At 52.0% G+C, this 230686-nt stretch carries 234 protein-coding genes, 5 pseudogenes, 1 CRISPR repeat array and 2 riboswitches (2 of these 242 only partly in view); of the genes and pseudogenes, 68 read left to right on the top strand and 171 right to left on the bottom strand.

Features of this window, described 5'->3' with window-relative positions; genetic code table 11:
- Together IRJ17_RS10550 and IRJ17_RS10545 are read left to right on the top strand one after the other, a co-directional pair.
- Positions 1–591 carry the 3' portion of a peroxiredoxin-like family protein gene (locus IRJ17_RS10550; RefSeq protein WP_242774574.1) on the top strand. 78 nt of this gene lie to the left of the window's left edge, so 591 of the gene's 669 nt are visible here — the last part of the coding sequence; its start codon lies off the left edge, out of view; the stop codon is at positions 589–591.
- A 25-nt stretch (positions 592–616) separates the two neighbouring features.
- A complete protein-coding gene (locus IRJ17_RS10545) occupies positions 617–1456 on the top strand; it encodes a DNA alkylation repair protein (protein ID WP_242774572.1) in 840 nt (279 codons plus the stop codon).
- Positions 1457–2453: 997 nt separating this feature from the next.
- Here IRJ17_RS10545 and adhP read toward each other — a convergent pair.
- Positions 2454–3467, bottom strand: coding sequence for an alcohol dehydrogenase AdhP (adhP, locus tag IRJ17_RS10540; RefSeq protein ID WP_063229972.1), 1014 nt, complete (start codon positions 3465–3467; stop codon positions 2454–2456).
- A 267-nt stretch (positions 3468–3734) separates the two neighbouring features.
- Between adhP and IRJ17_RS10535 the strand changes: the two genes are divergently transcribed.
- The 4 genes from IRJ17_RS10535 to IRJ17_RS10520 are packed head-to-tail and all read left to right on the top strand — an operon-like array spanning position 3735 to position 8921.
- Positions 3735–4883 (top strand): iron-containing alcohol dehydrogenase, encoded by a 1149-nt coding sequence (locus tag IRJ17_RS10535; RefSeq protein ID WP_122964648.1) that lies wholly within the window; start codon positions 3735–3737, stop codon positions 4881–4883.
- 9 nt (positions 4884–4892) lie between these two features.
- A complete protein-coding gene (locus IRJ17_RS10530) occupies positions 4893–6212 on the top strand; it encodes a sensor histidine kinase (RefSeq protein WP_122964647.1) in 1320 nt (439 codons plus the stop codon).
- Complete coding sequence (locus IRJ17_RS10525) at positions 6181–7629, top strand: sigma-54-dependent transcriptional regulator (RefSeq protein WP_173597565.1); 1449 nt, start codon at positions 6181–6183, stop codon at positions 7627–7629. Before IRJ17_RS10530 ends, IRJ17_RS10525 begins: the two co-directional genes overlap by 32 nt.
- 44 nt (positions 7630–7673) lie before the next feature.
- Positions 7674–8921, top strand: coding sequence for a benzoate/H(+) symporter BenE family transporter (locus IRJ17_RS10520; RefSeq protein ID WP_173599235.1), 1248 nt, complete (start codon positions 7674–7676; stop codon positions 8919–8921).
- A 137-nt stretch (positions 8922–9058) separates the two neighbouring features.
- On the opposite strand, the pseudogene IRJ17_RS10515 reads toward IRJ17_RS10520, so the two are convergent.
- Positions 9059–9277 (bottom strand): annotated as a pseudogene (locus tag IRJ17_RS10515) (short-chain dehydrogenase); the annotation flags it as partial.
- A gap of 205 nt (positions 9278–9482) precedes the next feature.
- Here IRJ17_RS10515 and IRJ17_RS10510 point away from each other — a divergent pair.
- Positions 9483–10463: a helix-turn-helix transcriptional regulator gene (locus tag IRJ17_RS10510; protein ID WP_122964644.1), complete on the top strand. Its 981-nt coding sequence runs from the start codon at positions 9483–9485 to the stop codon at positions 10461–10463.
- An 8-nt stretch (positions 10464–10471) separates the two neighbouring features.
- On the opposite strand, the gene IRJ17_RS10505 is transcribed toward IRJ17_RS10510, so the two are convergent.
- Together IRJ17_RS10505 and IRJ17_RS10500 are read right to left on the bottom strand one after the other, a co-directional pair.
- On the bottom strand, positions 10472–11653 hold the full coding sequence (locus IRJ17_RS10505; RefSeq protein ID WP_122964643.1) for an MFS transporter: 1182 nt from the start codon (positions 11651–11653) through the stop codon (positions 10472–10474).
- A gap of 267 nt (positions 11654–11920) precedes the next feature.
- Complete coding sequence (locus IRJ17_RS10500; RefSeq protein WP_242774570.1) at positions 11921–12430, bottom strand: hypothetical protein; 510 nt, start codon at positions 12428–12430, stop codon at positions 11921–11923.
- 318 nt (positions 12431–12748) lie between these two features.
- Here IRJ17_RS10500 and IRJ17_RS10495 point away from each other — a divergent pair, with 318 nt between their 5' ends.
- Positions 12749–13099: a hypothetical protein gene (locus IRJ17_RS10495; protein WP_173597561.1), complete on the top strand. Its 351-nt coding sequence runs from the start codon at positions 12749–12751 to the stop codon at positions 13097–13099.
- A 47-nt stretch (positions 13100–13146) separates the two neighbouring features.
- Here the strand turns inward: IRJ17_RS10495 and IRJ17_RS10490 are convergent, their stop codons facing one another.
- The 3 genes from IRJ17_RS10490 to IRJ17_RS10480 form a co-directional block, all read right to left on the bottom strand.
- On the bottom strand, positions 13147–14568 hold the full coding sequence (locus tag IRJ17_RS10490) for an MDR family MFS transporter (RefSeq protein ID WP_302053648.1): 1422 nt from the start codon (positions 14566–14568) through the stop codon (positions 13147–13149).
- 189 nt (positions 14569–14757) lie between these two features.
- Positions 14758–15537 carry a helix-turn-helix domain-containing protein gene (locus IRJ17_RS10485; protein ID WP_173597629.1) on the bottom strand — a complete coding sequence of 260 codons (780 nt, stop codon included), beginning with the start codon at positions 15535–15537 and terminating at the stop codon, positions 14758–14760.
- 151 nt (positions 15538–15688) lie between these two features.
- Entirely contained in the window at positions 15689–16543 is an 855-nt protein-coding gene (locus IRJ17_RS10480; protein WP_122964641.1) for a LysR family transcriptional regulator, read from the bottom strand.
- Positions 16544–16678: 135 nt separating this feature from the next.
- Between IRJ17_RS10480 and IRJ17_RS10475 the strand changes: the two genes are divergently transcribed.
- The gene (locus IRJ17_RS10475; RefSeq protein WP_242774568.1) at positions 16679–17650 is read left to right on the top strand and encodes a DMT family transporter; all 972 of its coding nucleotides are present in this window, start codon (positions 16679–16681) and stop codon (positions 17648–17650) included.
- A 117-nt stretch (positions 17651–17767) separates the two neighbouring features.
- On the opposite strand, the gene IRJ17_RS10470 is transcribed toward IRJ17_RS10475, so the two are convergent.
- The 7 genes from IRJ17_RS10470 to lplA form a co-directional block, all read right to left on the bottom strand.
- On the bottom strand, positions 17768–19120 hold the full coding sequence (locus IRJ17_RS10470) for a penicillin-binding transpeptidase domain-containing protein (protein ID WP_242774566.1): 1353 nt from the start codon (positions 19118–19120) through the stop codon (positions 17768–17770).
- Positions 19104–19634: an RNA polymerase sigma factor gene (locus tag IRJ17_RS10465; RefSeq protein ID WP_122964638.1), complete on the bottom strand. Its 531-nt coding sequence runs from the start codon at positions 19632–19634 to the stop codon at positions 19104–19106. Before IRJ17_RS10465 ends, IRJ17_RS10470 begins: the two co-directional genes overlap by 17 nt.
- Positions 19635–19767: 133 nt before the next feature.
- Positions 19768–20283, bottom strand: coding sequence for an SRPBCC domain-containing protein (locus IRJ17_RS10460; RefSeq protein WP_122964637.1), 516 nt, complete (start codon positions 20281–20283; stop codon positions 19768–19770).
- Positions 20284–20285: 2 nt separating this feature from the next.
- Positions 20286–20657: an ArsR/SmtB family transcription factor gene (locus IRJ17_RS10455; RefSeq protein ID WP_122964636.1), complete on the bottom strand. Its 372-nt coding sequence runs from the start codon at positions 20655–20657 to the stop codon at positions 20286–20288.
- 223 nt (positions 20658–20880) lie between these two features.
- Positions 20881–21828 (bottom strand): ABC transporter substrate-binding protein, encoded by a 948-nt coding sequence (locus IRJ17_RS10450; RefSeq protein WP_217022271.1) that lies wholly within the window; start codon positions 21826–21828, stop codon positions 20881–20883.
- 291 nt (positions 21829–22119) lie between these two features.
- Positions 22120–23016, bottom strand: coding sequence for an aminoglycoside 6-adenylyltransferase (locus IRJ17_RS10445; RefSeq protein WP_242774564.1), 897 nt, complete (start codon positions 23014–23016; stop codon positions 22120–22122).
- A gap of 180 nt (positions 23017–23196) precedes the next feature.
- Positions 23197–24189, bottom strand: a complete 993-nt coding sequence (gene lplA, locus IRJ17_RS10440; protein WP_122964634.1) for a lipoate--protein ligase — start codon at positions 24187–24189, stop codon at positions 23197–23199.
- Positions 24190–24519: 330 nt separating this feature from the next.
- Here lplA and IRJ17_RS10435 point away from each other — a divergent pair, with 330 nt between their 5' ends.
- Positions 24520–26277 (top strand): methyl-accepting chemotaxis protein, encoded by a 1758-nt coding sequence (locus tag IRJ17_RS10435; RefSeq protein WP_242774561.1) that lies wholly within the window; start codon positions 24520–24522, stop codon positions 26275–26277.
- 14 nt (positions 26278–26291) lie between these two features.
- Here IRJ17_RS10435 and IRJ17_RS10430 read toward each other — a convergent pair whose 3' ends face one another.
- Together IRJ17_RS10430 and IRJ17_RS10425 are read right to left on the bottom strand one after the other, a co-directional pair.
- Positions 26292–28076 carry a sensor histidine kinase gene (locus IRJ17_RS10430; RefSeq protein ID WP_242774559.1) on the bottom strand — a complete coding sequence of 595 codons (1785 nt, stop codon included), beginning with the start codon at positions 28074–28076 and terminating at the stop codon, positions 26292–26294.
- Positions 28066–28788, bottom strand: coding sequence for a response regulator transcription factor (locus IRJ17_RS10425; protein ID WP_242774557.1), 723 nt, complete (start codon positions 28786–28788; stop codon positions 28066–28068). The genes IRJ17_RS10430 and IRJ17_RS10425 overlap by 11 nt, the downstream gene beginning before the upstream one ends.
- Before the next feature lie 195 nt (positions 28789–28983).
- Here IRJ17_RS10425 and IRJ17_RS10420 point away from each other — a divergent pair, with 195 nt between their 5' ends.
- Together IRJ17_RS10420 and IRJ17_RS10415 are read left to right on the top strand one after the other, a co-directional pair.
- The gene (locus IRJ17_RS10420; protein ID WP_242774555.1) at positions 28984–29982 is read left to right on the top strand and encodes a M23 family metallopeptidase; all 999 of its coding nucleotides are present in this window, start codon (positions 28984–28986) and stop codon (positions 29980–29982) included.
- Positions 29983–30117: 135 nt separating this feature from the next.
- On the top strand, positions 30118–30825 hold the full coding sequence (locus IRJ17_RS10415) for an ArsR/SmtB family transcription factor (RefSeq protein ID WP_122964629.1): 708 nt from the start codon (positions 30118–30120) through the stop codon (positions 30823–30825).
- Here the strand turns inward: IRJ17_RS10415 and IRJ17_RS10410 are convergent.
- From IRJ17_RS10410 to IRJ17_RS10360, 11 genes are all read right to left on the bottom strand, one after another.
- Positions 30822–31706: a DMT family transporter gene (locus IRJ17_RS10410; protein WP_173597552.1), complete on the bottom strand. Its 885-nt coding sequence runs from the start codon at positions 31704–31706 to the stop codon at positions 30822–30824. The two genes, IRJ17_RS10415 and IRJ17_RS10410, sit on opposite strands and share 4 nt — an antisense overlap.
- A 91-nt stretch (positions 31707–31797) precedes the next feature.
- On the bottom strand, positions 31798–32958 hold the full coding sequence (locus IRJ17_RS10405; protein ID WP_242774553.1) for a GNAT family N-acetyltransferase: 1161 nt from the start codon (positions 32956–32958) through the stop codon (positions 31798–31800).
- Positions 32936–34282 carry a F390 synthetase-related protein gene (locus IRJ17_RS10400; protein ID WP_242774551.1) on the bottom strand — a complete coding sequence of 449 codons (1347 nt, stop codon included), beginning with the start codon at positions 34280–34282 and terminating at the stop codon, positions 32936–32938. The genes IRJ17_RS10405 and IRJ17_RS10400 overlap by 23 nt, the downstream gene beginning before the upstream one ends.
- Complete coding sequence (locus IRJ17_RS10395; RefSeq protein ID WP_173597550.1) at positions 34270–35130, bottom strand: MBL fold metallo-hydrolase; 861 nt, start codon at positions 35128–35130, stop codon at positions 34270–34272. Before IRJ17_RS10395 ends, IRJ17_RS10400 begins: the two co-directional genes overlap by 13 nt.
- Positions 35120–36121 carry an NAD-dependent epimerase/dehydratase family protein gene (locus IRJ17_RS10390; protein WP_242774549.1) on the bottom strand — a complete coding sequence of 334 codons (1002 nt, stop codon included), beginning with the start codon at positions 36119–36121 and terminating at the stop codon, positions 35120–35122. The genes IRJ17_RS10395 and IRJ17_RS10390 overlap by 11 nt, the downstream gene beginning before the upstream one ends.
- Before the next feature lie 33 nt (positions 36122–36154).
- The gene (locus IRJ17_RS10385; RefSeq protein WP_242774547.1) at positions 36155–37327 is read right to left on the bottom strand and encodes an ATP-grasp domain-containing protein; all 1173 of its coding nucleotides are present in this window, start codon (positions 37325–37327) and stop codon (positions 36155–36157) included.
- A complete protein-coding gene (locus tag IRJ17_RS10380) occupies positions 37317–38345 on the bottom strand; it encodes a beta-ketoacyl-ACP synthase III (protein ID WP_233454145.1) in 1029 nt (342 codons plus the stop codon). The genes IRJ17_RS10385 and IRJ17_RS10380 overlap by 11 nt, the downstream gene beginning before the upstream one ends.
- Before the next feature lie 120 nt (positions 38346–38465).
- Entirely contained in the window at positions 38466–38966 is a 501-nt protein-coding gene (locus tag IRJ17_RS10375) for a hypothetical protein (RefSeq protein ID WP_122964623.1), read from the bottom strand.
- A gap of 51 nt (positions 38967–39017) precedes the next feature.
- A complete protein-coding gene (locus IRJ17_RS10370) occupies positions 39018–39719 on the bottom strand; it encodes a response regulator transcription factor (protein ID WP_122964622.1) in 702 nt (233 codons plus the stop codon).
- Complete coding sequence (locus IRJ17_RS10365; RefSeq protein ID WP_242774545.1) at positions 39697–41187, bottom strand: sensor histidine kinase; 1491 nt, start codon at positions 41185–41187, stop codon at positions 39697–39699. The genes IRJ17_RS10370 and IRJ17_RS10365 overlap by 23 nt, the downstream gene beginning before the upstream one ends.
- A gap of 73 nt (positions 41188–41260) precedes the next feature.
- Entirely contained in the window at positions 41261–42163 is a 903-nt protein-coding gene (locus IRJ17_RS10360; protein ID WP_242774543.1) for a hypothetical protein, read from the bottom strand.
- Positions 42164–42379: 216 nt separating this feature from the next.
- Here IRJ17_RS10360 and IRJ17_RS10355 point away from each other — a divergent pair, with 216 nt between their 5' ends.
- Positions 42380–43258: a proline iminopeptidase-family hydrolase gene (locus IRJ17_RS10355; RefSeq protein ID WP_122964619.1), complete on the top strand. Its 879-nt coding sequence runs from the start codon at positions 42380–42382 to the stop codon at positions 43256–43258.
- A 77-nt stretch (positions 43259–43335) separates the two neighbouring features.
- On the opposite strand, the pseudogene IRJ17_RS10350 reads toward IRJ17_RS10355, so the two are convergent.
- The 17 genes and pseudogenes from IRJ17_RS10350 to cuyA form a co-directional block, all read right to left on the bottom strand.
- Positions 43336–43611 (bottom strand): annotated as a pseudogene (locus IRJ17_RS10350) (iron chelate uptake ABC transporter family permease subunit); the annotation flags it as partial.
- Between the two features lie 253 nt (positions 43612–43864).
- On the bottom strand, positions 43865–44098 hold the full coding sequence (locus tag IRJ17_RS10345; protein ID WP_242774541.1) for a hypothetical protein: 234 nt from the start codon (positions 44096–44098) through the stop codon (positions 43865–43867).
- 585 nt (positions 44099–44683) lie between these two features.
- Positions 44684–45181: a hypothetical protein gene (locus tag IRJ17_RS10340; protein ID WP_217022270.1), complete on the bottom strand. Its 498-nt coding sequence runs from the start codon at positions 45179–45181 to the stop codon at positions 44684–44686.
- Positions 45182–45204: 23 nt separating this feature from the next.
- On the bottom strand, positions 45205–45606 hold the full coding sequence (locus IRJ17_RS10335; protein WP_122964616.1) for a hypothetical protein: 402 nt from the start codon (positions 45604–45606) through the stop codon (positions 45205–45207).
- Between the two features lie 27 nt (positions 45607–45633).
- A complete protein-coding gene (locus tag IRJ17_RS10330; protein ID WP_063229941.1) occupies positions 45634–46065 on the bottom strand; it encodes a hypothetical protein in 432 nt (143 codons plus the stop codon).
- A 460-nt stretch (positions 46066–46525) separates the two neighbouring features.
- Positions 46526–47521: direct repeats of the CRISPR family, unit length 37 nt; unit sequence GTTTCAGTCCCCTAACTTCTCGGGTCTCCAATGTAAC.
- Positions 47522–47961: 440 nt separating this feature from the next.
- Complete coding sequence (locus tag IRJ17_RS10325) at positions 47962–48147, bottom strand: hypothetical protein (protein WP_242774539.1); 186 nt, start codon at positions 48145–48147, stop codon at positions 47962–47964.
- 125 nt (positions 48148–48272) lie between these two features.
- Positions 48273–50333 carry a penicillin-binding transpeptidase domain-containing protein gene (locus IRJ17_RS10320; protein WP_242774537.1) on the bottom strand — a complete coding sequence of 687 codons (2061 nt, stop codon included), beginning with the start codon at positions 50331–50333 and terminating at the stop codon, positions 48273–48275.
- A gap of 167 nt (positions 50334–50500) precedes the next feature.
- Entirely contained in the window at positions 50501–51193 is a 693-nt protein-coding gene (locus IRJ17_RS10315) for an FHA domain-containing protein (protein ID WP_217022269.1), read from the bottom strand.
- A 185-nt stretch (positions 51194–51378) separates the two neighbouring features.
- A pseudogene (locus IRJ17_RS10310) lies at positions 51379–52206 on the bottom strand (amidase domain-containing protein).
- A gap of 384 nt (positions 52207–52590) precedes the next feature.
- On the bottom strand, positions 52591–52932 hold the full coding sequence (locus tag IRJ17_RS10305) for a hypothetical protein (RefSeq protein ID WP_242774535.1): 342 nt from the start codon (positions 52930–52932) through the stop codon (positions 52591–52593).
- A 435-nt stretch (positions 52933–53367) separates the two neighbouring features.
- Positions 53368–53697: a cupin domain-containing protein gene (locus IRJ17_RS10300; RefSeq protein ID WP_122964612.1), complete on the bottom strand. Its 330-nt coding sequence runs from the start codon at positions 53695–53697 to the stop codon at positions 53368–53370.
- 116 nt (positions 53698–53813) lie between these two features.
- Positions 53814–54113 carry a DUF2277 domain-containing protein gene (locus IRJ17_RS10295; protein WP_122964750.1) on the bottom strand — a complete coding sequence of 100 codons (300 nt, stop codon included), beginning with the start codon at positions 54111–54113 and terminating at the stop codon, positions 53814–53816.
- A gap of 128 nt (positions 54114–54241) precedes the next feature.
- Entirely contained in the window at positions 54242–55228 is a 987-nt protein-coding gene (locus IRJ17_RS10290) for an ABC transporter substrate-binding protein (RefSeq protein WP_122964611.1), read from the bottom strand.
- 154 nt (positions 55229–55382) lie between these two features.
- A complete protein-coding gene (locus tag IRJ17_RS10285; RefSeq protein WP_122964610.1) occupies positions 55383–56372 on the bottom strand; it encodes a helix-turn-helix transcriptional regulator in 990 nt (329 codons plus the stop codon).
- A gap of 115 nt (positions 56373–56487) precedes the next feature.
- Complete coding sequence (locus tag IRJ17_RS10280; protein WP_122964609.1) at positions 56488–57381, bottom strand: AEC family transporter; 894 nt, start codon at positions 57379–57381, stop codon at positions 56488–56490.
- A gap of 112 nt (positions 57382–57493) precedes the next feature.
- On the bottom strand, positions 57494–58459 hold the full coding sequence (locus tag IRJ17_RS10275) for a carbohydrate kinase family protein (RefSeq protein WP_242774533.1): 966 nt from the start codon (positions 58457–58459) through the stop codon (positions 57494–57496).
- A 51-nt stretch (positions 58460–58510) separates the two neighbouring features.
- Positions 58511–59518, bottom strand: coding sequence for a D-cysteate sulfo-lyase (gene cuyA / locus IRJ17_RS10270; protein WP_217022266.1), 1008 nt, complete (start codon positions 59516–59518; stop codon positions 58511–58513).
- 299 nt (positions 59519–59817) lie between these two features.
- On the opposite strand from cuyA, the gene IRJ17_RS10265 reads away from it, so the two are divergent.
- The 3 genes from IRJ17_RS10265 to IRJ17_RS10255 all read left to right on the top strand — a co-directional run bounded on the left by IRJ17_RS10265 (position 59818) and on the right by IRJ17_RS10255 (position 62265).
- The gene (locus IRJ17_RS10265; protein ID WP_173597536.1) at positions 59818–60045 is read left to right on the top strand and encodes a hypothetical protein; all 228 of its coding nucleotides are present in this window, start codon (positions 59818–59820) and stop codon (positions 60043–60045) included.
- Between the two features lie 96 nt (positions 60046–60141).
- Positions 60142–60507: an HsmA family protein gene (locus tag IRJ17_RS10260; RefSeq protein WP_122964604.1), complete on the top strand. Its 366-nt coding sequence runs from the start codon at positions 60142–60144 to the stop codon at positions 60505–60507.
- Positions 60508–60690: 183 nt separating this feature from the next.
- On the top strand, positions 60691–62265 hold the full coding sequence (locus tag IRJ17_RS10255; protein ID WP_217022265.1) for a sensor domain-containing diguanylate cyclase: 1575 nt from the start codon (positions 60691–60693) through the stop codon (positions 62263–62265).
- A gap of 107 nt (positions 62266–62372) precedes the next feature.
- Here the strand turns inward: IRJ17_RS10255 and IRJ17_RS10250 are convergent, their stop codons facing one another.
- From IRJ17_RS10250 to IRJ17_RS10215, 8 genes are all read right to left on the bottom strand, one after another.
- On the bottom strand, positions 62373–63152 hold the full coding sequence (locus tag IRJ17_RS10250; protein ID WP_242774531.1) for an IclR family transcriptional regulator: 780 nt from the start codon (positions 63150–63152) through the stop codon (positions 62373–62375).
- Between the two features lie 38 nt (positions 63153–63190).
- A complete protein-coding gene (locus tag IRJ17_RS10245; protein WP_242774528.1) occupies positions 63191–64459 on the bottom strand; it encodes a M20 family metallopeptidase in 1269 nt (422 codons plus the stop codon).
- A complete protein-coding gene (locus tag IRJ17_RS10240) occupies positions 64456–65403 on the bottom strand; it encodes a DUF1177 domain-containing protein (protein WP_122964599.1) in 948 nt (315 codons plus the stop codon). Before IRJ17_RS10240 ends, IRJ17_RS10245 begins: the two co-directional genes overlap by 4 nt.
- A gap of 19 nt (positions 65404–65422) precedes the next feature.
- Positions 65423–66403: an ABC transporter ATP-binding protein gene (locus IRJ17_RS10235; protein WP_242774525.1), complete on the bottom strand. Its 981-nt coding sequence runs from the start codon at positions 66401–66403 to the stop codon at positions 65423–65425.
- Positions 66400–67407 carry an ABC transporter ATP-binding protein gene (locus IRJ17_RS10230; RefSeq protein WP_167470306.1) on the bottom strand — a complete coding sequence of 336 codons (1008 nt, stop codon included), beginning with the start codon at positions 67405–67407 and terminating at the stop codon, positions 66400–66402. The genes IRJ17_RS10235 and IRJ17_RS10230 overlap by 4 nt, the downstream gene beginning before the upstream one ends.
- Positions 67408–67444: 37 nt before the next feature.
- Positions 67445–68353 (bottom strand): ABC transporter permease, encoded by a 909-nt coding sequence (locus tag IRJ17_RS10225; protein WP_122964596.1) that lies wholly within the window; start codon positions 68351–68353, stop codon positions 67445–67447.
- A gap of 6 nt (positions 68354–68359) precedes the next feature.
- Entirely contained in the window at positions 68360–69319 is a 960-nt protein-coding gene (locus IRJ17_RS10220) for an ABC transporter permease (protein WP_122964595.1), read from the bottom strand.
- Between the two features lie 113 nt (positions 69320–69432).
- The gene (locus tag IRJ17_RS10215; protein ID WP_173597532.1) at positions 69433–71049 is read right to left on the bottom strand and encodes an ABC transporter substrate-binding protein; all 1617 of its coding nucleotides are present in this window, start codon (positions 71047–71049) and stop codon (positions 69433–69435) included.
- Between the two features lie 199 nt (positions 71050–71248).
- Between IRJ17_RS10215 and IRJ17_RS10210 the strand changes: the two genes are divergently transcribed.
- Complete coding sequence (locus IRJ17_RS10210; protein ID WP_242774522.1) at positions 71249–72202, top strand: aminopeptidase; 954 nt, start codon at positions 71249–71251, stop codon at positions 72200–72202.
- 151 nt (positions 72203–72353) lie between these two features.
- Here IRJ17_RS10210 and IRJ17_RS10205 read toward each other — a convergent pair whose 3' ends face one another.
- The 9 genes from IRJ17_RS10205 to IRJ17_RS10165 form a co-directional block, all read right to left on the bottom strand.
- A complete protein-coding gene (locus IRJ17_RS10205) occupies positions 72354–72953 on the bottom strand; it encodes a hypothetical protein (protein ID WP_122964592.1) in 600 nt (199 codons plus the stop codon).
- Positions 72954–73106: 153 nt separating this feature from the next.
- Positions 73107–73361 carry a DUF1450 domain-containing protein gene (locus IRJ17_RS10200; protein ID WP_242774519.1) on the bottom strand — a complete coding sequence of 85 codons (255 nt, stop codon included), beginning with the start codon at positions 73359–73361 and terminating at the stop codon, positions 73107–73109.
- 228 nt (positions 73362–73589) lie between these two features.
- Entirely contained in the window at positions 73590–74525 is a 936-nt protein-coding gene (locus tag IRJ17_RS10195; RefSeq protein ID WP_122964591.1) for a cation diffusion facilitator family transporter, read from the bottom strand.
- A gap of 230 nt (positions 74526–74755) precedes the next feature.
- The gene (gene murQ / locus IRJ17_RS10190) at positions 74756–75667 is read right to left on the bottom strand and encodes an N-acetylmuramic acid 6-phosphate etherase (RefSeq protein ID WP_122964590.1); all 912 of its coding nucleotides are present in this window, start codon (positions 75665–75667) and stop codon (positions 74756–74758) included.
- A gap of 64 nt (positions 75668–75731) precedes the next feature.
- Entirely contained in the window at positions 75732–77315 is a 1584-nt protein-coding gene (locus IRJ17_RS10185; RefSeq protein ID WP_242774517.1) for a glycoside hydrolase family 3 protein, read from the bottom strand.
- Positions 77316–77329: 14 nt separating this feature from the next.
- A complete protein-coding gene (locus IRJ17_RS10180; protein ID WP_242774515.1) occupies positions 77330–78292 on the bottom strand; it encodes a GNAT family N-acetyltransferase in 963 nt (320 codons plus the stop codon).
- Between the two features lie 28 nt (positions 78293–78320).
- The gene (locus IRJ17_RS10175) at positions 78321–79148 is read right to left on the bottom strand and encodes a carbohydrate ABC transporter permease (protein WP_122964587.1); all 828 of its coding nucleotides are present in this window, start codon (positions 79146–79148) and stop codon (positions 78321–78323) included.
- Between the two features lie 35 nt (positions 79149–79183).
- Entirely contained in the window at positions 79184–80134 is a 951-nt protein-coding gene (locus tag IRJ17_RS10170) for a carbohydrate ABC transporter permease (RefSeq protein ID WP_122964586.1), read from the bottom strand.
- A 31-nt stretch (positions 80135–80165) separates the two neighbouring features.
- Positions 80166–81494, bottom strand: a complete 1329-nt coding sequence (locus tag IRJ17_RS10165) for an ABC transporter substrate-binding protein (protein ID WP_122964585.1) — start codon at positions 81492–81494, stop codon at positions 80166–80168.
- Positions 81495–81889: 395 nt separating this feature from the next.
- Between IRJ17_RS10165 and IRJ17_RS10160 the strand changes: the two genes are divergently transcribed.
- A complete protein-coding gene (locus IRJ17_RS10160) occupies positions 81890–82489 on the top strand; it encodes an undecaprenyl-diphosphatase (protein ID WP_122964584.1) in 600 nt (199 codons plus the stop codon).
- A gap of 71 nt (positions 82490–82560) precedes the next feature.
- Here IRJ17_RS10160 and IRJ17_RS10155 read toward each other — a convergent pair whose 3' ends face one another.
- Positions 82561–83067 carry a DUF1648 domain-containing protein gene (locus IRJ17_RS10155; protein ID WP_242774513.1) on the bottom strand — a complete coding sequence of 169 codons (507 nt, stop codon included), beginning with the start codon at positions 83065–83067 and terminating at the stop codon, positions 82561–82563.
- Between the two features lie 130 nt (positions 83068–83197).
- On the opposite strand from IRJ17_RS10155, the gene IRJ17_RS10150 reads away from it, so the two are divergent.
- Positions 83198–84532 carry an MFS transporter gene (locus IRJ17_RS10150; protein ID WP_217022258.1) on the top strand — a complete coding sequence of 445 codons (1335 nt, stop codon included), beginning with the start codon at positions 83198–83200 and terminating at the stop codon, positions 84530–84532.
- A gap of 289 nt (positions 84533–84821) precedes the next feature.
- On the opposite strand, the gene IRJ17_RS10145 is transcribed toward IRJ17_RS10150, so the two are convergent.
- A complete protein-coding gene (locus IRJ17_RS10145) occupies positions 84822–85283 on the bottom strand; it encodes an OsmC family protein (protein ID WP_122964581.1) in 462 nt (153 codons plus the stop codon).
- Between the two features lie 307 nt (positions 85284–85590).
- On the opposite strand from IRJ17_RS10145, the gene IRJ17_RS10140 reads away from it, so the two are divergent.
- Both IRJ17_RS10140 and IRJ17_RS10135 read left to right on the top strand, forming a co-directional pair.
- The gene (locus IRJ17_RS10140; protein WP_242774511.1) at positions 85591–86727 is read left to right on the top strand and encodes a TolB family protein; all 1137 of its coding nucleotides are present in this window, start codon (positions 85591–85593) and stop codon (positions 86725–86727) included.
- 21 nt (positions 86728–86748) lie between these two features.
- Positions 86749–86892: a hypothetical protein gene (locus IRJ17_RS10135; RefSeq protein WP_242774509.1), complete on the top strand. Its 144-nt coding sequence runs from the start codon at positions 86749–86751 to the stop codon at positions 86890–86892.
- Between the two features lie 196 nt (positions 86893–87088).
- On the opposite strand, the gene IRJ17_RS10130 is transcribed toward IRJ17_RS10135, so the two are convergent.
- The gene (locus IRJ17_RS10130) at positions 87089–87514 is read right to left on the bottom strand and encodes a hypothetical protein (RefSeq protein WP_242774507.1); all 426 of its coding nucleotides are present in this window, start codon (positions 87512–87514) and stop codon (positions 87089–87091) included.
- Positions 87515–87795: 281 nt separating this feature from the next.
- Between IRJ17_RS10130 and IRJ17_RS10125 the strand changes: the two genes are divergently transcribed.
- From IRJ17_RS10125 to IRJ17_RS10115, 3 genes are all read left to right on the top strand, one after another.
- Positions 87796–88053 (top strand): hypothetical protein, encoded by a 258-nt coding sequence (locus tag IRJ17_RS10125; RefSeq protein ID WP_063227427.1) that lies wholly within the window; start codon positions 87796–87798, stop codon positions 88051–88053.
- Between the two features lie 93 nt (positions 88054–88146).
- Positions 88147–88626: a MerR family transcriptional regulator gene (locus IRJ17_RS10120; RefSeq protein ID WP_242774505.1), complete on the top strand. Its 480-nt coding sequence runs from the start codon at positions 88147–88149 to the stop codon at positions 88624–88626.
- Positions 88627–88668: 42 nt separating this feature from the next.
- Positions 88669–89835: an MFS transporter gene (locus IRJ17_RS10115; protein ID WP_242774503.1), complete on the top strand. Its 1167-nt coding sequence runs from the start codon at positions 88669–88671 to the stop codon at positions 89833–89835.
- 163 nt (positions 89836–89998) lie between these two features.
- Here the strand turns inward: IRJ17_RS10115 and IRJ17_RS10110 are convergent, their stop codons facing one another.
- The 6 genes from IRJ17_RS10110 to IRJ17_RS10085 all read right to left on the bottom strand — a co-directional run bounded on the left by IRJ17_RS10110 (position 89999) and on the right by IRJ17_RS10085 (position 94102).
- A complete protein-coding gene (locus IRJ17_RS10110) occupies positions 89999–90169 on the bottom strand; it encodes a hypothetical protein (RefSeq protein WP_167470301.1) in 171 nt (56 codons plus the stop codon).
- A 23-nt stretch (positions 90170–90192) separates the two neighbouring features.
- Entirely contained in the window at positions 90193–90888 is a 696-nt protein-coding gene (locus IRJ17_RS10105) for an ABC transporter permease (RefSeq protein WP_229049742.1), read from the bottom strand.
- Positions 90881–91804, bottom strand: coding sequence for an ATP-binding cassette domain-containing protein (locus IRJ17_RS10100; protein ID WP_242774500.1), 924 nt, complete (start codon positions 91802–91804; stop codon positions 90881–90883). Before IRJ17_RS10100 ends, IRJ17_RS10105 begins: the two co-directional genes overlap by 8 nt.
- An 83-nt stretch (positions 91805–91887) precedes the next feature.
- Positions 91888–92829, bottom strand: a complete 942-nt coding sequence (locus tag IRJ17_RS10095; protein ID WP_122964564.1) for a sensor histidine kinase — start codon at positions 92827–92829, stop codon at positions 91888–91890.
- 1 nt (position 92830) lies between these two features.
- Positions 92831–93556: a response regulator transcription factor gene (locus IRJ17_RS10090; RefSeq protein WP_122964563.1), complete on the bottom strand. Its 726-nt coding sequence runs from the start codon at positions 93554–93556 to the stop codon at positions 92831–92833.
- Between the two features lie 273 nt (positions 93557–93829).
- Positions 93830–94102, bottom strand: a complete 273-nt coding sequence (locus tag IRJ17_RS10085) for a hypothetical protein (RefSeq protein WP_141254198.1) — start codon at positions 94100–94102, stop codon at positions 93830–93832.
- A gap of 1585 nt (positions 94103–95687) precedes the next feature.
- On the opposite strand from IRJ17_RS10085, the gene IRJ17_RS10080 reads away from it, so the two are divergent.
- Positions 95688–96152 carry a GNAT family N-acetyltransferase gene (locus IRJ17_RS10080; protein WP_242774497.1) on the top strand — a complete coding sequence of 155 codons (465 nt, stop codon included), beginning with the start codon at positions 95688–95690 and terminating at the stop codon, positions 96150–96152.
- Between the two features lie 376 nt (positions 96153–96528).
- On the opposite strand, the gene IRJ17_RS28230 is transcribed toward IRJ17_RS10080, so the two are convergent.
- The gene (locus IRJ17_RS28230; protein ID WP_309538730.1) at positions 96529–96786 is read right to left on the bottom strand and encodes a YolD-like family protein; all 258 of its coding nucleotides are present in this window, start codon (positions 96784–96786) and stop codon (positions 96529–96531) included.
- 192 nt (positions 96787–96978) lie between these two features.
- Here IRJ17_RS28230 and IRJ17_RS10070 point away from each other — a divergent pair, with 192 nt between their 5' ends.
- On the top strand, positions 96979–98310 hold the full coding sequence (locus IRJ17_RS10070) for an IS3 family transposase (RefSeq protein WP_242774494.1): 1332 nt from the start codon (positions 96979–96981) through the stop codon (positions 98308–98310).
- Positions 98311–98403: 93 nt separating this feature from the next.
- Here the strand turns inward: IRJ17_RS10070 and IRJ17_RS10065 are convergent, their stop codons facing one another.
- From IRJ17_RS10065 to IRJ17_RS10040, 6 genes are all read right to left on the bottom strand, one after another.
- Positions 98404–99042: a hypothetical protein gene (locus IRJ17_RS10065; RefSeq protein WP_122964547.1), complete on the bottom strand. Its 639-nt coding sequence runs from the start codon at positions 99040–99042 to the stop codon at positions 98404–98406.
- A gap of 546 nt (positions 99043–99588) precedes the next feature.
- On the bottom strand, positions 99589–100077 hold the full coding sequence (locus tag IRJ17_RS10060; RefSeq protein ID WP_242774491.1) for a hypothetical protein: 489 nt from the start codon (positions 100075–100077) through the stop codon (positions 99589–99591).
- 446 nt (positions 100078–100523) lie between these two features.
- Positions 100524–101120, bottom strand: coding sequence for a sulfite oxidase-like oxidoreductase (locus IRJ17_RS10055; RefSeq protein WP_173599614.1), 597 nt, complete (start codon positions 101118–101120; stop codon positions 100524–100526).
- A gap of 356 nt (positions 101121–101476) precedes the next feature.
- Positions 101477–101908 carry a CoA-binding protein gene (locus IRJ17_RS10050; protein ID WP_173597515.1) on the bottom strand — a complete coding sequence of 144 codons (432 nt, stop codon included), beginning with the start codon at positions 101906–101908 and terminating at the stop codon, positions 101477–101479.
- Positions 101909–101930: 22 nt separating this feature from the next.
- Entirely contained in the window at positions 101931–103430 is a 1500-nt protein-coding gene (locus IRJ17_RS10045) for a leucyl aminopeptidase (protein WP_122964543.1), read from the bottom strand.
- 53 nt (positions 103431–103483) lie between these two features.
- The gene (locus IRJ17_RS10040; RefSeq protein ID WP_122964542.1) at positions 103484–103858 is read right to left on the bottom strand and encodes a DUF309 domain-containing protein; all 375 of its coding nucleotides are present in this window, start codon (positions 103856–103858) and stop codon (positions 103484–103486) included.
- Between the two features lie 214 nt (positions 103859–104072).
- On the opposite strand from IRJ17_RS10040, the gene IRJ17_RS10035 reads away from it, so the two are divergent.
- Both IRJ17_RS10035 and IRJ17_RS10030 read left to right on the top strand, forming a co-directional pair.
- A complete protein-coding gene (locus IRJ17_RS10035; RefSeq protein WP_063227419.1) occupies positions 104073–104549 on the top strand; it encodes a divergent PAP2 family protein in 477 nt (158 codons plus the stop codon).
- A 24-nt stretch (positions 104550–104573) separates the two neighbouring features.
- Positions 104574–105341 carry a cobalamin-binding protein gene (locus IRJ17_RS10030; RefSeq protein ID WP_122964541.1) on the top strand — a complete coding sequence of 256 codons (768 nt, stop codon included), beginning with the start codon at positions 104574–104576 and terminating at the stop codon, positions 105339–105341.
- 75 nt (positions 105342–105416) lie between these two features.
- On the opposite strand, the gene IRJ17_RS10025 is transcribed toward IRJ17_RS10030, so the two are convergent.
- The 6 genes from IRJ17_RS10025 to IRJ17_RS10000 all read right to left on the bottom strand — a co-directional run bounded on the left by IRJ17_RS10025 (position 105417) and on the right by IRJ17_RS10000 (position 108972).
- On the bottom strand, positions 105417–106034 hold the full coding sequence (locus tag IRJ17_RS10025) for a 3D domain-containing protein (RefSeq protein WP_122964540.1): 618 nt from the start codon (positions 106032–106034) through the stop codon (positions 105417–105419).
- 158 nt (positions 106035–106192) lie between these two features.
- A complete protein-coding gene (locus IRJ17_RS10020; protein WP_063227416.1) occupies positions 106193–106453 on the bottom strand; it encodes a YuiB family protein in 261 nt (86 codons plus the stop codon).
- A 196-nt stretch (positions 106454–106649) separates the two neighbouring features.
- On the bottom strand, positions 106650–106811 hold the full coding sequence (locus IRJ17_RS10015; protein ID WP_167470299.1) for a YuiA family protein: 162 nt from the start codon (positions 106809–106811) through the stop codon (positions 106650–106652).
- 153 nt (positions 106812–106964) lie between these two features.
- On the bottom strand, positions 106965–107447 hold the full coding sequence (locus IRJ17_RS10010) for an NUDIX domain-containing protein (RefSeq protein WP_122964539.1): 483 nt from the start codon (positions 107445–107447) through the stop codon (positions 106965–106967).
- Positions 107448–107526: 79 nt separating this feature from the next.
- Complete coding sequence (locus IRJ17_RS10005; protein ID WP_122964538.1) at positions 107527–107778, bottom strand: hypothetical protein; 252 nt, start codon at positions 107776–107778, stop codon at positions 107527–107529.
- A 3-nt stretch (positions 107779–107781) separates the two neighbouring features.
- On the bottom strand, positions 107782–108972 hold the full coding sequence (locus IRJ17_RS10000) for an NAD(P)/FAD-dependent oxidoreductase (protein WP_173597513.1): 1191 nt from the start codon (positions 108970–108972) through the stop codon (positions 107782–107784).
- Positions 108973–109310: 338 nt separating this feature from the next.
- Here IRJ17_RS10000 and IRJ17_RS09995 point away from each other — a divergent pair, with 338 nt between their 5' ends.
- From IRJ17_RS09995 to IRJ17_RS09980, 4 genes are all read left to right on the top strand, one after another.
- The gene (locus IRJ17_RS09995) at positions 109311–110321 is read left to right on the top strand and encodes an NAD(P)/FAD-dependent oxidoreductase (protein WP_122964535.1); all 1011 of its coding nucleotides are present in this window, start codon (positions 109311–109313) and stop codon (positions 110319–110321) included.
- Positions 110322–110482: 161 nt separating this feature from the next.
- Positions 110483–110743 carry a hypothetical protein gene (locus IRJ17_RS09990; protein WP_242774489.1) on the top strand — a complete coding sequence of 87 codons (261 nt, stop codon included), beginning with the start codon at positions 110483–110485 and terminating at the stop codon, positions 110741–110743.
- Positions 110744–110916: 173 nt separating this feature from the next.
- Positions 110917–111876, top strand: a complete 960-nt coding sequence (locus IRJ17_RS09985) for an AAA family ATPase (RefSeq protein WP_173597512.1) — start codon at positions 110917–110919, stop codon at positions 111874–111876.
- The gene (locus IRJ17_RS09980; protein ID WP_122964533.1) at positions 111866–112522 is read left to right on the top strand and encodes an RNA ligase family protein; all 657 of its coding nucleotides are present in this window, start codon (positions 111866–111868) and stop codon (positions 112520–112522) included. Before IRJ17_RS09985 ends, IRJ17_RS09980 begins: the two co-directional genes overlap by 11 nt.
- A 145-nt stretch (positions 112523–112667) precedes the next feature.
- On the opposite strand, the gene IRJ17_RS09975 is transcribed toward IRJ17_RS09980, so the two are convergent.
- The 4 genes from IRJ17_RS09975 to IRJ17_RS09960 form a co-directional block, all read right to left on the bottom strand.
- Positions 112668–113306: a hypothetical protein gene (locus tag IRJ17_RS09975; RefSeq protein ID WP_122964532.1), complete on the bottom strand. Its 639-nt coding sequence runs from the start codon at positions 113304–113306 to the stop codon at positions 112668–112670.
- Between the two features lie 168 nt (positions 113307–113474).
- Positions 113475–113837, bottom strand: coding sequence for a hypothetical protein (locus IRJ17_RS09970; protein ID WP_122964745.1), 363 nt, complete (start codon positions 113835–113837; stop codon positions 113475–113477).
- A gap of 154 nt (positions 113838–113991) precedes the next feature.
- Positions 113992–114378, bottom strand: coding sequence for a cupredoxin domain-containing protein (locus IRJ17_RS09965; RefSeq protein ID WP_063227407.1), 387 nt, complete (start codon positions 114376–114378; stop codon positions 113992–113994).
- Positions 114379–114496: 118 nt separating this feature from the next.
- Positions 114497–115825 (bottom strand): helix-turn-helix domain-containing protein, encoded by a 1329-nt coding sequence (locus IRJ17_RS09960; RefSeq protein WP_122964531.1) that lies wholly within the window; start codon positions 115823–115825, stop codon positions 114497–114499.
- 230 nt (positions 115826–116055) lie between these two features.
- Between IRJ17_RS09960 and IRJ17_RS09955 the strand changes: the two genes are divergently transcribed.
- The 3 genes from IRJ17_RS09955 (at position 116056) to IRJ17_RS09945 (ending at position 119510) form a co-directional block, all read left to right on the top strand.
- Positions 116056–117297 (top strand): MFS transporter, encoded by a 1242-nt coding sequence (locus tag IRJ17_RS09955; protein ID WP_122964530.1) that lies wholly within the window; start codon positions 116056–116058, stop codon positions 117295–117297.
- 64 nt (positions 117298–117361) lie between these two features.
- Positions 117362–118804, top strand: a complete 1443-nt coding sequence (locus IRJ17_RS09950) for a M20 family metallopeptidase (protein ID WP_217365778.1) — start codon at positions 117362–117364, stop codon at positions 118802–118804.
- A gap of 130 nt (positions 118805–118934) precedes the next feature.
- Positions 118935–119510: a hypothetical protein gene (locus tag IRJ17_RS09945; RefSeq protein ID WP_173597509.1), complete on the top strand. Its 576-nt coding sequence runs from the start codon at positions 118935–118937 to the stop codon at positions 119508–119510.
- Positions 119511–119539: 29 nt separating this feature from the next.
- Here IRJ17_RS09945 and IRJ17_RS09940 read toward each other — a convergent pair whose 3' ends face one another.
- The 5 genes and pseudogenes from IRJ17_RS09940 to IRJ17_RS09920 form a co-directional block, all read right to left on the bottom strand.
- Positions 119540–121021, bottom strand: a complete 1482-nt coding sequence (locus IRJ17_RS09940) for a DUF4153 domain-containing protein (RefSeq protein ID WP_242774486.1) — start codon at positions 121019–121021, stop codon at positions 119540–119542.
- A 213-nt stretch (positions 121022–121234) separates the two neighbouring features.
- Positions 121235–121687 (bottom strand): VOC family protein, encoded by a 453-nt coding sequence (locus tag IRJ17_RS09935; RefSeq protein ID WP_242774484.1) that lies wholly within the window; start codon positions 121685–121687, stop codon positions 121235–121237.
- Between the two features lie 140 nt (positions 121688–121827).
- Positions 121828–121959 (bottom strand): annotated as a pseudogene (locus IRJ17_RS09930) (IS1595 family transposase); the annotation flags it as partial.
- Between the two features lie 100 nt (positions 121960–122059).
- Entirely contained in the window at positions 122060–122419 is a 360-nt protein-coding gene (erpA, locus tag IRJ17_RS09925) for an iron-sulfur cluster insertion protein ErpA (RefSeq protein WP_063227403.1), read from the bottom strand.
- A 145-nt stretch (positions 122420–122564) separates the two neighbouring features.
- A complete protein-coding gene (locus IRJ17_RS09920) occupies positions 122565–122729 on the bottom strand; it encodes an aspartyl-phosphate phosphatase Spo0E family protein (RefSeq protein ID WP_229049968.1) in 165 nt (54 codons plus the stop codon).
- Between the two features lie 377 nt (positions 122730–123106).
- Between IRJ17_RS09920 and mqnE the strand changes: the two genes are divergently transcribed.
- On the top strand, positions 123107–124210 hold the full coding sequence (mqnE, locus tag IRJ17_RS09915) for an aminofutalosine synthase MqnE (RefSeq protein ID WP_173596761.1): 1104 nt from the start codon (positions 123107–123109) through the stop codon (positions 124208–124210).
- 112 nt (positions 124211–124322) lie between these two features.
- Here the strand turns inward: mqnE and IRJ17_RS09910 are convergent, their stop codons facing one another.
- Positions 124323–124586, bottom strand: coding sequence for a DUF1450 domain-containing protein (locus tag IRJ17_RS09910; RefSeq protein WP_173596760.1), 264 nt, complete (start codon positions 124584–124586; stop codon positions 124323–124325).
- Positions 124587–124759: 173 nt separating this feature from the next.
- Here IRJ17_RS09910 and IRJ17_RS09905 point away from each other — a divergent pair, with 173 nt between their 5' ends.
- On the top strand, positions 124760–125827 hold the full coding sequence (locus IRJ17_RS09905) for an NAD(P)/FAD-dependent oxidoreductase (RefSeq protein ID WP_122964523.1): 1068 nt from the start codon (positions 124760–124762) through the stop codon (positions 125825–125827).
- 195 nt (positions 125828–126022) lie between these two features.
- Here IRJ17_RS09905 and IRJ17_RS09900 read toward each other — a convergent pair whose 3' ends face one another.
- Positions 126023–126916, bottom strand: coding sequence for an arylamine N-acetyltransferase family protein (locus tag IRJ17_RS09900; RefSeq protein ID WP_242774483.1), 894 nt, complete (start codon positions 126914–126916; stop codon positions 126023–126025).
- A gap of 141 nt (positions 126917–127057) precedes the next feature.
- Here IRJ17_RS09900 and pdxR point away from each other — a divergent pair, with 141 nt between their 5' ends.
- Positions 127058–128488 (top strand): MocR-like pyridoxine biosynthesis transcription factor PdxR, encoded by a 1431-nt coding sequence (pdxR, locus tag IRJ17_RS09895; RefSeq protein WP_242774481.1) that lies wholly within the window; start codon positions 127058–127060, stop codon positions 128486–128488.
- A 35-nt stretch (positions 128489–128523) separates the two neighbouring features.
- Here the strand turns inward: pdxR and IRJ17_RS09890 are convergent, their stop codons facing one another.
- The 14 genes from IRJ17_RS09890 to cysK form a co-directional block, all read right to left on the bottom strand.
- Positions 128524–129321: a M55 family metallopeptidase gene (locus IRJ17_RS09890; protein WP_173599622.1), complete on the bottom strand. Its 798-nt coding sequence runs from the start codon at positions 129319–129321 to the stop codon at positions 128524–128526.
- The gene (locus IRJ17_RS09885) at positions 129318–130049 is read right to left on the bottom strand and encodes a gamma-glutamyl-gamma-aminobutyrate hydrolase family protein (RefSeq protein WP_122964519.1); all 732 of its coding nucleotides are present in this window, start codon (positions 130047–130049) and stop codon (positions 129318–129320) included. The genes IRJ17_RS09890 and IRJ17_RS09885 overlap by 4 nt, the downstream gene beginning before the upstream one ends.
- Positions 130050–130116: 67 nt before the next feature.
- A complete protein-coding gene (locus tag IRJ17_RS09880; RefSeq protein WP_122964518.1) occupies positions 130117–131775 on the bottom strand; it encodes a peptide ABC transporter substrate-binding protein in 1659 nt (552 codons plus the stop codon).
- Positions 131776–131869: 94 nt separating this feature from the next.
- Positions 131870–132853 (bottom strand): ABC transporter ATP-binding protein, encoded by a 984-nt coding sequence (locus tag IRJ17_RS09875; protein WP_063227392.1) that lies wholly within the window; start codon positions 132851–132853, stop codon positions 131870–131872.
- Positions 132853–133851: an ABC transporter ATP-binding protein gene (locus tag IRJ17_RS09870; RefSeq protein WP_122964517.1), complete on the bottom strand. Its 999-nt coding sequence runs from the start codon at positions 133849–133851 to the stop codon at positions 132853–132855. Before IRJ17_RS09870 ends, IRJ17_RS09875 begins: the two co-directional genes overlap by 1 nt.
- A gap of 14 nt (positions 133852–133865) precedes the next feature.
- Entirely contained in the window at positions 133866–134735 is an 870-nt protein-coding gene (locus tag IRJ17_RS09865; RefSeq protein WP_122964744.1) for an ABC transporter permease, read from the bottom strand.
- Positions 134736–134855: 120 nt separating this feature from the next.
- On the bottom strand, positions 134856–135782 hold the full coding sequence (locus IRJ17_RS09860) for an ABC transporter permease (RefSeq protein ID WP_122964516.1): 927 nt from the start codon (positions 135780–135782) through the stop codon (positions 134856–134858).
- 13 nt (positions 135783–135795) lie between these two features.
- The gene (locus IRJ17_RS09855; RefSeq protein ID WP_141254219.1) at positions 135796–137094 is read right to left on the bottom strand and encodes a hypothetical protein; all 1299 of its coding nucleotides are present in this window, start codon (positions 137092–137094) and stop codon (positions 135796–135798) included.
- 420 nt (positions 137095–137514) lie between these two features.
- On the bottom strand, positions 137515–137856 hold the full coding sequence (locus IRJ17_RS09850; protein ID WP_122964514.1) for a hypothetical protein: 342 nt from the start codon (positions 137854–137856) through the stop codon (positions 137515–137517).
- 249 nt (positions 137857–138105) lie between these two features.
- A complete protein-coding gene (locus IRJ17_RS09845; protein ID WP_122964513.1) occupies positions 138106–138999 on the bottom strand; it encodes a hypothetical protein in 894 nt (297 codons plus the stop codon).
- A gap of 200 nt (positions 139000–139199) precedes the next feature.
- Complete coding sequence (locus IRJ17_RS09840; RefSeq protein ID WP_242774479.1) at positions 139200–140414, bottom strand: hypothetical protein; 1215 nt, start codon at positions 140412–140414, stop codon at positions 139200–139202.
- Positions 140415–140554: 140 nt separating this feature from the next.
- Positions 140555–140890 carry a YuzD family protein gene (locus IRJ17_RS09835; protein WP_063227385.1) on the bottom strand — a complete coding sequence of 112 codons (336 nt, stop codon included), beginning with the start codon at positions 140888–140890 and terminating at the stop codon, positions 140555–140557.
- Between the two features lie 54 nt (positions 140891–140944).
- Positions 140945–142078 (bottom strand): bifunctional cystathionine gamma-lyase/homocysteine desulfhydrase, encoded by a 1134-nt coding sequence (locus IRJ17_RS09830; protein ID WP_063227384.1) that lies wholly within the window; start codon positions 142076–142078, stop codon positions 140945–140947.
- Between the two features lies 1 nt (position 142079).
- Positions 142080–143003, bottom strand: coding sequence for a cysteine synthase A (gene cysK / locus IRJ17_RS09825; RefSeq protein WP_063227383.1), 924 nt, complete (start codon positions 143001–143003; stop codon positions 142080–142082).
- Positions 143004–143196: 193 nt separating this feature from the next.
- Here cysK and IRJ17_RS09820 point away from each other — a divergent pair, with 193 nt between their 5' ends.
- On the top strand, positions 143197–143418 hold the full coding sequence (locus IRJ17_RS09820) for a NifU family protein (protein WP_122964743.1): 222 nt from the start codon (positions 143197–143199) through the stop codon (positions 143416–143418).
- 52 nt (positions 143419–143470) lie between these two features.
- Here the strand turns inward: IRJ17_RS09820 and IRJ17_RS09815 are convergent, their stop codons facing one another.
- Genes IRJ17_RS09815 through IRJ17_RS09805 form a run of 3 tightly spaced genes read right to left on the bottom strand, consistent with a single transcriptional unit; the run spans position 143471 to position 146419 of the window.
- A complete protein-coding gene (locus IRJ17_RS09815; protein ID WP_173596755.1) occupies positions 143471–144421 on the bottom strand; it encodes an alpha/beta hydrolase in 951 nt (316 codons plus the stop codon).
- On the bottom strand, positions 144418–145377 hold the full coding sequence (locus IRJ17_RS09810; RefSeq protein WP_173596754.1) for a 2-hydroxyacid dehydrogenase: 960 nt from the start codon (positions 145375–145377) through the stop codon (positions 144418–144420). Before IRJ17_RS09810 ends, IRJ17_RS09815 begins: the two co-directional genes overlap by 4 nt.
- Positions 145334–146419: a protein kinase family protein gene (locus IRJ17_RS09805; protein WP_173596753.1), complete on the bottom strand. Its 1086-nt coding sequence runs from the start codon at positions 146417–146419 to the stop codon at positions 145334–145336. Before IRJ17_RS09805 ends, IRJ17_RS09810 begins: the two co-directional genes overlap by 44 nt.
- A 120-nt stretch (positions 146420–146539) precedes the next feature.
- On the opposite strand from IRJ17_RS09805, the gene IRJ17_RS09800 reads away from it, so the two are divergent.
- Complete coding sequence (locus IRJ17_RS09800) at positions 146540–147061, top strand: phosphatidylglycerophosphatase A family protein (RefSeq protein WP_122964508.1); 522 nt, start codon at positions 146540–146542, stop codon at positions 147059–147061.
- On the opposite strand, the gene IRJ17_RS09795 is transcribed toward IRJ17_RS09800, so the two are convergent.
- The 4 genes from IRJ17_RS09795 to IRJ17_RS09780 form a co-directional block, all read right to left on the bottom strand.
- On the bottom strand, positions 147044–147823 hold the full coding sequence (locus IRJ17_RS09795; protein ID WP_173596752.1) for a TIGR01457 family HAD-type hydrolase: 780 nt from the start codon (positions 147821–147823) through the stop codon (positions 147044–147046). The genes IRJ17_RS09800 and IRJ17_RS09795 overlap by 18 nt on opposite strands.
- Positions 147824–147963: 140 nt before the next feature.
- Positions 147964–148590 (bottom strand): helix-turn-helix transcriptional regulator, encoded by a 627-nt coding sequence (locus IRJ17_RS09790; RefSeq protein ID WP_122964506.1) that lies wholly within the window; start codon positions 148588–148590, stop codon positions 147964–147966.
- 94 nt (positions 148591–148684) lie between these two features.
- Complete coding sequence (locus tag IRJ17_RS09785; protein WP_122964505.1) at positions 148685–149119, bottom strand: DUF86 domain-containing protein; 435 nt, start codon at positions 149117–149119, stop codon at positions 148685–148687.
- A 10-nt stretch (positions 149120–149129) separates the two neighbouring features.
- Complete coding sequence (locus tag IRJ17_RS09780; RefSeq protein ID WP_242774477.1) at positions 149130–149246, bottom strand: amino acid ABC transporter permease; 117 nt, start codon at positions 149244–149246, stop codon at positions 149130–149132.
- A 111-nt stretch (positions 149247–149357) separates the two neighbouring features.
- Between IRJ17_RS09780 and glpX the strand changes: the two genes are divergently transcribed.
- The 3 genes from glpX (at position 149358) to IRJ17_RS09765 (ending at position 151017) form a co-directional block, all read left to right on the top strand.
- Complete coding sequence (glpX, locus tag IRJ17_RS09775) at positions 149358–150332, top strand: class II fructose-bisphosphatase (protein WP_173596751.1); 975 nt, start codon at positions 149358–149360, stop codon at positions 150330–150332.
- 12 nt (positions 150333–150344) lie between these two features.
- A complete protein-coding gene (locus tag IRJ17_RS09770) occupies positions 150345–150614 on the top strand; it encodes a DUF3055 domain-containing protein (RefSeq protein ID WP_122964503.1) in 270 nt (89 codons plus the stop codon).
- Positions 150615–150765: 151 nt separating this feature from the next.
- Positions 150766–151017, top strand: a complete 252-nt coding sequence (locus tag IRJ17_RS09765; protein ID WP_122964502.1) for a hypothetical protein — start codon at positions 150766–150768, stop codon at positions 151015–151017.
- 62 nt (positions 151018–151079) lie between these two features.
- Here IRJ17_RS09765 and IRJ17_RS09760 read toward each other — a convergent pair whose 3' ends face one another.
- Entirely contained in the window at positions 151080–151718 is a 639-nt protein-coding gene (locus IRJ17_RS09760) for a YutD family protein (RefSeq protein WP_229049743.1), read from the bottom strand.
- A 116-nt stretch (positions 151719–151834) separates the two neighbouring features.
- Between IRJ17_RS09760 and IRJ17_RS09755 the strand changes: the two genes are divergently transcribed.
- The gene (locus tag IRJ17_RS09755) at positions 151835–152740 is read left to right on the top strand and encodes a YhcN/YlaJ family sporulation lipoprotein (protein WP_229049744.1); all 906 of its coding nucleotides are present in this window, start codon (positions 151835–151837) and stop codon (positions 152738–152740) included.
- A gap of 75 nt (positions 152741–152815) precedes the next feature.
- Here the strand turns inward: IRJ17_RS09755 and lipA are convergent, their stop codons facing one another.
- The 3 genes from lipA to IRJ17_RS09740 all read right to left on the bottom strand — a co-directional run bounded on the left by lipA (position 152816) and on the right by IRJ17_RS09740 (position 157164).
- Complete coding sequence (gene lipA / locus IRJ17_RS09750; RefSeq protein WP_122964499.1) at positions 152816–153721, bottom strand: lipoyl synthase; 906 nt, start codon at positions 153719–153721, stop codon at positions 152816–152818.
- A gap of 99 nt (positions 153722–153820) precedes the next feature.
- Entirely contained in the window at positions 153821–156043 is a 2223-nt protein-coding gene (locus tag IRJ17_RS09745; protein WP_242774475.1) for an ATP-binding protein, read from the bottom strand.
- Positions 156040–157164, bottom strand: a complete 1125-nt coding sequence (locus IRJ17_RS09740; RefSeq protein WP_242774472.1) for a metallophosphoesterase family protein — start codon at positions 157162–157164, stop codon at positions 156040–156042. Before IRJ17_RS09740 ends, IRJ17_RS09745 begins: the two co-directional genes overlap by 4 nt.
- 132 nt (positions 157165–157296) lie before the next feature.
- On the opposite strand from IRJ17_RS09740, the gene larC reads away from it, so the two are divergent.
- Positions 157297–158058, top strand: a complete 762-nt coding sequence (gene larC, locus IRJ17_RS09735) for a nickel pincer cofactor biosynthesis protein LarC (protein ID WP_173596746.1) — start codon at positions 157297–157299, stop codon at positions 158056–158058.
- Between the two features lie 74 nt (positions 158059–158132).
- On the opposite strand, the gene IRJ17_RS09730 is transcribed toward larC, so the two are convergent.
- Together IRJ17_RS09730 and larC2 are read right to left on the bottom strand one after the other, a co-directional pair.
- Positions 158133–158684, bottom strand: a complete 552-nt coding sequence (locus IRJ17_RS09730; RefSeq protein ID WP_063227367.1) for a DJ-1/PfpI family protein — start codon at positions 158682–158684, stop codon at positions 158133–158135.
- A gap of 47 nt (positions 158685–158731) precedes the next feature.
- Positions 158732–159766 (bottom strand): nickel pincer cofactor biosynthesis protein LarC2, encoded by a 1035-nt coding sequence (gene larC2 / locus IRJ17_RS09725; RefSeq protein ID WP_242774469.1) that lies wholly within the window; start codon positions 159764–159766, stop codon positions 158732–158734.
- 160 nt (positions 159767–159926) lie between these two features.
- On the opposite strand from larC2, the gene IRJ17_RS09720 reads away from it, so the two are divergent.
- The 3 genes from IRJ17_RS09720 to IRJ17_RS09710 all read left to right on the top strand — a co-directional run bounded on the left by IRJ17_RS09720 (position 159927) and on the right by IRJ17_RS09710 (position 163212).
- Positions 159927–160934: a M23 family metallopeptidase gene (locus IRJ17_RS09720; protein WP_122964495.1), complete on the top strand. Its 1008-nt coding sequence runs from the start codon at positions 159927–159929 to the stop codon at positions 160932–160934.
- A 109-nt stretch (positions 160935–161043) separates the two neighbouring features.
- Positions 161044–161667, top strand: coding sequence for a TetR/AcrR family transcriptional regulator (locus IRJ17_RS09715; protein WP_242774467.1), 624 nt, complete (start codon positions 161044–161046; stop codon positions 161665–161667).
- A 15-nt stretch (positions 161668–161682) separates the two neighbouring features.
- Entirely contained in the window at positions 161683–163212 is a 1530-nt protein-coding gene (locus IRJ17_RS09710; RefSeq protein WP_423751965.1) for an aldehyde dehydrogenase family protein, read from the top strand.
- A 15-nt stretch (positions 163213–163227) separates the two neighbouring features.
- Here the strand turns inward: IRJ17_RS09710 and IRJ17_RS09705 are convergent, their stop codons facing one another.
- From IRJ17_RS09705 to IRJ17_RS09660, 10 genes are all read right to left on the bottom strand, one after another.
- Entirely contained in the window at positions 163228–164349 is a 1122-nt protein-coding gene (locus tag IRJ17_RS09705; protein WP_122964492.1) for a Ger(x)C family spore germination protein, read from the bottom strand.
- Positions 164346–165434 carry a GerAB/ArcD/ProY family transporter gene (locus IRJ17_RS09700; protein WP_173596741.1) on the bottom strand — a complete coding sequence of 363 codons (1089 nt, stop codon included), beginning with the start codon at positions 165432–165434 and terminating at the stop codon, positions 164346–164348. Before IRJ17_RS09700 ends, IRJ17_RS09705 begins: the two co-directional genes overlap by 4 nt.
- A gap of 4 nt (positions 165435–165438) precedes the next feature.
- Positions 165439–166938, bottom strand: a complete 1500-nt coding sequence (locus IRJ17_RS09695; protein WP_173596740.1) for a spore germination protein — start codon at positions 166936–166938, stop codon at positions 165439–165441.
- A gap of 142 nt (positions 166939–167080) precedes the next feature.
- Positions 167081–167545, bottom strand: a complete 465-nt coding sequence (gene ribH, locus IRJ17_RS09690) for a 6,7-dimethyl-8-ribityllumazine synthase (RefSeq protein WP_122964489.1) — start codon at positions 167543–167545, stop codon at positions 167081–167083.
- A 20-nt stretch (positions 167546–167565) separates the two neighbouring features.
- The gene (locus tag IRJ17_RS09685; protein WP_242774463.1) at positions 167566–168759 is read right to left on the bottom strand and encodes a bifunctional 3,4-dihydroxy-2-butanone-4-phosphate synthase/GTP cyclohydrolase II; all 1194 of its coding nucleotides are present in this window, start codon (positions 168757–168759) and stop codon (positions 167566–167568) included.
- Positions 168760–168776: 17 nt separating this feature from the next.
- Complete coding sequence (locus IRJ17_RS09680; protein ID WP_122964487.1) at positions 168777–169439, bottom strand: riboflavin synthase; 663 nt, start codon at positions 169437–169439, stop codon at positions 168777–168779.
- Positions 169440–169536: 97 nt separating this feature from the next.
- On the bottom strand, positions 169537–170634 hold the full coding sequence (gene ribD / locus IRJ17_RS09675) for a bifunctional diaminohydroxyphosphoribosylaminopyrimidine deaminase/5-amino-6-(5-phosphoribosylamino)uracil reductase RibD (RefSeq protein WP_242774461.1): 1098 nt from the start codon (positions 170632–170634) through the stop codon (positions 169537–169539).
- Between the two features lie 129 nt (positions 170635–170763).
- Positions 170764–170911: riboswitch (FMN riboswitch) on the bottom strand.
- A gap of 113 nt (positions 170912–171024) precedes the next feature.
- Positions 171025–171171, bottom strand: a riboswitch (FMN riboswitch).
- A gap of 89 nt (positions 171172–171260) precedes the next feature.
- Positions 171261–171911: an HAD family hydrolase gene (locus IRJ17_RS09670; RefSeq protein ID WP_122964485.1), complete on the bottom strand. Its 651-nt coding sequence runs from the start codon at positions 171909–171911 to the stop codon at positions 171261–171263.
- Positions 171912–172256: 345 nt separating this feature from the next.
- Positions 172257–172982: a sporulation protein YunB gene (yunB, locus tag IRJ17_RS09665; protein WP_122964484.1), complete on the bottom strand. Its 726-nt coding sequence runs from the start codon at positions 172980–172982 to the stop codon at positions 172257–172259.
- Between the two features lie 45 nt (positions 172983–173027).
- Positions 173028–174212, bottom strand: coding sequence for an MFS transporter (locus IRJ17_RS09660; RefSeq protein ID WP_242774459.1), 1185 nt, complete (start codon positions 174210–174212; stop codon positions 173028–173030).
- Between the two features lie 334 nt (positions 174213–174546).
- On the opposite strand from IRJ17_RS09660, the gene IRJ17_RS09655 reads away from it, so the two are divergent.
- Entirely contained in the window at positions 174547–175026 is a 480-nt protein-coding gene (locus tag IRJ17_RS09655) for a cysteine dioxygenase (protein WP_173596735.1), read from the top strand.
- 64 nt (positions 175027–175090) lie between these two features.
- Here IRJ17_RS09655 and IRJ17_RS09650 read toward each other — a convergent pair whose 3' ends face one another.
- Together IRJ17_RS09650 and IRJ17_RS09645 are read right to left on the bottom strand one after the other, a co-directional pair.
- Positions 175091–176407, bottom strand: a complete 1317-nt coding sequence (locus tag IRJ17_RS09650) for a globin-coupled sensor protein (RefSeq protein WP_122964481.1) — start codon at positions 176405–176407, stop codon at positions 175091–175093.
- A 181-nt stretch (positions 176408–176588) separates the two neighbouring features.
- Positions 176589–177377 (bottom strand): hypothetical protein, encoded by a 789-nt coding sequence (locus IRJ17_RS09645; protein WP_173599639.1) that lies wholly within the window; start codon positions 177375–177377, stop codon positions 176589–176591.
- A 216-nt stretch (positions 177378–177593) separates the two neighbouring features.
- Between IRJ17_RS09645 and IRJ17_RS09640 the strand changes: the two genes are divergently transcribed.
- A complete protein-coding gene (locus IRJ17_RS09640) occupies positions 177594–177779 on the top strand; it encodes a hypothetical protein (protein ID WP_141254221.1) in 186 nt (61 codons plus the stop codon).
- Positions 177733–178668 carry a magnesium/cobalt transporter CorA gene (gene corA, locus IRJ17_RS09635; RefSeq protein ID WP_122964480.1) on the top strand — a complete coding sequence of 312 codons (936 nt, stop codon included), beginning with the start codon at positions 177733–177735 and terminating at the stop codon, positions 178666–178668. Before IRJ17_RS09640 ends, corA begins: the two co-directional genes overlap by 47 nt.
- Positions 178669–178677: 9 nt before the next feature.
- On the opposite strand, the gene IRJ17_RS09630 is transcribed toward corA, so the two are convergent.
- Both IRJ17_RS09630 and IRJ17_RS09625 read right to left on the bottom strand, forming a co-directional pair.
- Positions 178678–179772 (bottom strand): HD-GYP domain-containing protein, encoded by a 1095-nt coding sequence (locus tag IRJ17_RS09630; protein WP_173596733.1) that lies wholly within the window; start codon positions 179770–179772, stop codon positions 178678–178680.
- An 824-nt stretch (positions 179773–180596) separates the two neighbouring features.
- Complete coding sequence (locus tag IRJ17_RS09625; RefSeq protein WP_173599641.1) at positions 180597–181508, bottom strand: LysR family transcriptional regulator; 912 nt, start codon at positions 181506–181508, stop codon at positions 180597–180599.
- Positions 181509–181716: 208 nt separating this feature from the next.
- On the opposite strand from IRJ17_RS09625, the gene IRJ17_RS09620 reads away from it, so the two are divergent.
- Positions 181717–182181, top strand: coding sequence for a DinB family protein (locus tag IRJ17_RS09620; protein WP_242774457.1), 465 nt, complete (start codon positions 181717–181719; stop codon positions 182179–182181).
- Between the two features lie 58 nt (positions 182182–182239).
- On the top strand, positions 182240–182629 hold the full coding sequence (locus tag IRJ17_RS09615) for a nuclear transport factor 2 family protein (protein WP_423751958.1): 390 nt from the start codon (positions 182240–182242) through the stop codon (positions 182627–182629).
- Between the two features lie 169 nt (positions 182630–182798).
- On the opposite strand, the gene IRJ17_RS09610 is transcribed toward IRJ17_RS09615, so the two are convergent.
- From IRJ17_RS09610 to IRJ17_RS09590, 5 genes are all read right to left on the bottom strand, one after another.
- Entirely contained in the window at positions 182799–183101 is a 303-nt protein-coding gene (locus tag IRJ17_RS09610; RefSeq protein WP_122964476.1) for a YunC family protein, read from the bottom strand.
- A 70-nt stretch (positions 183102–183171) separates the two neighbouring features.
- On the bottom strand, positions 183172–183411 hold the full coding sequence (locus tag IRJ17_RS09605) for a DUF6154 family protein (RefSeq protein ID WP_063227346.1): 240 nt from the start codon (positions 183409–183411) through the stop codon (positions 183172–183174).
- Positions 183412–183428: 17 nt separating this feature from the next.
- On the bottom strand, positions 183429–184886 hold the full coding sequence (locus IRJ17_RS09600) for a bifunctional metallophosphatase/5'-nucleotidase (protein ID WP_242774453.1): 1458 nt from the start codon (positions 184884–184886) through the stop codon (positions 183429–183431).
- A 27-nt stretch (positions 184887–184913) separates the two neighbouring features.
- Positions 184914–185738 carry a sulfite exporter TauE/SafE family protein gene (locus IRJ17_RS09595; RefSeq protein ID WP_242774451.1) on the bottom strand — a complete coding sequence of 275 codons (825 nt, stop codon included), beginning with the start codon at positions 185736–185738 and terminating at the stop codon, positions 184914–184916.
- 22 nt (positions 185739–185760) lie between these two features.
- Positions 185761–186612 (bottom strand): DUF72 domain-containing protein, encoded by an 852-nt coding sequence (locus IRJ17_RS09590; RefSeq protein ID WP_242774449.1) that lies wholly within the window; start codon positions 186610–186612, stop codon positions 185761–185763.
- 53 nt (positions 186613–186665) lie between these two features.
- Between IRJ17_RS09590 and IRJ17_RS09585 the strand changes: the two genes are divergently transcribed.
- Positions 186666–187169, top strand: a complete 504-nt coding sequence (locus IRJ17_RS09585) for a M67 family metallopeptidase (RefSeq protein WP_173599646.1) — start codon at positions 186666–186668, stop codon at positions 187167–187169.
- Here the strand turns inward: IRJ17_RS09585 and IRJ17_RS09580 are convergent.
- Positions 187091–188503: an aspartate kinase gene (locus tag IRJ17_RS09580; protein ID WP_242774447.1), complete on the bottom strand. Its 1413-nt coding sequence runs from the start codon at positions 188501–188503 to the stop codon at positions 187091–187093. The genes IRJ17_RS09585 and IRJ17_RS09580 overlap by 79 nt on opposite strands.
- Before the next feature lie 174 nt (positions 188504–188677).
- On the opposite strand from IRJ17_RS09580, the gene IRJ17_RS09575 reads away from it, so the two are divergent.
- The gene (locus IRJ17_RS09575; RefSeq protein ID WP_173596729.1) at positions 188678–189433 is read left to right on the top strand and encodes a polysaccharide deacetylase family protein; all 756 of its coding nucleotides are present in this window, start codon (positions 188678–188680) and stop codon (positions 189431–189433) included.
- 55 nt (positions 189434–189488) lie between these two features.
- Here the strand turns inward: IRJ17_RS09575 and IRJ17_RS09570 are convergent, their stop codons facing one another.
- The 3 genes from IRJ17_RS09570 to IRJ17_RS09560 form a co-directional block, all read right to left on the bottom strand.
- A complete protein-coding gene (locus tag IRJ17_RS09570) occupies positions 189489–191075 on the bottom strand; it encodes a flotillin lipid rafts scaffold protein FloT (RefSeq protein ID WP_173596728.1) in 1587 nt (528 codons plus the stop codon).
- A 19-nt stretch (positions 191076–191094) separates the two neighbouring features.
- Positions 191095–191616, bottom strand: coding sequence for an NfeD family membrane protein (locus tag IRJ17_RS09565; protein WP_122964467.1), 522 nt, complete (start codon positions 191614–191616; stop codon positions 191095–191097).
- A 109-nt stretch (positions 191617–191725) separates the two neighbouring features.
- Positions 191726–193081 carry an Nramp family divalent metal transporter gene (locus IRJ17_RS09560; protein ID WP_122964466.1) on the bottom strand — a complete coding sequence of 452 codons (1356 nt, stop codon included), beginning with the start codon at positions 193079–193081 and terminating at the stop codon, positions 191726–191728.
- A 214-nt stretch (positions 193082–193295) separates the two neighbouring features.
- Between IRJ17_RS09560 and IRJ17_RS09555 the strand changes: the two genes are divergently transcribed.
- From IRJ17_RS09555 to IRJ17_RS09545, 3 genes are read left to right on the top strand one after another with little or no spacing between them, the layout of a single operon-like run.
- Positions 193296–194699 (top strand): spore germination protein, encoded by a 1404-nt coding sequence (locus IRJ17_RS09555; protein WP_233454094.1) that lies wholly within the window; start codon positions 193296–193298, stop codon positions 194697–194699.
- A gap of 2 nt (positions 194700–194701) precedes the next feature.
- A complete protein-coding gene (locus IRJ17_RS09550; RefSeq protein ID WP_167470297.1) occupies positions 194702–195793 on the top strand; it encodes a GerAB/ArcD/ProY family transporter in 1092 nt (363 codons plus the stop codon).
- Positions 195790–196941 (top strand): Ger(x)C family spore germination protein, encoded by a 1152-nt coding sequence (locus IRJ17_RS09545; RefSeq protein ID WP_167470296.1) that lies wholly within the window; start codon positions 195790–195792, stop codon positions 196939–196941. The genes IRJ17_RS09550 and IRJ17_RS09545 overlap by 4 nt, the downstream gene beginning before the upstream one ends.
- Here IRJ17_RS09545 and IRJ17_RS09540 read toward each other — a convergent pair.
- Positions 196934–197149, bottom strand: coding sequence for a CLC_0170 family protein (locus IRJ17_RS09540; protein WP_122964463.1), 216 nt, complete (start codon positions 197147–197149; stop codon positions 196934–196936). The two genes, IRJ17_RS09545 and IRJ17_RS09540, sit on opposite strands and share 8 nt — an antisense overlap.
- A gap of 59 nt (positions 197150–197208) precedes the next feature.
- A complete protein-coding gene (locus tag IRJ17_RS09535) occupies positions 197209–198645 on the bottom strand; it encodes an aminotransferase-like domain-containing protein (RefSeq protein ID WP_242774445.1) in 1437 nt (478 codons plus the stop codon).
- 234 nt (positions 198646–198879) lie between these two features.
- Here IRJ17_RS09535 and IRJ17_RS09530 point away from each other — a divergent pair, with 234 nt between their 5' ends.
- The gene (locus tag IRJ17_RS09530; protein WP_122964738.1) at positions 198880–199779 is read left to right on the top strand and encodes a DMT family transporter; all 900 of its coding nucleotides are present in this window, start codon (positions 198880–198882) and stop codon (positions 199777–199779) included.
- A 186-nt stretch (positions 199780–199965) separates the two neighbouring features.
- On the opposite strand, the gene IRJ17_RS09525 is transcribed toward IRJ17_RS09530, so the two are convergent.
- Positions 199966–200430, bottom strand: a complete 465-nt coding sequence (locus IRJ17_RS09525) for an NUDIX domain-containing protein (protein ID WP_122964461.1) — start codon at positions 200428–200430, stop codon at positions 199966–199968.
- A gap of 16 nt (positions 200431–200446) precedes the next feature.
- The gene (locus IRJ17_RS09520) at positions 200447–200983 is read right to left on the bottom strand and encodes a suppressor of fused domain protein (RefSeq protein ID WP_122964460.1); all 537 of its coding nucleotides are present in this window, start codon (positions 200981–200983) and stop codon (positions 200447–200449) included.
- A gap of 292 nt (positions 200984–201275) precedes the next feature.
- On the opposite strand from IRJ17_RS09520, the pseudogene IRJ17_RS28270 reads away from it, so the two are divergent.
- Positions 201276–201677: pseudogene (locus tag IRJ17_RS28270) on the top strand (protoglobin domain-containing protein); the annotation flags it as partial.
- A gap of 60 nt (positions 201678–201737) precedes the next feature.
- The gene (locus IRJ17_RS28265; RefSeq protein ID WP_371736940.1) at positions 201738–202247 is read left to right on the top strand and encodes a methyl-accepting chemotaxis protein; all 510 of its coding nucleotides are present in this window, start codon (positions 201738–201740) and stop codon (positions 202245–202247) included.
- Positions 202248–202415: 168 nt separating this feature from the next.
- Here the strand turns inward: IRJ17_RS28265 and IRJ17_RS09505 are convergent, their stop codons facing one another.
- The 4 genes from IRJ17_RS09505 to IRJ17_RS09490 form a co-directional block, all read right to left on the bottom strand.
- The gene (locus tag IRJ17_RS09505) at positions 202416–202961 is read right to left on the bottom strand and encodes a hemoblobin-interacting domain-containing protein (RefSeq protein ID WP_122964457.1); all 546 of its coding nucleotides are present in this window, start codon (positions 202959–202961) and stop codon (positions 202416–202418) included.
- 224 nt (positions 202962–203185) lie between these two features.
- Complete coding sequence (locus IRJ17_RS09500) at positions 203186–203707, bottom strand: hypothetical protein (protein WP_242774443.1); 522 nt, start codon at positions 203705–203707, stop codon at positions 203186–203188.
- A gap of 189 nt (positions 203708–203896) precedes the next feature.
- Complete coding sequence (locus IRJ17_RS09495; RefSeq protein WP_122964455.1) at positions 203897–205516, bottom strand: M56 family metallopeptidase; 1620 nt, start codon at positions 205514–205516, stop codon at positions 203897–203899.
- A gap of 104 nt (positions 205517–205620) precedes the next feature.
- A complete protein-coding gene (locus tag IRJ17_RS09490) occupies positions 205621–205758 on the bottom strand; it encodes a BlaI/MecI/CopY family transcriptional regulator (protein WP_141254154.1) in 138 nt (45 codons plus the stop codon).
- Positions 205759–206032: 274 nt separating this feature from the next.
- On the opposite strand from IRJ17_RS09490, the gene IRJ17_RS09485 reads away from it, so the two are divergent.
- Complete coding sequence (locus IRJ17_RS09485) at positions 206033–207286, top strand: helix-turn-helix domain-containing protein (protein WP_307723373.1); 1254 nt, start codon at positions 206033–206035, stop codon at positions 207284–207286.
- A 23-nt stretch (positions 207287–207309) separates the two neighbouring features.
- Positions 207310–207432, top strand: a complete 123-nt coding sequence (locus IRJ17_RS28130; protein ID WP_255679174.1) for a hypothetical protein — start codon at positions 207310–207312, stop codon at positions 207430–207432.
- Between the two features lie 678 nt (positions 207433–208110).
- Here IRJ17_RS28130 and IRJ17_RS09480 read toward each other — a convergent pair.
- The 11 genes from IRJ17_RS09480 to IRJ17_RS09430 all read right to left on the bottom strand — a co-directional run bounded on the left by IRJ17_RS09480 (position 208111) and on the right by IRJ17_RS09430 (position 219210).
- Entirely contained in the window at positions 208111–208821 is a 711-nt protein-coding gene (locus tag IRJ17_RS09480) for a hypothetical protein (RefSeq protein ID WP_173596721.1), read from the bottom strand.
- Between the two features lie 294 nt (positions 208822–209115).
- Positions 209116–210513 (bottom strand): Fe-S cluster assembly protein SufB, encoded by a 1398-nt coding sequence (gene sufB, locus IRJ17_RS09475; RefSeq protein WP_122964446.1) that lies wholly within the window; start codon positions 210511–210513, stop codon positions 209116–209118.
- A 39-nt stretch (positions 210514–210552) separates the two neighbouring features.
- Positions 210553–210990, bottom strand: coding sequence for a Fe-S cluster assembly sulfur transfer protein SufU (gene sufU / locus IRJ17_RS09470; RefSeq protein WP_122964445.1), 438 nt, complete (start codon positions 210988–210990; stop codon positions 210553–210555).
- Entirely contained in the window at positions 210977–212203 is a 1227-nt protein-coding gene (locus IRJ17_RS09465) for a cysteine desulfurase (RefSeq protein WP_063227330.1), read from the bottom strand. The genes sufU and IRJ17_RS09465 overlap by 14 nt, the downstream gene beginning before the upstream one ends.
- Positions 212203–213501 carry a Fe-S cluster assembly protein SufD gene (gene sufD, locus IRJ17_RS09460; protein WP_122964444.1) on the bottom strand — a complete coding sequence of 433 codons (1299 nt, stop codon included), beginning with the start codon at positions 213499–213501 and terminating at the stop codon, positions 212203–212205. Before sufD ends, IRJ17_RS09465 begins: the two co-directional genes overlap by 1 nt.
- Before the next feature lie 21 nt (positions 213502–213522).
- On the bottom strand, positions 213523–214311 hold the full coding sequence (sufC, locus tag IRJ17_RS09455) for a Fe-S cluster assembly ATPase SufC (RefSeq protein WP_122964443.1): 789 nt from the start codon (positions 214309–214311) through the stop codon (positions 213523–213525).
- 429 nt (positions 214312–214740) lie between these two features.
- Complete coding sequence (gene pckA, locus IRJ17_RS09450; RefSeq protein ID WP_173596720.1) at positions 214741–216321, bottom strand: phosphoenolpyruvate carboxykinase (ATP); 1581 nt, start codon at positions 216319–216321, stop codon at positions 214741–214743.
- A gap of 255 nt (positions 216322–216576) precedes the next feature.
- Entirely contained in the window at positions 216577–217737 is a 1161-nt protein-coding gene (locus IRJ17_RS09445) for a M20 peptidase aminoacylase family protein (RefSeq protein ID WP_242774440.1), read from the bottom strand.
- 89 nt (positions 217738–217826) lie between these two features.
- Positions 217827–218168 (bottom strand): SCP-2 sterol transfer family protein, encoded by a 342-nt coding sequence (locus IRJ17_RS09440; RefSeq protein WP_173598572.1) that lies wholly within the window; start codon positions 218166–218168, stop codon positions 217827–217829.
- A gap of 186 nt (positions 218169–218354) precedes the next feature.
- Entirely contained in the window at positions 218355–218747 is a 393-nt protein-coding gene (locus IRJ17_RS09435; protein WP_063227324.1) for a VOC family protein, read from the bottom strand.
- 28 nt (positions 218748–218775) lie between these two features.
- Complete coding sequence (locus IRJ17_RS09430) at positions 218776–219210, bottom strand: hypothetical protein (RefSeq protein ID WP_063227323.1); 435 nt, start codon at positions 219208–219210, stop codon at positions 218776–218778.
- Between the two features lie 311 nt (positions 219211–219521).
- On the opposite strand from IRJ17_RS09430, the gene IRJ17_RS09425 reads away from it, so the two are divergent.
- Positions 219522–221576 (top strand): methyl-accepting chemotaxis protein, encoded by a 2055-nt coding sequence (locus tag IRJ17_RS09425; protein WP_173596718.1) that lies wholly within the window; start codon positions 219522–219524, stop codon positions 221574–221576.
- Between the two features lie 416 nt (positions 221577–221992).
- On the opposite strand, the gene gcvH is transcribed toward IRJ17_RS09425, so the two are convergent.
- The 5 genes from gcvH to IRJ17_RS09400 form a co-directional block, all read right to left on the bottom strand.
- Entirely contained in the window at positions 221993–222373 is a 381-nt protein-coding gene (gene gcvH / locus IRJ17_RS09420; protein WP_122964439.1) for a glycine cleavage system protein GcvH, read from the bottom strand.
- Between the two features lie 59 nt (positions 222374–222432).
- The gene (locus IRJ17_RS09415; protein WP_063227320.1) at positions 222433–222885 is read right to left on the bottom strand and encodes a redoxin domain-containing protein; all 453 of its coding nucleotides are present in this window, start codon (positions 222883–222885) and stop codon (positions 222433–222435) included.
- A gap of 115 nt (positions 222886–223000) precedes the next feature.
- Positions 223001–223549 carry a peroxiredoxin gene (locus tag IRJ17_RS09410; protein ID WP_063227319.1) on the bottom strand — a complete coding sequence of 183 codons (549 nt, stop codon included), beginning with the start codon at positions 223547–223549 and terminating at the stop codon, positions 223001–223003.
- Between the two features lie 168 nt (positions 223550–223717).
- Positions 223718–224905, bottom strand: a complete 1188-nt coding sequence (locus IRJ17_RS09405) for an aminotransferase class I/II-fold pyridoxal phosphate-dependent enzyme (RefSeq protein WP_122964438.1) — start codon at positions 224903–224905, stop codon at positions 223718–223720.
- Positions 224906–224908: 3 nt separating this feature from the next.
- Positions 224909–225271, bottom strand: coding sequence for an arsenate reductase family protein (locus tag IRJ17_RS09400; RefSeq protein WP_122964437.1), 363 nt, complete (start codon positions 225269–225271; stop codon positions 224909–224911).
- Positions 225272–225795: 524 nt separating this feature from the next.
- On the opposite strand from IRJ17_RS09400, the gene IRJ17_RS09395 reads away from it, so the two are divergent.
- Positions 225796–226686 carry a GNAT family N-acetyltransferase gene (locus IRJ17_RS09395; RefSeq protein ID WP_217022224.1) on the top strand — a complete coding sequence of 297 codons (891 nt, stop codon included), beginning with the start codon at positions 225796–225798 and terminating at the stop codon, positions 226684–226686.
- 75 nt (positions 226687–226761) lie between these two features.
- Here IRJ17_RS09395 and IRJ17_RS09390 read toward each other — a convergent pair whose 3' ends face one another.
- Positions 226762–226935, bottom strand: a complete 174-nt coding sequence (locus tag IRJ17_RS09390; RefSeq protein ID WP_217022223.1) for a hypothetical protein — start codon at positions 226933–226935, stop codon at positions 226762–226764.
- A 57-nt stretch (positions 226936–226992) separates the two neighbouring features.
- Positions 226993–227805, bottom strand: coding sequence for a DUF2797 domain-containing protein (locus IRJ17_RS09385; protein ID WP_122964435.1), 813 nt, complete (start codon positions 227803–227805; stop codon positions 226993–226995).
- A gap of 141 nt (positions 227806–227946) precedes the next feature.
- Between IRJ17_RS09385 and IRJ17_RS09380 the strand changes: the two genes are divergently transcribed.
- Positions 227947–228648 (top strand): polysaccharide deacetylase family protein, encoded by a 702-nt coding sequence (locus tag IRJ17_RS09380; RefSeq protein WP_122964434.1) that lies wholly within the window; start codon positions 227947–227949, stop codon positions 228646–228648.
- A gap of 48 nt (positions 228649–228696) precedes the next feature.
- On the opposite strand, the gene IRJ17_RS09375 is transcribed toward IRJ17_RS09380, so the two are convergent.
- The gene (locus IRJ17_RS09375) at positions 228697–229425 is read right to left on the bottom strand and encodes an amino acid ABC transporter ATP-binding protein (protein WP_083955624.1); all 729 of its coding nucleotides are present in this window, start codon (positions 229423–229425) and stop codon (positions 228697–228699) included.
- 184 nt (positions 229426–229609) lie between these two features.
- Between IRJ17_RS09375 and sppA the strand changes: the two genes are divergently transcribed.
- Positions 229610–230581 (top strand): signal peptide peptidase SppA, encoded by a 972-nt coding sequence (sppA, locus tag IRJ17_RS09370; protein ID WP_122964433.1) that lies wholly within the window; start codon positions 229610–229612, stop codon positions 230579–230581.
- Between the two features lie 16 nt (positions 230582–230597).
- Positions 230598–230686 carry the 5' end (the start) of an RDD family protein gene (locus IRJ17_RS09365; protein WP_122964432.1) on the top strand. 382 nt of this gene lie beyond the right edge of the window, so only the first 89 of its 471 coding nucleotides appear in the window; its start codon is at positions 230598–230600; the stop codon falls past the right edge of the window.

Below are 230686 nucleotides of genomic sequence, written 5' to 3'. Positions count from 1 at the left end.
GAAATGGTCAAGATGTTCGAGCAGTCAATCCAGCAAGTAAAGGCATCCGCTGGTGCTGCTGGCTTGAAAGCCGGAGCACAGGCACCAGACTTTTCGCTGACGGATCAAAACGGTGCCAGCATGACTTTGTCTGAACTGACGGTCAATGGCCCCGTCGTTCTTTTGTTTTATCGCGGCGTCTGGTGCCCGTTTTGCAATATTGCGTTGCGGGCTTATCAACAAGCGTCAGCACTTTTTGCGGAGGCAGGAGCGCAACTTGTGGCGATCAGTCCGCAAACGCCGACCTATTCAGCCAGCATGAAGGCAAATAACGAACTTGGATTTCCGCTTTTGAGCGATCCTCGCAATGAAGTCGCAGCCCGCTACCATCTCGTATTCGAGCTTCCGGAAGCGCTACGGGGAAGTTACCAGTCTCTTGGCATTTCTCTCGACGAGTATCATGGCGATTCTTCGTGGAAGTTGCCTGTGCCCGCGACGTATGTGATCGACCGTGAGAACATGATTCGTCTGGCTCACGTCGAAGCTGACTACAAGCAGAGGCTGGAGCCTTCCCACGTATTGGATTTGCTGACTTCACGAAACGATTGGTAATCACGATTACGGAGGCGGCTATGCTATGACATTCGACGAAATGGCTTCGATTTCAGAAAGGGTGCTGAATCGGAAAGGAGCCAGAAAAGCTGGCGACATTCTCCCGGATGTGCTCGTTTTATTGAATGGCGGACGAATCGAGAGTGTCAATTTGACAGAGTGGTTGGCAGTCGATCATTTGCAACTGCTTAGGCACATCCTGGCTGAGCTTCAGTTGCAGCAGCATGCTGACGCGATGTTATCCGCGCTGGAACGAATCGCGGGGCAGCCGACGATGAAAGTCATCCCCGCCATTGCGGTCGAATGGCTAGAGGTGTTCCGTCAAAAGACTGGCGAGGAGCGTACACAACTGTTCCAACGCTTGGCGGCGCATCCGTCAGATAGCGTGCGCTGTTGGGCAGCTTACATCGTGGGGTTGGATCAGTTGGAACTGGAGCAAAAACTGGCGCTCATTCGCCCGTTTGCCGCCGATAGCCACTTCGGCGTCCGCGAAATCGCATGGATGGCTGTCCGGGACTCTGCTTCCCAACAATTGAAACTAGCCATCCGCCTGCTGGGCGCTTGGGTACAGGAACCGAATGCCAATCTCCGCCGTTTCGCCGTTGAATTGACCCGTCCGCGCGGCGTTTGGGCCAAGCATATTGCGGAGTTGAAGGAGAATCCCGAATGGGGGCTTCCCCTTTTGGCGCCGTTGAAAGCCGATCCATCCAAGTATGTCCAGGATTCGGTTGCCAATTGGTTGAATGACGCAGCCAAGTCGCAGCCGGATTGGGTCGTTCAAGTATGCCGTGCTTGGCTGGATGCGTCCGATGAGAAAGCGACCAAGCGGATCGTGGCGAGGGCGCAAAGAAGTATGAAGGGCTAGGATGGGGGATGCTTTGTAGATTGCGTCATCGGTAGTTTCAAAAAATACCAATGCAAAAAGCTTGTTTGGGGTAATGCTTTGTAGATTGCGTCATCGGTACTTCAGGTGAAGCGAGAAAAGAGACGAATCGCTGTAGCTTCTTGGGATACCCCCTGGGGGCTTAGACTGCACGGCTCCGGGGAAAAAGCGAAACCGCGTCAAAAGCAGTGGCTCAAAGAAGTGGGAGCACGTTGACGCTTAAAACCGTGTTTCGCTTTTTCCTCAGAGCCTCGGTCGGTATCCCAAAGAGCTTTCGCGGATTTCGTCTCTTTCCTCGTCAGCGGCTGGTTGTGGTCGGCGCGAGTTTCAAAGAAAATGCCAATGCCAAAAAGCTTGTTTGAGCTGACGCTTTGTAGTCTGCATCATCGGTACTTTAGGCGGTGGTGATCGGGGATTTCGAAAAAGCACAGAAACATGAGAGTAAGAGTCTTCTTCAAGACAGTTGCTTCATTCAACCCGTTCATGAAAAACTTGTTCAATTTCTGCGCTGGATTTTCCGCCCTTAAGCGACCTCCAAAAAAACAATCTCCGACCAATGCTTACCGTTGGCCGAGGAAACAGGAGAACCAAGCGAAAGGGCTTTGGGACTCCTTCCGAGGCGCAGGCGAAAAAGGAAAACACGCTTTTAAGCGGCAACGTGCGTACGCTTCTTCGATCTCGCTGCTTTTGACGCGGTTTTCCTTTTTCGCCGGAGACGGGCAGTCCACCCTTCCCCGCTAGAGTCCCAAGTCCCTACAGCGGTTTCTCCTGTTTCCTCCCTCCACTACAGCCGCGATCAACAGCTGCACTTAAATTTTTCATCCCTGATCCCCTCTCAAAAAATCACGATCCAACCAATGCTTACCATTGACCGAGAAAACAGTGACCCCCGCCCATTTCCTCCCCATTCAAAAAAACTGCCACCCAGCAGTCTCCAAGCGACTACCAGGCAGCAGTTGTCTTTTCCCTAAAACGATCATTACTCCATCGTCAACACGACGCGGCCGTTAATTTGGCCTTTTTCCATCCGTTCCAGCACCTCGTTGATTTTATCCAGCGGCTGTGTCTCGATGATCGCGCGAACCTTGCCGCGAGCCGCGAAGTCGAGTGCTTCCTGCATGTCTTTGCGCGTTCCTACGATCGAGCCTTTGACCGTTACACCGTTGAGCACCGTATCGAAAATCGGGATAGGCAGCTCGGCATTCGGCAAGCCAACCACCACGAGCGAGCCACCGCGGCGAACCGATTTGTACGCCTGCTCAAACGCTTTTTTCGTTACAGCCACACTAATCGCTCCGTGCACGCCACCGACCTGCTCGGTAATCGCCTCCACAGGATCGACCTCGCTGCTGTTGACCGTCACGTCAGCCCCCAATTCTTTTGCCAGTTCGAGCTTCTCGTTGTGAATGTCTACCGCGACGACGTTGTACCCCATTGCTTTCGCATATTGCAGGGCTACGTGGCCCAGTCCGCCGATCCCGAAAATTGCCACCCAGTCGCCCGGCTTCACATTGGCGACCTTCAACGCTTTGTAAGTAGTCACGCCCGCGCACAAGATCGGAGCAGCCTCCACGTCTCCCAGTTCATCCGGGATACGCGCCACATAAGCCGCTGGCGCCACGCAATACTCCGCGTAAGCTCCGTCTGCGGAATAACCGCCATTCAATTGCTTCTGGCACAAAGTCTCCCAACCCGTGAGGCAATAGTCGCACTCGCCGCACGCGGAGAACAGCCACGGGATGCCTACCCGGTCGCCCAGCTTCAAGGAAGTGACGCCTTCGCCCAGCTTTTCCACGACCCCTACCCCTTCATGGCCCGGAATCAAAGGCAGCTTCGGCTTGACCGGCCAGTCTCCATGCGCTGCATGCAAATCTGTATGGCAAACGCCGCACGTCTTGATTTTGACCAACACTTCCCCGTAACCCACCTCTGGAACCGCTACTTCCTTTACCTCCAGCTTTTGATGGAACTCGTTGACCACTGCTGCTTTCATCTCGACCTTCCTCCTCTTTTCCCCCACGGGCACCTGTTTGTGTGCCGAATGAGCGTTTATGTATTTTCGCTCCTATATATTTGCAAGCAGCATGCCAAATTGTAAGCGCTTTATCTTTCGCGCTTTTTCGCCTTGTCTCGCCTTCGGACTGGCCGATTTTTCGGCCCATCAGCCAAAAAAACGGCACGCGAGCCAAGCTTTTGGCCAAAAAAGGGATTCGACCCTGTCTGCGGTATTAACTACATAGGGAAAAAGGGGGTAAGCAGCATGCAAATATCCAAATTTATGACACCGGAGATCATCTTCGGCAACCAATCCATCGGCCAAGTCGGGGAAAGCCTTCGCCGTCTGGGAGCATCCCGCGTTTTTCTCGTCAGCGATCCCGGTGTCGTAAGCGCAGGCTGGGCCGAGCGAATCATCCACTACTTGCAGCAGCAAAAGCTCGACTATCATTTGTGGACCAACGTGACGGCCAATCCAAAAGATTACGAGATTCACGCCGGAATCGCGGCGTACCGTGCTGCCGAGTGCAACGCGATTCTCGGAGTCGGCGGCGGCAGCGCGATCGACGCAGCCAAAGCCATCGCCCTGCTCGCCACCAACGAAGGAAGCATTGTGCAGTATGAAGGAGTCGATCAGATTCAGCATCCGCTCCCGCCGATGGTCATGGTGCCGACTACGGCTGGCTCCGGCTCCGAAGTCTCGCAGTTTTCGATTATCGTAGACAGCGCGCGCAAAGTAAAAATGGCGATCATCTCCAAATCGCTCATCCCGGATATCGCCATCATCGATCCGCAAACCTTGATGACCAAAGACCGACAACTCACTGCCAATACAGGCATGGATGTCCTGACCCATGCCATCGAGTCGTATATTTCGCTCGCTGCGACGCCGCTTACCGAGGTTCACTCCTTGCAAGCCATGCGCCTGATCGCCGAACATCTGCGTCCATCCGCCGCCAGCCAGTACAACGCCTCCGCCAAGCAAGCGATGGCAATGGCGAGCTTGCAGGCCGGAATCGCTTTTTCCAACGCCATACTCGGAGCCGTCCACGCCATGTCCCATCAACTGGGCGGCTTCCTCGACGCCCCGCACGGGGAAGTAAACGCCATCCTGCTGCCGCACGTTCTCGAATACAACTATATCGCCGCTCCCGAAAAATACAGGCAAATCGCCGAATGTCTGGGCGAAAACACTTCGGGTCTGAGCACGCACGACGCCTCTCGTCTCGCCATGAAAGCCGTGACGAATCTGGCAAAAGACCTGGACGTGCCGCAATCGCTGTCTGCCATCGGGCTGCACCCTGACCAGATCGAACTGCTCAGCTCACTCGCCTTGCTCGATGTGTGCATGACAACCAATCCGCGCGACATGAGCGTCCAAGACGTCGCTTCTCTCTTTCGCCAAGCTCTATAGGAGGCCGCCATGCAAAGCAAACAGGAGATACTCGAAAAGCTCACCGGAATATCTTCCTCGCGAAAAAGCTACTACAGCGAGCTTGTCTATCTCGTCGAAGAAATGAAAAAGAAAAACCGCCAGCTCGCGGTCATCAACCAACTGACGCACATCCAGATCGACGCAACCTGGCAGCAAACGAGCAGCTACATAGCCCAGCAGCTATCGCAAATTCTCGCCTTCGAGCACTTTACGTTGACGATTGTCAAAGGAGGCACGCCGACGTCGTACTTGTGCATGCGGACAGACACGGACTGGCAGTGCCACACGTTGACTCATCCGCACTGCCCTGACACGGCAAACTTTCCCGAGCAGCTTCATCACAAGCTGGCGCAAACGTTGCCGCAGCACTATGCGACTTCGGTGTCGCTGCGCAATCCATTGAACCAGACTTTCGGCTACTTGACGCTTTTGCGAGAGGAACAGCGCCCAGCCGATCCCGAAGAAGCCGAGTTGATCCAGCTCGTTGCCCGGCACGTAGGCGTCATCGTGGAAAACAGTCTGCTGTTTCAGGACGTGAACGAAAAAATCAAGATCGAGGCCCAACTGATCCAGTCGGCAAAAATGGCTGCCATCGGGGAAATGGCCGCTGGAATCGCCCACGAGCTGAACAGTCCGCTGACCGCGATTCTCGGCAATTCCCAACTGCTTTTGCGCGAAACAGCCGATGCTCCGACCGCGCCGCTCATGCGCGACATTTATCAGTGCGGCGTCCGCTGCAAAAAAATTATTCAAAACCTGCTGACCTTCTCCCGGCAAGAGGAGTATTTGTTTGAGACTGTCTCCATTGACGAAGTCGTGGAGGATGTGCTCGGGCTGATCGGCTACCAGCTGTCTGTCTGCGGCCTGACCATAACCCGGGAAATGAACGAGCCGAGCCTGCTGTTTCACGGCAGCCGCCATCAGATCGAGCAAGTCGTCATCAACTTGCTCTTGAACGCCAGGGATGCCTTGTCCGAGCAGGAAGCGCCGCGGATTCTCATCCGTTCCTTTCCCGTCGAAGAAGACGGCGTCCGCTACGCAGGCTTGTCCGTTTACGACAACGGGACGGGCATTCCAGCCGAACAGCTCTCACAAATTTTCCAGCCTTTTTTCTCGACCAAAGAACGGACAAAAGGGACAGGGCTGGGCTTGTCCGTCAGCCTTGGCATCGCCGAAGCGCACGGCGGCAAGCTGTATGCGCAAAGCGAAGAAAATCGCTACAGCGAATTTACGCTGCTTTTGCCACTGCTGATCAAAGAGGAGGAACATCAACATCATGGAGCAGAAACGGATATTGATTGTGGATGATGAGACGGAGGTCACTACGTTTTTCACCTATTTTCTCCGGCGCAAAAATTGCGAGGTAGTCGTCGCCAACACGGGCAAGGACGTCCAATGGCTTTTGCAAAACGATTCCCGCGGCTTTCAGGCTGCTCTCGTCGATCTCAAGCTGCCTGACGCGGACGGGCTGGAGCTGCTGCGCAAGATCAAAGCCGTTTTTCCCGCGTGCGAAGTGTTGATCATGACTGGCTACAGCACCATCAAGTCGGCCGTCACAGCGATGCAGTGGGGGGCCAAAGACTATTTGGAAAAGCCGTTCGACAATCTGGACAGTCTGGAACACATCATTGATTCTGTCCTCTCTGCTTCGGCGAACCAAAAAGATGACCTATCCCAAGAAGCCGCGCAATATGGTATCGTGTATTCAGCAGAAAGCCCGATGAGCAAAATGATCGCCATTGCCAAAAAATTAGCAAAAAAGGCGATCCACATCTTGATAGAAGGAGAGACCGGAACAGGCAAGGAGCTGATGGCCCGTTTTCTCCACGGAGCGAGCAACCGCGCCCAGCAGCCTTTCGTCGCGTTCAACTGCGGTGCCGTCCCGGAATCGTTGCTGGAAAGCGAACTGTTCGGGTACGAAAAAGGCGCGTTTACCGGAGCGGTCAAATCGCGAAAAGGGTTGTTTGAGCTTGCTCACAACGGCACGCTGTTTCTCGACGAGATTGGCGAAGCCCCGCTGTCGATCCAGGTCAAGCTGCTGCGCACGCTGGAAACGGGAGAATTTATGCGGGTCGGGGGCGAACAGGTCGGTCAGAGCAATATTCGCTTCATCTCCGCCACAAACCGCAACCTGGAGCACGAGGTCGAGATGAACCGTTTCCGCAGCGACCTGCTGTATCGTCTCGAAGGAATCAAGCTGGCAATTCCTCCCCTGCGGGAACGTGCTGGCGACATCCCGGCAATCGCGCATTCCTACTTGCAAAAGCGCAGCGGCGCTCCGTGCGAGATCGAGCCTGATGCCATGGAGCTTTTGCAACGCTATGACTGGCCCGGCAATGTCAGACAGCTCCTGAATGTCCTGAATCAAACGATCGCCCTGCACGAATGCGAAAAACTGCGCGCCGAGCACCTGCCTGACCAGTTGCGGCAAAAGACGCTGCAAACGAAGCTGCCAGGTCAATCCCACCCCGAACCGAGCAGCGTCGAGCAAGCGATTGAGCGGGAGTGCGAGCGGTTTGTAGAATCGCTCACCCGCGTGCTCCCTTCCATCGAAGGCGTCGATTTCGATTACTTGCAAAAAAGAATCAAGCTGTTGGAAGGGGAAGTCGGACGGGCGATCATCGAAAAAGGTTTGAGCGAAACAAAGGGAGACAGGCAGCTTCTGAGCAAGAAGCTGAACATCACCAAGCGGACGATCCGCTACATTCTCAACGAAAAGGGGTAATGCCTCGCCTGCGCTGCGCTAATCCCCTGTAGGAGGCAATGATTGTGGTACCCCAAAAACAACAGCACTGGTCGATTTCGCATCTCAAAAGCATTCCTGGCGATTTTTCCATCTCGGCCGTCGTCGTCGGCCTGATTGCCACCATCGTGTCTTATGCCGGCCCGCTCCTGATCGTCTTTCAGGCGGCGCAGAGCGCGGGACTCAGCGAAGCAGAGCTTTCCTCCTGGATTTGGGCGATCTCCATCGGCAGCGGCTTGACGGCGATTATTTTAAGCATCTGGTTCAAGACGCCAGTCATTACCGCCTGGTCGACGCCAGGTGCCGTCCTGTTGGTATCCAGCCTGACCACCTATCCTTACAGCGACGCGATTGGCGCGTATCTGTTTTCCGCAGCCGTCATCACGCTGCTCGGCGTCTCCGGCCTGTTTTCCATCCTGATGAAATACGTGCCGCAGTCGATCACGACCGCGATGCTCGCCGGGATTTTGTTGGCTTTTGGCGTCGAAGTGTTCGTCTCGATGCAGCATTTGCCTGCGCTTGCCTTGCCGATGATCTTCTGCTACCTGTTCGCCAAGCGGTTGTTTCCGCGCTACGCCGTCGTGCTGACGCTTTTGGTCGGACTTGCCATCGCTTTTGGCATGGGGCGATTGCAGCTTGATTCTGTGCAAATGACATTGGTGAACCCTGTGTTTACGATGCCAAGCTTTTCGCTCGATGCGATTGTCGGGCTGGGGATTCCCCTGTGCATCGTCACGATGGCTTCGCAAAACGCGCCGGGAATCGGCGTGCTGAAAGCAGACGGCTACGACACGCCTGCCAGTCCGCTCGTCGCGACGACCGGGATTGCCTCGCTGCTCCTGGCTCCGTTCGGCTCGCACGGAATTAACCTGGCGGCGATTACCGCAGCCATCTGCACCGGAAAAGAAGCGCACCAGGATCGTTCCAAGCGCTATATCGCCGGAATCGCCTGCGGTGCCTTTTATCTCGTGTTCGGCATGTTTGGCGCCACGATTACGTCTGTCTTTTTCGGCTTGCCCAAGGAACTGATCGCCGTCATCGCTGGCCTGGCCCTGTTCGCTTCGCTTAGCTCCAGCCTCGCCCAAGCGATGAGCGATATGAAGGAACGGGAAGCCGCTCTGGTCACCTTCCTCGTGACGATTTCCGGCATTTCGATCGGCGGAATCGGTGCCGCGTTCTGGGGGCTGATCGCAGGCGTCGTCACCAATCTGATTTTGAACGGAAACGTCCGCAACTGGTTGACTCGCAAAAAAAATACACAGCCGCTCGCTTAGGGAAATCGCTATACGAGATGCAAAAGGGGCTGTCTCCAAAGTCGGTGTTTCGACTCGGAGACGCCCCTTTTTCCTTTCAAAAACGTTGATCAATCAATGCTTTCCGTTGTTGTTTGACGTCAGCTAAATTGCCCTGTTTGGACAGCAATCCCGACTCCGCCACTTTCCGTTACCAGCTCGGCTGTCTCCTCGATTGTTTCCGGACGCGCCATGTCGGATGGCTGTCCGCGCACGCTTCGGCCTGTCACGTAGACGGTCGCCCCGGCTTCCCCAAGCCCGATGGCGATTCCTCGCCCCGCCCCTCTCGTTCCTCCCGCCACGACTGCTACTTTTCCCTGCAATGCTTTCCCTGTCATACATGCGCCTCCTTTTTGTGCGAACCAGCCATTCACGCTGTGCGCTGCGTCAAAAGAGCTAGATCGCTTGCCGTCAGCCAAACGGACATGACTGTTTGGTTTTGGTTGATAGGAACAGTGTAACCTCACCAATATGACACCATCTGTCATATTGGATAAGATAAAATGAAGCTACTACGAAGTCGTTTTTCAGGAGGGATTTTCTATGCGTGCTGATCGGTTGCTCTCGATTTTGCTGCATCTGCAAAACTGCGGGCGGATGACCACCAGACAATTAGCCGAGAAGCTGGAGGTGTCTGAACGGACGATTCATCGGGACATGGAAGCTTTGAGCGCGTCTGGAGTGCCCGTCTACGCGGAACGCGGCTCGGCTGGCGGCTGGGTTCTCGCGGAAGGCTATCGCACCAGTCTGACCGGATTGAAAATCGATGAGCTGCAATCGCTCATGCTTTCCTCACCTTCCCGCGTGCTGAACGACCTCGGTCTGGCCGAAGGGTACGAGCGTGCTTTTTGGAAGCTGCTGTCCGCCTTGCCGCAACCTGTTCAGCAGGATGCCTGGCAAGTACGTGAGCGCCTGCATATCGATGGAGCGGGCTGGCATGAATCAGATGAAACGTTCCCTTTGCTCGCCACCATTCAGGACGCCGTCTGGCTCAGCCGCAAGCTTTGGGTTCGCTACCAGCGCGAAGATGCGCTTGTCGAGCGGACGCTGCTTCCGCTTGGACTTGTCGCCAAAAGGAGCACCTGGTATTTGGTCGCGCAGATCGATGCGGACTTGCGCACGTACCGCATCTCCCGGTTCACGGAGGCTCGCGTGCTGGAAGAAGCTTTTGTCCGGCCGGAAAGCTTTGACCTCGCCAGCTACTGGGAGGAGTCGACGACACAGTTCAAGGCGAGTCTTCCCCGCTATCCGGCAGTCATCCGCTTTCGCGAAGAGGCGTGGCCCCGGCTCAAACAGGAGCGCTACATGAAAATAGCCTCCACCCATGCCGCCAAAAGCGGTTGGATCGAGGCCGAGGTTGAATTTCATACGCTGGATTCCGCCTGTGCGCTAGTGCTCGGCTACGCCTCGCTCATCGAGGTGCGGGAACCTGCGGAGCTGCGAGCGGAAGTCATCTCCCGCGCTCGCAGTATCCTGCACCTGTACGAAAACGCAACTCGCAGCACACCGGATGCAGCCCAGTGAAGCTGTCATCAATTGGCGCGCGCCGCACTTGCTACTCTTGTTTCTTTGCCATAAATCAGCAAAATCGCCGTACCAATGAACAAGACGATTGTAAAAATGCTAAAAATAAACGTGTAGCTGTAATGCAAGGATGAATAATAGCCGACGAGATACGGGGCAATGATGCTGCCGATTCGTCCGATGCCGGAAGCAACGCCTGCGCCTGTGGCGCGAAGCGGCGTCGGGTAGTTTTCCGGGGTGTACGCGTACAGCGCCCCCCACGCTCCCAGGTTGAAGAAGGACAAAAGGGCACCCGTTACCAGCAATTCCGTCGTCCCGCTGCTTTGTCCGAAAGCGAACGCCATGATCGCTGTCATGAACAAAAAGCTGGCCAGCGTCTTTTTGCGGCCCCAATTTTCCACGAGATAGGCGGCGGCAAAATAGCCGGGCAGTTGCGCCAAAGTCATGATCAGGACGTACTGGAAGCTTTTGATCATGGTGAAGCCTTTGTCTACCAGCACAGACGGCATCCACAGGAACATGCCGTAATACGAGAAGGCAATGGCAAACCAGACAGCCCACAAAGCGATCGTCTCCCGCTGATGCGAGGTCAGCAGCTTTTGCACAGGTACTTGCTCCGAGCGTTGCTGGAACTGGGGCGATTCAGGGATCGTGCGTCTCGCGTACCAGGCGTACACGATTGGCAGTGCCCCGATGATGACCGCGACTCTCCAGCCGTAATCCGGGATGATGAAATACGATATGACCGCCGCCGCAATCCAGCCGACCGCCCAAAAGCTTTCCAGCAAAACAACGGTGCTCCCCCGTTTTTCCGCAGGGGCAAACTCGTTGACCAGCGTGGAAGCAACAGGCAGCTCGGCGCCAAGTCCGAGTCCCATCAGGAAGCGGAACAGCAGCATGGTGAAAAAGCCTGTGGCAAACGCACTGGCGAAGCTCGCTGCGCCAAACAGAAGCAGCGTGAGCAGGAAGACGGGCTTTCTTCCGATCCGGTCTGCCATATATCCGCCCACGATCGCTCCGATCGCCATTCCTACCAGATTGCCGGTCCCGAGAAGGCCCGCTTCTTGTGCAGTCAGTCCCCACTCTTGCCTGAGCGCCACCATAATGAATGATAAAAGGGCAACATCCATCGCGTCGAACATCCAGCCAAAGCCGGCTGCCCAAAACACTTTTTTGTAAGGTGCTGACATGTGTGATTCCCTGCTTTCTTGTCATCTGCGTGTAGCACGCCTTGTAATCATTTCGCGTCTCGTCGCATTTTCCTGCCCGGAAATAAAAGTTCGACGATTTGCAGCTAGTTTTTCCTATGGGGAGGAAAGTCATTAGTTTTGTTGTAAAGGGAAGGTTTCTCAAGGATTGAGAAAATTGTCGAGTTTTTTACGAATCTGTTTCTAATTGCAGCACCAAAATAAAAAGACCGTCATAATTTTGGGGAATTAAGACGATCTTCTACTAATTTAATAACTAGTAGTAATTGTGTAATTCAGCAATGAACTGGACTCTCCAGACTCATCCGTTTTATAGGAATAATCAAAGCAACCTGCACATCCAACATCTTTTTGCAACGCTGTCATTTTTATCGAGTGTGAAACGTACGTTCTCCACTCATCATCTCCAAAATCATCATTATAGTAATCAGCCCATCCTGTGTAAGTGATTTCTGAACTATCAGTATTTGCATCTGGTGTGGAATCATCGTAATCATCTACAAACCAATGTGTATCGAATTTACTTGGGTTTGCAGCCCAGGGAGAGATACTATGGCTTGTATCTTCTAACGTCCCATCTTCATACTCTTTCCACTTTAGAGTAAGCTTGGTTGCATTGACCGGAACTCTAACTGGATCAAGTGTTGTTATCTTAAACCAACCAGTATAATAATTAGCAGCAAGAGCTTTTATTCCACCGTTCAAGCTATCAATATCCTTGTTACTCACATTTTGGGATTTTTCATCTACTCGGTTCAATTCATCATCTAATTCTTGTTTGCTTAACTTCTCTGTTTTATACGTTCTTTTAGCTCGATCAATTGATAATCGGTAACCAATCGCTCCATTTCCCGCCTGTTAATATTTTTTCATAGTGAAATAACCCCTTCACATAGATCTTTACATCCATTTCTTCGTTAAAAATTACAAAGTGCGTATGGTGCTTGTGATATTTGTAATATTTGTAAAATACGGTATTATAATCAATAAATTATCACACCGAAAAAGCAATCTCAATAAATTTATTTGATAAATCTAGACAAGAATTTACAAAGCTCTTTCCAAGGAGGGAAAACTATGAAGACGATTTACAAAAATTTTTATTTGTGGAGTGGCTGCTTGTTAGGGGCTTTAAGCTCCATTCTCAGCATTTACTTGTGGTACGTAGCAACGATCCGTGATGGTTCCATTAAAGGAATGCCGTATATGATGATTTTTTTCATCTTGCTCCCTGCTTGTTTTGCTCTCATCTCCTCTTTGGTAAATCCCCCTGTCATTTTGATCTCATTTGTTTGGGCATCTCCCTTGTCGTTATACATGCTCTTTACCTACTCAAACATCGGTGTGTGGTTTGGGGTAACCTGCATCTGTTATCTGGTGTCCGCTGTTTTAAAATTTCAAGGATTACGCCATGAACAAACTATATAAAAAACAAGCCAGCCCAAACCTGCGTTTGGACTGACCTGCTCCTTCGATCAATGCGCGGATGCGCCCTGACCTTCCCATTCTTCTTTTTTTGGCGGAACCGCCCGCTTGAGGAACATAGATATGATCCAGGCAAGCACGACCAGAGCGAAAGCCAGGAGGAACGCGCTTTTCATTCCTGCCATCATGGCGAGCACCTTTTGGGCTGGCTCGGCTTCTGCTCCCCCGAACTGGGCCAAATACTTGCTCGTGCCGTTCGTCATGATCGTGACGAGCAGCGCCGTCCCGACGGCTCCGGCTACTTGCTGCAACGTACTGATGATCGCTGTGCCGTGCGGATACAGCTTCGGCGGCAGCTCGTTCAAGGCGTTGGTCATGACTGGCATCATCAGCATGGAAATGCCGAGCATCAACAGCGTGTTCCAAACCATGATCGTGAGGTAGGAAGTAGACACGGTAATAAAGGCAAATTGCCATAGCGTATTGCCGACCAACCCAAGTCCGATGAGCGCCAGCCACTTGGCCCCGAAGCGGTCAAAGAGCCGTCCTGTAATCGGCGACATGATCCCCATGACGATCCCGCCCGGCAGCATGATCAGCCCCGCATGAAACGGACTGTAGCCCAAAGCGTTCTGGAGGAAAATCGGCAGCAGCATCATTGCCGAAAACATCGCCATCATGACGATCATCATAATAATCGTGGACATCCGAAATACTTTGTACGTAAAAGCGCGCAAATCGAGCAGCGGCTCATCCAGACGCAGCTGCCGCCAGATGAACAGGATCAGGGAGATCACTCCGATCGTAATCGGAACGAGCACTTCATTGCTGCCCCAGCCTCCATGCCCTTCTCCGGCGCTGCTGAAACCAAACACAATCCCGCCGAACCCACAGGTGGACAAAAGCAGGGAAAGCACATCTACTCGCGGGCGGGATGTTTCCGTTACGTTTTTCAAGCGGAAATAGGCGAAAGCGATGACGAACAAGGCAATCGGCAGCACTCCGTAAAAGAGGGCGCGCCAGCTGAAATGCTCGACGATAATGCCGGACAGCGTCGGCCCAATGGCTGGGGCAAAGGTGATCACGATTCCGATCGTGCCCATGGCCGATCCCCTTTTTTCAATCGCAACGACAGACAAGACGACATTGGTCAGTAGCGGGAACAACAGCCCCGTTCCCGAAGCTTGCAGCACCCTGCCGATCAGAAGCAGCTCGAAGCCCGGCGCAAGCGCTGCTGCCAGCGTTCCCAAAGTAAACAGCCCCATCGCTGACAAAAACAAGGCTCTCGTTGTAAACCGCTGAATGAGAAAGGCCGTCACCGGAATCAAGACGCCAATGACGAGCAAATAGCCAGTCGCCAGCCATTGGGCTGTGCTTGGAGAGATTCCGATATCATCCATGATTTTTGACAAGGCAACGTTCAGCAGCGTCTCATTGAGAATCGCAACAAAAACCCCCAGGATCATCACCATGACCACGAGAAAGTTGCTTTTGCTCCCGAAAGTGCCTTCATTATGCTTTTCCTCTTGCTGATTTTTCACTTGGTTTCTCCTTTCATAATCCAGCTGTAAAGTTCCCACTCCATCTCTTTACGTTAATCAGTAAGCTATCCTAGCCTACCACGAATCATAGGTTATGATTTCTTTTCGATTGCTATGATGTTACTTCGCCACCCGGTTGATGAAATGATCCATCAAGAGCGGCAAGGAAATCAAAATAGGCGGGTCGTCGGGATGAGGCTCGTAGAGGGTAACTTGCTGATGTGGAACGGTATTGTTCGGTGTGACGATGATCGGTTTTTTCGATCGGGTGCGCAACGTGGAATGCGGCAAAAGAAAATCGATCGCCTGCGTGCCCCAATCGACAGAAGTAGCCATCAAATAATACGTGCCAGGCGCGACGCCCGTAAAACAAAAATCGCCAAGGGACGGCAGAAGTGTCCCGTACAAGGGCAGCCCTTCGGGAATCGGCTTGGCAAACAAGCCAATCAAAATGACGCCGTGAAAAGGAGCCGCAGCCGTAACAGTCCCGCTGATCCGCAATTTCGTCTCCGCAAACGACCTCGCCATGCTCCAGTCGGAAAGCAGCTGCAAAGTGCGCAGCTGGTCGTCTGCCCGATGCGCTGACTCGCGGAACTCGCTTGGCGATATGCCCACTTTTTCCGTAAACCGGGTAGAAAACGTCCCGAGGCTTTGCTGCCCGATTTCCAGGCCGATATCGCGGACGCTCATGTTGGTGCGCAACAAAAGATCCTTAGCCTTTTGCAAACGCATCGAGGATACGTAGTACAGCGGTGACAAGCCGATTCTTTCCTTGAAAATGCGCGCAAAATGATACTGGCTGTAGGCGACATGACTGGCCAAACGGGAAAGTGGCAGAGGCTCATCGAGATGTCGATGAATATAAGAAATGACCTCGTCAATTTCGGTGTATCGGTCAATCACAGAAGCTCCACCTTCCTTCCACCTGTCATCGTTTACGAACCGAAACAGAACGCTTGTTCGCCATATAAATTTACCACAATTTTCTCTTATAGAAAAGGACGAATTTCAAAATTTTACATAAAATTATCAGTTTAATCCATAGGTCTCGTTACCCGCTATGTCGTCCGATTTCAGCCAAAAACGATTGCAGCGTGCTGGTCATGGCCGCATCTTTTCGGCGTATGAACATCGTCGTCACATCCCGGTATGGCTTTGGCACCGGATGCATATGGATTTGCCCGCTTTCCGCGAGCTGCCGTACCGCCGACTTGGGCAAGATCGTCATGCCGATGCCTGCTGTGACACCTCCGATGATCGTCTCATACGTCCCGAACTCCATCACTTTTCTGGGAATCACTCCTTCCAGCTTCATCCAGCCCTCCAGCCTCTCCCGAAACCCGCAACCTTTGTTGTATAAAAGCAGCGCCTTCCCTGGCATGTCATCCATGGTGAAGGAGCTTCCTTTGCTGACCAGCACCAACTCTTCGCTAAACACCTGCATCTGCTCGATCAACGGATGGCTGATCGGACCTGTGACGAACGCCCCGTCCAGCTCCACATCCAGAACCATCCGCAGCAAATGCTCGGTCACGCCTGCCGTAAGCGACAAGTCCACTTGCGGAAAGCGGCTGCAATAGGCAGACAAAAGCTCAGGCAGCCGATTGATTGTCTCCACCATCCCGATGGACAGCACACCGGAAGGCTCCGAGCTTTGATGAAAAAATCGGTGCATGTCATCCAGCTTCGTCAAAATATCGCGCGAATATTCCAGCAATCTTCGTCCTTCTGTATTTAATGTCATTCCCCGCTTGTGCCGGTAAAACAGCGGCGTTCCCAGCTCTTTTTCCAACAGCTTGATTCTGGCCGTCACATTGGACTGCACATAGCTCAACTCCGCTGCGGCCTTGCTCACGCTGCCCAGTGTCGCTACCATGTGAAAAATTTTTAAATCGTTCAGCTCCACCCTTGCTCTCTCCCCATCTGCTTTCCATATCCATCACTGAAAATGATGCATTTTTTGATTATCAATCATTATACTAACAGATTTTCATCCCGTATGATGTGGAAGATGCTTCAGATGGAAAGGAAGAGTTTTCACATGAACAACAAGTCACTCCTTGCAGGAACCGTGTTATGCGCACTTGCCAGCGCGTCGTGGGGAGCGATGTTTCCTGTCGCCCATATCGCCCTGCAAAAAATCGATCCGGTTACGTTCGCGTTTTTGCGCTATTTATTGGTCAGTATGCTGCTATGCGGCTTGCTTTTGGCAAAAGAAGGACGGTCCGCCTTTCGTCTGGAGGGGCGCGGCGGCGCGTTGACCTTCTTCGGCACGATGGCTTTTACGGTGTACAACATGGGTGTTTTTATGGGGCAAAAGCTGATGGGAGAGACGGGAACGATTGCGGCGGCTATCATGGAAGTGCTGATGCCGATGATCTCCATCGTCCTGATCTCGCTCAAGACGAAAAAGCTGCCGCCTGCTTACAGCGTCACCAGCATCGCGATTGCTCTCGCCGGAGCGCTTTTGGTCATCACAAACGGAAGCCTCGCATTTTTCATCACGGCAAGCGAGCAAATTTTCCCGCTGCTGCTCATCTTCGCAGGCGTTGTCGGGTGGGTCGTCTACTCCATGGGCGGCGCGCGCTTCGTTGGCTGGTCGACGCTGCGCTACTCGACCTTGACGTGTCTCTTGGGTACGTGCGTTTCTTTTGGCGTGATTGCGTCCGCTATTTTGTTGCAGTGGATGCCCGCGCCAAGCTGGGAGAGTGTGGTTGCGATCAAATATGAGATGGCCTTTATGGTGCTTTTGCCGGGACTGGTTGCCCTGTTAAGCTGGAACGAAGGAATCAAACGGCTTACTCCGCTCAATGGAATCTTGTTCATCAATCTCGTCCCGATCACAACGTTCGCCTTGATGGCGATGCAAGGCTATGAAATCAGCATGTTCGAGTTTTACGGCACTTTGCTCGTCATTTTTGCCCTGATCCGCAACAACCATTTTCAGCGCAAACAGCTCGGATATCGGAAAAAACAGCAAAAGGCGAACCGTGCCAGGGTGCCGAGTGTCTGATTGCCGTTTCCAGCCTCAAACGAACTTGCCGGAAACAAAAAAGGATTCGCGGGAGCATGCCGTGTTCCTCACGAATCCTTTTTCAGATTGCACCCGCTGGCTAGTCATTGTCGCTGTTCATCGCTTTTGCAATTGCTGCACATGCTGCAAGCTGTTGCTCAACACCTCCTGAAAGGGCGGAGCTACGACTTTTTTCCAGCCAACTACAGGTAACTCGCTTTGCGGTTCATCGATTTCGACATACACCAAAACTTTTGGCTGGTCACTCGGCGCGAATCCGATCACCGAAACGGTATATTTCCCGTCAAGTGCCTTCCCTTTCGGATCGGTTTTCTCGACTACACTGTGCTTCGCTGCCACCGTAACATTTGGCAAGCCAAGTCCGATTCCTGAGCCACGCGCGCTTGTGACCACCGATTCCAGCATGTCGCGTACCTTCCGGGCGGTTTCTTCCGAGACAACCTGCCGAACCATGTACCGATTGTGTTCGTCCGTACCTGCCTGCTTGTACAGATGCGGCTGCATCAGCTTTCCGCCATTAGCGATGGCCCCCACAGCTGCCATCTGTTGAAGCGGAGTTGCCGCACCGCCCAGCCCCGTTGCCGCCAATGCCGCCTGCCTCGGTTCGTCCATATTCGGCAGCTTCCCCGCCTCTTCGTTCGCTGCCTCCACCCCTGTTTCGCGTCCGAAACCGAACCGTTCGAAGTATTCCAGCAACGTATCCCCGTGCAAACGTTCGTGGACGAGCTTGGCAAATGCTACGTTGGATGAGCGCAGAAATCCTTCCAGAAACGTGATCTTCCCCCAGCCGATGCCGTTGTTGAAATCTTTGATCGGTTCGCCGGGAATCCCTTTATATGTACCGGACTCGTATATCTCCCGAGGGTCGAACTTCCCCTCTTGAATCGCTGCCGCCAGTGTCACGATCTGATAGGCTGCACCAGGATTAGGCTGCGCTTTTCCTGCGGCGGCAAAACGTTCCGCATCGTCCGTCGCTCCGTTTTTGCTTCGGCTGCCGATCGCCAAAATCTCGCCTGTGCCCGGATCGGAGACAATCACCGTCATTCGCTCCGGATGAACAGCGTCAAATGTCTTCGCGATTGTTTGCTCTATCGAAGTCTGGATTTGCGCATCAATCGTCAGCACAGCAGCTTCTTTCCCTGCTTCTGCTGGCTGCCCGTTGACGTCTGCCCTTGCTGCCTGCGTGCTCTGGCCGCCTGAATGAGCAGGCGCCAGGGAGGATGGGGATGGCAAAAACGGCGAAGCGAACCACAGCATGCCCAATAATGCGGCTACGCCTCCGCCTCCGATGACGTAGCGATACGCAGCACGCCCCCTCCGCTTTTTGAGCAGCTCTTTTTCACGTCGCAGCTGCTGGATCACCTCGCGTTGCTTTTCCTCCTCCATCCTGAGCGTCGGAAAAGATTGCAGCAGACTGCTAACCTGTTTTTCTTCAAAAGATGGCGTCATGCAGATGAACCTCCTTGCCGCTATTGGACATGCGTTTTTGCAGAGCTTTGACTGCCCGGTGCAGCGTGGTGCTGACTTTTGCTTCGCTCCATCCCAAAATTTCGGCTGTCTCTTCCGTCGATATGCCTTCGATCAGGCGCAAGATCAAAACTTCCCGATACGTTCTTTTGAGCTGGTTCATCGTGTGGTAAACCTCTTGCAACTGCTCTTTCAGCACTAAGGCATTTTCGGGCGAGCGCTCTTTGGAGCGGAGAAATCCAAGGACCGTCTCCGGGAACCAGTCGATCATTTTTTGCTTGCGGCTATGGTCAATCGCTGCGTGACGCGCGATGGACAGCAGCCACGTCCGCGGTTGCGCCCTGCCCTCGTAACCGGATAAAGCCTTGAGCGCCTTCGTGAACACTTCCTGAACCAAATCTTCCACATCTCTTCTTCCCGTAAAATACGCCAAATACTGGTACACGTCGTTGCCGTATCGGAGAAACCATTGCTCGATTCTGTCATCCGGCTCCATTGCTTCGCTCCTTTGTTACAGCGTTGTATTGGATTAGACGAAAAAATCCGATTTGCTTACAGTTTTTGTCCAAAAAATGTTCGGGAATAAAAAAACAGGCCGCCAGCTTCGCAGCCAGGCGACCTTTGTGTGCTTATTTTAGCTCGTTCAGGCGCTCTTCCAGGCGATCCCACGTTTCGGTGATGCCTTGCAGCATGCCCATGTCCATAACGGTTTTGAGCGCCTCTGCCGACACGTACTCGGCGCGGTTGACCAGCTTCGTCCGCCCTTCCTGGTCAATAAATTCCAGCGTGACTCTGGTCGATGGCATCTCCGCATTCGCGTTTCCTTCGGCGTCCGAGAAATAGTCGGTGTACACAATCCGGTTCGGCTCGTCGATTTCCTCGTACACGCCTTTGCCCCACGATTCCATGCCGTAAAACTCGCCCTGATTTTGGTCGACACATTTCATGCAGTAGTGCCACACTCCTTCCGGACGAAAATCGATATGACAAACCGGAACTTCCCAGCCTCTTGGCCCCCACCAGCGTTTCAGGTGCTCTGGCTCTTTAAACATTTGGAACACAAGCTCGCGCGGCGCGTCGAAAATACGCTCCAGCACCAGGACACGCTCACCCTCAACTCGCGAAACGATTGCATTTCTGGACATGGTTATTCCTCCTTGTTTTCGTGCATTTGTTCAGGACGATTTTGGCCCTGCAATTCCCGCAAGTAATCCTCTAGGTTGTCGTACCTTTCCTCCATAACTCGCTGGAACGATTTCACCCAGGCATCAAGCGCTTGAAATGGCTCTGGCCGGAGTCTGTAGATTCGACGGTTGGCTTCGGCCTTTACTTCCACGATGCCGTTTTCGCTGAGTACCTTCAGATGCTTGGAAGCCTGGGGCTGACGCAACCCGAGCCGCTCGGCGATTTCGCCTACAGTTAGCGGACCTTCGCGCAAAAGCTCCACGATATTCAGTCGATTCGGCTCAGCCAAAGCGCCAAGCGTCGTCATGCCCATGTCCGGAATGTCCCCTGACATGTTGTTCACCTCATTACGTGATGACCTCCAGATTGCCGTCTCCTATCTCATCATTGTGGTCATCTTTCTGTTATCCTAAATATACACGAAAAGGAATATTCCTTCAAGAGAATGTTTCAAAAAAAGAAAAAGACCGGAAAAAAATTCGTTTTTCTCCGGCCTTGCTTGCTGTCACGCTTGCGTTCCCGACAGCCCGATCCTTTTTCCAGCTCAGCTTGTACGCTTATTGCTTTTTCAGCAACATGCCGCCAATCTCGTCGAGCAGCATTTCCTTGCCGAGCGGGCCAAACGCTTTTGTATTGAATGTTTCGTTCGTTACTTCATAGAGATGGTTTTGTTGAACGGCCTTGTTGCTTTTCCACACCGGGCTCTTTTTCAGCTCCGCGTAAACTTCATCCGCCTTGCCGCCAAAATTGACGAGGAACAGATGGTCAGGCTGGAACTTCGTCAAACCTTCCAGCTCGATCATTTCCATCGTTTTATCGGCAGGTGTGCCTTCTGCCGGCTTCAGTCCGAGATCGGTGAACAAAATATCGGCATATCCGTAGTTGCCGTACACGCGGAACAGCTTCGGCGTTACAGCCAGGAACATAAAGGACTGATCGCCGTAAGCTTGCTTGAGCTGCTCACGCATTCCTTTCGTCTTCTCGTCGTAGCCAGCCAGCCATTTGTTCACGTCTTCTTCTTGTCCGAACAAGCGACCGATTTCCTTGAACTTGTCGCGCCATTTGTCCATGTCGGTTTCCAGCACGACGGTCGGCGCGATTTTCGCCATTTGCTCGTACAGCTTTTGCTGACGGTTGTTCATGATGATCAAGTCTGGCTTCGCTTCGATCACTGCCTCCATATTGATCGAGTCATCCCACATCCAGCCGACAGGTTTGACGTCTGGCAGCTTGTCCGTCAGGTGGGACATGACTTTTGTTTTGTATGTATTGGCCGTAGCAATCGGCTTGTGCTCCAAAATCAGCAGCTCCTCGGCTGCTCCCGATACGTCGGCAATCCGTTTTGGCTCTGCCGGAATCGTCACTTCCCCCATCAGATGCTTGACTACGCGCGTCGCAGGCTTCTTGTCCGCCTCCGGTGCCGTTTGGTTGCTTCCACAACCGGCAAAAACAGCTGTGACTGCTGCAATCAAGCAGGCCAGTACGATTCGTGTTCCTTTTTTCATACGCTCTTTTCTCCTTGCCACTTGGTGTTTTGTGTGAAACAGTTTTCTGATAATAATTCTCATTATCAGCGACAGAGTAGATAATCACATATTCGAACGCTTATATCAATGGTTTTTATTTATGTCGTGAATATAAAAAAGGCTGTCCCATTGTCTTTCGACTTTGGGAACAGCCTCTTTTTCCTTTCAAAAAGCCACTCTATGCGGTACGAGCTTGCGCTTTTCGCCCTGGCTCAGCGCACGTTTGGCGGTCAAACCTGGACAGCACCTGTCAGGCGTTTCGCCGTCTTTTCATGCGTGGCGATGGTGATCGCGGTCAAAAATTTGTTTGGCATCAGGAGCAAGCTGTGAAACACGATGCAAGTAGCTCGTCACGCGCTCGTCATCGTCGTGCGGGTACTCGTAGCCGAAAGCGTCTGCTACCTCCCCCGCGACTTCGCGGAACAGCTCGCCCATCGCGAACAGTGCCGTCCAGACGCCTTCGTAGCTGCCTCCCGGATAAGTGGACAAAAGCTTTTGCCAGCGCTCGGCAGACAAGTGTGCTTCCAAATATTTGCCGCTCTTCCCGATGCTCACAGAAAAATCGGTTTGAATGCCCACCCGCCACTCGATCATTTTCAGCAGCATCGGTCGCACGTACCGATCCAGATGCTCGATGGCAAACAAAATTTCTTTTCGCCACAAGCCTTTTGCCACATACGTCGACACCCACCAAAACTCGTTGCAGCAGTCGCGGAAGAATGCGGCAGAAGGGCGTTTCACCCAGTAGTCTTCATCCGTCGGCGCAGGTACGTGCGGCAAGCATTGATCCTTGTCGAGCAGCACGACCAATAGCTTGTCCTCCTGGCAATAGGCGTCCTTTTCCTCAAGCGGGATCAAGGTCAAGTCGATCCGGTTTCCGTCGGCAAACAGCATCAGGTAGGAAAAACGCTCGCCCAGCTCTGGCGGAAACATGCTCATCGCTTCCGGGGTTTGCAAAATGATTCTCTCGCCGAATCGATCAATCCATGCCGGCTCGTCGAGAAACGACTGCATATCGGTGACGAGAAAGCTGATGTCGTAATCTTGAAACATGTCCTTGGGAGCGCGCGGATTGGTCCGCGAGCCTTCCAGTGTCACCGCGCGAATCCGTTCGTCTGCCCGCGCAAAATCGAGTACCAGCGCCATCATTTCACGTTCTGTTCTCATCGTCTGCAACCACCCTTTTTGCGTGACAACTGCCTCGCCATTTTCCTCCATGCGGATGCGAATACAGCCGCTTGCGGTCGGTCGGCGAAACCGTCACGTCCGATTTGTTTTTTGACTTGCCTTCCGCAAAAAACAAAGTCTGGCGGGCGGGCCGCGAATCTGAGTGAGACGATGAGCGTGTTACACGATCAACAGCGACACGAACGACTCCCGGTCGAGATTGCCGAAAAACTCCTGCAAGTTGACCAGAGCGATCCGCTCGGTGACAGAGGGACGGTCGTACGGCGTGTCGCGCAGCAGCGCTTCCAGCTCCGCCACGTCTCTCACGCCGAAGAAATCGCCGTATATTTTGGCGTCCTTGATTTTTCCTTTTTCGATATCCAGTTGTACTTCGATGCTGCCGACGTTCTCGAATCGCTTGGATTGGCGATAGTTGCTCTTCGGCGATTTGCCGTAGTTCCAGTCCCAGCTTTGGTAGCGGGCTTTGGACAGCTCGTGAATCTTGTCCCAGTCTTCGGCGGTCAGCTTGTACTCTTCCACTTCTCCCTCTCCGAAAATCGAGTGGAGAATCGCCAGGCGAAACTCTGCAATCGTCATGCTTTCCGGCAAAAATTCCGAGATATTCGCAACCCGGCTGCGGATCGATTTGATCCCTTTGGACTGGATTTTCTCGGCGTTTACTTTCAGTGCCGAGACGACGTTTTCCATTTCCGAATCAAACAAAAGAGTACCGTGGCTGAACATCCGGCCTTTGGTCGAATACTGCGCATTGCCAGAAATTTTCCGCTCTCCGACCTGGATGTCGTTGCGCCCGGTCAGTTCGGCTTCGACGCCGAGCTTTTTCAGCGCCTGCACAACCGGCTCGGTAAATTTGCGGAAGTTGTGAAACGATTGGCCGTCATCGTTCGTGATGAAGCTGAAGTTCAGGTTGCCGAGGTCGTGGTAGACGGCCCCGCCGCCAGACAGCCTGCGCACGACGTGGATATGGTTCTCCTCCACATAGGCAGAGTTGATCTCTTCAATCGTATTCTGGTTTTTTCCGATGATGATCGATGGTTCGTTTATGTAAAACAGCAAATAGTCGTCACTTGCAGGCAAATTTTTCAATGCGTATTCCTCAATAGCCAGATTCATGCGAGGGTCCGTAATTCCCTGGTTATCTATGAATTTCATCACGCTGCCTCCATCCCGATTGGATTTACATCCTTTCTATCATACCATGAGTCGCTGGCAAACACCGCAGTTGCTTTCCCTATCATTTCCAGAAGCTGCAATCCTTTCAACGCCAGACCCAAAACGTTCCAAAAACTTTTGGAAAATACGCCAGAACAGACTAAAACAGTGCTTTACTTCTGTCGATAAAAGTCATAAGCATCGTAGTAAAACTCCAGATGGATCGGTTTCCCCTGCTGTGAATCCACAACAAAAAAGCGTCAGCCTGTGGTGATCATCTTGGTGTTTCCTTCATGTCCGAAATCTTTTGAAGCAGCGAGGTGTTCATTTATGAAAGCAGCCAAGCAAGCCAAGTTCGTTTCCTTGCGCACGAAGCTCGTGATGATGTGTTTGCTGTTACTGGCAATCCCCAGCTTAGTCATCGGTTTTCAAGGCTACAATTCCGCCAGCGCCGGAATGAGCGACTTGGGTTCGCGCATCCTGAAAAACAACGTGCATTTGACGATCGAAATGATCGACGCCCTGCAAAAACAGGTCGATGCCGGCAAACTCAGCAAAGAAGATGCGCAAGAGCAAGTAAAGGAGCATATTCTTGGCCCCAGGCAAGCGGACGGCAAACGCCCCATCAACCCCAATATTGATTCCGGTGCAAGCGGCTACATGTTCGTAGTCGATCAACAAGGAATCATGCTCGCCTCTCCTTCCATCGAAGGGCAAAACCAATGGGACAAAAAAGGTCCTGACGGCGTGTACTTTACCCAGGAAATAATCAAGCGGGGCTTGAATGGCGGCGGGTTTACGTACTACCAGTGGACCAAGCCAAACGAACCTGATGTGATGTATCCGAAAGTAGCCTACTCCAAAGCTGATCCGCACTGGGGCTGGATCGTAAGCGCGAGCAGCTACATGGAAGACTTTGACGGTCCCGCCAACAAAGTATTGTACGATCTTTTGATTACCCTCGGCATTTTCCTGCTAATCGGCTTCGCAGTTTCCTGGATTTATTCCGGTCATATTTCCAAACCGATTGTGCAAATGGCAACGCGAGCAAAACAAGTAGCAGAAGGCGACCTTACCGGAGAAAAAATCGAGATCAAAAACCGGGACGAACTCGGTCAGTTGGCCGATGACTTCGCACTCATGACCGACAATTTGCGCCAGTTGATTTCGCGTGTGCGCCTCGGCTCGGAGCAAGTCGCTTCCACCTCTGAACAGTTGACCGCAAGCGCGGAGCAGACGAGCAGAGCCACCGAACAAATCGCCGTCACCATGCAGGAGATGGCGGTAGGAACAGAAGACCAGGCGAAAACGGTCGATGCCACATCCGAAACGATCAATGAAATGTCGGCTCGGATGCAAGACATTGTAGACAATACCGAGTTGGCGACGCGCACTGTAGAGACAGCCGCCAAAACCGTAACCAGCGGAAACCAGGCGATTGAGACTGCCATCGCGCAGATGAACTCGATCAGCACCACCGTAAGCGGCTTGGCCGAATCGATCAAGCTGCTCGGCGACCGTTCAGCCGAGATCAGCAAAATCGTCGAAGTGATCACTTCCATCGCGGAGCAAACCAACCTGCTCGCATTGAATGCGGCTATTGAGGCTGCGCGTGCGGGTGAACACGGACGCGGCTTTGCCGTCGTCGCCAATGAAGTGCGGATTCTCGCGGAGCAGTCCGCCAAATCTACCCAGCAGATCAAAGACTTGATTGCTGCCATTCAGATCGACACGAACAGCGCCGTTCTGGCGATGGAATCGACGACTTCCGAAGTGTCGGCCGGAATCGAAGTGGTGAATGACGCAGGCAAAGCGTTCCACGGCATTTTGTCCGGTACGCAAGAAGTCGCCAGTCAAATCCAGGAAGTGTCCAACGCGACCCATCTCATGTCGGAAGGCTCTGCGCAAGTCGTGTATGCCATCGAAACCATCGCCAAAACAGCAGAATCGACCGCGTTTGGCACGCAAAACGTTTCCGCCGCTGCCGAAGAACAGCTTGCCTCGATGGAAGAAATCTCTTCCTCTGCTGCTGCCCTGTCCGAGATGGCGGAAGAATTGCAGGATTTGGTCAAACAGTTCAAAGTTTAGTTTTATGCTTACGTTCAGCCGCCAGCTTGTTTTTCCAGGCTTGGCGGTTGCGTTGTTTTCCAGGTGATAGCAATGACAGTTCCTTGCCCTTTGGCAGTCTCGACCTCAATCGAGCCGCCCAACGCTTCCACCAACGCTTTCGTGACGGCCATGCCGAGGCCCGAGCCCTCTCCACGGGTTTCGGTATCCGTACCGCGGAAGTACCTCTCGAACAAGCGCTCCGCCGTTTCCTCGTCCATTCCTTTTCCATTGTCGGCAAAAGTCAGCTGAACAGTCGACGACCCGCTCTGCCGCAAACCGACCGTGACAGTTGTGCCCGCTTCGTTGTGCAACAAGGCGTTGGCGACCAGATTTTCCACAATCCGCTGAAACCACGGCTTGTATACGTGCATGTAAAGTGACGTCTCAGCCGCTGGGTCAAAGCGAATCGAACCCGCCGCGTACGCAGGATGGTTCGCTACTTCCCTGACTACCTCTCTCGTGTAGCTGTTCAACTCCACAAGCTCGACAGCCGGAGCTTCTTGTCCGTTTCGCAATCGATACGTAAGCGTCAAGTCATTGATCAACTCATCGAGGTAAGCGGACTTGTCCAAAATGATTTCCGCAAACGAACGCGTCTCCTCTGCACTCCAGCTATACGCCTCATTTCCCAGCAAGTGCGCGTACCCTTTGATCGAGGACAGCGGCGTTTTCAAATCGTGGGATACTCCGGCGATCCATTCGTCGCGGATGCGCTCGGTTTCCTCCCTCAGCTTCTCGTTGCGGTGCAGCGATTGCGACAAGGAATCCAGCGAATCCATGACGTCCTGATACACGCGGTAGTTGCGCTTTCGCCGTCCGCGCTTGTCCATGCTTCGCGCCATTCCGTTTGCGCCCGCAGGCTCGGCATAGCGCCCCCTGCGCAGGTGGGTCAGCCATTTCATCATGTGGACGATCGGGGCGCCAAAGCGTTGTCCCAGCCAGTACGCCACAACCAGAATGACCAGCATCGAGCCAGCCAAAAGCGAGCCTAAGCCAACGAGCAAAACTTGAATCTCCGGTTCCAGCAGCGGCTTTTGCCCAGGCTTCATGCCTGCAAGCGGGGTGCTCAACACCCACGTTTGCCGCTTTTCCTTGTCATAGTAGGAAACGAGCTTCGTTCCGTACCGATCCGGATACACGGAGCGCAAAGCCAACTCTTGCAGCGAAAAGTCGTGAATCGCTTCCGGCGGCTTGTTGAAAGAAGCCAGCTCGTTGCCTTTTTCATCGAGCAATTGCAGCCAGGCGCCCTCGCTTCTCACTCTGTCCGCCAAGTCGGCATCAACTGCAATCTCGGCGCCTGTAACCGTAGAACTGTCGATGAGCAGCTTTAAAAACTGTTCCTGCTTTTTGCCTACTCCGTACACCAGCGTGTGCCGGACGCCATCTTTCTCCTGTATCCACAAAAACAGCTGGTACGGAAACGGACTTTTTCCCAGCCAATAAGCGGTAAGCTCTCCCGGCCCATACGCGTGCGGCACGTCATCGGGCGTGAAAAACGAATCGGTGACTTTTCCCGATTCATCCAGGCGTTGCAGCCAGCCCCCGCTCTCGCGAATCAGCTCCAGCAGCTGCGGATCAAAGTAAAGCTGCCCGTCGCGTGATTCAAGCGTTTGAATCAACTGGTACAGCCCGGCATTTTCAAACTGGCGGTTCGCTTCAATCTGCGTCATGCGATCGATGATCCAGAAAAGCGCCACGCCACCCAGGATCGATAGCAACAACCCGACAATCACCAGCCAGGAGATCAGCCGGATCGCCAGCCGATTTTTAAAGTTCATGCGGCAGCCCTTTCTTCATCAGCTTGTAGCCAAGCCCGCGCACGTTCACCAAATATTCCGGTTGCGCCGGATCAGGCTCGATTCGCTCGCGAATCCGATGAATGTGCACCATGATCGTATTGTCGTCGCGAATGCTGTGTTCTCCCCACACCCGCTCATACAGCTCACTTTTGGCAAAAATGCGATTCGGATTTTTGCACAGAAACAACAGCAACTGAAACACGAGCGATGGGCACGCGATCAGCTTGCCTTCCACATACAGCTCTCCGGCGATTTCGTGCACCTGGAAGCGTCCGAAATCAAAAACGCCGTTGACCGCGCTGGCATCCACAGGCTGCAATTTGCGCGAACGGCGCAGCAACGCCCGAATGCGGGCGACAATTTCCATCGGATTAAACGGCTTCGTCACATAATCGTCTCCGCCCACGGCAAAGCCCGTCAGCTTGTCGAAGTCCGTATTTCTCGCACTCAAAAACAAGATCGGCGCTTCCGTCAGTCTGCGGATAAACGGACATGCGTCGATTCCGCTCATCTGCGGGAGCGTCACGTCAAGGACGATCAGGTCGTAGGCTTTTTTCTCGCAAGCAGCCAGTGCCTCTTCCGCTGTTTTGGCCTTGTCGATCGTTTCGAATCCTTCTTTGCGCAGCACCGTCTCCAGCAACTGGAGGATCGCCTGCTCGTCGTCCACAAGAAGAATAGCGGCATCCTTCACCTTGCATCCGCTCCTTTTTCTAGCTTCATCCCTCATTTTACCATGTCCCTTGCGCCCGCAGCTTTTCAAGCTACCTTAACGGAATCATAATTTTGCCTGTCCGATTTAAGTCGGGCGTAAGTTTCCGTTTCTTTGTGGATAAGAGTAGCTTTTTATAATGGAGGCAACCAAGACGCGAGAGGATGGAAACAGAACATGAAGAAAGTCTCACTGCTGTTAGGAGCGTACGCCATGCTGTTGGTCGGTTGCGGAACCGCTACGCAATACCTCGGGAAGCCGCCCACTCAAGCTGGAACAGCGCAGGGCGCGGCAGAACAATCGGCGACAAAGCCAATCAAAGCTGAACAGCTCGGGCAAGCTCTCCTTGCCGGAAAAGCCGCTGCCGTCTACGATCAGACCAGCGCCGATTTCAAGCAAAGCATCTCCAAAACCGATTTTGAAAACACGTTTCAACAGTTGAACGCGACGATAAAAGAATGGAAGCACCATTCGCAGCTTCGTTTGAACCGCGACAACTTTTACGACACCTGGCTGGATCAGGACGGGAAGTTCGCCCTTACCGCTGTTACGGACTCGAAAGGGACGATTACCACCCTGCTGGTCAAGCCGCTGGAAACCTTCCCGGCTACGGACAACACCTTGACGAAGCTTTCCTATCAGGCGCCGTTCAAGGGCGACTGGTACGTGTTCTGGGGCGGGCAGGATGTGTTGTCGAACTACCATTACGCGATACCGACCCAGCGCTATGCCTACGACATCATCAAAATCAAGGACGGCTACTCCTACTCCGGAGATGCCACGAAAAACGAAAGCTACTACGCCTTCGGGCAAGAAATTCTCGCGCCGCAGGACGGAACAGTCGTGCATGTCGTGAGCGATATTCCCGACAACGTTCCCGTCGGCATCATGAACGACAAGCAGCCTGCCGGAAACGTGGTCGTCATCGATCATGGAAACGGCGAGTTCAGCTATCTCGCCCACTTGAAGCAAGGCTCGGCAAAAGTGAAGGTCGGTGATCGGGTGAAAAAAGGCGATTTGCTCGGCTTGTGCGGCAACTCCGGCAATTCCAGCGAGCCGCATCTGCACTACCAGGTTTCCGACGGCAAAGACTTGTTCTTGAGCAAGTCGATCCGCGTGCAATGGGAGGGCGGGCTGAACCCGCGTCAGGGCGAAACCGTAAAAGCTGGCAACTAGCGCCCCCGAACGAAAGCACCTAATGAAAAAGTCCGCCCTTGGCCTTGTCCCGGCTCAAGTGACGGACTTTTTCTTGTCTTCACACATACATTTCGTTTATGATCGAACTATCAATGTGAAAGCAGGTGGATCGAGATGAGTACCAGTCCGAATATCGCCGAGCTTGCCTCCCTGATCGGCGAACCATCCCGTGTGATGATGCTGGTCAGCCTGCTCGGAGGAAAAGCGCTCCCTGCGAGCGAGCTGGCGCAAAGCGCCAAAGTGACGCCGCAAACAGCCAGCACGCATCTGGGAAAGCTCGTCGAAGGCGGACTTTTGACCAGCGAATCGCATGGCAGACATCGCTACTATCGGTTGGCGAGCCCCGAGGTGGCCCATGCGCTGGAGGCGCTTTTGACCATTTCTGCTCCCCAGCCCGTTCGCTCCTTGCGCGAGTCCGATCAGATGCGGGCGATCCGCTATGCGCGTACGTGCTACGATCACCTCGCCGGAGAAGTCGGCGTCGCCTTGACGCAAAAGCTGATCGCGCTCGGCATGATCGAGGCATCCGGACAAGATTTTGTCCTGAACGAAGCCGGAAAAAGCAAGCTGCGGTCACTCGGCGTCGAGGTCGAGAGCAGCCCGAAAAGCAGACGGCGGTTCGCCCGTCAATGCCTGGACTGGAGCGAGCGTCGCCACCATCTCGCTGGCAGCCTGGGGGCTTCGCTCACCAACCGCTTGTTTGAACTGGGCTGGATCGAACGAATCCCCGGCGGACGTGCCGTGCGCGTCACACCAAAAGGCACGAGCGGGTTCATCGCGGAGTTCGGCCTTGACGTCACAGGCGAAAAAGAACGCGTCTAGGCGAGCTTTCCCGACTCTTCGCGCTGCTTCCGGGGCGCAAACGTCCAGTTGACGAGAAAAATTCCGGCAAAAATCAGGCAACCTCCGGCGTATACGTTCCACAACACAACCTCCCCGAGCAACAGCCAGCCGGACAGCACGCCGAAAAACGGGGCGAGAAACAAAAAAGCGCTGGTGCGTCCAGGATCACCGTGGCTGAGCAAGTAAAACCAGGTGGCAAACTGCACGATGGACGCCATGATCGCCAGCCAGAGCACGATGAAGATCGACTCCGGCGCAATGATCAGCTTGGGCGTCTCCAGCGTCACGCCCATGATCAGGAGCAAAATTCCGCCGCACAGCATCTGGTAGGCCGTCAGCACCCAGACATGAAACCGCACGCCCCAGCGCTTGACCAAAATCGTCGCGATCGACCAGGCGAGGGCCGAGCCGATTCCGAACAGCGTTCCCGTCTCCCATTGCAGATGCGAGCCGAGTGTCAAAAATACGCCGGCAAGGCCGATCAGCACCCCGAGCCACTGGGAAAAACGGTAGGCCACTCCCAGAAACAACGTTCCCCAGATGACGACCAGAAGCGGATTCATGAAGGTCAAAATCGACGATTCCCCGGCAGTAATCGTTCGCAAGCTCAAAAAAATACAGCCCATGACCGCCGCCGTCTGCAAAAATCCGATCAGACCGATCTTCGCCCATTCCGTTCCCGAGCGGGGCAGCGGCTTTTTCCACACCCACAGAGCCATGAGCAGCCCGGCGAGTGTGAAGCGCAAACCGACAAGCAGCAGCGGCGAAAAGTAAGCCAAGCCGATTTTTCCCACCGCAAACGATGAACCCATGAGTGAAGTCGTGACTACGACCAATGTTCCGAACAAGAGCCGATTCATGTGATCCTTCCCCCTTCAAGCAAATGCTTCGCTGCTTTTCAGTGTATAGGGAAGAAGTTACGATCTGCGTCGAAGTGTGTATGAAAAGGCACTACAACTCGTATTTTTCCACCAATTTGATCCCGATTCGCTCAAGCAATACGGCAAGCGTCTGCCAAATCCACCGCCGATAAACAGGCAGGTGCTTGACGTACACAGCCGTGTATTCCGTCTCCCCGACGGCCCCCCTGTCTGCCTTGAACGCCCCGACTCCCGCGCTCTGGTGCAGCAAAAGGCTTCGCCGCTGTGCCTCCTGCACCAAAAGACTCGACAGCATCCGGTACAACCCCGTCTCTTTGGGCAGTCTGGTATCGTAGCCAAACAAAGGAGTCGTCATCACGCCGTTGCGGACGAAATAACCGAGTATGCCGTCCAGCCGCCCGTCCTTTTCCAGTCCGATCAGCGTGAGTGTCCGCTTGCGCATCGCAAGCCTGATAAAGTCCTCCGTAAACTGCGGGTTCAGCCGGGAGTATTTGTCCAGGTACAGAGCGTTGTACAGCTCGACGATCCGCCCTGCCTGACCTGCTTCCAGCTCATCGTGCCAAAGCACCCGGTAGCCGGACTTCTCCAGCATTTTCCGATCGCGGGACAGCGTATTGCGCACCCGCCACGTCCCTTTGCCTGGCCACTCCGGGTGAAACAAGTACACGTAGCGGCTCGGGACCATCAGGCAGCCTGCATCCTTCAGCCCTTTGTACAGCTCGGGACTCAGCTTCTGGCAAACGGAGCGGAACGCGATGATGTGCCGCGGCAGCTTTTTCGCGCAAAAGTGTGTGATTTCCCGCGCTTCCTGCGCCGTCCAGTCGTGGTACAAATTCGTGGACAACAGCCAGTTGTTCACAATCGCGATCCGGTTGCAGCGGCTTGCCTTCATCCATAAGCCAAGCGCGGCCAGCACAGGCGCGAGCAGCCTTTTCCACAGCCTGGAATCGAGCATGTCCAGCTCTTCGCGGGCGTAAGTGACAAAATGGGTGTACGGTGAACAAACATACGAATTGGCGTACTCCTGCTCATTCACCGTCACGGGCACGAGACGCCCTCCTGCGCGCAGGCCCAGCAGCTTTGTTTGCACGTTTTGGATGTGGCGCTCAGGAGAATCTGTCGCGAGTGTCGTCAAATAGTCGCGGGCGTAGTCGCCATCTGCAAGCTGCGTCCAGTCCAGCGCCAAAAGCTCGTCAGGCTCATACAGCCTAATCTCGTCCTTTTTGCTCATCGAAAGCAAACACCCTCTCTACGCGCCGCAATTTTTTAGCGCCCGAATGAGGCTGGTACGGCACAAAATGGATCGCGGGCACGACAGCGCCATAGGAGCGAATGACAGCCGCGAGACTTTGCCGCACCTCTTCCTGCACCTCTTGCTCGGAGTGCTGCCCGTTTACCAACAGCGCGACTTCCACCTGCTCTGCACCAAGCTGGCGAACCGTGTATTCCTCGATCTTCGCGGATGCCACCATCACAGCCCGCCGGATGAAATCCGGGAAGATGGAAATCCAGCGATCCTCGTGTTCATGCCCATGCCGGAACCAAAACAGATCGTCCGAGCGCCCTTCTATCGCTTCCAGTGCCATGAACACGGAGCCGCATGGACACGGCGTGCGCCGCTCCGTCAAAATGTCGTTCAGGCGGTAGCGGATAATCGGCTGCGTCTCGCGGGAAAAGTCGGTCAAAATCGGGAAAAACCGCTCCTTCTGCTCATCGAGATACTCTTTTTCCATCACGACGATATCTTCGTTTACGTGCAAAGTGCCGTACTCGCACGTGACAGCCAGAAGCCCTTCCGTGCACTGGTACACTTGATGAACGGGCTGAGCGAAGCTGTCCTGGATGTACGCCTGATCAAGCGGGTCGAGCACTTCCGCGACCGAAATGACTTTGATCGGCGATACCCGCAGTGCTCCTTGCTGCTTGGCTGTTGCCAGCATGCGCAGCATCGATGCCGGAGCGACCAGCACAGTCGGCTGATAGCGATTCAGCCGCTCGACGTGCTCTGCTAACGAATTTTGCAGATCAAAAAAAGCAAACTGAATGCGCCGTCTGTCTACGGCTGTGTACAAATTGCTGTTCGCCCGCAGGAAAAAGGCGATCCGTTGCTCAGACCAGAGCGGCCCGGGCAGCATTTTGGCCATAATCGTCCCGGCCCATTTGGCCTGCTCTTTTGGCCCGACGAGAAACAGCCCGCGATTGCCGGAGGTGCCTGACGACAAGCCGACCGTGACTCCTTTGAGCTGTGGCGTAAAATCGCGCGTGTTCTCCGCCTGCAGCGCCAGACGGAACGCCTCTTCTTTGGCGATGCGCCGCGTATTCAGCTCGTCAAAATGCTCCATCATCAGCTTTTTGTCAATCGGCGCGAGCTTCCTCCACTCTGCCTTGGACAAAGCGCCCATTCTTTTCAAGTAAAACGGCGACACAGGCAGTATCCGGTTCAGCAGCGCCTTGACCTGGCGATCTTGCCATTTTTCCAGCTGTTCTCGCGTGGAAAAGCGCCGGGCGAGCCACTTCGTCCGCACGTACTGCGCAAGCAGCGTCATGATCTCCATGAAAAATCCCCGCCCTCTTTCGTCGTCTCCCACACTTCGCTGCAATGCGTCGGCATGATCCGCAAGTCGTCTGCTCGATTGCGCGACAGGACATGCAGCTTGTGCAGCTCGTCGCGGTATGCCTTGCGGTCGGACATGATCAGCCTGGCAAGCGGATGCGGCAGCAAAAAGCGGCGGTACGCCTCGCTCGACCAGGCGGCATCCGCGCACAAAAACAGTTCGCCGTGATCGCGGTCACGCACAAACACGCCAAACTGGCCTTGTGCATGCCCGGGCAGATCGACCACCCAAGCGCTCTGGTCGCCAAACAGATCGTATCCTTTTGCATACGGCGCGTACTGCGCTGGCAGCTCCACCGGGGCCAGCCGATCCACAAATGTCACGCGTTCGGCAAAATCGGCAGGCATTAAATCAGGCAAGTACGCCTCGCGCACAGCAGCCAGTCCTGTCTTGTCCTTGATATGCAGATAGGCGCTCTCGTAGCAGTACAGGCGCGCTTTGGGAAAATCGCGCAAGCCGCCGATGTGATCCGCATGAAAATGGGAGAGCAAAATGCCTTTTACCTCATCTGCCGCGATCCCCCGCTGGTTGAGCTGGGCCAGCACGCTTTGCTCAGGCGCTGTCACGACAGGCGTCAAGCTGGCGTAAAGCGAGTACGGAAACGATTGGGTCGCCTGGAAAAACCGCGGCGAGTAGCCTGTATCAAACAGCCAAATGCCGTGCTGCGGGTGCTCGATCAGCCCGGCAAGCGCGTGAAAGCGAATCATTTTCACCCTGCCGCCTTTGCGCGAGAACAGTTCCAGCTGGCGGCAGTAGCCAGTGTCCAGCCACGTCAATTTAACGTCCATGTTCTGCCCTCCACCATGCCGTAAAAGTTTCAATCCCTTGCGCTATGCTCACGCGCGGCTCGTACCCAAGCTCCTGCCGCGCTTTCGTAATATCGAGCGTCTGCGACTTGGCGAGTACCCCGACGGAATAACGGGTCAGGATCGGCTCGCGGTAGCCGAGCACGGTGCGGGACAACAGCTCCAGCACCCAGGCCGCTCCGTACGCTTGCCAGTACGGCACCTCTTTCGCTCGCAGCGGCATGTCCAGTCCCCGGAACACATCCGTCAGTACGTCGATCAGCGTGACAGCCTCCCCGTTTGTAATGTTGTAGGCTTGGCCGAATGTGCTTGCAGGTGAATCCATGCACAGCACGAGCGCATCCACGACATTGTCCACGTAAGTCAAATCGATGAGCGCTTTTCCGCCCCCAATCAGCGGCACGTATTTTTGTTCGTTGGCGCGAATCAGTCTGGGCAAAATCGCATTGTCGCCCGGCCCGAACAAGGCGCGCGGGCGCAGCGTAATCGTCGGCAGCCCCTGCCGATGCGCCTTGTCCACTTCCAGTTCGGCCAAATGCTTCGTTTGCGCATACACGTTGGCAAAACGTTCTGGCAGCGGCGCATCTTCCCGGATGCCGTACGCATCGGCAAACGCAAAGTAAATGCTCGGACTCGACACGTGCACCAGCCGCTCAATCCCGTGCTTGTCGCATCCAGCAATGACATGGACGGTTCCGCTCACGTTCGTCTCGTACATGTCGCGAAACCTTCCCCACGGCGAGGAAAACGCGGCAACGTGATAGACGATCTCCTGGCTGCGGCATGCGTCTGCTACCGCCTCCCTGTCTCTAATATCTGTGCGGACAAAACGGATGCCCTGCTCTCGCAGTTGCCGCCCGATGCCCTCATCCCGTCCCAGCGCAGTCACCTCGTGGCCTTGCTCATGCAGCCGCTGCACCAGCTTTTGTCCGAGAAAACCCGTTCCGCCTGTGACGAGCACACGTTTTTTCATGTGCCTTCTCCCATCCTTTCCAAAGAAACCCGCTCAGCGCGGCACTTCCCCGTTCCATTCGATATCGCTCGTACTGCATGCGAGCATGCTTGTTTTCGTGCTCACGCTTTGCCAGGCCAGATCGCCGAGCATGGCAAACTGGTCAAAAAACGGGCGCAGATCGTCCAGGCGAAAGAGCACATCCCGCGCGCCGGACAGGTCGCGCGCCCACCTTTTCCAACCCGACCAGCCCTTGACATTTGCCAGTCCGTAGCTCAGCATGGCAAGGCCAAGCATATAGGATCGTCCTGTCTCTGGCACGAGCACCTCTTTTCCACCTGCAAAAAAGGCATCCGCCACCTGTTGCTCCGCAAACAGATGAATCCCGCTCGTCAGCCGCGGATTGCATTCGAGCACATACAGTTCGCCTGCATCGCTCTCGATCAGGTCAAAAGCGATCTGCCCGTTGAACTTGTGCCTGCGGACAAACCGCGTGACAAAATCGTATACTCCGCCATGTCCGGCAGAGGCAAAATGAATCGTCGCCCCTTGCCCGGCCGTGTGCACCGTCTCATAGTCCGCGTACAGCGCAAGCTCTCCTTCATGGGCGACCGCGTAGCTGCACAGCTGGCGTCCTGCGATGAACTGCTGGACGAGCCACGGCTGAGCGGCAGACGGGACAGGAAGCCTGGACAACTCCACCCTGGACAGATCGCGGATGATCTGGACATGGGCGGCGAAGCGGGAGTAGACAGGCTTCAGCACGATCGGGCCACTCGCTTGGCGAATCGCTTCGTCCCGCTCGTGCGCAGATTCCACCCGAATCGTATGCGGAACTTTCGCCCCCGCTGCCTGTGCCTGTTCCTGAAACAGCCATTTGTCATGCAAAGCGCGCAGCACAGGAAGCGGCTCCACCAGCACGGCGCCATATGCCCGCAACCGCTCGCGGCCATGCGCGACGTAAAAAATTTCCTCGCAAGTCGGAACGAGCAGGTCGACGCGCTCCTTTTGCATGATCTGGCACAGCTCGGCGATATAGGCATCCGTCTTCGTCCGGGGTGGCGGAACGCGATAGGAGCGGGCTACATAGCGCGAATGAGCGCACAGGTGCCGCCCCGCGCTTTCCGCTACAACGACGCGGTGTCCGCCCGCGTGAAACAGCCGGGCCAGCTCCAGCGTGGCAGGTGCCCTCCCTCCTGTCAAAAGGACCGTCCGCTCAGTATTCAAGCACAATCCCTCCGAGCGACAACCCGGCGGAAGTACCGAGCAAAAGCAGGCAGTCTCCCCTCGCTACCCGCTTCTGGCTGATCGCCTCGTGCAAAGCCATCGGGATCGAAGCGGCAATGACGTTGCCGTGGTCTGCCATGATATCGACCATTTGCTGCTCCATAAAGCCGAGCTTCGTTCTCATGATGCGCAGCGCCATCCCGCTCGCCTGGTGGGGAATGACGGCCTGCAGCTGCTTTTTGCTCACGGACGCTTTCGCGAGCAAGCTGTCGACAAAGCCGGTAATCAACTGCGAGGTCAAACGAAAAATTTTGCGTCCGTCCATGTCAAAAGCGAAGTCATCCTCGTGTCCGTTCGCATAGTGGCGCGGGTGCACCATCGTTCCGCCGCCGCGAATTTCCGAATAGTGCGCTCCTTCGCTGTAGGTTTGCATCGCTGAGCTTATAATGCGGGACGACTCGCCTTCCGGTGTCTGCCCCACGACGACCGCTGCCGCGCCATCGCCAAACAGCACGCAGCTTTCTTTTTGCTTCCAGTTCAGTCCCATCGAAGCGATCTCCGTCGAGACGATCAGCACGCGCTTGTATACACCCGCAGCCATCGCGCAAGACATGACATCAAGCGCAGTCACGAAGCTCAGGCAAGTCGAATTGATGTCAAAGCAAGGAATCCCGGTACGGGAAAGCCCCAGCTCTTCCTGGATCAAGGCCGCTGTGCACGGAATTTCTTGCTGCGCCGTTCCGCTCGCACAGACGATGCAGTCAAGCTCCTGCAACGAGACTCCTGCCGCTTCCGCCGCGCGTTTGGCGGCAATCGCCCCCATCTGCGCGGCTGTTTCCGTTGTAACATAATGGCGAATCCGAACCCCGGATTTTTTTTCGGTCCATCCTGTAGCCAGCCCGAGCTGTTCATCCAGCTCTGCCGCTGTCACGACTCGCGCGGGCAAGTATTTTCCCGTGCCCAGCAATTTTACTCTTCTCTCCATGGTCTGGTTCTCCCTCGATTGTCTGTCTCTCACACTGTATGCTGTCACTGACACCCATTTTACGCAAAAGAATGGCAGCTTGTGGAGGGCATACGCAAAAAAGACTACCTTTCGCCTACGCAAAAGATAGTCTACTGTTACAAAGACGTATGTTCAGCTTTTTCGTTTCCCCCACGGCTTGAACACCGACAAAAGAAACAACAGAATCAGCGAAAGCAGCTGCAAGACAATCCCGATCCAGAGCTTTTCGCTGTTGACGATAAACGCGGGATTGCCCATCGCTTCCAACCCTTGCGCCCAGGCCAGGCTGACCGCTGGCAACGTCCAGACGTACATGGCGACGGGGCCGAGCAGGATCGTGACGAGCGTCAGCACTTCTTTGGCGATGAGCCAGTAATAGCGAAACAGCCCCCAATGCGTCCAGACGGAAAGCAGCACGCCTGTGACGATCGTGCCGATGGTCGACGCGCGCACGCTTGTTTTCGCCAAGGTGTGCATCGCGGTGTAACAGGCGGCAAATACCCCGGCATCGTCCGTATTCGCCGCCACGATGCTCAAAACGAGAAACAGAACCGCTCCGCCCAGCATAATCGCTGAAAAGAGCAAATGCAGGAGCAGCAGCCACTTCTTCCCTTTCATGCCCAGCTTGTACATGCCTTCACCTCTTTTGAGCCTCTGTGAGCCGCCGCAGCTACATAGCTACACCTACAGTTGAAAACGGTACCCGACTCCCCAAACCGTTTCGATATACTGCGGCTTCGTCGGGTCGATCTCGATTTTTTCGCGCAGCTTGCTGATGTGCACGGTCACGGTAGCAATATCGCCAAGGGAATCCAGTCCCCAAATTTTCTCGAACAAATCGTTTTTGCTGAACACCCAGTTCGGATGCGTCGCCAAAAACAGCAGCAGCTCATATTCTTTCGACGTAAAGGCAACTTCTTGTCCACGGACGTACACCTTGCGGGCGAGCTTGTCGATCCGCAAGCCGCGCATGCGAATTTCGTCCTGCGGCGCTCGCTGGCTCTGGGAACCATCGGAAACGAGGCGGTCGTAGCGGGCCAGGTGCGCTTTTACTCTCGCCACCAGTTCGCCCAGGCTGAACGGTTTGCTAATATGATCATCCGCGCCAAGCCCCAAGCCGCGGATCTTGTCGATGTCCTCTTTTTTGGCGGAGACGAGCAGGATCGGGATGTTTTTCGCTTCACGCACCTCGCGCAAAATGGCAAAGCCGTCTACCACAGGCAGCATCAAGTCGAGAATGATCAGATCGTATGGCTCTGTCAGCGCTTTTTGCAAGCCGACCTCTCCCGAATGGGCGACCTCGACTGTATAGCCGTTTGCTTCCAGGTAGTCTTTTTCCACCTCTGCGATTACCGTGTCGTCCTCAACGATCAATATGTGCTTCATCCGCTCCACCTTCCGTCCCTTTTTGCAGCGGCAAGGAAAAACAGATGTCCGTTCCGCTGCCGACCTCGCTGCGCGCCCAGACGCGTCCTCCGTGCCCTTCTACCAATTGCTTGACGATCGCAAGTCCCAGTCCGCTGCCGCCCGTTGTCGTGTTGCGCGCAGGGTCCGCCCGGTAAAAGCGGTCAAAAATGTGCGGCATCGCTTCCTCCGCAATACCCGCTCCATTGTCGGCAATCGTCACAATAACTTCGTCTGCTGTCCGCTCCACTCGCACGTCGATTTGTTTCAGTGGTTTGTCCATGTATTTCATGCTGTTGTCGATCATGTTCATCAGCACCCGATGCAGCTTTTCCCGATCTGCCATCACGGCAAGCGGGCCGCCCTCTGTCCCCGCGACGTTCAGCCGTACGTCAGACATACCAGGCTCCAGACGCAGCGCCTGCACCCAATCGGTCAGGTAGGCCCGAATATTGACCGGCTCCAGATGAAAAGGCAGACGGTTCAAGTCCAGCCGCGAGTACAAAAGCAGCTCGTCGATGAGCCGATCCATTTGCGCGGATTTGCTGGCGATCATCCGCATGTATTTCTCCCGTTTCGGCTGCGTATCGGCAATTCCGTCCAGCACAGCCTCCACGCACGCCTTGATTCCGGTAATCGGCGTCTTCAAATCGTGCGAGATGCTCGCAATCAGCTCTTTGCGGCTTTCCTCGTATTGTAGCTGCATGCGGATCGAGTCGTACAACCGGACGCGCATCTCCTCAAAAGCCTCGCCCAGCTCGCCCAGCTCATCTTTTCGCCCGAGTTGCACAGGCCGCTCCAGATGGCCCTCCTTGATCTCGTGAGCCGCCTGTTTGAGCGCGTACAGCGGACGGATGATGCTCTTGGACACCAAATACGTCAAAATCCCGTTCGTCAGCCCGATAATGACGAGGAAGCTGACGATCATGAGCGCAAAGAAAGAGATTCCTGACGAAAACAAGGAGCTGTCGTCAGCCAGAAAATAAAGAGTGCCCTGACTCTTGTCGGCGAAGGAAAACGCATACGTCCTGGCGACATGCCTGTCGCTTTCCCATGGCGGCCACTGGCGCGGGCGTTCTTCAACCGCAGCGAACTGCATGTATTTCGGCAAATCGGCCTGAGCCAGGGAAGAAGAAGCGAACAGCACCGCTCCCTCTTTCGCCAATATGAATGCTCCGCCAAACGGGCGTAGTTGCTCATCCGTTTCGGTCAGCAGCTTGTTGTCCAGCAACCGCTCCGCATCGTGCTGCGCCAAAAAGGCCACTCCTGCAAACAGCTCGTCTCGTCTGTCCATGTTTTGCCGAAACAGCGGTTTCCCCGGTGCTTTTTCGCGCGGGAATGACTCTCCCCAAAAAACCGCCACCAGAGTCGAGGCGACCAGTCCAAAACAGACCACCGGAACGACGATCATGGCGATATAAGACAACCAAAGCCTCGTTTTGATTGACATGGTTCCTCTCCTCCGATGCGCATAATTGCTGTCATTATACTACAGCGCCTGGCAAAAGACGCACGCCCCTGCCTTAGTGCCGCCAGCCGCCTTTTGCCCAGTGGCTGCGCATCTCTTCGCGAGTCACTTTCTCCACTTGTTTCCCCGTCAAATCCACGCGCTCGGGAGTGGTCGCTGCCAAATCCGACAAGTGGACGTCCACAGTCAGTTGCAGCGTATGCACGACGCCGGAAGCGTCCGTCCCGACCAGCTCCACCTTGGCTGTTTGCTGCTCGATCTGGTTTTGCTCGTTGATCGTCGCGTTCAGCACGACTTGCTCCAGATGCACGTCTTCCTGCAAAGCGGGCAGCTCCAGCGCGAGTCCTTTTTCGGCTTCACCCGCCCTCGCTTCCTGGCTGCGTTCAACGATTTTCGCGTACATGATCGGGCCTAGCATTTTGGCGAACACAGGCATTTGCTCCTCGTCGAGCTTCAAGGATACTCGTTTCCCGCCATCCGGCAAGTTTTCCATCGTCGTCCATTTCTCCATGCTTCCGAACAATGTTTTGTGCACCTGCTCGATCATGGCGCTGCTCATAGCGTGCTGATCCTGCTCAGGCTGTTGTTGTTGCCAATCCATTGCCTCCATGACGCGATACAGATCGCGATCCCCTTTTTTAAAAACCATTTGAGTCGGCTCGCGAAATGCTTGAAAGCTTCCTTCGCCGTTCGCATCGACATACGTGCCATCCACGCTGCCCAGCTTCTGCTCATGATCGACTTTGGCCACCCCGTCGACTGCAAAAAGCTTCGTCTGGTTGTCTGTCAACTCCAGGTGAGCGTGCGCAGTCAAGCTCCCTGCTTCTTTCGTCTGCTTTAACGCCGATTTGTACGACTCCAGTGCGCCGTTGTCCGCTTGCGCCGAAACGCTCATCCCCCACGTCGCTACCCCGCCGATTCCGACCGCCAATGCCACCGCCAGCCATTTTTTTCGCACCAGTCATCCCTCCAGTTTCATGTAGAAAGCAGCCTCACTTTCTCTACTAGCGATGATAAAGCGGAAGCCTAAACGCGTTCTAAACGAAATCTAAAAAAAGTGTAAAATCATGCGCTTGGCGCACGCACACAGCTACTCACGCAAAAATCTTCTAAAAATGGTATATTGGTAAAAAGAATTGGATCAACAAGAGTGACAAGTGGAGGATGAAAAACGATGAACAAGCAGGAAGGCTACATCGAAGTTCCTGGCGGAAAAGTATGGTACAACCGCGTCGGCACAGGCAATCACACTCCGCTGATCGTGTTGCACGGCGGGCCTGGCAACACGCACGACCCGCTCCAGTCTGCATTGCACGTGCTTGGCGACGAGCGTCCCGTTATTTTTTACGACCAGCTCGGCTCGGGCAACTCGGACAGACCGACCGACTCCTCGCTGTGGAAAACGGAGCGCTTTGTAGAAGAGCTGGCCTGCATTCGACAGGCGCTTGATTTGACCGAGGTTCATATTCTCGGCCATTCGTGGGGAACGATGCTGGCTGCGGCTTATTTGATTGACGCTAAGCCTGCGGGCGTTGCGAGCGTGATTTTCTCCAGTCCTTGCCTCCGTGCCCAGCTCTGGAAAGAAGACGCTGATCGGCTGATCGCCCAACTGCCGGAAGACGTCCAGCAGACGATTGCCCGGCACGAACAGCAAGGAACGACGGATTCCAAAGAGTATCAGGACGCGATGAAACAATACTACGCGCGCCACGTTTGCCGCATGGAGCCGTTGCCAGAAGTCATGACGCAAAGCCGTGCGAAAGCCAACAAAGACGTGTACATGACGATGTGGGGGCCGTCCGAGTTTTGCCCGACAGGCAATCTCAAGACGTTTGATTACACGCCGAAGCTGCATGAAATCGCGATTCCTGCCCTGTTTGTGTGCGGTCGCTACGACGAGGCGACCCCGGAAGCAACAAGCTACTACCAGTCGCTCGTGCCAAACGCCGGGCTGCATGTGTTGGAGCACAGCTCCCATCTCGGCTATTTGGAAGAAACAGACGAATACGTACAGACCGTCCGCGCGTTTTTGCGCCAAGCGGACAAGCGATAATCCCGGTTGACTCGATATGGAAAACACAAGAAGCCCCGTCTCGTAGCAGTGTGCAAGACAGGGCTTTTTGTGTTTGTTTACCAGCTTCTGCTTTTTTCTTTGCCGATCAAGTAAAGGAAGTACGGCGCACCGATTACAGCCGTCACGATGCCCACCGGAACCTCAAGCGGAGGCAGCAGCCATCTGCCCAGTCCGTCCGCTGCAACCAGCAAAATGGCCCCGAGCAGGGCAGCTACAGGAAGCAGCAAAATGCGCTTGCCCCCGACCAGCCTGCCAGCCATGTGCGGAGCAAGCAAGCCGACAAATCCGATCGAACCGACAACCGCGACACAAGCTCCGGCCAGCGCTTTGCTCCACTTCCCGCAAGCGGCTGGCTGGCAACTCTAGCAGCACCTTTGCCCGGTCGATCCGCAAACGGGTTATATAGTCGGAAAAGCTCACACCTTTGAGCGTCTTGAACATGCGCGAATGCATCCAGACTTTTGTGCAGTTCCTCCATCAAATCCAAAACCTGCGAATGGCTGCGCACGTGAAACGACTTTTCCAGCGGGAAATCGGCTGTTCCCTGGAGAAAAATCCGCTCCGTCCCGGACGATGCTGCCTCCGTCAAAAAGCAAACTCGATCAAAAAGACCTCCAGCTGCTTGCCCGCTTGCGCGCAAATGGAGGTGTCCGTCCACGGCCTGAGAAAAACGACATCGCCCGCCTCCACAGCCTGTTCGGTCGCATTGCTTGTCAGCGTACCTTTGTGACTTTTGACAAACCCGATGCGCTGGCAGGAAGAAGCCGGAAGCGAATGCGGCTCCTGGTGAGCACATGTGACAAGCGATACGCTCTGCACGGAAAAATCATCTGCCGGAACTGTCGATAAACCTCGTCAGCATGCAACGTTGGCCCCTCCTCTCCTGTATCCCTTTTAGCTATCCACTATTATAGCTCGTCTGCCGTGCCCCCGCGCATCAGGGAGCGGGGATGGAAAACAAAGGAGGCCGTAAAAAGCGTAAAGGCTCTCTCGACGGGTCGAAGGGTTAAACTGATTGATTGATTGATTGATTGTCTGCGATTTCCGGATTTTCGGTCGTACTTTTTATTTGCTGTATGGATGGTTTTTTAGGGGTGACATAGTTTGACCTGTTTGTTGCTGTTTCAGGGATGCTTCATGATTCAATGGTATGTCTGTCTTTTCTCTCTATGCAGCCGCACGGATTCTAGCATGAACTTGTCAGGTTAGCTTCTAAAGGCTGGGCTTTTTTTCAACAAAAATACACCCCTTAGGTTGCATCGGATCTACCAGGAGGTTTAATCCAATGTCTATTTTAGGAGGTGCACTTCATTGACCGATAGTTGGTCAGCGCTTTTTGCTTAGCCGCTTTTTTGTATTTATTTTGCAAAAGGACAAGAATGGTATTGCGGGTTTTAATTGCTCTTATTTTACCTCTTCGAAGTCTATGATTTTTCCCTCACTTTTTTCCGTGCTAATTTCATTCCAGCCCTCTTTATCTGTGCCTATATTTTTTGCGCCAACAGTTCGTTTAGTATCAGAGCCTTCATTATTCTTGCTATACTTATGCAAGATATTTGTACCATCCGCTTGTTTTTCCAAAATGTACATCTCATTGTTCTCTTCATCCATATAAATACTTGGCACTACATCACCGTTTGCTTGCTCAAGCATGATATTCATTACTATTTTAGCAATCCCCTTATACTCTTCACTTTTTAAAACCTCTTTGTGATCCAGCTTTTTCAAGTCGTCCAGATTAATGTCAAAGCTGCTTGCAATGTCATTGTCAACCTTTTCTTTAAACTCTGCAATTCTTTGTTTTACAATCACCATGTCATCTTGCTTGCTTGCATTTGCATAACCGATAACGGAAAACGCTAAAGCTAATGCAATTCCACTAAATAAAACCGATTTTTTCATGGTAATATCTCCTTTTCACTATATTAAGGCATCCAAATCGCATCATCGTATGAGTGATTTTCTTCTGTCAATTTATCTTCCTTTTTTGCATATTCTTCATGAAAGCTGCTTATTTCCCAATACCCTTTCTTCGTAGGATTAACTACTTTCCTTTCTCCTGTTTGTTTGACCTTATATGAATTATAATTGGTTGCTCTTTCTGTCTCACCTTGCTTCTTTGCATTGAAATAGATAGTAGACTGCACCGTAATTTTTGCACACTTGACATCAGATTCAGTGATAGCGGTAAATCCCGCCGTATGTTTTGTAGATGTTTCAGACGCTATATAAACGTCCGATGAAAATTCTGTCATTTCAGCATAAACTGTAGCTGCTGAGAACACAGTAAATGCCAGCAATCCTATAGATAGAATACTTTTAACCATACTCTCCCCCATAGCTATGCATCATCTTTACTTTACGTTAAATTCCTGTTCTTCATAATTAATACCGCTATCTGTTGTCCCATCGGTATAGTAAACATCCCCGCTGGCGGCTACCTCCCATATCGCTTTTCCATATTCCTCCTGATTACTAATCTTTGCTTTCAAAGATTTAACATAGGAATCTTCTGTTGTTTTTGAGGAAACTTTCTTCCCGTTTCTAGTAATAATAGCAAAGGAAATGATTTGCTTAATATCACTAGATTTTACTCTAGAGGAGATATCACGCGTAATACCATACGAAGATATTACATAATGTTTTTCTCCCCCTGCCGTAGACAGATTTCCACTGATTGACGCTTCTGATTGTGCTATCCCCATCGGAGTAGCTGCGAATGCAGTAGTGATTGTCGCCAGAACAACGCAAGAAGTAATAAAACTTGCTACAAGCTTTCTATTCAACAATACCCCTCGCTAAAAATATTTTGAAATTTTTTGCATATTAGTCTTTAATTTTTCTATTTTCAACATTTTTTCCATTTATGTTTAAGGCTTCATTAGTAAGACGATGTAGCTTGTATTTTGTTACAATCCCCACAAAAAAACTGCACACAACCGTCCATATTGAAAACGGTTTATGTGCAGCAAGTCTCTCGTGCAGCTTTTTTCGCGTCTTTTATAAGTTTTTCCATTTTTTCCATCTTTTCCATCAAATCTACTTTCTCTAGCATCTTTTGTTGTCGGAGCATCGCGAGCAGGCAAGGCCAGCTTAGTTACAGTCTTCTGTTTTTTCGGATTTGTAATATAACGAGATAACCAAATACGAACAAAAATGCAAGAGCCTTAGTTTCAATTCCGCTTGCTTTTCGGGTCTTCGATGTAACGAGATCCTGGAAAAAATGAAGCGTTATCCAGGCGATGAGTTTCAGTCCCCTAACTTTTCGGGTCTTCAATGTAACATGTCGTCAAGTTTAATCAGCGAAGCCAGCTTATATGGTTTCAGTCCCCTAACTTTTCGGGTCTTCAATGTAACTGGCCACAATGTCCGCTGTTTTCTGCCAAGCAACAACCGTTTCAGTCCCCTAACTTCTCGGGTCTCCAATGTAACCAGGAACAGCATTTCCTAACGACTTCCCGTTTTGCCGTTTCAGTCCCCTAACTTCTCGGGTCTCCAATGTAACCTTTTGAAATGCGAGCAGGTCCACCAACGCTTCTGGAGTTTCAGTCCCCTAACTTCTCGGGTCTCCAATGTAACTTGAAGATAAGAGGGTTCGCTTCTCTTTGGAAATTGAGTTTCAGTCCCCTAACTTCTCGGGTCTCCAATGTAACAACGTTGGCGTCTGCCATGGTCGTCCTAGTCTTCATTGTTTCAGTCCCCTAACTTCTCGGGTCTCCAATGTAACCGCATATCGGACGTGCAGTCGCGTTGCGCCGAGCGTTGTTTCAGTCCCCTAACTTCTCGGGTCTCCAATGTAACAGGGACCGCGAACCATGTTTCGGTTTCTTAAAACGGAGTTTCAGTCCCCTAACTTCTCGGGTCTCCAATGTAACGATTTGGTTATGAGAGAGATGCGTCGGATTGAACGTCGTTTCAGTCCCCTAACTTCTCGGGTCTCCAATGTAACCAATTCCTACGCCTGTCGGTGTCTTTTTATTTTCAAGTTTCAGTCCCCTAACTTCTCGGGTCTCCAATGTAACAGTAAAGGTTGTCAAGCACCTCAATAGAGTTGCCCAGTTTCAGTCCCCTAACTTCTCGGGTCTCCAATGTAACTCTTTCAGCTCGACAAAATCGCGGTACTTTGTTTGTGTTTCAGTCCCCTAACTTCTCGGGTCTCCAATGTAACTCGACGCCAAGCGAACCCGAGCCAGAACCGACAGACTGTTTCAGTCCCCTAACTTCTCGGGTCTCCAATGTAACCGACTTTGACTACCATGCTTAACCTCAATAACGCCAAGGCTTTCCTCATACTCACTGCCAACAAGAACCCGCTCTTTTTTCGAGGATTCACTTCTCGTCAAAAATCACGCCCTATCCTCGAAAATCGGCTGTACGCATCTTGTTCATTTCTTTTTCCTCGCTAAAAGCTAACCATTCGCCCTCATACTTATAATAAAACATTATCCCCCATCTCATCTATCCATTTCTTTACACGATCCAGCACCCAAACAACTTTTCATCCACAAACGCAAATATCTTTCAACCGCCACTTCCTTCATCCAACTCCCCAAACAAATCACTCTCCTTTAATACGGCAAGTCCGCTCCCGTACAAATCCCCCTGCGTGAACAGACCACTTCATTCCATTCCGCTACAATCCCACAAAAAAACTGCACACAACCGTCCATACTGAAAACGGCTCATGTGCAGCAAGTCCCTCGCTCAGTTGCACTCGCGTTCCCTACGAGTTTCTCCAGCTTTTCCACCAGCTCCACGCTTGCGGCTTTCTCCAGCGTCTTTTGCTGTCGGAACACCGCGAGCGAGGCAAACAAAAACCCGCTTTCTGCACGGACGGCTCCGTGACGATTCCCCAAGCAGCCGTACACGCAGCCAATCTCATCTGCTTTTCACCCTCTACTCGCCTGCTCATTGCTCCCACCGCTCCTCTGTCCTTTTCTCTCTGCTTCTATCCTAGCGAAACTAGCGAAACGAAACGCTTGCTCTATGCTGCTTACGCCCCCACGCCCTGCAACAGCTTGGAAAAAATCCGCTTGATTCGCGCATCGAGCACATGGCTGCCGCCGCGGCCTCTGACGTCCTCGACCATCATCGTGACCAGCAGGCGCGGATCATCCACATTGAACACCGCGTACCAACCGTTTTCCTGTCCTTGCTCGCCCTTTTTTTGCTTCAATTCTGCGGTGCCGGTCTTGCCCGCCATGCGGATGCCCGGCACGCGCGCTCCCCGGCCTGTGCCGCGGGGGTCTTCCATCACCTGCACAAGATCGTCCCTGACGATGGCTGCCACTTGGGGCGGAATCGCTTCACGCTTCCAATACCGCTCTTTTTGCTCGCCCTGAAGCAGCGACGGGTACACGATGTTTCCCTCGTTGACAAAAGCGCTGTACACGAGCGCCAAGTGAAGCGGCGTCATTGTCACCTCGCCCTGCCCATAGCCCGAGTCTGCCAACTGGATCTCGTTTCTCATGCCGTTGTTGGCAAGCCGGGACGGATCGAGCGGATACGGGATCGGCACCGCCTCGTCAAAGCCAAGCTGCTTTCCCTGTGCCACGAACGGCTCCTCCCCGATGGACAGCGCCGCCTTGGCAAAATAAATATTGTCCGAGTAGACGAGTGCTTTTTTCAGGTCGACGGGCGCTCCGTAGTCACTCACCCGTGTCACTTCGTATGCGCCCCAGGAGGCGTCCTTTTGCCAATGCAGTCCTTTGACCGAAACAGTATCGGCTGGCGTAATCGCTCCAGTCGCAAGTCCCATTGCCGCGGTAAGCGGCTTGAAGGTAGACCCTGGCGCAAAGCCGCGGGCAAAGCGATTCAGCAAAGGCTTGCCCGGATCGTCATTGAGCTTTTTCCACTCTTCTGTCGACATGCCGAGCACAAATGCGTTTGGATCATACGAAGGCGAGCTGACCAGCGCCAAAACTTCTCCCGTCGCGGGCGAAATCGCTGCGGCTGTCCCAGCATCCTGCTTGAACTCGCTGTAAATCGTTTGCTGAACAGTAGCGTCGATCGTCAGGGCGAGTGGCTGCCCGTTTTTGGCGGGTTGCTCCGCCACGATTTTTTTCACCGTCCCGTCTGCACCGACAATCGCGATCCGGCCGCCGGATTCCCCGCGCAATTGCTGTTCAAAAAGCTGTTCCAGCCCCGCCTTGCCGATGATATCCGAGGCGCGGTAGCCCATGTCTTTGCGCTTTTCGTACTCCTCCTGGCTAATCGCACCCGTGTAGCCGACCAAATGAGCCGCCGCAGCCTGATACGGGTAGTACCTGACCTGCTTTTTCTGCAAAACGATGCTCGCGGTTTGTTGCAAAGTTTGCAGGCGTGCATCATCCTCCGGCAAAGTTGCGATGCGGACAAACGAGCCAGACTTCCCCGCATTGGCACTCACCACACTCATCAGGTTTGCCAGCGGTATTTGCAACAGCTTGCTGACTTGTGTCCTCCCGGCTGGAGGCGTTTTGCTCCATTCATCTGGACGAATCCCGACATCGACCACGATCCGGCTCGTAGCCAGCCTGCGTCCGGCCCGGTCCAATATTTCTCCCCGCTTCGGATACAGCGTGTTGGCGCGCACCTTATCCCCCTCCTGCATGCCGGGAAATAAAAAGGAAGGATTCCAATGGATGTACCAATCTTTTTTGTCGTTTTGCGTCTCTTTGATCAAGGTTGCTTTTCCTGTAAACGAAATCGGTTCGACGAATGTGTCCAGCTTGATCTGGTAATGGAAGTTGATTTTCCCATCCTCAGTCGGGACGACATCTCCGTTGTAAAGCGGCTCGACGAGGATCGGTTTGGCTTCGATCCCGCCGTAAATGTTCTCGTATCGTGAAACGAACTCGTCTTTTGTCACCTTTGCCTTTGTATCCAGTGAAAGCTGTTCGTACATATGTGCAAACTGCTGATTTTTCCAATTCGTCGTATAAGCGGTAAACGCCGCCTTCGCCATTTCCCCGTCCGTTTTCGGCCCTTCCTTCCAATAGTCCCAAAAAAGGAAGACAAATCCCGAAAGAATTACGAGAAAGACACTCCAAAAACATATCCAAGCCTTTTTCACCAGTTCCTCACCTTCCCTTTCCCACGATAAACCAGCCGGATTAGAGAATAAATGGAAGAAAACTGATGAAATCATCAGATCACACTCACAAACAAATGATAAGTGTCAGACAATTCAACAGGAAAAAGCGCATGGAAAAAAGGAGACCACTGGCTCGTCTCCCTTGTTCAATCTTCCCACATATAGCCGAAGCGAGGAATCGTGGTGACCTTTTCCCCGTACTTGCCCAGCCGTTTGCGCAAACGGTACACGAGCGCATTGATTTCGGCGCGTCCCACATCCGGCACGCTATTGTCTGTGTAAATCATTCTTTCCGGCCAGATCGACACCATGATTTCCTCATAGCTGACTGCCTGATTGGCCCGTTGATACAAAAGCATCAGCAAATCCATATCTTTTCCTGTCAAATGAATCCTCGCACCATCCAGGCGAATCTCGCGCCGCTCCAGGTTGATGACCAATCCTGTCGTGGAAACAGTCGAAACCATCGATTGCACCAGCGGAAAAGAAAATTCCCTGGTCACGTCCAACTCACTGCCCTCCGCAAAAAAGACCAGCTCGACGACTCCTTTGGCAAGGCTGATCAGATCGCCGTGAAATAACGGCTGCGGCGCTTGGCGGACGCTCTGCCCGTTGACTTCTGTTCCATGCTTGCTGTCCAGATCGGAAATCGTATAGCTATTGCCGATCTTGCGGATCACGGCATGCCGTCTCGACACGTATGGGCTGGAAAAAGCGATGTCAGGCGCAAGTTGGCTCCCTCTCCGTCCAATGGTGTACTCATCCTGACGAAGAAACTGGCGTTTTTGCACAAGCTCCGGATCGCCTTTTTTGATCAGGACATAGACGCCGTCTTCCAACGTTCATCACCTCAAAAAAGAGTTGCAGCTATCCGTATTAATTACATACCAAAATACCGGAAAGTCAACCCTTTTTTCGCCTATAGTACAAAGCCGCAGGGCATGAATAGTATCAACCACTCGCAAACCCGTCTCTTAATCATAGGAGACGGGTTTTTCTATCCAGTTAAAACTAACTCAACCTCTTACTCATGGATATCAATTAATCTGTAATCACACTCATCGTACTTTGAAACAAAATAATCCCAAGCGACATTTTTTCTATTGGAAGAATGATAAGAGACAAGGGGAATATCGTATCGACCATTATTTGTGAGTTTAGTTACGATGGCAGTGTGGTTCCAGTCTCCATCGCTATCGATGTCGTATTGAACTACATCTCCTAGACTAAGCTCACTTGCGTAATCCAAATCTGACCCGAAGATCGTATACGAGTTTGTAGCTACTTCGTAGAAATCATCGACATTAATCCAACTGTTAGAGACGTCCTATCTATCACGATAATACCATTTTTTATAGTTACCTGATGTAGTACCTCTTTCGGGAATCCCACCATAATTCAGTGCTTGAGAAACAAAGTTTGTGCAATCGTTGTTCCAGGTGTAGTAATTAGGATTTGGATTTAAAGCATACTCCAAGGCATAATCAGCAGCTTCCGATCCATCGTAAGAATATGAAGCTAGGGCAGCACCTTCTGGAGCTTCAATCGATAGTTGTTTTTTTGTATTTTGTTTTTTCATTTTAGCCTTAAAATCTTTCCCCTTCTTGATTACATCCTCACTACTTAAATCTGTTTCAAGGGTGTCAGAAGACATTTTTACAATTTCAAAATCATTTGACGTTTCATTTGAGTCATTGACAAGGCTATTCTTATTCAATGATGCAGCAGGCTTATTAAGCACCACCTTCACATCATCTGCAAAACCAGACTCAATCGAGTTATTTACAACAAATTCTTGGATCAGGTAAATATGTACCTCATAGTTATCCTTGTTTTCAGTTATACCTTTCATATCATAAGACGTTTCGTAATTTGTTATTGTAAAATTTTGAACATCGTTAATATATCGAAAATAAATGGCTGTTTCATCTATTTTATCAAACGGTAGACTGCTAAAATCTCCATTATTAATTGCTTCTTCTCTTTTTTTGAGGAAGTTATCAATCGCTTCTCGAAGTCCTGGTGTAATCTGTTTTTCGTTAACTTCTGCTTTTGCAGCGAAAGCTTGAGGTGGAGCAACACTGAATCCTAAACTTAAGGACAATGCGGCAAATACTGCAAATTTTGCTTTTTTCACAAAAACCACTCCCAATTTTCCATTTATTTGAATGAACAAATCGACTTCATATTACATTTATATGGAAAATATTACAATATTCGTTTTCTAATTAGTAGGCTATTTAGCTGTATAAGTATATCTCTCTTTGATTACTTTCCATTCCAGATCTTCGTATACAAGAACATATTCATAGTGATTTACGCGATTTTTACCTTCACTTGTAATAACATTTTTATTCACATCGATATAATACTTACCTTCAGCAAATTGGACATTGGTATGATTTTCAGCACCTTCATCTGCCAGTTCATTTAATTGTTTGTTGTGCTTATTGATTAATTCTTTAACTGTAAGAAGCGCGCCCATATTTCCAGGTAAGTCTTTGATTTGAAAAAAAATCGTTAAAGCAATTGAAACGAGAGCAACAGCAATAATCCATTTCCTAGTTTTATTCAACATTCTTCATTCACCTCATTTTCAAGTCCTAATGTATGGGTTTGATCACATTCAAATACCATAATATAATGCATTTTCAATAAATTGGAAGTTGCGTACAGACACATATTTCTCAGTAAACATTCTTTTGTAAAATTTTTTTCTATAAAGAGTGAGGGCGGGCGACATTTTGTCTAGGATCGTTTGTTTCATTCAAAAAAAGAATAAAAACTAAAAATTATGAACATGAATGCCAAAAGGGCACCCTGTATAAAGACTACAGCGCACCATAAAGGCTCATATTTAAAAACCAGTTAATATTCGGACTAAAACTATTTTTGCTCCTGCTTTCAATGACTACTCAACTCGTATAATCGTAGTTTTTTCGCCGCCGCTTGGTCCCGACAATGACAGCTATCTCGTTCACGCCATCTATCTTTCATGCTTGCTTGCAATCTATCACGAACAACGCTTGAGCGCCGCCAGCTGTTTCGGCTCGATCACCAACAGATGGCAAACTCCGTTGGGCACGAACCATTTGTACGCCGTTCCTTTTGGTATGACGAGCAATTCGCCAGCCTCGATCCAAATATTGCGCTCATGGGACATCAATAGCAATCTTCCGTTTACGACGAGAATCATTTCGTCCTTGTGGTCGTGCTGCTGCCAGGGATATTCTCCCGAAAGCTGCTCCAGCTTGATCGCCGAATCGTTCAGCTCCCCTACGACCGTTGAACGTAAAGACTGTTGTATCCACGAAAATTGTTCTGTCAGATTTATCTTCTCCATGATGGATCTCTCCCCTTTGTCCCCAAGATAATACAAAAGACGAGGAGGGAAAATAGAAACGATCTGATAGAGTTATGATAAACAAAATCACAAAACGATGATAAGCGGCAAAAAATTCAATCAACAGAGTCAGCCGATTGGGATTGGGGCGTGCCGAATCGTTTGGCATTTCTTGCGCGGGCGCGTTCGATTTCCGTCTCGCGGTTGCGCGGCTCGGCGTTTGTCACCAATGAATCGAGCAAAGTCTGGGCGACTGCTGTTACCTCTTTGACCGCCCGCTGAAACGCCTCTTCGTTTGCTTTGGAGGGCGTGTTGAAGCCCGAGAGCTTTCTCACAAACTGCAGCGCGGCTGCCTGAACCTCATCTTCGGTAGCGGGAGGGGAGAAATTGAACAAGGTTTTAATATTTCGGCACATGGCGATCTCCTTTGGCAGAATGTCTTTTTCGCTCATCATACAACATACACAGTGAAGTCGGTCAAGCGCCGCCTATGAAAAAAACGGACGCCTGAAAAGCATCCGTTTTTTGCTCGTGCCCGCTTTTGCTATTTTTGGTTCTTTTGCAAAATATCTGCCGCTACCTGCTCGATCATCGCCTTTTTCCCGAGGGCAAAAAACGCTTCGTTGTAGCTCTGTTTTGTAGTGACGCGGTACACCTTGCCGTTTTTCTTCGCCTTCATATTGTTCCAGATCGCGGTATCTTCCAGCACATTGTGCTCGGAATCGGCGAGCAGCACGATATGGTCGGGATTGAGCGTCGACAGTCCCTCCAGGTCCGTCTCCTTGCCTCCCCACGGATCTGGCTCCGGTATTCCCGCCGCTTTCGGCAGCTTCAAGTCGGAGAAAATCATGTCAGCCAGCCCGGTTTTCGCGTAGAGGCGAATCCCTTTTTGCGTCGCTTCGATCACTGCGAACGATTCCTCTTTGGTAGTTGCCACAATCTGATCGTGCAGCTGCTTCGCATGGTCATCGTACGCTTTCAGCCATTCGTCCATCTGCTGTTTTTTCCCGAGCGTATTCGCCACAAAGTCGAACCGCTCGCGAAACGCGTTGAAACCGTAAGGCACGCGCACGGTCGGGGCAATTTTGTTCAACTGCTCGTAAATTTTTTCCTGGGCCGGACCCACGAGAATCAGATCGGGATTGGCTGCGGCGATCGCCTCGACACTTACCTCATTTTGAAACCAGCCCGCCACGGTCACGTCTTTTCCCAGCTCTTTTTGCAAAATCGGCGTCAAATCCATCGGGCTTTCATACTGGCTGTTCGCCGTCAGCACGGGACGAATGCCGAGCGCCAACAGCTCCTCAGTCGATCCAGATACGTCCGCGATTCTTTGCGGATTGGCCGGGATGGTTACTTCGCCTGCTGCATCCTTGACTGTCCGCGTTTCTGCTGTTTGCGCAGCCGGCTTATCTGCTGGCGCTTGTCCGCCTTGTCCTCCTGCACTGTTGTCAGCAGCTTGGCTGCATCCCCCTACAAGTAACGCCAAACCGAGCAATCCCGCGATCCAGCCGTGCTTTCTTTTTGCCATACCTTCCGTCAGCCTCCATCATCTGTGATAATAATTCTCAACAACTACGCTTGATCGTACCTTTGCCAGCTGTTTGCAACTACCGGACGAGGGCGAAAACTACGGTTGGCGGGATAATAGAAAAAAGCGAGAGACATCGCTCCCGCTTTTTTCGCTACAAAATATACCTGCCCCGCTTCACATCGGACGGATTCATTCCGTACTGCTTGCGGAACGCTTCGGAAAAGTGACTGAAGTTGGAAAAGCCGACCGACAACGCTACCTGGCTGACATTCATCTCGCCCGAGCGCAGCAGTTCCAGCGCTTTTTCCAGACGCTTTTCCCGCAAGTACGCGAAGACGCTCGTGCCAAACTCCTCTTTGAAGCCGATTTTCAGCTTGTATTCGTTCAGCTGCGCCATGCGTGCCAGCTCGATCAAGGAAGGCGGCGCCTCCATATTCGCCAGCAAAATTTCTCTGGCGCTATGAATTTTTTCCCGATCGCTGCGGGATAAAAAGGGGCGGGTGACTTCCGCCTCTCGCTCAAACAGCAGCATGTCGAAGGCGTGCGCAGCGATTTCCAGCGTCTTGCCTTCCGCATGAAGCCGCCGCAATCTGGGCTGAGACGCAGGCGGCGCGATCAGCTGCTGGAGCCGCATCATCAAATCTGGCCGAAGCGGCATGCGGAACATGCGAAAAGGACGGTTGCCCAACAAGCTTTCAAACGTATACGGCGTCCCTTCGTCGATTTGCGCAAGCCATTCGTTGAACAGCTCGACGGAAATCCCGATCGCTACCGAACGAAACGGCGCTTGGGCCATATAGCAAAAGTCGGCTTGAAAGTCCCGCATCAATTGCAGCGAGCAGCTGTCCGGAACGAGATCGTGCTGGGAACCGCCCGAAACCGCTACCTCCCCCGTTCCTTGCAAGCAAAAGCTCAGCTCCACCATGGCGGCTTCCGAGCGAAAACGCATGGCGTGATCATCCTGAAAACGATGGAAGGAATCGACAATCTCCAGTCCATGACGAGGCATCATTCTGTTGATGTATCCGTTCCAACCGGACAAGTCATCCCCCGCCATCTCCGTCCCGATGTCATCAAGCCGAATGTTCGGCAGCGCGTCAATATAACTGTCGTAGATGGAATGAATGGATGTGGCATGCATGGCAATCTCCCGGTTTTGATTTTGTTGAAAACGATTCTTGTTCTCATCATATAGAAAAAAGCAATGCCTTGGCAACCTTTTCGGTGTGGCGCGATTGCCTCGGCAGTTGAATCGGCTAATGCAGCAGATTCAGCAAGATCGTCAGCGTCCCTACACTGAACACGGTCGTGACCAGGACACTGCTGGAAACAAATTGCGGACGCATGTTGAACTGGATCGCGTAAATCGCTGTCGTCGCAGCAGACGGCATCGCTGCGAGTATGACCAGCACTTTTTGCAGCAAAGGGTCAATCGGGAAAAACAGACAGATCACGTAAGCGAGCACAGGCGAAGCGATCAGCCGAATGACACTGGCGGCGCTCAATCCTTGCCACTCCAAGGCTTTGGACGATACGTTGGCAAGCTGCATCCCGAGAATCAGCATAACGACCGGAATCGCTGCCTGCGCCACGAGATCAATCGCCTGATAGTAGCCCGCTGGAATCACGACATTGCCTTGTTGCAGCAAAATCGCCAGCACAACCGCGTAGTTGGAAGGCTGCTTGAAAATCGCCCGAATCGCCGTGCCCGCGCCACCCCCGCCCCGCGAAGCGAAGTAGACGCCGAATACCCCCATGATGATCGAATGAAAAACCATGATTTGGACCGCATACGTAAACCCGGCCTCCCCGTAAGCAAACAAAATGATCGGAGTCCCGTAGTTCCCGCTGTTCATGAAGGCGGTGGAAAGCATCAGGGCGCTCTCCTGCGATTTGTCGTAGCGAAACAGGCGAGCCGTAAGCTGGGTGAGCACGATCAGCGCTCCGAGCAGCAACAGCGAGATGACGACGATGTAAAACAATTGCAGATCAAGCTCGGTCTTGTAAAACGTGCGAAAGACAAGCGCCGTGGTCAACACGTAGATCGCCAGCGACGAAATCGGCTTCAAATCCATTCGGAACTTGCGCTGAAGAATGTAGCCCGACAAAAAGATCAGCAAGACAGGCAAGATCACTTCGAGAAAAATCATGGTTCATACCCACTTCTTCCATAGAAATGCGAAATTACGAATAGTATATCAAATCGCTCGCCAAAAAAGCCGATTCCCCGTTATTTTCTGACAGAGAATCGGCTGAACCGTGCTATATGCGATTTTCTGCCACAAACCGCTCGACATCAGCCAGCGCTGGCAGCGCCGGAATCGCGCCCGTCCGCGTGGTGGTGAGCGCTCCTGCCGCATTGGCGAAGCGAACCATACGTGTCAGCGTGTCATTGTCCATGGAGCGAAGCGGCTGCTTAGCTTCCAGCACCTGATAAAGCAAGCCCCCCAAAAACGCGTCTCCTGCCCCGGTCGTATCGACAGCATCGACCGCGTAGCCTGGAACCATCCCCTGCTCTTTTTCCGTTCGGAAGTAACAGCCCGCTTTGCCGCGAGTGACGAAGATCGCCTGATTGCGGCAAGTTTCCATCAGCCACTCTGTCGCCTCTGCCAGGCCGCTTGCCGGAGCGAGCAGCTCCAGCTCCTCTTCCGACAGCTTGACGATGTCCGCTTGCCTGATCCCGTGCAGCGCCATTGCCTTCGCCTGTTCCATGTCCGGCCACAAGCTTTCGCGAATGTTTGGATCAAACGATACGAGCAGCTTGTGTCTTTTCGCTATATCTACAGCCTTCCAGGTTGCGCTGCGCGCTGGTTCATGGGTCAAAGACAAGGAGCCGAAATGAAACAGCCTTGCTTGCGCGATCATTTCCTCATCTATGTCCGCCTCGCGAAGCTGCGTATCTGCTCCGGGGTTGCGGGCAAACGAAAACGAGCGCTCGCCACTCGCGTCGATGTGTACAAAGGCGAGCGTGGTCAAGGCAGCATCCGTCAGGACAAGCCCGTCAGTCCCGATCTCCAGGTCCATCAGCGTCTGCTTCAGAAAGCGGCCGAACGCATCGTTTCCGACTGCGCCGAGAAAAGCTGTCTTTTTATGAAACCGCGACAAAGCAGCAAGCACATTTGCCACTGCTCCGCCCGGATTTTGTTCATACGCCATTTTCCCCGGTTCGGGATGGGGCATCGGCGTGAAATCAATCAAAAGCTCGCCGCAGGCAACAACATCAAGCATTTGTCTGTCTCCTTTTCGTCTCTCGTCTCGCAAGCAGCTGCAAGTACACCGTCATCCCTGCTTGGGCAAAAACAGCTCGGACGCCGTGTAAAGTGCCGGAGCGCCACCCGTGTGCAGAAAAAGCACATGGTCATCTTGCGAAAAGCGCCCTTCGCGAATCAGCCCGATCAACCCCGCCATCGCTTTGCCTGTGTAAACCGGGTCGAGCAAAATTCCTTCTGTGCGGGCGACGAGCTGCACGGCTTCGACCATTTCCTCTGTCGGAATCGCATAGCCTGGCCCGACAAAGCGATCTTCGCACTGCACCACATCTGCCTGGATCGTCGCTTGCAGACCGACCTCGGCGGCGGTGCGCGCAAGCAGCTCCTGTACTTTCGCTTCCTGGGCGGCGCGGTCGCGGCTGACATTGATGCCAATCACTTTGGCAGACGATTGTCTCGCCAAAAACCCGGCGATCAGACCCGCCTGTGTCCCGCCACTGCCTGTTGCCGTCACCACGTAATCAAACGGAGTGCAGCTCTCCCACGCTTGCTGCTCGATTTCCTCTGCGCACGCCATGTAGCCAAGCGAGCCGATCTCGTTGGAGCCGCCAACCGGAATCAGGTACGGCTTCCTGCCTGCTTGCCGCAGACTGTCCGCCAGCTTTTCCATCGCCGCAAGCATATCGCCGTCTGCGGGAATGACCTCGATCTGTTCGGCGCCAAGCAAATGAAACAACAGATGGTTCCCGCCCGCCTGCGGATTGTAGTCGCCTGTCTCGGGCGCCGACAAAACAAGCTGGCAACGCAGCCCTTCGCGAACCGCCGCAGCCAGTGTCAGACGGCAATGATTCGATTGGACAGCGCCGCACGTAATCAGTGTATCTGCGCCTTGCCGGATCGCGTCGGCAACCAAATACTCCAGCTTTCGCGTCTTGTTGCCACCAGCCGTCAAGCCGAGCAAGTCGTCGCGCTTGATGAAAATGTGCGGGCCGCCCAGCACCTGCGACAGCCTCTCCAGACGCTCGATCGGCGTCGGGCCTTGCGTATATTTTCTGCGTTCATAGCGAATCGGCTTCATTTTATTGCCTCCTTCAAGCCTGTTTGGGTATGAATACGATCTGGCTACCGCCGATTCCTCCCTTGCCTGGCGAGTTTCCCGATTCCCGGTTGCTTTTTCCATTGACGAAGAAGGCACGATCCATTACCATGATCTAGTCATTTTTATGAAATTCATCCAATTTTAGCGAAGGTGTTTTTCGATGCACGCAACGGCATTTTTTCCATGATCCGGATAACGCACTTCCGCCTGTCCAAACGGGTGAAAAACACGTTTGTTCGCTAGACGCAATCAAACAAACCGGAAAGGAGGGCTTCCTTTTGCCAAAATGGCTGTTTCTGCTTTTTGCCAGCTACCTGTTTTACAGTCTGCCTGCCATGCTCGGCTTCGGCGTAGCCATCCAATTCGCGCCGGGAGCCACTCCGCTTGAAATGGCATCAGCCTACGTCTACGACGGAATTGTCGCTGACTTTTGGCCAAAGCTGTGGAAGGCGGCTCTTACCACCCTGATTATATGGCTGCTCCTGCGAAAAAAGCGCCAGGCGTAAATCGGCATAATCCCCTCGTTGTTCATCTTCCGTTCATCTTCTTTTCCTACACTCAACCGTGTAGACAATCAAGAAGCGAATGGGAGATGATTTTTTATGCTAGTATGGGCTGTCATTTTCATCAATTTGGCGCTCGCCTCGTATACAATCGGAGTCTGGTCGGAGCACCGTGCCAAGGAGCTTGCCTGGAAGCACTTCGTCTTTTTTGGCCTGGGGCTTGTCTTCGATACAGTCGGAACGGCTTTCATGAAGCTGCTCGCCGACGGCAATTCGCTGAATTTGCACGGGATTACCGGGCTGGTCGCGCTGATCCTGATGTTTTTGCACACCGCCTGGGCCGGCTTCGTCCTCTGGAAAAAGCAAGACCGCCAACGCAAGCAGTTCCACAAATTCAGCCTGTTTGTATGGGTGCTCTGGCTGGTCCCTTATTCCATCGGTGTCGCTTTAAGCTTTACACGCTAACCAATCAAATACTTGCCAAACAGGTTGTCTTCGGATAACCTGTTTTTGTTTTCCGAAAATCTCTCCCCCATCGCCACACGCTCCCTACAGGCTGTCTTTTTGCCGTCCGAGAGATTAGACTTCGCGAATTGCGGGTAAAGATTTACAGCAAGAGCTTTCAGAAACAGAAAAAAGGAGTTTGGCATGGGGAAAAGAAGAACCTATACGCTTCGCTTTATTATGGAAATGCTCGTTGTGTTTTCTGTCCTCGCGACAATTTTGATTGAGGTCATTTCTTCTCTTCATGTCAATCGCACCTCGCTCTCCACCAACTACCTGGAAAACAACTACCAGTACGCGAAGAAGCTGGCGAGAAACACAGCAGACATATTGACCGTCCTGCAAAACAACGTCGACACGATTGCCAGACAAGCTGGCGAGAAGCCGCTCGTAGAGAAAGACTTGGACGACTGGTATGCGGCCAACAGACAAAATTTTCATTCCTTGTTCATCACAGACGCTGAAGGTCACATCCAGAAAGTCAGCCCGCTGAAATCCGGCGTTGCCCTCGGAACGTTGCTGACCTCGCATGCTGTGAGACTGGCGTTGATCCAAAAGAAACCGCTGATCTCCGAGCCTTACCGTGCGGTGTCGGGCCGGCTGATTTTGATGATTTCTTCGCCGATTTTTGACAAACAGGGAGTGTACCAAGGCTTTGCGGGCGGAACGATTTATTTGGAAGAATCGAATGTGCTCAACCGGACCTTGAAGGAACACTTTTATGGGGACGGTTCCTACGTATATGTGGTCGATCAGCAAGGGAGGCTCATTTTCCACCCCGAAACAAAGCGCCTCGGAGAAACCGTGCTATTGAATCCCGCCATCCAGCAAGCTCTCGCGGGCAAAAGCGGCTACCAGCAAATCGTCAACAGCAAGGGCAAATCGTATTTTGCCGGATATACGACCGAAAGCGTCAGCGGCTGGATTATCGTCTCCCAGACGCCGACCTCTGTCATTGACGAGTCGAATCACAAGCTGCTCCACAATCTGTTGATGACTTCCTTGCCTTTTTTGCTGCTCACGCTTGGTATCGTCTGGTTGATTGCCAAAAACATCAATACCGCGCTGTCCAAATTAACCCACATTTCCGATGAGTCTGGCGGAATGGACTGTCCTGCCGAGCTTACGACCACCTCCAAAATTTACGAGGTGCAAAAGCTGTACCAAAGCACGCGGCTGGCACTTCGCCAGATGAACCGCAAGCTGCGGCAGCTGCAATCCGAAGTGGAGAAGGACGGATTGACCGGACTTGCCAATCGCAAAACGTTCGATGCCTGCTTGCAAGATGCTTTGCGCAGCGAAATTCCGTTTTCCCTCATTCTGCTCGACGTCGATCGGTTCAAAAGGATTAATGATGCTTTCGGCCATGTCACAGGTGACGAGGTTTTGAAACAAGTCGCCCAAACGATGCTGGATACGACGCGCGAAGACGACTTCTGCTTCCGCTACGGAGGGGAAGAGTTCGGCATTTTGCTGCAAGGAGATCGGCATCTGTTTGCCTATCAAATCGCCGAGCGGCTGCGGCAAATGATTGAAGCGCTCGACAATCCGACGGGACATCCGGTGACGATCTCGCTAGGAATTGCCAGCTATCCGCTGCACGGTACGGAAGCGCTCGACATCATCACCTGCGCGGATCAGGCGCTGTATCAATCCAAAGCGGCCGGGCGAAATCGGACGACGAGCTTTCGGCTCGGCATCGAATCGCTTCAACCGTAGACGCGAACGAGCAGCACGGTCACATCCCATTTCATGAAAAACGTACGTCTCGACGTTTTTCACAGCAAAAAAGCTGCCGACAGATTTTGCTCTGCGGCAGCTTTTTTCTAGCCAAACAAGTAATAGCGGGATAAATCCACGCGGTAGTTTTGAATAATCTCATCGACTTCCCGTTTGCCCCGCATCAGGATTTCCAGGCATTGTGCCTTCTTTTCCTCACTCATCCGGTAAATCGGGCCGGATATGGTCAACGAGCCCATCACATGTCCGTCGTAGTGGAACAGCGGGCACGCGATCGCCAGAACATCCGGCGTATACTCGCCCGTGCTCATCGCCCATCCGGCTTCGCGAATATGCACAAGCTCCTCGCGCAATTTGTCCGGATCGGCAATCGTATTTTTCGTGTACTGCCGCAAGCCTTGCAAAATGATGTGCTCGATTTTCTCTTGCGGCAAGTAGGCCATGATCGAACGGTACGATGCGCCTACAAACAAAGGGGCACGACTGCCTACCGACACGGAGTATTTCACCACATTGTCCGGCTCCAGCGCATCGAGCGTAAGCGCTTCGTCTTCGTCCAGGCAGGTCAGGAAGATCGACTCGCCCGACTCCTCCATCATCCGCTGCAACACAGGCCGAATCAGTCGTGATACATGGAACGACTCTCTCATTGTCAATCCAAGCTCCCACAGGCGAATGCCCAATGAGTATTTTTTCGTCTTGGGATCTTTCTCCAGAAAGCGATTGGCTTCAAACGTAGACAATACGCGGAATACATTTGCGTGATTCAAACCGACTTCCTTGGCGAGTTCCCTTGCTCCCCATTCCGGTTTCTCCTTCGTGAACAGCTGTAACAATTTGAGTGATTGATCCAACGTTTTTAGCACGACGACTCCCCTTATTCACGATTACTTTTCAAACCCGTTTATTGCTCGTACAAAAAGTCAATGGCTGCCGCCACGTACACCTTCGCGCAGCGGACGACGTCTTCGACCAGCACTTTTTCATTGAAATTGTGGATGCTCGGCAAGTACGCAGGCCCGTATTGCAAGACCGGAATGTCGTACGCGCGGAAATGTCTGGCATCGCTGCTTGCCCACTGCTGAACGCCAAAAGCGTGCTCGCCTGTCACGTACGTGATGTTGTCGACGATCGCCCGGCAGACCGGATCATCCGGCGATGTGTAGTTCGCATGGCTTTGCGTTCCCATCGGCACAATTTCGTAATCAATATCCAGCTCGTCCAACTGGCTGGTGATGTAGCCCATGACTTCTGCTCTCGTCACGCCAAACGGCAGGCGGCAATCCACTTCCACGGTGCAAGTGTCAGGGACCACATTTGCTTTCGTTCCGCCCTCAATCGTACCGATGTTGCAAGAGACGCGCTCCAGCACATCCTGGTACGGTTCCCGCTCGGTGCCGAGCATGTATGCTTTGGATACCTTCACGAGTTCCTTGACTTCATCCGGAATCACGACCGGATAATCCCATACGGTGCGAATCCGCTCGATGGCGCGAATCGCATCCATAATCGCATTTTTGCCGGCGATCGGCCCGAGGCTGCCGTGAGCTGGCTTGCCTTTGACCGTGAGCTGGAACCAGCAGGAACCTTTTTGTCCCAAAGTCGGATTGTGCGGCGAGGACGGCTCGGCGATCAGGCATCCGTCTCCCTCGACCAGCTTGCGCTCCAAAATCCACGGAACGCCCATCGCTCCGCCTGTTTCCTCGTCCGGCACGATCGCCAGAATCAATTGTCCCGGCAGTTCGACTCCCAGCCGCTGCAAAATCGTCGCGGCAAAAATCAGTCCAGCCAAGCCGCCCTTCATGTCAGAAGCGCCGCGGCCCAAAATCCAGCCGTCTTTTACTTCGCCGCTGAACGGAGCAAATTCCCACTTGGACAAGTCCCCGGCAGGCACGACATCCGTATGGCCGCAATAAATCAACTTTTTGCCCGATTGCAGATTGCCGATCCGGGACACGAGGTTGTACATGTTTGGCCCTGCTTCATGCCAGTCTGTGGCGATGTCAAAACGCTCCAGATATTCCGTAATAAAGCGACTGATCGGCGCGGAATCGCCCGGCGGATTTTCGCTCGGGAACTGGATCAGCTTGCAGCACAGCTCCATCAATTCGTCCTTGTTTTGTTCGACGGCGGCGATGACCTGGTCTTTTAACGCTTTCAGTTGATCGCTCATGACACGCTCACCTTGCCATCCAGTGTGAGCAGATGCTTCATGGAGCCGTACAGCGATGTCATCCGCGCAAACTCTTCCTCGTCGTAGAACGCGCACTTGCCTGTTCCAAACAGCTTGGCTACCTCGATCACGAAGCGCACGACTTGTTCGACGTGCACGAGATGAGTCGCACCTGTGGCGCAGCCTGCTACTGGCACTTGGGTCGTCAAGGCAATCCCGACAACCGGGCTGTCTGTTACGACACACGGCTGCATGATACTGTTGATGTGGTGCAAATTGTTGCCGTACGGCGTGATGTCTTGTACCGTAATCGGCAATGTCACTGGCATGTTGCCGGACGTTTGCTTCACCAGTTCAAGCAAATCGTTGCTGATGCGCAAGATGTACCCTTCCTTGACCGTCGGGGTGATCGCATAGCCTGTATGATTGAGAATCATGTTTCCTTTTGTGGTGTCGATGGACAAAATCGCGTCCATCTCGGACGATACTTCATTCGCATTCATGATCTGCATGTCCACCGGAGAGTTCATGAACGGCACGGGATCATGCGGAAGAGTCGGCGCATCCGGGCAGATGTGCGTAGTCAGGAGGATGTCTCCTTCCAACGTGTCGCCGCGCTGCTGCATGTCGGCAAGCTTCGCTGCTGCTGCCATGCACGCCAGAGCGCCGTCGCCATCAGATACGAAGCCGACTTGCTCGGGACGGGCGCCAATCCCGCCCAAACGGCCAATGACGCCAAGTGTCGGCGCCGTTCCGCCGCTGCTTTTTCCGTTCTTTCCTTTTATTAATACTTTGACGAAATCGGTCTTTCCTTTTTGTCCAGTAACGGTAGATACTTCTACATCGCGAAAGCCGCTTTGTTCAAAATATCGTTTCAGGTCATCCCCTGTAACGTAAGCGCTGTCCATAAGATCGTACATTTCGATTACATGCTTGAAAGACATAAAAAAGTCTCCTTTTCCATTATGATAGATTTCCTAAAAGATGACAAGAAACCTTGTGCTGCCCTTCATACAACGTGAGCGCAGGCGCTTCTGTCTTGCAACGGTCGGTCGCATACGGGCACCGCTTGTGGAAGTGGCAGCCGGATGGCGGATTCATCGGACTCGGCACATCACCCGTCAGGATGACCCGCTCCTTTTTGATCAGCGGACTTTCCTTCGGCACTGCCGACAGCAGCGCTCGCGTATACGGGTGCTGCGCATTGTGGTAAATCTCCTCGTACGTTCCCATCTCCACGACACGACCCAAATACATGACGGCAATCCGGTCGCTGATGTAGCGCACGACGTTCAAATCGTGGGAAATGAAAATGTAGGTCAGGTTGAAGCTCGCCTGCAAATCCTTCAGCAAGTTGATCACTTGCGCCTGAATCGACACGTCCAAAGCCGAAACGGACTCGTCGCAAATTACAACTTCCGGATTGAGCGCAAGCGCCCTGGCGATGTTGATTCGCTGCCGCTGTCCGCCGGAAAACTCATGCGGGTAACGGGTGGCGTGATAATCGGAAAGCCCGACGACTTCCAAAAGCTCCTTCACCCTTTTTACCCGTTCCTGGTGAGTTCCGACCTGGTGAATGACCAGCGGCTCCACGATCAGCTGCTCGACTGTTTTGCGCGGATCGAGCGACGCATACGGATTTTGGAAAATCATCTGGATCGATTTGCGCGCCCGCTTCATTTCCTTGTCGGACAGCTTGGCCAAATCCTGGCCCCCCATGATGACGGAGCCTTCCGTCGGACGAATCAGCTGCATGATCAGGCGAGCCAATGTCGACTTGCCGCACCCGGACTCGCCCACGATCCCGATCGTCTCCCCTCTTTTCACCTCAAAGCTGACGTCATCGACTGCCTTGACGACTTTCGAGGATTTGCCGAACAAAGACTGATCCTTTACGGGAAAATGCTTTTTCAGCTGATTGATTTGGATGATCGACTCACTCATGCCTGGCTTCCCCCTTTCCGTTCAAGACGGTGGTCGCTCGTCTGGAAGTGGCAGGCTACCAGATGGTTGGGAGCCACTTCGACGAGCGGCGGTTTTTCGCTGAAGCACTTGTCTTTGGCATATGGACAGCGGGGAGCGAAGTAGCAGCCCGCAATATCTTCGCGCAGGTCAGGAGGATTGCCCGGGATCGACGGCAGCTTGCCCGTTGTGTCTGATTTGATCTGGGAATCAAGCAATCCCCACGTATAAGGATGAAGCGGCTTTTCGTACAGCTCTTCTACCGTTGCGTATTCCACCGTGTTTCCGGCATACATGACGAGAACTTTTTGACAGCTCTCCCAAACGACACCCAGGTCATGAGTAATCATGATGATCGATGTTTGCAAATCGTCTTGCAGCTTTTTCATCAAGTCCAAAATTTGCGCTTGTACCGTTACGTCCAAAGCAGTTGTCGGCTCGTCCGCAATCAGCAGCTTCGGGTTGCAGGCGAGGGCAATCGCGATCATGACACGTTGGCGCATCCCGCCGGAAAATTCGTGCGGATATTGCTCCAGCCGTTTTTCCGGCTCCGGAATCCCGACCAGCTTCAACATCTCAATCGCCCGCTGGCGAGCCGCTTTTTTGTCCAACTGCTGGTGCAGGCGGATTACTTCGATAATTTGATTCCCCACGGTAAAAACCGGATTGAGGGAGGTCATCGGGTCTTGAAAAATCATCGAGATTTCGTTTCCCCGAATCTTGCGCATCTGTGCCTGGGAAAGCTTCGTCAAATCTTTTCCTTCAAACAAAATGCTGCCTCGCTCGATTTTTCCAGGGGGAGACGGAATCAGCCCGAGAATGGCGGTGGAGGTCACGCTTTTGCCCGAGCCTGATTCTCCGACAATCCCGATCGTCTCCCCCTGCTTCAGATCAAAGCTCACGCCGTTTACCGCCTTCACGACTCCGGACGAATAAAAATAAACGGCCAAATCTTGCACGCTGAGTAGTACATCTGACTTTGCCAATTCCCCTTCACCCCAATCTATGTCTCACTTTTGTCGCTTACACTTTCATTTTCGGATCGAGTGCATCGCGCAAGCCGTCACCGAACAGGTTGAAGCCGAGTACCGAGAGCAAAATCGCCAGCCCGGAGAACGTTGCCATGTGCGGCGACAAGACGAGGAAGTCTTTTCCGTCCTTCAGGATGCTGCCCCATGAAGCGGTAGGCGGCTGCACGCCCAGGCCGAGGAAGCTCAGCGCCGCTTCGGAAATGATCGCTCCGGCTACGTGCATCGTTGCGTAAACAATAATCGGCGCCATACAGTTTGGCAGGATATGGTGAAAAATAATGCGGGAATCGTTGGCCCCGAGCGAGCGCGTCACCTCGATATACTCTTCCTCCTTGACCGCCAGCACCTGGCCGCGGACAATTCGGGCGAAGCCGGGAATATTGGCAATCCCGATGGCGAGAATGACGTTGAACAATCCGGCTCCAAGCACGGTCATCAGCGAGATGGACAACAGGATGAACGGGAATGCAAACAATCCGTCCATGAGGCGCATGATGATCGCATCCCATTTACCTCCGTAGTAGCCTGCCAAAAGACCGAGCAGCGTGCCGATCATGCCGCCGAGTCCGATCGCAAAAATACCGACGATCAAGGAAATGCGCGTGCCGTAGACGATCCGGCTGAACAAATCGCGTCCGTAGTTGTCAGTTCCGAGCAAATGACCGTCGATGCCAGGCTCGGACAGCGAATTGGCCAAGTCCATGTCGTTCGGCCCGTGCGTCGCAATCAATGGCGCGAACAGGGCGAAAATGACCATGATCGCGATGATGACCATGCCGACCATCGCCAGCTTGTTTTTCAAAAGCCGGCTCCATACACTGTTTTCCTTGCTTTTTTTCTTGGGTGCGTTAGGTGCGAGCGTCGCGGGAGCTGGCGATAATGGTTGCGCGTGGTTGCTCATATCGGATCAGCCCTCCCCTTTATTCGTTAGTTTCACGCGCGGATTGACCACGGTGTACAAAATGTCGACGAGCAAATTGATCAACACGAAAATAACGGCGATGAACAGGACGGTTCCTTGCACGACGACAAAGTCCCGATTTTCAATCGCGTCCACCACGAGACGCCCCATCCCCGGCCAGCTGAAGATCGTCTCCGTCAGGACAGCCCCGCCGAGCATGGAGGAAATTTGCATCCCCATGACCGTAAGCAATGGAGTCATCGCATTTTTCAAGGCGTGCTTCCAGACGACGAAAAATTCGCGCAGCCCTTTTGCCCGAGCCGTCTTGATGTAGTCCTGGCGGATTACTTCAAGCATGCTGGAGCGCGTAATCCGGGCAAAAGTAGCCATCGGAATCGTGGACAAGGCGATGCTCGGCAAAATCAGGTGCGTGACTACGCTGCCGAAGCCTTCGGACAACGAGCCCATCCCGGTAGCCGGAAGCCAGCCAAGATGTACGCTGAAGTAAAGAACGAGCATGACCCCGAGCCAAAAGATCGGCATCGATACGCCAACGAGCGAGAGAATCATGACGGTGTAATCCCAGAACGAATACTGTTTGGTTGCAGAAATGATGCCTGCCGGAATCCCGATGAGCAGCGAGAGAGCGAGCGCACAGGCGGACAGCAAAAGCGTGTTCGGGAAGCGCTCCATGATCAAAGACATGACCGGCTGATTGTAGCCGAGCGAGGTTCCCAAATCTCCCTGCAGCAAGCTGCCGAGGAAGTCGACGTATTGGAGGTACAACGGCTGGTTCAGCCCGAGTGTTTCCCGCATTTTGGCGATTTCATCAGGGGAAGCTTGCGGCCCAAGCAGCACTGCCGCCGGGTCGCCGGGAATCAACCGCGTGATGATGAAAACGGTCGTGGCAACGACAAACAGCGTAGGGATTAAATCGAATAACCGTTTGAAAATCAGTTTGAGCAAGCCACTCTCCTCCTTCCCACTATTCGTTTAAAGCTTGGCCTGGTAAGAAATGCCCGAAGAGAGGGCTTTGTCGCGGCCTCTCTTCGAAGCGTGGAAGCTTTTAGGCGTGTGTATTACTTGTTCAGCCAAACGTTCGTCTCGCTGTTGACCAGGAAGATCGAGCTGTCCGCACGCACTTGGTAATCTTGCACGTATTTCTTCATTCCGGTCGCAACATCGAGCAGGCCCAGTTCGACGTGAACGACGTCATCGTTGATTTGTTTCATCGCCTGGCTGTACAGCTCTTTGCGCTTCGCTTCGTCTGTCGTCTCTGCCGTTGCGCGTTCCAGAAGCTTGTCTACTTCCGGATTGCTGTAAGCGTAGCCGTTGCCGAGCGAACCGATTTGCTTGCTGTGGAACATTTGATAGAGGAAGAAGTCAGGGTCCGGGTACCAGGACCAGCCCATGATGTAGAGCGGAGCTTTTCCTTTGGCTACGATGTCGCTGAACGTTCCCCACTCAACGGTTTTGATCTCTGCGTCGATGTTCAGGTTGTCTTTCAGCTGTTGCGCTGCGATGGTCGCTTGCGGCACGCGGGAAGCGATTACATAAAGCTCGGTTTTGAATCCGTCCGGATAGCCTGCTTCAGCCAGAAGCTGTTTGGCTTTTTGCGGGTCAAAAGCAGGAACGGCTGCTTCGAGAGACGAGTCATAGCCCCACGATGCTTTTGGCAGCGGCAGGAAAGATTTTTCCGCTCCGCCCCATTTGAATACCCCTTTGACCAAACCTTCCACGTCTACCGCGAGACGGATTGCTTCACGCACTTTTTTGTCCTTCGTCGGGCCTTCGATCTGGTTCAAACCCATGTACTCAATGGACAAACCTGGCTTCGTTTGCAAGTTCAAGTTTTGATCCTTCTCGATGATCGCACGGTTTTGCCCTTTGACATCGGTCACCATGTCGATGTCGCCGGAGCGCAGGGCGTTGGTCATCATGTTCGCATCGGTGATGAATTTGAACTCTACGCCATCCAGGTGAGGCTTCGGACCCCAGTATTTATCAGAACGCTTCAAATTTACAGAATCGTCCTGGTTGAATTTATCGATCATGAACGGCCCTGTTCCCACGAGGTGAGTGCCGAACTGATCTTTCCAGCCTTCTACCTCTTCGCGCGGAACGATGATGTTGCCGCCGTCTGTCAGCATGGCAAGCAAAGCGGCGTTTGGCGCGTCCAGGTGAATCGCTACTTCGTTTTCGCTGATGACTTCTACTTTTTCCACGCCGCGCAGACGCTTGAGTGCGGATTGCTTCGCAGAACGTTCCAGACTGTACTTCACGTCCTCGGCTGTCATTTTCCGTCCATCCTGGTATTTGCCAGGCTGGAAGTACACATTGTCCTGGAGCTTGAACGTATACACCTTCATGTCATCCGACACTTTCCACTCTGTTGCGAGGCTCGGTTCAATTTTGGACAAGTCATTCGTGTAACGGACGAGCGTGTCGCCAATACTGCGGATGATGTTGGATTCATAAGCACCCGTGTAAGCAATTGGGTCCAGTGTTTTTGCCGTAGAAGACAAGCCGATTTTCAGCACGCCGCCATCTTTTGGCTGTCCAGCCGCCTGCTGCTGGTCGCCGCCCTTTGCATCTTGAGCAGGAGCGCTTCCTTGTCCACCACATGCAGCGAGTGCCAGCATGGATACGACCATGACAGAAGAAAACAACGCTTTGGCTTTCAACATTTTCCTCACTACGATTCCCCCAGACATTTTTGTGTGTATCAAATAATGAAACACATGTTCAATATGTGTTACGTTTTGGATTATAGCAAATGCTTTTTTTAGTGTAAATAGTCAAAAAACAAAAAAATTAAGACTTGATTAACCGCTTTTTCTTTCAGTACAATCTCTTCAAGATTTACATTTACTAAAAATCAGGAGTGAGCGACCGATGAGCCAACTCGTGGAAATCAGCCGCAATTTGCTGGCGACTTGTTTAGGCGTAAAGGAAAAGGAAGAATTGGTCATTGTTACCGATGAAGATAAGCGTCCTTTGGCAGAAGCTCTCTATGAAGCTGGAAAGCTGCTCGGTGCGGAAACCGTGCTGTTAGTCATGCAGGAGCGCGAAAAATCCGGCCAGGAGCCGCCGCAGGCGATTGCCAAAGCGATGGAGCAAGCGGACGTAGCCGTGTGCATCACGAAACATTCGCTTACGCACACACAAGCGCGAAAAGTGGCCGCTGCCAACGGAACGCGCGTCGCCACCATGCCGGGTATTACCCGCGACATGTTTACCGCTGGAGCGATTTCTGCCGATTATCAGGAGGTCAAACGGCTGACCGAAGAGGTGACAGACATCCTGACCCGCGGCAAACAAGTACGAATTGAAAAAGCCGGCTACGCGCTGGAATTTTCCATTGAAACACGCAATGGCGTTCCCAGCACTGGCATGTATCTGGAAAAAGGACAATCGGGCAATCTCCCGTCTGGCGAGGCGTACATCGCCCCCATCGAAGGCTCGGCCAACGGACAAATTTTGGTCGACGGCTCCATCGGCGGAATCGGCATGATTGACGAGCCTTTGCGGCTTACGATCAAGGATGGTCGGCTGATCAGCGCAGAGGGGCCGACGGGTTCGCGACTGCTTGCCACGCTCGGGGATGGCGATGGCCGCATGCTGGCGGAATTTGGGATTGGAACCAATCACAAGGCGAGAATTATCGGGGTTGTGCTGGAAGACGAGAAAGCATTCGGAACGATCCACGTTGCGTTCGGCAGCAACGCGACTTTTGGGGGTACCATCCAGGCTGGTGTGCACATTGATTTAATCGTAAACGAACCGGATGTGTTCATTGATGGGCAACAACTCCAGGAAAAAGGGCGCTTTCTGTTTGGGGACGAGTAGCTTGAAAAAGCAAAAGCAGAGGCGGATTAAGTCGCCTCTGCTTTTTGCTTTTCGATCCGCATGCGCGGGAAGGGAATTATCTTTCTCTCGTAGGTTTGATGTATTCGTGGGTCGTTGCTTCGAATACATCGTCGGAATAACCAATCGACATTTATACATTCTCTTGCAGGAACTCATCTACTTGAGTGATGAAATCTGCTAAATCACTCGCTCCCTTATCGTATGTAGAATCAGAAAGCAGAACGCAGCTTACATTATATCCATATTTTTCAAGGCTATATTGATAGGCATTTATGGATGGATACACATTTGCGTAATAGGCTTTGAAATCATTGTCCGGCGAATTGTATCTGGCGTTGCTATAATAAATGCTGTTTTGCCATTGTTCTTGCTCGGCGCCAACTCTTTTGCTTATGCTCATGAGAATTACGGTTCCGTTTGTTTGGTTTTTAAATATGTAGTTTTTCTGCCTGCCAAAGATTGACGTTTGCAATTCTTGTTGCTGTGGCCCCAAAATCATATCCGGGGTTGTTAACATGTTTACATCCCCTTGCAATAACTCTTCATAGCCTTCTGGTTTGAACTTTTCATCGATTTTTTTGGTGACATGTACAAACTTATCCCGATCGCTTTCAGACAAATACCCACTTTGCTTGTCTTCGGGCTGAAAAATGACATGATAGGCATATCCGCCGAGCACAAAGACAACGAAATAACTCACCACCAAAAACATCTGCTTCGCTTTTCTCACCCATATCCCCCTTCTATGTTACGGATAGAAACGATTCAATTATTTTCCAACATCAAAAATATACTATATTTTACATAAATTATAAATTTCAGTGTTTGCGAATTGTTCGTGTCAATGTTTTCTTCGTATACACCCACAAAAAAACGCAGAAGGTCACGCCCCTTCTGCGTCCTGGTATACCGCGGTTGTCGCCGCCCATTTTTCTTTCAGTCGCTCCAGCAGTTCTTGCCCGTCGTTGCCCACCACGTTTTTGCCGTTGAACAGGGCAAACGCTTTTTCCAGGCATTGACCGCAATAGTTGACACAGCGCTCATCGATTACTTGCACGTCGGGAAGCTGCCTGACCTCGTCCCTCACCCATTTCAGACTGCCTTCCAGATTGCACGGACAAAACTTGATTGTTTGCACCAGCGTATCCTCCACTCGAATTTTGGTATGCGATTATACCGGAATTTTACAGTCTATTCAGAATACACAGCAAGAGCATGCGTAAAACCACAAACGCTTTAAAGCAGCAAGGAAAAACAAAGCCGGGCTGGTTGCCAGAACCTGTACAGCAAAACCTGCACATGATCTGGAACCGCCCGGCCTTTGTTCATTCAGCTTGAATGGGCCGCACACGCCACAGCATTCCGCTTACGTCTGCGGCAGCAAAAATTGCTTCCCGTACTCCCCGTGATCGAGGATCATCGGGTGCTCGATCTGAATCGTCGAATGCTCGATGCCGTACTTTGTTTTCAACAGATGATTGATGCCGAGAATCACGCAATACGGTTGAATATCTTCCCTCACGAACACATGCGCCGTCAGCGAATAGTGCTCCGTCGATACCGCCCACAGATGCAGCTCATGCACATCGTAGACTCCTTCCACGCTGGCAAGGTCTGCCCGGATTTGATCCAGGTCAAACTGCTCCGGCACAGACTCCATCAACACAGCGAGAGATTCGCGGATGATTTTAAAGCCGCCCATAAAAATGATGGCCCCGATCACCATACTGATCAACGGGTCGAACAAGTAGTAGCCTGTGAAGTAAATGAGAATAGCCGAAGCGATTACCCCGACAGAGCTGAGCAAATCGCCGATGAAGTGCCACAGCGCGCTTTTTACGTTCAGATTGTTTTCTTCCTTCGTGCTTCTGGAGAGAACGACGGTCAGGACGATATTCACGATCAGCCCGATCGAGGCGATCGTCAACATCAGTCCCAAGTCGACGTCTTGCGGATGAATCATCCGGTTGATCCCTTCGATCGCAATCCCGATGGCAATGACGGCAAGAGCCAGACCGTTCAGAAACGAGGCAATGATTTCAAAGCGCAGAAAGCCAAACGTATACTTTTTGTTCGGCTTGCGCGTCGCCATGTAAATCGCGGTCATGCTCAGGCCGAGCGCGATCACGTCCGAGATCATATGCGCCGAGTCGGACAGGAGCGCGAGCGAGTTGGACAGCAAGCCGCCCACAATTTCGACAATCGTAAAAAACAAAGTCAAGATCAGTGTAATCCACAGCGTTTTCTTCGACTTTTGCTGTTCCTTCACGTGATCGAGATGATGATAGTCAGCATGATTCATAAGAAGCACCCCCATAATCAATATAGAACAATTACAATATAATAATTAATTTAATTATAGAGTGTTCCAGTGATTTCATCAAATGAACATTTTATGGATCATACTACTGATTTTCATTCCCATCCCGGCCATTCTCAATGCTTTGCGCCCCCAAAAGGCAAAAAGGCTTCGCCAGTCGCCGTCGCCTGGCAAAGCCTTCGTTACACCGTCTGAATCAGCTATGTCCTCCTCTACCTGGACACATGCCCTTCCATGATCGGTCGAATATTCCCTTTGTATTGTTCCAGCAAGCGCACAGACTCTTCCCGCGCCAACGCTGTTTTTTTCATGACAATCGCCAGCTTGGCGTCTCCATTCGCTTGCGCCAAAAGCTGCTCCGCTTCTTCCGGCGGCACTTGCGCGGCCTCCGCTACGATCTGCTTGGCTCGCTCTTTCAGCTTTTCATTTGTGATCTGCACGTTCACCATCAAGTTTTTGTACACCTTGCCCAAGCGCACCATGCATGTCGTCGTAATCATGTTCAACACCATTTTTTGCGCGGTCGCCGCCTTCAGCCGCGTAGAGCCTGTTACGACCTCCGGGCCGACCACCACGTTGATCGAGGCGTCCACGCCCTCATTGATTTCGGCAGCAGGATTGCACGACAAGGAAATGATTTTCGCCTTTAATCGCCCCGCTTCCTCCAGCGCCCCTTTTACATAAGGCGTCCGTCCGCTCGCGGCAATGCCCACTACCGCATCGCCTTCGCGCACGCCATGCGCCACAACATCTTCCTGCCCCAAATGGGCGAGATCCTCTGCGCCCTCGATTGCTTTCACGACCGCTTCCACTCCGCCAGCGATCACGCCTTGCACCAATGCAGGGTCTGTGCCAAAAGTCGGCGGGCACTCCGCAGCATCCAGTAGTCCAAGACGTCCGCTGGTGCCTGCGCCAAAATAAAACAGCCTTCCGCCGTTTTGCAGGCATTCCGCGATCATATCGATTGCCCGAGCAATGGCAGGCAGTTCTTTTTCCACGCAATAAGCGACTTTTTTATCCTCTTCGTTCATGAGTCTGACGATATCGAATGTCGAGAGCAAATCCAAATCTTCGGATTGCTTGTTCTTTGTTTCCGTGGTCAAGCCGCTCAGTTGATTTCTCATGCGCTACCTCCCCGTCAGTTTTGTTTTGTCACTTGTTTTTGCGCCCAAAGTTTCCATGCTGCTCCTACATCCTGACAGGTAATCGACCAGTTGGCTTTTGCTTGCCAAACAATACATCCGCTACGGCTTCGATTGCCAGCTTGCGATGATCGTACACCGCGAGACAAGCATCGACTTCGGGAAATACGCCCAGGTCGTACGGGTTTCGCAGCGCTACCGCGATCACTTTTTTGCCTTGACCGGACAGTTGCTTGACCAACTGCGCCTGCCCTTCGTAAAGATGGGCGTTGTACGTAAAGACAATAACCGTTTCAAAAGGCGCCATCGCGGCAAAAGCTTGCTCTGCTTCTTCCCGCGTCGGTTGCAGCGAACGCAGAAAATGGCATTGTACCGGGCTATACGCTTGCAAAGACGCTGCCAAAAGTTCCGCTTCCGCCTGCTGATCCTCATCCTCGGCCAACGTCACTCGCCCGACTCGCGGCATGATCACGCCAAGCGTCGCAGCCTGCTTCGGAATGGGGACGATCCCGCGCTCATTTTTCAGCACCGTGACAGCCTGCGCCAGCACTTCCTTCGCCAAATGCTCGTGCCCGGCCCGGTCAAAAGCAGGAGGCGTCGTCGCAGCATACGTCTCCCAGGAAAGAAAACGCCGCTTCAAAGCCAAAACCCGATTGACTGCTTCGTCTACGCGGGCTGGGGAAATCTCGCCGTTTTCAATCGCCTCGACCAGTCGGTCATACGTCTGCTGCTGAACCTCATGCGTATGGGAGACGAGCACCATATCCACACCAGCGTTGAGCGAAAGCACCGCCGCTTCCGGCACGCCAGTGGAGTTGGCAATCGCCGCCATTTCCAGGCAGTCGGTAATCGCGACTCCGGAAAACCCAAGTTCCCTTCGCAAAATGTCCGTCACGAGCTGCTGCGAGATCGAAGCAGGCAGTCCGCTGGCGTCGATGGTCGGCAAACTGACATGACCAATCATGACCACCGGAGTGCCTGCCTCGATGCAGTGCCGAAACGGAGCCAGCTCGACCTGCGTAAGCCTTTGCCAATCGTGCGGCAAAACCGGAATCGCTTCATGCGAGTCTGTATGCGTGTCTCCATGTCCGGGAAAATGTTTTACTGCCGGAATGACGCCGCTCGCCAGCAAACCGTGCATGGCTGCTTCGCCAAATTGCCCGACTGCCGCTGGGTCGGCCCCAAATGAACGAACGCCGATCACCGGATTTTGCGGGTTGTTGTTCACGTCGATGACGGGAGCAAAATTGACGCCAATTCCCGCCGCTCGCAGCTCCGCGCCTGTCGCTGCGTATATTTGCCGCGCCAAGTCGGGATTTCCCGTCGCTCCGAGCGCCATCGCCCCAGGGAATGCTGTCGCTTCGTGCAGTCTCGACACCACCCCGTTTTCCTGATCCGTCCCGATCAATAGCGGGCAGCAGTGCCCGGCCTCCTTTGCCCAGCCTTGCATCGTGCGCACGCGCTCAAATGTTTCCGCGTGCGAACCGATGTTGCGGCTGAACAAAATGACGTTGCCAATCTGCCGCTCCTTGATCCATTTTTCCATCTCTTGTGGCAGATCGAGCGTCTGGTACCCGATCATCAGCAACTGCCCAACTTTTTGCTCCACACTCATCTGCTCTGCGCGCATGGAGATCCCCCTTCTCACAGCTCCTTGCTGTATTTGGCGTACTGCTTCCAGCTTGAATAGCCGAGCTTGGCGTAAAAGTCCACGAGCGCAGTCCAGTCGATGACAATTTGCCGCACGCCGCGCTTGCGCAGCATGGCAATCCCTGCCTGGACAATCGCCAGTCCCAAACCGCTTCCCCGATGCGCCGGGTCGATGCCAAGCGGCCCGATCCCGCCCAATTCCTGCTCAAACAGCGGCGACCAGTACACGTTTTGGGCAATGAACGGCGAGTTGGCATCGTTAATCCGGCAAAAGCCGACGATTTCTTTTTGCCGCTCCAAAACAACGAACTCGCGCCCGGTTCCCCCGCGCTGAAAATAGTGGATCGCCTCGTACTCCCAGCGCCCCGGAAAGCAGCGGTGCAAAAAGGCCAGAAAAGCTTCCTTGTCTGCTTGCGTCAACAACCGGAAACAACCGTCGGAAACTTGCGGCAGCGGCGATGCTTCCTCCTCTGCGGCATAGCGGCAGAGCAGATCGTTTTCCAGCGGCTCCAGCAGACTGTATCCTCGCGCGGCAAACCAGTCTCTGACCGCTGTCGATTCATCAGGGATGCCAGGAAAGTAATGATACGGATCGCGCCCCAGCCAAATTTTTTGCACCCCTCGCTGCTGCAAAGCCCGCTCCGCCCGCGTCAGCAGCTCCCCGCCGATTCCTTGCCCGCGAAACTCGTGATCCACCAGCAACACTTGAATCCAGCCGACACCTTTTCCCAGCTGGACATCGAGTTTTTCCTGCCAGCATTTCGCCACAGCGAACCCTGCCGGACGGCGCGTGGCAGAATCGATGGCAATCCAGGAGCCGGCTTGCAGCACGTTTTTGTCTGCGAAGCTGTTTTGCTGAAAAAGCTCGGGCCGCATCGGGAAGCGCTCGCCAAGCTCCTGGTTCCACAGCTCGCACAAAGCATCCAGATACAGCTCGTCTAATGGTACATAAAACATGCGTTTCATCCGCCTCCTATTGCCTCGCCTACTTTAGCCCGGAAGTTTTGGAACCTTCCACAAAATATTTTTCCGCAAACAAAAAGACGATCAAAATCGGAATCAAACTGATCAACGCCCCGGCAACCAGCAGTTGGTCATCGGTCTTGTACTGTCCGCGCAGCGACAAAATTCCGATCGGCAGCGTAAAATGCTCTTCGGATAGCAAATAAATCACAGGCGCGAGAATCTCGTTCCATTTGCCCATGAACGTAAATACGGCCAGTGTCGCCAGCGCCGGCTTGCACATCGGCAAAAATACCCGCCAGTAAATCTGGAACGGATTGCAGCCATCCAGCTTGGCCGCTTCCTCGTAGTCTTTTGGAATGCTCAAAAATGCTTGCCTCATCAGAAAAATCGCGAACGGCTGTCCCAACCACTCCAAAATCCACAGCGGCGTGAGCGAGTCGAGCATGCCCAAATTTTTGAAGATGATGAACTGCGGGATGATCGTCACAATCCCCGGAATCATCATCGTACCGAGCACGATCATGAACAGCGTGTCGCGAAACGGAAACTTCAAGCGAGCGAAAGCAAACGCGATCATCGAGCTGGACAACAGCGTACCGACTACGGAAAGAACGGCGACAATCACACTGTTCACCGTATAGCTGCTGAAGTTCGCCTGCTCCCACACCTGCGAGTAGTTACTCCACTTCACAGGGTCAGGCAGCCACTCCGGCGGAAATTGCATGTATTGTTTGTACGTTTTCAACGAGTTGAAGACAGTCGTCAAAAACGGCACAACCATGATCAAAGTGCTGGCGAGAACAAACAGGTATCCGAATAGTTTATTGAGCGGAAAACGCTTTTGCATGGCTACCCCCTTTTCCTCTGCACATCCAGTCAAGTTTAGTCATAGTGAACCCATTTCTTTTGCAATTTGAATTGCACCAAAGTAATCGCCAGCAGGATGAGGAACAACACCCAGGCAATCGCGGAGGCGTAGCCCATCTTGTAAAAGCTGAAGCCTTGTCTGAACATGAGCAGCATCAGGACGAGGCTCGCATTGTTGGCGCCGCCCGTCGATCCTGCTTCGGTTGACCCGCCCGTCATGACAAAGATTTGCTCGAAATTTTGAAAAGAGTAGATCGTGTTCAAAATAATGACGAGAAACGTCGTACCGGAAATCATCGGCACAGTCACCCGCCAAAACTTTTGCCAGGCGTTGGCGCCATCAATCGAAGCCGCCTCGTACATGTCGTTGGAAATCCCTTGAAGTCCCGCCAAAAAAATAATCATCATGTAGCCGACCGACTTCCAGATCGCGATGAGCACGAGCACCGGAATGACCCACACTTCGTCGATCAGCCAGCTTTGCGGCGCAATCCCGAAGTGGGCGAGAATGGCATTGGCAAAACCGATCCGCTGGTTGAACACCGCATCCGCCACATAGGCAATTACCGTCCAGGAAGAGATCACTGGCAAAAAGTGCGCCATGCGGAACAGCTTTAGCCCTTTCAGCTTTTGGTTCAGCGCGACTGCCAGCAAAAGGGCCAAAAACGTCTTGGCCGGAACGTACAAAAGCGTGAAGTAGACCGTGTTCCACAGCGCCTGGTAAAACAGCGGGTCCGCGAACAGCTTTTCATAGTTGTCCAGGCCAGTCCACTTGGGCGGATTCAAAATATCGTAGTCGGAAAAGCTGAAATACAGGGAAGCAAGGGAAGTTCCTACGACAAACACGAGAAAATGGATCAGGTAGGGGGAGACGAGAAGCAATCCCCATCTCCCCTCGCTGTCCAGCCATTTCCGCTTCTTTTTCACATCAGGCTGTGCCTGTAGCTTGTTCGGTATCTCCAGCATCGCTCGCTACACTTCCTCCCCTGATGGTTTGCTATTGCTTCTTGAAGAAGTCATCCAAAACTTTTTGTACCCCTTGATCGGTTTTCGAGATGTAATCGTCCACACTCATCTTGTCCATGAACAGCTCGGCCAAATTGTCTGTGACGACTTTCAGCCATTCGGCAAAGACGGCATTCGTATCGATCGTTCCGGCGAAGTCCAGGCTATCCAGGAACACTTTTTTGTTGTCAGGCTTGATGCTCGGATTCAGGAACATCTCGGAGTTGGCGACCGATTTTTTCACCGGGATCGCTTCGCCCACCTCTGCCCATTCTTTTTGCGCCTCGTCCGATGTCGTCCAATACGTGATCCATTCCTGGGCTGCTTTGACTTTTTGCTCCTCGGCTTTTTTGTTGATGACCCACGAGTTGGCGATGACAGGCGCAAAACGTTTGCCGTCCGGGCCTTTAGGCATCGGCGCGACATCGTAGTTCAAGCCTGCTCCGTTCATCGAGGTCGTCGCCGCGTAAATGTCGATCTGCATCGCCGTGGCCCCGCTCAAAAACACCTTGAAATTGCTTTGGAACGCTTTCAGCTCTGCCGGGTTGGGGAACAGCTTGCGCTTCATGCCGTCCGCCATCCACTCCACCGCTTTTTTGTTTTCCGGCGAGTCGATGATCGATTGCGTCATCGTCGGATCGAGAACGCCGCCGCCGTACGCTTTCATAATGTTGAACGCACCGCGCGAGCTTCCGAAGAACGTAAATCCGTACTGCTTCACCGCGTTTTTGTCAAAAGCAGGGTCGTCCGCATTTTTCCCGCTCGCATCAAGCGTCAGCTTGGCGGCAGCCGCCTTCAAATCATCCCAGGTCCAGTCAGCCGTCGGATAAGCGACTCCAGCCTTGTCGAACAAATCTTTGTTGTAGAAAAGCGCCCCGACCTGGATGCCCTGCGGCACGCCCCAATATTTGCCGGAAGCGTCTTTGTTGAACTCCACGCCAAGCACTTCGTCTTTGTTGACTTCCTTCGTGACGTAATCGGTAATATCGCGAATCGCTCCGCGCTGGGCAAAGCCGAATACTTTCGTCCCGTCGCTTTGCCAGATGTCAGGCGCATTTCCTGCGGCGATTTGCGTCGTCAGCTTCTGGTAAAAGTCTTCGTAGGGCGCTGTCACTGTCTTGATTTTGATATGCGGGTGAGACTGTTCGAATTTTGCAATAATTTCTTCCATCTTTTTCTTCGTCGGCGGGTCAGAAGTATACCCCATGTACAGCTCCACCTTGTCTCCCTGCTGCGTCGACGATTGGCTACATCCTCCCACGAGCAATGCCGCTGCCAGACTGGCGATCCCTACTACGGATAAAAACTTGCTTTTTTTCATGGAAAGCCTCCCCTTTTCAAAAAATGTCCTTCTCTCTAGCAAAAGAAAAATGATTGCTTTGCCAGCCGTTCGATTCGTCCCGCTGTACCGTGGCTAATGAGCGTCAACCAAAAACTCCCCCTTCGCCTTCTGCTTGCAGCGCCTCTATTGCGAGAATTTACTGGCAATTTGTTACATACCTGTATTATAGACTCTTGAAACAAAATATCAAGATATCTTCTTAATCATAAAATAAAATTTCAAAATTTCTTTTTCGACACCCGCTGTTCGCTTTTCTCGTTCCGTGTCGAGAGCCAACCTTACACCATTGTAATTTTATGTAATCTAAATCGATTTCTTCTCTGCTGCCCGTTGGTTAGTATTTTCCTATTGTCAAAGAAAGGGGCTGGCTATTTTTGAATTTGATGGAACTCAATGTGCAGTGCTTCCGGGCGATCAACGACCTGGGAAAGCAGTATCCAGAACTGAATCCGGCGTTTTACGCCATCGCGGAATATACGGTCTACGCGCTGGCTCTGTGCGCCCTGCTCTACTGGTTCACGCGAGACTCGCAAAATCGCATGATGGTAATCTGTGCGACAGCCACGTTTGTCATGGCGGAGGTGCTCGGAAAACTGGCTGGGACTCTGCATACTAACAACCAGCCATTCGCCGAGCTTGCCAATGTGAATCAGCTGGTGCAAAAAGCCGTAGACAATTCGTTTCCGAGCGACCATACGATCTTGTTTTTCTCTTTCTGTGTCAGCTTTTGGCTGTTCCAAAGAAAAACGGGCATTCTCTGGATGCTGCTCGCTGTGTGCGTAGGTTTGTCCCGCATTTGGGTAGGCGTACACTATCCGGCCGACGTCCTCGTAGGCGCTCTGATCAGCATCGGCTCGGCATTGACCGTCTTCCTGCTGTTGCCGCGCTTCGCTTTTGTACATAGCTTGCTTTCCTTCTATGAAAAAATGGAAAGCGCTATTTTGCCCGTCAAGCCACGCTCCAAAGGATTGTAAAGCAGCACAAAAAAGCCCGAAGCGCGCTCCTTTTGCTCAGAGGAGTGGATGCTTTGGGCTTTTTTGCGATCTCAGCGAATTTTGTTCAAGTTGCCGAAGCCGTAAACGAGTTGAATGACGATCCCGGCTGCCACGACAGGCAAAAACCATTTGCCGAATCCGCCTCCCCATCCCATGGCGATCGAAACCGATTCCAGCAAAATCGCAGAAAACACGATCAGACACATATTTTTTAACTGATTCACTATTTTTCGACTCTGCAAATAAAATTGCTCCGCGTTGGACTCATTGAATCGCTTCGGGTAGTTGTACACTTCCGGATGCTTTTCCAAAAGCTGCATCAAGCCAAAGATGAATGCCCCGATCCCGGGCAAGATGAGCAGCTCCCACTTGGACCCCCAGCGATCCACTTCTCCCACCGCGTCAAAATGGGCAGGAACCTTGTCCGGCAGTTCCCCCCAAACGAACAGCAAAAAGACGATTCCACCGATATAAAAGAAGGCCCCCAGAATGTCCCATATCCATTCGCTTTTCGACTTGGCGATTTCGATTTTTGGGCGTCCCCACCAATCGGACATAGAGATACTCCCTTCTGTTTGTCAAACTGGTTTGACTTTTCTAGAAATTGGAGATAAGATTCATCCAGTTCCGTTTCCCATGAAACCATTTTGCTACATACAAACAGCTACAATAGAAGGAGAGAAAGCCATGGTGCGTCATTCTAATCATAATTTGCAGCCTTTGCAAAATCAACAGGCCCATTTTCGATGTTTTATCGATTCATCCCATGAGCGACAACGGCTTTACAAGCGGACACTCTTGATCGTCGTCATCTCGCAAATTTTTGGCGGCGCCGGACTCGCCGCTGGCGTCACGGTCGGTGCTCTGCTCGCCCAAGACATGCTGGGAACCGAAAGTCTCGCTGGCATTCCCGCTGCCTTGCTTACGCTTGGCTCCGCGCTGGCCGCTCTGTTGGTCGGCAAAATTTCGCAACGCCATGGTCGCCGCTTCGGTCTGGCAGCCGGCTTCCTCGCGGGCGGAATCGGCGCCATCGGGGTGATCCTCGCTGCCACGACGCAAAATATCGTCCTGCTGTTTGCCTCGCTGCTCGTTTACGGCGCCGGGACAGCCACCAACCTGCAAGCCCGCTATGCCGGAACCGATCTGGCCCAGCCGCAGCAGCGCGCGACCGCTGTCAGTACCGCACTCGTTTCTACCACCTTTGGCGCAGTGGCTGGCCCGAATCTGGTGGAAACGATGGGCCGTTTTGCCACTTCCATCGGCGTGCCGCCGCTGGCTGGTCCCTTTATTTTAGGGGCTGCGGCTTTTCTTTGCGCCGGACTGGTCTTTTTGTTCCTGCTTCGCCCAGATCCGCTGCTGGTTGCCCAAGCGATTGCCGATGCCCAGGCCCGCGAAGAGAAACATCCCGATCATCTGGCGGATAGCCAGTCTGTCGCCAACAGCCGCGGCATCATCGTCGGTGCAACGATCATGATTTTGACCCAAATCGTCATGGTTGCGATCATGACGATGACTCCCATCCATATGAAACATCACGGCCATGGCTTGAGCGAAGTCGGTCTCGTCATCAGCGTGCATATTGGCGCCATGTACTTGCCTTCGCTTATGACTGGCATACTTGTGGACAAAATCGGACGCTCTGCCATGGCACTTGCGGCTGGCATTACGCTGCTCGCGGCAGGAGTGCTCGCTGCTTTGGCCCCTGCTGATTCCATGCTGCTGCTCGTCCTCGCTCTGGCTCTGCTCGGACTCGGCTGGAATTTTGGCCTGATCAGCGGTACGGCCCTGATCGTCGACGCGACTCCGCTCGCTACACGAGCGAAAACCCAAGGGACGGTCGACGTCTTGATCGCCCTTGCCGGAGCATCTGGCGGAGCTTTGTCCGGCATGGTCGTCTCCGGTGCCAGCTACGCCACGCTGTCGCTCGCTGGCGGCTTCCTTTCCCTGTTGCTGATCCCTGTTTTGATCTGGTCGAAAAAGAAGCAAGCGGCAACGCATTCTGAAAACGCACCGCTGGGGTAAGGCAGGCAGCGTTGGACGATTCCCGCAGAAAGAGGCGAAGCTTTTCGCCTCTTTTTGTCATTTTTGCTGCGCTCTCGCCGCTATACGCGCAGCTCCCCACGCACACATCATGTCGTTTTGTAGAGTTGAAAACTGAATTTTTCGGGCGGCCTTCGTGTTGCCCTACTTCTCTCAGCTCCCTCTCATCAAACCGTACGTGAGGTTTTCCCACATACCGCTTTCCGGGCACGCTTCACACAGAAAAAGAGGCAGAATCTCCCGCCTCTTTTCTTTTGCTCATCAGCAAAAATTAGCCCAGCTTGCTTGCAGCATTCCCGATGACAATTCCGTTTAGCTTGAGCGTGACCGGATTGGCAATCGTGTCGCCGACAGGGCATGTCTTCTCCAAAAACTGAATGAATGCTTCCACTTGCTCTCGGGATGCGTCCGTCTTGATATGAAAGGTGTAGCGAATCTCGGAGTAACCGCGACGCACATCGGATTTGTTCATGAAGCCATCTGTATCGAGGTCGCCTTCTACCTCCACCCAAAAGTCGTCGAGCTGCACACCAAACTTTTTCGCATACGCACGCGCTACAATCGATTGGCACGCGCCAAGGGCGGACAGCACCAATTCGACAGGATTCATCGCTGTATCCGTTCCGCCAAGGCTTCTCGGCTCGTCGACCGTTACCTCGAAGTTTCTGGAATGCGCCTTGACGACCATTCCCTCCTGAAGATGCGCGGTTGCTTTGAATGTTTCAACTGGCATGATCCCACTCCCTTTCCTATCTTTCACATCCTATTGCAAATCTTAACACATTTATCCGATTGTTTTAATATGAATTATTGCAAAATCTTGAAAAGATAAAAAAGATAGCAAGTCGAGATGTTTTGTCGCGAAAACTTTTTATCTATTTGGATTTCCTGTGACCCGATGTACTCTTCTTACGGCTAAGCCAATGGCGGAAACTGCCCTTCATTTCGCACCTCTTCCCGCATGCTGGCATACCATTTCTTTCTTTTTTTGTAACTTTTCAACCTTTCGGGCGTCTTCTTATTGCAGAAAGGATGATTCGATGAAAATAACCCGTATGATTGCTCTAACAACATTGTTTCTTGCTGTCTCACTGTTCCCGTCCCTGGCATTGCCGACAGCAAGCGCAGCAACTGCATCGGCAACAGCCACTCCAACAGACCCGCCAAGCAAAATATACCGGATCGGTCTGGATGGCAAAAAGCAGACGCTCGTCGCTCAATTGCCTGCCGTACACCGCGCGAGCATGTCGCCGAGCGGACGTTTTGTGTACGCCGAAAAGCAAGGATTCACAAACAACGCACCGACCATTCCTTATTTGTACGACACCAAAACCAAGCAGTTCAGCCAGTTGAACGGCTTCGCCAAATGGGCTTCTGGCAAAGATGAGCTGTTAATGGTCGAGCAAGCCAGCTTGTACCGCTACAACCCGCTCACCAAGCAAAAAACGTTGCTTGCCAACGGCACGGCCGACACGCCAATCCTCGATTATGCGATGGCACCAGACGGCCATTACCTCGTCTTTGTGCAAGCCAATCTCAAAGAGCCGGATGCCACCAAACGCTACAAACTGTACTTGCAAGACATGAACTCACTGAAAATGAAGGTAAATGACCAATTTTCGCTCAGTGACGACCAACTCAAAAGCTACATGGTACCAGACTTGTTTTATTGGGTGCCGACATCCAAAAAAGTGCTGTACAAGGCAAACGGAGCGATAAAAGAACTCGATTTGCCAACCGGACTCAAGTACACGTATTCTTTTAAAAACTTCCCCTCGTATTCCAACGATATGAAGCTGCGGTTTGAAGACAAGCAAGGACACGGTTTCATCACCGACCTGCAAACCGGAAAGAGTGTATCGACCCAAGATAATTACACTGCGGACCCAAACGATTTGGAGCGTCAATTGACGAGAATCTACTGGTCGCCGACTGGCCATAACTATGTCGCGGACAAATACTGGCACCCCTCGAACGGTCAAGATTTCTATGCCCAGCTTGTGATCAAAACAACAACCAAATCGTTTGTGTATCCATTCGATAATAGCTTTTACATGAACTCAAGCGACAATATCCAGTTTTTAGGGTGGGCAGCTGACGGCAAGTCATTTTTTGTCGGCGATTTGGACTCCGTGCACATGAGCCGTTTTGACAAGTGGGAGTATCGGGAGAGGTAAGACAGATTGGGGAGATGGTGAATGATCGAGCCAAAATATGCAGTAAAAAGCTGCGCACTTCAAGAAGGCGTCGGACAGCTTGAAGTATTTTGGGAAGTTAACAACGTTGATTTACAAATCACATACTTCCTCTTCTACGATTGTGATGGAATGCAGCACCAGTAAAAGGAGCCGAATTGGTCATTAAAAAGCTATCTTAAACGCTATTCCATCAACGTCCCTCGGGTTACCGAGGGGTGTTTTCGTTTTGCCTGGTAGTATCCGAAATTAACACTTTGTTCATGCCCAATTGTTCGCACTTGAAAAAAAGAAAGAGGAGCCACTTTCGCAGCTCCTCAAAATCTTGAAAAAGGAAGTCTTATTACGGTTTGATAAACGTAAACGGAGAGCCTATTGCTTGTCCATCAACGGTTTTGACTTGAACGGACAGACCATCACCAGAGTCGAAACTTGGTCCGGCAGTCATGATGCCAATATCAAATGTTGTTTGCCCTTGAGCATTTGTTGCATCAAGTTGGACATCGCTTATGGTGGTAGTTCTAGCTACACCTTTTACCGAGTAGGTTTCATCATGCGCAGGATCATTATTCGTAATCGTAATGTCGATCTTGAACTGGTATCCCACTATTGGAGTAGAGTAGTTATCTCTCGCTGTGACAGTTACCGTTCTTATAACCGAATCATCTCCAATCGGATTATCGATTATCGCAGTTGAGGTTAATGGATGCACAATTCCTGGCATCGGAGGAGTTATTGGTGGGATCACTGGCGGTATAACTGGTGGCACGCTATTCTCGTCTTTTCCCTTTCTATCTGCGGGAGTATAACGAGCCTACACCGTGCGGGCGACTTTCATCGCACACGGCGTGTCATCACCGGATAGGAAATAGTCCTTTCGATCTATTTTCACAACGGGCAAGTGTATTATATCACGTTAAAATAAGAAAATAGTAGTATTTTTCAGAAGAAAAGTATCAAATCAAACAGAGTTTTCCGTAGACTTCCAGGACAGGAAAATATACTATTATCTTGTATTGATCTATTTTTATTTTAAAGTGAGGGATTTCTGTGATTATTGCGCTTCTGGTCCTTATTGCCGCCGTGTTACTATTCGGCGCAAAAAGTGTGCGGGATTTTATTTCTTCAGCAATCACAGTCGCATTTGCTCTACTAATCCTATTATTCGGAATCGGTTTGATCATGGACAATAGTTGGGGATGGGGAATAGTATGCACCGTATTAGGAGGGGGAATGCTACTCTTAATGCTCTTGATGTTGATCGGGAATACGGTAATGAAAATCATGAAAGTATTTTCTTCTAAATAAAGAAGGCTGAACGGTATCAGGAGCTAACTATGGCATAGCATGTAACATAACAAAAGGCTTATTCCTCTTTATGTTCAAGTGGGAATAAGCCTTTTGAATGTTTATCAAGCTTATCTTATGCCAAAACAGGACGAGCTTTTTAAAAAAACGGCTTGCTTTCGAGTGAACTCGAAAGAATATACTTTGTATATGGAAAAGCTGCTCACTATTCGTCAAGTTGCAAATGCCACTGGTCTTAGTGTACACACGCTTCGCTATTACGAAAACATCGGTCTTCTAAGTTCCATCCACCGTAATAAAAATGGCTACCGTTGCTACACAACAGACGACATTGCTTGGATTGATTTTTTGACTCGACTGAAAGCTACTGGCATGCCGATCAGCGCAATGCTCGAAATTGCCGAGCTCAAGCGCCAAGGGGATTCGACACTAACGAAAAGGAGAATCATTTTGGAGGAGCACTATGCAGCTGTGGAGCAGCATATCATGGAGCTGCAAAATCATTTACAATTGCTCGCAAAAAAGATCGTAATTTACAAGGAGATGGAAAAAAACCATGAGTCAACGCAGTAACTTGCTTCACATTTATTTATACAGGGAAAGGAGGTCGCTTGTATGAACAAGCCGTACCTTGCTTTCTTAATTGCTTTCGGAATATTCGGAATCATAAACACCGAGCTTGGCGTAGTCGGTATTTTACCGCAAATTTCCGAGCACTATCAAATCAGCGCTTCGCAAGCAGGACTGCTCGTAAGCTCTTTCGCCTTAATCATCGCCATCTTTGGCCCGGTCATGACGTTATTCTTTTCTGGATTAGACCGTAAAAACATCATGGCTGTGGTTCTCGTCGTTTTTGCCATTTCCAATCTGATATGTGCCTTTGCCCCGAATTATGTGGCGTTATTGCTGTTCCGGATCGCGCCTGCCTTTCTCCATCCTGTTTACTTCTCTGTAGCATTTGCGGCGGCTGCCAGTTCAGTGCCAAAAGAGCAGAGCGCCCAAGCTGTAGCCAAAGTGTTTGCGGGAGTAAGCGCAGGAATGGTATTAGGTATTCCCGTCATCTCATTTATGGCTGAACAGTTTTCTCTTGAAGTCTCTTTTCTGTTTTCCGCCAGTCTAAATGCCCTGGCTGCCGGATGTATTTTTTGTTGGGTTCCATCCATGCCCGCAACGGAAAAATTATCGTTCCGCGCCCAACTGGGAGTGTTGCGAAAACCTCCGTTATGGTTTAATATTGCGACTGCTTGTTTCATCCTTGCCGCTTTGTTTGCCGTATACAGCTACTTCGCCGAATATCTTGCCCAAGTGACAACCATGGACCGCAAAGTGATCAGCGCCATGCTGATCGTGTTTGGTATTAGCGCAGTTCTAGGCAATCTGCAAGCTGGCAAGCTTTTAAGCAAGAGTGTTACGAAAACAACATTTTTTTATCCCATCATACTAGCGATGATTTATTTGCTACTATTTTTTGCGGGAACGTACACGATTCCAACCATTATGTTGATCATTTTGTGGGGAGCGGTTTTTGCCAGCGGACTGATTATAAGTCAAACCTGGCTTACTTCTGAGGCAACGAAAGCTCCCGAGTTTAGCAATAGCTTGTTTGTATCTTTCGGCAACCTGGGTGTCGCGATAGGCAGCGCGTCAGGCGGCTGGTTCCTATCTGAGCTGGGCACACATCATATTGTCTGGAGTGGGGTGCTTTTTCTCACCCTCGCGTTCCTTTGCATTGTATTGAAGATAAAAATTTTTGATCGACATAATTTATTTGCAAAAGCGTAGTTCATTTCTTGCATCGCAATGCGCTCGCCGACGGCACCCGTTTGCAAACCTGTGCGCTGCCTGCCTTCACTCTTACTAAAAGCAAAGGCTGTCCCGGGGTTCAAGTGCCCCCTATCAGACAGCCTTCGCTTCATTTTTATCCCGATACCGATGCTTCTAGCTCTTACCTCTTATTCCTCAAAAACAATAACCCGAACGCGGACAAGATGCCTAATCCGGCAGCGCCATACGTGTTGATGAGCACTTTCCGTTCCCCCGTTCCCCAGTACAGCAGCCCGTGCAAGGTCAACGAAACGACACAAAGCAAAAATGTCCATTTTACTACTTGCTTCATCGTCGATCTGCTCCTCCCGTCCGCTACTGTAGCACATCGACACGCTCGATATTGCGAATCGACATAAACGCGACCGCCGCTCCGAGTAATGCAAGGCCAATCGGCACCGCTATGATGGAGTATAAAGTGAAGCCGTTGACGTTCTGGCAAACGAGCGTCACCACGAAAATCGATGACACGATGGTGGCCGCGCCTGATTTCTTGCGCATGCCGAAGTAAAGCGGAATCAGGCTTAAAAAGCTGGTCGCCAGCGCACTCATGACGACCGTCAGCAGTCCTTTGGCTGCGACAGGCAACGTGAGCGGCTCTGAAACAACGGGCATAAACAAATTAAATACATAAAATCCAGCGCCAACAAACAGGTTCGTCGCAATATCCGCAATCAGCGTAAACAGCACGACGACAAGCAGCTTGGCGGCGATAAGCTTTTTGCGATTGATCGGGTACATGAATAGCACCATGATCGATTTGTTGCGGAACTCGTCAATGACAAGCCGTGAAATGAGCACTGCCGCGAAAACGATAAACGTTCCTCGAATAAACGTATCTATGACGGAAAACGCCATGTCATAACTTTTAAAAGACATATCTTGTTTCATTTCCGCGTCAAGACTGATCAAGCAAATAAAACCCAGAATCACGACGTTGGCAATGATCGCCCCCCGTATATAAGACCATAGGCGAAGTTTGCGCATTTCGAGCTTCATCAGTTTAAGCAACTACCCCACCCCCACCCAGGATAGAGAGGAAATAGTCCTCAAGTGACCCTTTTTTCTTATGAACCGCTTCGATCGCGACATCGTGCAGCACCAGAGCCTTCAACAGCTCACTTTGTGGAATGCGGCTATCGTAAATGCGGACTTGGCCTTCGTCGGTGATGCGCACGTTGGAAATATGCAAATGGTTCTCAAGTATGTAAGCCGCCTTACTGCTTTCGTTCGTTGTAATTTCAACATATTCTGCCGTTTGCCTGGCGATTTGTTCCATCGAAACCTCCTGCAGCAGCTTTCCCTCGTTCATGACTGCAATCGTGTCGGCGATCAGCTCGATTTCACCAAGAATATGGCTTGAAATGACAAGCGTCATCCCGTACTGCTTGCACAGCATTTTGAACAGATCGCGAATCTCCTTGATGCCTAACGGATCGAGGCCGTTAATCGGCTCATCGAGGATAAGCAGCTCCGGTTTCGTCATGATCGCCCGCGCGATGCCAAGTCGTTGCTTCATCCCAAGCGAAAATTCCTTGACCGCTTTCTTGTCAATCCCGTTCAAATTCACCAGATCAAGCGCCTCGTCGATCGACTTTTTGTTATGGTAGCCCATGTATTCACCATGCAGCTCCAAGTTTTCGTGAGCCGTCAGTTTTTCGTAAAAAATCGGGTTTTCAATGATCGTACCCATCCGTCCCAACAAATGGTACGAATGATCGGTCAGCCTTTCGCCGAAAAGTTCGATTTCGCCCGCCGACGGCTTCACCAGGTTGGTGATCATTTTCATGACGGTTGTTTTGCCTGCTCCATTTGGGCCGAGCATGCCGTATATTTCGCCTTGCTTGATGTTCAAATTGACGTTGGAAACAACTTCCTTGCCCTTATAAGCCCGGGTCAACTGCTTCGTCCTTGCGATATGCGTCATCGTTCGATGCCTCCCTCGTTCTTTACAGGCTTTATTGTAAGCATCGAAATTTGCTTATTCCTTACCTGATTCTTACAAATTCCTTAATCAGTGAATGCGATTCGTTTCAGCTTGACGGTAAACATCGTTTTTTCATAAGGCTTGCTCTGGATGCGAATCGTTCCTCCCTGCGCTTCGACAAGCCGTTTCGTAATCGTCAGCCCGAGACCGCTGCCTTGATACGCTTTGTTGCGGGAGTCTTCCAGCGTGTACATGCGCTCGAACACCCGATCTTGATGCATCTCATCGATCCCTTTGCCCTGGTCCCATACGTCCACGTACACGAACTCGTCGTCGCCCCGCAATGTTAGTCCGACGGCCCTTCCCTCCCCGCCATGCTGAATCGCATTGGCAATCAAATTGTTCAGGACACGATCCAGCGCTTCCTCGTTCCCCCATGCAAGCAGCGGCTTGTCCGGAATGTCGATAACGACTTCGAAGCCTTTGACCGTCAGGGTGTCGTAAAAAGCCAGCATGTTTTTTCCGCAAACGTCGTTCATGTGAATCCCGGAAAGGGAAATCGGCTTGTCTCCCGACTCCAGCCTGGCCAAATCAAAAAACTGGCGGATCAGCTCCAGCACCTCATTTGCCTTGGCGTGCACCTTGGTCAACAAAACTTTTCTTTCTTCGGCGTCCATATCCGGGTCCAAATTGATCGTTTCGATGTAACCAAGCACAACGGTAAGCGGCGTCTTCAAATCGTGCGAAATGTTCGAGAGCATTTTTCGCATCGACTGCTCCATCTTCAAGAAATTCGCCGTCCTGTGCTGGTTGTGCTCCAACAAATGATTGATTGCGATCAAGACTGGTATCAAGGCGCGATCGTCCGTAAAAACGAGCAACTTCTCGCTTGTGTCTCCCGCGATAATTTCGTTTAATTTGTTATGCATTTTCTCCAGGTTGGAGCTTCTTGCTCGATAAGCACGGTATTGAATGGCAATCACTACAGTCAAAATCACAACGAGTACAGCCAGCGCGATCACCATGTCAGTTGCCTTCCCACTTGTAGCCGATGCCCCACAGCGTCTTGATATACTTGGGTTCGGACGGGTTGTCTTCGATTTTTTCCCGCAACCTTCGGATGTGGACGTTAATGACGTTTTCGTCGCCGTAATATTCGTCATTCCAAATAAAACCGTACAGCTGCGCTTTCGTGAACACGCGATTCGGATTTGTGGTGAACAGCTTCAAGATTTCAAATTCTTTGGCCGTCAGTTTCAGGTCAACATCGTTTTTCGCCACTGAAAAATTGTCCAGATCAATGCGCAGCACGTCAAATGTCAGCACTCTGGCCGCTCCAGACGCCTGTTCTGTTGCTTCGGTGGCGATTTGTCCGGCAGTCGAATACGTCGTGGCACGACGAATCGCCGCTTTGATTCGGGCTGTCACTTCAATGAGCGAAAACGGCTTCGCGATATAATCGTCAGCCCCGAATCCAAGCCCGATCGCCTTGTCGACATCGCTGTCCTTCGCCGACATGATGAGAATCGGCACCGAACTTTTTTCGCGGATCAGCTTAATTACCTCGATGCCGTCCAGTTTCGGCATCATCACATCGACAATGACGATATCGAAAGCCTTTTGCCGAAACAGAGAAATCCCCTCCAAACCATTAAACGCCTCCGAGACGTCGTAGCCTTCTTTGACCAAATAATTACGCAACATTTCCACGATCTGGGTATCGTCTTCTATTAACAATATGCTGTGCGGCATGATGCTCCCTCCTAAAATTTCCATCGTGAAAATTATAGCCCGGTGCAAAGAGGATGCATAGAATTTGCGTAAAAATGGAGTGGACCTCTCACACAGGCAATACAACCGTCGAAAAAGCAAAAAAACAGCCAGCACAGAGCGGCTCTGCAATGGCTGTTGACAACGAATGCTGGGTGATTAGCGGTTCATGAGGCGTTTATCAGAAAGAGCTTACTCTATTCATGCATCCGCAATCCACCAAAAAAGAACCCCACCTTTTGGATGGGGCTTAACTTAAACTGGATTGATTACTTCCAACTCAAACGATACCGATCCGCTTCCCCCTTTCCCATCATTTGCGGTAAGCGTTATGACTGCAACACCAGGCGTCTTTGCTGTAACCAGAATCCTTGTACTTGTATTCGGTTGGCCATTAATATCAGTAAAACTCTCCTGACCGATTGCTACGTCCACAATAGTGGAATTACTAGAAGAAACTGTGTAAGTCAAGCTGTCCCCATCATCATCAATAAGCCAGCTTTTTTCCGGCTTTTCGTTAATTCCCACCACCATATACATCCCGGGAATGTTTGCAGGAAAGTATTCACGCTGGCCAATAAAAGCATTTGTGTTCACTCTTGGCGCATGATTGCTAGTCTCGTCTTGAACCTTCTCTATCTCTCGGTTGTATAACGAGCCTACACCGTACAGGCGTCTTTCAACGCATACGGCGTGCCATCAGCGGATGCGACATGTACTTTTTACAACGGGCGTTGATAGAGTAACAAAAAGGATCAAGATTTTCGCCTAACTAAGGTTAGGGATTTGGGTGTTAAACATTAGAACCACAATATGTTCGATTGTCATGCTTACTCGTCCCTCCCCAATCTGTTCAAAATCTGTCTACCGATCTCCTTATTTTTACAATCAGTTCTCACACGTAATACTTGATTTAACTTGGTTCATTTCTAGAAGCGCTACCAAATGGGTTAACTTTCGTTAGCAGACACCATTGAAGGCGTGGCGTATGTTAAAGTTGCCCGTTGTAAAATTTCTCTTTTATCTGTTGATGGAACGCCGTGTGCGATGAAAGTCGCCCGCACGGTGTAGGCTCGCTCAAATGCCTTCGATTAGAGAAGGAAATAAGGCGAGAATAGCGATATAAAACCAATTGATGATGTTGTCATTTCTGGGTCTGGTTGGCATGTTTCTCATGGTAGATTTGTCGATTTTTATTACACCGTCCCACAGGACGCCGCATCTGAAAAAGTCTTACAGTCTACGGACAATGGAGAAACCTGGGAGGATGCTTACCTGCCATTAGGAATTAAATCCGCCTCCGTTAATGGGATTCCCAAGCATACTGTACGTGCTGCTCAGCTAGAGGCTGGAAAAACTTATCTATTTAAAGTTGTCATTACAGGTGGCAAGAACGAAGGCGAATCAAATGTTATTACTCAAACAGTCATGTAATCCATCAACAGCCCCCGGGGATAATCCAGGGGTTATTTTTATCGCTTGGACTACGTTTGTACCAGTCGTGTGAAGTGCTAGAATGCCTCTTTCAGAAGCATTTCTGTCACTAACCATTTGTGTGCTTCTCTTTGCTGCTTGTGATATGAAAAGAAATTTATTAGAAAACGATGAAACCATAAGTAAGATCGGGGTAGCGCCAACAAACCGCACCGAAGAACTCCTGATCACTATATGCAAGCGGTATCAGCGAGCCTAACGTTCTGATTTTTCGAAAAATTTTCCATCTATACTTCTTCATGCCTCTTACCTCCCGAAAAACTTACTCGTTTTCTTCTACCGACCTCCGCAATTTATAGGGAGGTGATTACTATGATTAAATCTATCAAAAATTTGTTCGAACGCTTTAATTGGGTTTTGAGAGTGCTATATTTCACTGTTCGGGTAGTTGAACAAATCATGAAGTTCTTTAGCTAATGTTTTCAACCAGGCTGGGAGAAAAGAAGCTGTGCCTCCCAGCCTTCTCACAAGTAGTATCACAACTACAAAAGTACATTTTGGCTTAACCCTCGTCTGACCTGGTATAGAAACGGTTTTCTGCAACCTGTTTAAGTGAAAGATTCGTGATAATATGCTGATTAAATCTTTAATAGTGACCACGAGGAGGTTTGATTTTCAAATGGCTGAAAACATGAACAAAAGTCTCATGCTTGACATCACTCCGCTAAGAGCAGAGGATCGAAAGCGTTGGGACGTATTGGCTCGAAGCTACAAAGCCTTTTACGAGACAGAGCTCCCAGATTCCGCATACGATGAGATCTGGAACCGACTGCTCATTGGCGATAGGATATTCGGTTTCGGTGCGCATCTTCATGGCAACTTGATCGGTATCACCCACTACGTTTTTCAGCCTACGGTCTGGAAAGAAGATGTGTGCTACCTGCAAGACCTCTTCGTTGACGAAACCGCTCGCGGACATGGTGTGGCCCGTGCCCTTATAGAACGGGTCGCTCAAGCTGCACGAGAACAAAAAGCTTCTGGGCTGTACTGGCAAACCCGCCAGGATAATTTCACTGCTCGTGCTCTTTATGACAAAATTGCCTATCATAAAGGCTTCATTCGCTACGACTATACACTTGAATAGAAGTGGAGGCCTACTTCTCTTTGCTGTTCGTTATATGAAAAGAAACTTATTACAAAACGATGAAATCATAAGTAAGATCGAGCGTCTTGTTGTGATCCAAGAACAAAAACAGTCAACTCATTTTTCCACCAAGGAAAGCGATGAATAAGTTATGAATGTAGAAGAAACAATTGACCTGGTTGCTTCAAGTGTAGGAGTTGTCCACGATGTAATCTTTGTTTATTTCCTGGTCCAACTATTTCTTTTTTGGCGAAAACGTATATTTCAGAAGAAGAAAAAAGCAGAACTTCTCAATAGACTGATCTAAAAACTCGGGTTTCAACTGATGAGCAAGCAAAAGAAGGCCACTCCATCGGTGCTCAGCAGGACCGCCTTCTTATGGCGCTGCAATTGGTGGCAACAATCGGCATGCAGCATACAAAAGAAAAATCTTCCCCAACAAAAAAAGAGGCGAAATTCTCGCCTCCCTCTTTTTTGCAATCAATCCCAAGCAAATCTTTGATTCAAGTTCATCATGCTCAAGTGATGGCATCGGAACCAATTTCTCGTCTTCCTTCATCTGCAAGTACAATTCCCGCTGTTGCGGAAGCACGAAACGTCCTGAAGTTGGATTATCTATCTTGCTGATTCTCATGCTGTTCGCCCCTGAACAAGAACATTTGTTTGTATTATATGCGAACGGATTGCCAACATGCAAATAAAAAAAAGGCCCCTTCTGCAATGAGTGAACTGTGACCCGCAAGATGGACACTTTGAAAAAAGTGACCGTCTTGCGGGTTTTTGTGTTTTAATCTTCTTTAACGAGAAATGAGTGAGGAAACGGAAAATGAGCCGAGACAGAAAACGTTTTACTGAACAAGAGATACAAATGTTGGAGAAAAATCCAAATGTACTTCGAGTAACGGGGAAAAACATCTCGTATTCTCCTTCATTCAAGGTTGCCGCTGTACAAGCATACCAAGAGGGACAAACGCCGATGGAGATTTTTCTTCAGGCGGGTTTTTACATGGAAATGATCGGTCGGGATATGCCAAAAAAGTGCTTGCTTCGATGGCGAAAAGTATATGCTACCTTTGGTGAAGCTGGATTTATTGAGGAGCGTAGAGGTAAGGGCAGCACGGGCAGAAAGTCAGAAGGAGAGTTATCGGCGGAAGAGAAATGGAGACGTGCTCAAGCGCGAATTAGGCTTCTTGAGACAGAGAATGAACTTCTAAAAAAGCTAGAAGCGCTCGAAAGACAAACCAGTAAGACGTTACCATCTTCCGAGCGCTTTCAGCTCATTAACCTAGTCCTTCGAAAACATAGCTTGCAGCGCGTAACCCGTTATCTATGTCAGATTGCAGAAGTTAGCCCGAGTGGCTATTATCGCTGGTGTCGTGCTGAAGAACACCGTCAGCTTCGAGAAGCGGCGGATGAACGTGACTTCCTGCTAATAAAGGAGCATTTCGAAGCCCTGAAAGGGAAAGCCGGGGCACTGGTCATCAAAATGAGATTGGCGCGTTTGAACGGTGTCGTGATGAACCATAAAAAGATTCGTCGTCTCATGCGAAAGTTTAAGTTGGTCACTGTCATTCGGAAAGCGAATCCATATCGTAAAATGGCCAAGGCAACTCAGGAACACCGCACATGTCCAAACCTCCTGGAACGCCAGTTTGACCAAGGTATACCCGAGAAGGTTCTGCTTACTGACATCACTTATTTGCGCTATGGCACTGGCCAATGGGCCTATCTGTCCTGTGTGAAAGACGGTGCAACCAAACAGATTTTGGCACACTATCTATCTTCCACGTTAGAGTTATCCCTGGTTAAACGAACGCTGGCCCAATTAATCAGACGGTTGGACGGTAACGTCCATCCTGATGCTATTTTTCATTCAGATCAAGGCATGCACTATACTCATCCCTTAACGAGGCTCCTTATTGCTAAAGCTGGCTTTAAGCAGTCGATATCTCGCAAAGGTAACTGCTGGGACAATGCTTCCATGGAATCATTCTTTGGTCATATGAAAGATGAACTTGAATACAAGGACTGTGCATCCCTGAAAGAGTTGCGTCAGCGTGTTAATGAATACGTAACCTATTACAATTCAGAGCGTTACCAATGGACCTTAAAAAAGATGACCCCTGATGAATTCAGGAGTCATCTCATAGCCGCTTAAGTTTCGAGAGGCCCTTTTCAAATACTGTCCATTTCTCAGGTCACAGTTCACAATTGAAGGGGCCTTTTTGTCAGTCTGATATTAAATTAATAATCAATCTGGTACACAGTAGCCCGCAGGGATAGGAGTAATTATGTAGTAAATGGTATACCCATTACCATCCCAATTGCACAACTCATTTGCTCCGTATAAAGCAGTGAGTACCGCAGCTACAGCAGCTGGCAGGCCAAATTCAGAAGCTAGTGCAGCAGCTCCGATACCCGCAGCTAACGCTTTTCCAATCTTTGTGGCTTTACTTGCACTAATGTGGTAATCATAATAAAGCGCCATAGGTTTTATGTTGTTGGTTGAATTCTTAGAACTGCAAGCTTTACTCGAATTTGTGTTAATAATGTCTGCTTTTGTATCTAAAATGTTCTTGCCAACAACCATGTTCCCTTTTTTGATTTCCTTATTTGCATAACTAACAATCTTTTCAAATTCTTCAAACGCCTCTTGGCTGACTCCCGCTTCTTTGTAGTTGCTATACCCATTTACAACTACACCATTCTTGACAAAGGTCTTTTCTTCCAAATCTGATTTTGCAATTTCAAGTAGTACATCAAAACTTTGGTCAATAGTTTGTTCTGCTGCATGAACACTAGGCATCGCTACCGGAGAGTATCCAGTAAATAGAAAAGCTGTAGTCAATGCAACTGCTAGTAACGATTTAGTTATTTTATTTTTTTTCACTCGTCTTTCCTCCACCCTTATAGTCCAGATAAGTCATCCAAGCAACAACCGCAACTGTGATAACTACAGAAACCTTTTTACTTATTCCCATGCTAACGTCAAGATCAAAAAAACTGAATGCCAACAGCCCAAGAAGTATAACCAAGAGAATTTTTTTGATAATATCACCTCAAATCAATATTCTCTTACTCATAATAATGGTAATTAATTGAAAATGTTGTAAAAACATGTCGAATCAAAAATAAAATTTTGTAAAATCATGCACGCTCAGTATGAATAAACAGGAGTCAGCTCGAATCCTTACTCTTTTTTTCAATTACGCTCCCCGCAAGTATCAATACATATGCGGTACCTGACACGACCATGTCTGCTTCCACCAACTATTGTAAATCCGTTTCTTATCCTCCATGAGTCGTTACACGAGCTGTCGTTACACAATCTAGGGCTAAATTTGATCTCTATTCTCTCACCTTTACACGAGCGTTTATTCCTGTCTTATGATGGATGACAAAAAGAAAAGCCCCACTTTTTTTGTGGAGCGTCTTCCTATTCATATTGAGTATTAGCAGTAAAGAAATTAATCAAGCCATCAATGATTTCGGAAACATATCTATGGTCGACTCCTTCGTAAGTCTTGAAGGAAACTCTATTACAACCTAATTGGCTAAATATAATTTGTGTTTTCATCCACCGATCGGGCATCATTTTCTCACCAATTAGGTTGTAAATTAATTCAATGTCCTGGATATCAAAAGTTTCTGGAGCATATTTGATTTGAACTTGATCATTTATATCTAAACTTCCCATGAATACAAAATGGGGAACTCTTGCGTATTGGGGAAAATCAAAGACTTTTCCGGTTAAATTAGCAAGATCAGATACCCCCACTGGGTAGCGTATGCGTTCGCCATCCAAAGACTCCAACGGTAAAGTTAAGATAGCGTTTACTCCTCCGGCGGCAACTGCTTGCACCATCTCAGGATGCATTAGTGTAAACCGAGTCACAAACTTACCAGAAGCTGAAAACCCATTCATCAGTATTTTGTCTTCTACATTGACACCACTAGTTTTTAGAAACTCCATCGCATCTTTTTACATTTTTTAACTGCAGATCAAGTCGACAATACAGACCAGAGTGTACTTCCATTACTTTGCGAGTCAGTGAATGGGTAAAAAGAATTTGAGAATCCATTGGCCTCGGAAATACAGGAAAGAGTACAGGCACACCCATTTTTTGAATAAAAATTTCTTTCAAATTGTGATATACCACGTTCTCACTCTCTCTTTCTACAAATCATACAATTGTCCCAGAAAATAGAAAAGTCTCTTCTTTACTTAGACTAATATCGAGATGTCGTTGTATTCCATATATCGCCAAAATAGGACAAATGAGGTAATATTTCTTTGGAGGGTGTTACTTTTCACCTGAAAATAGAGAGGAGGATATTAGGAGGCGAATTTTCGCCTCCTTTTATTGGTAATTAATCCCAAGCGTAACGTTGTTGAAGCCAAGGATCTCCATACATGTTGTATCCATTCTTCTCCCAAAATCCCTGCCTGTCCTTCTCCATAAACTCGATGCCGCGCACCCACTTCGCGCTTTTCCAGAAGTAGAGGTGCGGGATGACGAAGCGCAGCGGCCAGCCGTGTTCGGGGGTCAGGTTCTCGCCGTTGTGTTTGTTGGCGAACAGGTTGCCTGCTTTCGTGAAGTCGGCCAAAGGCATGTTCACTGTCCAGCCGTGCTCGGCGTGCAGCATGACGTACTTGGCTTCCGGCTTTATTTTCACGAGCTTCAGCACTTCTTCTACCGGGATGCCCTGCCACTCGTTGTCCAGCTTGCTCCAGCCTGTGACGCAGTGAATGTCGTTCGTCACTTCGCCTGTCGGCAGCGCCATCATTTGTTCGTACGTCAGTGTGACTTCTTCCTCGACCAAGCCGAACAGGCGGAAGTTCCACTCGGTGGACAGGTCCGTGTACTCTGGAACATCTCCGTAGTGAAGTACGGGAAAACCCGTCGTCTGCTTCTGGTTCGGGGGGATACGGTCGCGCTTGGTGTCTGTCGATGGATGGATAAACATAGGCCCACTCCTTGCTGTCTTTGTCCGCTTGTCCTGCTTTTTCTTATCATATCCAGCGAAAGCGATAACGTGCAAGAAAAAATGACGGCAAAAGTGCAGCGCCTGCAAAGCGTGGGCCAGCGCCGTACCACATACCAAGTAAGCCTCCAGCGCGTTTCCCCCGAAAACCAGCCCGAACCGAACCTGCTCATGCTGCAAAAAGACCCCCGCCATGTGAGAGCGGAGGCCCTTTGCCTTTTCGCAAGGTAGCATCCCGTTGTACCAACCGTTGCAACACGAGTGTTAGCTCAGGTCATAGGGCGCATGACGATTTGACGTCATCCCCGCCTTCCAAAGAGAAGCAAAAAGAAAAAATCTTACTTGCCAACGCGCAGCAGCGCATGGTCTACCTTGATGCACATATCTTGCACGACTTCGATGCCTTCGGCGCGAACTTGGTTCGCCGCCTCTTCATTGGCAATCCCTTGCTGCATCCAGAACACTTTCGGCTTCTGTTGCATTTTCAGGGCGTCTTCTGCGACAGGCAAAATGTCTTCGCTTTTGCGGAAAACGTTGACGATGTCCACAGGCTGATCGATTTCTGCCAGGCTGGAAACGACTTTTTCGCCCAGTACCGTTTCCCCGGCAATAACCGGGTTGACCGGAATGATGCGGTAGCCGACATTTTGCATGGCCTGTGCGACCATGTAACTGGTGCGATCCGGTTTGTTGGACAGTCCTACTACAGCGATCGTCTTCGCATCCTCCAACATTTGGCGGCGAACTTCGTTGCTAGGATTTTGGCTCATGTCAATGCACTCCTTTTCGTGTTTAGGATTGGCTGCGGCTTGCTACAAATTCGGCAATCGTGCGCGTCATGACGCCTGTACCGCCAGCTGGCTGCATGTCGCCCGTTGTGGCCGTGTACGCTGTGCCAGCGATGTCCAGGTGTACCCATGGTGTCTCGCCGACGAACTCCTGGAGGAAAACGCCGCCGATGATGCCGTGGCCGTAACGTCCGCCCGAGTTTTTCAGGTCGGCAAAGCGGCTCTTGTTCAGGCTGCGGTACTCCTCGAAGGTCGGGAGCTGCCACAGGCGTTCGCCAGCAACGTCCGCTGCTTGCAAAAGCTCATCCATGAGCGCCTTGTCGTTCGTCATTGCCCCGGAGCAGTAATGTCCGAGCGCAACGACGATTCCGCCTGTCAGCGTGGCGGCGTCTACGATGCACGACACTCCCTGCTCTTTTGCATAAGTAATGCAATCGGCCAAAACGAGGCGGCCTTCCGCATCTGTCGTGATGATCTCGACCGTTTTTCCGCTCATGGTCGTGATCACGTCGCCAGGACGGAATGCTGTGCCCGACGGCATGTTTTCCACTGTTCCAATGACTGCGAGCACGTTTACTTCCGGCTTCATTTGGCCCAGCGATTCCAGCGCGCCGATCATGGCAGCCGCGCCGCCCATATCCGACTTCATGTCTTCCATGCCCGCTACCGGCTTGATGGAAATACCGCCCGTGTCAAAAGTAACGCCTTTTCCAACCAGGCCGATAACGTTATCCCACGTTTTTCTTCCCTGATATTTGACGGCTACGACGTACGGTTCCAGCTCGCTGCCTTTTGCGACACTGAGAACTCCGCCCATGCCCAGCTCTTCCAGCTTGGCTTTCTCCAGAACTTCCACGGTCATGCCGTAACGCTCTGCCACAGCGACAGCGGCGTCCTTCAGAGCGCGCGGCGTCAAGTAGTTGGCTGGCTCATTGACGAGCGTACGCGCCAGATTCGTACCGGAAACGAGCGCATTCCCCCGCAGCACGCCAGCCTGTACAGCGCTTACAGCATCGTCCGCTGCCAAGATTCGCACAGTGGCGATTGGCGCAAATTCCCGCTTCGCTTTTTGACGATAGCCTTCATAATTGTATTCTGCCAGACCGAACGCCTCTGTCACTGCCTGGGACAGACGCTCGGCACTCAAATGCCCGGTTGTCGGCAAATCGATTGCGACGTTTTTCGCGTTTCCTTTGGACACGACTGATTTGGCTGCCCGGCCCCATGCGTTGCGTGCAGCGACAAAGTCAAATTTGGCCGGATCGCCCATGCCGACGATGAGCAGCTTTTTCGCGGCAATCCGGTTCAAGCCATGAATGACCGTCAGTTCTTTCGCCTCGCCCGTGATTTCGCCTTCCTGCTGCAAGCCGCTGAGGCTGCCTGCGAAAGCTTCTTCCAGTTCCGGGTACACCTCGGAAAGCTGCTCCCCTTTCCAAAGCGGCACGATCAGCTCATCACATACGTAGCTCACAAGCTGTGAGCGTTTTTCTACGGTTACTTCCATATACTCTTCCCTCTTTCGCTGTGATAGGATACAATTATGGGCACATTTGTGTTTTAACACGATGTGTCTACATGCAAGCGCAAGGATGGAAACGTCATGGCTTTCGCCTCTGCATACGGAATCGCATCGCGATCCGGCAACACAGCCTCGCAGTCCTCTATGTAACGAAGCACTTCCTCTACGTCTAGCCCCCAATGCACGGGTCCGTAGCGGGACAAATACTTCCGCGCATTGCCAAACATCCAGCGAGCGCCTTTCAAGTTGCCGTATTCAAGATGGTACAACCCGACTGACAATTGCAGCATGCCTTGCAAAAATTTGTCGGTCTTGTCCTCCATCCAGATGTCTTCCAGCAGATCGTGGCATTCGTAGAACTCCCCTTCATTGAATTTTTCAATGAACTGCAAATACTGCACGGGATAGCCCATGGATGCACACCTCCGTTTTCCACCTGCTTGATGGCAAAAGCTACCTAGATAAGAAGTGCCTGCGGCTTGCAGGCTGACCCTCTAGCAGGAGCTTTCCTTATGGTACCACAGATTGGCAGCGCTTAAAATCCAAATGAAAACTTCACGGATTAAGACAACGCCCTTCTGTTACAATAATCTAGAGAAGCGCACAGTAGAAAGGAATGGATTTTCCGTGGCGGATATTTTTGAAAACTTCCCCTTATGGGCTGCACTGCTTGCCATAGGAATCGCCCAATTTATCAAAATTCCCCTCCATTTTTTCGCAACGAAAACATGGCAGTGGTCCCTGTTGCTCAGCACAGGCGGCATGCCCAGCTCCCACTCTTCTGCCGTGACAGCTCTGTCGACCGCAGTGGGACTGCGTGAAGGCTTTTCTAGCAACATGTTTGCTATCTCCGCCATTCTTGGCGTGATCGTCATGTTCGACGCTGCGGGCGTTCGCCGGCATGCCGGCATGCAAGCCGTCGTCCTCAACAAGCTGGTGGACGAATTTAACCACCTGTTGGAAGGGATGAAATCGTTAAAAGTTCGCCCGAACCAGGAAAAGGCGAAAAAGCTGAAAGAACTGCTCGGACACCAGCCGATTGAAGTGCTGATTGGCGGATGGCTGGGCATCATGATTGCATTGCTGGTGCAGCCGTTTTTTTAGGATGTTTCCACAGGGGGGAATCACATGCGCATCGTGTCCATCTGTCCGAGCAATACGGAAATCCTCTATTATTTAGGCCTGCATGAGCACGTGGTGGGGCTGGACGATCACTCCGACTGGCCTTTGGAGTGGCAGCACCTGCCGCGCGTCGGTCCCGATCTGACCATTGACATGGAACGGGTGGCTGCACTCCAGCCTGATCTGGTCGTCGCCTCGCTAAGCGTTCCCGGAATGGAAAAAAATGTGGAGGCATTGCAAGCCTTGGGGCTTTCGCATATCGTGCTGAACCCGCAAAGGATTGGCGAAATCGCCGCTGACATCCGACTGGTCGGCGAGGCGACAGGCTTTCACAAGCAAGCGGAACAGCTTGCCGCCCATTTTGACGAAAGAATAGAAAGCATCCGACAACAGACGGCTTCCTGTACGCAGCGTCCCAAGCTGTATTGGGAATGGTGGCCGAACCCGATCTATACGCCCGGACAAACGAACTGGCTGACCGATGTCAGCGAGATAGCCGGTGCTGTCAACGTATTCTCCGACTTCCCTGTCGCCAATGTAAAAGCGACCAGAGAGATGGTGCAAGAGCGCGATCCTGATCATATTTGCGTCGTCTGGTGCGGCATCGAACTGAAGCGCATCAAGCGGGAAACGATCACGAGCCGTCCAGAGTGGAGCCAGATGACGGCTATTCAAAAAGACCAGGTTCACCTGCTGGAGGAAGGGCTTTATTGCCGCCCGTCTCCGCGCATACTCGATGGCCTGGAACAGCTCGTGAAGCTGATTCATACATAAATCACGGCATGAAAAAACGTTCAAAGCACATCGCCTTGAACGTTTTTTTGTTTTCCATTGTCTCGCAGCAAACCTCTAGTTTGCCACTTCAGCCATTGCCGCGATGCCCTTCTGGTTCAGGTTGTTGAGAAAGGCTTCTGTCAGCTTCCCTTCCCCGCGTCTTACGATATATACATCGAGTGATTTTTTGCCCCATTGGGTGAACACATCCTGCTTGGTCTCGAAGTACAGGTCGATCTTGTGGCCACGAATGGCACCGCCCTTGTCCGCTACAACCCCGTATCCGTAGCCCGGTATGTACAGGACCGTTCCCAGCGGAAAAATGCGCAGATCGGCTGCAATCGTCGAGTAATCGTCCCGGCGAACCTTTACGCCCGAATACGTAATCCCGTAGGACGGATCAGACGGGTTCTTTCCGGTCGATTCAAACCCGGCATAGTATCCGGTTGCGACGACGCGAACTTTCGGATATTGGTCGAGGAATACATCCGCTTTATCAATGACTTGAGTGAGTGAGCTGGCCGAAACTGTCCGTTTTTTTACGACCCGTTGCCCCTCTTTGGTTTCCTTGATTCCGAATGTGGATGAAAGATTATGGTCTCCTACCACGTTGTAGCCGTATCCGTCGCTTGCAAATGCCGTCAAAACGAGGACGAACAATGCGAGGATACTTACAAACTGCTTCCCATTCATTTCTTGGTAAACCTCCTCTCGGTTCTAGTCATGTCCCGAAGAGGAGGAAACTATACACAAATTTTGGATGATTTCAGAAACATTCTGTATGTTCCCGCTTTGGCAAACGATGAAAAAAAGAAAAACAGGCCCCTGAATCAAGACCTGTTTTCCGCCTGTTAAAACATCCGGTATCCTTTTTTGCGCAGGGTGGCAATCGTCCAGCCGCTGCCCACTGTGCCTGCCATTCCACAGCCGAGAATGATCGCGTCCCAGACACCCGGAACGATTTTTTGATAAACGAGGGCGCCAACGACCACGCCGACCGCGATCACAACCGGAAGCCACGTCGTTTTCAAAATCATGTTTAAAATAAACCCAATGCCAAAACCGAGCACGGTGAACAAAACGATGGAAACCATAAATTGCAATAAGCTCATCGACCGCCAAACCTCCTGCCATCGCCTCCGGCTTTTGCCAAGGCTGGTTGGCAAATCAAGGGAGGACGGGCTATTTTCGCTATTTAGTGTAGCAAAAATGGCAGATACAGGTCAATATGTGCAGCCTTGCGAAGCGCAGACGAAAAGAGCCGCCAGCTCTCTGACGGCTCTTGCTCTATGCAACGGCAAGTATCGGCTATTTGTTTGCGGATGCGGACTCCTGATGAGCGTCTTTTCCTACGCCCTCACAGTTCGGGCAATTTTCCGTGCCACCCAGGAGCAGCTGGAAATACCCTTGACCATTGCAGTACGGGCATTGTTCTTGGTTATGTCTCATGATGAGCTCCCCTTTCTCCATACATGCTCCTTCGTTAATTGCATGTATTTTCAGATTATTTTGATGTATCTAACTATATCAGATCACTGCCTTTTTTCACAACACAGTTTTTCTCCGATATAGCAGAAAAAACCGCGATGTAAGCGGAAACATCGCGGCTTAGCTATTTCATTCTCAGCTTTGCTTGAAGATTTTATAGGAAGTGTACTGAAAGACAGGATCAATCTCATAGGATTGCCCTTCCATCCCTTTTTCCCGTTTTGCGTAGCCTGGCAGGATGATTTTCAAGTATGTAGAAGACAGCGGATCTTCCATCAGCTCAGGAATCGGCAAAAATCGGGCTTCGACGATTTCCCCCTCCTGCGGGCGCGGTTCGCCGCTTACATAGTCCATCCAGAACACAACCATGTTGTCGCTGATCGACCCGCGAATGACCCCGGAACGGATACCCGCTACTTGCCGCACGGCTGCTTCAATCCCGGTTTCCTCCAAAACCTCGCGCACGGCTGCCTCGTCTACCGTCTCGCCCTGCTGTACGAATCCGGCCGGAAACGACCACTGCCCTTTCAACCCGCTGTACGCCTTTTTGACGACCAGGGCCTCCTCGCCGCGGATGACGATTCCGCAGGCGCCAAGCCACACTTTCCCTTCCCGCATTCGCTCGCTTCCTTTCGCTTTGTCCTTCCTGACCGTATGTACACGAAACCCCCGGCGTTTCGCTCACCGGGGGTAGCTATTACTCATCATCGTCGTCCAAAAGTCCGTTGTCAATCATGTAGCGCAGATTTTCCCGATCCCTCTCGCGGCCTTTTTCCTTCAGCCGATCGATGGCAGGCAGGATGAGAATATCAATTTCACGCTGGACATGCCAAGCCAGGTCGTGCCGCCCTTGCTCTTCCAAAAAGGCGCCCACTTCCATCATGGCATTGTACCGCTCCATTTCGTCGCGGGTCATAAGCCCTCTGACCTGAATACTCGCGTGGCGCATCGCTTACAGCTTTACCTTTTTCAAGGCGAGGCCGACCCCGCCGATTTTGTACAGGTAGCGCAGATCGCTTGCCTTTTTCATCATCGCCGCTGTGCTGCCAAACAGCTTTTTCGAACCGACCTGGCCGATTCCCTCGCCTTTTCCGAGAGAAGCCAGCGTTCCTTGCAGATGAGGGACGAACTTCTGTGGTAGCTCGCCACGAATCAGCGCGGCGAGGTTTTCTCCGAGCGTCTCGCCTTCCTGAACCGCGATTTGCGCTGTCGGAGGGTACGGACGGCCTTCTGCGTTGAAAATCAGGGCGCAATCTCCGACAACGAACACATTTTCATAGCCCGGCGCGCGCAAATATTCATCTACCTTGACGCGGCCGCGCATGACTTCGAAGCCAGCTTTTTCGACGATGCTGTTGCCGCGCACACCTGCTGCCCAGACAACCGTTTTCGACTTGATTTCTTCCCCGGTTGCCAAAAGGACGCCGTCTGGTGTGCACTGCTTGATCGGCGTGCCGATTTTGAACTCGATGCCTTTGCGCTCCAGCACATCCATGGCGTACTGCACCAGCTCGGGATCAAAGCCCGGCAAAGCAGATGGAGCCGCTTCGATGCAATATACTTTGACCAGCTCCGGGTCCACGTCAAACTCCTGGCACAGCTCCGGCAGACGGTCGCCCAGCTCCCCGCAAAACTCGATTCCCGTAAAGCCCGCTCCCCCGACAACGAAAGTCAGGTAGTCTGTACGATGCGGCTCGTTTTTGTATTTGGAAAACATGTACTCGATATGTTCGCGAATATGGCGGACAGCGTTGATGCTGCGAATGCTGAACGCATGCTCTTTCAATCCTTCGATGCCGAACGTCTCCGGTTCACTGCCCAATCCGATCACGAGATAATCGTAGGTCAGCACTTCGCCGCTATCGAGTGTGACATGTTGCTCCTGCGGATCGATCGCCTGAACCGTTCCTTTGATGAACTGGACTTTGTCCTGGTTCAAGATTCCTTCCAGACTCACCCGCGCATGGTCGGCAGAAGCCGTGCCAGCAGCAGGCTCATGCAGCCAGGTCGTGATGTAGTGATAGTTGTGCTTGTTCACCAGCGTGATTTCCGCTTCGTTGTAATTCAGCTTTTTTTGCAGCTGCAACGTGGTCAGCAAGCCGCCGTATCCCGCTCCAAGAATGAGGATTTTGGGTGCACTCATCGGTATCCCTTCCATTCATTGTTAATGGTAACCAGAGGAAGATTGTGCGAAATTTCACGTAGGCTGTTACCAAGTAAGATGCCCAAGTGAATAAAAATGACGTATCGGAATAATTGCCTGTTATGTCATATGTTCCAACCTGTGAAAAAAAGCACAAACTTAGAAACAAACAAATGTGACAATTTCTTTACAGTCACCCTCATCTTATCGATTGCCACCATGATTTGCAAGGGTTTTTTGCCTATCGAGGCGTTTTTTTCCCTGCTTTTTTTTCTTTCCTTTGTTGGGTTATAATGGGTGAGGAGTTCGGTTTTTCGAATATTCGGAGGTGCTTTCGATTGAATTTTCTGCAAAAGGACGAGCAAATCTACGACATTACGATCATTGGCGGAGGCCCTGCCGGACTGTTCACTGCATTTTACGGTGGCATGAGGCAGGCAAGTGTGAAAATTATTGAGAGCATGCCCCAGCTTGGCGGGCAACTGTCAGCTCTCTATCCGGAAAAATACATTTACGATGTAGCCGGGTTCCCAAAGATATTGGCTCAAGATTTGATCAATAACCTGAAGGAGCAGCTTTCACGTTTTCAGCAAACCGTTTGTCTGGAAGAAAAAGTGGAAAACGTAGAGAAAAAAGCGGACGACGTTTTTGAAATCACTACGGACAAAGGCGTACACTACGCAAAATCTGTCATCATCACGGCAGGCGTAGGTGCGTTCGAACCCCGCAGACTGGAACACCCAGATGCCGTCAAATACGAAAAATCCAATCTGCACTATTTCGTCACCGACCTGAACTCCTTCAAAGGGCAGCGCGTCGCCGTCATTGGCGGCGGAGATTCCGCACTGGACTGGTCTTTGATGCTCGAACCGATCGCCAAAGAAGTCCATCTCATCCACCGCAGAGACAAGTTCCGTGCGCATGAGCACAGCGTAGAGATGCTCATGTCGTCCAAGGTAAACGTCACGACACCTTATGAAATATCCGCTCTTCACGGAGAAGAAAAAATTGAACGCCTGACTCTGACGAATTGCACCACGAAAGAAGAACTCAACCTGGAAGTCGATGCCGTCATCGTCAACTTCGGCTTCATCTCCTCGCTCGGTCCGATCAAAAACTGGGGATTGGAGCTGGAAAAAGGTTCGATTGTCGTAAACACGCGCATGGAATCGAACATTCCCGGCATTTTTGCGGCGGGAGACATCGCGACTTATCCGGGCAAAGTCAAGCTGATTGCTGTCGGCTTCGGGGAAGCGCCAACGGCCGTCAACAATGCGGTAGGCTACTTCAACCCGGATGCCAAATTGCAGCCAGGGCATTCCTCCAGCATGGACAACTTCAAAGCTTGATTCAACAATCAGCAAGCATTCAATCCTTGTGCCGCTTTTCTTTTGCGGTGCAAGGATTTTTTCGTGACGGCGAAGCTTTCGGGCAGGATGCATAGCGGCTTTCCTTCTGACGCAGAGTAGAGAAAACGACAACCAGCGTTTACGTTTTTGGAGGGAAAACCATGGATTATCTTTGTCCGGTTTGCAATGGGCTCGCTTCTCTCTCGCAAGCTTGCCCACAATGCTACACGCCACTTGCGGATGCAGGCCGTCTGTACGACTTTTACGGCGACTACAGCCCTTACCGGGAGATCGATGACGCCAAATGGGACAACGGCTACCCCGATCGCGAGAAGCACCTGTGCTTGCATACCGGCTGGTGCAGCACTTGCCATCTGGCACAAACGGTAGCCATTCAAGAATGGACACCCGACATGCTGTAAGCAATCCCGCTATCGCCCACGGCAGAGGCGGGATTTTTTTCTTCCCTTTTTGCAAAAACACGCTATACTATAAGGAATTATTTGTTAAAGGACGGAAAAATCATGTAATCGGTTAAATTGTCGACCCCCTGCACTCGTCTATTGGAACCACTTTTTGAGGGGAGCGTCATTTTATGAATAAATTCATCATGATGGTGGGCATTCCCGGAAGCGGCAAAACCCGCGCAGCCGGGCTGATCGCCAAAAAAGAACGGGCGACGCTCGTGTCCACGGATGCCGTTCGGTTAGAGCTGTTCGGGGATGAAGCCAAGCGCCGGAAAAATCCGCTCGTTTTCCACGAGGTTTACGCCCGTATCGAGCAAGCGTTGGCTGCGGGAAGCGACGTTGTCTTCGACGCCACCAATGTCGATCGGGACAAGCGGATGAGCGTACTGAAGCGATTCCCGCACGCGACGGCGGAATGCTACTACGTGAGCACTCCGTTTGAAATTTGCCTGCAACGAAATCAGGCGAGAAAACGCAAGCTGGATGAGCTGGTTCTCGCCAAATACCATAAAAACTTGCATATTCCTTTGCACCAGGAAGGCTTTGCCGCCATCCACCTGCTGCATGAGCCTGTGCCGTACCCGATGACTAAAGAGGCGTTTATCGCCCTTTTGCAAAGCGAACCCGGCTACGACGAGCTGTTTGCCGCCTTGTCCGGAATCGCTTATTTTCAGCAAATGAAAGATTTTCAGCAAGACAACCCGCACCATCAGCACACGCTGTGCAAGCATACGTACCACGTCCTCGATTACGTCAATACTTTTTACGAAGAGGACGACAAGCTGCTGATGCAAATTGTCGCGCTGTTTCACGACGTGGGAAAATTGTATACAAAAGTTTTCAAGCAAGCCAAAGGCCACAGCAGCTACTACGGGCACGAATACGTGTCGAGCCAGATTGCCGTTCATTTCCTGAAAGAGCTGGGATTCGCCGACGAGCTTGTCTTCCGGGCCGCCGCTCTGATCGAAATGCACATGAAAATTGCCTACGGCGGCGATGAAGGCGCGTCGGAGATTTACCATCTGGTCGGAGCAGACATGCTGACGAAGCTATACTTTTTCAAAGAGGCGGATCACTATGGAAAATAAGTCGACGAGCCACTATCAAAAGTATCCGCGCACCTTTCACCTGCCCTGGTCCCGGAGCAAAACCGACGACGATCGGATTTTGCGAGATACCCGGCATTTTGTTGGAAAAGAAATTGTCGTGACAGAAAAGCTGGACGGGGAAAACACCAGCTTGTACCGCGACTACTTGCACGCCCGTTCGATCGACAGCCGCGACCATCCGTCCCGCCACTGGATCAAAATGCTGCACGGCTCGATTGCCCACCACCTTCCACCCGGCTATCGCATTTGCGGGGAGAACGTGTTTGCCAAGCATTCGATTTTTTATGAGGAGTTGTCGAGCTACTTCTACCTGTTTTCCGTCTGGGATGACCGCAACGTCTGCCTCAGTTGGGACGATACATTGGAATGGGCAGAGCTTCTTGGTTTGCAGACTCCGCCTGTGCTCTATCGCGGCCCATGGGACGAGGAAAAGGTGCGGGCCTGCTATACGCGGCAATCCGTGTTTGGCGGCGAGCAGGAAGGCTATGTCGTCCGGCTCACCGCTTCCTTCGCCTACGCTGACTTCAAATACAGCGCAGCGAAGTTCGTCCGCAAAAATCACGTCCAAACCGATCAGCACTGGATGGCGAAGGCTGTTGAGCCGAATCAGTTAAAAGCGGAGTAACACAGAATAGGCTAACTTGACCGTTCTTGCTCTCGTTTGCTATAAGCAGTCAGTAGCCTGTCATTGTCCTCGCTAAAATGTCTCGCAGCAAAAAGGCGTGTTCGAACCATTTTCCTGGTTCACACGCCTTTGCTCGTTCATCCGCTTATTTTTTCTTCTGCTCCAGCCGCTGGGCCATCGCCGTATTTTTTGCCTTCATCTGCTCCAGCATTTGCGGCAGCACTTGCTTGATTTTCGCCGCATCCCCCGATTCAATCGCGGCTTCAAACGCTTCGTGCGTCGTTTTCATCTTTTCCATCCGGGCTTTTCTGGCTTCGCGATCTTCCTTCATGCCCGGCATGCCCATGTTTTTCTCTCTCCAGTCTTTCAGCTGCTGCTCCATTTGCTCACTGGTAATCTCGCCTTTTTTCACCTGCTCATTCAGCTTGCTGACAAGCTGCCTGCGCTCCTCGCGCTTCGCCTTCCATTTCGGGTCTTCTCCCAAAGCCGCAAATTCGTTCATCAGGCGTTCCCGTTCCTTGAACACTCCTTGCCACTCGGCCACACTATCTGGCGTATATTTTTCCGCCAAAAGCAGCATGTACATTTTTTGGTGGGCGCTGCCGTGCATCCCGTGCCGAACCTTGATGTCCACCCGCTCATGATCGCCGTGGCTGTGTGCTGTTCGACTGGCTGTCGTCATCCCTGTCGTTGCGAGAGTTGTTTCCTCTGCCAGTGCAAGACCAGGCAATACCAGTCCCGCTGCGATTGCGGCTACTACCACGCTGTTTGTCCACTTTTTCATGCTGTTCTCTCCTTTTCGCTCGTTTTGCGCCTTCGCCTTGCTTGACTCATGGCGCTCGCCTCAAGGCATCACTCGTTTTTTGGCCTTGTTCGTCGTCATTGTTCCCAGCGGTTGTGGCAAGCTTGTCGGATAAATATGTAAAAATGTGTAATTTCTCAAACAGGCTGATTACAGCGGCCGGATTCCCGCTCTCTCGAAACCGAACAGCTTCACAAGCCCCATTTGCTCCAAATCTTGCTTCGTTTTTGCCGTACCGTGCTGGTAGATCAACCGATAAATTTCCCGCAAGTTGTCATCGTACTCGTCATTGTCCCGATCCGGCATGTCCGACCAGAGTGTATGCCCGTGCATCCACATCATGAAGTCGCCGTGAATACAGTTGTTGAACAGATCGCGCATCATGCCGACCTCCACGTCTGTTACCTCGATCTCAAAATCATAGGTGGAGGAGCCTTTTTCATCGCGAATTTCCGCAACCGTCGTTCCCGCTTGCATGGTGACGTAGTACGTCTTTCTTTCCAAAGCTGTCATCTCCATTCGTGAAAGCAAGCTTGAAAACTTTTCCTCCTTAATCTGTGCCAAAAGGCGGGAAAACATGTGTCATCGCCCTGTAAAGCAAAGTGGATCGGCAAAATAAAAAACACCCAAACCCGCTAATGCGAGCCAGAGTGTTTGGGTTTGGCATTTATTTGACTACCAGTTTCGCGATCATGTTGCCGTGTTCCGGTCCGCAGATCACGTTGCAGAAAATTTTGTACTCGCCAGCTTTATCCACTTTCAGTGTTTTGCTGCCGTCTTTTTGAATATCGACGTCCAAGCCCTCAATTCCGATTCCATGGAAGCCTTCCGTGGACTTGAAATTGATCGTAAACTCTTCGCCTGCTTTTACTTCATAAACATCTTGGTTGAACTTCCAGTTGCTAGCTTCGATGTTGATTCCATTGCCATCCGTCGCTGCCGCCGGAGCCTCTGTAGAATTGGTGTTTGCCGCTTGCTCCTTGCCGCCGCATGCTGTCATCAGCATCGCCGAAAAAGCAACTGCCGAAACCAACAGAGTCCACTTCTTGTTCACAATGACCCCTTCTTTCTACTTGATTCTACACTTCCATCTTACTGGAAAGTAGCCGTCCAAAATCTGGGAATCTGTGACTGAATCGTGACGAAATTGCTACCAATTATTGAACGGTCTATTATTTCGGGCCGTCCTCTTCCGCCGGCAACTCGATTTGGTACACCTTTGTCGGGCGCCCCCGCAGCTTTTCTTGCTTTTTGTACAAAATTTTGGCGACCCCTTTTTCCTCCAGGCGATTCAGGATGCGATTGGCGCTGCGCACCGTAAGTCCGAGGTGATACGCCAGCTCGTCCGCCGTCAGCTCGTTGCTTTCCGTCTTCGCGAGTACCGCTAATATTTTTTGCAACTGCAAGGTAGACAAGTCTGTCTCTTCGCTCAACCGCTGAATGTAGTCGTTGATCTGGTTGCGGTATTGCAAGCATGTTTCCTCGCCCAACGGCCCGATGACCTGGTCGCTGTCTGTTACGACGTACGTGCCAGATGTTTTGCCTGCTGTAGACATGCTGTTCGCTGATTGGGCGTTCATCCTTGCTTTGTACATGCTGTTGCCCACCCCCCAGCCGACGTGGACGGGAAACGGCAACGTCTTTTCCAAATAGGCGAGTAACAGACAGTGCGTGAGGTTGTCCGTCAGCATTTTCAAATCTTTGAATGAACTGATGATCTCAAAGCTGGCAGCCGATTTCTGGATGATGAACGGCACTTTTTTCTCGGCACTGAACTCCAAAAGTGACTTGTGCAGAAGCATTTGCCGCAGTTCCCATTCGTTGAGATTCTCCTTTTGCCCCTCGACATCCCCGATCGTGATATGCCCGATCGCAATCCGGCTCTCCGCCAGCTTGATCGCCGCCAGTTCGGCAGCCATCTGTTCAAACTGCGCTGCGGCCGATTCCGGCGAAGGAAACACATACTGATGCGGCACTCCGTGGTCCGTCAAATCTTGCACGATGTTGCTCATCCGCGTCATGGAAAAGTCGATTTTGCCTGCTTTCCACAAGCGGAGATGCTCATCCAGCACCGCCTCGTAAATCTGGTCGTTCACTTCCACCGGAGACAACGTGTACGGCATGGCGTCTGCCCCGACTACTTCTTTCAATCCGAGGTACTGATTCGCCTCAAAAATAAAGTCGATGTACACTCTGGAAAAATCGAGATCGCGTTTGCGCAGGCTGAGCTGAAACAGCTTTTTGTAAAACTCTTGCTCGCTGATCGAAAGCGTATATGTCGGAATCGGGAAGCTTCCCCATTCTTGCAGCAAATAGGCATACGCAAGCTCTGTCAGGACAAAACCGTCTACTTTTTGCTGATTTTGCCTGTAGATTGTCGGTGTTTCATGCAGACGATGATAGGGCAGCATGACCAGCTCGCAGCTGTCCTGAACCCGCATGGGGACAGATGCCAGTTCTTTTTGCGAGTGCTGGGCAAGGATAGCACCCAAACGGATCATAAAGATTCCCCCTTTACTCTTTTGTCATTATAGGAGATTTGCGCCTCTTTGAAAATATTTTGAAAAGACTTGCAATGTTCAAAACAATGCCGTAAAGTTGTTTTTAGAAATCGTCTTTATAGTGTCCAAAAATAGTTTTTAAAGGAGTGTGCTGCCTTCCGACTTGCTCGCCGATGTTTTTTTGCACCATTCGCATCCAACCATGAAAACGCTAACAAGGAGGCCTTACGATGAACACAAGCGCAGTAGCGAACAGCAAGAACAAGTACCTGGTCCTCGGACTTCTCTGTCTCGGCTGGATTATCAACTACTTTGACAAGGTTGCCATCAACGTTGCCGTGATCCCGATTTCCCAGGAATTTGGCCTGACCGAAACCCAGGTCGGACTGATTTTGAGCAGCTTTTTTCTGAGCTATGCGATCATGCAGCCGATCGGGGGCAGTCTCGCCGACAAATTCGGCTCGCGAAAAGTCATTCTCGTTTCCGTCGTCGTCTGGTCTCTTTTTACGATCCTTACAGGTACTGCCTGGTCGTTCCTCTCGCTCATCGTCATCCGCTTTCTGTTCGGAATCGGCGAGGGAAGCTATCCTTCCGCCAGCTCTGTTGCGGTAGCGGAAAGCTTTTCGCAGCATGAACGGGCCAGGGCCAAGTCCATCTTAACCTCTGCCACCACCATCGGGTCTGTACTCGCCACGCTTGTAGCCGCCAGCTTGTCCCAACACTTCGGCTGGCAAATCATGTTCGTCATCCTCGGTGTTCTCGGCTTGTTTTTAGCGCTTTTGTACGCCAAATTTTTACACCCAACCAAAGCAGCAGAAAGTATGGCAACAACGAAAAAGGATAAGCTGCCCCTCCGCTCGCTCTTGAAAATCTCCATGCTCTGGAAGCTGATGGCCATATACTTCGGCATCTCCATGGTAACGTGGGGCATGATGTCCTGGATGCCTTCCTACATGGTCAAGGTTCGCCATCTCGATATGGTAGCCATGGGGGCATTGGCTGCGATTCCAGCCGTTCTGTCTTTTGTGACGGTTCTCATCACTGGCTGGCTGTTGGACAAACGAATGGTAGGCCGCGAAAAATTATTGATTGTCATCGGTTCTTTCATCGGCATCATAGCGCTTTATCTCTTGTCGAAAGCTCCTACCGTCGCTCTGGTTGTCTTTTATCAGGCCATTGCCAATATCGGTCTCGCCGCAGCTGTTACCACTACGTTGACGATGCCGCTCAAATACATAGACGCGTCTTCTGTCGGTGCCGCTTCCGGCTTGATCTATCTCGGCGGGCAGCTCGCAGGAGTGATCGCGCCGACAGCCATGGGCTTCATGATCCAGCAGTTCAACGGCTCCTATGATGCAGCATTTTGGCTTTTGATCATCGCTGTCGCCATTCCGTTTTTTATCGGGATGACGATTCGCACAGTACCGCCAGCCACGAGCGAACCTGCCAGCTCGGTTCCCGTCGGCAACTAGCGCCAGACTGTACGCGCGGCGCAAGCCAGCATGCAAAAAAAGAATGGAACAATGAGGTGTTATTATGTCCTATCATCAACGCATTTCTGAAATCATCGAGCAAAAAAAGGAATGGTTCACGCATGTGAGCGACCGGATTTGGGAGTTTGCCGAAACACGCTTTGAAGAATTTCGCTCCGCAGAGCTTTTATGCGAGGCATTGGAAAACGAAGGCTTCACAGTAGAAAAAGGCGTGGCGGGAATCGAGACGGCTTTTGTCGGAAGCTATGGGAGCGGTGCTCCGGTGATCGCTATTTTGGGCGAGTACGACGCTCTCTCCGGGCTAAGTCAGGAACGCGGAACAGCTACCCACACCCCGATCCAGCCAGGCGGAAACGGTCACGGCTGCGGCCACAATCTGCTCGGAACAGGATCGTTGGCTGCCGCAGTCGCCATTCGCCATTATATGGAAGAAAACCAACTGGAAGGGACCGTGCGCTACTACGGTTGTCCGGCAGAAGAGGGCGGCTCCGGCAAAGCGTACATGGCTCGCGAAGGTTTGTTCGACGATGCGGACTACGCGATTTGCTGGCATCCGCAAACGTTTAACACGCTCATGTCGATCAGCAGCCTCGCCAACTATCAGGTGTACTTCAAGTTCAAAGGCAAGGCTGCTCACGCCGCGGCTGCACCGCACCTTGGCCGCAGCGCCCTCGATGCCGTCGAGCTGATGAATATCGGGGTCAACTACTTGCGCGAGCACATCATCCCGGAAGCCCGCGTGCACTATGCGATTACCAATTCGGGAGGCTTTTCGCCAAATGTCGTGCAGGCGGAAGCGGACGTGCTCTATTTGATCCGCGCTCCCCATGCGAAGCAGGTCGAAGAAATTTATCAACGGATCAGAAAGATTGCCCAGGGAGCGGCCATGATGACGGAAACGGCCGTGGACATCATTTTTGACAAAGCATGCTCCAACCTGATTCCGAACCAGACGCTGGAGCGCGTCATGTACGACAATTTCAAACAGTTGGGCACCCCTGCTTTTACCGAGGAAGAGCAGAACTTCGCCCGCCAAATTCGCGAGACGATTCCCGAGTCGGACAAAAGCAGCGATCTGAACATGATTGCCAAAGTCATGGGGGCATCCGGTAAAAAGCTGACAGAGCAGTTGGGCAGCGAGGAGCTTTCCACTGTACTCCTGCCTCTGCTTCCGCAAGCAAGACTCATGTCGGGCTCGACTGATGTGGGCGATGTCAGTTGGATCGTTCCGACTGTCCAATGCTCAACGACGTGCTTTGCGATGGGCACCCAGTTGCATTCGTGGCAAGCCGTAGCCCAAGGCGGCATGTCGATCGGCCACAAAGGAATGCTGCACGCAGGCAAAGTCATGGCCGCAACCGCCATCGACGTCCTGCTTCACCCGGAAAAAATCGCGGAGGCCAAAGCCGAGCTGCGAGAAAAGCTGGACGGCACCTCCTACGTCTGCCCAATCCCGGCCGACATCAAGCCAGCCGCTCGGCGCTAATAGGATAAACCTGCTGTATCGTATAAAAGCCCTTGCTTCGCTCTTTTTTTCAGAGCGGCAAGGGCTTTTTGGGCACAACTGGAACACTCTCCCTCTTCCCTCGTCAAATAAATACCGGGGGTGATTTTCCATGCTGTTTCGCGCCATACCATACTGGCTATTCGCTGTCGCCGTCATCGTTACCTCTTTGCTCAGCCCAAGTCCGGCAGCGGCTTGCAGTTGTGCTCCTGCTCCCGATCCGGTGACAGCGCTGGGGCAATCTGCTGCCGTCTTCAGCGGAAAAGTGCTTCGCGTCGAGGAGCCTGTGAGAATGCCTTTTTCGTCTACCCCGGCAAGAATCGGCTTCGATGTTACGTTTGAAGTGCAGACTGTCTGGAAAGGGGCCTTGCAATCACAGGTGCTCGTCGTCACGAGTGGCTTGGGCGGCGGATGCGGCATTCCTTTTCAGCCGGGAGACGAATACCTTGTCTACGCCTCGTACTGGGAGCACAGCGATCTGGAGACAAACATTTGCACCCGCACCACCCTGCTCGCCGATGCGACAGAAGACTTGCAAGCCTTGGGAACCGGAAGCGCTCCGCTCCCTCCGCCCCCTTCGTCTGCAAGCGACTGGACGCTTCCCGCTTTCGCTGGCGCAGTTGCGGTCGTCTTTTGTGTCATCGCCTTGTTCTTTTTTTATCGCCAAAAAAGCAAGCGGAGACGATAGCTGCCCCTCGTCTCCGCTTTGCTTTTTGGTTAGGGAAGGTACTGCTTCGCCCTGTACTTCGACCAGTTGAACGACTGCCAGCTCGACTCTCCGCGCAGTTCCGCCCATTTGTTTTCCAGCTCATACGTCACAGCTGCTTTCAACGATTCGTCCGCTTTCAATTCCTGCAAATACGGCACCACATCGTACGAAAGCCTGCCCAAATACTCGACGTCAATATTTCCCGTTGCCCGATAGCGCTCTAGGTTATTTTGGGCGATGATGACGTCCATGTTGATGTAGTTGATAAGCACGTAGCTCGCGAGCGTCACGAGCGCGTAATATTTGAACAACGAAAAGCTGTCTCGCCAAATTTTCCACAAGGCGATCGCAAACAGGATCAGCAGAAAAATCATGAACAGATGCGCGAGCAAACGGGTATGCGTGTAGCCATAAGCTGCTTCGTACAGCGACAGCCGATAGTACGCCGAAAAGAGCATAAAGCTGGTACAGACCGTAAGCAGCGTGAGCAACACTTGTACACAGCGATACAACAGCCGATTTTTGCGCGATACGAGATACAGCGTGGCAAGCAAGATGATGAAATTGATGACCGTCACTGTCAGCAGCTCGTTGAAGCCGTTTTTGGCATACTCGGCGTACGTCAGTCCTTCCGGGAGAGCTGCTTTCGCTCCGCTGAACAAATACGAAATCTGGATGTATGTAAAAGCAGCGTACACGGCATCAATAATCGTCAGGATCGTCACCAAAATAATCCCGTCCCAGACGATCTTTTCCTGCTCTTGCGGCTGCGGAAGCTCCACCGTGTCTGCCCGTTTGCCAAACAGGGAGTACATGTAGCCAAACACTACTAGCGTAACAAGTCCGATCACAAACAGGCGAAACATGCCTTCGACTGAATCTACATCAATCAGCATATCGGGAAATTCATTCAGAAAATGGCCAAACACGCGGTCCGCTTGTGACAACAAGGTCAGCACGACGAGCAAAATCGGCAAGGAGATCAAGAGCCCGGTCATGATTTTTTTCAACACGCCGTAGTTTCGCTGGTTCATCCGGCCTTTGACCGATCCTTTGATCATGATGAACGGCAGCCGTGTATGCTTCGGCGTATAGTAAACCAATATCTCCAATAGCTCTCCCACAAACATAATCTCATGCCATTTTGCTTTATGGCGCCCGGTGAAAAGCATCGTTTGCAGCACAAACAGCATCGGCACCAGCACGAAGTTGAACAAGTGAAAGTAGCCATTGGAAAAGAGCGCAAACGTAAGCGACAACATGCCGATCGGCACACACAGAAGCCAGATGTATTTGTTTTCCCGTGAAAAGCTCAGTCTCTGATGCAGCTTGGCTTGCCATACGAACAGCGCATACATTCCTATAAAAAACAGCGGGTACGATACGCCATAATTTTTGCCGTAAAACAGCAAATCGCCAAAACAGCCGATTCCGAAAGCCCCCAGCAGCAACCACTGGTAAGCTTTTTGTTCCTGTGACCGTTCCGCCACGTCCTTCACTCCTTGTGATTTTCCTCTTCTGAAAGGAACAGAGATCGCAGCTATGCGGCAGCTGCTTGTAGTTAGTACGCGCGGGCTTGGTCATTTGTTACAAATGCTGGAAGCAATAAATATTTTACGATAAGAAAACCGCCCCATGGAAGAGGCGGCTTATTGGGCTATCGTACCCGTTAGTAAAGTTCATGCATCACGACTAAACGTCCCTTATTTATTGCCGAGCTGTTCCGCCAAACCGATCAGCAGTCCTTCAACTCCACGAATGTAGCAGAGCCGGTACGAGTCCTTGTACTGAACCACTTCGCCAACGAGCTGAGCACCATGCTTAGTGAGTCTGGATACCATTTCGTCAATGTCTTCAACCGCGAACATGACGCGTAGATAACCGAGGGAATTTACAGGAGCAGTTCGGTGGTCTGATATAGTGGGTGGGGTGAGAAAGCGCGAAAGTTCAATTTGGCTGTGGCCATCCGGAGTAACCATCATAGCAATCTCTACACACTGCGAACCTAGCCCGGTTACGCGACCAGCCCATTCGCCTTCGACAGTAGCTCGCCCTTCGAGCCTCAAGCCAATCTCCTCGAAGAAAGCGATTGCGTCATCAAGGGATTCTACAACGATGCCAACATTGTCCATTCTTAGCAATTTGTTTTTGTCCATAGTTTTATCTCCTTATGTGTACAGATAAATCACAGTATAGTAAACTACGAAAAATTCTAATATTTTTGTAATTTAACAATTCGGAGTTACGCTATTATCTCCTGCATATTATTTTTAATCATTAAACGAAACTGCCCGTCACATGCTTGGTCAATGCCAATACCACGACATTTGGCTTTGCCGCCGCCTTTGCGTGGCTTACGATCGGCAATGTTCCGTTTGCCCTTTTCGGAGAACAAGAAATACGTTTCGTCCATTTCCACGGTTCCTTGTACGGCGTTTTAACATAGCCACAAATAAAAAACCCCCTTCGGTTCGTGCATTCGATCCACACGAACCAAAGAGGTTTTTCCCATACAGTCTAGCCCTATTTTAATCGTCACATTTTTCCTCTTTGCCTTTTGCCAGCGCGGTCTTGAAGGACGACCCACAGCCGCAAGAAGCGATGGCATTCGGATTTTCGATGGAAAAGCCGCCGCCCATCATCGATTCCTTGTAATCAATCTCGGTACCTTTAATGTATAGATAGCTGTCCTTGTCGACAACAATCTTCACGCCGTGTTGTTCGAAGGTTTCGTCGCCTTCCTTCATTTCCTGATCCCAGCCCATCCCATACGTAAAGCCGCTGCAACCGCCAGGTCGAACACCTACCCGCAAAAACATCCCGGGCTTGTTTTCTGCTGCCAACATCTCTTTTACTTTCAAGCTGGCTTTTTCTGTCAATGTAATCATGCTTGACTCCCTCCTTTGCAGGCTAACTTTACCCTTTCTATATGTTCAGTATACAAAAGATGCAACCCTTCTCACAAGGTTCCCCTGCACTTCGGGCGCTCATACTGCTGGAAAAAGGCAAACAAAAAAGAAGGGCTCCCCCTCCTTATGCAAAAAAAGCATTGTTCTCGGTTAAATAAAAACGATACGTCTTCTTTCGGCCTACCTTAGACAGATTATGATCTATCTGGTTCAGTTCGTTGTGTAGTTGATCAATTTGCATACTGTATTCTAGGACTTCTGGATGATCCAACCCAACCTCTAACCCCATAATTACCATACGCTGTCGAAGGAGTTCGATTTTTTCGAGCAAAACGTCCCGCATTATGAAGCTCCTCCTAATAGTAGATCAGGCTTTCTTACTATATTTTACAAGAACGGCCATCATTTCGCAAACAAAATTTCCCACATTCCCCCAAAAATGCAACAAAAATATGGCGATAAATGTTAGAATTTTACAGCAAACAGTTGGAGAACTTATCTTATTGTTCGTACATACTAACAGGTTTATAATATAGATGCCTTGTTGCCCGAGATTTTCCCTTTTTATTGAGCTTTCTCCACCCCCAAGGAACGTTTCTGATTGGGCATGGCCTGGACGAACAGCTCTTATCCCTTACCACTCGACCTAGAAAGGAAGTGTTTGGAATGGCGCTTGAAACCATTGCCATCCAAGACAAATCGCTCGCCGGAATCGCGGAAAAAGTCATGCACGGCGAACGCCTCACTTTGGAAGACGGCGTTACTCTCTTTAACTCCAACGATCTTTTGACGATCGGACAATTGGCAAATGTCGTCAATTACCGCAAAAACGAAGATAAAGTCTACTTTTTGCAAAACATGTACATCAATCCGACAAACGTTTGCGAAGCTCACTGTAGATTTTGCGGATTCCGTCGTGATGAAGGCGACGAGGGCGCATACACAATGAGCAAAGAAGAATTGCTTCATTATGTTGAAACCCGCTTTCATCCAGGGATTCGTGAATTTCACATCGTGGGCGGCCACAATCAGCACAAGCCGTTTGAATACTATCTCGACAACGTGCGCATCCTGAAGCAAGCTTACCCGGATGTCACCATGAAAGCCTACACAGGTGCAGAGATCGAGTTTTTCTCCCGCATCTCCGGTCTGTCCATTCGCGAAGTTTTGCTCGAACTGAAAAAAGCAGGTCTGGAAACGCTGACTGGCGGCGGCGCCGAAATTTTGACAGAGCGCTACCGGATGAAAATGAGCCCGGAAAAAGCGAGCACAGACATGTACCTGCAAGTTCACCGCACCGCTCATGAGCTTGGCTTCCGGACACATACAACCATGCTGTACGGCTCCATCGAAACTTTGGAAGAGCGCGTCATTCACATGCTGCGCCTCCGCGAGCTGCAAGACGATACAAACGGCTTCATGGTATTCATCCCGCTCGCTGTTCAGCCGATCAAGGCAACTGCCGGCATCAAACGCCGCAACTCTGCCATCGACGACCTGAAAACAATGGCAATCAGCCGCCTCATGCTGGACAATTTCCAGCACATCAAAGCTTACTTCATTAATATCGGTACACAGCTGACGCAACTGTCGCTGACTATGGGGATTTCCGATGCGCACGGCACTTTGATTGAAGAGCGCATCAGCCACTCGGCCGGAGCACTCACCCAGCAAGCCTTGACGGTTGACGAGCTTGTCTGGCTGATCAAAGGCGCTGGCAAACGCGCCCTGGAACGCGATACGTTCTACAACGTCATCAAAGAACACTAAAAACGGCAAGAAGCTGATGCCCGACCGTCGCGTCGTGGGACATCAGCTTCTTTTTTATTTCCGTACACACGCGTTTTTTCGCGGGCTTCAATGAACATCCTAAGAAAACAGCTTATAGAGGAAAGTCTGCATTCAGCAGCTCTTCTTCCTCCCGCAAGTAGTTCTTGATTTTTACAAGCAATTCATCGGCCGACGGAGCTTGCAAAAGCGTTCCGTTTACCAGGGCAAACGGCTCCATGTAGCACTCTCCGCAATAGCCGAGACAGCCGTATTCAAGAACATCGACGTCCAGCTCGGGGTCGTTTTCCAGAGCGTCCACGACAGGCTGTGTGTAGGAAGATACGTTGCTCGCGCAAAATTCTACCAAAGGTTTCATCTATCTTCACCTACCGATTATTCCAACATCGTCACGTACTTTATTGTACCGCGACTTTTGCAAAAATCCAGCGGAGAAAACGGGAAAAAGATTCTGCTTGCATTTTTACGGAAAGAGACTAAAAATAGAATGGGTGCTGTAAAAAACGGACAGAAGAAAGGACTAGACCTTCTATGAAACGACTTGTGATCCTTGGTGGAGGATACGGGGGTCTTCGTATTATCGAGCGAGTCCTGTCCCCTGATTTACCAGACGACGTGTTTATTACCCTCGTAGACCGTATGCCGTTTCACGGCTTGAAAACGGAGTACTACGCTCTGGCAGCAGGTACTACGCCAGAATCTCACTTGCGAGTTAATTTTCCAAACGATCCGCGCCTGACTGTCAAATACGGCGAAGTCAGCGAAGTGGATTTGGACGAGCAGGTCGTCAATTTTGCAAACGGGGACGCCCTCTCGTACGATTGGCTCGTCATCGGATTGGGCTGTGAGGATCGCTACCATGACATACCTGGTGCAGAGCAGTTTACTTGCTCGATCCAATCCATGGGAGCTACCCGCAACACATACATGGCAATCAATAATGTGAATCCATATGGTACGGTTACCGTTGTGGGTGGTGGACTTTCCGGTGTGGAAATGGCAGCAGAACTGCGCGAAAGCCGTCCCGACCTGAACGTGCGCATCATCGACCGCGGCCCAAGCATTTTGAGCCCATTCCCGAAAAAATTGCAGGAATACGCTTCCCAATGGTTTATCGAGCATGAGGTTCAGCTTGTCTCCATGGCTTGTGTAACAGGAATCGAACCGGGAGTGGTGTACAACCACAACCAGCCGGTTCAAAGCGATGTCATCGTGTGGACAGCCGGTATTCAGGCCAATCGCATCATTCGCTCCCTGCCGATTGAGACAGACAACATCGGACGCGCCAAGTTAAATCAGTATCACCAGATTCCTACCCATACAAACGTTTACGTCGTAGGCGACTGTGCGAGCACGATCATTGCGCCGAGCGCCCAGACAGCCGAGATTCAAGGTGACCAAATCGCCATGATGCTGAAAAAAGACATTAAGGGCGAAGAATACCCTGCCTCGCTGCCAGCGCTCAAGCACAAGGGCTTCCTCGGCTCCCTCGGCAAAAAAGAGGGCTTTGCCAGCATGGGGAAAATGTCTCTGGTCGGCCAGATGGCACGCGTCATCAAAAGCGGTCAGCTCTGGATGTACAAAAAACATATGGGATAACATGCAAGCCTGTTGGCCAGTTGGTCAAACAGGTTTTCTTTTTGTGTCATGCATGCTGAAAAGGCGTGAATGTTCAAATGAATGAACGTATCCAAACGATGTGCCGCCTGATTGGTCAAGAAACATTGATTACGATGGGGTGTGGGGCTATGATCGAGGATAGGCAGGGGATTTCGGATGCCGTATTCGTGTTGCTTACATAGTCGTCTCCGTCCGCCCAGCCTCTCGCTCCTGCGCCCTTTTCCACTCTTCATGCTTCGCGCACACTTTTTGCCAAATCGCGTCCCGTTCCAGACTGTTGTAACGAACGAGATGCTCGCCAAACATGTCTCCCAGCAATTCGAGCCACATGGCTTTCGATTCGATCTCCATCTTGCGGATGCCGTCTTTGTCATGCTTTCGCCAGATGCACCCCCGCAGCTCGTTGGACGCCTGCTCGCTCCGGTTTCGGATGAGAAACAGATTGATCCACGGAGAATCAGCGGAATGACAGTAATGCTCGTGATTGGGCTGGAATACACGAATGTCCTCGACAACTTCGGGAGCAAAGTCTACTCCGGCAAAATTGGCCTCGGGGTCGTGATCCAGACGCCATCCCCCAGCCGCAACACTCGACGGCAGGAGCTTGTGGGTGTACGGAGTTTGCTCATAGACGCCAAAGCGCATCGGCAACGGTTCCACAGGCATGTCTCCGAGGCCGACATCGACCAGCCAGTTTTCCTCTTCTCCCGCATCATTTGTGAGTTGGACGGTCAAACCGAGGTGGAACGAGTTGACCCGCGGCGATTCTCCCAGCGGCTGAACACCTGCCCGATGCATGGAAACTTTATATCCCAACGAACGAAGCAACGCAGCAAACGCCCCGTTTAGATGAAAGCAATAACCGCTCCGGCCTGCTATCACCATCTGGACGGTTTCACGCGGCTCGATAGTGGTTGGCTTTCCCGCAAAAATATCGAGCGTCTGCCAGGGCAGCTTGTGTACATGCGCTTTTTGCAGTTCAAACAAGTACGATTTGGTCGGAGCTGAAATATCCGCTATGCCCAGACGTTTTACATACGCTTTTTGTTCTTCTCTCGTCAATATCATCGGTCATCCTCCGCTCCAGCTTTCTTCCTCCCTTTTTTGTTGAAGGGAATCCTCCCTCAATTTATACTAGAACTGCCCCTGCAAAAAGAGACAGTTTCGAAGTATTTTTTAAAGACAGATGCGAAAGGAGCTTGTCGTCAGATGCTTTCTCTTTCCATCAACAGTCACGCTCCCGAGCCACAGTACATACAGGTGTACACGCAAATACGCGACCAGATTAAAAACGGCGATTTGCCGTACGGCTCCCGCTTGCCTTCGATCCGATCGCTTCAGCAGCATATGCACATCAGTAAAACGACGGTCGAAACCGCCTACCAGATGCTGGTGACAGAAGGCTATGTGATCAGCAGGCCCCGCTCCGGTCTGTATGTAGCCAGTCCGTTCCAGTTAGAGCCGCCCCAGACACAAACGAGACAGATGGTTGACCAAAAAGACCTGTCATCGCTGCCTTTCGCGCCCGGAGTTGCTTCCGCCCTGATCGATTTTCGCCCTTCAGCCATTCATGAACAGACCTTCCCTTTTCGCCTTTGGCGAAAGATGCTGCACCATGCGCTGGATCATGCCCAACACAAAATTTGCAGTTATGGCGATCCACAGGGCGAGCTTTCGTTTCGTACCGTTCTCGCGTCCTATTTGCGCCATTCAAGAGGGGTTCGCTGCATCCCTGAACAAATTGTCGTAAGCTCCGGGATTCAATACAGCATCGCCATTTTGATCAAGCTCCTGCAAGGTGTGAATCATATCGCGTTTGAGGAGCCTGGCTATGCCCCTGTTCGCGACCATTTTTTGCAAAGCGGCTATCGGGTCACACCGATCGGCGTCGATGAAAAAGGGATCTCTCTGGACGAAGTCGCTCGCTCCCAGGCACAAGTCGTCTATATTACCCCTTCTCATCAATTTCCCACGGGGAGCATCATCCCGTACCCGGAGCGGGAACGTTTGCTGCAATGGGCGCGCACCAGCGAAGCCTTCATCATCGAGGATGACTACGACGGCGAATTTCGCTATGTCGGCAAGCCGATTCCTTCCCTGCAAGGGCTGGATCACGCCGGAAGGGTCGTCTATCTGGGCACTTTTTCCAAAGTATTCTCTCCTGCGCTTCGCATGAGCTACATGGTGCTGCCCGCTGAGCTTGCCCGCAAACTTCCAAGCATTCAATATTTGTATCAGGGGCCTTCAAGGATCGATCAATGGGCCATGCAAGCTTTCATGGAACAAGGCCACTGGTACCGTCATATTCGCCGGATCAGGCGTACATATGCAAAAGCGCATCATCGGTTCATCGAGCTGCTTCACGCTCATTTGGGCGAGCTCGTCACCATTTCCGGCCACAATGCAGGTCTGCATGTCCAGTTGACGGTGAAAACGCGCGAGCCAGCTTCGTCTCTGGTAAAACGGGCAGCGGAAAACGGTGTGCAGGTGTACGATGTCAGCGAGCTGTGGATGACTCCGCCTGCGTCAGAGTATCCGCGTATTTATATGGGTTTTGCCGGGATGGATGAGAGCAAAATGGAGGAGGGCATCAAACGGTTGAGCCAGGCGTGGAAAGGAATCAGCGAGCTGTCCCGCTAGGCGCAAAGCCTCCGGAACAGCTCGTTTTCAACGTTTTACAAAACAAAAAACAAAAAGCGCAACACTTCCATGTAGTCGTCCGCCGCAAATTCGACGGTCTTGGCGCCCGTCTGCTTGGCTCCTGGATAGAAAGAGCCGCGATAAGCCAAATAATGCTCGCGGAAAGCGATCTCGACATGAAACGTTTCCGGCAGTTGCACCTTGTATTTGGACAAGTCATCGGCAACTACAGCTTGAACCTGTTCCTTGATTTGTCGCAGAGCGACATTCGGATGAATCGAGATAGCCGCGTTGCCGATGCCTTCATTGACGGGAACCGTCTTGATGTGCGGGTTGATCGTCTGCGCTTCTTCGCAAATCATTTTGTCTCCGGTGACCAGCAACGCAGGCACACCCATGGAAGCGGCGATGTAGACGTTGATCAGCAGCTCGCTGGCGATTTCTCCGTTGATTTTGACATACTCGTTTTGCATGTTCATGGTATGCGCCAGCGGGTTGCCGTTCGCCCCCGCCGCCGCGTGGTAGCCGATAAACAAAACGCCATCATAGCTCTCATCTAGCCCTGCCATCATCGAATACGGATCGCGCGTCCAGCCCCGCAAAATTTTCACCTGCTCAGGCAGTTTGGACGGATCGAGGTTGCGCGCCGTGCTGTGCGCGTCTTTTACGAGAATGTCCGTTGCCCCCGCCGCAATCGCCGCTTCACAGGCTGCATTCACTTCTTTCGTCATCTGTTCGGTAAAGTATTTGGAAAACGAGCTTTCGATGTCGGCTTCCGTCCAGTTGACGATGCCTGCTACTCCTTCCAAATCCGCGCTGATAAACAGTTTCATGCCGATACCTCCTTTTGTTTGTGGACAAGCGATGCTTGAATAAACGCAGAAAACAGCTTCAGAAACATCGGGTGTCGTTTGGTCATGCATTCCGGGTGCCATTGAACCCCCAGCAAAAACCGCTCTTCCGTGCTTTCGAGCGCCTCCACGATCCCATCCTCGGAAAATGCCGTCGCGATCAGGTTTTTTCCCAGTTGTTTGACCGATTGGTGATGGAAAGAATTGGTGAAAATTCGCTCTTCTCCAAAGATATCATACAGTTGCGTATGTTTGCTGATTTGAATGGAATGGTACAGTTCATCGGAAGCTGTTTGCGTCGGCGAGTGCCCCAAAGCGCCGGGAATTTGGCTGTAGATGTCCTGATAGAGACTGCCTCCCAGCGCGACATTGATCAGTTGGATGCCCCGGCAAATCCCGAAAATCGGCACGTTTTTCTCATACGCTTTGCGAAAAAGCGAGAGTTCGTATTCGTCGCGGATCGAGGACATCGAGTGCAGCTCTTTCAGCGGATTTTCGCCAAAATAGTACGGCGCGATATCGTTGCCGCCCGTGAACAAAATGCCGTCTACCAAGTCTATGTACTCGCTATAATCTGTCTTGTCCTCTACGATCGGAATCGTGATCGGCACGCCTCCCGCAGCGTAAATCGAGTCGACGTAGTTTCGGCTTACCGTACTGTACTTCGACTGTTCGGACAAAAATGTGGTCAAACCGATAATCGGCTTCATCTTCATGGCTCCCTCGTGAGGCAGGGCCGACAAGCTTCCACTTACCGGCCCTTTCCCCGTTGAAATGTTATTCTACATGCGCATATTCAAAAATGGTGTGACCGATGTAGTTTTTCAGCACGCCTTTGACATTCGGCTTCGCCAGGAACTGATCTTCAAAGAAGCGAATCGGCATCAGCGGCATTTCGTCGGCCAAGATTTTTTCCGCCTTCGCGAAGTTTTCCATCCGTTTTGCCTGATCGGAGATTTTGCGGTTTTCTTCCAGCAAACGGTCGTATTCGGCGCTGTTCCATCTCAGGTCGTCGGCTGTATTCACGCCTTCAAAGATGTCGAGGTTCGTCATCGGGTCCGGGTAGTCTCCTGTCCAACCGTCAGAAGCGATGTGGAAATTGCCGTTTTCAATCTCGTCCCAATACACTTTCGATTCAAACGTCTGGATGTTGACATCTACTCCCAAATTTTGCTTCCACATGCTTTGCAGCGCTTGGGCGATGTCTTTGTCCGACTGGCTCGCCATGACGATCATCGTAATTTCCGGGATGCCTTGCCCGTTCGGATACCCTGCTTCGGCGAGCAGTTTTTTCGCCTCGTCGACGTTTTCGCTGAATACGTTGCCGACGACATCGCGGTATTCCTTGTCTTTTTGCACCCCATCCGGGATTCCGTACGGCACCATGCCGAAAGCAGGCTTCTCTACAGACTGCACGATATTTTTGATGATCTGGTCGCGATTGATCGAGATGCTGAATGCTTTGCGGACTTTCGCGTCATCAAACGGCTTTTTGGATGCGTTGAAATCAAAATATTGCATGCCGATCCGGGGAACAGAGAAAAAATCAGGCGTGCTTTGATACTGCTTCATGCCTTCCGGGCTGATGTTGTCGGACACTTGAATCTCGCCGTTCGTATAGGCGGCAAGCTCTGCTTCGGTGGACTCGATGAACACGATTTCCAGCGTATCCAGCTTCACTTTATCCGCTTCGAGGTAGTTCGGATTTTTCTTCAGGACGTATTTTTCTTTCGGGCGAAGCTCTGTCAGCATGAACGGTCCTGTCGTCAAATACGTCTCGGGCGATTTGGTCCAGCCTTCTTTTTCCACTACGTCCTGACGCACCGGGTAGTAGGCGGTAACGCACAACAGCTCCAGGAAGTACGGAGTCGGATTTTCCAGCGTTACTTCCAGCGTGCTTTCATCGACGGCCTTGACGCCGACATCTTCTGCTTTCGCTTGCTTTTCGTTGTACGCCTTGCCGTTTTTGATGTAGTACAAGTAAAAAGCCGCGCCGGAAGCGACGTCCGGATTGAGCACACGCTTCCAGGAATACTCGAAGTCTTGGGCGGTTACGGGCTTTCCGTCAGACCATTTGGCATTTTTGTCGATTTTAAAAGTGTACTTGGTGCCTGTCGCATCCAGCTCATACCCTTCGGCAAGCGACGGCACGGGCTTTTTCCCGGATTCATCGATTTTATAAAGACCGCGGAACAAGTTTTGCAACACGATGGACGAGCGCGCGTACACGTTCAGCGTCGGGTCCATCTCCTCCGGCTCTTTGCTCAACGCATAAATGATTTTTTGCTCGGCAGCAGGCTTCTCGCCCTCCGCTTTCGGCGCCGTCTGCTGTCCTTGATTCTCTCCCTGCGGTGCCGTGCCTGAGCTGCTACATCCGGCTGTGACTGATGTGATCGCAAGTAGCGCCGCCAAAACGATGCCCAACCTCTTTTTCATACTCGTCCCCCCATTTTTTGCATTTATATGAGCCGTCCGAAAACACGGCATTCATATCTCGCTGGTGAAAAGCGAAAAGATGGCGAAAAGACTGTCAATCGAGCAAATGGCAAGCAACGAGGTGGCCGTTGCCGCTGTCTTTTAAAGCAGGCTTCTCTTCTGCGCAGCGGTGCAGCGCATGTGGGCAACGTGTCCGAAACGCACAGCCGCTCGGTGGATTCAACGGGCTGGGCACATCACCCTGGAGGTGGATGCGCTCGCTCCCTTCTGCCGTGTCCGGGTCGGCAATCGGTACCGCAGACAACAACGCCCGCGTGTACGGATGCTGCATGTTCGTGTACAAATCGTGCACGCTCGCGTATTCGACCAGGCTCCCCAGGTACATGACGCCGACTTTGTGGGAAATATGCCGAACCATCGACAAGTCGTGGGAGACGAACAAGTACGTCAGCCCGAATCGTTCCTGCAACTCTTCCAGCATGTTGACGACCTGCGCCTGAATCGAGACGTCCAGGGCAGAGATTGGCTCGTCGCAAATAATGAACTCCGGCTCGACAGCCAGGGCGCGAGCGATCCCGATCCGCTGACGCTGGCCCCCGGAAAATTCATGCGGATACCGATTGAGGTGATCCGCTTTCAATCCGACCAGCTCGATCAGCTCCTTGACCCGATCCACTCGGTCCTTTCCGCGATAAATGTTATGTACCGCCAGCGGATCTCCGATAATCTGCGCGATCGTCATGCGCGGGTCGAGCGAAGCGTACGGGTCTTGGAAAATCATTTGCATTTTTTTGCGGTAGGGCAACATTTCTTTGTGCGTGAGCCGGGTGATTGGCTGGCCGTCGAAAATGATCTCGCCAGCAGTTGGCTCGTACAGCTTCAACAGTGTTCTGCCGATCGTCGATTTGCCGCACCCGGATTCTCCGACCAGTCCGAATGTCTCCCCTCTGAAAATCGTAAAGCTGACGTCGTCTACTGCCTTGAGCAGCGTAGAGCTGCGGCCGAGGAAGCTCTTTTGCACCTCGAAATGCTTTTTCAAATTCCGCACTTCTACCAGCGCCGAAGCGGGCTTTGCCATTAGCCGATCACCTCCCGCATATGGTTGGCCGCTTTTGGATGCATCAGCCAACAGGCGGCCTGGTGGGTTTCAGACAGCGCGACGGACTGCGGCGGCTGCTTTTCGCAAACTTTCATTGCGTACGGACAGCGCGACGTGAAGGCACATCCGGCAGGCGGGCGGAGCAAATCGGGCGGGCTGCCCGGGATGGAGATGAGCTTTTTCTTTTCCCCTTCCGTAAACTGCGGGATGGAACGCAACAGCCCCCACGTATACGGATGGCGCGGTTTGTAAAAAATTTCGCGAGTCGTTCCTTGCTCAACAATCGTGCCGCCGTACATGACGATGATCCGGTTGCACATGTTGGCAATTACACCGAGATCGTGCGTAATCATCACAATCGAGACGTTCAGCTTGTCTTTCAAGTCGCGCATCAGATCGAGGATTTGCGCCTGAATCGTCACATCGAGCGCGGTCGTCGGCTCGTCGGCAATCAGCAGCTTGGGCGAACAGGACAGGGCGATGGCAATCATGACGCGCTGCCGCATGCCGCCGGAAAATTCGTGCGGATACTGCTTCAATCGCTTTTCGGGACTGGGGATTTCCACCATGCGCAAAATCTCGATCGCTCTTTGCCGCGCTGCTTCCTTCGACAGCTTTTGGTGAATGCGCAGCGGCTCGATGATTTGCTCGCCGACGGTAAACAGCGGATTCAGCGACGTCATCGGGTCTTGAAAAATCATGCCAATGTCGCGCCCGAGCATTTTGCGCATCGCTTTTTGACTCGTATTGACCATCTGCGCGCCGTCAAACAAGATGTTGTCCGCTGTCAATGTGGCGTTGTCCGGCAGCAGCTTCAAAAGGGAGAGCATCGACACGCTTTTGCCCGAACCGGATTCTCCCACGATGCCGATGGACTCGCCTTTTTCGACGTGAAAGGAAATCCCGCGGACGGCTTGCACCTGTCCTGCGTCGATGTGAAATGTCGTTTTCAAGTTCTCTACCTGGAGCAATTTCACGTTATCACCCGCCTTTATTTCTTTAGCCTTGGGTCCAGCGCATCGCGCAAGCCGTCGCCGATGAAGTTCAGCGCGAACATCGTAATGCTGATCGCGAGTGCCGGGAACAGCATCTGATACGGCTGGGTAAACAAAGTCGGAATCGCATCGTTGACGAGCGTGCCCCAGCTTGCCATCGGCACTTGAATCCCGATCCCCAAAAAGCTGAGAAACGCTTCCGTGAAGATCGCCGACGGCACGAGAAACGTAACGGTCACGATAATCGGGCCCATGCTGTTCGGAATCAGATGCTTGAACAAAATGCGCATGTTGGACGAGCCGGTAGCCCGCGCCGCCAGCACAAACTCTTGATGCTTGAGCGTGATAACCTGGGAGCGAACCATCCGCGCCGTCCCGATCCAGTACGTCAGCGACATCGCAATCAGGATGCTCTCGATCGTATTGCCGAGGAACATCATCAGCAAAATAATGTACAGCAGCTCGGGCACGCCGATCATGATGTCGACAATCCGCATCATCACCATGTCGACCTTGCCGCCGAGATAGCCGGAGATTCCGCCGTAAATAACGCCGATTACGAGATTGATCGCCGCAGCCGCTACCCCGATCGTCAGGCTGATTTGCGCACCGTACAGGGCACGCACGAAAATGTCCCGCCCGAATTTGTCCGTTCCGAACCAATGCTCCGCAGACGGCCCCTGATTTTGATTGGCAATATCCTGTCCATCGTACGTGTACGCGGAAAACAGCGGGCCGACGATCGCCGCAACGGCAATGACCACAATCGTGCACAAACCGATCATCGCCAGCGGGTCTTTCCGAAAACGGCTCCACGCGTCTTGCCAGTACGATTTGCTCGGACGCGAGATCGTCTCGCTTTGCATCGTGCCAGCGTCCAGTCTGGCGAAATCCTCATCGGGAATATCCGCCCACTCCTGCTCCCTGTCTCCGCGCAGATTGGCCCCCTCGCTCCCCTTCCAGGCGTAATTCATGTTCGTCATCACCTACTCCTCGATTTTTACCCGCCGGTCGATAATCGCGTACAAAACGTCCACGATAAAGTTTGCCACGATGATGAAAAGCCCGAGAAAGACGGTCAGCCCCAAAATAACCGAGTAATCCCGGTCGCTGATGCCCGTCACGAAGTCCCTGCCGATGCCCGGGATGGAAAACACGCGCTCCACGATGAAGCTCCCCGTTAACAAGGCGGCGACCAGCGGCCCCAAATACGTGACGATCGGGATAATCGCGTTTTTCAGTGCGTGCTTGAAAATGACGCGGTATTCCGGGACGCCTTTGGCCCGCGCTGTCAAAATGTAGTCCTGGCGCATCACTTCCAGCATGCTGGAACGCATCAACCTGGCGATATAAGCGATCGGGCCAAAGGCAAGACCGATGACAGGCAAAATGTAATGCTTCCAGCTCGATAATCCGTAAGTAGGCAAAAGCTTCAGGACAACGGCGAACAGAAACAGCATCAGCACGGTAATGACGAAATTCGGAATGGAGATGCCGACTGTGGCAAAGATCATCGATGCCCAATCCGCCCATTTTCCGCGCTTGATCGCTGACGTAATGCCAAGCAGCATCCCGACGATGAGCGCTACGACGATCGCCACCAGCCCGACTTTTGCCGAGACAGGGAAGCCGCGTGAGATCAATTCATTCACCGTCACATCGGACTGCTTGAAGGAAAAGCCGAGATCGCCCTGGGCAATGCTTTTCAAGTAATTCACGTACTGGACGCTCAGTGGTTCATTCAAGCCGAATTTTTCCTCCATCTTTTCCATGACGCTTTTGGGCACTTTCCGTTCCTCCGCCGGGCTGAAAGGCCCTCCCGGCACGGCGTGCATCAGAAAAAACGTGATCGTGATGAGGACAAACATCGTCAATATGCTCGCAAAAAACCGCTTCACGATATAGCCAGCCATCTCAAACCTCCTTTTAAACGTCTTTCGGGTCGTGCCGCACTTTTACTTCCAGAGACAGCTTGTGCAAATCAATACGATAAATCGGCCTCGGCCTGCCCCGCTGACTCATCGATTCCGTGCCGATGACTTCGGCTATGCCTTTTTCCTTCATCTTCTGCACCATCCTCGCTGCATTGCGCTCCCCCGTGTTCATCCCGACGCTAATTTCCCGTGTCGTCACCTCGTTTTTCTGGATGAGCTGGAGCCAGGAAAACAGCTTGCGAATCGACGTCGAGACAAAATCGCCCCGTTCTTCGCCGATGAGGGAATAATCGAGCGTGTTGCGCGTGCCGAGCGGACCGAGCACCTTCATCTGGTCGTCGATGAGATAGGCGCTGTTGCCCGGGTTGCGAAAAGCAAATTCGACGGCGCGATTGGCATTGTACAAAGCCCGCTCGACTGTCTCGCCCATGCCGATGCCCAAGTTCATCGTTCCCAGCTCTCCGCTGCTGTTTTTCAGGACGGGAAAGCTGGAAAAGTCTTTGGTCACTTTTTCCACGATCCCCCGCGTGGTATACAGCGTGTACTGCCCCGGATCGGCGCTCGTCATCGACGCAAACAGCCGTTTGCTGAACTCCGTCACTTTCTTTTGATATTTGTCGAGCGCATCGCCAAGCTGTTCGCCCTCGGCAGGCTCGATCCGAAATTGCAGCACCGTAATTTGCGCCAGCTGCTTTTTCTGATCCCGCGCCAGCCACAGTGCTTTATTGATCGTGTCGCGAATGAGCTGCTTCGTGCTTTTGATGAAAAAAACCGGGACGTGCTCACCCTTCAAGCGCTCGTAGACGGAGTGAATGCTGGTGGCAACGACTTGCGCCTTGCCCTCTTGCCATAGCGTCAGATGATGCTCGTACAGCTCCTCCGAATTTTGGAAGCCGTCCATGTTTTTCGAGAACCAATGCACTCCTTTCGCTTCAATCTCGTCAAAAAACTCTTGCAAATGCTTGGCTGGAATGCCGTCAAAGCTGATGGTCGGGAAAAAGTGATAGTGGCGATAAATCTGGAAGATCGCTCTGTACAGATCAGTTCCTTCGAAGGGGATGAAAATCGAGCACGAATGGGGCGGGATCAGGTCCTGGGAGAGAAGGAACGGCACATCGCCGCTGAAAAAGTAGACATCGTACACTTCCATGCATTCCTGGAGCAGCTCCCGCACACTCTTTTCCGAATCGTAAATGAGCCTGATCGGTTCGATATGCGGAAACTCCGCGAGCACGGTGCAAATATCTTCGACTAGCAACCTGGGACCAATGACAGCGAATGTTAGGTTCAATTAATCACCTTCTACTTGTTCTTTAATTAGTCTGCTATTCGTAAAGAGAAAAGGATTTGGCAATAAAACCCAATTTAATGAGCGGTCAAGCAGTGCCTTTTCGACATTTTTCGTTCCGTAATATGTCTGTAATTCGATTTAAATCAATATTATTTACAAAAATCAGAATTGTCAATCTATATTGGGTATCATTTTTTTGTTGGGAGGAGGGGGATGGGTATAAGGAATTGCTATAGAAGAAAGTCGAGGGAGCACCCCTGCCTAGAGCGTCGCTCGCCTATTTGCCCACACAAAAAAAGCTTATTCTCACACGCTCATTGCGCTGGAATAAGCTCCTATCCGCTTTGCTGTTCCTTTTATGGTGCGCTTTTTAAATTACACTGTTTTTACCGTTCGCTGTTGCCTAACGGAAATTCCCCCTCACAACTTCTGCACCCGCAGCACAGGCACCTTTTTCTGCTCATATGTGCCTTCCAGTATCTTCTCGTGAATCACATTCAGCTTGAGCAGGCTGGCGATTTTCCCGGTGTCCGCCCGCGACATGAGCCGCCAAAGAGACGGGTCGGGCAAAGAGTTGTACAGGCGATCGTCGCTGTAGTCTCGCCGCTCCTGGTAGCTGATCACCAGCTTGAAGTCACCTTCCTCGGCGCTTCCGGCTTCCGCGTAAGCGTCGAGCAGCTTGCTTCGCAGCGCGCCAAGTTCATCCTCTACCTGCTTCTGGATTTCTTTCAATTCATAAAAGCGGGCGATTAGCTGTTCCATCGGCTCGTCCTCCTTGATTTGGGCTCTTCCAAAGAAGGATATGTGCGACCGCTGGACGATAGAACACCAACACCTCTTGGCCGGGAAAAAGCAGCGAGGGGCCGCCCCAAAAAGACGAACAAGAAAGCCTAAAAGCGGAACCACAGTTTCCCTACGTTTTGTCAGTTTTGTCACACGAAAAAAGGAGCGTCTCCTGGTCGGAAAATCGACTTTGGAGGCACCCCCTCTGTTGTAGCATAGGCAAGTATGTTATTTGCCGATCATCGTGTTGATCGCTTCGCCTGGATGCTTGATCAGGAAGGTAGAGTATTCCACTTCCCAAGGATTCCATTTGCCCTCGCCCTGATAGCCCCATACGGAGTTGATGCGGGAGACGGTATCTGTGTTGTTCATGCCCACGATTCGCTGTTCTCCTACAAGTTCAAACGTTCCGTTTCCATCCATGTCGATTGGTGTAAGCGAGCCGAACGGATACGAATAGACGTTTACATCGTCGCCGGTTGCCTGCACTTTGCCTGCTTTGTCGTACAGCTTCGCTGCGACATATACGTCCTGATTGGCGCTCACGTCAATGGTCAGCGGCTTGTCCAGCTTGGAGCCTTTGCCTTCTACTTTAAAGCCATCCACGAACTTGCCTTCATAGCGGATGCCCTCGTTTTCCTTTTCGCCAAAAATGACAGCGGGCTTGTTGTTTGCGAAAGTGGCAATAACGTGGCTGTAAATGCCGCCGCTGCCGCCTGTTGCGGTTTTCACAAACGCATCTGCTACGTGATCTCCGGTAAAGTCGACGAGAGTCAGTTCGCCTTCGTAGCCGCCCAGCTCCTTGATGTCTGTTGTGCTGTACGCTTTCGATTTGCCATCTTGTACGACGATGTTCATGTTGGAAGCGTAGATGTCGTCTGCCTTTTCTTTTTGTCCAACCAGAAATACTTTATCTTCAACCTTGTCGCCGTTCACATCGGCGGACTTTACATCGATGACGTACGTGTTTTTGTCGAGCTTCAAGTCTGCTGCCGCTGCGAACAGCTTGCCTTTTTCCGAATCGGCGTGAGCCACTTTTGTTCCTGCCATATTCAATCCTGCTACTCCTACTACTCCTGCCAATACGAGGAATGCAGCGGGCTTCATCCATTTTTTGTTCATTGTTTTTTCCTCCCAAGTTGTTCTTGTCTTCATGTACAACTATAGGACGAAGCCCGTTCCATTTCGTTACAAACGGTTTACGAATCAAAAACAAAGAGGTAAAAACTTTCTGTGCAGGGGTGGGCAACCAGTTGCAGAAAGTGCGCCGCTTTCTCGCGCTGTTCCCTTCCCCGCAGGCAAAAAAGCGCCTGTGCCACGGCTTACTTGACGTTGTCGAGCACGCTTTTCACATTCGCAGCCGAGTCTTGGCGAATGCTCAGGTTGTAGTGCGCTCGCACCGCCTGATACACAGCGTTCAAGTTTTGGCTGCTCTTGTTTTTGCGGTAGGCGGCGACCTGCTTGGCGAATGTCGGATGGTGGATCACGTCCCGGCTCCAATCCCAGACGCGCGGCTTCATCGCATCTTTGCGCGCTTGCTCAAGCAACTGCGGGAAGCGCTGAATGAAATGCTGGGCGATTTTTCTGCTGGCATTTTGGTATTCGTTCGTCTGTTCAATCGAGTAGTTCTCTGCTCCCTCTGCAAAAGGCTTGCCGTTGACCGAGATGATCTCCCGCGGCTGCACAGGCGCCATTCCGGGCAGCAGCTTCACTTGATAGTACGCCCAGCCGCTTGCTGTCTTTTTCCCTGGCAAAATCAGCTGAACAAACTGAAAGACACGATCGTAGGCATACGTCTCCGGGAAATTTTTCTCTCCTGGTTCCAGATCGAGCGGTGACTGCGGGAACACAAATCCTTTGCTGTCTACGGGAAAACCTGGCAGCCCACTCTCCACCGCCCAGCGCACGGCTTCATTCTCCGAGTCTTTCAGGTCAATGCCTCCGTGGTAAGGACGCACATCTTTGAATGCACGATAAAACACCGTCGCTACAAATTCCCTTGTCGCAATCCCGTCATCGATTTCCTCCGCTTTGACATACCCGGCATGGATGAGTGGCTGTATTCGGGCGTTCAGCTCCAGCTCGGCACGCGCCTTCCTCGCCTGTAGCCCTTCAGGGGAATAGCCATCCAAAGTATCGATTTGCCGATCCAGTTCAGCAAGTTTCCCACCCTCTGGATACGCAGGCGGAAAAATCCCGATCATTTGATAAAAGTTCCACAGGAAGCCTTTTTTGGATGTGACAAACTTTCGGTTGTCGTCAAACTCCAATTTGTAATGGTCGAGATTCCCCGTCGAGTCAACCAAATACTGTTTGATCGGATACTCCCGCACTGTCGCAGGCGTCTGCGGGTTTGCAAGCGAAACCATCTGCACATTCAAAAACAAATACTTCTCTGGATTAGCCGGGAGCTTGTATGTGATTTTGTAGGCAGGAGAAGCCGCTGCGGCGATATTCAGAGCGGGTGACACAACTGGCACAGCCGAGAGACAAAGCGTACACGTCAGCAGGCTAAAAACAAACTGTTTTCTTTGCATGGTCAAAATCATCCTTTTTTCATGTCATACCAATATGGACGCGGAAGGAAATGGAAAGTAACATATCAACATAAAAAAACCGACCAGATGCTTCTCATCTGATCGGCTTGTATCCAACTGGTCGAGCTTTTGGCGATAGCTTATTCGCTCTCAGTCTGGACAGCTACCGGGGCAACCCCCATGCTTTCCAGCTTTTCGTAAATATCTTTCAGCTTAGGATTTCCCTCGCCGACAATTTCCCCGGAAATTACGACAAGCGGATACCATAAATCTTCCTCAATGATGCGTGTCGCCCAGCTTTTGTCATCGTCTGTCTGCGGCTGTTGAAAGTCGCTGTACACGATGCGGATGCTGTCGCTTCCGTATTTGCGAGAAAGGGCAGCCTGCAACCATTCTGCTGTCTCTTTGGCAGATGGCAAATTGACGCAGCTTGCGCAAAGCTGTTCGGTTCCGAATACCTTGATTTCCACACTCATCTCATCCGCCTCCTCGCGAGTCCGTCCGTAGCTGAGTTGCATTCGTTATGCGATTTAGGACAGAGCCTGATCCAGATCTTCAATCAGGTCTTGCACATCTTCGATTCCCACGGAAATGCGAACCAGTCCATCTGTGATGCCCAACTCGGCGCGGCGTTCTGCCGGGATGGAAGCATGCGTCATACGAGCAGGCACGCTGATCAGGCTTTCAACTGCCCCGAGCGATTCTGCCAATGTGTAATACTTCACTTTCGCCAAAACTTCATCGGCACGCTCTGCGCTGCCAACGTCGAAGGAGATCATGCCGCCAAAGCCGCGAGCCTGTTTTTGGATCAGCTCATGACCGGAGTGATTGGACAAGCCAGGGTAGATGACACGCTTGATGTCGCTGCGCTCAGACAGCCATTTTGCTATCGTGCGGGCGTTGTGCTCATGCTCTTCCATGCGGATTCCGAGCGTTTTCATCCCGCGCAGAAGCAGCCAGGAATCTTGTGGGCCGAGGACGCCGCCAATCGCATTTTGCACGAAATGCAGGTCTTCGCCAAGCTGCGCATCTTTTGCAACGACCAGACCAGCGACCACATCGCTATGTCCGCCCAAATACTTCGTTGCGCTGTGGAACACGATGTCTGCGCCCAGATCGAGCGGATTTTGCCAGTATGGAGTCATGAACGTGTTGTCGACTACGAGCAGCACGCCTTTTGCTTTGGCGATGTCTGCCAGCGCACGGATGTCGCTTACTTTGAGCAATGGGTTGGTCGGCGTTTCCATGATGATCGCCTTTGTTTCCGGGCGAATGGCTGCCTCTACCGCTTCCAGGTTGCTCGTGTCGACGTAGCTTGCTTCCAGACCCATACGGGAAAATACGCGGGTTACGACGCGATATGTACCGCCGTACACATCGTCACCCACTACAAGATGATCGCCTTTGCTGAACAAAGACAAAATCGTGGACAAAGCCGCCATCCCGGAGCCAAAAGCAAAGCCGCGTGCTCCGCCTTCGATCTCGGCAATGTACGTTTCCAGCGCGTGACGCGTCGGGTTGCCCGTACGGGAGTATTCGAAGCCTTTGTGCACGCCAATCGCTTCCTGTTTGTACGTGCTCACTTGGTAAATCGGAACGGAAACCGCTCCTGTATGTGGATCTCCATCGATACCGCCGTGGATCAGACGAGTTTTAATGCGCATCTTAGATTCCCCCCTGGTAGATTTTTTTGCTCAGATAGCGTTCGCTGCCATCGGCAAACAGCGTGACGATGTTGGTACCCGGCGCTGCTTCTTTCGCTTCGCGCAAAGCTGCTGCCATCGCTGCTCCGGCAGAGCTTCCGACGAGCAAGCCTTCTTTGGCTGCGAGCTGCTTGACCAGATCAAATGCTTCCACATCGAGAATCGTGTGAATCGCATTGAAATAGCTGGTGTCCATGAATGGCGGCAAAAATTCCATGCCGATCCCTTCCGTTTTGTGCGGACCGGATTCTCCCCCGTTCAAAATCGAACCTTCTGGCTCCACGATGACGGTTTTGACGTTCGGGTTTTGCTCCTTCAGGTAGCGGGCAGCCCCCATGAACGTACCACCAGACCCGGCGCCTGCAACGAACACGTCTACTTGTCCGTCCATCTGGCTCCAGATTTCAGGGCCTGTCGTCTTGTAGTGGGCGTCAGGGTTTGCCGGGTTAGCGAACTGCTGCGGCACGAATGAGCCAGGAATCGATGCTGCCAGCTCTTGTGCTTTGGCAATCGCTCCCTTGATCCCCAGTTCAGTCGGGGTATTTACAACCTCGGCTCCCAGTGCGCGCATCAACTCTTGCTTTTCCTCGGAAAATTTGGCTGGTACGCAAAAAATGACTTTATAGCCGGTTCCTACAGCGGCCAGTGCTACGCCAATCCCTGTATTCCCTGCTGTCGGTTCGATAATGGTGCCGCCTGGCTTCAGCTGGCCGCTCTCTTCAGCGGCGCGAATCAATTCCATGCCCAGTCTGTCTTTTACGCTGCCACCTGGGTTAAAGTATTCCAGTTTGGCGAACAAGCGCACTCCTTCTGGAAGCTCAAACTGTGTAATTTCGACGATTGGTGTATTGCCAATCAGTTCCTTCACATTGCGAAATACGTTCACGAAGATCTGACTCCTTATGTTGAAGTACTTGCTTTTTCATTATAACATGCTGCTATTGCAAAAAGTCCATGCCAGCCCACTTTGATTATACTTCTCCCAGGAAAGTGTCGACAGGGCATGTAAGCCATGGATTTATCACCGGCGTACGATTATAATAAAGGAGAGGTTGGAAAGGAGTGAATCGACCATGGATATGATGGATCAAGTACAAGAAGTTCTCGATAAACTGCGCCCTTACCTGCAACGTGACGGTGGCGACGTACAACTCGTTGACGTAGAAGAAGGCATCGTAAAGCTGCGCCTGATGGGTGCATGCGGCAGCTGCCCTTCGTCCACCATTACCCTGAAAGCAGGGATTGAACGTGCACTGGTGGAAGAAATCCCAGGCATCAAGGAAGTTCAACAAGTATTCTAATCCAGGCGCACAGCCATGAAAGCAGCTACCCGCTTACGCGTAGCTGCTTTTTTCATTTTCCCAAGATCGATGCCTTGCCACTTTGCCCCGTTTTCGCCATGCCTCTTTCCAAAAAGGCGATGACCCGCTCTGCGTACTCGTCGGGAATCAAAGCAAAGCTGCGTACGTGCCCGGCGTGCGGCACCAGCCAAATTTGCGAATCCTCGTCTTCTGCCAGAGCGTGCAGCCGCTTGCTGTTTTCCGCAGGCACCGTATGATCTCCCGTGCCATGAATGAACAGGATCGGCTTTTTCGCTTGGCGAACGATCTCAAAAGGCTTGACATGACGCGGATTCGCCCTGAGAAAAACCGGACTCAGCGTCAAGATCAGCCAGTTGAAAGGAAAGCGCGGGAGGCCCGTCCATTGCGGCAAATTTTCTTCCAAATACTCGCTGAGCGAATAAAAGGGAGAGTCCGCCACCACAGCCGCAATCCGCGCATCTCTTCCCCCGACGAGCAAAGAAGTCGCCGCCCCCATGGAGAAACCGACGAGTCCAATGGTTTGTTCGGGATGCTTCGCCGCCACAAAATCAATCGCGCCGAGCAAGTCATGCTGCTCGCGCAAACCGATTGTAGTCAAAGCCGGAGTCGACTCCCCGCTGTTGCGAAAATCGAACATCAACACATCGTAGCCCGCCTGAACGAGTTTGCTTGCGAGCGCCAGAGCGGGAAGGTGCGGCTCTTGCCTGTTTTGGCTGTAGCCATGGGCAAAAATCAGCGTCCGGCCATTCGGCGTGCGCCCGTTTCGGGCAGCGGAATGATACCAGCCCGAGAGCGAAATATTCGTCTCCCGACTGGGAAAAACAACCGCTTCCGCCGCCACCAGTCCGAAGTCCTCCGGGTTCATGTCAATCGGTTTGCGCACCGGATGCGTCAAGCGCCACGTCACATGCAAAGCGACGGCGGAAGCGGCCAGAATCCCCAGCAGCAAAAGGCTCGCCACGATGATCAACACGGTACTCATAAAGCGGTCAACGGCTCCTTTCCACTCAGTACAGCGACAATATTGGCGGCGGCCAGCGACGCCATCTCATTGCGCGTCTGGATCGTGGCACTGCCAATGTGCGGGAGCGCCACCACATTTTTCAGCGCCAAAAGCGGATGATCGAGCGGAACTGGCTCCTGGACAAATACGTCCAGCCCCGCCGCCCAAATCTGTCCAGTGGTCAAAGCATGATACAAAGCGGCTTCATCGACGGTTCCGCCACGGGAAACGTTCACGAAGACCGCCGATTTTTTCATCAGGGAAAATTCATGCGCTCCCATCAGGTGCTTCGTTTCCGCTGTCAGCGGCGTCAGTAGCACGACGTAATCCGCTTCCTGAAGCAATTCCTCCAGCCCAACCAGCCGCGCTCCCGTCTTGGCCTCCGCCTCTTCCTTGCGATTGCGGTTATGGTACAAAATGCGCATGTTGAACCCGGCTGCTCGCTGTGCGACCGCTTCCCCGATTCTCCCCATGCCGATAATGCCAAGCGTAGCTCCGTACACGCTTTGTCCCGCCATCAAGTACGGGCTCCATGACGTCCACTCGCCTGCGAGCAAAAAGCGGTTGGCTTCCGTCACTCTCCGGCCAGTCGCAAGCAGCAGGGCGAATGCCAGGTCTGCGGTCGCTTCCGTCAAAACATCTGGCGTATTGGTCACCGCGATCCCGCGTCTTTTGCAGGCAGGCACATCGATATTGTCATAGCCCACAGCCATATTCGCGACGATCCGCAGCTTTTTGGCACGAGCCAAAAGCTCCTCGTCCACCCGTTCCGTCAGCATGGTCAGCACCGCATCGGCGTGCTCGATCTCTTCGAGCAGCTTTTCGCGCGACACAGGAGTGTCCTCCTCCCATTGCTTCACATCGGCTACCGTCTCCAGCATGGCTATGACTTCATTGGTCAGTTTCCTCGTGACGAATACTTGTGGCTTGCTCATTGTTTTGCCTCCACAGCCAATCGATTTGTGGAATGGTGACGCCATAATGATCTGCGACCAGACGGGGATAGCGCCGGAGTCCTTCTTCCATTTTCGCAAGCTCGTCTTCCAGTTGGGATTGCCAGCCTTCCGCGTTTACTTCCTGCCGCTCCTCCAGCGGAAGCTCCTTGTACGACTCCACGAGCTTCAAAAAACGGCCAGGGTAGAGCATGAGGGCGTAAATGACGGCGTACTCTCCTGTCAGCAACGGCGCAACACTGTTGTAGCCGTCCAAAAAGTGAATCACGGCTTCGTCGTTCCAACCGTTGCGCTTCGTTTCGGCTTTCAGCCATTGCCCAAGATCGCGAGCCCGCATGTCGAGAACCCAGTTCCATTCTCCCGCCATCAGGCGTACATCCTTCTCATTCCATAGCATATACCCTTGATCAAAATTTTGGTAGGCTACTTTTCCAAGTCCTGCCGTTTCTTTCACGACTTTGTCGTAGCCCGCTTCCAGCAAGTATTGCACAGATATTTCCCCAAGCTGATGCACGTACGTGTAGCAAGTCAAAAGCAGCTCATCCATCGGCGTCAACTCGGCATCGGACTCATCCAGTTCATCGCGGTACTCGTTGTAATGCCGCAATTTCCGTCTCCACGTACTCGGCCAGTTTCCAAGCGAGCTGTACGGGATGAACAGTTTTTCGCCGGAAAAATTTTTCGTCGCCTGGTGGAACTGCGCCAACGACTGTCCGCTGGCGTAAAACGAATTTTCCGGAACCGACTCGCGCACTCCCCGATACAAGTAGTATAGCTGTTCATCCTCGACAAAATGGGGCTGCCCGCCCGTCGTCTTGACCAGCTTGAGCATCCGAATGTCTTTTTGCTGCTCCAGATGCTTGCGCACTTTCTCGATGAATTTGCTTTTGTATCGATACCCTGCCGGCGCTTCAAACATGTAATACAAGCCCTGGTCGGTTTCGAGCACTTTGCTGGCGCCCGTCACCCGATAATTTTGCAGTTGGAATCCATACTGCTCCTGAAGCAGTTCTTTTTCCTCCATACAGGTCAGCCTCCTTGCACACCTTCTCTAGGCGCATTGTATGTCGCCAAGCCGGGATAGGTGCCTATCTGGCTGCAGATACTAGGAGCACCCATGTTTGCCAGAAAAGGAGGAATACCGATGGTCGAACACCCGCTGAACAGCGAAAGCTGCCTGGAGGCGGTCATTGAGCTTTTGACGAAACGCGGCGTTTCCCTCGACGACATCGCCGAGATTGTCTTTTTCCTGCAAGAACAATACGTCCCTGATCTGACGATGCAGCTGTGTCTGGAGAGCGTGCAGGCCGTTCTGAACAAGCGCGAGGTGCAAAATGCCTTGCTGACTGGCATTCAGCTGGACATGCTCGCCGAACAAAAACAGCTGCTGCCCCCGCTCCAGTCGATTATTGAAGCGGACGAGCCTTTGTATGGCGTAGATGAAGTGTTGGCGCTCGCCATCGTGAATTTGTACGGCAGCATCGGCTTCACCAACTTCGGCTATGTCGACAAGCTTAAACACGGCAAGCTCGCCCAGCTCAACGACAAAAGCTTCGGCGTCCACACGTTTTTGGACGACCTCGTAGGAGCGGTAGCCGCAGCAGCTTCGAGCCGGATTGCCCATCGCCAAAAGCAGCAGGAAGAGTGTCTAGAGCGAGATTCGTAGCTGCCATTCCGGCAAATCGCTGGCGACATACGTCGGCTTTGCCGTATGGCTGGCGGCTTCCTCACGCGTAGAGTAGCCAGTCAAAACGAGCAGGCTGTCCAACCCGCTGTTTGCTCCGGCTTCAATATCGGTAAACAGGTTATCGCCGACAATTAACGTCTCGGAAGCTTTTGTCCCGAGCACTTCCAGCGCATAGCGCACGATGATGGACTCCGGTTTGCCAATCACAATCGGTTTGGTGGCGGATGCAACGGAAACAGCCGCTACCAACGAGCCGTTCCCCGGGAATAGCCCCGCGTCAGTAGGCAAGGCGGCGTCGGCATTGGTTGCGATAAAAGTGGCTCCTGAACGGATCGCGCGCGCAGCCACTGCGAGCTTTTCGTAGGTAAAGGCACGGTCGATTCCGACAATGACGTAGTCCGGATCAGCTTCGGTCAGGCGATAGCCTGCTGCTTCCAGTTGTGTCAGCAAGCCTTCCTCCCCGATCGCGTATACGTTTGCCCCGGCGGGCGCCTGCTCTTGTAAATACTGGACAGTCGCCATGCTTGTCGTGTAAACGTCACGGGCAGCCGCCTCGATTCCCATCCCCGTCAACCGATCCGCCACTCGTTCAGCCGATGTCGAAGAGTTGTTGGTTAAAAACAGGTACGGAATCTGCTTGTCCTGCAAATAGCGGACAAATTCGCCAGCCCCCGGGATCGCTTCATGGCCGCGGTAAATCGTTCCGTCCAAATCGAGCAAATAGCCTTTGTATGGTTTCATGTCTGATCTCCTCCACCCTGTTGTACCCATTTACCATACCCGCTTTTTCATCGTTTGACGAGTCGGCTGTATGTTTTTTCAACAGCAAAAAACCACCCTCGCACGCAATCGTACAAAAGTGGCCATCACTGACACTGTATTTACGCTTTTTTGATTTCAAACACGCACTTGTCTCCGCCTTTTGCCATGCAGGAGGTTTGCTCCACATCGGCGTTCAGCACGCGGCGGAACAAGGAAAGCTCACAGGTACAAGCCTGGTTGAACTCGCGCGCGACTTGGGCGATCGGACAGTTGAACTCCTGAATGCGGTACGTGTTGCCGTCGGCGTCCGCTTCCCATTCCACCATGTAGCCTTTTTCGTTTTGCAGCTCCGCCAGCTTCGCTACGCGGTCCTTCAACTCCCCTTGCACTTGGGAGCGATACGATTCCTCCAGGCGATTTTCGCGGCGGCGAAACAGCATCTCGACTTTGCCCATTCCGTCGATGTCTTTCAAATCTTGCAGGAAGTCCAGTGTCAAATGAGAATAATTGCGCGGAAACAGCTCATCTGCTTCCTGCGACAAGGAATATACATTCGTCGGTCGTCCCATTGCTTGTCTTACAAGCGTGGACTTGATCAGATTGTCTCTCTCCAAAGTGTTCAGATGGCGTCTGACCGCCATTTCAGTAATGCCAAGCTCGACGGCCATGTCGCTGACAGAGAGTGAGCCTTTTACCTTGAGCATGTGCAGAATTTGGTCACGAGTGGACGTCCCCTCGTTTGTCATACGTATCACCGTCCTTTCTACTTATTGTAGCGGATCGGCACGCTTTAGTAAACAAACGAAAGTGTTTTGTATAAAAAATCCGCTTCTCCATTTTCTAGAACAATTCTTTCTGCAAAAAAGCGCGAACTTGCGGGTCAAACTGGCGCATCGCTGCGACTGCCTCTTCTGCCAGCGCAAACATTTCTCCAGCCGGAACGCTTGTGTAGTCAATCACCAGATGCTTGCGGAAATCAACGACGCGCGTCAAGACGACCGCTTGCTCATCTGTAATGACTTGTTCGTCACGCAAAATTTCCACGATGTCGCTATAGCTGCCAGGGTCACGCATGATAAAGCCGTCGATCAACGCATTCCCTACATCGACAATTCCTTCGATGGACAAGTGCAGGGCTCGCTCCATCGCTGCAACAGCCACTTCATCCGCCAAAACCGCCTCGGCTCCTCGTTCCCTGAGCTTGTCCAGCAGATCAAGCATGAGAGACATATATGCTAAAACTTGGTCAATTCGCTTTGTATTCACGTCGTACATAAGATTCTCCTTATTTTCGCTTTTTGGCTTTTCGTTTCGCATAATAGGTAGTAAACACAAATGTCAGCACCAGGACGAGAAGGACCAATTCCCCTTCCTGCAAATAGGAATTGCTCACGGCGTTCACCTCTTTTCCTCCAACAGTATACCAAATTTGTCCCTGCTGTCACGAATCAGCTTGTACTTTGTGTTACAATGATGGGGTGAATTTTGCCGGCATAAAGGGAGGAACACAACTGTGGAACGCGAACTGGCATTGGAAATCGTGCGGGTGACGGAAATGGCTGCCCTCGCCTCGTCTCACTGGATGGGTCGGGGAAAGAAAAATGAAGCGGACGGAGCGGCGACAAGCGCCATGCGCGCCATGTTCGACACCATCAACATGCGGGGAACCGTCGTGATTGGCGAAGGAGAGCTGGATGAAGCGCCGATGCTGTACATTGGCGAAAAACTCGGTCACCCCGAAGCTGGCGGCCCGGAGGTTGATGTCGCTGTCGACCCGCTGGAAGGAACCACGATCGTCGCCAAAGGCCACAACAATGCCATGTCGGTCATCGCGATCGGTGACCGCGGAACGCTGCTTCATGCCCCTGACATGTACATGATGAAAATGGCTGTGGGCAAACGGGCTGCGGGACAAATCAACTTGCTTGATCCCGTGGATAAAATGATTGAAGTGGTAGCGAAAGCGAACAACAAGCGCGTTTCCGACGTGACTGTGATCGTTCAGGAACGGGAGCGGCACCAGCACATCATCGACACGGTGCGGGAAAAAGGCGCGCGCGTCAAACTGTTCGGCGATGGCGATGTAGGCGCAGCGATTGCCGCCTGTCTGCCACATACAGGGATCGACCTGTTTCTCGGAATCGGCGGAGCACCGGAAGGCGTCATTAGCGCGGCGGCGATCAAATGCCTCGGCGGAGACATGCAGGCGATGCTCAAGCCGCAAAATGACGGGGAACGCGAACGCTGTATCAAGATGGGCCTGACCAATCCGGAGCAGTTGTTGACCTTGAACGATATGGTAAAAGGAGACGACGCCATTTTTGCCGCCACAGGCGTATCGGACGGCGAGCTGCTTCAAGGAGTTCGCTACCTGGGCGACGATATGGTGGAGACGCATTCCATCGTCATGCGCGCCCAAACGAAAACGATCCGTTTTGTCCGCGCTTTGCACAATATCGAACACAAACCAAATCTGTTATGGAAGTAGAGGAGCGTATTTATGGTGAATGACCTGTTTTTCTTGTACGACGAACCGGAGGACACGAAAACCCGCTTCGTCAGCTTTATGGGCGAAGCTACCCGATTCGATCTGGCTATCACGACGACAAACCGTTTTTACGGCAAAAAAATCGTCATCAACATCCAAAACGGCCGCTCTGCCATTATCGGGCACGACGATCTCGAAGAAGAAGGCTACCTCGAATTTGCCTTCAATCTGAACGAGCGGGAAGCAGAAGAGCTGAAAACTTTTTTGGAGACTGTCGTTTAATTCCGCTTTTTGGGCCTATCCCGCTCTTGACACAAGAGCCCGGGGATAGGCTTTTTTGCTGCCCATTTCCATCGGGACAACGCTCCTTGCAGGCGGATGTCTCGTATACTGCTACTGCACATACAGACACTGAGAGGAGTGCAGTCGCAATATGCAACCGTATCAAGCTGACGAAAACCAGTTGCAGGGCCATCAGGCGGACGAACAATACCAGATGATTCCGGAAGACCAGGCGCATCCCGTCTTCTTTCGCCGAAGAAGAGACGAAGGAATTGGCCCTGTGATCATTCCGCTTCCTTATAGCTACTATCCGCCTTATTACTATCCATACCCGTATCCATACTCCTATCCGTACTACCCGTACCCGTATCAGCCCTTTCCGTTTTACGGCGGCGGCTTTTGATGAAGCAAGATTTATGTACAGCAAAACAGCCCCTAGTCCCGGGGCTGTTTGCTTTTGTCTTTCTATGTGTCACGCTTGGGCGTGTTCTGACCAGTCGGAACTTTGTCGCGCTCCCGGTTGGGACGCATCTGGTTCGGACGTTTTTCCCGCGAGGAAGAGTCCTTGCCGTTTTTGTCCTGCTTTTCTTTGTGGAACTTGGGCTTGTCTGACCGATCGTTGCGACCAGCACCGGAACGGTCGTGGGAAGCTCCGTTATTGTTTCGCTCCTGGCGATCCTGCTTGTTTTGCCGGGGGTTAAAACGGCGTCGGTCCTTGCGTTCGACAATGACAGCCGAACTTTCTCCCCTTGACGCGTCATGGCGAATATCGAGAATCGTGTCCGGATTATCGTCGTTGCCTTCGTGCTCTCCACCGCTATGTCCAATGGCATCCTTCACTTTGCGCAAAACGAAGTACGGGCAGCCAAAGTTGCAAAACTCGTGCAGGTACTCATCCAAAGCGGCGATCCTCTGCTCGAACGGTACTTTGCGATTGGCATCTGTATAAAATCCCCGCAGACGAAGCTGTCCGTAGCCCCAGTCCCCTACGATGTAATCGTATTTATCGAGGATATCGCTGTAACGCTCCCTGAATGCTTCCGGATTCCAGCCGTCGCGATTTTCTTCCATGACTTCATAAGTACCGGCTTGCGTGCGAATCAAGTCCGCTTCCTCCTTACACTTGTTTACTTTTGTACATCTTACCATATTTCAAACAGCAAGAGATAAAATTCCCACGAAAACTGCACCTGCCCCCTGGACATTCTATCGTGTAGGGGGTGTTACCATTGAAAAAGACATGGTTGTATCCTGCGATTGCAGGCATTGCTCTCTTGGCTTCCGCTTGCGCAAACAACGCTGCGCCGAACTACACGCATCCGAATCAGGCTGCTCCTCACGTAACGAATGTTGACGGGCTGCATGTCCGCAACTACGACGGTGTGCGCTCCGCAAACTTTGACGGACTGCACGTGCGTAACGGGGTCGGTCTGAACAACGCGCCTGGCGTCGATAATGGCCTGCATCCGAACGGGACGTATCCACGGGCGAACGTCAACAATTACAATGCCTACACAAGTGGCATGCGACCGTACAACGCCTTTACCGACCACAACGCCGGAGCGTTGGGCACGCCGAATGGAATGAATCATTCCATTTATCAAAAGCGGGCCTGGAATCGTGCAGGAGCTGGCATCATGCAAACCGGCATGCCGAAAATGGGCTACGTCCAGACGAACCGGGCCAGCATGAAGACCGCTGGCGCCCAAAACGTCTATGTAGACCGTGATGCGCTGGCGCAAGCAGTCGGCAACGTCACAACGAGCTGCCCCGGCGTTCAGCAATCTACTGTCCTGGTGACGGATGAAGAAATCTTCGTCGGCCTGAACACGCAGGGAGCTGACGCCCGCACCGCCAAAAACCAGGCGAAAATGAATGCGCAGTCGATTTCACCACGTTACTACAAAGTGTACGTAACGGACAATCCGAACGACATTCAGGAAATCGCCCGTGTCGCCAGCCGCTCAAGCAATCTGCATACGGCGCGTAACGAAGACGCAGCCAGCATCGATACGCTGATCAAGCGAATGGGCGGCATGACGGATCGCGAGCAAGGAACCAGCACAAAAGCGCAAACGAACGCGCATGCAACCCACAAAGCTAACATGGGTACAACCAGTCGCTAGTGCGAATCTCCCCTGTACGTAAAAAGAACCCCTTTTGCCGCGACTCGTCTCGCTTGCAGGAGGGGTTCTTCCCTGTTATTGCGCCTGTGGCATTGCTGTTTCCTTGGCGATGGTTTCCTTCGCTGCATTGGCCTGTTCGTGGGCATGGTAAGAGCTGCGTACGAGCGGCCCTGCTTCGACGTGGCTGAAGCCCCGCTTCATGCCCTCTTCCTTCAGGCGGGCAAATTCATCCGGATGGTAATAGTGCTCTACCTTCAGGTGCTTTTTCGTCGGTTGCAGGTACTGACCGATTGTCATGATGTTGACATCTGCGGAACGCAAATCGTCCATTGTCTCGATCACTTCTTCGAGCGTCTCGCCTACGCCGATCATCAGGCTGGACTTCGTTGGAATGTTTGGCTGAAATTCCTTCGCCTTTTTCAACAGTTCCAAAGTCCGGTCGTACTTGGCGCGCGCCCGCACGCGATCGGACAGGCGGCGAACAGCCTCAATATTGTGGTTCAGCACGTCTGGCTTCGCGTCCATGACGAGCTTCAATGCATCCCAGTTTCCTTGGAAATCGGGAATCAATACTTCCACAGAGGCAAACGGCAGACGACGGCGAATCGCCCGGATCGTCTCTGCGAAAATTTGTGCGCCTCCGTCTTTCAGGTCGTCGCGGGCAACAGAAGTTACGACAACATGTCGCAAACGCATCTGCTCGGCTGCTTCTGCCACGCGTTCCGGTTCGGCCACATCAAGCTCCGTCGGCAATCCGGTTTTTACTGCGCAAAACCGACAGGCACGGGTACATATATCACCCAAAATCATGAACGTAGCTGTTCCGCTGGCCCAGCATTCATGAATGTTGGGGCATTTGGCTTCTTCGCAAACAGTATGTAGCGTCTTGCTGCGCATCGTTTGCTTCAACTCTTTGAAGCTGGCGAGTTCTGGTCCTGAAACAAGGTTGATCTTGAGCCACTCCGGCTTGCGTTGCGTCATAGGGCCCACTCCTCATGTATCTTGGTACGAGACATAATCAATCTCCATTATAGAGGTTGGATATACAAGGGGCAACCTCTTTCACAATTGAGGTAACAATTACCCGATCCGATGCACTTTATGCCGAGCCCCTCCGGACAGCAACGATTCCAGCATGCGCCGCTCGCGCTCGTGGCAAGTAAACAAAAACACTTGCTGCTCCGCTGCCAGCTCGGCAACGTACGCCAATGTTCTTCGCAACCGCTCGTCGTCATAATGGACAAAATGGTCGTCCAAAAACAGCGGCAACGGTTCCGTCCGCTTGCTCACATGATGCAGCAGAGCCAGCCTTTGCGCCAAATAAAGCTGGTCAGCGGTTCCCGTGGAGCATTGCTCCTGGCTGACAATTTGCTTGCGGGATGGCTCCAGCAGGCGTACGGCAAAGCCTTCGCCCGGATCTAGCCTCACGTCGCAATAAGCCCCCGCTGTAATTTGGCTCATCACCTCGGAAGCAATCCGGTTTACATCCGGCGTGACGTCCCGCTTCCACTCCCCTTGTGCTTCCAAAAGAGTATCCCGCGCCAGTTGCAGCGCATCTCTGCGTTGCTGCAGTTGGCGCAGCCCCTGCACGGCTTGCTCGTATTCGTCTCTGGCACTCGCTACGGATTCGCTTTCATGCGCATTCATTTCGCCATGCGCCCTCGCCGTTTTTTCCCGCAGCTCCTGCAACTCGGCTTCGATGTGCGCTAACTGCGCCAGACAGTCGCTCCCCGCTTCCTCGCACTGTCGCTTTTCCCGTTTTAAAATCGCACGCAGCGCCTCGCCCCAGCTTTCCGCCAGCAGTTCCTCCCGCCTTGTTTTGGCCAGATCGTTCTCCAGCGCAACAGTCCGCTGCTCCTGCACGCTTCGTTGTAGCTCTTCCCTTTTTGCCAGAAAAGTATCCCAATCCGAAACGCCATAACGCCCCACCAGCTTCGCCAACTCGGCGTCCAAGGCGGCGATCTCCTGTTGCAGCTGTTCTCCCTCCAGCGCTTGCTGGCTGTCGATGGCTGCGGCGGGACTGCTGCTGTTTGCGCCCCCTTTTGCCCGCAGCACAACTACGCCGAGCGCGGCCAAAAGCAAAGCCAGACCAATGGCACTGCCTCCAAGGACAGGATGCTCCGTCGCCAAACCGACTGCGCCCAAGCTGGCAAACACCCCGGCGACACCCCACAGACGCAGGGCGCCTTTCCTCCGCTTCGCCTGGTTCCCTTGCCTTTGCGTTCGCCCCCGTCCCTGGCTCTGGCTGCGCGGCCCGGTGGACAAGGCGAGAACCGCCAGCTCGGCGAGTCGCAAATGCCGCTGCTCCCGCTGTTTGCGAAGCGCAACCCCTCGCTCGTAATCGGCCGCAAGCTCGTTCAGCGCTTGGTCGGGCATCGCTTCTGGCGCGGCGGCAGTTCGCGGTTCGCCCCACTTTTCCACTTCTTTGCGCGCCTGATGGTGCAGTTGCCGCTCTTCTTCGCTGCCAGCAGACTGCTCCCACCAGTCCCACTCTTGCCTGTCGACTGCGGTAAAGCTTCGCTGCCAGCGCTCCTGCAAAAGCTGTTCCTGCTCCTGCCACTTTTGCATGCGCGCCTGCAACCTGACTCGCCGCTGCTCCAGCCCTTGGCGTTCCTCCTCCCAGCCGCGGATCGATTGCGCAAGTTGGGTAATCATGCGCCAGGCGGCTTCGGCATCAGCCAGCTCCTGTTCTTTGCGGGCGACCCGCGATGCAGCCTTGCCCATTTGCGTATTTTCCGCCCGCTCCTTTTTGCCGATGCTCGTCAAGTCGCGATCCAACTCCGCCAAAATCGTGTGGACAAGCGGACTTGCCTCCTGCACATCCGCAAACGAAGGCAACAGATGCTCGGCGGCCTCCAAAGGCTCCCGTCTGATCCAGGTCAAATCGGTGAACAAGCTGCGGGTAAGCCCCAGATGCTTTTCGAGAAAGTTCCGTTCCTTGCGGCGATCCTCCAGGTAGATGTCTGTCAGCTCCGTCCATTCCGGGTCGAGAAAAAGCCGCGCCTGTTCCCGCTCTTTCAAAAGCGTCCGGTGCAAGCGGTACGTCTTGCCCCCAAGCTGGTACGTAATGATCGTTTCATACTCTCCCTGATGCCAGGGGCGGTATTTTTCGTATTCAGGCAAATACCTTGCCGTCTTCACGTAGTCGCGCTTCATCCCGTACAGGGCGGCGAAAATCGCTTGCAGCAGCGTGGACTTTCCCGCTTCGTTGGGGGCGTAAAACAAATTCAGCCCGGGAGCGAAGCGAAAAGCGGTTCCTTGCCATTTTCCGAACCCGGTTACGGTCAGCTCCTCGATTCTCATCGCATGCTCCCCCCAATCCGCGCAAGCGCTTCTTGCTTCGCCAGTCTCGCTATTTCCCGCTCTTCTTCGCTGCGGGCATTCGCCTCGATCTGCGCCAGCTTGGCGAGCCATTTTCCCCAAATGCTGTCCTCGGCCATCAGCTTCTGCGCATCGATGTCCGGCCACGTCTCATCCGTAATTGCAAACAGAAAAAACCGCGAAAATCGCTGCTCCAGAACGGGAATCGAGGGAACAAAATGCGCCGCTCTCTCTCCTGTCAAAGTCACATACACGAGATCACGGTCGGCGATCCTGCCAAGCTGTGCCTCCATCCCTGCGATTAGCTGTTCCGCCGTTTCCGCTCCTTGCGCGTGAATGGTCAGTTTATGAATCTGCCGCTGACTGACCGGGATCGCTTGCAAGGTCAATTTTCCCGCGTCGTCCAGCTCGCCGTGCAACACGCAGCGCTCTCCCGTTTCCTTATTGGTCAATCCTTCCGGCGAACCGGGATAGGCGGCAAGCGGCTGCTTTTTGAGCGGATGCACGAATTGTTCCGGCTTGTGGATGTGCCCGAGAGCGACGTAGTCTACATCCGCCTGGACAAGCTCCTGCAAGCTCATAGGTGCGTAAGGCTGGTGCTCGTCTTTCGTCGCGTTCAAGATCGTGCCGTGCAGCACCATCAGGTGATGCCGATAGCTATCCAGCTTGCCCGGAAAAGTCGCAAGCGGCGATTCGTAGACGTGCGGCTGTCCAAAGCCCCAGCCGTAGATGACACACGACTTTTCCGGAAATTCGTATACGCCCCATTCCGGGGTAAACCAGTAGACGTTGCCAGGCCAGTCCATCGTCTGGTAAAACGAATCCGCACGCCACGGATCGTGGTTGCCCGGCGCGATGCAAACGGGAATCGGAGCGACACTTTCGAACAGATCGCGCAAAAATACAGCCGTCGCTCTTCTGCCCCCGTGGTATTCCAGCAAATCTCCGGCGATCAGCCAAAAGTCGACCTGCCGGGACACGACCAGGTCGCGAATCGTTTGCAGCGTGCGGCGAACATCATCCTGCCTAAGCTCGTAACGATCCGCCAGCATATGTAAAGGCGCGTCCAGATGGACGTCCGCCGTATGAATGAATGACAACACGAAGCGCTCAACTCCTTGCATGACAAACTGAATCGGCAAATGGTACACTTTGGACAAGCAATCGCCAATCAGACGAACATACTTTCCCTATATGATACAGAGGAAATCATTGGTTGAAAAGGAGTGTTTCTTGTGCGCATCGCGTATTTGGACTGTTTTTCGGGGATCAGCGGAGACATGCTGCTCGCCGCATTGGTGGACGCAGGAGCCAATCGCGAGCGGATCGAACAGGAGCTGCGCAAGCTGTCTCCGGGAGATTTTCGCCTGGAGTGGAGAACCGTCGTCAAAGCTGGCGTTTCCGCTTTGAAGCTGGACGTCATCGATGAAAGCCACGCTCCCTCGCTGCCGCAGAAGCCTTTGAAAGTGCTGGGAAACGACCACACACACCGCAGCCACAAAGACATTGTGGCGATGATCCAGGCTGCCGGACTGGCGCCGCGCGTAACTCGCCGCTCTCTGGCTATTTTTGAAAAAATCGCGATCGCCGAAGCGAAAATTCACAATGTCCCTGTAGATACGGTCCATTTTCATGAGGTGGGCGCACTCGATTCCATCGTCGATATCGTCGGGATCGCTTTAGGACTGGAAGAGCTGGACATCGAGCAGCTTTACTGCGGGCCGATCCCGACGGGAAACGGCTACGTGCGCTGCGCTCACGGACTGTACCCGGTTCCCGCTCCGGCGACCATGGAGCTGTTGCTCGGCATACCGCTGCGCGAAACGAGCATCCAAAAGGAATTGACCACCCCTACCGGAGCAGGAGTGGCTGCCGCCCTAGTCGAACAGTTCGGTTCGTTGCCGTCGATGACCGTGGAGTCCATCGGCTACGGCGCAGGCACACGCGACCTGCCCGATCAGCCAAACGTGTTGCGGCTGTTGGTCGGACACAAGTAAACGAAAAAAACTTCCGCCGATGTGCTTTGTCGGCGGAAGTTTTTATTTAGGCAAGGGCAAAGGTTAGGATAGGCTTATCGCAGCAGACGCAAAAACTCGCGCATAAAGCCGGGCAAATCCGGCCACGCATGACCAGAAACCAGGTTGCCGTCTACGTGAAGGGTTTCTTTTTCGTAAATCGCACCCATCGCCTCGACGTCTGGTCTGCATGCCTGATAGGCCGTCAGCGTACGGCCAGCGAGATGCTCGGAGACGATTGCCAGCACCTGTGAACCGTGGCAGATCGCGGCAACAGGCTTGTTCGCTTCAAAGAAGTGCGAGACGATCGGCTTCAAGTTTTCGTTCAGCCTGATGTACTCAGGTGCTCTACCGCCCGGAATGATCAAGGCGTCGAACGCTTCCGGATTGATGTCGGCAAAAGCGGCGTGCGCAGGCAGCTGATAAGCCGGCTTTTCCGTATACGTCTCGCTGTGTGCTTCAAAATCGTGGCAAACGGTGTGCAGCGTCTTCACGCTGGGCGCAGCAATCACGGCTTCGTAACCCTCTTCCAGCAAACGGTAATACGGGTAGAACACCTCCAAGGCTTCTACGGCATCCCCTGTAACGATCAACACTTTTTTGCTCATCACACAGCCACCTCCATACGGTTTTGGGGTTTGGATACTCCACGTTTTCAATTCTTTGGCGGCTCGGCTTGCTCCTGCTTGTCTGCCCATATTTTTACAGAACTTTTACGGGCGGCCAGTTCCACAGCTTCCTGATAAACTTGCTGCAAAGGTACGCCGTTGGCTCTGGCAAGCTGCGCGCAGTGCTCGTATTCCGGCGCAATCTGCACCCGCTCGCCCCTGTGATAGCCGAGTTTGACCGCAACCTCTCCCCAACCCGTCTGGACGGTGATGAATCGCCTTGCCAGACGGTGACACGCTACAGGGAAAGAGCGAATGCCAAACGTCGTCGTCTCCTTGAACAAAATCGTTTTCATCGCCTCAAGCTGGCTCTGATAGCACATGACTTGCACCAGTGTCGCGGCTCTGCTCTTTTTCATCGTCACCGGCAAAAAATGCACATCGTTCGCCCCTGCCCAAAAGCATTGCTCCATCAGATAGGAAAGCCACTCCGGGCTTGCGTCATCTATGTTCGCTTGCAATATCACCATGCCTTCGTCGATATGCTCGTCGGCGTGCTGCCTTTGCTCGTACCCGACAGGTATGCCGTCTGCTCGCGCCGTTTCAACGCCTGGCTTCAGCAAAATTGCTGCCACGTTGTTTTCGCCTTCCACCTGCACCAGTTCGCCTGCAAGCCCGCGCATCGGCTTTGCTCCCACTTCCTTCAACCAGAGCACGGCGAGCGGCGAAAAGGCGCGACGCGGCTCCAACTGTTCCGTCTCCCGGATCGCCAGCCCGGACAGAAGCGACAGGGCGGCGAGCGGCAAACCGAACGGGACGGCGATTGTTTCCACATACAGCTTGCCCCGGCACCAGTCAGTCAAAGGGCTTGTCATCAGCTCGCGCAAGGCTGCTGCTTCCCGTTGCCAGCGTTCCTGATCCATCCCCTCCCGATACCACTCCGCCAAATCGTGCATGCACCCGGCGAATTTCGCGGCGGCAGGCTCAGCTGCACCGATCCCTTGCTTGCTCGCAATCCGTTGCAGCGGCTTCACCAATGATTCCAGCATGATCGGACCTTCTGCCCGAATGACCAGCTTCATTTTTTCCCCTCCGAACTTTGCTTGTTTCTTCTTGCATCATACATCAAATGCCCGTTCCTCCGGAGAAAAGTTGCTCGCCTGCTTCCAAAAAGTATCGTGGATAATCCGCTCAGACTGGCAGAAACTACAACGGAAACTACCCTGGCTGGAGGGAGTCGGCATGCGAGTTTTCCGCCTAATCATTCAGATCAGCTTGTGCGTGGCAGCAATCGTTTTGCCGCTGGAATCAGGCTTTGCCAAAGGCTCTGCTGCCAAACAGACAGATCCTCTGCTAAAAGAGCGCCTGCAGCTTTTTTTGCGCATGGAGTCTTTGTACGGCATTCCGTGGAACTATTTGGCCGCGATTGACCAGTACGAGCGCACGATGAAAATACGCAAAAAACAAGCCAATACGCAAGAATCGAACGCGCGGCTCACGGCTGTTGATATCCCGCAGGAGCGCTGGTCAGGCGTGATGAACCCCGATCCGGAAGATACCAACCCGGCATCGATTCAGTTTTTTGACGGGCTGGGAATGGACGGCGACGGAGATGGGATCGCCGACCGCAACAACGATTTGGATGCACTCACTACGCTTATTCATTACCTGTCCGCTTACGGCTTTTCGGCGGATGACTGGCAAATCGGCGTCTGGTCTTACTACCAGCGCGATCGCTCGGTAAAAACGATCCGGCAATTCGCCCAGGTGTACGACAAATACCAGCACCTGCAACTGGACGAGCGTCATTTTCCCATTCCTGCCCGGTACGACTACAGCTACCGCAGCACATGGGGAGACGCTCGCGGCTGGGGAGGACGCCGCATTCACGAAGGCACAGACATTTTCGCCAGCTACGGCACGCCCGTCCTGTCGACCGCCTACGGAGTCATCGAGGTCATTGGCTGGAACCGCTACGGCGGCTGGCGAATCGGCATGCGGGACATGGGCAACGTGTATCATTACTTCGCGCATTTGTCCTCGTTTAAAAAAGGGTTGAAGCCAGGCGACATCGTCGAGCCAGGGCAATTGCTCGGGTATGTCGGCAGCTCCGGCTACGGAAAGCCCGGGACGGCGGGGAAATTTCCGCCCCACTTGCATTACGGCATGTACCGGGAGACAGGGGGAGCCGATTGGGCGTTTGACCCTTATCCGTATCTCAAGCGTTGGGAACGTCAAAGGAAGCGGTGATGCAGCCGCTTCTTTTTGGCATGTTCTCGATTTCCATTGACAGAGCACACAGCAGCGAATTACAATCAAATCAAAAATTGGACGATCGTCCAAAAACGAGGTGCACAGCATGACTCCCCCTTCCAAAAGCCAAGCGAAAGCAGAAGCGAAGCGAGCCTTCCTGATCGAACAGGCAACGGCCTGTCTGGCGGAAAAAGGCTACGCCAACGTGTCTTTGCGCGATATCGCCAAGGAATCCGGCGTCTCGCTCGGCATCCTGCATTACTACTTCGCCAGCAAGGAAGATTTGCTGCTCGCTGTCATCGCAAGCTACAAGGAACGCTTGATCGACGAGTTGGAACGCGAAGTAGTCGCTGCTCCCCTGGACAGTTGGCTCCCCGCACTCGTGACGGTTCTCGGGCGCAGTCTCCAAGAAGACCGCAAGCTGCATCGGCTCTGGTACGATTTGCAAGCGCAGGCTTTGTACACCCCCGTCTTTCTCGAACAAGTCCACCGCATTCGCGCCCGGCTGCACGACTTGATTGTGCGCATGCTCAGACGGCTGCAAGCGGAGCGGCAAGCACCGCTCGCAATGGACGAGAACGCTGCCAGCTCGATCGTTTACTCCTTGATTGACGGCATGATCTTGCAAAGCTTGCTGGACGAAGACAAACCCGCAGCCGAAGCTTTGGCCCTTTTCCAGTTTGCAGTGCAGCATTTTCTTGCGTCGCTTTTTCCGCTTGATCAAAAATGAATGAGGTGATCCATGATGTCCGTCCTCTCTTTGCGCAATCCTGCGACTGGCGAAGTTTTTGGTTCGGTAACGGAGGCCAGCCCGGCCGAGGTTGATGCCGCCGTAGCAAAAGCACGGCGCGCCTTTGCTGCCTGGTCCGCTACATCCCTCGCTGAGCGGCTGCGCTATCTCACTTCCCTGCGCCACTATCTCGTCGAGCACGGCGAGGAGCTGGCGCAAAAAATCAGCCAGGCAACGGGAAAAGTAACGCTTGAGGCGTACATGACCGAGATTTTTGTCACCGCTGATACGATCCGTTTTTACGAAAAGCACGCACAGCAAATGCTGTCTCCCCAGCCTGTTCCCACCCCGCTCGTGCTCTGGCCGAAAAAATCGTACATCCACTACAAGCCGATGGGCGTTGTCGCGGTCATCTCGCCGTGGAACTATCCGTTTCAGCTTGCCATCATTCCGATGCTGTCCGCGCTTGTCGCCGGAAATACCGTCATTCTCAAGCCGTCAGAAGTCACGCCGTCCACTGGCCTGTTGATCGAAGAACTGTTCGGGATTGTCGGACTGCCTGAAGGCGTCGTCACTGTCCTGCACGGCGGGCGGGAGGTCGGCAGTCGGCTTGTATCCGCCCGGCCTGACAAAATCTTTTTCACAGGTTCGGTCGCCACTGGCAAAAAAATCATGGCAGCCGCAGCGGAGCATTTGATCCCCGTAGAATTGGAATTGGGCGGAAAAGACCCGATGATCGTTTTCGACGATGCCCATCTGGAGCGCGCCGCAAACGGTGCCGTCTGGGGCGCTTTCACCAACTCCGGTCAAGTGTGCATGTCCGTCGAGCGCCTGTATGTCCACGAGCGCGTGTATTCCGAATTTTTGCGCTTGGTCACCGAAAAAACAAAAGCGCTGCGCCAAGGCTTTCCCGAGCAGGCAGAAGTCGGTTCGATGACGTCGCCGCAGCAAATCGGGATCGTCCGCGCGCACATCGACGACGCGCTCGCCGCGGGAGCCACAGCTGTCACTGGCGGAGCGATCCAGACGGACAGCATGTTCCTTGCCCCGACCATCCTGACAGGCGTCACACCGGAAATGAAAATCATGCGCGAAGAAACATTCGGCCCTGTCCTGCCGATCGTCACCTTTTCCGATGAAGCAGAAGTCATCCGTCTAGTCAATGAATCGCCCTACGGCTTGAATGCCTCTGTCTGGTCAGCAGACAAAGCAAAAGCGCAGCGCGTGGCGGAAAAGCTGTTGAGCGGAAACGTGTGCATCAACGACGTCATCATCAGCTATGCCAATCCGCACCTCCCTTTTGGCGGGGTCAAGGATAGCGGCATCGGCCGTTACCGCGGCCCGGTTGGACTGCAAGCTTTCACCCACAGCATCTCGATCATTCACGATCCCGGCTCGAAAAAGCGCGAGTTCAACTGGTATCCGTACACGCCAGACCAGCAGCTGATGTTTTCCGGGCTGACCCATCTGCTCTACGGAAAAAGGCCAAAATGGAATCTTCCCACGCTGAAAGCCATCTGGCGGGAGCTGAAACGACTGCGTTAGCAAGCCTGCTCCCCCTTATTTGATGGTTCCGTAGCCGAGAATGTCCAGTTTGACCTTGATGTTGAGATCGGCCTTCTTGTAGAGGGCCAATCCTTTTTCCCGCGTCCATTTCCCATGGTATTTCTGCCGGAGACTTTCCTCCAAGCCAGCCGGATCGACGCCCCATTTTTGATAGTTTTTCAGCATGGTTTTCGTTTCACTTTGAATCCGCTTTTCCATTTGTTTGACCAGCTTGGTAATCTGCGGACGCTTATCCAAGTTTTTCTTTCCATCATAGCCGACGACCACGCCGCGCAGTTCCAGGTCGATATGAATGACCGGCTTTTTCGTATTGCCATTGCTCCGCACTTTTGATTTCGACCAGACGAAGTCGAAAATGATCTCTTCCATGTCGGCGTTCTCCTCCGCAGCGTCCGGGCCGCCAAACCCGAACTTGACGCGGGGGAGCCGCTTGCGTCCCAACAAGCATTGCACCAGCTTCCCTTCGCGCTGCGAGTACAGGCCAATCATCTTGTCCTTTCGCAATAACGCAACTTGGGCAATCTCGATGCTCCCGTCTTGCTTGACCAAATACGGCAAATTCGGATCGCCTATATTGCTGGTCATCATGAAGACAAAATCGTGAATCGTGGAAAAAGACGAAAACGCCGTCTCCACTCTCGGACGCAGCAAGTCGTTCAAATACGTGTTGATTTCCGGCTTGTTCTTGTACTTCCCTCTGATGACATCCTCTACTTTGCCTTTGACGATGGCGATAAACACGTTTTCGCCCACAATCGGATTCCGGTACAAATCGAGCACGACTTTGCCAATCCCGCTTTTTCGGGCAAGCTCCTCGCTGAACAAAATGACGCGCAGCTGCGATAAAGTAATCGTCCGCTCCACTTTGGGAGCCAACGCCAGCATCGCTTCACTGGTCATCGAAGCCTGGGTCGCATAAATTTGCGTCGTTTCCTTGCCTTTTGCCGGAACCGGAATGGAGACCAGCACCTTCATTTGCGTATCATCGACATAGTCGAACCCCATCACGCCGATCATCGCCATGTCTTCAAGCGCCGGACGTTCATATTCGGCGGCACAGCCCGCAAGCGTGCAGGAAAGGAGTGCGATCAAAAAGAGCCAACTGCTCCATCTCATGACACCTTCTCCCCCTTTCCTCGCCGCAAAGCGTGCAGCATCAGCAAAAAGATCGGCCACAAGATCAAGCCGTACGCGAAGTAAACAGTCAGCTGGTCATACAGGTAACGTTGCGCTTCCACGGACAGAGGGCCGCGAATCATAAAGTAAGAAATCGCGGACGGCAACAAGAGATGCCATAAGCGACGTTTCCCCGCCAATTGTTCCATCCCCGTACGCGCCATCCACAAGTACGCGGTCGACGTGCTGAGAATGAGAAACACCCACAGACCGATTCCCAAATTTTCTACCCGCTCCAAAAAGGACAGCTCGACAGCCTTGAACAGATTCAAAATCGGGTAGACGAGATTCGCCACCTGCCATTCGGAAAAATACGCCACACTCGTGAGCAGCACCAACACGTAGAAGAAAACGACCGTCCATACGCCGATCAACACATGGCGCCGCGCTCTGTTCTTTTCGATGATAAACGGGTAGTAAATCAACAAAATTTCGTACCCCAGCATACTGCCTGAGGATTGGTTAAGCGCATCAAGCACACTGGCCAGATCGGTATTGAAAAGCGGAAAAATATGCGACAGCCCGCCTTTTTGAAAACCGTAATGCAGCAACACCAGCATCCACCCCGTAAAAAACAAGGCCAGCAGGCAAAATCTCGCCACGAGCTTGATTCCGCCGTTCGTAATGTACATCATGACGAGTGTCAAGCCAAGCAACGGCATGGTGATCGTCTGGTTGTTGAGCATCGAGGTTTGCAAAAGCCGGACGTATCCTTCATTCGCTGTCGATGTGTTCAGGATGGCGTAGACGATGACCAGGACGTTCAGGCAGCTGCCCAGCCACTTCCCCAGCAACTTTTCATGAATCCCGAACAGCGTATCTCCCGGGTAGCGGCTGCACAGCGCGATCATCGGAAAGACCGTCAGCGTCACAATGATTCCGAGCAAAATCGGCGCCATCCACAAGTTATAGCCCATTTTGCTGGCAAAATGAGAAAGCGACAGCAGATTGACGCCGACCATTGAATTGATGATCAGCCCGATTACATGGATCGGATTCAGGCTGTGAATCTTTCCTCTGTCCATCTATCTACTCCTCACCAACGGGCCGCGCCTGTTTGCGTTTTGCTCTGGACATGCGGTTGCGATAGACGATGAACTTCATCGGCGCGCGCACCAGGCCATTAAACAAATCCGTCCACTGGCGCGGCACACCCGGAGCCATGTAAGGAGTGCCCAAAGAGGTCAGGTTGAGCAAATGCGCAAACAAAAAAGCAAGCATCAGCATCTGACCGTACATCCCCATCATGCCTGCCATCAAAATAAAACCGTAACGAACGAGACGAATCGCGTTGCTCATCAAAAAATTGGGCGGAACAAACGAAAGCAGGGCCGAGACGGAGACGAGAACAATCAAGATGTTGCTGGCCAATCCCGCTTGAACGGACGCTGTTCCGATGACAATCCCGCCCACGATCCCGATCGTCTGACCGATTTTCGTCGGCATGCGTATCCCGGCTTCACGCAAAATCTCGATAACCAGCTCGATGAAGATCACTTCGATGACCGGAGGAAAAGGCACCTGGCTGCGCGATTCAGACAAAATCGTCAGCAAGGCGGGAGGGAGCATTTCCGGGTGAAAAGTCAGGACGGATACGTAGCTGGAAGTAAGCAAAATCGTCACAAACAGCCCGAAAAAGCGGATCATTCGCAGCAAGCTCGCCGTTAACCAGCGATTGTAGAAATCCTCGGGGCTGCTGAACATCTCCAGAAAAGAGGCCGGGCAGATCGCCGCTTCAGGGCTTCCGTTCAGCATAATGATGATTCTGCCATCCAGCAGTGCCGCTGCCACATTGTCCGGGCGACTGGTCAGCCCGAACTGGGGAAACGGCGAGTACGGCTTGTCTTCGAGCATTTGTTTCAAAACAGGCAGTCCGACGAAGCCCTGATACTCGACGTTTTGGATGCGTGTCTTCACGCGTTCGACGTTGATCTCGTTCGCGATATTTTCCAGGTACAGGACCGCTACCCGGTTTTGCGTCTCTGTGCCGATCGTGTAGGCGACAATTTTCAGGTTGGGCGTCGTCAATCTGCGGCGCAAGAGCGACAGGTTGATCTCCAGCATCTCCACAAACGAATCCTGCGGGCCGAGAACCGTCGCCTCGCTCTCCGACTTGGTAATCGCACGATGCTCGACCTGAAACGTATTGACGTGCAAAATAAGCTCCCGTTCCAGAAAAAACAGGATCGTATGGCCGCGCAGCAAATTGGCAAGCAGCAAGTCCAGGTTGCCTTCGCGACACGGCTGCGCGTAAGGAAGCACGGTCAACGGATCTCTGCCGTCCGAGCGCTGCAACGGCAAAAACACGTTTTCATACAACTGCGCCAGTTCCACCATCGTATCTAGAAAAAAAACGTGAACCTCTTCGTCATTGATCGTCAAAGCCAGGCTGCTGAGGTCATCCACGTTGTGCATTTGCTGTTTGATCATTTCCGGCGTGATTCGCTCGCCACGCGAAGGCGACGCGCCACCGCTCTTGGCTTGTGCCACTTTGAATACTTGCGCTCTCCACCAATCTGTCGGCTCCATCTTGAATCCCCCGATCTACAGGAAAATCCTTCTTACTTTGACCGATAGGTGGTGATTTTATCCATCCATAGGCGTTTTTATCCATGCAAAAACGGGAGCCTCAGCCCCCGCTTCTCGCCTTCTCATTCTATACTGTTCTCGTTTAGGCAAACTGCTTCGACAGATTCGCCATTTCAATCGCAGCCGCAGCGGCCTCCCAGCCTTTGTTGCCTGCTTTCGTTCCAGCACGCTCAATCGCTTGCTCAATATTGTCTGTCGTCAGCACGCCGAAAATAACCGGAATCCCTGTGGACAGCGACAAGGAAGCAACTCCTTTGGCCGCTTCGTTGCACACGTAATCAAAGTGCGGAGTTGCGCCGCGAATCACGGCGCCCAGCGTCACTACCGCGTCGTAACGGCCGGATTCCGCCATTTTTTTGGCAATCAGCGGAATTTCAAATGCGCCTGGCACCCATGCCACATCGACGTTTTCCTCTTCCACACCGTGGCGCTTCAAAGCATCGAGAGCGCCGCCAACCAGCTTGCTGACGATCAGTTCGTTAAATCGCCCTGCTACAATCCCTACGCGCAGTCCTGTCCCTACCAGATGTCCTTCAAATGTTCTCATTCCGTTCACTCTCCTTTGCATTATAGGTGGAGCAAGTGCCCCAGCTTCGTTTGCTTGGTTGTCAAATATCGCTGATTGTGCGGTTGCACCTGCATTTGCAACGGCACTCTTTCTTCTACTTTCAGCCCGTAGCCGTCCAGCCCGCGAATTTTGCGAGGATTGTTGGTCAAAAGGCGCATCCTGCGCACTCCGAGGTCGCGAAGAATTTGCGCACCAATCCCGTACTCTCGCAAATCGGCCGCAAAGCCCAGCTTTTCGTTTGCTTCCACCGTATCAAGCCCTTCCTCCTGGAGCTTGTACGCCTTGAGCTTGTTAATCAGCCCGATGCCGCGTCCTTCTTGGCGCATGTACAAAAGAATGCCCGCGCCCTCCGCCTCGATTTGCGCAAGCGCAGCATGCAGTTGCGGCCCGCAGTCGCATCGCTCGGAGCCAAAAATATCCCCGGTCAAGCATTCGGAGTGCACCCGGACGAGAACCGGCTTGTCCGAGTCGATCTCGCCCTTGATGAGCGCTACGTGTTCCTTGCCATCTACTTCGTTCGTATAGGCCGCGATCCGAAAATCGCCGAAGCTCGTCGGGAGATTCACTTCGATTTCTTTGTGCACATGCGATTCCGTGCGCATCCGATACGCGATCAAATCGGCAATCGTGATCAGCTTCAGCTCAAACCGCCGCGCAATCTCTACCAACTGCGGCAACCGGGCCATCGAGCCGTCTTCATTCATAATCTCGCAAATCACGCCTGCCGCAGCACTGCCAGCCATCTCCGCGAGATCGACGGCCGCCTCCGTGTGACCAGCCCGGCGCAACACGCCGCCCGCTTTTGCTATCAACGGAAAAATATGCCCCGGCTTGCGGAAATCTTCGGCTGTCTTCTGCTCATCCAGCATCGCCAGCACTGTCTGCGAACGCTCATGGGCTGAGATTCCCGTATGCGTGCTCGCCTCATCAATCGAGACGGTAAAAGCCGTCCCTTGCTTGTCTGTGTTGTCTTCGACCATCGGAGCAAGCTTCAATCTGGCCGCGCGCTCTTGCGTAATCGGCACGCAGACCAGCCCGCGCCCATGCGTTGCCATGAAGTTGATCATCTCCGGTGTCGCCGCTTCCGCCAGGCAGACGAAATCCCCTTCGTTTTCCCGATCTTCGTCATCCACTACGATAATCGCTTGCCCTTGGCGCAAATCTTCCAATGCCTCTTCTATCTGATGAAACATGGGACTTCCCTCCTCGTTCAGACAAATCCATTTTCCTGCAAAAAAGCCATGCTGATCGTCGAGCCTGCCGCTTGCCCGCTCCTTTGCTGGCCGCGATCGCCCAAAAGCCGCTCTACATACTTGCCGATGACGTCTGTCTCCAGATTCACCTGATCGCCTGCACGCCGATCCTGCAAGCTGGTCTGCGCCAGCGTGTGCGGGATGATCGACACGCTGAAATGCGTATCCGCAGCTTCCACCACAGTGAGACTGATGCCATCCACGCAAATCGAGCCGCGCTCGATGACGTATTTCAACAGCTCCGCGCTCGCTTCGATCGTAAACAGCACAGCGTTGGCGTGCGGCTGTCGCGACACGATCGTGCCTGTCCCGTCCACGTGCCCGGAGACGATATGCCCGCCAAAACGGTCGCCCAAGCGCATCGCCCGCTCCAGGTTGACTCGCTGGCCCGCTCGCAGATGGCGCAGGCTCGTCTTTTTCATCGTTTCCGGCATGACGTCGACCTGAAAATGCCGCTGCGTAAACGAAGTAACCGTCAGGCAAATCCCGTTGACTGCGATGCTGTCGCCCAGCTGCACACCTTCAAGCACCCGCTGCGCCCGGATCACGAGCTGACTCGCCTGATCGTTGCCCGTGAGCGATTCCACCGTGCCCAGCTCTTCTACCAGTCCGGTAAACATCGGCTTTCCTCCTCTTTTTACACGGTTTATAACATCGGAAAGCAGCCATCGGCCTCGGCAAAACAAAGCCGTCTGTCTCCGATTCGCTTTTTTGTCCTCACTCCCACTGTGGATAGCCGCTGATCCGCAAGTCCAGCTCATCCAGTTGCTCAACGGTCGGATTCGCCAGCTTGACCGCCTGATCCATCGTGGAAAAGCCTTGTCCTCCAAACGGTGTCGGCGCCTGACCACCGCCAATCATTTTCAGCGACACGTAGCTGATCACTTTTTGAATCGCCCGCGCCTGCAAAAACGCTCCGTTGACTGCGGCCCCGCCTTCGACGAGAAGCGAAGTGATTCCCCATTCGCCCAACGTGTCCAGCACCTCGTCCACCCTAATCTGCTCATCTGCCACGAACAGCCGGATACCTTTTTCCGCAAAAGCCTCCTGCTTCGCTTGCGCCGCAGCTTTCGTCGTAAAAATCCAGGTGGGCGCATCCGTATTTTGAATCACGTTGGCCCCGAGCGGCGTGCGCAGCTGACTGTCCCAGATGACACGCACAGGCTGTCGGCCGTGCGCTTGCCCGTCCAGTCTCGCCGTCAAAAGCGGATCGTCCGCAAGCACCGTGCCTACTCCGACCAGGATCGCGTCGTGCTGTCTGCGCAGCTCGTGCACTTCCCCCCGCGCCCGCGCTCCCGTTATCCAGCGGCTGTGCCCGCTTTCGGTAGCGATCTTGCCATCCAGCGTGCTCGCTGTTTTGATCGTCACAAACGGACGCCGCGTCGTGATGAAGTGGAAAAAGACTTCATTCAGCTTTTTCGCTTCCGCTTCATGCACGCCGACAACCACTTCCACGCCCGCTGCCAACAGCTTCTCCGCGCCTTTTCCCGCGACGAGCGGATTCGGGTCCAGCGTGGCGATCACGGCACGCCGGATGCCAGCCGCGATCACCGCCTCGGCGCACGGAGGCGTTTTGCCGTGATGACTGCACGGCTCCAATGTGACATACAGCGTAGCGCCAGCCGCTTTTTGCCCTGCCAGCCGCAGAGCGTGCACTTCTGCATGAGGTTCGCCTGCACGCAAATGCGCTCCCATGCCTACTACTTCTCCGTTGTTTACCAGGACTGCACCGACGAGCGGATTGGGGCTCGTCTGACCGTTTGCCGAGCGCGCCAAATCCAGTGCCAGCGCCATGAACCGCATGTCCTGCTCCATGTAAACCTCCTCTTTCATGCACGGATTCCAGCCAATGCAAAAAGCCCTCGAAACCACTAGCGGCTCAGGGTATAAGGAAAGAAGCCTTATCGCATCCGTTTTTTGCAAAAGGGATGCCAAAAAGCATGGTCAGCTCTTCTTCCATCCGGACTTTACCGTCGGCTCTGGATTTGCACCAGATCAGTCGCTAAACCGTAACGATCAGCGAGTCGCGGGCTTTAGACGTACATACGTCATTACCGCCGGTCGGGAATTTCACCCTGCCCTGAAGATTTTGCGCTATGCAGTTTTCCAATAAAAAACGCCCACGAGCAAACGATACTCAGGGCGTAGGGAAACAAGCCTCGTGACAGTTCTGTTTTTGAAAAAACAGCCGCCGAAGCTATTGTAAGACACCTTCTCCCATCCGGACTTTACCGTCGGCCTTGGATTTGCACCAAGTCAGTCGCTATCCATACAGCAATAGCGAGTCGCGGGCTCAGACGTGCGTTCGTCATTACCGCCGGTCGGGAATTTCACCCTACCCTGAAGGCTGGTATTCAGTTAGGCACAGTATAGCACACATTTCTCGTCAACTGTCACTTTTTTAGGTGGAAGTGTCCTTTTCCTGCTCTCCGCGAGCGCGGCTACAAAATGTCCAGCAGCTCGCGCAAGTCCGTGATGTACGCTCGCGGCGACACTTCGTTGCGCTCCATGTCCGCCCGCTCTCCCTGATACGCGATAAACGCCACTTCCCCGCCGTGCGCCGCTTTTCCGTCAATCCAGGAATCTCCGACCATCGTCCAGGCCGTGGCAGACCAGTTGGGGTATTGGGCGCGGATGTAGTGAATCCCGGACGGATGCGGTTTGAGTGTCGTCATCTGCTCGCGCGCGACAATCTCCTGGAAACAATCGGCGATTCCCGTATGATTCAGCGCTTCCTCGGCGGCTGCATAGGCATTGTTGGTCAAAATGAACAAATGATACCGTTCCTTTAGGTGGGCGAGCACTTCCTTGACGTGGTCTTCCAGGACAGCCTCGTGCATCCCTGCTTTTTCAATCGCGGTCACGGCTTCCCACATCGTTTGCTCAAGCTGACTCGTCATCCGGCCCGACTTTCTGCCCATTTCGATCAATTGCGAAGCGGTGTGGCTGCGCCAGTCAAAAGTCGGCTCGCACAGCCCGTGCTCAGCCCATAAGGTAAAAATGGCCTGCTTCATTTCCAAAAAGTTGATTTTGGATTGCAGCAACGTATTGTCCATATCGAAAATGATGCCTTTTATCGACGCTCTGGTCATTGTCGGATCTCTCCCCCTTTTGCCAATGATTATTTGGTCAAGTATACCAAATTAATAACGTTCGACTAGATGCGAAAACGGGAATCAGGACTTTTTCCAATCGCAAAAGCTCGTGAACGACGCCTAGACGATCGACGATAAAAACATCATCATCCAGGGACAGGACCAGGAGAAAAACACCTCATGGAACATGATCGGCGGACCGCTCAGCAGCCAGGAGGGCGTGATTGAGCTGACCGTCACCTGGGGTGAGCAGTAGATTTCCCCGACACCTTTTCACGGAACGAAAAAAGCGACAGCCCGCTGCTGCCGCTTTTTTGTTTTTCCCGCCATTCGCCAAGTCCGCTATGGCGCATCGTCTGCCCCTTCCATTTGCGCTCGGGGCACATCCGGCTTGCCCTCCGGATTGTTGTACAAATACTGCGGCACATCCCCGATAATCAGTGAATGCGTGATCGGGATTTTCGTGGTGATCGTCTGCTCCTCGGTGGCAAACGGGATGACAATCTGCAAGTCGACCTCCACGAAAATGTAGACGGTTGCAAGCACCATGTTGATGCCCGCCTCCTTCAACTCTGTCTCCAGCTTTGTTTTCACAGAGCCGATCGGTACAAAAGTGACAGGCAAATTCGGTCCCATCTGCGCCAAAAACGTATTTCCTGTCGCCAAGCCAAGCGGAATGGTGCGATCGACTTTTTCCGTCTCAAATTCCTGAAGCTTGTTCTGCACTCGTGAAGTAGTCTCGCCGACAATTCTCGCGTATTCCCTAAAGTTAAACTGGTACGCCTGAATCTGCCCTTCGTTGTTCTTCTCGATCTTGACGATCTGGTTGAAATCGACGCCCTGCTGGGAAATTCGTTTGGTGACTGCGTCCGTAATCGCTTCTTTTGCCAATTGCTCTGCTTTTTGGGTTGCCAGGATCAAGAGCGTCGGTTCCAGCCGTTGCTGCAAAAAGACGAGCGACTGAATCGACAAAACCACAAAAATTACCAGCGCAATCAAAAACGCTTTCGTTCGAGAAAGCGGGTTCCTCCAACGCCGACGGGGTCGAAATATGGCCAATCCCGTCACCTCCCAATTGGTACATCCTATGGTAGGAGAAGGGAAAAAAGACTATCAGCGACGAGAGTCGGCAACACCCCCGCTTTTCTGCACGTACACGCCCAGTCCGACGAGCGCAAAAATCAGCAGCACCTGTGCACAGACAACCAATCCGAACAAGCCGCACGCCGCCGTTAACAGCGGTGCGCCAAGAAAACCGATAAAAAAGCCGCTGCGGCCGAGAAAGCCCTGCACCCCGAGCACCTTGCCGCGCACTTCATTTTTGGCCAGCTGCAAAAGCGTGCCCTCGTACACCTGTGCCGCCCCGCTCAAAAGCCCGGCGCAACCGAGCAACAACAGCACCGCCGCCGTCCACTCGGCAGCAAACGCCGCCACGACCAGCAGCGCCATCAGCCCGTATGCGCCAAGCAAGCCACGCCAAAAATCAACGGAAAAACGGACGGCGAAGTAAGCGCCAACCAGCCCGCCTGCGCTCATCGCGGACCACATCAGTCCGTGCAGGGTAGCATCGCCACGGCTTAGCCCATCGGCTAAAAACGGCAAGCCGTAGTTGTGCGCGGCCGTACTGATCGCCAGCGGCGCAGCCAGCAGACTGACCGCGAGCAGCACAGGCGCTCCTTGCAAATACACAAAAGCTGCGCGCATCCCGCCGCTTGCCGTTTCTTTCTCTTCGGCTTTTTCCGCCTTGTCCGGCGTAGCTCTGCTCTCCCAGCGCATCCGCGTCAAAATTGCTGCCGAAAACAAAAAGCTCGCAGCGTCTGCTCCAATGACGAGTGCATAGCCGACATGATCGGTTAACAAGCCGCCCAAAAGGAAGCCGACAATGCCGACAAACGATTCCAGCCTCACCTTGAGACTGTTCACCCAAGCCAATTTTTCCGGTCCAAACATCTGCGGCAATGACGCCTGGAAGCTGATCGCAAACAGCGTGTACAGCATCCCTTTGAGAAAAGCCGCCGCGACGACAACGTATGGATGCGGAATGAGCAAAATCGCCAGCAAAGCCAGCCCCGCTCCGATGTCGCTTGCGATCATCGCCTGTCTTCTGTCCATCCGGTCTGCCAATATGCCAGCAAACGGGCTGAACAGCATTCCGCCCACCTGTCTGGCGACAAAAAAAGCCATCAGCCAAAACGCGCTATGTTCAAACGTAAAAATCAAGGCGCTGCACGCGATCAAGTCCATTCGCGATCCGAGCGAGGACAGCGCATTGACGTACAAATACTTTTTCATGTTCATGTGTACCAAACCTCCTGGTGATCACAGGCGGTTCAGACTGACGCCCCCATCTACGGGGTGCGTACACTGATTATGGCAGTTGACATGCGCATGCCTCCTCGTGTGTAAGTGTGTAAAATCATGACTCGTTTTTGTTCTGTCACTTTCGACGGGGGCCGTTCCTTAACCGTCTATGTGCGGCAACTCATGCCGTACTCCCATCATAACGAGACGCTCCTATCTTGTCATGAAAAACGGGAAAACCTTCGCAAAAAAATGGCGCTTCTCCTACGTCAGACTGCTTCTGTCTTTCATATGGTAAGGGGGAAGATCTTTTTTGCCCTGGAGGTTTGTCATGAATCTGGAACGATTGGAACGTGCCTTTGGCTCCCTTGTTTGCCCCAGTCCTACCGAATTGAGGCAGGCTGTCGCTTCACTCGCGCTCTGCCCAGACGATATCGCGTCACTCGTTCCCCAACCGGAACAGCTTCCATATGGCCGCAAGATTTTGTATCTCACGCCTCACGTAGAGGTCGTTCTCATCCATCTTCCTGCCAGGCAGGAGTCCATCCCGCACAACCATGGCGACTCGTTTGGCTGGGAGTGGGTCATATCCGGCACGCTCACCAATGTCGTCTACCTCCCGGCTGACCGCGAAGACGAAGTTTTTCGGGCACAAACGACCCATGTCAGCGCAGGAGATTGCTATTACGTCGCTCCCGGCGAGATTCACGCCATTCGCAACAACACAGACGGACCTGTCCTCTCGCTCAATGTGTATACGCCCCCGCTGCAAAACTCCCGTCAGTACCGCGCCGTCCAATCCCCCACGTAGGATTGGAAAAGTTACAAAAAAACCAGTACACCGCCAAAAGAGCGGTCGTACTGGTTTTTCGCGTCTACAAATTTTCCGTAATCTCGGACAGCTCATCAGCAGAGCTGGCTACTTGCGCCACTGCCTGGTTCATGTCTTCCATGACTTTGAAGAAGTTTTCCAGTTCTTTTTGAATGTGCGTGCTTTGCTCCTTGCTGTCTGCTACAGCGCCGATAATTCCTTCGAAAAACGCGTTCGTCTCATCGGTCATTTTGCTGCTCGACTGAACAAGCCCTTGAATTTCCAGAACGACCGAAGACAGCACTGTTGTTTGCTGGTTCGTTTTCTCAATCAGCTCCCGCACGCCGAAGACAGACTTCTTCGTCTGCTCCGCCAGCTTGCGCACCTCGTCGGCCACGACCGCAAAGCCTCGTCCCTGTTCACCCGCTCTCGCCGCCTCAATCGCAGCGTTTAGGGCAAGCAGATTCGTCTGCTCGGCTATCGCCGTTACCACATCGACGATCCCGCGAATTTTTTCGGCATTGTCCTCCAGCGTGTTCATTTCCCCGGAGATTTGCCTCACGCTTTGCTGAATCAATCCCATCTGTTCTTGCTGCTTCTCCAGCTTTTCCTTGCCCTCCCGGGACAGCTCCTGCGCCTTGCTGGAAAATCCGGTGCCGTTTTCGGCATAGCGCAGCATCTCGCGCGACTGCTCCGTCAACTGCTCGACGGACGCGCTGTTTTCTTCCGATACCGCTGCCAGCTCATGGGCGGAATTGGTCAGCATGATCCGCAGCTCATCTTTTTTGTCCTGCTCGGCACGCCGAACACGCTCATGTTCGTTCTCGTACTCTTCCAGCACAATTTGCTGCTCGATGTTGAGAATTTTGGTCACCGCCGTAAGGGCCACCATCAGCTCGTTCTTGTCGGCAATATGCTTGTTCAAGATGTCCATAATAGAAACGAGCAGATTTTGGAACGCGCTCATGTACCATTTCGGTTCCAGTCCGATTCGCATATGTATGATGGCAATCTTGCTGCGCTGCTCGATGTAAGCAGCATCTATACAGCCATTGAACATTTCGGTGATGTGCCGGGTCAGTGTCCCTTTCAGTCTTTGAATCGTGCTGTTCTTGTCCACAATGTCCATGAGCAATGGCTCAGTTTCGATATTCGAATAAAAGAAATCTACAATTTTGTCAATATTTTGAATGATGAGCGGTTGAAGCGCTTTGACGATCGACAAGTCCTCCTCTGTCAGATGAATCAGAGCCAGTTGCCTGGAGAGGGTGTTTTGTCCTTGAAGCTTTACCTTCCCTTGTTCCTTGTGATCCTGGAAAAACGACTCCTTTTTGGCTTTTCCTTTTAATCCAAACAGGCTGGAAAATGGACATGTACTCATACGCCGAACTCCTTTTGACCGATTAAAAAATGGCTGGAATTACCATATTAGGTAGAGTAAACGAATTATTTCCAATTGGCATATCCTTTCAATTATATACCCGTTTGATCTAGAGTGTAAACCAAATGAGCAAGAAAAGAGGGCAACCGCGCTTCCGAACGGGAAGTCGGCGCCCTCATTTTTACATCTCTGCTTTCTTCACTTCCGCTTTTTGCAGCTTCCAGCTCGTCTTGTCCCATTTCCAAAGCGACTCGACGTAGGCAATCGTGTCAGCATTCGCGACACCGCTCACCCGCTGCACACCTTTCAGTTCGCAGATGCCATCGCGGTTTTCGTCGACAGGCGCAAGCACGCTGAAGCTGTTCGGCATCACGTCTGTGGGCGTCACCAGCTTGCCGTTTTTGTAAACGCCGTTTTCTTCGTATATTTTTTTGCGATCGGACAAATCGAGAACCGTAGTCTGATTCGTCTCTTTGATCAAAATCGGAACCTTGTAGTTGTCCTGATACGAACCGGAAATCGTCAAAGGCTGCGGCACGGGCAGCACAACAGGCTTGTTGTCCTTGTTGCTGAACAAATAAAAGTCGGACGTTCCCCCGCTTCCGCCCGTAGGCGCTTGCACCAAAATTTGTTTGGTGCCGTTTCCGATAAAATCGCAAAAGGCCATGTCCGGCTGATAACCGCCATACGCCGTCGTGAAAAAGGTCGTCTTTTTCGCGACTGGATCTTGGACCATGACCTTCAGCTTTTCAAAATACGGGCTGTCCGCAGCAAAGCGTTGACCGAGCAGCGTCACGACATCCGGCTTTCCGTCTCCGGTCACGTCCTGTCTTTTGATCTGGATTTCCTCAAAAACGCCTGGTTGCTGCTGAGGCTGGCGCACTTCCTCTGCCAGAGCAGGCCCCGCTCCTCCCGCGATCAATACACAGGCCAAAATGACTGCCCAGCCAAATCGTTTTCTTTTGTCCATATCCATCCACCTTTGCTTTTTTGAACCTTAGGCGTAGTATGCAAAAAAAGCTGTGCTGCCATGCCTTTTTGTTGCGCGCATCGGCTGGTCAAAATGGCTAGATGAATTTATGGAAAGTGCGGTACACTATTCCAAGAATGTTGACCGTATAGGCAAGCAGACGAGCATGTTTTCATACGTATGAGAATGACAGTCCAATCAGGAGGCGATGCAAGCGTGAGTACGCCAGAAAAACGGCGGGTCGCACAGGCTCCGCCCAGCCGCGAAGCGCTGCGCACGGCTTATGAGCTGATTCTCACACGGATTTTGCCGCGTCTGCCGCCGACCTCTCAATCTACTGGCAGGAGATGCGAACATGAAGATACGACTGATCGAAAACGGGATCATCACGCAGATCGATGACATAGAGGACGCTACCCAAGCACCCGGACAAGGCTTTTTTTGGATTGACGCTTCTCCGTTTGATCTGGATATTTTACAGCCGCTGTACGATCTCCACCCTCTGGCAATCGAGGACTGTATCGACGAAGAAGAACAGCGACCCAAGCTGCAAATTTACGACGATCATTATTTTCTCGTGCTAAACGGCATTGCTTTTCACAACCAGGATATTTTTTTGCGCGAGATCAATATTTTTTTCGGCAGTCATGCGATTATTACGGTAACGAAGCAGGAAGCTCCCGAATTTGCCTCCATGCTTCCGATTATCAGGGAAAAAGAAGTGAATCACCCGGACACGTTTTTGTATCACCTGATTGACCAAATTGTCGATCGTTATTTTGATGTGACGGAAAAAATCGAGGACTTGATTGAAGCGCTGGAAGAGGAAATTTTAATGAAGACGCGCAAATCGCACCTCGAACAGATCATCGGGCTGCGAAGCGAGATTTTGTACGCGCGAAAAATGCTGTTGCCGCAGCGCGATTTGATTGACGCTCTGCACAAAAAAGAACTCCCGCTGATTCGTCCGAAGCTGCGGAAGTTCTTTGGCGATATTTGGGAGGACGCGAGTAAAATCGTGGAAAACTTCGAGACATTCCGCGACCTCATCGGGAACTTGCGCGAAGCTTATCAGGCGGCCCTCGCCGGACGGGCAAACGACATCATGCGCGTGTTTACGGCTTTGACCACCATTTTCATGCCGCTCACGATCGTGACGGGCATTTACGGCATGAACTTCGACTTCATGCCAGAACTGCATTCGCCCTACGGCTATTACGTCGTGCTCGGGTGCATGGCGCTCATCGGGCTGACGATGTTCATCCTGTTCAAGAAAAAAGAGTGGCTGTAAACGAACAGGCTAGACGAGATCACCGCAGGCGACGATCATCAGCGAAAGTATTTTAGACAAGTCGCACTCATACGGCTGTGCCAGCTCCTGCCCATCTTCATCGACCAAAATGCGAATGAGCGGGCGGCTTGGCATGCCTTTGTTGGAATCAATCACGATGCCTGACACCCCTGTATTGAGCGTGACACTCAACCCGACCGGGTACAGAGCGATGGTGTCGCGCAGCGCTTCTACATAAAACTGGTCAAACAGTCTTCCCGAGCCGGAATAGAGCACTTCCATCGCTTCGTGGGGCAGCATTCCCCGGCGATAGATGCGATCGGAAGTCAAGGCGTCGAATACATCCGCTACCGCCATCAGGCGACCGAACGGGTGAATTTGGTCTTGCTTCAGATGGCGCGGATATCCGGACCCGTCCCAGCGCTCGTGGTGCTGAAAAGCGCAGTGGGCAGCAAGCAACGGGATGTCGTCTTGCCTGCGCAGCATTTCAAAACCGATTTCGGTATGTTTTTTCATCACTTCAAACTCTTCTGGCGTCAGGCGGCCCGGTTTTTTCAAAATCGTGTCCGGAATTTGCACTTTCCCGATATCGTGAAGCATGCCGCCAATAGACACATCGAGAATCTCCCGCTCTGTACAGCCTGTATTAATCGCCAGAGCCGTACTGTAGAGGGCGACGTTAAAGGAATGGCTGAAAATATAATTATCGAAGGCGCAGGCATCCGCCAACAGGTTGATCGCCGATTTGCTGCCTTTCAGCTCGTCGGCTACCGCAGCCATGACCTGTCTGAGCTGACGGCCCAGATTCTTGTCCGTGAACAGCTGCTGCCATTTTTGCGGTACCTCCTGGACACTGCGAAACGTATCGTGAATAATGGACATCGCCTGTCTGCGAGTGCCCTCGGAAATGACTGTATCCACCATGATATCGTCCGTGCGTTCATCTTGTATGTACAGGCTGTTGATGTTCTTGCTCATGAGGCGTCCGATCATTCGCTGGGTCAGTTCAACTCCTGCCCCAACGAGCACCGTTCCGTTTTCTGCATAGATGGAACGGGCAAGCTTGTCGCCCGGCTGGCATTTTTGAATGGATTTCAGTCTCATTTCCAACCTTCGCCTTTCATCAGAGTATCCCTATTATAGCGTGATTCGACGTAATTCTACATGAAAAATTTTCAAGTCTTTCAATTAGACATATGGACGGGAGACACAGGTGAAATAGCTTGGAAGAAGCTGCGGTATGTTTTTAGGTTATCGGTACTTCCGGGGGGAATTTTGAGGAAAATGCGGAATGACAGAAAGCTTGCTTGGGGTGACGCTTGGGAGATTGCGTTATCGGTAGGTACTTTTTGCTGTGGCAGGGAAAGATTGAATGCAGGAAGCTTGTTTGGGTGACGCTTTGTAGAACGCGTCATCGGTAGGTACTTTTGCTGCGGCGAAGAAAGATTGAATGCAGGAAGCTTGCTTGGGCTGACCCTTTGTAGTCCGCTTCATCGGTACTTTAGGCGGGGCAAGGCAAGGACTGGTGAGTTAGACGTAAGTAACAAAAAGACATGAAAACATGATGAAGTTTTTTCATGAAGTCAATTGCTGAATGCACCTCATCCATGCAAAAGATCGTTCATTAGCCGCACTGGATTTCCCCCAGATCATCCCTCAAAAATCCCAATCCGACCAAAGCTAAACACTGGCCGAGGAAACAGGAGAAACAAGCGGCAGGGCTTTCCAAGCTTCCCCGCAAGATGCCAGTTGTTCTGAGAAAATAAAGTTTTCAACTAAAAATGATCAACACCTAATTTAAGAAAAACGAGATAAATGAAAGCCTCAAACATATTCTGTACATCTAATATGTTCGGGGCTTTATGTGTTGGGTTGAGCATTTATTTTGATAGAAACGCTTTTTAGTAATCTTACGCTGTCAACTACGTTCAGCCTAACGATCGGTTGCTGTTTTCCATGACTCTCTGAATATAAGACTCCAGTACCTCGATGAACAATTTGGCCGCTTTCCCCATAAACCTGTCCGCATGGTAGATGATACAAATATCCTGGCTTGGCGTAGGATTCAAAAGGGTGACGGCGGTGATCGTATCGCGATTGAGATTGTCCACTAACAAGCGGGGGAGAATGCAAGCTCCTACGCCTTGCTCGACCAAGGATAGCAATGTCGAAAGGGTGGAAGTTACAATCGGGCTATCGATCTTGATCCCCTTTTGCTGGCAGCAGGCATTAATGACCTTTGAAATTTGATGTTCCGAACCGAACATGACCAGCTTCATATTCTGCAATTGCTCGAAGGGAATGGCTTTCGCTTTCGCAGCGGGGTGATCCGAGCGTAGTGCCAAGACGAACTCCTCATGGAACAGCGGTATAACGGTGATACGATCATCAGGTTTGTCAGGAGTTGTGGTAACGCCAAGATCCCGGATACCGTCGACAACCTGTTCGTACACATCTGTCGACTCCGTGACTTTAATCGACAACTTCGGGTACGAGCGATGAAAGTCGATAAGAAGGGCGTCAAACAAAAGGTCTCCGTCACCAGGAAGAATCCCGATATCCAGCTTGCCACCATCTACCTTCTTTAAGTCCGCAATGGCCCCCTGAATGTAGTCAATGCGTTCGAAGATGATCTTGCTCTGCTCCAAAAGGATTTGCCCCGCATCAGTTAAAGCAATCCGTCTCCCAATGCGATCAAATAGCGGAAGTCCCAGTTCATTTTCCAAAAACTTAATTTGTTGACTGAGGTTCGACTGAGTCGTACAGAGATTTTCTGCCGCTTTGGAGAAGTGCATCTCCTTGCAGATGGCAGCAAAATACTGGAGTTGTCTTAGTTCCATACCGTCATGCCCCTTTTCCATTTTTTGCACGTCTTAGAAGCGAATGACTCCTTTTCAGTATACCCACTATATGGATGATTTGCACGAATCGGTAATCGATCGATTAGTCAGACCGATCAATTGCATCGGAATCGTGTGATTGTTGCGTATTCAGGGGAGAGCTACACTTGCATTAAGAGAGCAGCAACAAAAAAGGAGGCATGATCTTATGAGTCAAACCATTATCCACACTGGTAACGTACTTCGTCAGGTTGTCATTGGTCAGGTTCAAGCCATTTCCGAGGAGCAGCTCGACATACAACCGATGGGCTTCCACAACACAATCCGCTGGAATGTCGGTCACATCATCTTTTGGATGGATCGGTACTCCACGCTTTGTTTCGATTCTCCATCCTTGATTCCAGATCAGTATGAAGCGCTGTTTACGTCCGGTACGAAGCCAGCTTCATGGACGACAACTCCCCCGAGCAAGGAAGAATTGCTTCAATTGCTGACGATGCAGCTTTCCCGGCTATCCGAGCTGACGCCTGAGCTGCTCGATGCACCATTGAAATCGCCGTATGTCATGGGGCCATTCCAATTCGATACGGCAGGCGAGCTGTTCAACTTTGCTCTGGTCCACGAAGGGATTCACCTTGGTACAGTTTCAAGCCAGCTTAAGCTTATAAAATGAAGCCCTGCATCTAGATGCATAAAGCGATGGATCACACAATGAAATGAGGAGGCTTGTTATGACGAAAATCCATGAAGTATTTGCTGCTTTTAGGCGTGCTTTCGAAACAGGGAATACAAGCGATTTCCTGAAAAAGGTTACGGATGATTTTCATTTCTTCGTTCCGCTGCCGCTGGAAGGCTGGAATCAGAAGCAGCAAGGCCAAGAGCGGTTCGAGGAATTAATCAGGTTTGAGCGCTCGGTATTTCAGATGAGCCTCACACCGCTGATCGAGCTAGAGAATGAGAGCTACGGGATGGTCGTATTTCGCTCGGAAGGGTTGCTGTACGGCAGGCCTTTCCAAAATGAGCTTTCGGTCGTCTTCGAGTTCGAGAAGGATCAGGTCCGCTCCTTCCGAGAATACGTAGGAATGCCGTTAAAAAATTACGAGGCACCGATGGCTAATTAATCTAACGGGAGCGATAGTTCAATAAAGCAGCGGCGAGTCTAAGACTTTCTTTTCCAGTCTTAGGTCGCCGCTGTTTCATTTATTGGGGTCAGTCTAAAAACAAAAAACACCTTCGTCTCATCGACAAAGGCGTTCCGCTGTCCATTTCTGAACCGTTAATTCATCATCGCTACAGCATTTTGACGACCGCTTCCCGTCCGATCATCCCCGCTGTGATGCCTTGCGCCTCCGCTGTTGTCGTCACCGATTCCAGCGGCGCATCCAGCAGCTCCTCAATCGTTTTCACCCCGACAGCCCTGCCAGCCAAAATCTCCCGGCTCGCCAGCCGCTCATTTAACAGACCCACATCCAATGCTCCGCACATGATGTACCCTTTGTCTGTCGTCACCGCAAGCAATGTCGTCTTGGGAAGCCGTACCGTGACGGCAATCGCCGTCCCTTCCGGAAAGTGGATAGGCAATACCTCGACCATCCTGCTCCCTCCTTTTCTCTCCTGCCTTTTGCGTTACCATCCTATGACACAGGAGCGAAAAGTGTGTGAATCAGTGCAAGTTTACGGCCGGGAACTGCTCGTCTTCCATGGCGACCTTGCGCTTCATCACTTCGATCATATAGGTGGCCATCATGTGAAACAGCTCTTCCTCGTCCATTTCTGCCGCCAGTCCGAGTAGGGCGTTGCGGTCCTGCTCGTGCAAAACTCCCACCACCACTGCCGTAATGTCCTCTTCGTCACCGTTGAAATGACCTTTGTACAACTCGTATACTTCGTCGATAAATCTCATGGCTCATCCCCCCTGCTTCATTCGATAGCATGCCCAGAACTTTCAGGGGACACCTTTTCCCATCTCGGCAAAAAAGCGCTTTGCACCAAAGTTCGGTCTGTGATCGTACTGGCAATCACTTCCCGAAGCATTTCCGGGTGAAAAAATTCAATCTCCCGCCCTTGCAGCAAGTCGGGAAACAGGCGATTGTACATGAACATGTCAACCGTCCCGACACGATATTCCCGTTCGCGGATCAGCGGTTGCCCGTTGACTTCAATCGCGAGGATGTGCGGCTGCCCCGACTCTTCATAACGAATCCGCAGCCCGTCCACTGCCATCCACCCTTCGATTTTGCCGCGAAAACCGCAGCCGCGCAGCTCGCGATGCACGATTTGCGGCTGGATCGCCTGCTCCAGCACACTGGCGAGCTGCTCCCCCGTCAACGTGACAGCGCAGGCGTTGATCGGATGCGGCACGCTTTGCAAAAGCTGGGCAAACGTCAAATGGCCCTGGTGCAAATCGGACAGCAACAGTCCTCCGTTGGCAATCCCCACCTCTGCTTTGGTCCATCTGCGAATGCTCGCTGCCAAAAACGAGCCAAACGGCGTCTCCTCCGTCCAGTTGACGTGCAAATCCTGCTCCAGCTCAGCGATCGGCTGAAACAGACTGGCATCTGCCGCTGCCTTTTCCTTTTGCAAAAAATCGCGCAGCGCCTCATCCGGCGCGTAGCTGGCGGTGTCAAACAACTCTGCCGAGACATCCGCAATCTGTTTGCCGTCGCGATCCCACACAAGCCGGATGTGGCCTACGTGCTCGCCAAAACGCCCCGTCTGGGCAATCAACGTGTTTCCGACCCGTTCCCCGTGCGGAAGCGTATGGTGCGTATGACCGCCCAAAATCACGTCCAGCCCTTCGACTTCCGCGGCGATCCGGCAGTCCGTCTGATAACCGAGATGAGACAGCAAAATGAAAATATCCGCCGAAGAGCGCAAGGCAGCAACCTGCTCACGAATAAGCGGAAGCGGATCGAGAATTTCCCAGCCCAGGCTCTGATAAGTAGAAAAAGGAATCGTCATGCCAAGCAAAGCGACCCGCAGCTCTCCAAGCGTATGGATAGCATAGGGGACAGCCCACTGTGGAGGTGCCGAGGTAGCCTTATCCAGCAAGTTGCCGACGATGACCGTGAAGTCCGCTTGCTCGTACATCTCGTCGAGCTTCTCTTTGGGCAGCGTGATGCCCTCATTGTTGCCGATCGTCGCATACTGGTAGCCGCATCTGTTCATGACTTGGACATTCGCTTTTCCGAAGCTTGCCTCCGAGCGGACATCCATGCGATCCATATGATCCCCGATATCGACTGTCAGCACATGTTCCTGTTGGGCCTCCCACAGCTGGCGGCTTGTTTTCAGGCAAGTCGCAATCTGCGGCATTTTTTCGAAATGACTATGCAGGTCATTCGTGTGCAGCAAGTGCAAGGTCCAGGTGTCCGCCACGACTTTCCCCTCCCTTTGTCTCTAAGGTCAACCGATGATCGCTTTTATGATCATTTGTACAGCTATCGCCAAAATCAGGATGCGCAAGAACAGCACAATCGTGCGTCCTTTCAGCTTGCTGGCTATGACCGCGCCCAGCTTGCCGCCCGCCCATGCGCCAGGTGCCAGCATCGCCGCATACAGCCAGTTCACATGATCGTGAAAAATGTTTGTGACCGAGCCGATCACCGCCGAGAAAAAAATGACCAGCATGGAGGTCGCCGTGGCAATGTGCGGAGGAAACCGGAACAACAGCATCATCGCCGGAACCATCAACACTCCGCCACCCACGCCAAACAAAGAAGACGTGATCCCGACAAAAAAAGCGATCGTAATGACACTCACCCTGCTATATCCATACTCGTATTCATTGCCCTCGTTGTCGACAAACTGCCGCTTGATTTCCCAGTTGATCTGGCGCGGCCGGAGTTTGTCCTTGACCATCAGGATGGCGAACATGCACAACTGAAACAAGCCAAAAAGCAGTGTAAAATCTTCTGTTGCTAGTAATGTATTAAGGTAGACACCCACGATAGCACCGGGCGCGCTGCCAATAAAAAAAAGCAGGGCGCTTTGCATATCGACTTTTTTTTGCTTGATATACGATATGGACGAGGACAGCGCCGTCACCGCAATCACAAGCAGCGAGGTCGCTGCCGCTACTTGCGGAGACATGGAGTTCGGCTCATACCAGTTGGCGAAAAACAGCAACGCCGGAACAAAAAAGATGCCGCCGCCAAGCCCGGCGATACTGCCAATGACTCCGGCGACCACCCCGATCACCAAAAACAAAACAGCGATGGCTACAAGCATGTCTCCCCTTCTTTCTTCCTTGTTAAAACAACTCCATCTGTCTGGGATTCAAACCGCTCGGATCAAGTCCCAGCATGTCTGAAAACTGCTTGGCGTTCGCTGCCGCATCGCCTCCAGAGTTATTGTTGAACAAAATGCAAACTTCATCCGCTTCCTGCTCAATCTGCCGGATGTGGACAAGCCACTCTGCCAGTTCTTCCTCGCTGTAGCGGTACAAGTAGCGCACATCGCGCCATTTTTGACCTTCTCCCGGATCGCGCCACCCCGATTTGTTGCGCCCGTGAAACCGGACGAGAGCCAGCGAAGAATGCGTGACGGCGGGCACAATCGGAACCGATCCTTGCCCCGCCTGTGGTTCATCGCACAAGACGTGCACGGCTTCGATTTTATGTAAAAAGTCCAGCGTGCGCTCTCTAAACCGCGCTTCGAACCAGCTCTGATGGCGAAATTCCACCGCAAACGGATACGCCTTCATCGCTTGCCGGCAAGCTTGGACATAATGAACATGTTCCCTGGTGCAGTCAAACCAGGGCGGGAATTGAAACAGAAGCGACTTCAGCTTCCCGGCCTCGACAAGCGGCTGGATGCTCTCCTCAAACTGTTGAAACAGCTCGCGCCGGTTCACAGGCGCATCTCCCCGCTGATGGCCCGTCATCGCCTGGTGCGGCTTCACGATAAATCCAAAACGGTCCGGAGTGTCCCGGACCCACGACTCGTAGTTTCGCTGTGGTAAAATGGCGTAAAAAGAGCTGTCTACTTCCACAATCGGAAAATGGCTGGCGTACACCGCCAATTTATCGCCGCTGCGCACCCCTTGTCCGTACAGCGTGTCATGATCGCCCCAGCCACAGACACCCACATGTATCGTACTCATGGCAAACACCCCTAACAAAATCAAGCGAAATCAAACAGGAGGAGTCCCTTCGCATGAAAACAACTGACTGGTTGGGTGACCCCTTTGCGTTTAAGGATAACAAATTATACATGGGCCGAAAAGTAGCGAACCGCCTCCTGCGTGACGCTCAGGAGGCGGTTCCTTATGAGTTTTCCGCTCTGCTTGCGGGCAGAGACGCGACGATTACCGATGCGGTTGCCATGCCGATCTCTTCGGACACAGGCAACTTTTCCTGGGACGGCCCTGCCTTTCTCCAGGCGCTTCACTCCATTCGCAAGCGCCAGCTGCAATGGCTGGGCGTCCTGCACACGCACCCGCATACCGCTCCCATCCCGTCCAGACAAGACGTTTTGGGCTGGCACTACCCTACGCTTTCCTACTGGATCGTCAGCTTGGCGTCTGAGACACCGGAGTGGCGCGTCTATCAATGGAAGAACGGGGCATTTCTGTTGCGCGATTACACCGTGACAGAAGCGGCGGACGAAGCAGTCAACAGTTCTGCTGCTGTCTCCCCTTCGTCTCCAAAAAACTCCTGATACAAGGCGATTACGGCGCGGTCGGCTTCTGCCGCTTTCACCCCGAACATCATGCTGACTTCAGAAGAGCCTTGATTGATCATCTCCAGATTCACCTTCGCCGCAGCCAAAGCAGTAGTCGCTCTGGCTGTGGTGCCCACCGATTGACGCATTCCTTCCCCGACGATCATGACGAGTGCGAGACTGTGCTGCACCGCGACGTCGTCCGCTCCCAGCTCGCGAAACATGCGCTCGATGATCCGCTTTTCCTTCTCCTCTGTCAGGTCTTTCTCGCGCAAAATGACCGAAATATTGTCGATCCCGGAAGGAGTGTGCTCGTACGAAATCCCTTCCTCCTCAAAAATTTGCAACAGCTTGCGGCCAAAGCCGATTTCTTTGTTCATCAAATACTTGCTGACGTAAATGCTGCAAAAGCCGCTGTCGCTGGCGATTCCCGACACCCTGTTTGTCGCAAACGGACGCTCGGCAACGATCATGGTGCCTGGCGCAGACGGATTGTTCGTATTTTTGATGCACACCGGAATGTCAGCCTCGTAAGCCGGAATTAGCGCTTCCTCATGAAACACGCTGAATCCCGAATAAGACAGCTCCCGCATCTCGCGGTACGTGATTTCCTTCACTTCCTTCGGGTTGGCAATCAAGTTCGGATTCACGACGTACACCGAGTCGACATCGGTAAAGTTTTCGTACACTTCCGCAGTCACCGCTGCCGCCAAAATCGAGCCGGTAATGTCCGAGCCGCCACGCGAGAACGTCACCAACTCACCGCTTTTCGCATACCCGAAAAAGCCGGGAAAGACAGTAATTCCGCTACGTTCCCGCAAAGAAGCAAGCTTCGCGTAAGCTTCCGGCAAAACGTGGGCGTTGCCCGCTTCGTCGGATACGAGCATCCCCGCGTCCTGCGGATTGACGTAGCTCGCTTCCTCGCCCAAGCTTCGCAAGTAGTGGGCCACGATTTTGGCGCACGTATCCTCTCCCGCTGCTTTGGCAGCATCCATGAAGCGCTCCGCTGACAAGCCTTGCCGATTGCTCAGCACGTCATCCAGCTCGCTTTTGATTTGCTCTGCGACAGCTTCTCCCAGCCCCAGCTCAGCGATGATCTCCTCATAACGCGCAAAAACAGCCTGCTTTTCTTCCTCGGCCTGTTGCTGCTGCAAAAAACGGTTCGCGTAGCTGATCAAGAGGTCTGTTACTTTTGTATCTTCCTTATGTCTTTTGCCAGGGGCTGAAACGACGACGAGACGTCTGTCCCGATCCGCCATGACGATGCTGCACACTTTTTTTATTTGCTCGGCATTCGCCAGGGAAGTGCCACCAAATTTTGCTACCTTCATTCTTTACTCCTCCATCTATCCGCTCTTGTCCAGTCTTTTTCTTTCATGAATTATGTTACTAGCTTAATGTATCCACCCAAAAAGCACAAGTGTCTTTTCCACAAGTACACAACAGAATAATTTGGACAAGTTGACGCATAGTAACGGGTGAGAGATTCCACAATGAGGTGTGTTATGAAAAAACATGTACGCTTGCTCCTCCTCACCTGTGCCGTGTTCCTGCTTCTCTCCTACAGCCAAACGGCGTCCGCGATTCGCGAAAAAAATCGCGAATACTACGAGACGCGCGGGGAGATCGTCTGGGAAGTTCCCACGAAAAGCAAGATCATTGCCCTCACTTTTGACGACGGGCCGGACCCGGGCTACACCCCGCAAATTGCCGCCCTGCTGAAAAAGTACGAGGCCAAGTCTACCTTTTTCGTGGTTGGCTCACGTGTAAGCCAGTACCCGGAAGTCGTTCGCTCGCTGGCTCAGGATCAGCACGAGATTGCCAACCATACCTACAGCCACCCCGATATTCGCCGCCTTTCCCCGGAGCAGTTGCGAGAGGAAGTCGAAAAGACTCAGGAAGCGATTCATTCGGCAACAGGAATACGACCTGCGCTGTTCCGTCCGCCTGGGGGATACTACAGCGAGTCCATCGTGCATACGGCGAAGCAGTCCGGCTTTTTGGTCATCATGTGGTCGTGGCATCAGGATACGCGCGATTGGGCAGACCCCGGCGTCAAAAAGATCGTCGACAAGGTGCTGAACAACGCCCGCAACGGCGATATTGTCCTGTTCCATGACTACGGCGGAAACCGGAAACAGACGGTGCAGGCGCTGGAACAAATTTTGCCCGAGCTGAAAAAACGCGGCTACAGCTTCGTTACCGTCAGTGAGCTGATGAAGCACTCCGGTAGACTCAAGCAAGTAGACCGAGCGGATTAAACAGCACAAATCCCCCTTGTGGCTGAAGGGGGATTTGTGTTTTGTCACCTTCGCATTATGCTTTGTGATCCGTTTTGTTTGCTGGTCGTGCCTTGTCATCTGCGGGATTGCCCGCGAGCAAGTGGGAGATAGACGGAGCAGCAGGCTGGCTTTGGTTCGCCGTTGGGCCAGACTGCGCCGCACTGCCCTTTTGCATGAAATCGGAAATCATTTTGTTCATATCAAGCCCGGATACGTCTTTGAGCATCTCTGGCAGTTGGGCCATCAGCTTCGTGACATTGCCGCTCAGTCGGTTGACGCCGTCTCCCTGACCGCCGCCCGCATCCACAATCGTTACTTTGTCGATCGCCTTCATCGGCTCGGCAATTTTTTCGGCCAGTTCAGGCAGCATTTTGGCGATGATGTCCAAGATGGCGGCATGACCGAACTTCTCGAACGCTTCCGCGAGCTTTTCCTTCCCTTCCGCTTCGGCTTCCAGCTTGAGGCGCGTTACTTCTGCCTCCGCGCTTCCTTTCGCCTTCTCGGCTTCAGCAATCGCCAGACCTTCCAGTCGCTTCTGCTCCGCCATCGCTTTCGCCTCTGCCTCGATCCGGTATTTGAGCGCATCTGCTTCGCGCAGTTTTTTCGCTTTTTCCGCTTCCGCCGCTTGCTCCACGGAGTAGCGATCCGCATCGGCTTTTTTCTTCACTTCCGCGTCATATTGCTTCTCGCGGCGCAAAATTTCTTTTTCTTCCAGCTCGATCTCTTTTTGCTTGCGCACCAGATCGATTTTCATTTCTTCTTCCGTAACTTGCTGCTTGGCGACAGCTTCTTGCAGCTTGTAGGCTTGGTCCGCGCTTGCTTTCGCCCGGTCCTGCTCCTGTTTGAAGGCAGCTACCTTCAGCTCTTTATCTTTCTCCGCTTCCGCGATGTTCGTTTCTTTCAGCAGCTCGGCTTTGCGCGCCTCTTCTTCGGCCTGGGCCTGTCTGATCCGCGCTTCCTTGTCTGCGTCGGCTTGCGAGATCGTCGCATCGCGCTTGACTGCCGCGATCTGCGGAATCCCCAGCGCTGCCAAATAACCGTTTTTGTCGCGCACATCCTTGATCGTGAAACTGACCACGGACAGCCCCATTTTTTTCAAATCTTTGGTCGCGACCGATTGAACTTCCTGGGCAAAGCGCTCGCGGTTTTTATAAATTTCCTCCACCGTCATGCTGCCAAGAATCGCCCGCAAGTAGCCTTCGAGCACTTCCTGCGCCTCGGCACGCAGAGCCTCATCTTTTTTGCCCATGAACTGCTCGGCAGCGGTGGCAATATCCTCGATCGAACCGCCGACCTTGATAATCGCCACACCGTCCGCCATGACAGGTACACCTTGCTCTGTATATACTTCTGGCGTGGACACATCGAGCTTGTGGGACAGAAGACTCAGAAAATTTGCTTGTTGAAAAATCGGGAGGATGAACGCACCGCCGCCGCGGACGATTTTCATTTTGCGGCCAGACTCGTCGCTCAGCACATTTTTCGTGCCCAAATAACTCCCTGTCACGATCATCGCTTCATCGGCACCAACAGTTTTGTACCTTGCCCAAAATGCGATCCCCAAAACGAGAAAGACTGCGACTACGATACCGACCGTTACTAAAATGTCCGGTTCAAACATGCACTCTCAGCTCCTTTTTCTATGATTCAGGCTGGAAAGGAATAACGTACAAGACATGGTCGCGCACTTCTACCACTACGACGCGCGTTCCTTGCGGGATGCTTACCCGCTCCAGACTGGCAGCCATATGGTAGGTCGTCCCGCTGAGCATGGGCAAAAGCACTTCGCCCAAGCCCTCTGCCGGAATCGTCGTGCCCACCTCACCCAGCTTTCCGCCCAGTTGGGTCATGGAATAGCCTGTTGAGTTCTCTGCCTGGCTCATCGGCTTTACCCAGAGAAAGTACGCGAAGACTGCCAAACCCGCACCGATGACCGCGGCCAACACAAACACGACGAGGTCAGACAAACTGGTAAAACGGGACAAAATATACCCGGCGCCGCCAAAAGCGGTGAGGCCGCTGACAAAAGTGATTGGCTGAAACAGCGGCAAATGAAAATGATCGAGCCAATCCGAGACCGCATCGCCGAATAAAAGCGATAGGACGGTATAAATAATGCCACTCACAAGGCAGACCATGTAGACGGTTTCAAGTACGCCCACGCTTGTCACTCCTTTCCAAGATTGCATCTATTTTTCATACGTTTCAGCTCGGAAAAGGTTTCATAATTAAGGAAAATCCTCCCTGTATACAGAGAGGATTTTCTCGCTTTTATCCGATAAATGTTTGCACGAGCAAATACAGATTCAGCCCCATAATGATCGTCGCCACGATCCAGGCCAGCCATTTCAGCCACCCGGCGTTGGCAAACTCGCCCATTTTGGCCTTGTCGCTGGTGAATTTAACGAGCGGCACGACAGCAAAGGACAGTTGGAGGGACAAAATGACCTGGCTCAAAATCAGCAAGTCGGTAGCCCCGCTCTCGCCGTACAGCGCGGTGACGATGACGGCTGGCACGATGGCAATCAGGCGGGTAATCAACCGGCGCAGCCATGGGGTGATTCGCAAGTTCAAAAAGCCTTCCATGACGATCTGGCCTGCGAGCGTTCCCGTCAATGTCGAGTTCATCCCCGCCGCCAACAGAGCGACCCCGAACAAAATGCTGCCAAGCGTCGTGCCGAGCAGGGGAGCCAGCAGGTGATAAGCGTCTGCAATGTCGGCCACATCTGTCATCCCCGCCTGGTGAAATGTCGCGGAGGACAAGATCAGGATCGCTGCATTGATCGCCATGGCGAACACCAGGGCAATCGTCGAATCGAGCGTTGCGTATTTGATCGCTTCCTTTTTCCCCAACGTCGTCTGGTCGTACTGTCTCGTTTGCACGATGGACGAGTGCAAGTACAAGTTGTGCGGCATGACCGTCGCCCCCAAAATCCCGATCGCAATGTAGAGCATCTCCGGATTTTTCACAATCTCTGTGCTGGGGATGAAGCCGCCGAGAATCCCGGCGATGTCCGGCTGCGACCAAAACATCTCGAATGCGAAGCAAGCACCGATCGTCGCAATCAGGGCAATCACGAGCGCTTCAATATAGCGGAATCCTTTGTTTTGCAAAAACAGGACGATCATGACATCAAGCGCGGTAATCAACACACCGTACACGAGCGGTATTCCGAAAAGCAAATTCAGGGCGATTGCCGCCCCGATGACTTCTGCCAGGTCGCACGCCGCGATGGCAAGCTCGCACAGTACCCACAGTCCCATGGCTACCGGCTTGCTGTAGTGATCCCGGCATGCCTGCGCCAAGTCTCTTCCTGTCACAATCCCCAGCTTTCCAGCCAGCGCTTGCAGCAAGATCGCCATCAGGTTCGATAGCAAAATAACGGAGAGCAAGGAGTAGCCGAAAAGGGAGCCGCCCGCAATATCCGTCGCCCAGTTGCCCGGGTCCATATAGCCGACCGCCACGAGATAGCCGGGGCCAGCGAAAGCTAGAAACTTGCGAACCCACGAGCCTTTGGTCGGAACTTTCATAGAGCGGTGGACTTCCGGCAACGATGGCCCATCCGCCTCTTTTCTCCATGCTTGCTGATTTTGGGCAGCTTCGCCTGAGTTTGATCTGGATAGCATAACCCTTCACCTCAATTTGTGGATCAAGTCACCTTTTTTTCCCCAAGGCAACTCTTGGTCAAAAAAATATAGAAATTTGCCTCCACCAAAAATGTTTACCTAGCGAAATATATGTTTTATTATACTCCGATTCCGCCCTTTTGCAATGGTTGCCCTGCATATATTTGGGCGCTTGTTGAACACTACTCGTATTCCTTTTCAGGAGGGCTTGATCGTGAATTGGGAACAGGAACTGGCCGAGCAGATGAGCGGCAGCTCCGATTACGTCCAGCAACAGCTGCGGATCGGAGAAAATGTCTACACGGTATGTTATTTAGAGTGTTTGGTCGAGGCCAACTATATTCAGGATGAAATTGTGGAAAAGTTGGCCGATCCAGCCTGCCGCTTCCCCTTTCATACTTTGGAGACAACTCCAGAAGCCATCGAAGCGATTTTATACGGCAATCTCGTAATCTACAGCCATGCAGAGCAAGTCTTGTATGTCGCAAACGGAACCGGGATGGAGACGCGCAACGTTCAGGAATCCGAAAATGAGAGTTCGCTTCGCGGCCCCCGCGACGGGTTTGTGGAATCCGTGAGCACCAACCTCTCGCTGATCCGCCGCCGCTATCCTGACCCGGAATTGAAAGTGGACATCCGGCAAATAGGCCGGCGGACCAAAACAAAAGTCGCGTTGGCGTACATAAACGGGATCGTCAATCCGGTTATTCTCGATGAAGTGAAAACTCGTCTGTCGACCATGGATATCGATGGCGTCATGGATAGCGGAACCGTGGAGCAGTGGATTGAAGACAGCTGGTATTCGCCTTTTCCGCAGACACAATACACAGAAAGCCCGGCAAGAGTGCTGCACATGCTGCTGGAAGGGCGCATCGCGATCATCGTCGACGGTTCTCCCTTCGTGCTGATTGTGCCCGTCACCTTTTCGATGCTGTTCCAGGCTCCCGATGATTATTACGAGCGCTGGATGATCGGGTCGGCAATCCGCATCATCCGCATAACCGGTGCCAGTATTGCCCTGATTTTGCCTTCCTTGTACATTGCGCTTATTTCTTACCATCCGGGAATGATTCCAACCCAGCTTGCGCTCACCATCTCCGCAGCCAGGGCGGAGGTGCCGTTTCCTTCGTTCCTGGAAGCCGTTTTCATGGAAGCGACGCTGGAAATGCTGCGGGAAGCCGGACTGCGCTTGCCGAAGATCATGGGCCAGACGATCGGCATTGTCGGCGGGCTGGTCATCGGACAATCAGCCGTTGAAGCCGGGATCGTCAGTCCGGTACTCGTGATCGTCGTAGCCATCACCGCGATCTCATCCTTTCTCGTGCCTGCCTACAACGGGGCCATCGCCCTGCGTCTGCTACGCTTTCCCCTGATGCTGCTCGCAGGCAGCCTCGGGCTGTTCGGTCTTATCCTCGGCATTCTTGCTATTCTCGCGCATCTGGTTTCATTAAAATCGTTTGGCATCAACTACTTTTCTCCGCTCGTTCCCTACCGCCCGAGCGACTGGAAAGACATGTTTGTCCGGGCACCACTGCCTTATTTGCGGGACAGGCCGGAAATTTTGCACCCGCAAGATAAAAAGCGGATGGATCTGCACAAACGAAAGAAAGGATGGTAGATGTGATCAAAGACAAGCTGACTGCCCCACAAATAACCGTACAGTTGTTTGCCGCAATCGTGGGAGTCGGTATTTTGTCCTTGCCGGAAACTGTCGGGAACAAGGCTGGCGTCGACAGCTGGATCGTCATCATGGTTTCCGGCCTGGTTGCGATGGTCGCTGTATCGATGATGGCTTATGTCGGGTCGCGATTCCCCGGGAAAGGGATCATTGAATACGGTCCTTTTCTGTTCGGCCGCTTTCTCGGCCTGGTGACCTTGCTTGCTTTTCTGGTCTATTTTTTGATGTTCGTCGGGACAGTCGTCCGCATCTCTGCCGATGTAACCAAGCTGTTTTTGCTCGACCAAACCCCTATAGAAGTGGTCATTATCGGCATGCTCAGTGTGAGTACCTATTTGATCATGCACGGAGTCAATGCCATTGCCCGGTTCAACGAGGTGATTCAGCCGATTGCGGTGTTGATTTTGCTGCTCGTCCTGACCCAAACCGTCCGCGACACCGACATCGGCCGCCTGCTCCCCATCATGGGTGACGGGATCGCTCCGTTGCTGCACGCCTTTCCGACCACCTTTTTTTCCTATCTCGGATTCGAGATTTTGCTGTTCATTCAGCCATTCATGGAAAAACCAGCCCTCGGGCAAAAAAGCGCCCTGATCGGAGTTGCCGCTACTCTTTTTCTGTACACGCTGGTCACAGCCCTCTGCCTTGCCGTGTTAGGCGGTCATGAAGTTACGCTGGTTGAATACCCTACGCTGGCGATCATTAAAAATATTGAGGTGCCTGGCGCTTTCATCGAAAGGCTCGATTCCATCATGATGATGGTCTGGATTCCTTTTGCCATCACCACGATCGTCATGTTTCATTTTTGTGCCAGTCTGATCGCCTCCCGCTTGCTCAAGCTCCAGGAGCACAGAGTCATTGCCTTGCTGCTCGTGCCTATCGTGTTTTTGATTGCCGTCCTGCCACGCAACACGCTGGAAGTGGACGAATGGAGCAAATGGTCCAGCTATCTTGGCTTCGGCCTGATTATCGTCATTCCGCCTTGTCTCTGCCTCATGTACAAATGGAAAGCAAGAAGGCGGGCACGCGCATGAGAAAAAGTCCCGTCTCCCGTCTGTTCGCACTCCTCATGCTGCCAGTCTTGCTCACCGGATGCTGGGACAGGGTGGAAATTCAAGATCGACTGTTTGTGCTGGCTGCTGGCATTGACAAGAACGTGCAAAAAGAACAGAAACGGTCTTATTATGAATTTACCGCCCAGCTGGTCGAGCCACGCGCCTTGTCCGGCAAAGTATCCTTGCCGAACGTCTCTCCCGTCTGGAATCCGACTTCCTCCGGACCGTCGATTTTTGAGTGCATTCGCCTGATGGCGACGCGCGTGGCGAGACAGCCGTACTATGAGCATCTGCAGGCAATCATTATCGGGGAGGAGCTGGCGAAGGAAGGCATCGACAGGTCATTGGATCTCTTTTACCGCGATCACGAGTCGCGCCGCAAAATCAAGCTGATCATCGCCAAAGGAAAGGCAAAAGAGGCTCTTTATGTCAAACCGCGGCTGATGCCCTTGCCTGGTCGCTACATTAGCAAGCTGACGGAAGAAGGAGAGTCGAAAACAGCCAGATTGCCTGCGACCACATCCATCGGGGAATTTTCCCGCAACTTCCACAACGGAGAAAACAGCATCCTCCCCGCTATTCGAGTCGAGCAAAACGAGGTGAAAATGGCGGGAGGCGCGATCATGAGAGGAGACCGACTGATTGGCTGGCTAAGCGATCATGAAATAAAAACGCTCCGCTGGATTAACGGAACGTTTTCGAAAGGCGATGAGGTGATCGTCAAGCTAACGGACGCGGATGAACGGCCCTCTTTCATCACAATGGAAGTAAAGGGCGCCCGTTCCACCGTGAAAACATCGGTCGAAAACGGAAAGCCCGTGATTACCCTTTTGATTCGCGGAGAGGGCAATATCGCAGAAGACGGCTTTGGCAATAAGCCTACCATGGAGAAAATCAAGAAAAAAGAGGAGCAGATCAATCATGCGCTCAAGCAGAGAGTGGAGAAGCTGATCGCCATGATGCAGCAAAAACACGGGATCGATATTTTCGGCTTCGGCGAAGAGTTCCGCAGATTTCAGTATGCTTACTGGAAAGCCCACAAACATGAGTGGGATGCCTTGTTCAAAGAAGCAGAAATCCGCATAGACGTGCAAACGTTCATCCGCCGTTACGGCCAATTCAAATAGCAATGAAATGGGCGACAAGCACGATTCCTGACAAGATCAGCAAAAGGTAGCCGCCCCCTTTGGCAAAGGCCGCATCACGGGTCAGCTGACGATTGCGGTAGGCGACATAGTACCGAAAACGCAAAATCAGGCCGACCACCAAAAGCAAGATGACCAAATAATAAGAGGTCAGGGATTCGAGAAATCCGATAACAAGCGAAAATCCCATCGTACTCCCCCTTTTCCATCCTGGTGTGATTTTCCTAGTATGGTCCAGGGGTACGTTCCTTATCGCTTGCTCATTTGAAGCACCTTTTTCAGGCGGCGAATCCCTTCCCTGATTTTGTCCGGCTCTTCCCACGAATACGTCAGCCGGAGCCAGCCCGGCTCGGCACCATACACCCCGCCCGGAGTGAAGACGACTCCCTCCCGGATTGCACGATCCAGCAGCTCCTGTTCCTCTAGCGGCTCATGCAGTTGGCACCAGATGTGATAGCTGCCCGCTGGTCTGTTCCAGGCAGCATATTGTTGCAATTCGGTTTCCAAAGCAGCGTTCATCGCCTGTTGCTGCTCTCGCAAGTAAATGGCGAGTTTGTTTATTTGCTCCTGCCAGCTTGCTTCCTGCAAAAAATGACGCGCAAGCTGCTGCGAGATACTGCTTGTGCCGAAGTCCATCTGCTGCTTGGCGTCAGCAAGCCGCTCCACGACAGAACGCGGCCCCACCAGCCAGCCGATCCGCAGCCCCGGAGCTACCGTCTTGGACACACTGTTGACGTAAAGCACATGTCCCGCTTGTTCAATCGCCTTGATCGGTCGCGGAGGAAGTGCCGCTCCTGCCAGACTGAGCGCCCCGTAGGCGTCATCCTCCACCAAAGGAATCCGCAAGTCCTGACAAGCGGCCAAAAGCTGCGCCCGCCTCGGTTCACTCATCACAATTCCGGTCGGATTATGGTATGTCGGATTGGCGAAAACCATTTTGATCCGCTGTTCTCGATGCAACGCAACCAGTGCCTCCGGGATGATCCCTTGCTCGTCTTGCGGCAACCGAAACAGACGCAGCCCGGCCGAGCTGAACAGCGGCAAGGAATACGAGTAAGACGGCCCTTCCATCGCGACCGCATCGCCCGGATTCAACAAGCACTGCGTAATCAGATGCAGCGCCTGCTGCGCCCCGGAGGTCACCAAAATTTCCTCGCTGTCCGCTTTGATCCCGTAATGCTGCGCCAAATGCTCGGACAGCACGGCCCGCAGTCCCGGATCTCCTTTTGGCTGCGCGTAGCCAAGCTCCAGGTGCATATGCTTCAAACCGCCCAACTGCTCGGCAGACATAGACGGAATCATCGACGTATGCAGCTCTGCTTTCGCCAGGTTAATGATCGAGGAATCCAGGCAAGCATCCTGGATGCGTTTGGCAAGCGGATAGGCAGGCAAAAATGCGCCTCCGTTCGTGTATTTGTACCAGTTCGGCATTTGCTGGACTCCCCACAAATGTCGGCTGACCCATGTACCGCTTCCTTGCCACGATTGCAACAGCCCTGTTGCCCGCAATTCCTCATATGCCGCTGATACCGTTCCCCGGTTTACGCCGAATCTTCTCGCCAACACCCGCTCGGGCGGCAAAGAAGCGCCTGGCTGCAGCTCCCCGGATACGATTTGCTGCTCCAATCTTTTCACAATTTGCTGATACACCGGAATCCCCGCAAGCTTGTCAGGCTTCCACTCCATCTCGCTCCCGCCTCTTCACCGTCTTTTTTTCCATTGCTTCGACAAATTGGCCTACTCATCCTGCTGCCAATTGGCCCTACCGTTCCCATCCGTCCTCTACTAAGCTGAAAGCACACTGTTCGCATTTCTCATCAACAAAGGACGGGATCACAAATGAAAGCAGACTCTCTACCTGAGGAAGCACACACAAAACGGGCGCAAGACACGCCCGCACACGCAAAGCCTGACGGCGGCATGACCTTGGAAAAGGCGGGCATGCTATACGGCTTGCTCGGCGTATGCAGCTTCAGCCTCACCCTGCCTGTGACAAAAGTGGTCGTCACTGCGCTCTCGCCCGCATCGGCCGGACTTGGCCGTGCGCTGATCGCTGCCATCTTGGCTGCATTAGTTCTCGTGTTCAAGCGCGTTCCGCTGCCGTCCTTGGCCCAATTCAGCCAGCTCGTCCTCGTTTCCGCTGGCGTGGTGATCGGCTTTCCTTTTTTCTCCTCATGGGCAATGGAGCGCGTGCCCGCTACCCACGGCGCGGTCATTATCGCCCTGCTGCCGCTCGCAACAGCAGGCGCAGCCGCCTTTTTTGCCGGAGAGCGCCCGGGAAAAACGTACTGGCTTTCCAGCATAGTCGCGTGCCTGACGATTATCGGCTACGCTGTTCTCTCCGGGTTTGGCGCCTTGCAATGGGCTGACCTCGCGTTGCTCGGAGCCGTCGTGTCCGCTGCCATCGGCTACGCCGTCGGCGGGCAGCTCTCCAAAACGCTTGGCGGCTGGCAAGTGATCAGCTGGTCGTTGATTATCGCTTTCCCGTTTCTCGTCGTGCCGATCGCGGGTCCGCTCCTGACGGAATTGCAGCATGCCTCCTGGACCGTCTGGGCTGGCTTTGGCTACATCAGCGTCGTCAGCATGTTTCTCGGCTTTTTTGCCTGGTATCACGGCCTTGCGCTTGGCGGCGTCGCCCGCGTCAGCCAGACCCAATACTTCCAGCCGTTTTTGTCGATTATCGCCTCCTGGCTGCTTCTCTCCGAGCCTTTTACATGGGGAGCCGTGCTGGCGACCGTCATTGTCGTGCTCGCTGTTGCCAAAGGAAAAAATGCCTCTGTCACCGTAAAACAGCCAGCGCCGTCCACAAACAGCAGATAACAACTGCTTCCGCCAAGCTCACAAGCATCTTGTCTGCTGCACATAAAAAAGCACCGCCCACAAACAGCAGGCAGCGACTCCTTTCCACCAAGCTCACAGGCATCTTGTCTGCTGCGCATAAAAAAGCACCGCTCCCCGATGAAAAGGACGGTGCTTTTGCTGCTTATCGTTCCATTAGCCAACTGGTCAATTCGTCTGATCGAGCATGTTTCCCATATATCCCGGGCGATAGACTGGATCACTTAACGCTTGCAAAACCTGATCGGGCCGCGCGCTATGATACTGTGGCAACGTTCGCCACTCCTCCAGCGTCACCCAGCCTGCCCAATCGATCTCTTCGTCCTCCAGCCCGCCGGGAATCGGCGTCTTGTCCTCTCCCACCAGCTTGGCGAGGACAGCAATCCCCACCGTATGCTTGCCAGTGCCTTCCTGATCAATCCGGTCGTCCACCCAGAGCAGACGCTCCATTTCGACCAGCAGTCCGGTCTCTTCCCATACTTCCCGCCTCGTGGCGTCCGGGATGGCTTCCAAATACTCCACATTTCCACCCGGCAAGCTGTAACAGGTTCCGTTTTTGCCCTTTTCCCGAATCACCAGCACTTTTCCTTCGTGCCAGACCACTACTGTGACTCGCAAACGTATTTCTTTCATCCCGCTCGCTCCCTTCTCAGATGGCAGGGGTACGCATAACATGCAGGGAATCGACACCGGAGTGCGCAAAACATTCCTGCAAGGCATCCAATCCAAAACGCTCGACATACCCGGCTTCCGATTCTGCGATCGCATGCAGCATCATGAAGCGGATGACGTCGGCGCCGTTCGTATAATATTCAAAGCCGACCTCTTCAAAATAGGCGGGGGTAAGCACGGCGTGATTCAGCACAGAGCCTTCGACAATCGCCTCTTCCAGCTTGAACAGCTCTCCTGCCTGCACGCGCTTCTGCTCCTGTTCCCACTGACGGATCACCGCCGACGCAATCGTCGCCAGATGCGCGATCATTCCTTTTTGAAACTGATAGGAATACAGCATGCATTCGCTCGCTCCGGTCTTGTGCAACTCCAGCGTCACGTATGTCCACCATCCGCGCCTGCGCGATGCCGGATAAACCGCAATCAGCACATCCGCCGCTTCGAGCTGATACAATTCTCCCCGACACCCGAAAAAACGCTCGCAATGATCGATCAGTTGCCCTGTTACTAGCATATGTATATCCTCGCTTCAACAAGAAAAAAATGTGCGGTTCACCCGAAAAAAGCATGCTCCGAATCGCAAGCATACTGAGCGTATCTTATTTCCGATCCAGCCCCTTGACCATACCTATTTATTTTATCATTGCCCCAAACGAATGTACATGTTCCCCAATTTCTTTCAGCAGCGGAACATTATGCAAAGTATTCACAAAATCATCGCATTTTCCTATAGATTTTCTGGTAAAATTTGAAAAGTGTTTTCTTAACCTATCAGACAATCAGACAAGAAAAAGGGGTCGGCAGCATTGATTGAAGTAGAAAAGAAGTGGAGAGAACTACTGGATTTTTACGCTTTGACGGAGGCGGATCTGGATTTGTTAGCTCGTCACAAAGAGTACGTCCAGACTCACCTGCACGAAATTGTTGACTGTTTTTACGAAGAACTGGAAAAGCATTCGCATCTGCGCAAGTTGATACAGGCGAATGCAGCGGTCGACAGACTGAAAAACATGCAGTATGACTACGTGGAATCGCTGACGAGCAATGTCATCGACGCCCACTACATCACAAGTCGCCAACGGATCGGCTCCACTCATGCCAGAATCGGTTTGTCCGCTTCCTGGTTTTTGGGGGGCTATTCTCTTTATTTGCGGCTGTTTTCCCAAAGGCTGCACTCCCTCAGCGATCCGGATGCCTTTTACCAGGCGCTGTCCAAAAGGGTGTTCTTTGATTCCGCGATCATTCTGGAACAATACATAGGCGAAACTATGCGCGAAAATGCGATCTACCGCGAGAACATGGAGCAAATGGCTGCCGAGTTAAGCACGACTACCCAGGAAGCGTTGCGCATCTCCTCTGTGTTTGCCGAGTCTGCAACCAATCTTGCCGTATACAATGAAGAGATCGCCCAATCCATGCGCGTGCTCAAAGAGCAAAACGAAGAAATCGAGAAATTGAGCGGCTTCGTATCCGATGTGTCTGTGCAGACGAATTTGCTGGGCTTGAATGCAGCCATCGAAGCGGCGCGAGCGGGAGAACACGGGCGCGGCTTTGGCGTCGTCGCCGATGAAGTGCGCAAGCTCGCGGACAAGTCAAACGCTTCTTCCAAAGAAATCAATCATTCGCTTGGCAGCATGGTTTCCCAACTGCAAAAAATCGAGCAACAGGTCACGCTTTCCGCGCAATCAGCCGATCAGCTCGATTCCACTTCCGAGCAATTATTATCGATTATCCAAGCCTTGGATGAGCTGTCTTGCCGCTTGCAAAGCAGGCAATAGTCTTTTTCAGTCGACAGCCGAGCGGGGCGAATATGTCCCGCTTGGCTGTTTTTTTGCTCACGGTGCGTCCCATTGCGGCTTTCATCGCAATCCCGGCAAGCCTTTTTCGGCAAAAGAAAACCCCCGGACTTTTCCCGGGGGCCGCTGATGGAGCTTTCATGCACAACATTATCGACGTTCTATGACCTCAAACTCCACGATGGCATTCGTGTATCCGTCTACCGTGATAGCAAATTCATACGTACCAGGCGCATAGTTTCTTCCCTGAACATTCATGATAACTTTTCCTGGCTGAGTGGTATCCAGCCGGAATCCGTCAATCCATCTTTCGTTCGAGCGATCCCATACTTTCGTGATGTGTTCGCGCCAGCTTGGATCGTCCGAAAACGTGATGTGAAATTCATGCTCACTCACGACCGTCCCTGTTAAGGCAGGGGGCGCCACTGGCGGAGCCATGTCAATCTCGACTGTCACATCCTGGTAGCCTGTTGCGGAAATGACAAATTCGTATCTCCCCGGCTCATAGACGTAGTTCGACTGATTCATCATGATTTTTCCGGCTTGTGTCGTATCGATGTCACTCTCAGCGATGATCCTGTTTTCTGTTTTGTTGCGGATACGGAAAATGTTCTCGCGCCAATTCAAGTTATCGGCAAACGCGATTTCAAACATGCCGTTGCTTTTGAGCACAACGTTCAAAGCAGGTGCCGGCAATCCGCTATTCTCGACTTGCTCCCATCTTTTGCGCGGGAGTTTTGTTCGAGCCTACACCGTGCGGGCGACTTTCATCGCACACGGCGTTCCATCAGCGGATAAGAAAAATTTTACAACGGGCACGATTATTGTAGGAGAAATCATCATTTCCCCTCCACTATCCAAGGTTAAGTGTTTGATCATTGAAAAAGGAGCGTCCAGGTCGACGCCCCTTTTCTCCTGCCTTACTTCGGATCGGCAAGGTTCATCTTTTGTTGCTTCATCAAGTATTCCACCAGCGCAGATTGATCGATATTCTTGTCCCAATCAGGATTGTTCTTCGATTTGACCAGGTTAAATCCGATTGCGTAGTATGCATTTTGCTCTGCCCAAGTGTAGCTGACATGAAGCAGCTGTGGAGAGGCATTCTCCTGAAGCACTTCTGTTTTGATCACTTCTTTTCCAGCAATGGAGACAGAACTGGCTTTTCCTGTACGTTTCTCTGTGGAGCCGTCCAGGACCATTCCGGTTTTTTTGAACTGCTCCAACAAGTTAGCGTCTTTGAACTGCACAAACCAGAATTGGTAAATCCCTTCCTGGTTGATGTCCGCTCCCATGTACTCCATATTGAGCAGCTGGCTTTCACTTGCCTTGCCGTCCTTCTCCCCTAGATAAATTGCTGCTGGTTGAAGTTGAGCACGTTCGATCCGATACTTCCCGAGGGGCTGAACGGGAAATTTGGGTGCAAATCCGATCGCTTTTTGCACTTGCTGCAAATCGTCGGTGTCATAAATATCGTGGGACGCGCCTTTTCGTTGCGAGGTGTATTGTTTGTAGACCTGCTGATCAGGAGCTGTCATGCTAGTGATCATTTTGGCGAAATCGGCATCTGTGATGTCTTTTCCAAGAACGCCATCCAGGCGATTATGGATGCGATACTGTACGCCGTTATCCAGTCAGACGCTGTATTTGTCCACTTCCTTTTCCCTGTGGGCAGCCGCCTTTAGCACATTCACTCCTTGTACATTCAGCGTTTCCTTTTTCATCTCTTTGATGCTGCCGTCCCGGATGGGCCAGCCCAGCTCTTCTTCTTTGACAATTTCCGTGTAAGCGGCATCCAGCCCCACTCCGCCACGGATTGCGGTAATTTCCAGGCCACCGTCAATGTAATCATGCTCTCCGTCATTTCCCATCTTTTGCAAATACATGCGAACCATTGTCCGTTTTTTGCCTGTATGTTTGTTCTCGTCTGATCCGTGCTTCATGACATCCTCAGGTCCTACATCGATGCCTAGCAACATATAGCCTTTTGGTAAAGCAGCGGGAACTTTAAACGGAAAATCCGCGACCTTGACTGCTCTCTCCAATTCCGTATAGCTTCGAATCGGCGCATCAACCAGCACTTCCTTTTTGTTCGCCGCCAAACTGCTCACAGCATGGCTCTCCTGTATGGTTCCTGCTCCTGGCTGGGCCGCATGGGTCAACGCCGCTGTCCCGATGCAAACGACGCACACGACAGCGATTGCCGACAAGCGGTAAGAGCCTTTTTTAAACGATTGGATCATCGTAATCCTCCTGAGAATTTCCTTTTTATCGTTCGATTCGAAAAAGAACAGCAACGGTTGCCGGCTCTGTTTCGTCGATGCATGCTTGAGAAACTCAATCATGGTCAGTCCATAAGGGATCGCCTCGGCTTCTCCCAAAACTTCCAGCGCACATGCGTCACACGCAAGCTCTCCGTCTGTTTTCATCTTTTTCATGCACAACCAGACAAGCGGATTCATCCAGTGAATCGCCAACGCCAAAACGCTCAGCGTGTTCCACAGTGTATCCCGTCTTTTTACGTGGGCTACCTCATGCGCCAGAACGTGGGCGAGTTGAACATGGTCCAACTCCTTTTCCATCGCTTGTGGCAAATACACCCGCGGAGCGAGTATTCCGAAAACGTACGGGCCGATCGAATCGCTTCCCGTATACAAAGGAATCGGCTGCCTGATGCGGAACTTCCGGCGGCAATTGTTCATGACAGCCAGAGTCTGCTCGTCCGTAATCCGTTTGTATGTCCGAAACCGTCTCTTTATTTTTTGCGTATAGGCGAACAATGCGGCGATGATCGTCACGGAGCCGATCAGCCACACCAGCGAAATCAATTGCAAGGCAAGACCATGCCGGGATGCAGCAGGGGCTTGTTGCTGTTGAGCTTGTTCGGGAAGAACAGGCTTCGCGATCCCATGATTTTTCTCGTTCATCGTGGTAAAATGGTTTGGAGTAGATACATTTTCTTGGCTGTTTTGTGGTAATTCCTTGGACGTTTGCCCGTCCGCAAAAGGATTTAGCGCAAGAACAGCTCTTTTTATGTCGGAAGCATATGGCAGTCCGTGAAACATGCTGACAGGGCTGTCAGGGAAGTCAGGAAGCAGCAACCGAAGCAAGACGATCATCCACAGCAAATGGCGAAAGCGTGCACTCATGCGGCGATGAAACATTTTTTGCACAGCCATCACCAGCAAGGCAACAACGCTCGCGGTCAGTGTGGAATAAAAGAACCATAAAAAAACGTCAACTACCATATCCATGTCTTTTCCCTCTTTTTATAGTTTCCAGCCTTTGCTTAGGTCTGAGAACCGTTTCCTTTTTCTCTTTCTTCTCCTGTAGCACCTGTTGCAAAAGTTCGATCACCCTATCGAACCGCCTGGTCGCTCCACTCGCTGGAGTCGGACAAATAAATCGCAATCTGCTCAGCCGTGATCGGGCTTCTCTTCCAAATCTCTTTCATGTTTTCTGGTTCCGATTCAGATATTTTCGGCAATTCTCCCACGCATTCACTCCTTTAAATTTACAGTTGTAAACGATACGTTGATAATATTACATCTGTAAATTTAAATTGTCAATATGAGGAAATCGAAAATTTGCGAGTATAACCAACTTCAAAGTACAGTCCGCAAGGGAACAGCCGGGTGTCTTCTCAGCAAAGACTCCCTCCCCCTTTTTATTTTCTGATACGTTTGCCTATACTGGAAATTTATTGACCCGTCCAATTTATTTTGTGGTAAAGTGGGTATAGATACAGATAATGGAAAAGGAGGCTCGGTGTGGTGTCGCTTTCATTAGGTGAACTCATTAGCAGCCATCGTAGTCGACGCAATCTATCTCTTTCAGATCTCGCAGAAATGTCCGGGGTCAGCAAAAGTACCTTATCCTCCATTGAATCGGGGGAGACGAAGCGGCCCAGTTATACCACGTGGAAAAAAATAGCGGACGCTATGGATATAGCGCCTAGCACGATCATAAACGCTTTTGTAGACACGACCTATCATCCGAAAACGCTGGAAATTGTCCTGGCAGAGGTGATTCGGGAAGGCTGGGAAGCACTTGTCGCGAAAGTTGCCATTCGCTATTTGGAATCTCCCCGGATTGATACATTCAGAGCGTTGGATCATATCGACGGCACCGCCAGAGATACGGAGAACAAGCGAATCAAACGTATTTTATGCGATTCGATTATTACATTCACAAGAAGTCGGGGCATACCATCCTATCTCGCCAGCGCCCTGTATGAACGGTATTTGATCGAACGAGACGACTTCTCCCGTTTCGAGGAAACGTATCGTCGCGGGAAGGAGCTGCTCCTCTACACCGAGCATCTCTATACAGAAGATCGCATCGACTACTATTACAAAATGGGTGTTCACGCCAACATTCTGGGACTGCACGACGAAAGCATCGAGTTATGCAGGCTGGGCTTGCGCGAGGATCGGACGGATAGCAAGCAAAAAGCATCGGCCTACATCTCGCTGTTCAACTCATGTGTCTACTTCGGAGACATCCACGTCGCTGCCATCTACTTGAAAGAATACGAGAACAGCCAATACGCCGATTTTCGCAAAAATCATTTTCGCGCCACCCTGTTGGCGAAAAAAGGCCAGCACGAGGAAGCGATCGAGTTGTTCCGCGTCTGCTTGCAGGAGGCGAAAAAAGAAGGGCGGATATCCATCGTCGTCGACCTCATGGCATCTTATCTGGAGGCTGGAAAAACAGACGAGCTTCTGCGGCTGATCGAATCGGAAGATCAGTTTCTCCCGGAAGCCACGCCGCAACATCCTTATCGAATGAAAACATTGGCGCAATACTACAGGCGCAAGGCACTCTGCCTGATCTCGCTGGAGAAGTTCGATCAAGGATTTCACAGCCTGAGCGAAAGCATCAAATATTTCAAACAACTGGGCACAACCTCCGAGGTCATCGATGGCATCCGCCTGTTCCTCCGCCACCATCGCACAAACAACAAAAATCTATCTTTCAAAAATATGGAAATTCTTGAAGATATATGTGATAATATTATATAAACATAGAAAAGGAGGAAAGCTTCATGAAAAAGATTCTTTGGATTCTTGCTCTTGTCTTGTTCTTTTCCTCGCCCGTCGTATCAGAAGACGTCAGTGCCGCTGCAAAGCCAAAAGCGAAGCCTTATCTGGTGGAGCCGGATTGGTAATCGTTGTGAAAAGAGAGGCGATCATGCCTCTCTTTTTTTGTTTCGTGTCATTGTTATGTACGGGTTTGGTGGGGGTTTTGTCACGGGTGTTCTCGACTCGTTGCACGATGATTGTTCACGGGGCATGTGGGGCATGATGCGTGGTTGCTTTGAAGAGAGGACGACTTTTGCTGGAAGGAACATTCATGCGAATACAAAAATACGTGTCCGATTGACCAGGCACGCGAGCGTGAAAGTCACAAGCGGACACGTATTTGCATGTTCTTTTGCACGATAGATTTTTCGCTTCTCTCTACATTTTTCATGAGATTTCTTGAGCATCAATGAAAGCCTACAGAATTATGTTCCGGAGCTTTTACTGTATATCAGCCCACAATCTTCAATAACTTTTCCGAGAACGATTTTTAATTACGAATATATCAAAAGAACTTATTAACCAGGGATTTTAATACCCAAATAATCATTACGAGTATGATGTACTCCCTCACCTTATAGCTCCATGTTGACTTTTGTTTACTAAATGTATATTTAATCACCATAAAAAAAACAATTCCAACTGCTATACCTAACAAATCACTGATACTAAACACACCAGTGTACATTTCCGTCCCCCTATTTTTCCACTTATTGTATACCAACAAAATTTTAAAGGGAAGCGAGAGTGCTTCCCTTTTATCACTATTTCACAGTCCAATGGTCGATTTTAACCGTCCCATCATCTTCGACTTCAAATCTTGCTCGATACTTCCAGCTGTTATCTTTACCTGTTTTGCTAATGTAAACAATAGAAATTTCAGTTCCGCTCTTAGGCACACCAGCAGAGATAATATCACCCCAAAGCGGTATCTGTTCTTGCTCCATATATCCAAGTACCCCAAAAGCATAATCCGCATATTGGAAAGGTTTTTCCCCCCGATCTTTTAATTTCAACAATCTTGCCATATATGGAAGTTTACCACCTATTCTGAAACTTACGTAAGTACCCAGTCCTTCGCTGGCTTTTTGGGCGAACTTTCCAGAATATTGGTTCCACCAAGTCTGTTCAAAGTTTTGTGTGTAGTAATGAAGATCAGGTCTTTTCATTACCACAAGGCGCCCTTTGTGAATCGTGTACTCCAATGGCATTTCACCCCCAATATAGATCATGTTTGTCTTCTTCTGAATAACATCATCGCATCCACAATCTTCTCTAAACAAAGTAACTTTATTGTCGCTGTCAGGAAAAATATCAGGACTGTCCTCCCAAGTGTTATCAATTATAGTTTCCATATTTTGTATCTCTTCTTTAGCGTTGGTCTCAATAATATCCACACCTGGTTCCTTTGCAAAAGAGGTGCCAGGTACCGCTAAAATTGCTGCACACAAAAAAGATAGCATAAACTTTTTCAAGGTTATTACCTCCATCTTTTATTTTATATTACATTTGTTTTTTATAATATTTTACTATTTATGTATATATTTCACATTTTTATTTTCAACTACTTTTTGATCATCACCTACATACAAAAAATACGTGTCCGAAAGACTTGAGCACGCAAGCGTGAAAGTCAAAACGGACACGTATTTATATGTTCATACATTATGGACGCATCTTCATCCCTCTACGAGCGATACGTCAAAATTCAGGCGGCAATAAATAGGCACGCCTATTTACGAAGCCCGGAAACCCTTGTGGCGCAAGGGTTAACCGATGGAGCCTTCCATCTCAAACTTAATGAGACGGTTCATCTCCACCGCATACTCCATCGGCAATTCTTTTGTGAATGGCTCGATGAAGCCCATGACGATCATTTCGGTCGCTTCTGCTTCCGACAGGCCGCGGCTTCGCAGGTAGAAAAGCTGATCCTCGGACACTTTGGATACAGTCGCTTCGTGCTCCAGCGTGATGTTGTCGTTCATGATCTCGTTGTACGGGATCGTGTCGGACGTGGACAGTTTATCGAGAATCAACGTGTCGCACTTGATGTTGGACTTGGAGCCTTCCGACTTGCGTCCAAACTGCGCCAGACCGCGATAGGTTACTTTTCCGCCGTCACGGGAGATCGATTTGGAAATGATTGTGGATGTGCAATCCGGTGCCAAGTGAATCATTTTGGCGCCTGCGTCCTGGTGCTGTCCTTTTCCTGCTACTGCGATGGAAAGAACCGTACCTTTGGCGCGTGGGCCTTTCATGATAACTGCCGGGTATTTCATCGTCAGCTTGGAACCGATGTTGCCATCGATCCATTCCATGTTTGCATCAGCGTAAGCAACCGCACGTTTGGTTACGAGGTTGTATACGTTGTTGGACCAGTTTTGGATCGTGGTGTAACGGCAACGCGCACGCTCTTTGATGATGATTTCTACAACAGCGGAGTGCAAGGAATCCGTGCTGTAGATCGGAGCTGTACAGCCCTCTACGTAATGCACGAACGAATCTTCGTCCGCGATGATCAGCGTACGCTCGAATTGGCCCATGTTTTCCGAGTTGATACGGAAGTAAGCTTGCAGCGGTGTTTCCACTTTGATGCCTTTTGGCACGTAAATGAAGGAACCGCCGGACCATACTGCCGAGTTCAGTGCCGCAAACTTGTTGTCTGCTGGCGGGATTACGGTCGCGAAGTATTCCTTCACGATGTCAGGATACAGCTTTACTGCCGAATCCATGTCGCAGAACAGAACGCCCAGTTTTTCCAGGTCTTCCTGCATGTTGTGGTAAACTACCTCGGATTCGTACTGAGCCGATACACCTGCGAGGAACTTTTGCTCCGCTTCCGGGATACCCAGCTTGTCAAAAGTTGCCTTGATTTCTTCCGGCACCTCATCCCAGCTGCGGCCTTGCTTTTCCGAAGGCTTTACATAGTAGGTGATGCTGTCGAAATCGAGGTCGTCCAGATCGCCGCCCCATTTTGGCATCGGCATGCTGTTGAAAATATCCAAAGCTTTCAAACGAAACTCCAGCATCCACGCCGGCTCGTCTTTGATCTTGGAAATTTCCTCGACGATCTCGCGGGTCAAACCCTTTTTCGTACGGAATACAGAAACGTCCTTATCGTGAAAGCCGTACTGGTAATCCTGTATCTCAGGGGCTTTTTTAGCCATCGTTGCTCACTCCTTCTTCATTCATGTCCTTACCTGATGCTATTTTTGCTCTGCCTGTTTGATGCCTTGCTCCAGCGCTTTCCAGGCCAGAGTGGCGCACTTGATCCGCGCAGGGAACTTGGCTACGCCTGACAAAGCTTCGATGTCACCCAAATCAATCGAGTCGTCGATTTCTTTGCCCTGCATCATCTCGGAGAACTTGTGCGCCAGTTCAAGTGCTTCCTCCACTGGCATGCCTTTGACCGCATCCGTCATCATCGAAGCCGATGACATGCTGATCGAACAGCCTTCGCCGAGAAACTTCGCATCTACCACCTTGCCCTCTTCCACTTTCAAAGAGAGCGAGATGCTGTCGCCACAAGTCGGGTTATTCAAATTAACAATGAGTCCGTCGGATTCTTCCAGCTTGCCGCGATTGCGCGGTTTCTGGTAGTGGTCCATGATCACGCGGCGGTATAAATCATCAAGAGAAGACATTGCCGAAATACTCCTTCGTCTTCTTCAATCCCGCTACCAGCACATCCACTTCTTCCTCTGTGTTGTACAGGTAGAAGCTTGCCCGAGCGGTAGCCGTCACATTCAGCCAGCGCATAAGCGGCTGTGCGCAGTGATGGCCTGCACGAACTGCGATCCCGTAGCTGTCCAGCACAGTAGCCAGGTCATGCGGATGCACCGTATCCAGATTGAATGTAATTAAACTGCTGCGGTCTTGCTGCGGTCCGTAAATTTTCAGTCCTTCGATCTCGCGCATTTGCTCCATGGCGTATTTCACCAGGTGCTTTTCATGACGCTCGATGTTTTCCATCCCGATTTCTTCCAGGAAGTCGATCGCAGCACCAAGTCCGATCGCGCCTGCGATGATCGGCGTTCCGCCCTCGAATTTCCACGGAAGCTCTTTCCACGTAGAATCGTACATATCCACGTAGTCGATCATTTCACCGCCAAATTCCATCGGCTCGACTTGCTCCAGCACCTCGCGCTTTCCGTACAAAACGCCGACTCCGGTAGGGCCAGCCATTTTGTGGGCAGAAAACGTGTAAAAATCGCAATCCAAATCCTGGACGTCGATTTTTTTGTGCGGAGCGCCCTGAGCGCCGTCCACGAACAAAAGGGCACCGTGCTGATGAGCAATCTGGGCAATTTCCTTGATCGGAGTAGTATCTCCAAGTACGTTGGAAATATGGTGAATGGCAACGATCTTGGTATTGTCTGTTACTGTTTCCTTGACCGCTTCGAGAGTGACGGTACCGTCCTCTGCCAGCGGAATGAACTTGAAGGTCGCTCCGGTAGCCTTGGCTGCCTGCTGCCACGGAATGAAATTGGCGTGGTGCTCGACTAGCGTGGTCACAATCTCATCCCCGGGCTTCAGAACCAGACGCGCGTAGCCGTAGGCAATCGTATTGATCGCCGACGTCGTACCGCGCGTAAAGACGATCTCCGCCGCTTCGCGGGCGTTGATGAAGGCGCGAACCTTCTCTCTCGCGCCCTCGTAGCCGTCTGTCGCCCGGTTGCCCAAGGTGTGCACGCCGCGGTGCACGTTGGAGTTGAACTCCTTGTAGTATTTATCCATCGCCTCAATTACCGGAAGCGGTTTTTGAGAGGTTGCTCCATTGTCTAGATAAACGAGCGGATGGCCGTTTACCTCTTGGTGAAGGATGGGAAAATATTTCCGAAGCTCCTTGGCGTTCATTAGCCTAACTTCCTTTCAAGCGCCTGACGGAGTTTGTTTCTCACTTCTTCCACCGGAATCTCGGAAACGACCGGATCGAGGAAGCCGAGAATGATCAGACGTTCTGCGCCCTGACGGGAAATTCCACGCGACATCAAGTAGTAGATGGACTCTTCACTGAAGCGTCCTACCGAAGCAGCATGCCCCGCTTTGACGTCATCCTCATCGATCAAAAGGATCGGGTTGGCATCGCCACGAGCTTTTTCACTCAGCATCAGGATATTTTCCGCCTGCACACCGTTTGCCTTTTCAGCGCCTTTTTCGATTTTGGTGATACCGTTCAAAATGCTGACTGCTTCACCTGTCATAACAGCCTTGCTCACCATGTCAGACTCGGAGTGGGTTCCGATATGCTGCACCTGGGAAGTCAAGTTTTGACGCTGGGAACCGGTCCCTACCGAAATGGACTTGGTCAGTGCGTTCGAACCTGTTCCTTTGAGAACAGTAGTATTGTTGGCAACCGTGTTGCCATCGTTCATTTCGCCCAAAATCCATTCCATGTTTCCGTCACGATCAACGATTGCGCGACGGAAGCTGTAGTCGTGCACTTCTGTGGACAGGGAACGCACGGAAGCTACCTGCACGGATGCGCCAGCTCCTACGAACACTTCCACAATGCTGTTCGCTACCATGCTTTTGCCTTCGCCGGATACGTATGTATCGACGTAGGTTACTTTGCTGTTCGCTTCTGCCACGATCAACACGTGAGGAGCCAACAGCGCATGGTCACCAGCGATTTCGTATACAACCTGAAGCGGTGCATCTACTTCTACATTTTTCGGAACGTAGAGGAAAACGCCGCCGTTTGCAACTGCGGCATGCAGCGCACTCAGTTTATGCTCGTCTTGCGCGATGACTTGATGCATGTATTTTTGAACGAGTTCGCCATGATTTTGCAAAGCGTCAGCCAGCGTTGTAAAAATCACGCCTTGTGCTTTCAGCTCGTCTGTCACGGCATGAAAAACGGTGGAGGCATTTTTTTGCACAACCAGGTTTTTCACGCTGTCCACATCTATTTGCCCTTTTACCAATTCGCTCAGCTCATTGGCCGACGCTACCTTGGCAGTGGTTTGAAACGGATCGAAATCAACAGTATTCCACTTGTCAATCTTCGTTTTCTCCAAAGCGGGAAGCGGAAGCTCTCCCGCCGCCTTCAGTCCGGCGAGGCGCTTTTCCAGGAACCAGGCAGGCTCCTGATTAGCTTTGGAGTACTCGGTGATCGCTTCGGAACCGAAGCGGAGCTGTACATCCACACTCATTTCACTGCTGCCTCCTTCTTCCTACACGTTGGCGTTTACGGTTTCGTCCTCGATGCCGAGCTCTTCTTTGATCCAGTCGTAGCCTTCTGCCTCCAGGCGCTCAGCCAATTCAGGACCACCGGACTTCACGATACGACCTTGCATCATGACGTGTACGAAGTCAGGCTTTACATAGTTCAGCAAACGTTGGTAGTGAGTGATGATCAAGAAACCGCGGTCAGCGGAACGCATTTCGTTTACACCATTGGCTACGATTTTCAGCGCGTCGATGTCCAGGCCGGAGTCAATCTCATCGAGGATACAGATGCTTGGCTCCAGGAGCATCATTTGCAAAATTTCATTGCGCTTTTTCTCCCCGCCGGAGAAACCTTCGTTCAGGTAGCGGTGAGCAAAAGAATCGTCCATTTCCAGCGTGTTCATTTTTTTGTCCATCTCGCGGATGAATTTCATCAGGGAGATTTCGTTGCCTTCGCCGCGACGCGCATTGATTGCGGAACGCAGGAAATCAGAGTTCGTTACGCCACTGATTTCGGACGGGTATTGCATAGCCAGGAACAGACCTGCGCGTGCGCGCTCGTCTACTTCCATTTCCAAAAGGTCGTCGCCATTGATCAGCACTTCGCCATCTGTTACCTCATATTTCGGGTGACCCATCAGCGTAGATGCCAGTGTCGATTTACCGGTACCATTCGGTCCCATGATCGCGTGCACTTCTCCGCCCTTGATTTCCAAATTCAGACCCTTGAGGATCTCTTTTTCTTCGATCTTGGCGCGAAGGTTTTTTATTTGCAAATGCGGTACTGCTGTCATCTGAATTCCCTCCATACACGTCAAAAGTGAGTTGGTAAATTCTCAATCCATTCTCAATAACTATCTTATAATAAGAATAATTATAAATCAAGGAATGAAACATATCTGTATTTTTTATATCATTATATATAGAAAGTACGCTTTTGCTTCCTATTTCCTTTCCAAATAGGGCACCCATCCAAGCATTTTTTCCCAGTTCGCTTCTTCCAATACCCTTTTCCAAATTCCTGAAAAAGTTTCTTGTCCTCAGTTGCCCGAGATTGTTCCCGAAATGGAAAAAGCCACACCCGATGGCTCGTGTAAAAGCCTGCCATTGGAAGCTTATCCGAGTGAATATCGCGCGTCAATGGAAAAGCTGTGCCTGCCACAAAAAAACCCGTCAGCGACAAACTGACGGGTTTCGCAATCAAGCTATAGGTATAGGTGCGCTTACGCTTTTGGACCTGCCGTAGCGATATCCGTTGCGTTCGGGAATTTCTTCTGGAAGTTCTCGATGAAACGTGCAGCCAAGTCAGCAGCCTGTTTGTCGTAGTCTGCCTTGTTTGCCCATGTGTTGCGCGGTTGCAGCACTTCTGCCGGCACGTTCGGGCAAGAAGTCGGCACGTGTACGCCAAAGATTGCATCTTGCACGTACTCTACTTTTTCCAGCTCGCCGTTCAAAGCTGCGGTAACCATTGCACGCGTGTAGGAAAGCTTCATGCGCTGTCCAACACCTACAGGGCCGCCAGTCCAGCCAGTGTTTACGAGGTAAACCTGAACATCGCGCTCATCGATTTTTTTACCGAGCATTTCGGCATAAACAACCGGATGCAGCGGCAGGAAAGGAGATCCGAAGCATGTAGAGAACTCGGTTTGCGGAGCCGTTACGCCGCGCTCTGTACCTGCCATTTTGCTTGTATAGCCGGACAGGAAGTGATACATCGCTTGCTCTTTGTTCAGCTTGGAGATTGGAGGCAGAACGCCAAACGAATCGGCAGTCAGGAAAATGATGACGTTTGGTTGGCCGCCCACTCCAGGAATCACTGCGCCGGAGATTGCCTCTACCGGGTAAGCTGCGCGCGTATTTTCCGTATATTTGGTGCTGTCGTAATCTGCTGCGTGAGTCACAGGGTCTACGTCTACGTTTTCCAAAACCGTACCGAATTTGATGGCGTTCCAGATTTGCGGTTCGCCTTCTTCGGACAACTTGACGCATTTTGCGTAGCATCCGCCCTCGATGTTGAATACGCCATTGTCGGACCAGCCGTGCTCGTCGTCACCGATCAAGAAGCGGTTCGGGTCAGCGGACAAAGTCGTTTTGCCTGTACCGGACAATCCGAAGAACAACGCTACGTCGCCGTCTTTGCCTACGTTTGCCGAGCAGTGCATGGACAGTACGTTGCGCTCAGGCAAGAGCATGTTCATGACGCTGAAAATCGATTTTTTCATCTCGCCCGCATACTCGGTGCCACCGATCAATACGGTTTTTTGCTCAAAGCTCATCACGATGAAAGTTTCGGAGTTGGTTCCGTGAACCGCCGGATTTGCTTTGAAGTTCGGCACGTAGATGACAGTAAACTCTGCTTCGTGCGCTGCCAGTTCGTCCGCAGAAGGACGGATGAACAGCTGATGCGCAAACAGGTTGTGCCAAGCGTATTCGTTTACGACGCGGATTGGCAGACGGTAAGTCGTGTCTGCGCCAGCAAAACCGTCAAACACAAACAGCTCGTTTTTCGTTTGCAAGTAGTGAAGTACGTCCTGCTGGAGTACCTGGAATTTTTCCGGGGAAATCGGCTGGTTAACCGGCCCCCAGTTAATCTTATCGTGTACGGAAGCTTCGTCCACCACAAATTTGTCCTTTGGCGAACGGCCGGTAAACTTGCCTGTTAGCGCATTGAGCGCCCCCTTGTCGGTCAAAATCCCTTCGCCACGCTTTACTGCCATCTCAACGAGTCCAGCTACAGGCAGGTTGCGATGTACCTGAGTAGCTCCCAGAATGTCAGAAAGCTTGTGAACCGTATTGGTCTCCATGTGTGAACGATCTCCTTCCCAAAATGTATATCCAGTTAAGTTAACTTTTTCATTGTCGTTCGATTTGTAATTAGTATATCACATTTAATCAAATAAGCCACATAATTTTATAATCTGTTGTGGAGAATGTGTGAATAACCTCCCTTGTAGTTTTCCCATCCTACAGTATTTCAGTTCTTCCTCTTCATGTCCACCCCCTAGTGAAAGAATGGATGCAAAAAACCCGCTGCATCAGCGGGTTAGACAGTGCATTTTTTAGCCCAAAGTCTTGGCAGCAGCCTGCTCAAACGTGCGAACGATGACGCGGCTGAGGATTCCGACACCGTCTTTTAGAGCCGACTGCTCGAATTTCATCTGCGGGTGATGCAATCCGGGCTGCAAGTCGCAACCGAGAGCGAGCATTGTCGCTTTGATTCGCGGCCGCTCCACTGTGTAATAATGGAAGTCTTCCGCTCCCGGGCTGACTGGCGCAGGCTTCAAGTTGTCCGCTCCGAGCACGTCGACGATCGCCTGTTCCATCAATCCTTTCGCTTCCTCATCCACTTCCGCGGCAACCATTCGCGAGCCTTGTTCCAGCTTGATTTGCGCTTGATAAGACGCAGCAATTCCTTCTATCATCTGGCGGACGCGGGCAATCAGCTCGTCCATCGCCTGATTCGTTTGCGCGCGCAAATCGAGGGCGAATCTCGCTTTGTCGGGAATGATGTTGTAGCTCTCTCCTCCCGCTTGCAGCATCGTCATTTTGACAGTGGCCGGGACCATCGGATTCAAATGGATTTGACCGATTCCCGAGATGATCGCTCCTGCCACTTCGATCGCATTCACCCCGAGGTGAGGTCTGGCTCCATGCGCTGACACTCCCGTGATCTCTCCGTACAAAAACATCGCCCCGCCGTTGTAAATGGCTGGCCCTGCTGTGCCGTTCGCCATTTCCTGAATCGGACGGAGATGGACGCCGTACAAATAGTCGATGTCATCCACGACACCTTTTTCCACCAGCTTCAAAGCGCCTGTGCCTTTTTCTTCTGCCGGCTGGAACAAGATTTTCAGCTTTCCCGGCGGCTGGTAGCCGGATGCAATCAACGCCTCCACGGTTTCGACAATCATGGTCATGTGCGCATCGTGCCCGCAGGAATGATTGGCGCGCCACTCCCCGTCCACTTCTTGCCACAGTGCATCAATATCGGTTCGAAGTCCTACGACAGGCTTGCCTTCTCCCCATTCGGCGACAAGTCCCGTACAATCGGCAAAAGTGGTCACCTTAAGCCCAAGCGCCTGCATCCTTTCGACCAGATAGCGTGTCGTCTCGACCTCTTGCCAGCTGATTTCCGGATTCGCATGCAAATAACTGAATGTTTCGTCAATCGTTTGCCCACGCGAAACAATCGCCTCTTTCAACGCCAAGCTATTAGACATGATTGCGCCTCCCCCAATCGTTTCTTCCTCATTATACCACATTTTCGCTATTTATTCGGAATCGTTCGAAAGTGGGGGCGGCTGGCCGGCTACTTGCACGTCAGCCGCAAAATCGCATCGAGCTTCAACTGATCGCGCAGCGTGCCGACTATTTTCACCTGCTGCTTGGCTAGTGCATATACAAGCTCATCCCCGCCAAACAGCATCTCCATCTGATGTTCGCCTCCCCTGACGATCAGGTCGGCCGATTGCTCCTCCTCCCAAATGCCTGCCGAAACGCCGCCTTTTGATATCGTCAACTGCCAACGCGATGCCGTATCATCGATCACGATCCCGATCCGTTTTTCCCAGCCAGTCGTTACAAACCGCAGGTGCGTCTTCTTTTGCAGCCGTTCGCCAACCTCGTCAAGCAATTTGCCGATCCCGATCATAGGTACGCCCCCTCTCTATTTCCAATGGGTTCGTTTTTTGCTCCGTCGAATCCTTTGGCGAGGAATAAGAAGCGTTGTCGGGTCTTGTCACGGCGGCTGCCTTTTTCTCGACACTGTTTTTTTCGCCTGTCGAAATCATAAAAAAAGCACCTGCGATTGCCGCAGATGCCTGTTTGCCTTTACCTGTTATTCATCAAATTCGTCCTTGTCCAGTCGAACCTCCAGATGATGGCCATCTGGCGTCTCAAAGTACAAGTTAAAACTCGTAGGCTGCGTGATCGGACCTCGGTAGCAAATGTTTTCTGCTTCCAGCTTGTCGACCAGATAGTCCAGCTCAGCACGGCTCGTTACGGAAAAGGCGAGGTGATCTACCTGCCCTACGCCACCCTTGCCTTCCGCCCCGCCATGCGGATGGAGACCGATCCGTGTGTATGTGCCAATTTGAAAGTAGACAGGTGCTCCTTCCACCATATTCTCTTCCGGGATGGGGACTTCCAAAATGTCCTTAAAAAACCGAGCTACCTTCACGACATCGCTGCAATTCAACGCGATGTGGTGAACGCCTTTCAAATGAAACATTCACACTGCCTCCCACGTCAACTAAAGGTCATGCGCTTTTTTGCGACACTTGCTTGCGTTTATTGTACTGCTTCAGTCGTTCGCTTAACCGTTTCAAGCGATTCATAAGGGCTTCGCGCCACTCGTCATCCTGCAACTCCTTCGCGACTCCGAGCAAATCCAAGGAAATATCGATCTGCTGCTTCAAAACTTCTGCGAAGCTTGCAGCTTCATCCGTCATGGTACAATTCTCAAACAACTCGGATGTATTGTCAACATTGACAAAATCAGCGAAATCGACTTCCGGCGCCTGATCTCCCTGAGCATATTCTACTAAAATTTCGTACTCTCCCTCAATAGCGGGATGAACCTCAATTCTGTCACATACAGGACAAAACATGATGGGGACATTGTGTACAAGCGTTTTATAATGACGGACTGAGCCTACGGAACCTACCATTCCAGCACCACAACAAAAACTCATAAATAGTCTCCCTCCTTGTTCTCCAGACTTCAGAACAACTGCGTCTGGCCGAAACTATCTGTCTGTATCCGCATTGTAACCCGTAATCCCATGAATGCTCTACCCGCAAAAAGATACCAATCGGTTTATGGTAAAATAATTAGTTATCCCATTGTACTCGATTTGCCACTGTTTGAACACCGTTTTCTGATTAGTTTGAAACTTTTCCTGCATTCACCTAAATTTCATACAGATTTCATACAGAGAAGTTTGAATCAAACCGATATAGGGAATAGTTATTCAGCTAGTAAACGAAAAAGGAGAGCGGATGTATGTTTCGTTTTAAAAGCCTACGAGCCAGGACTCTTACCATTACCCTTCCTGTCATTGTCATTACCTTGGCACTTCTCATGGGCATGGCCTTTATGTTCTCCTACACGCTGTTGAACAAGGAACTGACGGACAAAATGAACTATCAGTTGGACGTGCTTAGCGGCAAAGTGGAGAAAGAACTGGAGACACACAGCAAAGTCACAGAGCACATGGCACGGACAATTGAAATGACTCCTCTTACGTATTCGCTGGAGCAATTAGATTCCCTGCTGAACAAAACAGTTCCCGTGAACCAGACCTCGGTCGGGATGGGAATTTTCATGGAGCCGTACGCCTTCGATCCGAGCAAACAGTTCGTTTCGACTTATGGCGCAAAAAAAGACGGCAAGGTGGACATTACGTATGAATACAGTACACCCGCCTACAACTACCCTAGTCAAGAATGGTACAAAATCGGAAAAGCAACATCAAAGGTGACCGATTACACGCCGCCCTACTATGATGAGGTTTCCAAAATTTCTATGATGACTGTGGTGGCTCCGTTTTACTCCCCCGACAAAAAGCTTTTGGGTGTAGCCACAGACGACATTACGCTCACAGACATTCAAACGATGGTTTCCGGCACGCAAGTAGGCAAGACTGGCTGGGCTTTCATGCTTGATCAGGACGGCAAATTCCTGTCTCATCCGCAAACGGACAAGCTGATGGTGCAATCCGTGCAAAGCGACAGCAACACGTCTCTTGCCGAAATTGGCCCGGCGTTGCTTTCAGAAAAGGAAGGCGCGAAAACTTTTACCGATGAGAACGGGATCAATCGCTTGTACTTCCAAAAAATCGCTGGCACAAACTGGACAATTGCTCTCGTCATGCCGGAAAATGAATTTTTCGAGCCTTTGAGCATGCTGTTTTATCAGCTTTTGGCAGTCAGCCTGTTTGGGCTTTTGATTCTCATCGCCGTCATTTATTTCTTCAGCAAGTATTTGACCGGACAAATCAACAAGGCGAACCAGCTCTCGCAAGCATTGTCCGCTGGCGATTTCACCGCTTCGATGGATGTGAAAACGGCCGATGAGATGGGCGTCATGGCCAGCCGCTTCAATACGATGACCGCCAATCTGCGCGACACGCTTGGGCAGGTCAGCTATAACGCACAGCAGGTCGCCGCTACTTCCGAACAACTGATGGCTAGCGCCGAGCAGACGAGCAAAGCGACAGAGCAGATCGCCCAGTCTGTCCAGGAAATCGCCTACGGGACAGAACTGCAAGTGGACGCGACCAATCAGGGCAGCGATGTGATCAACGAAATTGCCCAACATATTTCTTTGATGGAAAAAGGAATCGAAGAAGTCAGCTCCTCCACTCGCGATGCAAACCGTCAGGCGACAGAAGGCAACCAGATGGCCGCCAAAACGGTAGAGCACATGACCGTGATTCACGACCAAATGAAGCAAACGGCAACGACTGTCAACGCACTGGGTCAACGCTCTCAGGAAATTGGACAGATGATCTCGCTCATCACTTCGATTGCCAACCAAACCAACCTGCTTGCCCTGAACGCCGCCATCGAAGCTGCCAGAGCAGGCGAACAAGGTCGCGGCTTCGCCGTAGTAGCCGACGAGGTGCGCAAACTGGCTGAACAGTCCAGCTCGGCGGCTGAACAAGTAAGCAACATCGTCGCTGACATTCAGCGCGATACGGAATCCGCCATCGCTGCCATGAGCCACGGCTCCGTCATCCTCGGAGAAGGCATGTCTTTGGTGAACTCGACGGGAACGGCATTCGAGCAAATTACTGACTCCACCTCGCTCCTGCTTACCCGCACAGACGAGGTATCGGCTGAAATGCGAAAAATCAGCCAGGAAATGCAAGCGATCGTCTCAGCCATCGACCACATTTCGCAAATCGCGATGCAATCCGCGGGCAATTCCCAAACCGTCGCAGCCGCAGCGGAAGAACAAAACGCTTCCATGGAAGAAATCTCGGCAGCAGCGACCATGCTGGCCAAAATGGCCGAAGAGTTGAACGACAACGTGCGTTCGTTCAAGCTCAGTTAGTTGGTTTACGGCTTCCGTTTTCGCAATAAAAGACTTCGCCACGTTTTGGTGGGCGAAGTCTTTTTGTTTTTGTAGTGAAGGCAATTGGGGGGTGACGCTTTGTAGATTACGTCATCGGCGCTTCAGGCGTGGCGAGGAAAGAGACGAATCGTTGGCCGAGGAAACAGGAGAAACAAGCGGCAGGGCTTTCGGACTCTATCCAAGCCGGAGGCGAAAAAGGAAAACGGCTTTTAAGCGGCAACGTGAACACGCTTCTTCGAGCACGCTACTTTTGCCGCGATTTTCCTTTTTCACCGCAAGTGGCCAGGTGCCCTGCAGCGGTTTCTCCTGTTTCCTCCCTCCACCGAAGCCCCGAGCAGCAGCCATTTTCAAATGAAAAAAGCCAGAGCATATGCCCCGGCTTTTTGTGTTTGCGACTATTCTTTTACCATTGCCTCGTATTTGTCGGCATCCATCAGCTTGTCAAGCTCAGCTTCATCGGACAGCTCGACAGCGATCATCCAGGCTTGCTCGTATGGCGAGGAGTTAACCAGTTCAGGAGCATCTTCCAATTCGCCGTTTACTTCTACTACTTTTCCGGTTACAGGAGCGTACAGCTCGGAAACGGTTTTTACGGACTCAACGCTGCCAAATGGCTCATCTTGCTGGATTGTCGCGCCTACTTCTGGCAGCTCGACAAACACGATGTCACCCAGCTCTGATTGAGCAAAAGCGGTGATTCCGATGTACGCTTTGTTACCTTCTACTCGCACCCACTCATGCTCTTCACTGTAACGTAGATTTTTCGGGAATTCCATCGTTTACATATCCTCCTATCAGGTACAATCCATTACACATACATAATTAGACGAACATTCTAGGATTCCTCTTCGATCCCCAAAATTCTGAACAGACGTTTTTTTACCAGGTTAAGACCCTTCTCGCCAGCCTGGAAGTGACGCAGCTGGAGGTTCTCGTCAAACAGGTAAAAAGCAGGAACGTACTCGTTCTGGAAAGCATCAACCGTCTTCATGTCGTTGTCGATCGCAATCGGATGCGTCAGGTTGTGCTCGGCAATCGTCTGTTTGATCACTTCAATATCTGTATCTTTTTCCGAACGCGGCATATGAATACCTATGACTTTCAGGCCATTGGCAGCGTACTTGTCGCGCCATTCGTTAATGTTCGGCATTGACTCTTTACACATGTAGCAACTAACCGACCAAAAATGCACCAAAACAGGGCTGCCTGCCAGATCCGCTTTGCTTACTTGTCCGTTCACCCATTCGGTAATTCCTGGGAAATCCGGCAATTCTTCGCGCAAACGCATGGAAACTCATCCCCTTTTTACTCAGCTTCGTCTATCTAAAGTGGATTATATGCTAAAAAAAGGGTCTAACAGCAAGAAGTTAGACCCTTTTACAGCCTGTTCGTTCAGGCAAAAATTATTTCGCAGACAGTTGAGCTTGACCTGGGCGCCAGTTAGCTGGGCACAGACCGCCAGATTGCAGTGCTTGCAGCACGCGCAGTGTTTCGTCAACGGAACGACCTACGTTCAGGTCAGTTACTACTTGATATTTCAGGATGCCTTCTGGATCGATGATGAACAGGCCGCGGTGAGCTTGGCCGCCTTCTTCATCCAGTACGCCGTAGTCACGAGCTGTTGTTTTCAGGAAGTCAGCAGCCAGCGGGTAGTTCAAGCCACCCAGACCGTTTTGGTCGCGAGGAGTGTTGATCCAAGCGCGGTGGGAGTGAACGGAGTCTACGGATACACCGAGAATTTCTGCATCGAGGTCTTTGAAGTCTTCGATAGCATCGCTCATGGAGATGATTTCAGTTGGGCAAACGAATGTGAAATCGAGTGGATAGAAGAACAGTACCAGCCATTTTCCACGGTAGTCAGACAAGGAAACCTTGCCAAAATCTTTTCCGTTACCCAAAGCTGTTTCCAATGTAAAGTCAGGAGCCGGGAGTCCAATCAAACGTTGAGCCATTATGTAAAACCTCCTTAGGAATGTGTTCTTGCCTACCTATTTCATGATAACAAACGAGCCACTTTATAGTCAATACAATGTAGGAATGATTTCAACCTGTAATTGTTTTTCATTTATAGCTGTAACTTTTCCATGCCCAAAAACTAGATTAACCGTTTGACCTGCCGCTTATTCGCCCGCTTTTCTGCTCAAAATGCCCGAGTCGGCCACAGAGCGCGCAGCTTGGCGCAAAATTTCCGGTTCTTGTACAAGCGCGATCCTGACGTAGCCCTCGCCTTCGTCGCCAAAAGCACTGCCCGGGATCACGACCACGCCTGCCTCCTCCAGCAAGGCAATCGCAAACTCGCGGGATGTCCAGCCTGCAGGGACAGGAGCCCAGACGAACATGGTCGCTTTCGGCGGAGTGATGTTCCAGCCCGCTTCTGCCAGGGCAGCCAGCAGGACATCGCGGCGTTCCTCGTAAATCGGTCCGACTTGATTGGCGCCGCCTGACTCCCGATCCATCCGCAGCGCTTCCACCGCCATTTGCTGGACAGGCAAAAAGACGCCGTAGTCGACATTGGACTTGACGATCGCAAGCGGCTTGATGATCTCGCTGTTTCCGACTACATAAGCAACCCGGCAGCCTGCCATGTTAAAGCTTTTAGAAAACGAGTTGAACTCGATCCCGACCTCTTTGGCCCCCGCCGCCTGCAAAAAGCTCGGCGGCCGATAGCCGTCAAAAGCCATTTCCGAGTACGCCAAATCATGCACGACGATGATGTCGTGACGCTTCGCAAAAGCTACCACCTCTTCGAAAAAAGCGATCGTGGCGACAGCCGATACCGGATTGTTCGGATAGTTCAAAATCATGAACTTCGCCCGTGCCGCGATCTCCTCCGGGATATCGTCAAGCTTGGGCAAAAAGCCGTTTTCTGCGCGCAGCGGCATCCGGTACGGGATCGCCCCCGCCAAATGCACGCTTCCTTCGTAAATCGGATAGCCAGGGTCGGGCACGAGCACGATGTCGCCCGGATCGGTCCAGGCCAGAGCAAAGTGCGCCAGCCCATCCTGCGAGCCCATCAAGGAATGAATTTCTCCGTCCGGCGACAGCTCGACGCCGAAGCGGAATCGGTACCAGCGGGCCACCTCTTCGCGAAAAGCAGCTGTTCCTTCGCTCAAAGCGTAGCCAAACGCGCCCGGCTGCCGCGCAGCATCGAGAAGCGTATGCAGCAGCTGGTCCTCCGGCGCTTGGTCAGGACTGCCGATGCTCAAATCGTACACGGTCCGTTTTCGGGCAACTTCCTTTTTACGGGCAGCCATCTCCGAAAAAATAGCGGCAGACAACTTTTCCAGTCTCTTCGACGGTTGGCGCATTTCCTATTTGCCTCCCCAAGCCTTTTGCAACTCGTCTTCCTTGAAGCCCAATGTAACGGTGTTGTCGCTCGCGATCAGCGGGCGCTTGATCAGCTTGCCGTTTGAAGCCAGCAATTCAAGCATTTCCTCGTCCGTCATCGTCGGCAGCTTGTCCTTCAAGCCAAGCTCGCGGTATTGCACGCCGCTGACATTGAAAAACTTGCGCAGATCAAGGCCGCTCGTTTGCCAAATCTGGCGCAGCTCTTCTTTCGATGGCGGCGAGTCGACAATAGGCACTTCCTCGAAACTGACATTTTGCTCGGTGAGCCATTTTTTCGCTTTGCGGCATGTATCACATTTGCTGTACAAATAAGCTTTCGTCGTCATGGGCGTCTTCCTCGCTTTTCATTCATAATCGTCTTCCTATTTATTGTAAGAGAATACCAACAAAGAACACAACGTTTGCAAGCAACACCACCGATTAAATATGATTTTGCCATCAAATAAAATCAATGCTATAGTGAAGAGAAACTGTTAATTGTTAGGAAATGGGGTTTTGGCAGAATATGATGAAACTTATTAATCGCTAAATAAAATTCCAATGAATTTTATACGGAAAAAGGTCAAATGAAGGGCATGCCCTCCGTTTCTTTTGTATTCCCTTTTTCCAACAGCGATTAAGAAGACATCCAATCTGATCAAAACCAGATTCCAGCGTTGTTCATCCGCCCTATTGTTTACTTTGGAGCAGGCGTTTGAAGTATACCTATATCTGGAAACGGGACCACGAGGAGATTTTTCTTCTTGTGGTCTTTTTTATGCAGAATTTGCTCTGGTGAAAGGAGGTGATGGCTACAAAACATTGCTGCTGCAACAATGACAGGGCTTGAGACAAAAAGGAGGACTGCAAAATGCGTGAGTATCAACTGATCAGTGACTACAAGCACAATCAAACCTATAAAGAAAGCTTTAACGAGCTGGCAAAGCAAGTATTCGAGCTTGATTTTCACGAATGGTACACGAGAGGCTGCTGGAATGACGATTACATCTGCTATTCCTACGTGGACGGAGAAAAAGTCATCGCGAATGTTTCCGTCAATAAAATGATCGTGACTTCCAACGGCAGAACTTATCAGGCACTGCAACTAGGGACGGTGATGACGCATCCCGATTACCGTCAGCAAGGGCTGGCAGCAAAGCTGACGAACCACGTCATTACCAAGTACGAACAGGACTATGATTTTCTGTACTTGTTCGCCAATCCGTCCGTGCTCGACTTTTATCCCAAGTTCGGTTTTCAAAAGGTTCAGGAAAGCCGGTTCAGCTTGCCGGCATCCCGCGTAAAAGCGACTGTCCCTTCCAAATCCGCTCTGCGCAAGCTTGATGTCGACAGTGCAGATGATTTTGCCTTAATGAAGGAATTTGCGGCCAGCCGCGTTCCGGTATCGACGCGCTGGGGTGTGCAAGCAAGCGAGCATTTGTCCCTGTTTTATTTTTTGCTCGTCTTTCCCGATTCGCTCTATTACATCGAGCAGGAAGACGTCATTGTCTTGTTCGAGCGCGAAGACGACCAGTTGCATGTCTTTGACATCGTAAGCAAAAGAGCAGTCGATCCAGAGCGGATCATCGGGCATTTGCTGACTAATGAAACGAACGTCATCCAGTTTCACTTCATGCCTGAGAGCGACAATGAACACATCCAGGCTGAGCTGATCACCGAGACGGATGACACCTTGTTCGTCCGGCCATCGCTTCCAGAGCTACCGGAGCATTTCTTGTTCCCGCTGACATCGCATGCCTGAGCCTCCGCTTCGGGAGTAGATGCAAACAAACCTCCAACCCCACACGAGCTCGTGGGCTGGAGGCTTGTTTTTTGTTCATGAAGAAGCATCTTCGCTCTCTTCATTCTCCACCGCTTCATTCCCGGGGTTTACCTGCCACATGTTGGCAAGCGGCGAATAAGGAACCCCCAACTGCTTTGCATTCTGCGTTTCCACCGCTTCAGCCAACGTTCCGGTCAGCGGCTGCGTATACTCGATTTTCTGTTCCATGCCCGCTTCCTCCTCGCTCATCGGCTTGCTTTTTCAGTGTGAGGAGTTTGCGCGAACTTATGCAGAATGAGCCGTTTTGATTTCCACCTGATAGCCGGCGTGCTTTCTCACCTGGAACACGCCGTTTTCGAAAATCAGGTACTGCGCTTTAACGCCAATCAGTCGTCCGCCGAGCTGTTCTTCTTTGTCCAACGTTTTCGAGTTGATTTTGTCCAGCGATTCCAAAATCGGGTATGTAATGTCCACCCATTCGTCTTCTCTATATTGGAAAGCTTTGAACGGTTCGGGAAAATGGCTGTACACTTCATCGCGCATCGCAATCAGGTCGATTTCCTTGACGTCGCCCTTGAGCATTTTTCGCCAGTTGGTCTTGTCCGGCAAAAATTGGCTCAGGTGATACTCCAGCTCGCCTGCCATCCGGCGTGTCGGCACTTCCGCAATCGGAATCGCCCGAATCGCTCCCTGATCCACCCAACGTTTGAGCTGATTGTGCTTGCGCGTCAGCCCGACCTTGATGTCGCTGGAAACTGCCAGATAGACGTAATGCGGGATCATGCAATACTGTTCGCCGAAGCTTTCATCCCGGCACGTTCCCTGGTCAAAATGACATTCGTGCGGCTTGACGATGCACAAGTCATTTTCCGGCAGTTTGGTAAAACAGGGGTAGCAGTACCCGCTGTTGAATGTTTTGTTCGTCTTCCGCCCACAGGCGATGCAATTTTTTTGCCCCAAAAAAGCAATGGACAGTTCACTGCCCAGCCATTCGTTCAAGGGCATGCGTTCTTCCCCGATGTTCAAATAATAGTCGACAGGCTTGTCTTTTCCATGATAGTCATGGGTCAGCCCATGCAGGATACCGCGGAGTTCCACTTCATTCTCTCCTCTCCCCATTACAGTTCTTTCATTTTACCATATTGTCTGTCTGCGCCGGGCGCTGTTTTCTTTTGGCAGCATGTTTTCTCCAGCATGGGTGAACCTAGAAGCATCTTCAGTAAAAAGGAGGCATCCGCCATGAGCCGCGGCTCGCTCGTTGCATTGCTGATCGTCTGCCTGCTCGGCTTCGGGAGCACTCCTGCTTTTGCGAAGGAACTGCTCCCTTCCTATGAGCCGATTCACCGCATCGACACGAACAAAAAGGTAGTCGCCCTGACCTTTGATGACGGCCCGGACGCTACCTATACTCCGAAAATTTTGGAAGTGCTCCACAAAAACGGGGTGCAAGCTACCTTTTTCGTCCTTGGCTCCCAGGTAGACAAGCATCCGAAAGTGCTCCAATGGATTTACAAAGCCGGACACGAAATCGGCAACCACGGCTATCATCATTTTGACCTGAATAAACTGACGGAGCACGAGGTGTACGAGGATCTCAAGCACGCTGAACGCTCCATCCTGAAAACTACTGGCATTCTCGCCCAATATTATCGTCCGGCTGGCGGCGTCATGACCCACGACGTCATGAACGCGGTTCAGGCAAGCGGCTACGACATCATCCACTGGTCTGTCGATCCCAGAGACTGGTCACTGGCGAGAACCGCCTCGGTCATTGCCAAAAGCGTGAAAAGCAACGTCTCGTCCGGCGATATCATTTTGTTTCACGATGGTGGCCTGAACCAAAAGCAGACGGTGGCTGCCCTGCAAGAATTGATCAGTGATCTGCGCGCGCAAGGCTATCGCTTTGTCACGGTCTCTCAGCTGCTCGACGCGTCCAAGTAAAAGGCACCGTCGCGATCGCTTGCGGCGATGCAGCAGGTGCCGTTGCTTTTAAGCAAGCACTTTTCCCAGGAAAGAACGCAGGCGTTCATGGCTGGTGTTGTCAAAAAACTCTTTGGGACTTCCTTCAGCCATGATAATGCCCTGATCCATGAAAATGATGCGGTCGCCCACTTCTTTGGCAAATCCCATCTCATGCGTGACTACCACCATGGTCATTCCTTCCTTGGCCAAGCTTTTCATCACGGCCAGCACTTCTCCTACCAGCTCCGGGTCAAGCGCGGAAGTCGGCTCGTCAAACAGCATCACTTTTGGATTCATCGCAAGCGCTCTGGCGATGGCGACCCGCTGCATCTGCCCCCCGGACAGCCGCTCCGGATAAACGTCTGCCTTGTCCTGCAGCCCCACCTTTTCCAGCAATGCCAGTCCTTGCTTGCGAGCTTCCTCATGTGCGAGCTTTCTGACCTTGATCGGAGCGAGCATGACATTTTCCAAAACCGTTTTATGCGGAAACAGGTTAAAGCGTTGGAAAACCATGCCTACTTCTTCCCTGACTTTGTTGATGTCTGTCTTGGGGTCCGACAAGTCGTGACCGTTGATGACGACTCTTCCGCTGGTCAATGGCTCCAGCTGGTTCAGACAGCGCAAAAAGGTGCTTTTGCCCGACCCGGACGGCCCGATGATGCACACGACCTCCTTTTCCGCCACCTGTGTCGTAATTCCTTTCAAAACCTGAAGCTCTCCGTAGCTTTTGGTCAAATCAGTCACTTGTATGATCATTGTCATCCCCCTATTGCAGTTGCTGCGTTCGCTGTATTCCACAATCATATTGTACCGCAATATAGAAGCAATTGCATGAATACTCTTACTTCTTTTCGATATTCCCGGCAATCCGCATTTTTCCAACGCCCGTCCCAGCGTAATGATTCCCTTCGCTGCTCATCCTAAAGGGGAGGTGGTTTTCATGCATCGTAAAAAATGGGTCGCCCTCCTGATCGTGCTGGTTGTCTTTTTCGCAGGCATTACCGTGGAAGGCTTGGCTGGAGGGTATGAAGAGCTGGCCGACAATCCCGGATTTGCCTGGGAAGAAAATATTGTGTACGGCTCAGGCAGCAGCAAGATCGTGCAGTTGTTCGTAAACGGCGTCATTTCCGGGGAGCCAAACGCAACCGGGATGCCCTCCATGGCGGAGCTGCTCGCCGAACAGTTGCGGAGAGTCGAGGAAGATGAGCTGGTCAAGGCGTTGGTGCTCAGGATCGACAGTCCCGGCGGCGAGGTTGTCGCTACCGATGAGCTGCACACCCGTCTTTTGCGGCTCAAACAGCTCCGCGATATTCCGATTGTCGTCAGCATGGGCTCCACAGCCGCGTCAGGCGGGTATTATTTGGCGACGGCTGGAGATTCGATTTTCGCCAATCCGAATACATTGACCGGAAGTCTAGGCGTCATCTTCTCGCTGGTGAACTACAGCGAAGCGGCTGCCAAGCTGGGAGTCAAGCAGTTTGCGATCAAAAGCGGGCGGTACAAGGATATCGGCAGTCCGGCGCGTCCTTTGACCGAGCCTGAGCGGCAAATTTTTCAGTCGCTGGTGAATGAAAGCTACGGCAAGTTCGTCGACGTGATTGCAAAAGGCCGCAATCTCTCGCGCCAGCGCGTGCTGGAAATTGCCGATGGACGGGTGTATTCCGGCGAGCAAGCCAAAAAGCTCGGGCTGATCGATGAGTTCGGCGATTTGGAAGAAGCGACCCGGCATGCTCTCTCCCTCTCCGGGGAGCAAGATGCCATGGTCGTGCGCTACAGTGACCAGCTCTCCATCAGCAAGCTGCTGTTCAGCTTGAAGCAGCATTGGTCCAATCCGGACCCGCTTGGAATCGGGAACATTTTGCAGCGCCAAAGCTCTCCCCGACTGTTGTACCAATTTATCCCTTCGTTTTGATAAAGGAGTGAAACGAATGAGCGATCCAGATGCCATTCAAGCTTTGGAAAACAGTCAGGAGCCGCCGCGCGAGCATCAGTTTGCAGGCTTTTGGATTCGGGTAGC

Origin of the sequence: Brevibacillus parabrevis, assembly GCF_022701015.1 — a bacterium.
Classification (GTDB): Bacteria; Bacillota; Bacilli; order Brevibacillales; family Brevibacillaceae; genus Brevibacillus; species Brevibacillus parabrevis.
The sequence above is the reverse complement of the archived record's forward strand: the minus strand, read 5'-3'. Positions and strand labels throughout refer to the sequence as shown.

Coding starts and splice junctions, on each gene's coding strand:
- IRJ17_RS09395 (WP_217022224.1), top strand. CDS start 225,796: ATGCGTGAGTATCAACTGATCAGTGACTACAAGCACAATCAAACCTAT.
- adhP (WP_063229972.1), bottom strand. CDS start 3,467: ATGAAAGCAGCAGTGGTCAACGAGTTCCATCAAAAGCTGGAGGTAAAG.
- IRJ17_RS10155 (WP_242774513.1), bottom strand. CDS start 83,067: ATGTCCGATTGGTGGGGACGCCCAAAAATCGAAATCGCCAAGTCGAAA.
- IRJ17_RS09680 (WP_122964487.1), bottom strand. CDS start 169,439: ATGTTTACCGGACTGGTAGAAGAGCTGGGCACGGTGGAATCGCTCACG.
- IRJ17_RS09375 (WP_083955624.1), bottom strand. CDS start 229,425: ATGATCATACAAGTGACTGATTTGACCAAAAGCTACGGAGAGCTTCAG.
- IRJ17_RS09955 (WP_122964530.1), top strand. CDS start 116,056: ATGAACACAAGCGCAGTAGCGAACAGCAAGAACAAGTACCTGGTCCTC.
- IRJ17_RS09880 (WP_122964518.1), bottom strand. CDS start 131,775: ATGAAAAAGAGGTTGGGCATCGTTTTGGCGGCGCTACTTGCGATCACA.
- IRJ17_RS10090 (WP_122964563.1), bottom strand. CDS start 93,556: ATGCCGCACAGCATATTGTTAATAGAAGACGATACCCAGATCGTGGAA.
- IRJ17_RS09730 (WP_063227367.1), bottom strand. CDS start 158,684: ATGAGCAAAAAAGTGTTGATCGTTACAGGGGATGCCGTAGAAGCCTTG.
- IRJ17_RS09835 (WP_063227385.1), bottom strand. CDS start 140,890: ATGAGTGTGGAAATCAAGGTATTCGGAACCGAACAGCTTTGCGCAAGC.
- IRJ17_RS10295 (WP_122964750.1), bottom strand. CDS start 54,113: ATGTGCCGAAATATTAAAACCTTGTTCAATTTCTCCCCTCCCGCTACC.
- IRJ17_RS09790 (WP_122964506.1), bottom strand. CDS start 148,590: ATGACAAACGAGGGGACGTCCACTCGTGACCAAATTCTGCACATGCTC.
- IRJ17_RS09875 (WP_063227392.1), bottom strand. CDS start 132,853: ATGGCAAAGCCCGCTTCGGCGCTGGTAGAAGTGCGGAATTTGAAAAAG.
- IRJ17_RS09645 (WP_173599639.1), bottom strand. CDS start 177,377: ATGGACAAAAGAAAACGATTTGGCTGGGCAGTCATTTTGGCCTGTGTA.
- IRJ17_RS09985 (WP_173597512.1), top strand. CDS start 110,917: ATGAATAAATTCATCATGATGGTGGGCATTCCCGGAAGCGGCAAAACC.
- IRJ17_RS09570 (WP_173596728.1), bottom strand. CDS start 191,075: ATGTTTGAACCGGACATTTTAGTAACGGTCGGTATCGTAGTCGCAGTC.
- IRJ17_RS10180 (WP_242774515.1), bottom strand. CDS start 78,292: ATGTTTTATGTACCATTAGACGAGCTGTATCTGGATGCTTTGTGCGAG.
- IRJ17_RS09495 (WP_122964455.1), bottom strand. CDS start 205,516: ATGGATATGGTAGTTGACGTTTTTTTATGGTTCTTTTATTCCACACTG.
- IRJ17_RS09535 (WP_242774445.1), bottom strand. CDS start 198,645: ATGGAGTGGAAGCCTGACAAGCTTGCGGGGATTCCGGTGTATCAGCAA.
- IRJ17_RS10225 (WP_122964596.1), bottom strand. CDS start 68,353: ATGAGCAACCACGCGCAACCATTATCGCCAGCTCCCGCGACGCTCGCA.
- IRJ17_RS09960 (WP_122964531.1), bottom strand. CDS start 115,825: ATGATCCGTTTGGGTGCTATCCTTGCCCAGCACTCGCAAAAAGAACTG.
- IRJ17_RS09465 (WP_063227330.1), bottom strand. CDS start 212,203: ATGAACGCCAAGGAGCTTCGGAAATATTTTCCCATCCTTCACCAAGAG.
- IRJ17_RS10045 (WP_122964543.1), bottom strand. CDS start 103,430: ATGGAAGTAACCGTAGAAAAACGCTCACAGCTTGTGAGCTACGTATGT.
- IRJ17_RS09920 (WP_229049968.1), bottom strand. CDS start 122,729: ATGGGGTTAGAGGTTGGGTTGGATCATCCAGAAGTCCTAGAATACAGT.
- IRJ17_RS10235 (WP_242774525.1), bottom strand. CDS start 66,403: ATGAGTGAGTCGATCATCCAAATCAATCAGCTGAAAAAGCATTTTCCC.
- IRJ17_RS09575 (WP_173596729.1), top strand. CDS start 188,678: ATGAAAAAACATGTACGCTTGCTCCTCCTCACCTGTGCCGTGTTCCTG.
- IRJ17_RS09905 (WP_122964523.1), top strand. CDS start 124,760: ATGAAACGACTTGTGATCCTTGGTGGAGGATACGGGGGTCTTCGTATT.
- IRJ17_RS09980 (WP_122964533.1), top strand. CDS start 111,866: ATGGAAAATAAGTCGACGAGCCACTATCAAAAGTATCCGCGCACCTTT.
- IRJ17_RS10420 (WP_242774555.1), top strand. CDS start 28,984: ATGAAGAAAGTCTCACTGCTGTTAGGAGCGTACGCCATGCTGTTGGTC.
- IRJ17_RS09765 (WP_122964502.1), top strand. CDS start 150,766: ATGCAACCGTATCAAGCTGACGAAAACCAGTTGCAGGGCCATCAGGCG.
- gcvH (WP_122964439.1), bottom strand. CDS start 222,373: ATGGAATTCCCGAAAAATCTACGTTACAGTGAAGAGCATGAGTGGGTG.
- larC2 (WP_242774469.1), bottom strand. CDS start 159,766: ATGAAGCTGGTCATTCGGGCAGAAGGTCCGATCATGCTGGAATCATTG.
- IRJ17_RS10140 (WP_242774511.1), top strand. CDS start 85,591: ATGAAAATAACCCGTATGATTGCTCTAACAACATTGTTTCTTGCTGTC.
- IRJ17_RS10275 (WP_242774533.1), bottom strand. CDS start 58,459: ATGCTTGATGTTGTTGCCTGCGGCGAGCTTTTGATTGATTTCACGCCG.
- sufC (WP_122964443.1), bottom strand. CDS start 214,311: ATGACAGCAGTACCGCATTTGCAAATAAAAAACCTTCGCGCCAAGATC.
- IRJ17_RS09805 (WP_173596753.1), bottom strand. CDS start 146,419: ATGGAGGAAAAAGAACTGCTTCAGGAGCAGTATGGATTCCAACTGCAA.
- IRJ17_RS10505 (WP_122964643.1), bottom strand. CDS start 11,653: ATGTCAGCACCTTACAAAAAAGTGTTTTGGGCAGCCGGCTTTGGCTGG.
- IRJ17_RS09950 (WP_217365778.1), top strand. CDS start 117,362: ATGTCCTATCATCAACGCATTTCTGAAATCATCGAGCAAAAAAAGGAA.
- IRJ17_RS10070 (WP_242774494.1), top strand. CDS start 96,979: ATGAGCCGAGACAGAAAACGTTTTACTGAACAAGAGATACAAATGTTG.
- IRJ17_RS09400 (WP_122964437.1), bottom strand. CDS start 225,271: ATGACGACGAAAGCTTATTTGTACAGCAAATGTGATACATGCCGCAAA.
- IRJ17_RS10395 (WP_173597550.1), bottom strand. CDS start 35,130: ATGGACGTTAAATTGACGTGGCTGGACACTGGCTACTGCCGCCAGCTG.
- IRJ17_RS09430 (WP_063227323.1), bottom strand. CDS start 219,210: ATGAGTTTTTGTTGTGGTGCTGGAATGGTAGGTTCCGTAGGCTCAGTC.
- sufU (WP_122964445.1), bottom strand. CDS start 210,990: ATGTCTTCTCTTGATGATTTATACCGCCGCGTGATCATGGACCACTAC.
- IRJ17_RS09890 (WP_173599622.1), bottom strand. CDS start 129,321: ATGAAACTGTTTATCAGCGCGGATTTGGAAGGAGTAGCAGGCATCGTC.
- IRJ17_RS10195 (WP_122964591.1), bottom strand. CDS start 74,525: ATGAATCATGCTGACTATCATCATCTCGATCACGTGAAGGAACAGCAA.
- IRJ17_RS09850 (WP_122964514.1), bottom strand. CDS start 137,856: ATGGAACAGCTAATCGCCCGCTTTTATGAATTGAAAGAAATCCAGAAG.
- IRJ17_RS10490 (WP_302053648.1), bottom strand. CDS start 14,568: ATGGTGATGATCCTGGGGGTTTTTGTTGCGATTCTCAATGAGACGCTG.
- IRJ17_RS09540 (WP_122964463.1), bottom strand. CDS start 197,149: ATGGGATTTTCGCTTGTTATCGGATTTCTCGAATCCCTGACCTCTTAT.
- IRJ17_RS09560 (WP_122964466.1), bottom strand. CDS start 193,081: ATGCTATCCAGATCAAACTCAGGCGAAGCTGCCCAAAATCAGCAAGCA.
- IRJ17_RS09685 (WP_242774463.1), bottom strand. CDS start 168,759: ATGTTTCATCAGATAGAAGAGGCATTGGAAGATTTGCGCCAAGGGCAA.
- IRJ17_RS09770 (WP_122964503.1), top strand. CDS start 150,345: ATGGTGAATGACCTGTTTTTCTTGTACGACGAACCGGAGGACACGAAA.
- IRJ17_RS10100 (WP_242774500.1), bottom strand. CDS start 91,804: ATGACGCATATCGCAAGGACGAAGCAGTTGACCCGGGCTTATAAGGGC.
- IRJ17_RS10055 (WP_173599614.1), bottom strand. CDS start 101,120: ATGTTTATCCATCCATCGACAGACACCAAGCGCGACCGTATCCCCCCG.
- IRJ17_RS10145 (WP_122964581.1), bottom strand. CDS start 85,283: ATGCCAGTTGAAACATTCAAAGCAACCGCGCATCTTCAGGAGGGAATG.
- IRJ17_RS10050 (WP_173597515.1), bottom strand. CDS start 101,908: ATGAGCCAAAATCCTAGCAACGAAGTTCGCCGCCAAATGTTGGAGGAT.
- IRJ17_RS09840 (WP_242774479.1), bottom strand. CDS start 140,414: ATGCAAAGAAAACAGTTTGTTTTTAGCCTGCTGACGTGTACGCTTTGT.
- IRJ17_RS09390 (WP_217022223.1), bottom strand. CDS start 226,935: ATGGAACAGAAAATCGAGTATACGCAGCCGCTGACCGGAACGTTGGCT.
- IRJ17_RS10410 (WP_173597552.1), bottom strand. CDS start 31,706: ATGAATCGGCTCTTGTTCGGAACATTGGTCGTAGTCACGACTTCACTC.
- IRJ17_RS10005 (WP_122964538.1), bottom strand. CDS start 107,778: ATGCGCCACGCGAGTATTCAGGTCAGAGGGCTTATGACCCGCGACGAA.
- IRJ17_RS10460 (WP_122964637.1), bottom strand. CDS start 20,283: ATGTCCAGAAATGCAATCGTTTCGCGAGTTGAGGGTGAGCGTGTCCTG.
- IRJ17_RS10415 (WP_122964629.1), top strand. CDS start 30,118: ATGAGTACCAGTCCGAATATCGCCGAGCTTGCCTCCCTGATCGGCGAA.
- IRJ17_RS09670 (WP_122964485.1), bottom strand. CDS start 171,911: ATGACCAGAGCGTCGATAAAAGGCATCATTTTCGATATGGACAATACG.
- IRJ17_RS10285 (WP_122964610.1), bottom strand. CDS start 56,372: ATGCATGCCACATCCATTCATTCCATCTACGACAGTTATATTGACGCG.
- IRJ17_RS09660 (WP_242774459.1), bottom strand. CDS start 174,212: ATGAACATGAAAAAGTATTTGTACGTCAATGCGCTGTCCTCGCTCGGA.
- IRJ17_RS09830 (WP_063227384.1), bottom strand. CDS start 142,078: ATGCGCATTAAAACTCGTCTGATCCACGGCGGTATCGATGGAGATCCA.
- IRJ17_RS10455 (WP_122964636.1), bottom strand. CDS start 20,657: ATGTCAGGGGACATTCCGGACATGGGCATGACGACGCTTGGCGCTTTG.
- IRJ17_RS10280 (WP_122964609.1), bottom strand. CDS start 57,381: ATGATTTTTCTCGAAGTGATCTTGCCTGTCTTGCTGATCTTTTTGTCG.
- IRJ17_RS10015 (WP_167470299.1), bottom strand. CDS start 106,811: ATGGAGAAAGGGGAGCTCATCATGAGACATAACCAAGAACAATGCCCG.
- IRJ17_RS10435 (WP_242774561.1), top strand. CDS start 24,520: ATGAAAGCAGCCAAGCAAGCCAAGTTCGTTTCCTTGCGCACGAAGCTC.
- IRJ17_RS09715 (WP_242774467.1), top strand. CDS start 161,044: ATGACTCCCCCTTCCAAAAGCCAAGCGAAAGCAGAAGCGAAGCGAGCC.
- pdxR (WP_242774481.1), top strand. CDS start 127,058: ATGCTTTCTCTTTCCATCAACAGTCACGCTCCCGAGCCACAGTACATA.
- IRJ17_RS09580 (WP_242774447.1), bottom strand. CDS start 188,503: ATGAAGGTAGCAAAATTTGGTGGCACTTCCCTGGCGAATGCCGAGCAA.
- IRJ17_RS09745 (WP_242774475.1), bottom strand. CDS start 156,043: ATGAGAATCGAGGAGCTGACCGTAACCGGGTTCGGAAAATGGCAAGGA.
- IRJ17_RS10245 (WP_242774528.1), bottom strand. CDS start 64,459: ATGAGCGATCAACTGAAAGCGTTAAAAGACCAGGTCATCGCCGCCGTC.
- IRJ17_RS09655 (WP_173596735.1), top strand. CDS start 174,547: ATGAATCTGGAACGATTGGAACGTGCCTTTGGCTCCCTTGTTTGCCCC.
- IRJ17_RS10175 (WP_122964587.1), bottom strand. CDS start 79,148: ATGCAAAAGCGTTTTCCGCTCAATAAACTATTCGGATACCTGTTTGTT.
- IRJ17_RS10040 (WP_122964542.1), bottom strand. CDS start 103,858: ATGGGCTATCCCGTGCAGTATTTGCAGTTCATTGAAAAATTCAATGAA.
- IRJ17_RS10335 (WP_122964616.1), bottom strand. CDS start 45,606: ATGGTTAAAAGTATTCTATCTATAGGATTGCTGGCATTTACTGTGTTC.
- IRJ17_RS10370 (WP_122964622.1), bottom strand. CDS start 39,719: ATGAAGCACATATTGATCGTTGAGGACGACACGGTAATCGCAGAGGTG.
- IRJ17_RS10340 (WP_217022270.1), bottom strand. CDS start 45,181: ATGAAAAAATCGGTTTTATTTAGTGGAATTGCATTAGCTTTAGCGTTT.
- IRJ17_RS10375 (WP_122964623.1), bottom strand. CDS start 38,966: ATGTACAAGCTGGGCATGAAAGGGAAGAAGTGGCTGCTGCTCCTGCAT.
- IRJ17_RS10025 (WP_122964540.1), bottom strand. CDS start 106,034: ATGAATGGGAAGCAGTTTGTAAGTATCCTCGCATTGTTCGTCCTCGTT.
- IRJ17_RS09800 (WP_122964508.1), top strand. CDS start 146,540: ATGGTCGAACACCCGCTGAACAGCGAAAGCTGCCTGGAGGCGGTCATT.
- IRJ17_RS10445 (WP_242774564.1), bottom strand. CDS start 23,016: ATGAGAACAGAACGTGAAATGATGGCGCTGGTACTCGATTTTGCGCGG.
- IRJ17_RS09445 (WP_242774440.1), bottom strand. CDS start 217,737: ATGTCTAATAGCTTGGCGTTGAAAGAGGCGATTGTTTCGCGTGGGCAA.
- IRJ17_RS10030 (WP_122964541.1), top strand. CDS start 104,574: ATGCGCATCGTGTCCATCTGTCCGAGCAATACGGAAATCCTCTATTAT.
- IRJ17_RS10390 (WP_242774549.1), bottom strand. CDS start 36,121: ATGAAAAAACGTGTGCTCGTCACAGGCGGAACGGGTTTTCTCGGACAA.
- IRJ17_RS10135 (WP_242774509.1), top strand. CDS start 86,749: ATGATCGAGCCAAAATATGCAGTAAAAAGCTGCGCACTTCAAGAAGGC.
- IRJ17_RS09700 (WP_173596741.1), bottom strand. CDS start 165,434: ATGGACAGAGGAAAGATTCACAGCCTGAATCCGATCCATGTAATCGGG.
- IRJ17_RS09910 (WP_173596760.1), bottom strand. CDS start 124,586: ATGAAACCTTTGGTAGAATTTTGCGCGAGCAACGTATCTTCCTACACA.
- IRJ17_RS10305 (WP_242774535.1), bottom strand. CDS start 52,932: ATGTTGAATAAAACTAGGAAATGGATTATTGCTGTTGCTCTCGTTTCA.
- pckA (WP_173596720.1), bottom strand. CDS start 216,321: ATGGAGACCAATACGGTTCACAAGCTTTCTGACATTCTGGGAGCTACT.
- erpA (WP_063227403.1), bottom strand. CDS start 122,419: ATGATTACATTGACAGAAAAAGCCAGCTTGAAAGTAAAAGAGATGTTG.
- IRJ17_RS09975 (WP_122964532.1), bottom strand. CDS start 113,306: ATGAAAAAGTGGACAAACAGCGTGGTAGTAGCCGCAATCGCAGCGGGA.
- ribH (WP_122964489.1), bottom strand. CDS start 167,545: ATGAGAACATTTGAAGGACATCTGGTAGGGACAGGACTGCGCGTAGGG.
- mqnE (WP_173596761.1), top strand. CDS start 123,107: ATGGCGCTTGAAACCATTGCCATCCAAGACAAATCGCTCGCCGGAATC.
- ribD (WP_242774461.1), bottom strand. CDS start 170,634: ATGGAGCAGGACATGCGGTTCATGGCGCTGGCACTGGATTTGGCGCGC.
- IRJ17_RS10430 (WP_242774559.1), bottom strand. CDS start 28,076: ATGAACTTTAAAAATCGGCTGGCGATCCGGCTGATCTCCTGGCTGGTG.
- IRJ17_RS09810 (WP_173596754.1), bottom strand. CDS start 145,377: ATGAGCAAGCCACAAGTATTCGTCACGAGGAAACTGACCAATGAAGTC.
- IRJ17_RS10115 (WP_242774503.1), top strand. CDS start 88,669: ATGAACAAGCCGTACCTTGCTTTCTTAATTGCTTTCGGAATATTCGGA.
- IRJ17_RS09615 (WP_423751958.1), top strand. CDS start 182,240: ATGACGAAAATCCATGAAGTATTTGCTGCTTTTAGGCGTGCTTTCGAA.
- IRJ17_RS10355 (WP_122964619.1), top strand. CDS start 42,380: ATGAACAAGCAGGAAGGCTACATCGAAGTTCCTGGCGGAAAAGTATGG.
- IRJ17_RS10300 (WP_122964612.1), bottom strand. CDS start 53,697: ATGGAGAAGATAAATCTGACAGAACAATTTTCGTGGATACAACAGTCT.
- IRJ17_RS10400 (WP_242774551.1), bottom strand. CDS start 34,282: ATGGAGATCATGACGCTGCTTGCGCAGTACGTGCGGACGAAGTGGCTC.
- IRJ17_RS10530 (WP_122964647.1), top strand. CDS start 4,893: ATGCAAAGCAAACAGGAGATACTCGAAAAGCTCACCGGAATATCTTCC.
- IRJ17_RS09585 (WP_173599646.1), top strand. CDS start 186,666: ATGAAAACAACTGACTGGTTGGGTGACCCCTTTGCGTTTAAGGATAAC.
- IRJ17_RS09705 (WP_122964492.1), bottom strand. CDS start 164,349: ATGAGATGGAGCAGTTGGCTCTTTTTGATCGCACTCCTTTCCTGCACG.
- IRJ17_RS09945 (WP_173597509.1), top strand. CDS start 118,935: ATGCTGTTTCGCGCCATACCATACTGGCTATTCGCTGTCGCCGTCATC.
- IRJ17_RS09815 (WP_173596755.1), bottom strand. CDS start 144,421: ATGAGTACCGTGTTGATCATCGTGGCGAGCCTTTTGCTGCTGGGGATT.
- IRJ17_RS09625 (WP_173599641.1), bottom strand. CDS start 181,508: ATGGAACTAAGACAACTCCAGTATTTTGCTGCCATCTGCAAGGAGATG.
- IRJ17_RS10060 (WP_242774491.1), bottom strand. CDS start 100,077: ATGAATGGGTTTTCAGCTTCTGGTAAGTTTGTGACTCGGTTTACACTA.
- IRJ17_RS10525 (WP_173597565.1), top strand. CDS start 6,181: ATGGAGCAGAAACGGATATTGATTGTGGATGATGAGACGGAGGTCACT.
- IRJ17_RS10475 (WP_242774568.1), top strand. CDS start 16,679: ATGAACAACAAGTCACTCCTTGCAGGAACCGTGTTATGCGCACTTGCC.
- IRJ17_RS09720 (WP_122964495.1), top strand. CDS start 159,927: ATGCGAGTTTTCCGCCTAATCATTCAGATCAGCTTGTGCGTGGCAGCA.
- IRJ17_RS28130 (WP_255679174.1), top strand. CDS start 207,310: ATGAAAAAGATTCTTTGGATTCTTGCTCTTGTCTTGTTCTTTTCCTCG.
- IRJ17_RS10095 (WP_122964564.1), bottom strand. CDS start 92,829: ATGGTGATCGCGCTGGCTGTACTCGTTGTGATTTTGACTGTAGTGATT.
- IRJ17_RS09900 (WP_242774483.1), bottom strand. CDS start 126,916: ATGATATTGACGAGAGAAGAACAAAAAGCGTATGTAAAACGTCTGGGC.
- IRJ17_RS09405 (WP_122964438.1), bottom strand. CDS start 224,905: ATGCGCCAACCGTCGAAGAGACTGGAAAAGTTGTCTGCCGCTATTTTT.
- IRJ17_RS09795 (WP_173596752.1), bottom strand. CDS start 147,823: ATGAAACCATACAAAGGCTATTTGCTCGATTTGGACGGAACGATTTAC.
- IRJ17_RS09425 (WP_173596718.1), top strand. CDS start 219,522: ATGTTTCGTTTTAAAAGCCTACGAGCCAGGACTCTTACCATTACCCTT.
- IRJ17_RS09695 (WP_173596740.1), bottom strand. CDS start 166,938: ATGGAGCCGACAGATTGGTGGAGAGCGCAAGTATTCAAAGTGGCACAA.
- IRJ17_RS09415 (WP_063227320.1), bottom strand. CDS start 222,885: ATGCGTTTGCGCGAAGAATTGCCGGATTTCCCAGGAATTACCGAATGG.
- IRJ17_RS09785 (WP_122964505.1), bottom strand. CDS start 149,119: ATGTACGACGTGAATACAAAGCGAATTGACCAAGTTTTAGCATATATG.
- IRJ17_RS09845 (WP_122964513.1), bottom strand. CDS start 138,999: ATGAACAAAAAATGGATGAAGCCCGCTGCATTCCTCGTATTGGCAGGA.
- IRJ17_RS10260 (WP_122964604.1), top strand. CDS start 60,142: ATGCTAGTATGGGCTGTCATTTTCATCAATTTGGCGCTCGCCTCGTAT.
- sufB (WP_122964446.1), bottom strand. CDS start 210,513: ATGGCTAAAAAAGCCCCTGAGATACAGGATTACCAGTACGGCTTTCAC.
- IRJ17_RS10240 (WP_122964599.1), bottom strand. CDS start 65,403: ATGTCTTTCAAGCATGTAATCGAAATGTACGATCTTATGGACAGCGCT.
- IRJ17_RS09410 (WP_063227319.1), bottom strand. CDS start 223,549: ATGGCTCAACGTTTGATTGGACTCCCGGCTCCTGACTTTACATTGGAA.
- IRJ17_RS09620 (WP_242774457.1), top strand. CDS start 181,717: ATGAGTCAAACCATTATCCACACTGGTAACGTACTTCGTCAGGTTGTC.
- IRJ17_RS10470 (WP_242774566.1), bottom strand. CDS start 19,120: ATGACGCCATCTTTTGAAGAAAAACAGGTTAGCAGTCTGCTGCAATCT.
- IRJ17_RS09605 (WP_063227346.1), bottom strand. CDS start 183,411: ATGAGATTTATCGACGAAGTATACGAGTTGTACAAAGGTCATTTCAAC.
- IRJ17_RS10450 (WP_217022271.1), bottom strand. CDS start 21,828: ATGAAAAAAGGAACACGAATCGTACTGGCCTGCTTGATTGCAGCAGTC.
- IRJ17_RS10150 (WP_217022258.1), top strand. CDS start 83,198: ATGGTGCGTCATTCTAATCATAATTTGCAGCCTTTGCAAAATCAACAG.
- IRJ17_RS28230 (WP_309538730.1), bottom strand. CDS start 96,786: ATGAGAATCAGCAAGATAGATAATCCAACTTCAGGACGTTTCGTGCTT.
- IRJ17_RS28265 (WP_371736940.1), top strand. CDS start 201,738: ATGCGCGAAAATGCGATCTACCGCGAGAACATGGAGCAAATGGCTGCC.
- IRJ17_RS10545 (WP_242774572.1), top strand. CDS start 617: ATGACATTCGACGAAATGGCTTCGATTTCAGAAAGGGTGCTGAATCGG.
- IRJ17_RS09860 (WP_122964516.1), bottom strand. CDS start 135,782: ATGGCTGGCTATATCGTGAAGCGGTTTTTTGCGAGCATATTGACGATG.
- cuyA (WP_217022266.1), bottom strand. CDS start 59,518: ATGAAGCCGATTCGCTATGAACGCAGAAAATATACGCAAGGCCCGACG.
- IRJ17_RS10535 (WP_122964648.1), top strand. CDS start 3,735: ATGCAAATATCCAAATTTATGACACCGGAGATCATCTTCGGCAACCAA.
- IRJ17_RS09530 (WP_122964738.1), top strand. CDS start 198,880: ATGACCTTGGAAAAGGCGGGCATGCTATACGGCTTGCTCGGCGTATGC.
- IRJ17_RS10365 (WP_242774545.1), bottom strand. CDS start 41,187: ATGTCAATCAAAACGAGGCTTTGGTTGTCTTATATCGCCATGATCGTC.
- IRJ17_RS09630 (WP_173596733.1), bottom strand. CDS start 179,772: ATGAGACTGAAATCCATTCAAAAATGCCAGCCGGGCGACAAGCTTGCC.
- IRJ17_RS09710 (WP_423751965.1), top strand. CDS start 161,683: ATGTCCGTCCTCTCTTTGCGCAATCCTGCGACTGGCGAAGTTTTTGGT.
- IRJ17_RS09520 (WP_122964460.1), bottom strand. CDS start 200,983: ATGCTAGTAACAGGGCAACTGATCGATCATTGCGAGCGTTTTTTCGGG.
- IRJ17_RS09650 (WP_122964481.1), bottom strand. CDS start 176,407: ATGAGTACATGTCCATTTTCCAGCCTGTTTGGATTAAAAGGAAAAGCC.
- IRJ17_RS10210 (WP_242774522.1), top strand. CDS start 71,249: ATGAGCCAACTCGTGGAAATCAGCCGCAATTTGCTGGCGACTTGTTTA.
- IRJ17_RS09885 (WP_122964519.1), bottom strand. CDS start 130,049: ATGAAGCCGATTATCGGTTTGACCACATTTTTGTCCGAACAGTCGAAG.
- lplA (WP_122964634.1), bottom strand. CDS start 24,189: ATGAAATTCATAGATAACCAGGGAATTACGGACCCTCGCATGAATCTG.
- IRJ17_RS09435 (WP_063227324.1), bottom strand. CDS start 218,747: ATGTTTCATTTGAAAGGCGTTCACCACATCGCGTTGAATTGCAGCGAT.
- IRJ17_RS10510 (WP_122964644.1), top strand. CDS start 9,483: ATGCGTGCTGATCGGTTGCTCTCGATTTTGCTGCATCTGCAAAACTGC.
- IRJ17_RS09865 (WP_122964744.1), bottom strand. CDS start 134,735: ATGCAAAGCGAGACGATCTCGCGTCCGAGCAAATCGTACTGGCAAGAC.
- murQ (WP_122964590.1), bottom strand. CDS start 75,667: ATGAGAAATCAACTGAGCGGCTTGACCACGGAAACAAAGAACAAGCAA.
- IRJ17_RS10465 (WP_122964638.1), bottom strand. CDS start 19,634: ATGGAGCCGGATGACAGAATCGAGCAATGGTTTCTCCGATACGGCAAC.
- IRJ17_RS09820 (WP_122964743.1), top strand. CDS start 143,197: ATGATGGATCAAGTACAAGAAGTTCTCGATAAACTGCGCCCTTACCTG.
- IRJ17_RS09610 (WP_122964476.1), bottom strand. CDS start 183,101: ATGGTCGAGGTATTGCCTATCCACTTTCCGGAAGGGACGGCGATTGCC.
- IRJ17_RS10000 (WP_173597513.1), bottom strand. CDS start 108,972: ATGAGTGCACCCAAAATCCTCATTCTTGGAGCGGGATACGGCGGCTTG.
- IRJ17_RS10255 (WP_217022265.1), top strand. CDS start 60,691: ATGGGGAAAAGAAGAACCTATACGCTTCGCTTTATTATGGAAATGCTC.
- sufD (WP_122964444.1), bottom strand. CDS start 213,501: ATGAGTGTGGATGTACAGCTCCGCTTCGGTTCCGAAGCGATCACCGAG.
- IRJ17_RS10290 (WP_122964611.1), bottom strand. CDS start 55,228: ATGGCAAAAAGAAAGCACGGCTGGATCGCGGGATTGCTCGGTTTGGCG.
- lipA (WP_122964499.1), bottom strand. CDS start 153,721: ATGACGCAACGCAAGCCGGAGTGGCTCAAGATCAACCTTGTTTCAGGA.
- sppA (WP_122964433.1), top strand. CDS start 229,610: ATGCATCGTAAAAAATGGGTCGCCCTCCTGATCGTGCTGGTTGTCTTT.
- IRJ17_RS10165 (WP_122964585.1), bottom strand. CDS start 81,494: ATGAAAAAAAGCAAGTTTTTATCCGTAGTAGGGATCGCCAGTCTGGCA.
- IRJ17_RS10080 (WP_242774497.1), top strand. CDS start 95,688: ATGGCTGAAAACATGAACAAAAGTCTCATGCTTGACATCACTCCGCTA.
- IRJ17_RS09595 (WP_242774451.1), bottom strand. CDS start 185,738: ATGCTTGTAGCCATCGCTGTTTTGTTTTTGGTGATCGGGGTGGTCGCC.
- IRJ17_RS09935 (WP_242774484.1), bottom strand. CDS start 121,687: ATGGACAAAAACAAATTGCTAAGAATGGACAATGTTGGCATCGTTGTA.
- corA (WP_122964480.1), top strand. CDS start 177,733: ATGAAGATACGACTGATCGAAAACGGGATCATCACGCAGATCGATGAC.
- IRJ17_RS10020 (WP_063227416.1), bottom strand. CDS start 106,453: ATGAGCTTATTGCAATTTATGGTTTCCATCGTTTTGTTCACCGTGCTC.
- IRJ17_RS09970 (WP_122964745.1), bottom strand. CDS start 113,837: ATGACAGCTTTGGAAAGAAAGACGTACTACGTCACCATGCAAGCGGGA.
- IRJ17_RS10110 (WP_167470301.1), bottom strand. CDS start 90,169: ATGAAGCAAGTAGTAAAATGGACATTTTTGCTTTGTGTCGTTTCGTTG.
- IRJ17_RS09590 (WP_242774449.1), bottom strand. CDS start 186,612: ATGAGTACGATACATGTGGGTGTCTGTGGCTGGGGCGATCATGACACG.
- IRJ17_RS10185 (WP_242774517.1), bottom strand. CDS start 77,315: ATGCGCGCAGAGCAGATGAGTGTGGAGCAAAAAGTTGGGCAGTTGCTG.
- IRJ17_RS10495 (WP_173597561.1), top strand. CDS start 12,749: ATGAAGACGATTTACAAAAATTTTTATTTGTGGAGTGGCTGCTTGTTA.
- IRJ17_RS10170 (WP_122964586.1), bottom strand. CDS start 80,134: ATGCTGGAGATACCGAACAAGCTACAGGCACAGCCTGATGTGAAAAAG.
- IRJ17_RS10405 (WP_242774553.1), bottom strand. CDS start 32,958: ATGAGCAAAAAGGACGAGATTAGGCTGTATGAGCCTGACGAGCTTTTG.
- IRJ17_RS09525 (WP_122964461.1), bottom strand. CDS start 200,430: ATGAAAGAAATACGTTTGCGAGTCACAGTAGTGGTCTGGCACGAAGGA.
- IRJ17_RS09440 (WP_173598572.1), bottom strand. CDS start 218,168: ATGATCGGGATCGGCAAATTGCTTGACGAGGTTGGCGAACGGCTGCAA.
- IRJ17_RS09990 (WP_242774489.1), top strand. CDS start 110,483: ATGGATTATCTTTGTCCGGTTTGCAATGGGCTCGCTTCTCTCTCGCAA.
- IRJ17_RS10010 (WP_122964539.1), bottom strand. CDS start 107,447: ATGCGGGAAGGGAAAGTGTGGCTTGGCGCCTGCGGAATCGTCATCCGC.
- IRJ17_RS09545 (WP_167470296.1), top strand. CDS start 195,790: ATGAGAAAAAGTCCCGTCTCCCGTCTGTTCGCACTCCTCATGCTGCCA.
- IRJ17_RS09380 (WP_122964434.1), top strand. CDS start 227,947: ATGAGCCGCGGCTCGCTCGTTGCATTGCTGATCGTCTGCCTGCTCGGC.